Below are 225,915 nucleotides of genomic sequence, written 5' to 3' on the forward strand. Positions count from 1 at the left end.
CAGGTATTCGGTTTCCGGCGGTATCGGATACCAGATGATCGATGCCGATGATGTCGACCTGTCGATCAAGGCCGGCCCGGCCTATCGATTTACCAGCTACGAAGACGGAACCTACGACGATCGGCTGGCCGGATTGCTCGGCCTCGATTTCAACTGGAAGATTACCGATCGTCTCAAGTTCTCCCAGGGCGCCAACGCCGTTGCGGAGACCGGCACCACCGCCGTGGCGATCATCGATTCGCGCAATACGTCGATCAATCTGGTTTCCGGTCTCGAAGCGAAGGTTTCGGACCGCCTGAGCACGCGATTTTCCTATACCGTCGATTATGACAGCAATCCGCCAGTCGGCGGGGTTTCGACCGACACCCTTAGCCGGGTGACGATCGTTTACGGTTTCTGACGGCATCAGCATGGCGCGCTTTGCCTTCTCCGTCGATGCGCGCGACGGCAAGGCCCGGACCGGGCGGATCGCGATGCAGCGCGGCGAGATTCGTACGCCCGCTTTCATGCCGGTGGGAACCGCGGCAACGGTCAAAGCGATGAAGCCCGAAACGGTGCGCGCGACCGGCGCCGATATCATCCTCGGCAATACGTATCACCTGATGCTGCGCCCCGGGGCCGAGCGGATCGCGCGGCTCGGCGGACTCCACGCATTCATGAACTGGGACCGGCCGATCCTGACAGACAGCGGCGGCTACCAGGTGATGAGCCTGTCGGACTTGCGAAAGCTGACCGAGCAGGGAGTTGAGTTTCGCAGCCATATCGACGGGTCGAAGCACATGCTCACGCCCGAGCGGTCGATGGAGGTACAGCGCCTGCTCGGCTCGGACATCGTCATGGCGTTCGACGAATGCCCGCGCGCCGATCGGCCGCGCAGCGAAATCGCCGCCAGCATGGATCTGTCGATGCGCTGGGCGAAGCGCAGCCGCGATGCGTTCGACGCGGGCGAAGAGCACGCCGAGTGCGCGGCGCTGTTCGGAATCCAACAGGGCGCGCTCGATGAGGAGCTTCGCCGCCAAAGCGCGGAGCAACTGATCGACATTGGCTTCGATGGCTATGCGGTCGGGGGTCTGGCAGTGGGCGAAGGGCAGGAAGCGATGTTCGCGACGCTCGATTTCGCGCCGGCGATGCTGCCCGAAGACCGGCCGCGTTACCTGATGGGGGTTGGCAAACCCGACGATCTCGTCGGCGCGGTCGAGCGCGGGATCGACATGTTCGATTGCGTCCTGCCGACGCGCTCGGGGCGTAACGGACAGGCGTTCACTTGGGCAGGGCCGCTCAACTTGCGCAATGCGCGCCATGCCGAAGACACCGCGCCGCTCGACGATCGATGCAATTGCGATGTGTGCGGCACTTATTCGCGCGCCTATCTACACCACCTGACCAAGGCCGGGGAGATGCTTGGGGCGATGCTCCTGACCGAGCACAACCTGTCGTTTTACCAGCAACTTATGGCGGCGATGCGCGATGCGATCGGACGGCAGAGATTTGCCGCATTCGCCAGCGATTTTCGCAGCGACTATCTTTGCTGAGCAACGGTCAAGGTAGCGGCAAGGGGGTTGCGACTGCCTCAGTTGCCTTCCGGTTTGTCCGGCGGAACGAACATTTCCTTTCGCCAAATCGGGCTTTCCGGCTCTCCGGGGCGGTTCGCGATTCCTTCAAGGTATCCGAAAAAGGTGGCAATCTGGCGGCCCGACGCGTCCGCTATTGCACGGCGCCCGTGCATGAAACGGGTATTGTCGACCACTAGCACGTCCCCTTCTTGCCAGGCATGGGCATAGGTGTTGGCGCGCGCAACCGATCGAACCGTATCGAGCATGTCATCGTCGATCGGTTGTCCGTTGAGCAGCGGAAAGTTGCGCGAACCGAGGTAGTCCCGTGCAAAGAGGGCAAAATTGCACCAGGCGGGTTCGCCCTGGAACAAGGTGGGTTCGAGCGCTGGGCGAGTGAAGCCGCGCAAGATTCGAGTCTGCACCCGACGAAACCAGTACGGGCATCTGGCTGGCGGATTGGCTAGTAATTGATCGTCCGGTGTGCTCGTGCCGAGCCAGAATTCCAACGCCTCCGGCGATGCGTCGTTGATGTAGAGCAGCAGCGCATCCTGCAGTCTGGCGCGCAATTCGTCAGGCAATCCCTGCGCGATCGCGATTCCGTCGCACAAGTTGGTCTGACCGCCGACCGACGGTGGATCAAAGCAAGCGAACAGCGCCACGTCTGGTCGCCATGGTTCGCGAGCAAGCTCCGGATGAAGCGGGAACGGATCATTGCCGAGATTGACGGTTTGTGCCTGGCCTCTCTCCCCCATCATTGCGCGGTTGGGACTTTCGTTGAGAACGGACACCGGACAAAGTCGGCGACCGAGATCGACGAATCCATCGATTGAGGTCGCGAAATCCCGGAGCAGGATCGCTCCGTGTTCCTCCAGCGCGGAGCGAACATGAGCAACGTCGACATCCTCAAGGTCGCGCCGGGATCCCGGAATGGTGTGCGGCTCGAATGCTTTGACGTTGGCTAGCGTTGCAGTCATGCAGCGGGGTTGTAGTCCATCCCGAGTTGGTATGCTAGGCGCCGCCGATGGCATTTACGGCACAAGAACTACTTACGGATCCGGGTCTCTTTCTGCTCGAGTTCGATGAAACCTCGGCGCACATCCTGCAAATGACGCGGGACAATTTTCACCGCTCGATATTCCTCGACGGACGCATCCGTCACAAAGCTCAAGGAGCAATGCGGGTGCCGCTGGACCAACTTGTCCAGCTGGTCGGAAATGCCACTTTTGACACCAATCACGGTCGAGCCGCGACGGGTTGGATATTCCACGTCGCCCAATGTGGCTCGACCCTACTGGCGCGCGCGCTCGATCAAATTGGGCGCAGCCTTGTGCTGCGGGAACCGGCGGCGCTTCGACGGATTGGTGTGCGGGCGGGTCAACCAGGGGGTCTGGGTGACGATGACAAGGCCTTGCTTCGCGCGATCGCGTTCATGCTGTCCAAGCGATGGGACCGCGAAACTCCCGTCATCGTGAAGGCGAACGTACCGGTTAATCTGATTGCGGACGAGCTTATGCGAATGCGCCCGGACGCTCCGGCAATCACCCTGCATTTTCCGCTGATCAACTACGTCGCCGCCATCTTGCGTACCCCCGGGCACGTCGATTGGACCGACCGGGTTTCACAAGAGCTCCGACTGGCGGGAAACCCGATTTGCGAAGGTAATAACCCTCAGTGCGCAGCCGAATTCGCTGCGGCGTTATGGTTCGTGCAAATCAAGGCGTTCGAACAGGTCTTGTCGTACCCCAATACCGCCTCGCTCGAGGCTTCGCGCTTGTTCGACGATCCCGTACCGGTCCTCGTCGCGGCCGCGAAGCTTTTCGGCGTCGAATTGTCGGAGAGCGAAGCGGTCTCGCTCGTAAGCGGCGAGCTGTTCCATTCCTATTCGAAGAACCCGGCACTCGATTACGATCCGGAAGTGCGAATCGCCCGTGAAGCGGAAGCGATCGACCGACTTGCGCCGGAAATCGCACGGGCGAGGGCGTGGGTAGAGCGGGCGGCAGATCGTTTCGGGCTGCCCGATTCCTTGTCGAAGCCTTTGACGGGAGGAGCGGCGCCGCTCCTCTGACGCGGGCTGTCGCCAGAAACGAAAAAGGGCGGCCACTCGGGCCGCCCTTCGTGTTCTGCGTGTTCGCTCGATCAGCGCGAGTAGAATTCGACCACCAAGTTCGGCTCCATCGTCACCGGGTAGGGCACTTCTTCCAGCGTCGGAACGCGGGTGTAGGTGACCTTGTCGGTGCCGTCAGGCGCAACGTAGTCGGGAATGTCGCGCTCGGGCAGGCTCTGCGCTTCGATGATCAGCGCCATTTCCTTGGCCTTGTCGCCCAGCGAGATCACGTCGCCGACATTAATGCGGCGGCTGGCGATGTTGCACTTCACGCCGTTCACGCGGATGTGGCCGTGCGAAACGATCTGGCGGGCAGCAAAGATCGTCGGCGCGAACTTGGCGCGGTAGACAACCATGTCCAGCCGGCGCTCGAGCAGGCCGATCAGGTTCTGGCCCGTGTCACCCTTCATGCGCGACGCTTCCTGGTAGGTGCGCTTGAACTGCTTCTCGGTCACGTCGCCGTAGTAGCCCTTGAGCTTCTGCTTGGCGCGCAGCTGGAGGCCGAAGTCGCTCATCTTGCCCTTGCGGCGCTGGCCGTGCTGGCCGGGGCCGTAGGAGCGGCGGTTGACCGGGGAATTCGGACGACCCCAGATGTTTTCGCCCATCCGGCGGTCGAGTTTGTGCTTGGCGCTGGTGCGCTTCGTCATGAGACGTTCCTTCAATCTGCTGTCCTTGCCCCCCAATTCACCATGAACTGGGGCCAAGGCTTCAACCCGGCATCGCCCGCAAGGCCCGTTGCCTTGCGCGGCCACCGCTTCACCGGGATGCGGGGCCAATTGCGAAGGCGCGCCAGTAGCAGTTTATGCCTTTGGGTCAAGTCGGCAGATAGATGCTCGACATCGGGGGCAAGGCGCGGCAGGGGCTGGCGGCATGAACAAGCAAATCATTCTGCCCGATGACTGCCGGACTATGGCCGAGGTTCGCGCGGGAGTGGACGCGACCGACCGTGCGCTGATGGACCTGCTCGACCGCCGATTCGGCTACATGCGCGCCGCCGCCCGCATCAAGCAGGCGCGCGGCGAGGTGCGCGATGAAGTGCGCAAGGCCGAAGTGATCGCCAACGTGAAGCGCGATGCCGCAGGGCGCGGCCTACCCGAAGATGCGCTGGCGGAAATCTGGGATCGGCTGGTCGAGTGCTCGATCGCCTACGAATTCGGGCATTGGGACGAGATGCGCGCCTAATTCCGTGGTGGTTTTTCAAGTGCGCTCAGCACGCCGCGCAAGGTCCGCACCTCCAGGTGGTTCCAGCCGGGCTTTGTGAGCACGTTGCGCAGTGTGAGCCGGGTCGCTTCGGCACGCGATTCCGGGAAGAAATAACCCTTGGGTCCGAGCAGCGTTTCAATGTGTCCGATCAGCCCTTCCAGCTCTTCCTGCGGGGCAGGGGGAAGCAGGTCTTCCGTAGTGGGCGTGGCGAGATCTACCCCTTTGGACCATTCGTAGGCGCACAGGATCACCGCTTGCGCAAGGTTGAGCGAACCGAACTCCGGATTGATCGGCACTGTGAGGATCGCCCGGGCCAGGGCGACGTCCGATGTTTCCAACCCCGAACGTTCGGGTCCGAACAGGATTGCGCTGCGGCCCGGTTGAGTGTGGATCTCGCGCGAGGCCTGCTCGGGTGTGACGACCGGCTTGGTCACCCCGCGTTTGCGCACAGTAGTCGCGTAGACGTTCGCGCAATCGGCTACAGCGTCGGCGACGCTTTCGAACACCTTGGCGTTTTCGAGGATCGAGTCCGCACCTGAGGCAGCGGGCCCGGCAGAGGGGTTCGGCCAACCGTCGCGCGGAGTCACCAGCCGCATTTCGGTCAGCCCGAAATTGAGCATCGCTCGCGCGGCCTTGCCGATATTCTCGCCCAGCTGCGGGCGGACCAGCACGATGACGGGAGGGTCAGCCCTTTCCAGCATCGCGCACAGTGCTGGCAAATTCCTCGAAGTCCCTCGCTTCGGAAAAGTCGCGATAGACGCTGGCGAAGCGGATGTACGCGACGCTGTCGAGCTGGCGCAGTCCGTCCATCACCATCTCGCCGATCCGGGCCGAGGCAATCTCGCCGTCCCCTGCAGTTTCTACCTGTCGTTGGATGCCCGACACGAGCTGGTCGATCCGTTCCTGGTCGATTCCGCGTTTGCGGCAAGCCAGGGCAACCGACTGTTCGATCTTGGCCCGCTCGAACGGTTCGCGCCGGTCGCCCGATTTGACGATCGTGACGTCGCGCAACTGCACCCGCTCGAAAGTCGTGAAGCGCGCGCCGCAGCTCTCGCACTGGCGGCGACGGCGGATCGCGGTGTTGTCTTCGGTCGGGCGGCTGTCCTTGACCTGCGAATCGTCATGGGCACAGAATGGACAGCGCATTCGCGGCGACTTACTTCTTGATGCGGTTGTAAAGCGCGATGCCGACGCCAGCGGCGAGACCGACCGGCCAGGTTACGATCGGCAGAAGCCCACCTGCGAGTGCGCCGATGGCTGCTCCTGCAAGGACAGGTTTGGTGCCGGGATGGTGCATCCCTTCCTTGGCCATGCCCGAAACTTCGGTCTTGAGATCCTCGACCCAGTCCTGTCCGTCATTGTTACCAGCCATTTGCCTCACCTCCCGGGATAGACGGGGAACGCCGCGCACAACTCGCCAACCCGGCGGCGCACGCTTTCTTCGATTTGCGCATCGCCTTCGGCACCGTTCTTGGACAACCCATCGACGACTTCGGCGATCAGCCCGCCGATCTGGCGGAACTCGTCCGGGCCGAACCCGCGGGTGGTCCCGGCGGGCGAACCCAGGCGAATGCCGCTGGTCACGAACGGGCTTCGCGTGTCGTAGGGAATACCATTCTTGTTGCACGTGAGCCAAGCCCGATCGAGGCCCTTTTCGGCATCCTTGCCGGTCACGTCCTTCGCGGTCAGGTCGACCAGCATCGAGTGATTGTCGGTCCCGCCCGAAACCACCCGCAAGCCGCCTGCCTCGATACCTTCGGCCATTGCCCGGGCATTCGCGATCACGCGGGCCGCGTAATCCTTGAAATCGGGCCGCAGCGCCTCTGCGAAGGCAACCGCCTTGGCAGCGACGATGTGCATCAGCGGGCCGCCTTGCAGCCCCGGGAACACCGCCATGTTGAGCGGCTTGGTCAGTGCCTCATCGTTCCACAGGATCACTCCGGAACGCGGGCCGCGCAGGCTCTTGTGTGTGGTGGTCGTCACGACATGGGCGTGGGGGAAGGGGGAGGGGTGCGCGCCGCCCGCCACAAGGCCCGAAATGTGGCTCATGTCGACCATCAGGTATGCGCCGACTTCGTCGGCTACCTTGCGGAACGCTGCCCAGTCCCAAATGCGCGAATAGGCTGTGCCGCCCGCAATGATCAGCTTGGGCTTATGCTCCTTCGCGGTCGCCATCACTGCATCCATGTCGATCAGCTCGTCTTCGCGGCGAACGCCATAGCTCACGGGGTTGAACCACTTGCCGCTCATGTTGACCGGCGAACCATGCGTCAGGTGCCCGCCCGAATTGAGGTCCAGCCCCATGAATGTGTCGCCCGGCTGGAGCAGCGCGAGGAACACCGCCTGGTTCATCTGGCTGCCCGAATTGGGTTGCACGTTGGCAAATTCGCAGCCGAACAACTGCTTGGCGCGCTCGATGGCCAGCGTTTCGACCACATCGGCATATTCGCACCCGCCGTAGTAACGCTTGCCGGGGTAACCCTCGGCGTACTTGTTGGTGAACACGCTACCGGCAGCTTCGAGCACTGCCTTGCTGGCGATGTTCTCGCTGGCAATCAGCTCGATCTTGGTCCTCTGGCGCTCCAGCTCGTTCTGGACGGCGGCGTAGATCTCAGGATCGGCCGATTGCAAATCATCACCCCAAAAGCGGGTCATGTCCGGTGCGGCGGCGGGACGGTCGGCGGTGGTTGTGGTCATGCCGGTTCCTTGGTTCAGGAGAACGTGGGGTTGGAAAGCTTGTCGACGCGGCGCTGGTGTCGCCCGCCGGCAAATTCGGTTTCGAGGAACGCGGTGACGCATGCCTTGGCCATGTCGACCCCGGTAAGGCGCGCACCCATCGCGATGCAATTGGCATCGTTGTGTTCGCGGGCGAGCGAAGCCGAAAGCGGTTCGGAGACCAGTGCGCAGCGCACCGCAGGATTGCGATTGACGGAGATCGAAATACCGATCCCGGAGCCGCACAGGGCAATTCCGCGCTCAGCGGTTCCTTCGGCCACTACGGCCGCGAGCTTGTAACCGAAATCGGGATAGTCGACGCTGTCGCCGTCGTACGGTCCCAAGTCGGCAACCTCGTGACCTTGCTCGACCAACCATTCGAGCAGGCTGGCCTTGAGCGACAGGGCGGCGTGATCCGATGCGATGGCGATTCTCATGCCGCGCGCATAGGGAAATCCGCGCCGTCACTCCACCCTCGCGAGGCAACTTTTCGTCACATCGTTGGCCAGGCGCGAGTCGCTGTCAGGTCCGTAGTCGCGGGTCTTCAACTCACGACATTCGAGCAAGGCTTCGGTGCGTTGAATTTCCTGCCTAAATTGCGAAACTAGGGAACCTTGAGGCCGTCGCCTTGTTTCGAGCGATATTAGCGCCTAACGGATTGCCTACACCCAGAGAAAAATAGGGTCGCAAATGTACTGGAACGCAAGCCTCTCCCAAGAAGGAGAGCAACCTGCCGCGCGCTCGGGTGCGCACGGGCTGTCATTTATCGATGCTACAAAGGGCACACCGCCCGCGGCTCAAGCGTGTCGCGTCAAAGCGGTTTCGGAGAACTCGCTTCTGCTTGAGAGCAAAGCCGTCCTCGATGAAGGCAGCACGATCGTTGTCGCGCTACCCAATGGAAAAGATGTGACCGCCAAGGTCGTTTGGCGCGATGGCCAGTCGCATGGCTGCGAATTCGTCGTGCCGTTGAGCAGTGATGCAATCGAATCATTGACCGCAGAAACGATGGTCATGCCAACCGTCTTGCCGCAGAAGCCTGCTACGGCGAACGAAGACGAGACCTTCGGAATGCGCTTGCGGCGCTTGCGCCTTGCCCGATCGATCAACCAGGCGCACCTGGCGCGCCAGCTTGGTGTCTCGAAGGTGACCGTCTGGAACTGGGAGAAGGACGGCTCTCATCCGCGAACGGCATCGCTCGAACAACTCGCTGAGATTTTCGAATGCTCGGTCCAGGAACTGATGTTCGGGGCCGCTTCGCCAGACGCAGGCGATGGCCTTCGTCCCAATGGCGGGCTTCGCGAGACGCTCGAATACTACAAGGCGAAGATCGCCGAGGTCGCCGGCACACGCCCGGAGGACGTTGCGATCACGATTTCGTTCAACGGATAGTGCGAAACGCGGCTGTCTGCCGCGTGCCCCAAATCTAATCCGTCCGCCTACTGATCGAGGAAGCTGCGCATCTTGCGGCTGCGGCTCGGGTGCTTGAGCTTGCGCAGCGCCTTCGCTTCGATCTGGCGGATGCGTTCGCGAGTCACCGAGAACTGCTGGCCGACTTCTTCGAGCGTGTGATCGGTGTTCATGCCGATGCCGAACCGCATACGCAGCACACGCTCCTCGCGCGGGGTGAGTGACGCCAAGACGCGGGTGACGGTTTCCTTGAGGTTCGACTGGATCGCGGCATCGACCGGGATGATCGCGTTCTTGTCCTCGATGAAATCGCCGAGGTGCGAATCTTCCTCATCGCCGATCGGGGTTTCGAGGCTGATCGGCTCCTTGGCGATCTTCATCACCTTGCGGACCTTTTCGAGCGGCATCGAGAGGCGCTCGGCCATTTCTTCCGGCGTCGGCTCGCGGCCCTGCTCGTGGAGGAATTGCCGGCTCGTGCGGACCAGCTTGTTGATCGTCTCGATCATATGCACCGGAATGCGGATCGTGCGCGCCTGGTCGGCGATCGAGCGGGTGATCGCCTGGCGGATCCACCAGGTAGCATAGGTGCTGAACTTGTAGCCGCGGCGGTACTCGAACTTGTCGACCGCCTTCATCAGGCCGATGTTGCCTTCCTGAATAAGATCAAGGAATTGCAGGCCCCTGTTGGTATATTTCTTGGCGATTGAAATCACCAGGCGCAGGTTCGCCTCGACCATTTCCTTCTTGGCGATGCGCGCCTCGCGTTCACCCTTCTGGACCATGTTTACGATCCGGCGGAACTCGGGCAGCGCCATGCCGGTCTGGCTGGCGATATCGGCGATCTCGGCGCGGATGCGCTCTACCGCTTCGGCCTCCTTATCGGCGAAGGCAGCCCATTTCTTGTCCTTCTTGGCGTTGGCGGTAAGCCACGCGTCATCGAGTTCGTTGCCGATATAGGCAGCAAGGAATTCGGTGCGCTTGACCTTGTGCCGCTCGGCCAGGCGAAGCATCTGTCCGCCGAGCGCAGTCAGACGGCGGTTGAAGGCATAAAGATTGTCGACCAGGAATTCGATCTTGGTCGCGTGGAACTGCACGCTTTCGACCTCGGCGGTCAACTCTTCGCGGAGAGCTTCATACTTCTTTTCCTTGGCTGGCGAGAATTCATCGCCCTGGCCTAGAACCTCGACCCGTTCGGCCTGCAGCTTCTCGAACTTCTTGAACAGCTTGGTGATGCGTTCGAACCGTTCGAGCGCCTCGGGCTTCAGCGCGGCTTCCATCTGCGCGAGCGAGAGGGTGTTGTCTTCCTCGTCATCTTCCTCGCGGCGCTTGGACGAACCTTCCTCGCCATCCTCGTCGTCGCTGTCTTCGTCTTCGTGATCTTCGACTTCGTCGTCATCGCGGATCGAGGGGCCAGCGGTCGCTTCGGAAATTTCGCCGTCGTCGTCATCGTCCTCGGCGCCTTCCTCCATCTTGTCGACGGGCGGCTCCTTGGACAGCATGGCATCGAGATCGAGGATTTCGCGCAGTTGCATCTCTTCGTTGTTGAGCGCTTCGGACCATTGGATGATCGCATGGAAGGTGATCGGGCTTTCGCACAGACCGATGATCATCGTGTCGCGTCCGGCCTCGATCCGCTTGGCGATGGCGATTTCGCCCTCGCGGCTGAGCAGTTCGACCGCGCCCATTTCGCGCAGGTACATCCGCACCGGATCGTCGGTGCGCTCGACGGTTTCCTTCTTCTTGGCGGCGGGCTTGGCCTTCTTGGCAGTCGCCGTTTCGTCTTCGTTGTCGTCGGACGCTCCCAGTTCCTCGACGTCGTCGTCGCTGTCACTGTCGTCCTCGGCGTCCTCGTCCTTCTCGACGATATTGACGCCCATCTCGCTGATCGCTGACATCACGTCCTCGATCTGCTCCGAAGAGAGCTGGTCTTGCGGGAGCGCCTCGTTGAGTTCGTCGACCGTCACGTAGCCGCGCCGCTTGGCGCGGGTAATCAGCTTCTTGATCGAAGCTTCGTTGAGATCGATGAGGGGGGCGTCGTCCTTGCCGTTGCCGTCGTCGCTTGCCATCTGGTCCAGTATCAACCCGTGCTTTCGTCCGGTTGGCGGGGTTTATCCGCTGTCGGAACGTCTGAATCATCATGAGCCGCCTGCGCGGCCCGTTTGCTCGCCATTTGCCCTAGTCGCCGCTGATTTTCCAGCATTCGTTCCCTCAGGCGTTTTTGTTCGGCAAACGAACCTTCGGGATCGGCCTCGAACCGCGCCGTAGCTGCTTCGATAGCAGCCTCCAGCGCAGGTCTTTCGACCAGCAGCGATATGGCTTCAGCCAGAACCTCGCGCGCCTCTTGCGGATCGGTGCCTTCTCGCAGGAAGGCGAAACGGGTGTTATCCGGTGGCGGCGACAAGCCCTGTGGAGCCGATATGGGCGTTTCGCTGCCGGGATCAAGCATTTCGGCCGCTTCAATCAACGAATCTATTGCAGGACCGATTCTGCCGTCATGGTTGGCGAACCGATGGAGCTCGTCGGCATGGGCGAGAATCTGGTCAGGAAAGCGCAGGAGCCCGGCAATCACTGCCGCCGCCAGTCCGTCGCGCGCACCGCCACCGGTGACGGCCCTGAGGCGCGATGCTGCCTCTGGAGAAAGTGGCGGAGCGGCCGGCTTGGCGATCCCGCTTTTCCAGTCGCGTTGCGATCGGGCAGCGCGGGGCGGGAACGCGAAGGCGGAAAACTTCTCGAGAAGTTCGCGGCGGTAAAGCGCCTTGATGTCAGGGTGCTCGATCGTGTCGACATGGGTGAGGAGCCGGGCCTTCAGGCCGGCCTTGTCCTCCGGCGTGTTCAGCGGCTGGGCATTGCGCTCCGCCTCCCACAAAGTGTCGAGCAACGAGGCGGGGCTGGCGAGCAACTCCTCCATCGCCTTCGCGCCGCTTTGCTTGATCAGGTCGTCCGGATCGAGTCCGGTGGGCAAGCGGACAATCCCCAGCGAGTGGCCCGGCTGCAACAAGGGCAAAGCACGCTGGATCGCACGCATTGCTGCGCGCTGGCCCGCCGCGTCGCCGTCGAAGCACAGGATCGGCGTGTCGACCATGCGCCACAGCAGTGCGAGTTGCCGATCGGTGAGCGCGGTGCCCATCGGCGCGACCGCATCTTCCATCCCCGCTGCAGCGAGTGCGATCACGTCCATGTAGCCTTCGACCACCACCATGCGCTTGGTCTGGCGGCTGGCCGGCCCGGCGCGGTGCAAGTTGTAGAGCGTGCGCCCCTTGTCGAACAGCGGAGTGTCGGGGCTGTTGAGATACTTGGGTGCCTTGCTGTCGGCCTGCAGGATCCGCCCGCCGAAGCCGATCACCCGGCCGCGCGCATCCTGGATCGGCAGCATCAGCCGGTCGCGAAACCGATCGTAGGGTTCCTTGTCATCGACCGCGATGCGCAGGCCCGCCTCGATCAGCAGCGGTTCCTCGAACTGCGAGACCGCGGCCTTGAGCGCCTGCCGGTCGACCGGGGCATAGCCGAAGCCGAATCGCTCGATCGTGCGCGCATTGAACCCGCGCTTGGCGAGATACTCGCGGGCATGGCCCCCGCGTTCGCCTGCAAGGCTCGCGACGAACCACGCCTGCGCCGCCTCGCACACATCATTGAGCGTCGCGCGCTGTTCGGCCTGCTGCGCTGCGCGCGGATCGGGGGCGGGGACTTCCATCCCGGCTTCGGCGGCGAGTTCCTTCACTGCATCCATGAACGACAGCCCGCGCTGGTCCGTCATCCACCGGATCACGTCGCCGTGCGCCCCGCAACCGAAGCAGTGGTAGAACCCTTTTTGATCGGAAACCGTGAAGCTTGGCGTCTTCTCATTGTGGAATGGGCAGCACGCCTTCCATTCGTGTCCCGCCTTCTGCAGCTTGGTCGTGCGGCCGATAACGCTCGAAAGCGTCACCCGCGCACGCAGTTCATCAAGCCATTGGGGTGAGAGCATCAGTTGTCTGCCCGCTTGGTGTCTCGACTACGCTCGATACGAACGGAATGGGAATGACTGCCACAACAGCCGTTCGCCTCGAGCGAAGTCGAGAGGCGCTCGCGCGGAGGTTTCGAATAGAACGAGAGCTTGCCCCAGTCTCCTGCAGCAAGCGCCTCCTTCTTTGCGCGCGACCATTTTTTGATCCGCAACTCGCTTGCGAGGGCTTCTTCGCGCGTAGGAAATTCGTCTGCCCAGATTAGCTCCACCGGGCGACGGGCGGAGGTGAATCTGCAAAATCCGCCCACGCTGTGTTCGGCGATGCGCCGTTCCAGGTCATCGGTGTGCCCCGTGTAGTATACCCCATCGGCGCATTCGAGGATGTAACACCAGAAGGGCATCGGTTAGTCCAAGGCAACGTGTCTCGACTACGCTCGACACGAACGGTGAAAGGGTAGCCAGTGTGCCCCTAGCACACAGCTAAGTCGAGAGGAGTCAGGTGCGCCTCAGGAAAGCGCTTCCTTCACCCAGCCGCTGGCCTTGCTCATGTCGAGCTGGGTGCCGTGGCGGGCCTTCAGTTCGCCCATCACGCGGCCCATGTCCTTCATGCTTTCCGCACCGAGTTCGGCCTTGATCGCGGCAATCTTCTCCTTGGTCTCCGCCTCGCTCATCTGCTGGGGAAGAAACTCCTCGATCACCGCCAGCTCGCCCGCTTCCTTGTCGGCCAGCTCGTCGCGGCCGCCGTCGCGGTACATCTGGATCGATTCGCGGCGCTGCTTGGCCATTTTCTGCAGCACGTCGATGATCACCGCATCGTCGTCGCCCTGGGCCTTGCCGGTGCGCAGTTCGATGTCGCGATCCTTCACCTTGGCGAGAATCAGCCGCACGGCGGCGAGGCGTTCCTTGTCGCCGCCCTTCATGGCTGCAATCTGGGCCTGCTTGAGATCGTCGCGGAGCATGGTTTTCGGTCTTTCTGTGTGGATAGGTTGCGTTGCCGGTGCGCTTAGCCGGAATATTCGCGATTGGACAGGTTGACGGCTCGGCCAACCGCGCCTAGCGGCTGGGTCTTAGCGACATCGCCGGAAACCCCTGACTCGGAGCGCCCCCAATGGCCGACCCCGCAAACACTCGCGCGCAACCCGACGGCGCGACGGGAGTCCTCGTCCTGGCCGACGGATCGGTGATCTGGGGCAAGGGCTTCGGAGCCACCGGCAGCGCGGTGGGCGAAGTGTGCTTCAACACCGCGATGACCGGCTACGAGGAAGTGATGACCGATCCTTCCTACGCCGGGCAGATCGTCACATTCACCTTCCCGCATATCGGCAATGTCGGCGCGAATGCCGAAGACGTCGAATCGCAGGTCGAGGGCGCAGTCGGCTGCGTGGTGCGCGAGGCAGTCACCCCGGCCTCCAATTTCCGCGCCGAGCAGGAGTTCGGCGACTGGCTGGCGAAGGCGGGCAAAATCGGCCTTTCCGGCGTCGATACCCGTGCGCTCACCCGCCGCATCCGCCTGTCCGGCGCGCCCAATGCCGTGATCGCGCATGAGCCGAGCGGCAAGTTCGATATCCCAGCGCTGCTTCGGCGCGCGCAGGAATGGCAGGGGCTGGAGGGGATGGACCTCGCCGTGCGCGTCACGCGCGAAGCGGGCGAGAAATGGGGCGGCGGCCCGTGGGCGCTCGGCCAGGGTTATTCGCGCGCGGCGTGGGAGAACCGGCCGCACGTGGTCGCAATCGACTACGGCGCGAAAGACAATATCTTCCGCAATCTCGTGAAAGCGGGCGCGCGGGTGACAGTGGTCCCGGCGAAAACCTCGCTGGAGGATATCCTCGCCCTAGAGCCCGACGGCGTGTTCCTTTCCAATGGCCCCGGCGACCCGGCGGCAACCGGCGAATATGCGGTGCCGGTGATCAAGGCGCTGCTCGAGCGGGACGTGCCACTGTTCGGTATCTGCCTCGGTCACCAGATGCTTGGCATCGCGGCGGGGGCAAAGACGGTGAAGATGCACCAGGGCCACCGCGGCGCGAACCATCCGGTCCAGCGTGTCGGGGAAGGGTGGGGCGAGACCACCGGCCTCGTCGAGATCACCAGCATGAACCACGGCTTCGCGGTCGATGCCGATACGCTGCCTGCGGGGGTCGAGCAGACCCACGTGAGCTTGTTCGACGGATCCAATTGCGGGATTTCCATCAGCGGCAAGCGCGCGTTCGGGGTGCAGTATCACCCGGAGGCGAGCCCGGGGCCGCAGGACAGCTTCTACCTGTTCGAGAAGTTCGTGGGGATGTTGGGGTGATGCCCCTCTTTGGCGATCTTGAAGATGATATCTTGGGGCGCTTGCTCTCGGTCAGTGGCGATGACCGGGGGGCTTTCCACTTTTATGATGCGATTGAGCCAGGAAACAAGCAAAGAAGCGAGGTTGAAGACGCACTTGCTCGCCTGAAAGAAGGCGGAATGATCAACTTCGACGAACCCTTGTTGGGAGTTCAGCTGAACAAGGCAAATCTGCGCGTTACGCAAGCGGGCCGGGTGCAATGCCTTCTTAATGAAGGGCGTATCCTAAGGACGGTGATTGCTGGGACGAGTGAATCGATCTTGGATGTAGCCGCGTCGTTCCAAAGGCTTCGTGACGAAACCGAAACTGTCGACAGTTCACAATGGACTGGCCTGACACAAAGGATTGGCAATGAACGAATTGCCAAAATTCGCGAGAATACTGCTGCACTTATCTTGACGATCGAGCAGGCGGAGATGCCTGACCGCGACCGGCAAAATGCGTTGAGTCGAGCCAGAGCTTTGGATGATTTGGTTCAAGCCCCTGATCCACCTTGGCGTATAATTTTGGACATTCTCAACTCCGCACCTCTGACAGCTTTTCTCAATTCTGCAGCAATCATCACCATCATTCATTCGGTATTCTAATGCCCAAACGCGCTGACATCTCCTCCATCCTCGTAATCGGCGCCGGGCCGATCGTTATCGGCCAGGCCTGCGAGTTCGACTATTCGGGCACGCAGGCGATCAAGGCGCTGAAGGAGGAGGGCTACCGGGTGATCCTGGTGAACTCCAACCCGGCGACGATCATGACCGATCCCGAGTTTGCCGACGCGACATATGTCGAGCCGATCACGCCAGCGATCGTCGAGAAGATCATCGAGAAGGAGCGGCCCGATGCCGTCCTGCCGACGATGGGCGGGCAGACCGCGCTCAACTGCGCGCTGGCGCTGGCGAGCAACGGGACGCTGGAGAAATACGGCGTCCAGATGATCGGTGCGGATGCCGATGCGATCGACAAGGCCGAAAACCGCCAGCGGTTCCGCGAGGCGATGGACAAGATCGGGCTGGAAAGCGCGCGCAGCGGCGTCGCCAACACGGTCGAGGAAGCCTACGCGGTGCTCGAACGCACCGGACTGCCCGCGATCATCCGCCCGAGCTTCACACTGGGCGGCACCGGCGGCGGTATCGCCTACAACAAGGCCGAGTTCGAGCGGATCGTGCGCGAAGGGCTCGACGCCTCGCCCACAACCGAAGTGCTGATCGAGGAATCGCTGCTCGGGTGGAAGGAATACGAGATGGAGGTGGTGCGCGATCGCCACGACAACGCCATCATCGTCTGCGCGATCGAAAACGTCGATCCGATGGGCGTCCACACCGGGGATTCGATCACTGTCGCCCCGGCGCTGACGCTGACCGACAAGGAATACCAGATCATGCGCAGCGCCAGCATCGCCTGCCTGCGCGAAATCGGGGTCGAAACCGGCGGCTCGAACGTGCAGTTCGCGGTCAATCCGAAGGATGGCCGCCTGATCGTGATCGAGATGAACCCGCGGGTCAGCCGTTCCTCGGCGCTGGCGTCGAAAGCGACCGGGTTTCCCATCGCGCGCGTCGCGGCGAAGCTGGCGGTTGGCTACACGCTCGACGAGATCACCAACGAGATCACCGGCGCGACGCCGGCGAGCTTCGAGCCGACGATCGACTACGTCGTCACCAAGATCCCGCGCTTCGCGTTCGAGAAGTTCAAGGGCACCGAGGCTACGCTGTCGACCGCGATGAAATCGGTCGGCGAAGTGATGGCGATCGGCCGCAACTTCCAGGAATCGGTGCAAAAGGCGCTGCGCGGGCTCGAAACCGGGCTCGACGGGTTCAACCGCCAGGTCGGGCTGGAAGGGGCGACCAGGGACGCGATCACCGCTGCGCTCGCGCGCCGCACGCCCGATCGGCTGCTCAACGTTGCGCAGGCTTTCCGCGAAGGCTTTACTGTCGAGGATGTGCAGGCGATCACCGGGTTCGATCCGTGGTTCCTGCGCCAGATTCACGCGATCATCGAAGCGGAAAAGGGCATTTCCGAGAACGGCCTGCCCAACGATGCTGCCGAGCTGCGCAAGCTCAAGGCGATGGGCTTTTCCGACCGGCGGCTGGCGACTCTGGCGGTGCGTTCGGTCGGGGTCGCCGGCGGGCTGGGCGAGACGCAGGCGCGCCGTTCCGGCCTGCTCCACGACGCACTGCGCGCGATGGCCGGGGCGACCAGCGAAGAGGAAGTGCGCGCGCTGCGCCACAAGCTCGGCGTGCTGCCGGTGTTCAAGCGGATCGACAGCTGCGCCGCCGAGTTCGAAGCGATCACGCCGTACATGTACTCGACCTACGAAGCGCCGAGCTTCGGCGAGCCGGAGGACGAGGCCAATCCTTCGGACGCCAGGAAGATCGTCATCCTCGGCGGCGGGCCGAACCGGATCGGGCAGGGTATCGAGTTCGATTACTGCTGCGTCCACGCATGCTTCGCGCTCAGCGAAGCGGGCTACGAGACGATCATGATCAACTGCAACCCGGAGACGGTCAGCACCGACTACGACACTTCCGACCGGCTCTATTTCGAGCCGCTGACCGCCGAGGACGTGCTCGAAATTTTGCGGGTCGAGCAGTCGAAGGGCGAACTGGTCGGGGTGATCGTCCAGTTCGGCGGGCAGACCCCGCTCAAGCTGGCGCAGGCGCTGGAGGACGAGGGCATTCCTATCCTCGGTACCAGCCCCGATGCGATCGACCTTGCCGAAGACCGTGAGCGGTTCGCCAAGTTGGTCGCGCAGCTCAACCTCAAGCAACCGCTCAACGGCATCGCCAAGAGCCGCGACGAGGCCGCCGCAGTGGCTGCGCGGATCGGCTATCCGGTGCTGCTGCGCCCGAGTTACGTGCTTGGCGGGCGGGCGATGGAGATCGTCGATAGCGAAGCCCAGCTCGACGACTACATTGCCACGGCAGTCAACGTCTCGGGTGATAGCCCGGTGCTGGTCGACCAATACCTGCGCGATGCGATCGAGGTCGACGTCGATGCGCTGTGCGACGGCACCGAAGTGCGCGTCGCGGGCGTGATGCAGCACATCGAAGAGGCAGGGGTCCACTCGGGCGACAGCGCAGCGACTTTGCCGCCGTATTCGCTCGCGCCCGAGATCGTCGCCGAGATGGAGCGGCAGGCGGAGGCGCTGGCAATGGCGCTCGGCGTGCGCGGGTTGATGAACGTGCAGTTCGCGGTGAAGGATGGCGAGGTCTACCTGATCGAGGTGAACCCACGAGCCAGCCGCACCGTGCCGTTCGTCGCCAAGGCGATCGGCCAGCCGGTCGCCAAGATCGCTGCACGGGTGATGGCGGGCGAGAAGCTGGCCGATTTCGAGCCGTTTCGCCGCGAGCTCGACTACATGGCGGTGAAGGAAGCGATGTTCCCGTTCAACCGATTCCCCGGTGCAGACCCGGTGCTTAGCCCGGAAATGAAGTCGACCGGCGAAGTGATGGGAATCGACCGCGATTTTTCCACCGCATTCCTCAAGTCGCAGCTGGGGGTAGGGCTGACCCTGCCCAAGAGCGGAGTGCTATTCGTGTCGGTCAAGGACAGCGACAAGCCGGTGATCCTTCCTGCGGTGAAGCAGCTGATCGACTATGGTTTTTCGGTCGTCGCTACGGGAGGAACCCAGCGGTATCTCGAGGAGCAGGGGCTCCCGGTCGAACGGGTCAACAAGGTCGCCGAAGGACAGCCGCATATCGTCGACCGGATCATCGATCACGAGGTCGATCTGGTGTTCAACACTACCGAAGGTTGGCAGTCGTTGCTCGATTCACAGTCGATCCGTGCTTCGGTCCTGGCAACCCGCACACCGTATTACACGACAGCTGCCGCCAGCCTCGCCGCCGCGCGGGCGATTACGCAGGTTGAACCAAGCCAGCTTGAAGTGCGACCGTTGCAAGACTATTATAGCTGAGACGAATTCGCTCCTCCCCGACATTCTGACCGGTTTGTCGCCGTTTCCATGAAGCGGCCCGGTGACGAATTGTCCCGGGGCGGCTGACAAGGAAACAGGGAATGGCCACGATGGAAAAGGTTCCGATGCTTGCCGAGGGCTACGAGCGGCTGACCGCCGACCTCAAGGCCCTGCGTGCCGAACGCCCGAAGATCGTCGATGCGATCGAGGAAGCGCGCGCGCATGGCGACCTGTCGGAAAACGCCGAATATCATGCCGCGAAAGAGCGTCAGGGTCAGGTCGAGGCGCAGATCGCCGATATCGAGGATCGCGTCAGCCGCGCGCAGATCATCGACCCGACGACCATGTCGGGCGACAAGATCGTGTTCGGCGCGACCGTGACGCTGCTCGACGAGGACGACAAGCCGATCAAGTACCAGATCGTCGGCCAGACCGAGGCTGACGCCAAGGTCGGGCGGATCAGCTACAACTCGCCGCTCGGCCGTGCGTTGATCAGCAAGCAGGTGGGTGACGAGATCGAAGTCACTGTGCCCTCGGGCGACAAGTTCTACCTCGTCGAGAAGATCGAATTCATCTAAGGTGCTCCCGCGTGCCGGATGGCGGCGCGTGGGAGACAGATCATGCCGGTTCCTGCAGGCGCGATCGCCGAACGGCGGGTTGTCGAGCAATTCATCGCCGCGGACGCCTTGCGCCCGTCGGACGCGATCGAATTCAAATCGATCTTTTCGCGTCGCCTGCGCGCTTTCGAACGCCTGAAGCAGGGCGGGGTCATCAAGTCGGCAACTGGCGGATGGTATCTCGATGAAGATGCCTGGACCGAACGTCGCTCGAAACGGCGCAAGCGTGCAGCGCTTCTGGTAGGGGCAGGCTTGGTCGTTGGTGCAGTACTTTCCGCGCTCTAACTCAGCTCTCGGCTTCGTCCGGTTCAAGTAATTTGTGCAGGTGGACGATGACGTATTTCATCTCGGCGTCGTCGACTGTGCGTTGGGCCGCCCCGCGCCATGCGTCGAGGGCATCGGCATAACTGGCAAAGACGCCCACCACGTCGATTGCCTTGGGATCGGCGAACTCGAGCGTTCGCGGATCCGTGACCTGCCCACCCATCACGAGATGGAGAAGCTGCTTCGAAGTTGTCGTGTGCGACATCGCTGGTGCCCTGTTGAATCGCCGATAGTGGATTGGGCGCGCCCTTAGAGAATGCGGACCGCAAGGGAAACCCCGCGGCGTTCCATTGCAGCAGAATAATTCGAATGCAGGATCAGTGCGTAACGCGTGTCTTGAGGTCGCGAACCGCGCGCGATGCCTTCTTGGAGGCTTCGCGGCGCAGGATTCGTGCAGCCTCGCTCGCCCCGGAGGCCATGTAACCCGCTTCGCGCCGCACCCTCCGCGCGCCGTCGCCGATCGAATCGCCGAGGTCTTCGAGCTTGTCCTGCCCGTCGCGCGCCGCTTCGCTGGCCTTTTCGAGCATTTGCAGGCCGTAGGCGACGCCGAGTTCAGCGACGACACCCGCCAGTTCAGCACCGCGCCCGGTCACCTTCTGACGCAGCCTCCGGCCCGGACCGGGGAGGATGGCCGCAATCACGGCCCCAACGGCGAGCGCGCCTGCCACTGACGCGAATGGATGCGCCTTCACGAAACCGGTCGCTTCGTCGCGCGCATCCCGGGCAAGCTCGGCAAGGGTTCGGGCTTCATTGCGGGCTTCGGCCGCTTCGATCTTTTCGCGAAGTTCGGCGCGCTTGTCCTCGGGAGACATCGGGACGGGAAGATCGGGCATCGGGTCTGCTCCTGAATTCAATTTGTCGCGATCGATCAACGCTCGGCCGGGGAATGGGGTTCCTTCGCGCGGGGAGGGTGGTCGCTCCCTTCGCCCGGCTCGTCGCTGGAGAACATTGTCATGATGGGATTGCGGCTGAACCACAGGACAAGTGCGCCAAAGATCGCGGCAAGCGCGCCGCGGTTATCTTCGGCCACCTCGACTGCTTCCTTGAATACATCGACCGCGCCGTCGCCGATCCGGTCTGCGACGCGCGCGCCAATCCCGCGTTGCGCGAGGTCGGTCTTGATGTGTGCAACATCGGCCATGACCAACGCCCTGGCGGCATCGCGCAGAGCCTTGTCTTCGGCCATCTGGCGTTCGTTGGCGCTCATCGCTCGTCCCCGAAAGCTTTGCCGAGCCGCGCGAAATATCGCTTGGCGAGCAAGCCGAAGACGACCGCCGCGACGACCAGCACACAGACCACCACTGCGGTTGCGCCCCACGGCGTCAGCAGTGGAGCGAGAGCGAACACCGATCCGATCGCCAGCGTAACGACGGCAAGATGCAGGATCAGCAGCGCGGCGAGGGCGAAGCCCGCACCCTTGCGCCCCATGTCGAGCGCAAATGTCGCCCGGGTTTTCTGGAACTGTAGCTCTGCTTCGGCATAAGTCTTGCCGTCGTCGAGCAGGTCGAACAGGTCGTCGCTCAGCGAGCGCTCAGTAGCATCTTCCTGGAGGCGCGACTCTACTGCCGGTTCATCACCGGTTGGCAGATCGAATTGCGGATCCTGCTCCGCCAAAGGCCCCGTCCCCGACAGCTAGGTCAGTCTCTGTTGCTGCGGAACAACCGCGCGAGCAGGAAGCCGCCTACTGCCGCGATGCCGACCGCGAGGCCCGGGCTCTTGCGGACGAATTCGCGGGCATCCTCGCCCAGTTCCTCGACGCTCTTGGCGTCGAGCTTGGCAGAGGTTTCCTGGAGCGAGCGCGAGGCGGTGCGAGCATAGTCGCCGTATTTCGCGCCGAGCTTTTCATCGACGGTCGGCGCGGTGTCGAACACCGCCTTGCCGAGCACTGAGATTGCCTCGGCGAGCTTGCCCTTTCCATCGGTCGCGAGTTCGCCGGCTTTGCCCTTGGCCTGTTCGCCATATTGCTTGGCTTCGGTGATCCAGTCCTCGCTGCGGTCGGCGGCCTGTTGGCGATAGGCCTTGGCGCGTTCACCGGCCTCGCTCTTTAGCGCGGCAGCACCAGCCTTGGCTTCCTCGAGCGCGGCGTTAAACCGGGTCTTAGCTTCGGAACCGCCGTTCGCTTCGGCGGCGACCACTTCCGACTTCACGGCAGCGGCGGCTTTCTTGCGCGGTGCGGCTTTCTTGGTGGTCTTGGTTGCTTCGGCCATGGCTAGTCTTCCTTTGCCCTCGATAAGAATTTCAGAGCGCCTCGATTGTGGCGCAATCGCGTTTATGTTGCAACGCAACTTGCGCGGCATTGTTCCGCCGCATACAGGGCGCGTGCATCCCCGATATGGGACTGTGTTAGCCAATTACAACACCCGGCAACGGAGCAAAATTCCATGACCGCGATTATCGACATCCACGGCCGCGAAATCCTCGACAGCCGGGGCAACCCGACAGTGGAGGTCGATATCCTGCTCGAAGACGGCAGTTTCGGCCGCGCAGCGGTGCCTTCGGGTGCTTCGACCGGTGCGCACGAGGCGGTCGAGCTGCGTGACGGCGACAAGTCGCGCTACCTCGGCAAGGGCGTCCTCAAGGCGGTCGATGCGGTCAATACCGAGATTGCGGACACCATCCTCGGTCTCGATGCCGAGGACCAGCGCGATATCGACCATGCGATGATCGCCCTCGACGGGACCGAGAACAAGGGGAGGATCGGTGCCAACGCGATCCTTGGCACCAGCCTGGCAGTTGCCAAGGCGGCGGCGAATGCCCGCGGCCTGCCGCTCTATTCGTACATCGGTGGGGTTTCGGCACACGTCCTTCCGGTGCCGATGATGAACATCATCAACGGCGGCGAGCACGCGGACAACCCGATCGATATCCAGGAATTCATGATTATGCCGGTTGGCGCGCCGAGTATCGCCGAAGCGGTGCGGTGGGGCAGCGAGGTGTTCCACACGCTCAAGAAGCGCCTTTCGGACAAAGGACTCTCGACCTCGGTTGGCGACGAAGGCGGGTTCGCCCCCGATATCGCCAGCGCGCGCGATGCGCTCGATTTCATCATGTCGTCGATTGAGCAGGCCGGGTTCAAGCCGGGCGAGGACATTGCGCTGGCGCTCGATCCCGCATCGACCGAGTTCTACGAGGGCGGCAAGTACGAGCTGAAAGGCGAGGGGCTCTCGCTCACTTCCGAGCAAATGGCCGGCTACTGGGCCGATCTTGTAGCGACGTATCCGATCCGCTCGATCGAGGACGGGATGGCCGAAGACGATTTTGCCGGATGGAAGGCGATGACAGAATTGCTCGGTAGCAAGCTGCAGATCGTCGGCGACGACCTGTTCGTGACCAACCCCAAGCGCCTGGCGATGGGGATCGAGCAGGGCATGGCCAACTCGCTGCTGGTCAAGGTCAACCAAATCGGTTCGCTCACCGAGACGCTCGAAGCTGTCTCGATGGCGCATCGGGCGGGCTATACCTGCGTGATGAGCCATCGCTCGGGCGAGACTGAAGATGCGACGATCGCCGACCTCGCGGTTGCCACCAATTGCGGACAGATCAAGACCGGCAGCCTCGCGCGATCCGACCGGCTGGCGAAGTACAACCAGTTGATCCGCATCGAGGAAGAGCTGGGCGACAGCGCGGTCTATGCCGGAGCGAACTGCTTTGGCCGCTTTTCCGCCTGACATTTCGACAAGCGTATTTGCACCGCGCTTCGGGCGCGACTAAACCGCGCATTCTTGGGTTCGGCGTGCGGCGAGAGCGCTCGCGCGCCCTGAAAGGACACGTGCATGAATATCAGGCTTTTCTCCGCTCTCCTCCTCGGCGTTTCGACCGCGACGCTCGGCCCTGTGGGGTGCAAGCAGGCGACCGATAGCGGCGTTTCTGCTGCGGCCGGCAAGTCCCTGGGCATCCGCACCGACTGGATGGAGCCCAAGATTAACCCAGGCAACGACTGGTACGACTACGCCGACGGGGCGTGGATGAAGAAGACCCAGATCCCGGCCGATCGCTCGAGCGTCGGCGGATTCTTCATCGCCGACCAGGAGACTGAAAAGAACCTTGGTCAATTGATCGACCAGATCGAGAAGTCGAATCCCGATGCCGGGACGAGCACCTATCTGGTCAAGACTTTCTACGATAGCTTCCTCGATACAAATGCGATCGACGCGGCGGGCATGCGCCCGGCCGAGGCCGATATTGCACGCTTTGAGGCGATCACCGACAAGCAGTCGCTCGCCGAAGTGCTTGGCAGCCAGGTGCGCGCCGACGTCGATCCGCTTAACGCGACCAACTTCTGGACCGAGAACCTGTTTGGCGTGTTCGTGACGCAGGCGCTCAAGGGAGGCGATGTGGTTCCCTATATCCTGCAGGGCGGGCTGGGCCTTCCCGAGCGCGAATACTACCTCTCGTCGGACCCGAAGATGGTGGCGCTACGCACGGCGTACAAAGCCTACATCGCGCAGGTACTCAAGGCGGCGCACATCGAGGGCGCCGATGCCAAGGCGGCCGAAATCTATGCACTCGAAATGAAGATCGCCAAGGCGCACGCGACGCGCGAACAGAGCGACGACTGGGTGCGGGCGAGCGGCCTGTGGACGCAGGCGGACTTCAAGAAGAACGCGCCGGGCCTCGACTGGGACGCGTTCTTCCAGGGAGCACGCCTGACACCGTTTGACAGCTTCGATGCCTACCACCCCGATGCCATCAAGCGCCTCTCAGCGCTGGTTGCGTCTCAGCCGCTCGATGCTTGGAAGGACTGGCTGGTCTTCCACCAGATTAACAAGAACGCAGCAGTGCTGCCGACCCAGATCGACCAGCTGCATTTCGATTTCTACGGCAAGAAGCTGTCAGGCACCGAAGAGCAGCGCCCGCGTGCCAAGCGCGCGCTCGCAGCGGTCAACGCGAACCTCGGCGATGCGCTCGGCAAGCTCTATGTCGAGAAATACTTCCCGGCCTCGGCCAAGGCCGAAATCCAGGGAATGGTCGGCAACATCAAGGCGGCCTTTGCCCAGCGGATCCAGAAGCTGGAGTGGATGGCCCCGGCGACCAAGGAAGAGGCCGAGAAGAAGGTCAGGGGTATCGTGGTCAGCGTCGGTTATCCCGACAAGTGGACCGACTATTCGGAGCTGAAACTCAAGCAGGGCGAACCCTATGACAACCTGCAGGCCGCCGAGGAGCTGCGCTACCAACAGCAGCTGGCCAAGATCGGCAAGCCGCAGGATCGCGGCGAATGGTGGATGAACGCGCAGCTGGTCAACGCGGTCAACCTGCCGGTTCAGAACGCGCTCAATTTTCCGGCAGCAATCCTCCAGCCGCCGTTCTTCGATCCCAAGGCCGATGCCGCGTTCAACTACGGCGCGGTCGGCGCGGTGATCGGGCACGAAATCAGCCATAGCTTCGACAACAACGGCGCATCGTTCGATGCGACCGGCGCGATGCGCAACTGGTGGACCGATGCGGACAAGAAGAAGTTCGCGGAAGAAGGGCAGGCGCTGGCGAAGCAGTTCGACCAGTATTCGCCTTTCCCGGGCCTGCACGTGAAGGGCGAACTGACGCTGAGCGAGAACATCGCCGATATCGCCGGGCTTCAGGCGGCATACCAGGCGTATCACGATTCGCTTGGTGGTAAGGAAGCACCGGTGATCGACGGGTTTACCGGCGACCAGCGCTTCTTCATCGCGTTCGCCCAAACCTGGGCGACCAAGATGCGCGAAGCCGCGATGCGCCAGCGGATCGCGACCGACGGGCACGCTCCGGGCATGTATCGCGCGCTGACTGTGCGCAACATGGACGAGTGGTACAAGGCGTTCGACGTGAAGCCGGGAGACAAGCTCTACCTGCCGCCGGAGAAGCGCGTCCACGTCTGGTGATTGCCTGAGTCCGTCGTGCCCGACCAGCGGGATTGTGTTGGCCAGCAGCCCGTAATACCTCTCGTCCAAACAATAACGGACGAGAGGATGGTTGATTGGCCGAATTCCCGGCGCATCCCGATGCGATAACACCGCATTGGCTCACGGATTGCCTCGTTAATGCGGGATTTGGAAACGACGTGCGCGTTTCAACCCTTAGTTGGGAGCCGATCGGGACGGGCCAGGTCGGTGACAGCGTCCGCTTGAGCCTCGAATATGCGACCGGATCAGGGCCTGCCACGCTTGCCGCGAAACTCCCTGCCGCAGACCAGACGAGCAGGCAGACAGCGGCGATGTTCGGCCTCTATGCCAAGGAGGTGTCCTTTTATCGGGAGATCGCACCTACCCTAGGAGTGCGGACGCCACGCGTCTACGCTGCAGAGGTGGACGATGGGGGGGATGCGTTCATCCTGCTGTTCGAAGATCTCGCGCCAGCTCGCCAGGGGGACCAGATTGCCGGTTGCACTTTGGTCGATGCCCGCGAGGCCGTGCGTCAGGCCGCGGCGATCCATGCACCGAGCTGGAACCGCGCCGAACTGGTCGATCTTGATTGGATCCAGACCAAGCCCGCGGTTACGGCGCAGGTGAAGGCACTCTATCCGCAAGCGCAGGCGATATTTGCCGAGCGATACGCGGACACGCTCGAGCCGGAACTGATGGAGGTTTGCACCGCACTTGCCGAAGTGCATGAGAACTGGTTCGTGCGCCAGCCAGGCGATCGTTGCATTATTCACGGCGACTTCCGGCTCGACAACATGCTGTTCGATATCGGGGGAGGGCGCGAGCCGATCGCGGTGCTCGATTGGCAGACCATCGCAGTCGGGAGCGGGCTGACCGACATCGGCTATTTCCTCGGGTGCGGGATCGGAGACGAGCTGCGCCGAGCGGCGGAAGGCGAATTGCTCGATCTGTACTGCGCCGAGATGACCGGCCGGGGCGTCCCGCTCGAACGCGATGCAATCTGGGACGACTATCGCCTTGGCGCGCTCCACGGGGTGTCGACCGCGGTGTTCAGTGCGGCGTTCGTCGAGCGGACCGAGCGGGGTGACGCCAATTTCCTGTCGATGGCGCGCGGTGCCTGCGCGCTGGCGCTCGAACATGACAGCATCGGCCTGCTGGCCGGGAGAGGATAGCGATGACGTTGAGCAAGGGAGACGATTTCCCGATTCACCAGACGCCCGAACCGGTCGCCTATTCGGGGACCGACCGCAATTTCTACGATCGCTATTTCTTCAATGGCTACGCGCCCGACGGCTCGGGCTTCTTCGCGGTAGCATTCGGCGTCTATCCGCATCTCGATGTGTGCGATGCCCACTTCTGCGCGATCCGCGGCGACACACAGTATTGCCTCCACGCCAGCCGCAAGCTCGCGATGGAGCGAATGGACCTCGCATGCGGGCCAATCCGGATAGAAGTGATCGAACCGCTCAAGAGCCTGCGGGTGATCGTCGACGGAGAGGGCATTTCCGCCGACATCACTTTCACCGGCCGGGCCTTCCCGATCGAGGAGCCGCGTTTCGTTTGGCGCGTGGGGCCGCGCACGGTGATGGACTACACGCGCCTCACCCAGAACGGGCATTACACCGGCTGGATCGAGATCGATGGCGAGCGGATCGATCTGGCCGATGGCACCACGGGTACGCGCGATCGCAGCTGGGGCGTGCGTCCGATCGGCGCGTCTGATCCGCAAGGCGGAGGGATCGGCCAGTTCTTTTGGCAATGGACCCCGGTGAACCTACCGTCGCGCAGCCTGTTCTTCCACCTCAACGCCCATGCCGACGGCACGCCGTGGAACACCCGTGCGGTGATCGCACCCGACGGGGAGGGGCCTGGCGGGTTCACGGAAAGCGAACGCGCGACGATGGATGCACCTGCTGCCCAAGGCACTCGCTGGCCCGGATCGGGGACACTGACTATCGGTGAGGAGCGATTCACCTTCGAGCCGGTCGGCCGGTTCCAGATGCGCGGGTTGGGCTATACCTCACCCAAGTGGGGCCACGGGCTCGATCATGGCGAATTGGACATCGAGCGAGAGGATCTAGACCTTGCCGCACTCAATCCGGTCCAGATCGACAATCTCCACGTGCAAATGATCTGCAAGGTCACCGGGCCTGATGGCGAGACGGGAATCGGCGGTTTCGAGCAGCTCGCAATCGGGCCGTACGCACCACTCGGCCTGACAGATATTATCGACCCAGCCTAAGCGGCGTTTGTCAGGCGCTCCATCTGGTTGTCCGACAAGTTCAACTTGGTGAATTCGAGCAGTGTCGCGAGCTGGCTAGCGTTGCGTGCGCTGGCGATCGGTGCGCCGATACCGGGCTGTCTCAGCAACCACGCAAGGGCGATTGCCGACAGGGTGGCGCCCGTCTCTGCAGCGATCTCGTCCATCACTGCAATCACTTGCGGACCATGCTCTGCGGCCAGGCCTTTTACCCGTCCGCCGCGGCTCGACTTGGCGTAGTCTTCCTCGGTCCGGTATTTGCCCGTCAGGTAGCCCGCGGCGAGCCCGAAGAACGGCAGCATCGCAATACCGTGAGTAATGCAGAGTTCCTGCAGCTCGGGGCCGTATTCGCTGCGCACGACGAGGTTGTACTGGTTCTGGAGTGCCGAAAACGGCATCGCGCCGTTTGATTTTGCGACCTTCAACGCAGCGGTGAGGCGGTCGGCGTTGAAATTCGATGCGCCCAGCGCGCGCACCTTGCCGGATTTCGCGGCACCATCAAAGGCGCTTACAATCTCGTCGACCGGCAGGTCGTCGAAATCGCGATGGGCGTAGAAAAGATCCACGTAGTCGGTGCGCAGCCGCTCGAGCGAGGCGTCGAGCGACGTGAGCACCCGCTCGGGCTCGTAAAGTTCCTTGCCGCCGAGCATCCCCGTCTTGGTGTGGATCTTCATGTCGGAACGAACCCCACGCGATTGTATCCACTGGCCGATGAATGCTTCGGATTCGCCACCCTTGTGGCCGGGGATCCATGCCGAATAGGCGTCGGCCGTGTCGATCATCCGGCCACCGGCCTCGTAGAAAGCGTCGAGCACGGCCAGACCTTCGTCGCCCTTCGCTGTCCAGCCGAATACGTTGCCGCCAAGCACCAGCGGAACACCTGCAATGAAGTTGGGCTGCGTCATCTGCTCATCCATTTCCCTTGCGGCGCGCGCGCCATTGGTCTGCGGTTTGTCCCCACGCGTCGACAGTTGCCGTGTCGTATGGTGCAGGCAGCTGCGTGCGTCCCCTGTTTTTCGAGCCGAGCCGCTTGGCAAGCGCGATCGAGCGGACATTTTCAGGGTCGATGACGTGGATCACGTCATCCCACCCAAGTACGTCGAACACGTAGTCGAGCGAGGCGACCGCCGCTTCGTACGCGTAGCCTTTACCGGCGAACTCCTTTTTGATGCCCCAGCCGACCTCTTGGCCTGGCCAGCCTTCCGGCTCCCATGGGCCGACCCGGCCGACCCAAGCGCCGCTCGTGCGTTCGATTAACGAGAACATCGAATGACCGCGGATATCCCAGGCTCCGCGAAGGGCGGTGAGGATTCGCCAGGCCTGCGCACGCGGACCATGCCCGCCGATAAAGCGCATCGTTTCCTCGTCTTCGGTCATCTCCGCAAAACCGTCGAGGTCGCTCGCCTCCGGCACGCGGAGCATCAGCCGCTCGGTGAAGAGGACCGGATATCCGTTCATGCGTATTGGTCGCGGATCGCCACCAAGGCCATTGCCGCCTTTGCCGCTTCGCCGCCCTTGTCCTTCTGCGCGGGGTCTGCGCGAACCAAGGCCTGGGCCTCGTTCTCGACCGTCAGGATGCCGTTGCCGATGGCGATCCCGTCCATCGTCAATGCCATGATCCCGCGGGCGCTTTCACCCGCGACGATTTCGAAGTGGTAGGTTTCCCCGCGGATCACCACACCGATCGCGACAAAACCTTCATAGCGCCCGCTTTCCGCCGCAAGCGCGATCGCAGCGGGAATTTCGAGCGCTCCGGGCACCGTCACGACCTCGACCGCGTGGCCTTCCGCTTCAAGTGCCGCGCGGGCGCCTGCGATCAACTTGTCGTTGAGGTGTTCGTAGAATCGGGCTTCGACGATCAGGAAACGGGCCAAGGTCACTCTCCGGTTGGCGTTGTTGGCGGACAGGGTGGGATTCGAACCCACGGTGGGCTTGCACCCACGCCGGTTTTCAAGACCGGTGCATTCAACCGCTCTGCCACCTGTCCGCTCGGCGCGGCGCTAGCCATCCAGGTTCGAGTTGTCACGCATTTGCGGCTGCTGAACCAATTAGCGGCAAAACGGTCGCGGATTGCCATGAATGGCGTTTGCCGGGTGCGGGCGCATATGACACAACACGGGACATGCGGTTCCGATCCCTTTGTGCAGCGCTGGCGTTGGTTGCGGCGACGTCCTCGGCAGTACCCGCTGCTGCGCAAGACATGCCGTTCAGTTCGTATTTGCAGCTCCTGATTGCGAGAGCCCGCGCGGAAGGGGTCAGCGAGCCGACGATCCAGCGGATGACGGCAGACCTGACGCCGAACTACCGCGTGATCGACCTCGATCGCAACCAGCCCGGAACGCCGACCAGCACCGGATACCCGCTGCTGGCCCCGTATATCTCGCGCCACGTCGACAGTGCGCGGGTTGCAGGAGGGAGGGCGCAATACCAGGCGCTGGGGCCAATGCGGCAGCAAATCGAAGCCAAGTATGGCGTCCCAGTTCCGATCCTGATCGCAATCTGGGGGCACGAGACGAATTACGGCAGTTACACCGGCGAATTCGATCTCGCGCGTAGCCTCGCAACGCTGGCGTGGGAAGGGCGGCGGCGCGACCTGTTCGCGACCGAATTCGTCGACCTGCTCAAGATTGCCGACATGGGGGTGTCGCGCGAAACTCTCGAGGGCAGCTGGGCGGGGGCGTTCGGCAATCCGCAGTTCCTGCCGAGCATCTACCTGCGGCTGGCGCAAGACGGTGACGGGGACGGGCACAAGGATATCTGGTCCAATCGGGCCGATACGCTCGCCTCGATCGCCAACTATTTCCGCGATGCCGGTTGGCGAAGGGGGCAGCCATGGGGCGTGCGCGCATCGATCCCCGCCAACCTCGACTGGGCTGCGCTGAAGAGCCCGATGCGAGCCCCTGTGTGCCCGCGCGTCCACGAGCGCCATAGCAAGTGGAAGACCGTGGCGGAGTGGCGCAAGCTGGGGGTCACTCCGCAGGTTTACCTGCCCGATTCGACCATGACGTCGCTGTTCCAGCCCGACGGGCCGGGCGCGCCAGCATGGCTGTTAACGGCAAATTATCGGGTTATCCTCGAATATAACTGCTCGAACTACTACGCGATGAGTGTGGGGTTGCTTGCAGATGAGATTGCCCAATAAGCCTTTTTCAGCCGCTGCGGTCGCCTGTCTGAGCCTTGCCCTTGCCGGGTGCGGGGCCGCCGGAGGCGCAGATCAGCTTGCCAGCGCATCGGATGGAGCCGCAAGCGTTCCGGTCAACGGACCAGCCGCCGACTATCCGATGGTGCTTGGCAAACCTTTCACCGTCGATGGCGAGACCTATACGCCTGCCGATACGCTCAATTACGACCGCGTCGGTTATGCGTCGATCGATCAGGGGCACGGCATCACGGCGGCCAACAAGACGCTGCCGCTGCCCTCCTACATTGAAGTGACTTCGCTCGATTCGGGCAAGACTATCCTCGTTCGCGTCGAGCGCCGCGGGCCGATGACCGGTGCCCGGTTGATCTCGCTTTCGCCGGAAGCAGCTAGCCAGTTGGGCATTTCTGACGATGCACCGGTCCGTGTTCGCCGGGTCAATCCGCCTGAAGTCGAGCGGGCCGAGCTTCGCGCCGGGCAACCCGCGCCCGAACGGATGGAGACGCCCAAGTCGCTGGTCGCAGTCTTACGCCAGAAGCTGCCGGCTCAGGGTGATGCCAGCTTACGCAGCGCTGTTGCGCAAGAGGACCAACCTGATCCCGTCGCAGTTGCCAGCGCGGCACCGCGGCCGACACCCGCGCCGATTGCGGCTCCCGTAGCAGGTGCCAACCCATCTCGAACTGCGGCGTCGGCCTATCCGCTCGCCCCGATCAACTCTTCGAACGCACTTGCTCAGGTGGCGGCTCGCGTCGCGGACAAGCCAGAGGCGCACGCCAGCGCTCCGCCAACGGTTGTCGCACCCCGTGTGGTCGAAGCGGCGCAGGACGGATTCGTAATCCAGGCGGGTACTTTTGCCGACAAATCCAATGCCGACCGCGCGGCGGGCTCGCTCGGCGGTTTCATCAGTCGGTCTGGCAAGTACTACCGGGTCCGGACCGGCCCCTACGCAACCCGTGGACAGGCCGAGGCGGCCCTCGTCAAGGTGCAGGCCGCGGGCTATAGCGACGCGCGAGTATTCACTGCAGGTTGATCCGCCGGTTCCCGCCCGGCGGCGGGAGTTCGCTTGAGAGGCCTTATCCGTTCGCTGATTGCCGTGTTGGCGATCCTGCTGTCTCCAATTTCAGTGCCGGTGCGCGCTGCGATCGAACCTGCAATACCATCGGTCGAAGATGCGCCGATCGCGCTGCTGGTCGACGTGTCGTCGGGCCAGACGCTTTACTCTCGCGAAGCCGACCGACGCTTCGTGCCCGCATCGATGACCAAGGTCATGACCGTAATGGTCGCCTTCGACCTGATCGATTCGGGTAAGGTCTCGCCCAACCGCGTGCTGACCATGAGCGATGCCGCTTACAAGGAGTGGCATGGCGTCGGCTCGACCATGTTCCTCGAACATCGCCAGCAAGTAACGGTCGACCAGTTGTTACACGGGATCACGACGGTTTCCGCCAACGACGGAGCTATCGTGTTGGCGGAAGGCCTTGCCGGGTCGGTCGACAAATGGGTTGCGATGATGAACGCTACCGCGCGTCGCATCGGGATGCACGACAGCCATTATGGCCGCCCCAACGGCTGGATGGATGACGGGCAGACGTTTGTGACCGCGCACGATCTTGCCCTGCTGGCGAGTGCGATGATCCGTCAGCATCCCGAGCTCTATCACCGCTACTTCGGGCACCGCGAGTTCGACTTCAACGGACTGCACCAATACAATCACGACCCGGTGACCGGGATCGTGAAGGGGGCGGACGGGATCAAGACCGGGTTCACCAACCAGGCCGGTTACGGCTTCCTCGGCAGCGCCGAACGCGACGGCCAGCGACTGGTGATGGTGGTGGCTAATGCGCCGACCGGGCGGGCGCGAAATCGCGCATCGAGGGAATTGCTCGAATGGGGATTCGACGCGTTCGATCACCGCAAGTTTTTCGCCAACGGGGCACAGGTAGGCTCGGCGCGGGTGCAGAATGGCAGCGCGAGTTCGGTCGGTCTCGCGGTGCAAGGTCCAGTGACGGTCGCCCTGCCGAAGGGAAGCGATCCCAAGGTTCGACTGGCTATCCGCTACCAAGGGCCGTTGAGGGCGCCGATCGACAAGGGTGAGGAAGTAGCCGAACTGACGATCAAGGTTGACGGAATGCCGATCTCGGCGGTGCCCCTCATCGCGACCCGGACCGTTGGCAAGGCCGGAATATTCCGTCGTCTCGTAAACGGCGTTGCGGGGCTGTTTTGATGGCGCGCGGGCGGTTCATCGCACTGGAAGGTGGGGAGGGGTCGGGAAAATCGACCCAGGCCCAGATGCTGGTCGATTCATTGGTGGCGCGCGGGCTCGATGTCGATCTGACCCGTGAACCGGGAGGAACTCCCGGAGCCGAAGCGATCCGAGCGTTGCTGCTCGACCCGCCGGGGGAGGGGTGGGGACCGGAAGCCGAGGCTTTGCTGTTCGCGGCCGCGCGCTCTGATCACGTCGCCCGGCTCATCCGCCCTGCACTCGAATCTGGGCGCTGGGTCGTATGCGACCGGTTCGTCGATTCGAGCCGCGCCTACCAGGGTGGTGCGGGGGGTGTGGGCGACGAAGCCGTGCAAGCCCTCCACCGGATTGGAAGCGGCGGCTTGCGACCGGACCTCGTGCTGCTGATCTCCGTCGATCCGGCAACGGTCGCCTCGCGACTCCGCCAGCGCGACGGTGCATCGAGCGATGCGATCGGCGGACGCGGAGAGGCCTATCACGCTGCCGTCGCTCAAACATTCGCGGCGATGGCCTCCGCCGACCCGGAAGGGTTCGCGATCGTTGACGGAAATGGCACCCCGGCTCAGGTCCATGAGCGGATTATGGCCGTCATCGCGCCCTTCCTGGACGAAGCATCGTGAGCTTGCTGGGGCATGACAACGCCTGGCGCGAGTGGGACGAAGCGCTCGGCGGTGAACGCATGCACCATGCGTGGCTGCTGGCGGGCAAGAAGGGTCTCGGCAAGATGACCTTTGCGCTTGCCGCTGCGCGCAAGCTGGTCAGCGAACCGGGCATCCCCCAACCGGAAGGACAGCATCCCGATATAATTGTGCTGACCAACCTGCCAAAGGACGAAAAGGAAGAGCGCAAGCGCGATGAGGGCAAGCCCTACGAGACCAAGCGCAATATCTCGGTCGAGCAGATCCGGCAGATGCAGGCGCGGCTCACGACGCGCCCGACGCTCGGCAGCCGCCGTGCGGTGATCATCGATCCGGCCGACGATCTTGAAAAGGGTTCAGCCAATGCTTTGCTCAAGAGCCTCGAGGAGCCGCCGGCTGGCACTTTTTTCGTGCTGGTGGCGCATCGCCCGGCGCGACTGTTGCCGACGATCCGCTCGCGCTGCCGTTTGCTGCGATTTCCCGCGCTAGCGGACGAGGAAATCGATCGGCTGCTGATCGACAGCGCGCCAGAGGCCGATGCCGAAACGCGCGCCGCCGCCATTGCTGCTGCCGCAGGTTCTCCAGGGGCAGCGCTCGATTTCGTCTCGCAGGACCTCGGCAAGCTCGACCAACTGATGCGGCGGATCGCGCGACACGGTGACCGGGACTTCAGCCTGCGCGGGCAGCTTGCTGCGGAGATTGGCACGCGCCCCGATCGCGAACGGGTTGCGGCTGTGCTGGATCTTGCCGGTGCAACGATCGCGGGGATGGTCGCCGATGCTCCAACTGCGGCGCTCACGGGTTTGGCTGATGCCCATGCCGAACTGGTCCGCCTTGGGCGGCAAGTTCCGACCTACAACTTCGATCCCGGATTGCTAGTGATGCACATCGGTGGCTTGCTCGCCGCCGCCGCCGAGGCTAGCGAGCGCGCCGATGCCTGAACCATTCTATATCACCACCGCGATCAACTATCCCAACGGGCGTCCGCACATTGGCCACGCTTACGAAGGGATCGCGACCGACGTGATGGCGCGCTTCCAGCGCCTGCGCGGTTGCGATGTACGGTTCGTTACCGGGACCGACGAGCACGGCCTCAAGATGGACCAGACCGCGCGCAAGGCGGGCCGCGAGACGATCGATCTGGCGGACGAGATGTCGGCCTATTTCCGGGAGATGGCCGATACGCTCAACCTGTCGTACGACGAGTTTGTGCGCACGACCGAACCGCGCCACCATGCCGCTAGCAAGGAAATCTGGCGGCGGATGGAGGCAGCAGGCGACCTCTACCTCGATCGCTACGAAGGCTGGTATTCGGTTCGCGACGAAGCTTTCTACGACGAGAGCGAGCTGGTCGACGGGGAAGGGGGCGAGAAGCTCTCCCCGCAAGGCACGCCGGTGGAGTGGACTGCCGAGGAAACCTGGTTCTTCCGCCTGTCGAATTATCAGGACAAGCTGCTCGCGCTCTATGCCGAAAACCCCGATTTCATCCGCCCGGAAAGCCGCCGCAACGAAGTGATGCGCTTCGTCGAAGGCGGGTTGAAAGACCTTAGCGTGTCGCGCACCAGCTTCGACTGGGGCGTGCCCGTTCCGAACGCCGAGGGGCACGTGATGTATGTGTGGGTCGATGCGCTCACTACGTACCTCACTGGAGTCGGCTTTCCCGATGCCGAAGGCGAGATGTTCCAGCGATACTGGCCGGCCAGCATCCACATGATCGGCAAGGACATCGTCCGGTTCCATACGGTCTATTGGCCGGCGTTCCTGATGAGTGCCGGGCTGCCTCTCCCGAAGCAGGTGTTCGGACATGGCTTCCTGCTTGCGCGCGGCGGCGAGAAGATGAGCAAGAGCGCAGGCAATGTTGTCGATCCGATGGTGCTGGCCGAACAGTTCGGGGTCGATAACCTGCGCTATTTCTTCATGCGCGAGATCGCCTTTGGACAGGACGGCAGCTATTCACCCGAAGCGATCGTCAATCGCTCGAATGCCGAACTGGCGAACAGCTTCGGCAACCTCGTCCAGCGCACGCTGTCGATGATCAACAAGAACATGGACGGCGTGCTCGAGCGATTTGAAACCGCAGGTGATGACAAGGCGTTGCTGACCACCGTGCAGGATGCTTGCCGCCAGGGCTTGCCCGACGCGTTCGAGCGCCTGGCGTTTTCGGTCGGCATCGAGGAATGGCTGCGCGCGGTCTACGCCTGCAACCAGTACGTCGACGAGCAGGCGCCGTGGGCGCTGCGCAAGAGCGACCCCGAGCGGATGAAGGCCGTGTTGCTGACGCTGTTCATCGCTATCCGCGATCTTGCGCTGGCTATCCGTCCGGTCATTCCCACCAAGGCCGAGGCCGTGCTCGAGCAGCTGGGCGTGGCGGATGGCCAGCCTGGTGCTGCCGACACCGCCGACGAAGGCTGGTACGGCGCGCTCGTCGCGGCAGGCCACAAAATCGACAAGCCGACCCCGGTTTTCCCGCGGCTCGAAATGCCTGAGGCGGCTGACGCGTGATGCTGGTCGATAGCCACTGCCACTTGGAATACGAGGGACTGGTCGACGATCAGCAGGGTGTGCTTGAACGCGCGCGGGCCGCCGGGGTAGGGGGCTTCCTCAACATCTCTACCCGCCAGAGCGAGTGGGACCGTGTGGTTGGCACCGCTGCGCGCGAAGACGACGTGTGGGCCAGCGTCGGGATCCACCCCCACGAGGCGGACGCGCATGTCGATCTCGGGCGCGACGCGTTGTTGGCGGCGACCGAGCACGCCAAGGTCATCGGGATCGGCGAGACCGGCCTAGATTACTACTACGACAAGTCGGACAGGCAGGTGCAGCAGGCGTTGTTCCGGATGCATATCGGCGTGGCGCGCGATACCGGGCTGCCGCTGATCATTCACACGCGCGATGCAGAGCAGGATACTGCCGCGATCCTGGCCGACGAGATGGAGCAGGGGGCCTTTCCCGCGCTGATCCACTGTTTCACCGCTTCGGCGGGCTTCGCGAAGACTGTGCTCGATCTCGGCCTTTCGATTTCGCTCTCGGGTATTGTCACCTTCAAGAACGCGAAGGAACTACAGGAAATCGCAGCGGAATTGCCCGGAGAGAAGATGCTGGTCGAGACCGACAGCCCGTTTCTCGCGCCCGTCCCGCATCGCGGCAAGCCGTGCGAGCCCGCGTTCGTGCGCAATACTGCTGAATTCGTCGCGGGCCTACGCGGCGAATCGTTTGATGAGTTGGCCGAGCGGACGACCGCAAACTTTCACGCGCTGTTCGGCAAATCCCGGACTCCTTCAGGCCCTAAAGCGTGAAGCTGCTGATGCTCGGTTCGGGTACCTCGACCGGGGTGCCGCGGGTAGGAAACGACTGGGGTGCCTGCGACCCCGATGAACCGCGCAACCGCCGCACGCGCGTGTCGATCATGGTTGAGAACGACGCGGGAAGCCGCTTGCTGGTGGATACGTCCACTGACTTGCGCGCCCAATTGCTAGCCAACGATATCGACCGGCTTGACGCGGTGTTCTGGACCCACGACCACGCCGATCATTGTCACGGGATCGATGACCTTCGGGTGCTGCGCTATGGCCGCGGCGGACCGCTGGCCGGCTTTGCCGTTGATGAAACCGCGCGGCGGCTACGCCAGCGGTTCGGCTATGTCTTTGCCGGACAGCATGGTTATCCGACGATCGTCGAGCTCGAGACGCTAGACAGGTTGCGAATGTTTGCAGGATTCGGGATCGAATGGTGCCAGATGCCGCACGGGCCTGCCCAATCGACCGGATATCTGTTTGATGCAGACGGGAAATCAATCGGTTACGCGACAGACTTCAGTGAGATTGTGAGTGATGCGGTCGAATTGTTTGCTGGTGTCGATCTGCTTGTATGCGACTGCCTACGCCGTCGTCCGCATCCGACCCATGCACACCTCGAAATGGCGCTTGAACTCGGCGAGCGTTGCGGCGCCAAGCAACTCGTCTTGACGCATCTCGACAAGAGCATGGACTACGCGACGCTTTCCGCCGAAGTTCCCGACAACGTGGTTGTCGGATACGATGGACTGGAGGTTCGGCTGTGAGCCAAGGCAATTGGGTTCAGATCGTCGCACTGTTTGGTTGGCTGATCCTGGCGGCCAGTGGCTTCGCATCTTACCGTCTTGGTTGGCGTGAAAGTATTCGCATGGCGTTGTTATGGGCGGGAATTTTTGTCGCCGTTGCGCTGGTTTTCTCGCTGGCGATGGGGTGAGAGGGGGCAATTGCGTTCCCCTGTGCGCTCCAACAGCATTTAACATAATATATATTATCATTCCTAAATCCGGATCAAAGTGACCCAGCAAACCTCCCGCCTCCTCCAGATCATGGCCACCCTGCGTGATCCAGAGCGTGGATGCGAATGGGATCGCGCGCAGGATTTCACGACGATCGCGCCGTACACGATCGAGGAAGCCTACGAAGTTTCGGATGCGATTGACCGGCAAGCCTGGGACGAACTGCGCAACGAGCTCGGTGACTTGCTGTTCCAGGTCGCATTCCATTCGCGCATGGCCGAAGAAGCCGGACTGTTTTCTTTTGAAGATGTTGCCCAGGCCATCTGCGACAAGATGGAAGCGCGCCACCCGCATATCTTCGGCGGCGAAGACGGTACGATGACCGAGCAACGTTGGGAGGACATCAAGGCTACCGAGCGCGAGGCCGAGGGCGCGACCAGCGCAATGGACGGTGTTGCGCGTGCCTTGCCGGCGCTTCTCAGGGCGCAAAAGCTGCAAAAGCGCGCCGCACGGCATGGCTTCGACTGGCCGGATCACGCAGGTCCGCGCGATAAGCTTCTGGAAGAAATGGAAGAATTGTCCTCTGCGCCCGATCAGGCGCGGCTTGAAGAAGCTGGTGACCTTCTGTTCGCAGCCGTCAATCTCGTGCGCTCTTACGGGATTGGAGCGGAAGACGCTCTCCGGGCCGCCAATGCCAAGTTCGAGCGTCGTTTCCGGGCAATGGAGGATCTCGCCAAGGGCGATTTCGACAAGCTGTCGCTCGAAGAGCAGGAAGCACTGTGGCAGCAGGTCAAACGGGACGAAACCTCATAGCGTTTCGAACTGGCCCAGCTCCTTTGGATTGAGCCGCACCGCCAGCCGCCGCAGCGGTCCGTCCGGTCCTGTGCCTGCGTCGGCTTCCTCCAGCACGTCACCATGAGCATGGAGCCAGGCGATGCGCTTTCCCTCGCTGGCAGGCAGTACGAATTCGTGGACGCGGGCAGATTGGGTCAGCAATTCGCCAAGCCTTGCCAGCAAGTGCTCGATTCCTTCGCCGGAAATTGCCGAAATCGCTTCGACCATCGGATCGCCTTCGGCGACATCCCTGATCTCCGCAGCTTGCCTCGCGGGCAGCAAGTCGAGCTTGTTCCAAACCTCGAGGATCGGGATTGCCCCTTCCCCGCTTTCCGCGTCGGTCACGCCAAGATCAGCGAGGACTTCGAGCACTTGTGCCTTTTGTGCCGCCGATGAGGGATTGGCGATATCGCGCACGTGCAGGATCAGGTCGGCACCGGTCACTTCTTCCAGCGTTGCCCGAAATGCAGCGACCAGCTGGGTTGGCAGGTCCGAGATGAAGCCAACCGTATCCGACAGGATCGCCTTCTCAACGCCGGGCAGCGAAATTGCCCGCATCGTCGGATCTAGTGTCGCGAACAGCAGGTCCTCCGCCATAACCTCGGCGCCGGTGAGGCGATTGAACAGCGTCGATTTGCCAGCGTTGGTGTAGCCGACTAGTGCGATTACTGGCCACGGCGCCCTTCCCCGGCGCTCGCGATGCAACGCGCGCGTGCGGCGCACCGATTCGAGTTCCTTGCGCAGCCGCGCCATGCGCTGGCGGATCATCCGCCGGTCGGCCTCAATCTGGGTTTCGCCAGGGCCGCCGAGAAAGCCGAAGCCGCCGCGCTGGCGTTCTAGGTGGGTCCACGAACGGACGAGGCGGCTCTGCTGGTAATCGAGGTGCGCCAGTTCGACCTGCAGCCGTCCTTCCGCGGTGGCCGCACGTTCGCCGAAGATTTCGAGGATCAACCCCGTCCGGTCGATCACCTTGCGCTTGAGCCTATCTTCGAGGTTGCGCTGCTGGATCGGACTGAGCGCGCCATCAACAATGACCAGCTCGGCTTCTTCCAGTGTGCAACGGTTTGCAATCGCTTCGACCTGCCCTGCCCCGAACAGCGTGCCCGGCTTTACGTTGCGCACTGGCAAGATGATTGCGTCTGCCACTACGATCCCGATAGCCAATGCAAGTCCGCACGCTTCCTCGAGCCGCGCCTCGGCAGCGAGATCGTGGAATTGCCCGCGAATATCAGGGCAGATGACGAGTGCGCGCGCACCGCGCGACACCTCGCCCAGCAGATTGTCGTCGAAGCTCAGTCTTCCTTGCCTTCCCAATCCTCGGTCAGGTCGACCGCCGTGGCGGGCTGGATCGTCGAGACCGCGTGCTTGTAGGCCAGCTGAACGTAGCCGTCGCGCTCGAGCATCATGCAGAACAGGTCGTAGGCGGCAATCTTGCCTTGCAGCATCACGCCATTGACCAGGAACATGGTGACCTGGACTTCCGCTTCGCGCACCCGGCCGAGGAAGACATCTTGCAGCAGGCGCTGCTTGCTGTTGCTGTCCTGGCTCGCGAACTGTTCGGCGTCGATCGGCGTGCTCGGCATGATCGTCGAGATCGCATGCTTGTAGACCAGTTGGGACTGGCCGTCACGCCGCAACAGGATCGAGAAATTGTCGAACCAGGTGACGATCCCCTGGAGCTTGACGCCCTTGACGAGGAACATCGTCACCGGGGTCTTGTCCTTGCGCAGCTGGTTGAGGAATGCGTCCTGCAGGCTCGTTTGCTTGGCGCTGCTATCGGCAGGGGCGGTGGATGCTTTTGCGGGGCGTGGACGCGCACTGAGGGTTCGCGATTCTGACACTTTGACGGTCTCCTGTTTTTGGCCGCCCGACGTGGGTCGGGCCGCAATCTGGCGCGGACCGCAAGCGGCCTGCACCGAGTTATAGGATGTGATTATGCCGCTGCTGTCGGCTTTGGCAATCCTTTTTGCTGCAACTGCGTCTTCGCGCCGCAACGATGCCTAATCGTCGTCGTCCTTGCGCTCGTTGAGCCCGAGCAGCTTGAGTTTGCGATGCAGTGCCGAACGCTCCATGCCGATGAACGCGGCGGTCTTGGAAATGTTTCCCGAAAAACGCCTGATCTGGATGCTGAGATATTCGCGCTCAAAGCTTTCGCGGGCTTCGCGTAATGGCACTCCGGTCAGCGATGTGATCCCGCTGTTTCCACCGGCCTTGCCGCCGGCAACTTCGCTCGGCAGCATCTCGGCTTCGACTTTGCCAAGCTTGTCACGCGGAGTGAGGATGATCGTGCGCTCGACCACGTTGCGAAGCTGTCGGACATTGCCGGGCCAATCGTAGGCCTGCAGTGCGGCGATCGCCTCGTCGCTGACCTCGGGCGGGTCGATGCCTTGCTCGGCGGCGTAGCGAGTGAAGAAATGCTCGGCGAGCGCGGGTATGTCGTCGCGCCGCTCGGCTAGGGACGGTATCGTCACCGGAACAACGTTCAGGCGATAGTACAAGTCTTCGCGGAAGTTCTTGTCTTCCATTTCCTGCTGAAGGTCGCGTGAAGTCGAGGAAACGACGCGCACGTCGACCCCGATCTGGCGATTGCCACCCATCCGCACAAAACTTTGTTCGGTCAGGACGCGCAGGATCCGCGCCTGGGTCGACAGCGGCATGTCGGCAACTTCGTCGAGATAGAGCGTGCCACCGTCGGCCAGTTCGAGCAGGCCCGGACGCACCAGCTTGCCGTCGCTTTCTTCGCCGAACAGTTCCTGCTCGAAGCGCTCGGGCGTGATCCGCGCCGAATTGACGATAACGAACGATCCGTCAGCGCGAGGGCTCCACGAGTGGAGCAGGCGTGCGGCGACTTCCTTGCCCGCCCCTGCCGGCCCGCTGATAAGCACCCGGCTGCCGGTGCTGGCGACCCGCTTAAGGGTGGCGCGTACGGCGTTTATCGCCGAGGAGTTGCCGGTGAACTCTTCGCCGCGCGTAAATCCCTGGCGAAGCTGATTGTTCTCGCGTCGCAACCGCTCGGTCTCGGTCGCGCGCTGGACCAGCAGAAGCAATTTTTCAGCTTCGAACGGCTTTTCGATAAAATCGACTGCACCGCGGCTGACCGCGCTCACTGCCGTGTCGATGTTGCCATGACCGGAAAAGATCAGCACCGGCAGCTCGGGTTCGCGTTTCTTGATTTCGTCGAGCACTTCGAGCCCGTCCATCGGGCTGCCGTGGAGCCACACGTCGAGCAGCACCAGGCTCGGCCGCCGTTCGTCGACTTCCTTCAGCGCGCTCGTGCTGTCGCCCGCCGTGCGGCAGACGTAGCCTTCGTCGCTTAGGACCCCCGCGACGAGTTCGCGGATGTCTCGTTCGTCGTCGACGATCAGGATGTCGAGCGCCATCGCGCCATCTCCTCTGGTGTTATCATGGTCATTCCTCCACCCCCGCGGCTTGCGGGTTGCGGGCGAACCGCATGGTCACCCTGGTCCCGCCGCCGGCGGCATTGGCGAATGTCATTTCCCCCCCATGCTCTTCGACGATCTTGTTCACGATCGCGAGCCCCAGCCCGGTGCCTTTTTCGCGCGTGGTCACATACGGTTCAACGATCCGCTTGCGATCGCGCGGTAGGCCGATTCCGTTGTCCTCCACGGTGATCTCGATATCGGTCTCGTTGCTGCCGACAGCTATGGCGATCCGCCCGCGATAGTCCGGTTCGGCATCGCGTGCGCGCGCCTCGACCGCTTCCGCAGCGTTCTTGAGGACGTTGGTCATCGCCTGGCCGATCTGGTGGCGGTCGCATGCAACCTCGATCGGCCCGTCGCTTTCACTTGCCAGCGTGTAGGCGATATCCGGATGCCCGACTTCCTGCAGGAACAGCGCCTGGCGGATCAGGTCGAGCGCGTCCTCGGGCCGGAATACCGGCTTGGGCAGCCGAGCAAAGCTGGAAAACTCATCGACCATCTTCCTGAGGTCGCCGACCTGCCGCACGATCGTGCTGGTCAGTTCGTCGAACAGCTCACCGTCGGTCTCGATCTGCTTGCGATAGCGACGCTTGAGCCGCTCGGTCGCCAACTGGATCGGCGTAAGCGGGTTCTTGATCTCGTGAGCGATCCTGCGCGCGACGTCGGACCATGCGGCCTGTCGCTGATCGAGTAGCTGGCGGGTAATGTCCTCGAACGTGATCACCCGGCCGTCAGGTGCGGCCGCCACTTTCACCGCGAGTGTCAGCAGCGTTCCGGACTTGTTGTAGCTCACGATCCCGCTCGGCAATCCGGCCTCTACCAGCGCCGAAATCTGCGGTGCGAACCCGTCGAGAGACTGCCCGACGGGCTTTTCGGCGTCGGAACCGAGCAAGAGGTCTTTCCCCGAGCTGTTCATCAGCAGGATCCGCGCGTCGCTGTCGACCGTAATGATCCCGGCGGTGATTGATTCGATGACCGCTTCGATGAACGCGCGACGCTCGTCGAGCTGGTGGTTGGCGGACACGAGTGCGTCGGTCTGCTTTTCAAGTTGCGCGGTCATGCGGTTAAACGCACGATTGAGCATGCCGATTTCGTCGGCCCCCGTGCGGCCTTCGACACGCATGGCGAAGTTGCCGGCACCGACCTTGCCTGCCGCATCGACCAACTCGGTAAGCGGTTTCACCTGGCGGTCGGCGATCCGCAATGCGAACCACACCGCCATCCCGACGAGCAACAGCGAGATAAAGAACAACGCGAGAGTGAAACGAAGCTGGATGGTCTGCGCGCGTTTGGTGAGGACATCGTAGCCGGCTGCGACGGCCTGCGCGTTCCTCCACTGGCTGAAGGCGATCGACTGGGTGTTACGCGCCGCGTAGAGGAAAATCCCGGCCTTGAGGTCGATCGGCGCAATCGCCTCGATCCTTTCGGGATTGCCGCTGACAACGACCTGCTCGCCCTTTTCGAGTTTCGGCAGCGCGGTCTTGGCGAGCCTCTGCGGCTCGTTGTCGGCTTGCAGGTTGGCAATCGCTGCGGTTCTCAGCGACTCGTCGGGCATTCGCTGGAGGATCGCCGACTCGTTGAGTTCGCGTCCTTGCATCTGCTGTCCGTAGAGATCGGCAAAAACCGGGTCAGTCAGCTTGTGGAAGGTAAGGTAGTATCGGATGTCCGATGCCATCGCGGTGGTCTGGTTGGCGACCTGCAACTGGTTCTGTTCGTAGTAGCCACGCGCCAGTGCGTTGGCGTTTTGCATCACGCCGCGAGAATTGTCCGAAAACCAGAAGTCGACACCCGACTGGAACAACGCGGCAGCAAACCCCGCGACCAACAGCGTCGGAATTGCAGCAATCAGCGAGAAGAAGATCACCAGGCGCACGTGCATCCGCGACGTACCGCCTTGCGCCCGCTTCAAGGCCTGCCGCCTGCCACGCAGCATCAGCAAGCCCAGCGCCGGGATCAGTGTCCCAACCAGCAGGAAGGCTACGTTGGCGACCGGGAGCAGGCGTGCACTGCCCGGCGCTGTCGAGAACGCCATCCAGTCGATCCAGACCATCGCGATCAACGCGACGAGCGCGACGACTTCGAGAATTCCGAAAAAGTTCGCGCGCCTGGATGCAACCAGGATGCGGCGCCTCCAGCGTGGGAAACGGGTCAATGAAGTGATTGCCTTGCTGGCCATCGTTGCCCGCTTACAATAGCACTGTTGCAAATTTGCAAGCCTTTTCTGCCGCGCGGCGCGTGCCGTGTGACGAACCGTTCGCTATTTGCGGGAACTTGCCTCGAGATCGATTGCCAGATCGGTGAGCCGCTTGCGCAAGGTGTTGCGGTTGATCCCAAGCAATCGCGCGGCCTGCAACTGGTTCCCGTTGGTCAATCCCAGCGCATGCTCGAACAGCGGCCGCTCGAACTCCGCGATTGCCGCGTGGTAGATGGTTCCGGCCGGTGGACGCGCGGAATTGAGCCAGTCTTCGAGAACGCCCGTGAATGTGGCGCTTGGCTGGCCCTCGTTTTGCCGTCTCGGCGCGCCGAGTACCGCAGTAACCGTTGCGCGGTCGATCATCTCGTTTCGCGCCATCAACGCAAGGCGATAGACTGCGTTTCGCAATTCGCGGACATTGCCCGGCCACTGGTGCTGCGAAAGCTCTTCGAGACCGCGCTCGTCGATCTGCCGACGCGGAAGCCCTTCGTCCGCCGCCTTGGTCAGGAAGTGGCGCACAAGCGCGGGAAGGTCGTCGAGCCGGTCACGCAAAGGCGGAAGCTCGATTGGAACCACATTGAGGCGGTAGAACAGGTCTTCGCGGAATGTCCCCGCAGCAATCATCGGCGCGAGATCGCGATTGGTCGCGGCAACGATTCGCACGTTGGTCGCGATTTCCTGTCGTCCTCCGACACGGCGGATTGTGCCGGACTGGAGCGCGCGTAGCAGGCGGGTTTGCGCCTCGATTGGCATATCGCCGATTTCGTCGAGGAACAGCGTTCCGCCGTTGGCCTGTTCGAACTTGCCGATCGCCTGGGCGATCGCGCCGGTGAACGCGCCCTTTTCGTGCCCGAACAGCTCGCTCTCGATCAGGTCGTGCGGGATCGCGGCGGCGTTGACCGCCACGAACGGACCCGATTTGCGGTGGCCTAGCTGATGGATCGCCTCGGCGACAAGCTCCTTGCCGGTGCCCGATTCGCCTAGGACCAGGACTGTCAGGTCGTTGCGCAACACCCGGGTGATCATCCGGTAGACGCCCTGCATCGGCTGGCTTCGGCCAACTAAAGGCAATCCGTCCCCGGTTTCGTCGTCGCGCGCCTTGCCGGGGCTACCCGGGATGCTTGCCGCTTGCTCTACCGCCCGCACCAGTTCGTCGAGGTCGAACGGCTTGGGAAAGTATTCGAAGGCGGCAATCTCGGTTGCCCGAACTGCGGTATCGAGCGTGTTTTGCGCCGAGAGGACGATCACCGGCAGGCCAGGGTTGGCTTTGCGCACAGCCCCGAGGCTGGCGATTCCGTCGCCGTCTTCCAGCACAACGTCGGTCAGCATTGCCGCGTAGCCGTGCTGTGCCAGCAACCGGTCGCGCCCTGCGATCGATTCGCTGCGATCGACAACGAATCCCTCTTCCTCGAGCGCAGCGGTGATGACCGTCGCGATCGAGGCGTCGTCCTCGACCAGCAGGATACGTTCGCGCATCGGCGATTCTCCTATTTCGCCACCGGAAGGTGGACGCGGAAGTGAGTGAGGCCGGCCTTCTCGTCGCGATCGTGCGCGATGCGCCCTTCCATGTCGCGGACCAGACGGCGGACGAGAGCCAGGCCGAGGCCCTGGCCGTTTTTCTTTGAACTGACGAACGGATCGAACACATGGTCGCGCAGGTCGGGATCGATGCCGGGGCCGTTGTCCGATACAGTCAGCTCGATTGGCAGCCGCACCGAACGTCCGGGGCGGATCGCGTTGAAGATCAACCCGCTTACATAGCGTGTACGCACGGACACTTGCGGTTGATCCTTGTCGGCGCAGGCGTCGCGCGCGTTTGCCAGCAGGTTGATGATCACCTGCTCAAGGCTGTCCTGGTTACCGGAAACTTGCGGGAGCGAGGGATCGAACTCCTCGATGATTTCGACCGGGCCGGCGCTGGCTGCGCGCACGGTCGTAATAGCGTTGCGGATCGCGACGTGGAGATTGAGCGGCGCGTTCGGCTCGACCGACCGGCTGCCGATCCGCTGCATCCGGTCGATCAGCGAGGCGATCCGGTCGACCTCGTTCGAAATCACGTCCGCCAGCGGGCGATCCTTTTCGTCGAGCTTGCGGGCGAGCAATTGCCCGGCGCCGCGGATCGCAGCGAGCGGGTTCTTGATCTCGTGGGCCAATACGGCAGGCGCATGGAGCCCGGCTTCGTGTGGGTCGGCCTCAAGCATCTCGTCCTGCCCCGTGTCGGACAGAGTGACGATGCGCCAGCCTTCGTGCGTCGGGAGCGGTGAGGCGGTCAGGTTGACTTGTTTTTCCCCTTCCCGCGTCGAAATCGCGATTCCGCGTGCGATCAACCGGCCGTCGATGTTGCGCGCATGGGCGCTGACGCGCGGATCGATGATTGCCATCGCATCGTAGAACGATTGCCCGATGAGCCTTGCAGCGCTCAGCCCCAGCATCTCCTCACTTGCCGGGTTGGCTTCGACGATCCTGAGGTCCGGATCGAGCAGGATCATCGCGAAGATCAGCCCGTTGACCTGCGCCCGCAGCGACGGAGCGCCTTCCGCGCCGCTCACGCCGCCGCGCGCCGGAAGAACGGCTCATAGAACCGGTCGATCTCGCCTAGTACCTGCGCAGCATCGTCGATGAAGTTGACTTTGTTGCGGAACTCCGCCGAACCGTGCAGCCCCTTGGTGTACCAGCCGAGGTGCTTGCGGGCCATCTTGACGCCGACGTCTGTTCCATAATGCTCGAGCATTGCGTTGTAGTGTTCGACCAGCACATCGTGCTGCTCGACCAGGTTCGGGTTTGCCAGTGCTTCGCCGGTCTGCAGCCAGTGCATGACCTGCCCCAGCAACCACGGCTTGCCGTATGCGCCCCGCCCGATCATCAGCCCGTCTGCGCCCGACTGTTCGAGCGCTTTGGCAGCGTCATCGATCGAGCAAATATCGCCGTTGACGATCACCGGGATCGACACCGCATCCTTGACCTTGCGCACGAAACCCCAATCGGCGCTGCCCTTGTACATCTGGTTGCGCGTGCGTCCGTGGACGGTGATCATCTTGACGCCGAGATCCTCGGCGATCCGCGAAAGTTCGGGCGCGTTGAGGCTCGCGTGGTCCCAGCCCATCCGCATCTTGACGGTCACCGGAACATCGACCGCCTTCACGGTCGCTTCCATCAATTTCACAGCCAGCGGCACTTCGCGCATCAGCGCGCTGCCGGCATACTGGCCGACGACCTTGCGTACCGGACAGCCGAAGTTGATGTCGATGATCGCCGCGCCGTTCGCTTCCTGAAGCTTTGCAGCTTCAGCCATCGACGCCGGGTCACAACCGACCAGCTGCATTGACACAGGGTCTTCGATCGGGGCCCACGCCGCCTTCTGCACCGACTGGCGGGTTTCGCGGATTGCCGCCTCGCTGGCGATCATCTCGGTAACGTTGAGTCCAGAGCCGTAGCGCCGGACGAGCGCGCGAAAAGGCAGGTCCGTCACGCCGGTCATCGGCGCAAGGATCACCGGCGACGCGATCGTCACCGGGCCGACGCGGATTGGCGCGAGGGTCGGAGGGGCTGGAAGAGTGGTCATTTAGTGGGACGTGCCTAAAATTTGGGCAGCGCATAGTGGATTGCCCACGCGCGCGCAAGTCGGTAGCGCGCAGCCCGATGGCCGTCGCTGCCCCCCTCCCCTCTTTCGCTGCAATCGTGGTCGCAGCGGGCCAGGGTTTGCGCGCGGGGCAACCGCTCCCCAAGCAATTCGCGACATGGCGCGGCAAGCCGGTGGTGCGTCATTCGGTCGAAACGCTGCTGGCCGCCGGTGCGGATCGACTGGTGGTGGCAATTCCGGAGGGTGCGCAGGAAATTGCCGAGGCCGCGCTCGCTGGACTTGCGGGCTATCGCCTTGTGGTCGGTGGAGAGACGCGGCAGGCATCCGTGCTTGCGGGTCTCGAAACGCTGGAGTTTGTCGCACCCGAGCGTGTGTTGGTTCATGACGCTGCGAGGCCGATCGTCCCGTTTGATGTCATCGAGCGGTTGCTGCAGGCGCTTGAGATGTCGCCGGGTGCCATTCCGACGCTGCCGGTGGTCGATAGCCTGGCGATCGACGAAGGCGGGCGAATGGCTGGTTCGGCCGAACGCGAGGTGCTCCGCCGCGTCCAGACCCCGCAGGCGTTTCAATTCGGCGCGATCCTGTCCGCGCACCGTGCCTGGGATGGAGAGCGAACTGCTGGTGATGATGCGCAGGTCTTGCGTGCAGCAGGCGGCGAGGTGGCGCTGGTTCAAGGGGACGAGGCCTTGCGAAAGTTGACCTTCAAGGATGATTTCATGGATGCCCTCCCCCCTGTTCGCACAGGAACTGGATACGACGTGCATCGCCTGGTAGCAGGCGAAGAACTGTGGCTATGCGGCGTTCGGCTCGAATACGACAAGGGACTTGCTGGCCATAGCGATGCAGATGTTGGCCTCCATGCCGTGGTCGATGCACTGCTCGGCGCGGTCGGTGCCGGGGACATTGGCACCCATTTCCCGCCGAGCGATCCGCAATGGCGCGGCGCGTCGTCGTCGAAATTTATCGAACACGCGGTGAAGCTGGTCGGCGAGGCCGGTTATCGCGTGGCCAATGTCGATCTGACCCTGATTTGCGAGGCCCCGAAGATCGGGCCGCATCGCGACGCGATGCGCTCCAGGCTCGCCGACTTGCTCGGGATCGATCAGGCGCTGGCAAACGTTAAGGCGACAACCACCGAGCGGCTCGGGTTCACTGGCCGGGAAGAAGGAATCGCTGCGCAAGCAGTCGCCACGGTTGTTCGCAACGACTAATGTCTCTCCCAAGAATTCGAGTCGTCAGGAGGCCTGCGACATGACCGATTCCGTCCTCCCGCAAGATATCGTCGACCTCGCTCGCCGCGTTGTCGAAGAGAATGCGAAGGTTGGCCGCATGGTTGCCACGGCAGAGAGCTGCACCGGTGGGCTGGTCGCTGCGGCATTGACCGAAATTCCCGGATCGTCCGCCGTGGTCGATCGCGGATTCGTAACCTATTCGAACGAAGCGAAACAGGAATCGCTCGGAGTTTCGAGCGAGTTGATCGAGACTTTCGGAGCGGTATCGGTGGCGTGCGTGTGGGCAATGGCGCACGGCGCGCTCGAACACAGCAATGCCGATGTCGCGGTTGCCATCAGCGGAATTGCAGGGCCGGACGGTGGATCAGAACTCAAGCCCGTCGGCACGGTGGTATTCGCAAAGGCCGTACGCGGTGCTGACGGAGAACCCGAAGGCGAGATGAAGCTGTTCGAAGGTCAGAGCCGCAGCGAAGTGCGCCGTCACGCGACGCTGTGGGCGCTCGAACTGCTGCTGCCGTAGAGTTCGTGCGCGCGCGCTTCGAACGCGGCAACCATCCTGCGAAAAGCGCGGTCGAAATACTGACCGGCAAGCGCTTCGAACACCGTGCTGCGGAAGGTGAAATCGACCGAGAAATCGACCTCGCAGCTGCCGTCGGGCAACTGGTTGAAAGTCCAGAGGTTGTCGAGGTCCTTCATCGGTCCGTCAACGTACTGCACTTCGATGCGGTTGGGCCGGTCCTTGGTGACGCGCGAGGTGAACTTTTCACGCAGCTGTTTGAAGCCGACCAGCATGTCTGCGACCATCTCGGTCTCGCTGTCGGATTTGACGCGGGTGGCGATGACCCAGGGTAGGAACTCACCGTAACGGCCTACATCGGCAACAAGGTCGAACATCTGCTCTGCGCTGTAGGGCAGCAGGTGGACTTCGCGGATGCCGGGCATCAGCCCTGCTGCTTGGCCAGTTTGGCTTCGCGCGCGGCCTTCATCTGCGCGAAATCATCGCCCGCGTGATAGCTCGAACGGGTCAACGGCGTCGCTGCGACCTGCAGGAAGCCCTTGGCCTTCGCGATCGAACCGTAGGCGCTGAATGTCTTTGGATCGACGAATTCCTCGACCTTGGCGTGCTTGGGCGTGGGCTGGAGGTACTGGCCCATGGTGATGAAATCGATATCCGCGCTGCGCATGTCGTCCATCACCTGGTGGACTTCGAGGCGGGTTTCGCCGAGGCCGAGCATGATGCCGGATTTGGTGAAGATCAGCGGATTGTGCGCTTTCACCTCTTCGAGCAGGCGGAGCGACGCGTAGTAGCGCGCTCCCGGACGGATCGTGGGATAGAGCCGCGGGATCGTCTCAAGGTTGTGGTTGAACACGTCTGGGCCAGCTTCGCAGATCTCCGCGATCGACTGTTTCATCCGTCCGCGAAAATCGGGGGTGAGGATCTCGATCGTGGTGTTCGGCGTCTCGCGTCGCAGGGCCTCTATCACCTTTACGAATTGACCTGCCCCGCGATCGGGCAAGTCGTCGCGATCGACGCTGGTGATGACGATATGCTCGAGACCCATCGCCGCGGCGGCTGTGGCCGTGTGCTCCGGCTCGAGCGGATCGACCGGCATCGGCATCCCGGTCTTGATGTTGCAGAACCGGCACGCGCGGGTGCACGTATCGCCCAGGATCATCACCGTGGCGTGCTTCTTGGTCCAGCATTCGCCGATATTCGGGCAGGCAGCCTCTTCGCAAACCGTGTGCAGGTTGAGATCACGCATCAACTGGCGCGTTTCGTTGTAGCCCTTGCTGGTCGGTGCCTTGACGCGGATCCAGTCGGGCTTGCGTTGGCGTTCAGGCCGGGGAGCGGTCGCGAGGTCGTTCATGCCAGCGCACTTAGTATCGGGGCTTGCCAGAGGCAATGCCATGCGGCAATTCGCCGCGCTATGAATACGAAGCCGTCGCTTGAACTCGCCAGCCTGATCGAAGGCTATCGCCGTTTCCGCAGTACGGGATGGACTCCTCGACGCGAACGCTGGGCTGCGTTGAAAGAAGGTCAGGAACCGCGGGTGATGGTGATCGCCTGCTCCGACAGCAGGGTTGATCCCGCACAGATTTTCGATGTCGATCCGGGCGAGATTTTCGTTGTGCGCAACGTTGCGGCGATGGTCCCGCCCTTCGAGACGACCCCCGGCCACCACGGCGTGTCGGCGGCACTCGAGTTCGCGGTCCAGGTTCTGAAGGTGCGCGAGATCGTGGTGATGGGTCACGGGATGTGCGGTGGCTGCAAGGCTGCGCTCAGCCAGGCAATGGCTGGAGCCGAACCGGGACAGGGGGGCTTTATCGCCGACTGGATCGAATTGCTCGACGACGCCCGAGAAGAAGTGGTCCATGCGCACGGCACCGAGGGCCGTGAGGCGGAAAAGGCGATGGAATTGGCGGGCGTGAAGGTCAGTCTCGCAAACCTGCGGACATTCCCATGGGTGGCAGAGCTGGAAGGCCAAGGGAAGCTGACCCTGCGCGGCGCGTTCTTCGCGATTTCGGACGGAGTTCTGCACATCCTCGATGAGGAAACCGGGGAATTCGGCCCGGTCGAATAGCTTGCGAAGTCGGGCATCGCGCCTCATCTGTGACGCATGACTGATTTAAACCAGCGCAACATTGCCCTGCTGATCGACGCGGATAACGCCCGCGCGGAAGGTATCGATCCCGTCCTGACCGTCCTTGCCGAGCTCGGCCAGGTCAACATCCGCCGCGCCTACGGAAACTGGCGCAAGACATCGCTTAAGGGATGGACCGATCGGATCCACCGCTACGGGATCGAGCCGCAACAGCAGTTCGACCTGACCAAGGGCAAGAACGCCACCGACATGAAGATGACGATCGATGCGATGGACCTGCTGTTCGGCGGCCGGGTCCAGGGCTTCGGCCTGATGAGCAGCGACAGCGATTTCATGCCGCTCGCCATGCGTATCCGGCAAGACGGCTATCCGGTCTACGGCTTTGGCCGGGCCAAGACACCCGAAGGGTTCCGCGAAGCGTGCACCCGCTTTATCGATGTCGATGCGTTGATCGATGCCGAGAAAAAGAACGACGGCAAGGCCACCGACGCGGTCAAGGCTGATGGGTTGAGCGACGTCCTGCTCAACTTGCTGATCGATGCATACAATGCCAGCAAACGCGACGAGCGAGGATATGCAAGCTTGTCTGAAGTCGGGCAGCGCGCGGGCAATCGCTCGAGTTTCGATACCCGAAACTACGGCTATGCGCGGCTCAGCGATCTGATCGAGACCTTGCCCAACTTCCAGACCGAGCGACGCGAAGGCAACCAGTTATGGATCAAGCGGCTACGCTGAGCTATCTCCAGCGCTGAATCGACAACGGCGCGCACCCTGATCGGAATGCGCGCCGCTGCTTTTTGTCCGATCGGTGCCGGTTTACTGGCTTGCGTCGCCGTCCGTCGCTGGCGGCGTAGCGGCTGCCGCCGGTTGTGCGGCCGCAGCAGCACTGTCAGCCTGCGACTTGGCATAGGCTGCCCACAACTTGGCAATCGGCTGGCGGTTGCCCTGCACCTTTGCGAAGGACGCTTCGGCTTCGGTGAACTTTCCGGTTCTGACCTGGGCGATCCCCATGCGAGTCAAGACCTGGTTGGCATCCACGCCCGGCAATGCGATGGCCCGTTCGTAGTACCCCAGCGCTTTGGCGGGCTGGTCATAGCTCAGGAAGGTGTCGCCGGCAGCGACAAGCGTAGCAAGGTTGGCGTTCGGCTTGTCGGCATCGCTACCAAGCTCGGGCAATCCGGTCTTGTCTGCCGCCGCCTGTTTTTCAGCCTCAGCCTTGGTCTGCTGGATCGACATGTCGCTGGCACTCAACTGCCCCGCTGCTACACCTTCGTTTATGACCTTCAGGATTTCCGCAGGGACACGGCGAGCATCCCCCGAAAACACGTAGTCGAGGTAATCACGCTTGTTACGCAGCGAGTTGGTTTGCCCAGCAAGACGCATCAGGTCGAGCAACGGCGCTCCGTCGAAGTCATAGAACGTACGCTCGATCGAAATCGCATCTCCCCAAGTGTCCTTTGACGGATAGGTCGAAGCCAGCAGCGCTGCATACTTTAGGCTCGGGTCCTTCAGGTTGGCGCGATAGGCGATCGACAGCGCGCGCTTGATCCAGTCTTCAGGAACGGGCTGACCTTCACTCTGCTCCTTGGCGATCGCAGTATCCATTGTATCGAGCCCCGCCTGGGTCTGGTTTTGCGCAAAATATGCCTCTGCGATCAGGAGGTTGGGATTGGTCTTGGTAAAACCTGCGGCATCCGCTTGCTTGGCGCGCTTGATCGCATCTGCCCAGTCCTGTGCTTGGTAAGCAAGCTGCGCGGCGACGTAGTAGTTGTTGCCGATATTGTCCTGCGGCATCTTGCCGCTATCGAGCATCATGTTCAAACCCTGCCGCTCCATCGCCTGGTCCTGCGCCTTGACCCCCACGTTGTAAGTCAGTTGTCCGGCAATGAGCTTGTCGTCATCGGTCGAGGCAGTGGCGACGACTGCCGGCAGGTCGGCCTTCAGTTCGGCCGGGTCAGCCCCGCCTTGCAGCTTTTTGACAAACGGCTGGTATGCGGCAACGAACGGCTTCGAATAGTCGGGCTTTGCTTCCTTGTCTTTCTTTGCGTAGGCCGGGGTCGCGGCGGCGGTAAGGACCACTGCGGTTCCGGTAGCGAGCGCAACTGCCATGCCGATGCGCGAAACACTGCGGCGCAGGATATTCGAGGACATCAATTCTTCTCCCGTGGGTGGATAGGTTTGCAAGCCCGCAGGGGGTGCAGGCCATAGGTCCGAGCGCGCTACTGCCGCGTTCGACCGAACATTGCAAATCCATTGCTATCTATCCGCTGAATGCCCATTGAACATCACTGAAAGCATCCCGTCATCGCAAGGCTGCGCCGAGCGGCACGCAAGTGTGGAAAACGGCGCGATTTTGCCCCTCTGCAGACCTCGAAAACTGGCCACCAATGGGCCGTTGGCCTAGGCTCAAACCATATCCGGCGCCCTGTGCGCGAAACTGTCAGAAAACATACCTTGAGCGACGAAACCGAAACCCTGAACCCGCCTGCCCCGTCGGGGGACTACGCCCGAGTCGACATCGTCGACGAGATGAAGACGAGTTACCTCGATTATGCGATGAGCGTGATCGTCAGTCGCGCGCTTCCCGATGTGCGCGATGGCTTGAAGCCGGTCCACCGGCGCATCCTGTTCGCTAGCCAGGAAGGCGGCTTTGTCGCGGGGCGCCCATACCGCAAGTGCGCCAAGATCGTCGGCGACGTGATGGGCAACTACCACCCGCACGGCGACAGTGCGATCTACGACGCGCTTGCCCGTATGGTGCAGCCGTGGAGCCTTCGCGTGCCGCTGATCGACGGCCAGGGCAACTTCGGCTCGATGGATCCCGACCCGCCGGCTTCGATGCGCTACACCGAAGCGCGGCTGGCGCGGGTCGCCAATTCGCTGCTTGACGATCTCGACAAGGACACCGTCGATTTCGCCGACAACTACGATGGCTCGCGGCAGGAGCCGACCGTCCTCCCAGCGCGGTTCCCCAACCTGCTGGTCAACGGCGCAGGCGGCATCGCGGTCGGCATGGCGACCAACATCCCGCCGCATAATCTCGGCGAAGTGATCGACGGCTGCCTGGCGATGATCGAGAGCCCGGGCATCACCAGCGAAGAGCTGTGCGAGATCATCCCCGGGCCGGATTTCCCAACCGCGCCGCTGATCCTCGGCAAGTCGGGCGCACGAGCGGCCTACACAACCGGGCGCGGCTCGATCCTGATGCGCGCGCGGCACGAGATCGAGAAGGGGCGCGGCGATCGCGAGTCGATCGTGTTCACTTCGATCCCCTACCAGGTCGGCAAAGCGGGCCTGGTCGAGAAGATCGCCGAAGCGGCGAAGGACAAGCGGATCGAGGGCATTTCCGACATCCGTGACGAATCCAACCGTGACGGCGTGCGCGTGGTCATCGACCTCAAGCGCGATGCCACTGCCGAGGTGGTACTCAACCAGATATGGCGCCATACGCCTGCTCAGGCGAGCTTCCCGGCCAACATGCTGGCAATCCGCAGCGGCCGGCCGGAAACGCTGAGCCTGCGTGACATCATCCAGGCGTTCATTCAGTTCCGCGAGCAGGTCATTACCCGCCGCACCAAGTACGAACTGAACAAGGCACGCGAGCGGGCGCATGTCTTGCTCGGGTTGGTCGTCGCGGTGTCCAACCTCGACGAGGTCGTTGCGATGATCCGCGGATCGTCCAACCCTGCCGAAGCGCGCAGCCGCCTGCTGGCCAAGGAATGGCCAATCGGGGAAATCGCGCAGTACATTGCATTGGTCGAAGCGATCGAGCCGAGCGCCGCCGAAGCGGGCGGCACGTATCGCCTGTCCGAACGCCAGGTCCGCGCCATCCTCGAGTTACGACTCCATCGCCTAACCGCGCTGGGTCGTGACGAGATCGGTGATGAACTCAAGGAGCTGGCGACCGCGATCGAGGAGTACCTCTCGATCCTCGCAGACCGGGTGAAACTCTACGGCGTAATGCGCGAGGAGCTGGAGGAAATCCGCGACACCTACGCCACTCCGCGCGTGAGCGAGATCGCACCCGCTTGGGACGGGCTCGAAGACGAAGACCTGATCGAGCGCGACGAGATGGTCGTGACCGTCACTCTCGACGGTTACATCAAGCGCACTCCGCTCTCCACCTTCCGCGCACAGCATCGCGGCGGCAAGGGCCGCGCGGGGATGGCGACGAAGGAAGAAGATGCGGTTTCGAACATGTTCGTCACCAGCACCCATAACCCGGTGCTGTTCTTCTCGACTGCGGGCAAGGTCTATCGCCTGAAGGTGTGGAAGCTGCCCGAGGGAGGCCCGACCACGCGCGGGCGGCCGATCGTCAACCTGCTTCCGTCGCTCGACGATGGCGAGACGATAGCGGCGGTCCTTCCCCTGCCCGAAGACGAGGATACCTGGGGTGCGCTGTCGGTGGTGTTCGCCACCGCCAAGGGCAGCGTGCGACGCAATTCGATGGACGCCTTCGCCAACATCCCGTCTAACGGCAAGCTGGCGATGCGGTTCGAGGAAGGATCGGCCGACTACCTGATCGGGGTCGCGCTGCTCGATCCGACCGATGACGTGCTGCTCGCCAGCCGCAATGGCAAGGCGATCCGCTTTGCCGGAGAGGACGTGCGTGAGTTCACCAGCCGCACCTCGACGGGGGTGCGCGGCATGAACCTGAAGGACGGCGACGAGGTCGTTTCGCTATCGATCCTGCATAAGGTCGGCACCGAATCCGAGGAACGTGAACAGTACCTGCGGTTCGCACCTTGGAAGGCCGACAAGGAAGGTGAACCCGATCTTTCGGCTGAACGCTTCGCCGAATTGGCGGAAAAGGAACAGTTCATCCTGACCGTGTGCGCCAACGGTTATGGCAAGATGTCCTCGGCCTACGAATACCGCCGGATCGGGCGTGGTGGCCAGGGCATCACCAATATCGACAACATCAAGCGCAACGGCCCGGTCGTGGCGAGCTTTAACGCGACACAGGCCGACCAACTGATGCTGGTGACCGACCAGGCCAAGCTGATCCGCATCGGGCTTGATAGCCTACGTGTGATCGGGCGTAGCTCGGCGGGTGTCAGGCTGTTCGATGTTGCCGAGGGCGAGCAGATTGTCAGTGCGGTGCGGCTGGACGAGCAAGAAGAGCCGGAAGACGAGGCCGAAGAGGCGGTCGTCGAAGAGATGGTGGGGCGCGATAGCGAGCAAACCGAGCCCTACACCCCGCCGCAGAGCGACGACGACATGGAAGGCGGCGGGAACTCGTGACCATCACGGTCGTGCCATCGGGGAAGGCCTGCGGCGCAACCGTAACCGGCGTCGACCTTGCCGGTCCGCTCGATAGCGCGACGATTGCTGCGATCCGCTCGGCATGGCTCGAGCACTTGGTGCTTGCGTTCCCCAACCAGCGGATGGACGACGACGCGCTGGAACGCTTCACCCTGGCGATGGGCGGGTTTGGCGAAGATCCGTTCTTTGCCCCGATTCCAGGGCGGAAGCACATCGCCGCGATCCGCCGCGAGGCCGACGAGACCGCGCCGCTGTTCGCGGAAAACTGGCACAGCGACTGGAGCTTCCAGGACCATCCGCCTGCGGGAACGTGCCTGTTGGCGATCGATGTGCCACCGACGGGTGGCGACACGCTGTTCGCCAACCAGGTCGCAGCGTGGGAGGCCCTGCCCGAAGCGCGAAAGATCGAGATTGGCGAGCTCGTAGCGATACATTCGGCGCGCTACGCCTATGCGCCAGACGGTACCTACGGCGCGAAGGACAAGGGCCGCTCGATGGATATTCGGCCCGGTGAATCCGCGATGGAAACGCGGCTGCACCCGCTGGTTCCCGCCCATCCCGAAACCGGCAAACGCGCGTTCTTCTCGACACTGGGCTACATTATCGGGATCGACGGAATGGCGCAGGAAGACGCCCTCCCCCTCTTGCGCGAGCTGCAAGCCTGGCAGGGCGGCGAGCGGTTCGTCTTTGCCCAGAAGTGGGAGCCGGGGATGCTGGTGATGTGGGACAACCGTTCGGTGCTTCACAAGGCGACTGGCGGCTATGAAGGATACCGGCGCGAACTGCACCGCACGACGATTGCCGCCTACGCTGCGTGATCGCGCCTCAAGCCGCGGATTACCCCCGTGCAGATCATCAACTGGCCCGTGTAGTAGATCGGCCAGATCAGCCACCCGGTGACCGTTTCGGGCAAGACTCCGCCCAGCCGCGCAAAGATCAGCCAGTCGGAGACGACGAACAGCACGGCACCGATCCCGACGCGATATCGACTGAACCGGCTGAGCCATGCGGTCGCGGCCATTCCCCCCAGCGCAAATGCATAGACCGCGACGCCGGGATCGAGTGCCAGCATCCATGAGACAAGCGGCGTCATTACCAGCAGCGCCAGCGCCGCGCCGCGCTGCGATCCAGTCGGGCCTATGCGGCAATTACGCCAGTAGAGCGCGATGGCGAAAAGGTGTCCTGCAAAGAACAGTGCTCCACCGATGACGGTATCGAGCTCCATTGCGACATCGCCCGCCGCCCCCAACGCCATTACCAGCGCCAGCAGCAGCCCGTCGGTCGTGCGCTTTCGCTGGAGCGCGTAGGGCACCAACAGGCCCACCGCGAGTCCCTTGATGGCCATCGCATAGACACCGCCCTGGAGCGTTACCGGCAAGGTGAAAAAGGCGATCGCCGCAGCAATGCTGGCAAGCAGCCAGGGTCGGTTCTCGATCAGGGGGTGTCTCGACACGGGTGCAATGCTCCTCCTTGCAACCGAGTGCCGCAATCGGACATCGTGCGCAATCGCTTGGCGCTTGCCGGGCGGGGATAGCGCGCCTAGTCGGGCAGCCCATGAATCACGACGTCCACATCATCGGCGGCGGCTTGGCCGGAAGCGAGGCAGCGTGGCAGCTCGCGCGGCGCGGATTCAAGGTGCGCCTGTCCGAGATGCGCGGCAGCGGTGAGATGACTCCTGCGCACCAAACAGATGGCCTGGCTGAGCTGGTCTGCTCCAACTCGTTCCGATCCGATGATGATGAGAAGAATGCAGTCGGCTTGCTGCACCACGAGATGCGGCGATTGGACTCGATCATCATGCAAGCAGGTGAAACCGCGCGTGTCCCGGCCGGTTCGGCGATGGCTGTCGATCGCGACGTGTTTTCGGCCGGGGTGCAGCGCACGCTGGAAGAACACCCGAACCTCACCATCGTGCGCGAACGGGTCGATGCCCTGCCCGCTTCCGGACTGACGCTTGTCGCAACCGGTCCGCTGACCGCGAAGTCGCTTGCCCAAAGCATCGCCAATGCGACCGGCGAGGACAGCCTCGCGTTTTTCGATGCAATCGCCCCGATCGTCCATCGGGACTCCATCGACATGGATGTGGCATGGTTCCAGAGCCGCTGGAACAAGGGTTCGGGCAAGGATTACATCAACTGCCCGATGACCCGCGAGCAGTACGCAGCCTTCGTGCAGGGCCTACTCGACGGCGAGAAGACCGAATTCCGCGAGTGGGAGGCCGACACCCCCTATTTCGAGGGGTGTATGCCGATCGAAGTCATGGCGGCGCGCGGACCCGAGACCTTACGGTTCGGCCCGATGAAGCCGGTGGGGCTCGACAATCCGCGCGATGCGACGCCCGAGTTCCCGCAAGGACGCTGGCCATATGCCGTGGTCCAGTTGCGGCAGGACAACAAGCTCGGCACGCTGTGGAACATGGTCGGCTTCCAGACCAAGCTCAAATACGGCGCGCAGGTGGAGCTGTTCCGCACGATTCCGGGCCTTGAAAACGCCGAGTTTGCGCGACTTGGCGGGCTACACCGAAACACCTTCATCAATTCACCGCTCGTCCTCGACCGCCAGCTGCGCCTGAAGGGTGCCGATCACATTCGCTTCGGCGGGCAGATTACCGGGTGTGAGGGGTACGTCGAAAGCTCCGCAGTCGGTTTGTTGGCGGGGATGATGATCGCAAACGAGCTGGCGGGCACCGAGTGGAGCCCTCCCCCGCGCACCACCGCAATGGGCGCGCTGCTGGCGCACATTACCGGCGATGCTGAATCGGATAGCTATCAGCCGATGAACGTCAATTTCGGGCTGTTCCCGCCGCTTCACGAGGTGAAGAAGAAGGCGCGCAAGGAGGCCTACACCGATCGGGCGAAGGCCGATTTCGGCGCATGGCTGGAAGCGATGGACGCCGTTCCCGCCTGATCAGCACTTGCAGGTTGGCTTGCCTTTGGCCGGTTTCGTCGCAGTCGTCGCGAATTCGGCTTGGGTCAGCTCGCCATCGTGGTTCTTGTCGGCCTTGTCGAACCGCTCGGCGGTGACGTGGGCCCATTCCTCGAACGTGAGCAGGTTGTCCCCGTTCGTATCGAGCTTGCGAAAGGCGTCCGAGCGGGTCGAGAGCATCTCGTTACGGGTAATCTTGAGGTCGCGGTTGCGGTCGTAGCGGAAGAAGCGCTGCTGCTCGCGCGTCAGTCCGCTCGCTTCGGGCGGAGTTGGCCCGTGGACATCGCTGGCAATATCTGTCGGCAGGTCGCTCGGATCGGGGATCGGTGGTCCGACCATAGGCGGCGGCGCGCCTTGTTCAACCGCTGCCCTGCCCTGCCACCAGAACAGGCCGATCCCGGCAAACACAAGGGCGAGCACCGCACCCAGGACGAGCCTGTTCATGCGCCTGATTCTCCGGCCGATTGTGCGATCGAGCGGCCATCATAAGCTATCGTCCGAACAAGCCAACCCGCAACGCGAGCATCGCGCCGCTGCGGCCCTCCATGAGCGGCCTCCCGTTTGCCAGCGAGCGGGTTGCAAGGGATTCGAGGATGGCAAGCCCCCGCAGCTGCCTGGGCAAGCGCTTCGGTCGGTCGAACTCGGTTGCAAGAGCGCGTGCTAGGTCCCGTTCCTCGCCGTTCCCGGTGTGCAGGGCGAAGTCTGCCAGTGTCCAGCGTTGTGCGGCGCGCACGCAATCAGCGGCCCATCGATCCATCGCGGCGAGGCGCGCCAACGCAGCGAATGCTTGCGCCCGCCCCTCTGCGAACCGCGCGATAGCGGATTTCGGAAGCGGCGCGTCACCGAGCAATTCCTCCCAAGCATCGACCATTGCCAAGAGCACACCTTCCTGCCCTGTCCAATGTTGGCCAAACGCAGCGAGCAATGGTTCACCCAGCGCCCGCTCCGATGGCTTCAGCCGAAGCTGGTCGCGCCACCACGCCAGCCGCATCTGCGCCAGCAGCGGTTCGCTCGCCTGAGCCACCAATGCTGCGAGCCGTGCATCGAGCGCGAACGCAGCACTTGCTGCCGGCCGGAGCTGGCCGTCCATATAGGCCAGCGCGAGGTTGCGCTCAGGAGGCAGTGGTTCGTTCAAGAGCTCAGGCATTGACGGTCATATTCGATTAACCCTGTTGTTTTGCATCTCGCAAACCCAACTTCTCTAGGGGGTTATCTCCAATCTTGTGCCTGAGGTAGAGATGATCGCCAAATTCAATCGACGGATGCGCGCCCTTGCCAAGAGCACTTCGGGCAACGCAACGATGATGACGCTGTTCGCCATGCCGGCATTGATCGGGGCGACCGGCTACGGCGTCGATACAGCGCAATGGTACATGATGCAGCGCGAATTGCAGCACGCGGTCGACCAAGGGGCGATCGCGGGTGCGTGGTCGCTGGCCTACAAGGATACCGGATCGAGCTACCAGAACCGGGCAACGCGCGAATTCAACGCGAACCTTCAGGTCACCAACGGCAAGGCTGCAACGCCCGACATCCAGCTTGCGTCCTATTCGGGCGGGACCGACAACTCAGTTGTGGTCAGCTCGTATGTCGATGTGGAACTGCCGTTTACCGGTATGCTGATGAACCGCACCAGCCGGATCTATGCCAAAGCCCAAGCGGCCTACAAGGAAGGCACCGATCACAAGGCATGCCTGCGCACGCTGAAGAAAAACGCTTCCGGCACCTTCACGATCGGCAACGGTGCGACGGTTATCGCAAACTGCGGCGTGATGGCGATCTCGTGCGAGCCCGGGGCTGTCCAGTTCGACCAGAACGCCACCATCGACATCAATACGTTGACCGTTTGCAACCAGGACGCAGCCGACGTTTCATCGAACTTCACTGGCAACCTCGTGGTCGATCAGTCGATCGGCAATTACACCAACGACCTGTTCGCCCCGCCTGTGCCGGATGACGAGCCGAGCAAGACCTATGCCTGCTCGAACGGCAATCCCAAGCAGGCCAATCCGACGCCTGGCCTTTATGCCGATGGCATCGTGGTCAAGTGCAATACCACGTTCGCTTCGGGCATATATTACGTGAAGGGCACGCTCGACCTGACCGCCAACGCGGTCGTCGCCGGCTACAAGGTAATGTTCGTCCTGCTTGATGGCGCGAGCCTGAAGCTGGGTGGCAGCGGCGCAAACGGCACCGGCAACGACACCAATGTAAAGAGCTCGCTCAACCTCACGCCGATGCAGTCTTCGGACCTGCTCGCGGCCGGGTACGATTCCGACTTCGCCAGCAAGTACGAGAACATGCTGATCATCTCGGACAACTCGGATATCGAGACGAGCAATATCATCAACGGTAACGCCAACACGCATATCCAGGGCAAGATTCACTTGCCCAAAGGAGACATGACCGTGAACGGTGCTGCGCAGGCTGCTGACGGCCTGTGTTTCCAGATCACGTCCTACACGATCAAGGTGAGCGGTGGCGCCTACCTCCAGACGTTGTGCGACGATAGCGAGACCAATTCCATCAATTCGATCCCCGGCGTGAGGCTGGTGGCATGATCGCGCTGGTGCGCCACCTGAAGCGCAGCCGCACGGGAACGATGGCGGTCGAGACGGCGCTGGTCGCGCCGATCCTGGCGATGATGGCGATCGGCATCTTCGAGGTCGGCACGCTGGTGTCGCGCCAGCAGGAACTGCAGAGCGCCGCCAACGAAGCCGAATCGATCATTATGGCCGCTTCGGCCGGATCGGGCGTGAGCTCTACCAAGCTCAAGGATATGCTTGCAGCATCGACACAGATCCCGGCTTCGGACATTACACTGGCGGGAAAGTATCGCTGCGGAAACTCATCGCAGCTGTATGATTCCGCATCGAGTTGCTCGACCGGGCAGCAGGTCTACCAGTTCGTGCAGGCAACCTTCACCGGAACCTACACCCCGACATGGGCGAACTACGGGATCTCCAAGCCGATCAACTACTCGGTAACACGCCTGGTGCAGGTGGGGTGATGGCCATGCGCAAGATTTTCCGTGCCTTCCGGACCGATCGCCGCGGGGCTGCGCTGGTCGAATTCGCCCTGCTCGCCCCCGCCTTTATCGGGCTGCTGGTCGGCACGGTGATGGTCGGGTTCTATGTCCAGAACTACAACGCGGCGCGTAACATCCTGGCTGATATGAGCCGGTTCGCGATGGTCGAATACCAGCGCGGAGACAAGCTCGACGCTTCCGCCTTGCAGGCACGCGCGGTCTATGTCGCAACGAGCGGCAAGTACAATCTCGATCCGGGCTCGCTGAACGTGACGGTCACGCCAGTCACTACGCAAGTCGACGGCGTGAAGCAGATGCTGGTCAAGCTGAGCTACAAGCCGCCGTTCAATATCCCGCTGGTCGGCCAGGTTGCCCCGTCGATCAACTATCAGCGCGATATCTACATGTTCGATCCGAACTCGACGGTTTCCTGATCCTCAATTCTCGCGATCGTTGGCGGTCTGCGTACTGCGATTTCGCGGTGCAAACAACGCGCACGCCTTTTACCCTGCCCAGGGTTTAATCGCAGGAAGCTGCAATATTAAGTCAAAGAAATCGTTTAACAACAGTATGTTGTTGGCATCGCGTTCGATCACTGAATAGGTCTGGTTAACCTTCTTCGTTCGCGATGCGGACACGCGCGCGCGGGTATGTGCGATGGTGTGAAGGAAGATCGCACCTCGTCTCCGGCAAACTGGAAGGGATTCCTCCAGCGGCTTGCTCGCGACACTGCGGGCAATACGCTGATGATCATCGCTGCCTCGATCGCGCCGCTGGTGGCGATGGTCGGCGGCGGGGTTGATCTTGGCCGTTCCTATCTTGCCCAGGCCCGCCTGCAGCAGGCTTGCGACGCCGGCGTGCTCGCGGCACGCAAGCGCCTTGGTTCGCAAGCAGTCGTGACAGGGGATATTCCGACAGATGTCGCCGATACCGGCAACCGGTTCTTCAACGTCAATTTCGTTTCCGGCGCATATGGCACCAAGAACCGTACATTCGCGATGACGCTCGACACCAACTACGCGATTTCAGGCCACGCGACCGTCGATGTGCCGACGCTGATCATGCAGGCATTCGGGTACAACAACGTGCCAGTGGCGGTGGACTGCCAGGCGCAGATCAACTTCCCCAATACCGACGTGATGATGGTGCTCGATGTCACCGGGTCGATGAACCAGACCAATCCGGGCGACTCGATGTCCAAGATCGACGAGCTCAAGTCCACCGTGCACAGTTTCTACGACCAGTTGCAGGCATCGGCCGCTGCCGGAACGCGAATCCGCATCGGGTTCGTGCCCTATTCGACCAACGTCAACGTCGGGGCGCTACTCGCAGACGACTGGGTAACGAACACGTGGACCTACCAATCGCGCGAATCGATCCCCACCGGGCAAACCGTCGGCAAGCAAACGGACACTACCCCCTTAGTCTACGTGTCGGGCACCAAGACGACCAGCAACGTTTCGACCTACTCGGCCAACCTGGCCGACGGGGTCTATTCTTGCCAGGACAAACCGAGCGATACGGTGACCGTGACCACCAAGCAGATTGGAAGCTCGACGGAGAACTGGGCCGGTCCGCCATCCGGTACCGCGACAGTCAAGACTTACCAGCAGACCACCAACGGCACGACCTATTCGACAGTGCTGGCCGGAACCCAGTGCACGGTCGTCGCAACCCAGATGACCAACTACGTCGAGGCTTACAACGCGGTCACCCATCCGGCGTACGTCACGACATTTTCATGGCGCTACAAGCCCATCACGATGGATGTCTCCGATTGGCGGAATTCGTCGAACGGGTGCATGGAAGAGCGCGATACCTACGAGATTTCCGACTATTCGAACGTCGACCTGAGCAAGGCGCTCGATCTCGATATCGATCGGGTGCCCGACCCGACAGATCCTTCCACCCAGTGGCGGCCGGAATATCCCGGAGTGATCTATGGTCGGTCGAAGAAGTATGACGGCAGCGGATCGTTCACCACCCAGCAAGTTATCACGACCGACGAATACGTAAATCCGGCCCAGCTGGGCACGGCTGCCTGCCCGCCCCCGGCGATGAAGCTTACGCAGCTGACCTCCACCCAGCTCGACAACTACCTCGCGAGCCTCAAGGCGCAGGGAAGCACGTATCACGATATCGGCATGATCTGGGGCGGACGGCTCATCTCGCCAACCGGACTGTTCGCGAGCGAAAACGCCGATGTCAGTCCGTCGTCACCGACCAGCCGCAACCTCATTTTCCTGACCGACGGGATGACCGAGCCCTACGACCTGAGCTATTCGAGCTACGGCTTCGAGCCGGTGGATCAGCGCCGCTGGTCGCCATCCTCCCCGATGACCTTGAAGCAGACGGTCGAGGCGCGCTTCACCTACGTGTGCAACGAAGTGAAGAAGAAGAACATCACCGTTTGGATTATTGGCTTCGGCACTACGCTCAACCCGATCATGAAGGATTGCGCGGGCCCCGGGCACTACTTCGAAGCAGCGGATGCGACCGAACTCAACGCCACGTTTGCGACCATCGTCAATAACATGAGCGACCTGCGGATTCAGAAATGAGGGCGCTTCGCAACCTGTTTGGCGATAGCCGCGGTGCCGCACTTGTAGAGTTTGCGCTGGTCGCTCCGGTGCTGCTGCTGATGGTCCTCGGCATGTTCGAGATGGGCTACAACTTCTATATCCAGTCGCAGCTCCAGGGTGCCATCCAGACAGCCGCCCGAGCCTCGACGATCGAGGGTGCGACGCAAACCTCCAGCCAGATCGATGCCCGGGTCACTAATGCCGTGCACATGCTCAAGCCCGATGCGACGGTGACGTTTTCGCGGCGCGCCTACACCGACTTCAGCGACGTCCACCAGCCGGAAGATTACACCGACATCGACGGGGACGGCATGTGCGACAACGGCGAACCGTTCGAGGATGCCAACGGCAACGGCGTCTGGGATGCGGACCGCGGCGTTTCCGGAGGGGGAGGCGCGCGCGATGCGGTACTCTACATCGTGACGGTGACATATCCCCGCGCCTTCGGTGCAGCCAACTTCGTCGGCCTGTCCCCGACGTTCACGACCCAGGCAAGCACCGTGCTGCGTAACCAGCCCTATGCGGACCAGTATGTGCCGGCCAAAGTGGGGAATTGCCCATGAACGCTGTTCGCAAGCTTTTATCGCGCCTGCGCAAATCGCTCTCGGGTACCGCGGCGACCGAATTCGCGCTCGCGGCCCCGGTCCTGCTTACGGCGGGCCTGTGGGGTGCGGAATCCGCCAACCAGGCGCTCCAGCAGATGCGGGTCAACCAGATCGCAGTGTTGATCGCCGACAACGCCTCGCGCGTGGGCGAAAACTCGCTGCTAGGCGAGACCAAGATCTACGAAAGCGATATCGACGACCTGCTCTACGGCGCAACGGTCCAGGGCGGAAATTCGTTCGACCTCTACAACCACGGGCGGGTGATCCTATCCAGCCTCGAGGTCGTGCCGAACACTGACAGCGATCAATACATCCACTGGCAGCGCTGCGCGGGTATGAAGCATTTCGCATCGACTTACGGCGTCGCGGGCGACGGGCTGAGCAGCGCGTTCCCTGGCATGGGACCAGCGGGCCAGGAAATCACCGCCGACAAAGGCGAGGCAGTGATGTTCGTCGAGGTGGAGTACGATTACCAGCCGATAATTGGCGCGGCATTCACCACCGCGAAAGAGCTGCACGCGATCGCCGCCTTTAACGTGCGGCAGAATCGCGACCTCACGCAAGTCTACCAGCGCGACACCAACAATCCGGCTCCGGTCGCCAGCTGCGACCAATACAATGGAGCATCGGCGCTGGTCAGCTAACGCGGCCAGCTCAATCGCGGTAGCACACCTTCCTGGCAGCGGCGGCGATCTTCTCGGGGTTGATCAAGGCCTGTGCTTCGAGGTTTGCAGCGTATGGCAGCGGCACGTCCTCGTCGGTTACACGCAGCACGGGCGCATCGAGGTGGTCGAAGCCCTGCTCCATGCACAGTGCGATGACTTCCGATGAAATCGAACACGTCGGCCAGCCTTCTTCCGCCACGATCAGGCGATTGGTCTTGGCGAGGCTTGCCAGCACGGTTGCGGTGTCGAGCGGGCGCAGCGTGCGCAAATCGATCACTTCTGCCGAAATGCCTTCCCCGGCGAGCGTCTCGGCGGCTTCGAGTGCGAAGCCGACGCCGATCGAATAGCTGACGATGGTCACGTCGCTGCCCTCGCGCACGATCCGCGCCTTGCCGATCGGCAGCACGTAGTCGTCGATGTCGGGGATCTCGAAGCTGCGCCCATAGACCAGCTCGTTTTCGAGGAACACTACCGGGTCTTCGCAGCGGATCGCGGCCTTCATCAGGCCCTTGGCGTCCGCCGCGTCATATGGCGCAATCACGATGAGGCCGGGAACGCTGGCGTACCACGGGCCGTAGTTCTGGCTGTGCTGCGCGCCGACCCGGCTCGCCGCGCCGTTTGGGCCACGGAACACCACCGGGCAACGCATCTGCCCACCCGACATATAATTGGTCTTGGCCGCCGAATTGATGATGTGGTCGATCGCCTGCATCGCGAAGTTGAACGTCATGAACTCGACGATCGGCCGCAGGCCGCCCATCGCCGCCCCGGTACCGATCCCGGCGAAGCCGTATTCGGTGATCGGGGTGTCGATCACCCGCCGCGGGCCGAACTCGTCGAGCAATCCCTGCGTGACCTTGTAAGCGCCCTGGTACTGCGCGACCTCCTCGCCCATCACGAACACGCGGTCATCGGCGCGCATTTCCTCGGCCATCGCATCACGTAGCGCTTCGCGCACGCTGATCGAGACCATTGCGGTGCCTTCGGGCACTTCGGGATCGCGAGCGAGCGACGGCGCAGGTGCGCGAGCGGCGGCGGGTTCCGGAGCCGGTGTGTTTGGCTCAGCAACAGGTTCAGGCTTTGCTGCAGGCGCGGGAGCGGCCTCTTCGCCCTCCCCCTGCAACGTGGCGATCACTTCGCCGACCTTCACGTTCTCGGTCCCTTCGGGCACGACAATGCTGCCGATCGTGCCTTCGTCGACCGCTTCGAATTCCATCGTTGCCTTGTCGGTCTCGATCTCGGCGAGGATATCTCCGGCGGAAACGGCGTCGCCTTCCTTCACCAGCCACTTGGCCAGCGTACCTTCCTCCATTGTCGGAGACAGCGCGGGCATCTTGAGGTCGATCGCCATCTCAGTAGCTCCCCACCAGCACGTCGGTGTAGAGCTCGGCCGGGCCCGGTTCAGGTGAATTCTCGGCAAAATCGGCGGCTTCGGCCACGGTCGCGCGGATGCGCTTGTCGATGTCCTTGAGCTGGTCTTCGGTCATGCCGCGTTCGATCAGTTCCTTCTTGGCGCGCTCGATCGGGTCGTTGTGTTCGCGCTGGTCCTGCACTTCTTCCCGGGTGCGGTATTTCGCCGGGTCGGACATCGAGTGACCGCGATAGCGATAGGTGTTGAGCTCGAGCAGGACCGGGCCATTGCCTTCGCGCGCGTGCTTGAAGGCCACTTCGGCCGCCTGACGCACTTCGAGCACGTCCATCCCGTTCACGTCCATTCCCGGGATACGGAACGCGGTGCCGCGGCGATAGAACTCGGTTTCCGCGCTCGAGCGCTTGACCGCGGTGCCCATCGCGTACTGGTTGTTCTCGATCGCGAACACGATCGGCAGCTTCCACAAACTGGCCATGTTGAAGGTTTCGTAGACCTGGCCCTGGTTGGCCGCGCCATCTCCGAAGTAGGCGAGGCAAATGCCACCGTCGTCGCGGTACTGGTGCGCGAGCGCCAGCCCGCCGCCGAGCGAGACCTGCGCGCCGACGATGCCGTGGCCGCCGTAGAAATTGTGCTCGGTGCTGAACATGTGCATCGAGCCGCCCTTGCCCTTCGAGATCCCGGCCTCGCGGCCGGTCAGCTCGGCCATGATGATCCGGGGATCGATGCCGTAAGCGAGCATGTGACCGTGATCGCGATAGCCGGTGATCACGCTGTCGCGGTCGTTGTCGAGCGCGCTCTGCAGCCCGATCGCGACGGCTTCCTGGCCGATATAGAGGTGGCAGAAGCCGCCGATCAGGCCGAGGCCGTAGAGCTGCCCTGCCCGTTCCTCGAAACGGCGGATCAGCAGCATCTGTTCGTAGAAGTGCAGCAACTGCTCGTCGCTCGCCTTGTAGCGTGGTTCGCGCTGGTGCTCTTCCTGCAGCGAATGCAGTGCGAATTCGTCGTCGACAACCGGCTCGGCAGATGCCTTGGGAGCAGCCTTCGTGGGCGCTGCCGGAGTCTTTCGCTTGCTGGCGGGTTTGGCCAATTCGCTTACCTCGTGGTCTTGATTATACCGGGCCGGTTCGGCCCGTGGGTCGCGAATTGCCTATGGCGCAAGGCCCTTCGCGGCGCAACGCTGTGCATACGAAAACGCCGATGTCACAACAATGTCTGGGAGGTCTTATTAGTGACCGGTATCGAAACCGTCCCCGTCGTCATGGTCGAGCGTGATGACCACTTCGTCGGGGTGAACTACGTTGAGATTCTTGCGCACGAGCTCCCCGGCAAGGTCGGGATCGACGTGGCGCGGATCGAGTGCATCGACCGTGCTCTTGAGTTCGCTGTGCTGGTGTTCGAGCTTGGCGATCTGCGCGTGACGCTTGTCGAGCAGGCGCAGGTTCTCGCTCCATGCGAGCAACCCGCTCGGGCCGGCGATCGCGAGACCGCCGAGAATAAGCAGGCACGTCAGCGCGACGGCCTGCATCGCCCGCTCCTTGCCTGAAATGATCCGGTGCCCTTCCCGCGTCATGGTTAATGGTTGAATCACACCCGAGTCGCCGATTCAAGGCTTAATTGGCGATTGGTGCGACAAACTGGCAGGTGGGTGCCGCAAGCCGCTCTTTCGGCGAGAATGGAAAGAGGACTCGAAGCAATGATGATCGACCGCAGCCGAACGTTACGACGGGCCATCCGGTTACTTGCGCTTGCCGCGATTGCGGCGCTGGCGATCCGTTACCTTGCGCCAGGAGCGCAGGGAGTGGTCGAGACACGGAACGGGCTGAGCTTTGCTGCCGGTCCGCTCGAGCAAGCGCTGGACAGCAAGTCGTCCCAAGCGGGAACGCGAATCCTCGGCGATTTCGCTGGCCCCGGCAAGGCACCTTGTAGGATATTCGCGCGGGCTGACGTGTCCGGCATTGCCTGCAAGGAATTCGGTGGCTGGCACCTCAGGATGCAACGCGACGGGATCGACATCGCCGGAAACGACGGTGCCGGGGCTAATGCCATCGATACCGCTTTGCGGGAGGATGCAAAGGAGCTGGCGGCTACAAAATAGCGGCGCCGGGAAATGGTGCGCCCGACAGGATTCGAACCTGTGGCCCCCAGATTAGGAATCTGGTGCTCTATCCTGCTGAGCTACGGGCGCGCCGTCGCGCCGTTTAAGGCGCGCCTGCCCGTCTGCCAAGGGCGTTCGCGGGGTCAGTTGAGATCGTCGGGCGGAGCGACCGGGAACGGCAAAGGAGCAACTGCGATACCTTCGTCGAGCAGCGCTTCGGCCTCGCCCTTGGTCGCTTGCCCGTGAATCGGCACCTGGTCGCGCTCGCCATAATGCATCGCGCGGCTCTCCTCGGCGAAGCGATCGCCGACCCATGTGCTTTGCTTGAGCGCTTCTGACTGAGCCTGCGCCAGCGCCTTGATGGCTTGCTCGACCTGCGGCGGGATCTTGCCCGATTTCACCGGCGCGCGTGGCGTGGTTGCTTCGTCGGCCCGTTGGTTGCCCTTTGCGCCTACTGCTGGTGCCATCGGCGCCTTTGCCACTGCCACACTGTCGCACGTAGGACAAACGACGAGCCCGCGCTCCTGCTGGCGTGCAAAATCCTCCGAAGATCCGAACCATCCTTCGAACCGGTGCCCGTTGTCGCAGGTGAGGTCGAAAACGATCATTGCGCCCGCCTAGTTGGCGATTTCCCGCCGGTTGGCAAGGCTCGGCAACTGCGCGCGGACCTCCGCAATCCGTGCGGGGTCGATCTCGGCGAAGCCCACGCCGGGTTGTTCGCCGCCCATATCGAGCAGGACATCGCCCCACGGGTCGACCACCATGCTGTGGCCGTAAGTGCTGCGCCCGTCGGCATGCTTGCCCACTTGCGCTGCAGCGACGACATAGGCGCTCGCTTCGACCGCGCGGGCGCGCTGGAGCAGGTGCCAGTGCGCTTCACCGGTCGGGACGGTAAACGCAGCGGGAATCGCGATGACGTCGCAGGACTTGCGCCCAAGCGATTCATAAACAGCGGGAAACCGGATGTCGTAACAGATCGAGAGACCGAGCTTACCGACGGGAGTTTCCGCCGTGACGATCTTCTTGCCCGGCTTGTAGGCATTCGATTCCCGCCAGCTCTCGCCCGATGCCAGGTCGACGTCGAACATGTGGATCTTGTCATACCGGGCGACGATACTGCCGGTGTCGTCGACCAGGATCGATCGGTTGACCCACCGCTCGCCATCGCCTTTCAGCGCCAGCGAGCCGATCGCGACCCAGATGCCGAGCAGGTCTGCGGTCGCGCGAACGGTGGCGAGAACTTCGTTTTCTTCTTCCGGAACGATATTCCCGGCTCCCCTCGCGCGGTCGCGATCGAGCAGCCCGCTCATTTCCGGGGTAAACATGATCCTCGCCCCGCCTTCGGCCGCTTCCGTCATCGCATCGGCGATCGTTGCCGCATTTTCATGCGGATCGATCCCGGCGGTCATCTGGAGGAGCGCAATGCGGGTCATCCGCCGGCCAGCATCGTGTCGAGCGTGCCCGCGTGATCGAGCGCGGCGAGCTCGTCGCTACCGCCCACGTGGGTATTGCCAATGAAAATTTGCGGCACCGTGCGTGCATTTGGCGCGCGCGCCAGCATTTCGTCGCGCTTCGTGCCACCCAGCGTGATGTCATGCTCGGTGAACTCCACGCCCTTGCTCTCGAGCAAGCGCTTGGCGCGAAAGCAGTAGCCGCAGCCGAATTTGGTATAGATTACGATGGGCGGGGTATTCATTCGATGCGATCCGAACCGTTGTCTCGAAAGCTTGAATCTAAGGGAGCCGATCCTAAATTCCTAGTGCCGTCGCGCCGGATGCCGGGCGACGACAATTCTGACGCCGGATGCCTCTGTCAGGGTTCGGCAAAACATTCGAATTGCTCAATGGAGGATTTGCACAATGTCACGTCTCGATTTCACCCCCTATCGCCGTACCACCGTCGGGTTCGACCGGCTGTTCGATATCCTGGAGAGCCAGGTTCGAAACAATGCGGGCGACAACTACCCGCCGTTCAACATCGAACGTCACGGCGAGGATGAATATCGCATCACCCTGGCCGTCGCCGGGTTCCGCGCTGCCGATATCGACATCACCGCGCAGCAGAACCTGCTGGTGATCCAGGGCCGCAAACGCGACGAAAGCCGCGAGGGCGAAATGCTCCACCTCGGTATCGCCAATCGCGGTTTCGAACGTCGTTTCGAACTGGCCGACTATGTCCGCGTTGCCAACGCTGACCTCGCCGACGGATTACTGGTGATCGATCTGGTGCGCGAAGTGCCCGAAGCGATGAAGCCCAAGAAGATCACGATCGGCGGGCAACCGACGCTCGAAGTCGTCAAGGATGGCGACGATACTGCCGACGCCGCCTGACGCGCCGCAATTTGCTCAATCTAAGAAAGTTTGGGGGCGGTCCCGAAGGGCCGCCCCCACGACGTAAACGCCGCCTCGTTTCCAAAATGACCGTCCGGGTCGCAGAAGACGATCAGCCTGGTCAGAGCTTGCGAAACTAGTGCCCCCGTCCACGCACAAGCTCGATACTTCGAGTGCGAGCGATTCGACAGCATTGGTATATCGAAAGATAGTGCCCAAATGCCCTCGTGCCCGCAGTACCCCCCGATACGCGACATTTAGCGAAAAATTGATAACATTAGCCGTGGGCGAGTGCTTGTAAAAACACGACAACCGCTCTCGGGTTACGTTTGTGGCTGTGCCGAATCGAGAACAGGCCCTGTCAGACCAATCGCGCTTGCCGCAAGGCGGCTTCGATGAATCCGGCGAACAAAGGGTGCGGGTCGAACGGCTTGGATTTCAATTCGGGGTGGAACTGCACCCCAACGAACCACGGATGGTCGGGGCGTTCGACAATCTCGGGCAGGAGCCCGTCGGGCGACATTCCCGAGAACACCAGGCCATCGCTTTCAAGCGCGTCGCGGTAGGCAGAGTTAACCTCGTAGCGGTGACGGTGCCGTTCGCTGATCGTGGTCGCTCCGCCGTAAATTGCGCTGACGTGACTGTTGCCCGCCAGTTTCGCATCGTAAGCGCCCAGCCGCATTGTTCCGCCCAGATCGCCGCCTGCCTCGCGCTTCTGGAGGCCTTCCTCGCTCATCCATTCCTCGATGATACCGACGACTGGTTCCTCGGTCGGCCCGAATTCGGTCGAGCTGGCGCCGGGATGCCCGGCTGCGCGCGCGCTCTCGATGCAGGCCATCTGCATCCCGAGGCAGATGCCGAGGAACGGGACCTTGCGTTCGCGGGCAAAGCGCACCGATGAAATCTTGCCTTCGCTGCCGCGCGAGCCGAACCCGCCGGGAACCAGGATGCCGTGCATCGGCTCCAGCTTGGCGGCGATGTCGCTGTCGTCCCCTTCGAACACTTCGGCATCGATCCAGCGGATGTTGACCTTGACCCGGTTGGCCATCCCGCCGTGGACCAGCGCTTCGTTCAACGATTTGTAGGCATCGGGCAGGCCGACATATTTGCCGACAACGCCGATCGTCACTTCGCCTTCGGGGTGCTCGTACCGATCGAGGATGTCGTCCCACCGCGCAAGGTCGGGGGAAGGCGCATCGTCGATCCGGAAGTGGTGGAGCACTTCGGAATCGAGCCCTTCGTGGTGATACTGGAGCGGTACCGCGTAAATGCTGCTGGCATCGAGCGCCGGGATCACCGCTTGCTTACGTACGTTGCAGAACAGCGCAATCTTCGCGCGCTCGCTCTCGGGCAGCGGGTGCTCGCAGCGACACAACAAGATATCCGGCTGGATCCCGAGCCCGGTCAGCTCACGGACCGAGTGCTGGGTCGGCTTCGTCTTCAGCTCGCCTGCCGCAGCGATGTAGGGCACCAGCGTGACGTGGACGAAGCAGGTGTTGTCCACCCCCAGCTCATTGCGCAGCTGGCGCAATGCCTCGATGAACGGCAAGCCTTCGATGTCTCCGACGGTCCCGCCAATCTCGCACAGGATGAAGTCGAGATCGTCCGCATCGGCGAGCGCGAATTCCTTGATTGCGTCGGTCACGTGGGGGATCACCTGGACCGTTGCGCCGAGGTAGTCTCCGCGCCGCTCCTTGGCGATGATGTCGCGGTAGATCCGCCCCGAAGTAATGTTGTCGCCCTGGTGCGCCGAAACCCCGGTGAAGCGTTCGTAGTGACCCAGGTCGAGATCGGTCTCTGCTCCGTCGTCGGTGACGTAGACCTCGCCGTGCTGATACGGGCTCATCGTTCCCGGATCGACGTTCAGGTACGGATCGAACTTGCGAATCCGCACGCGGTAGCCGCGCGCCTGCAGTAGCGCCGCGAGGCTTGCTGCCATGAGTCCTTTGCCGAGCGAGGAGACCACGCCGCCGGTGATAAAAATGTACCGCGCCATGGGAGTCGGGCCTTAAGCGAGAATGCGGAGTCGGCGCAAGCGGGTTGGTGGCGGCAAGCGCCGCAATCCACAATCCGTGCGCGGATGTTGGCTTAGCCGGCGACGCCGGACAGCGGATCGTTGTTGCTGGCCGGGGCCGGGCTTGCCGGAGCAGTGGGTGCTTCCGGCGTAGTCGAACGATCGAGCGTCGAATTGATCGACGTTGCGCTGTTGCCCGATTCGGCGGCCAGCGCGGCCAGCACGATCGACAGCACGACGAACACGATCGCCAGCCACTTGGTCGCGCGGGTCAGGAAATCGGCCGCGCCGCGTGCGCTCATCAGTCCGGTCGGGCTTCCGCCCACCCCAAGGCCGCCGCCTTCCGAGCGCTGCATCAGGATGATTCCGACGAGCGCAGCGGCGATCAACGCCTGGACAACGATGAGGAACACGAAAAGGGAAGACATCGGTCAGGTACTCTATCAGCTGGTGCGGGGCATCTAGGCGCGCTGGCGCTCCGCGACAAGGGGAGTGGAAATCGCCGCGCCGGTCAGGTGTCTTGCAACTCGGCCGCCGCAGCCACGATTCCAAGGAAGCCTTCCGCCGTCAGGCTGGCCCCGCCAACAAGCGCACCGCCGACGTTCTCGGTCTCGAGGATCTCGCGCGCGTTCTCGGCCTTGACCGACCCGCCGTAGAGGATGCGGACCGCCCCGCCCTCCTCTTCGCCATAGCGATCGACCAGCAGCTTGCGGATCGCGGCGTGCATTGCGGCAATGTCTTCCACCGTGGCGGCGCGACCGGTGCCGATCGCCCAGATCGGCTCGTAGGCGACAGACAGGCGTTCGCTCGTTTCGTCGAGCGCCTCGGGCAGCGTCGCCTTGAGTTGGCCGGTGACGAACTTTTCCGCCTTTCCGGCATCACGCAATTTCTCGCTTTCGCCGCAGCACACGATCAGCTTGAGCCCGGCATCGAGCGCAGCAGCACACTTCGCGCGAATCAGGTCATCGCCCTCGCCATGCTCCTGGCGGCGCTCCGAATGGCCAAGGATCACAAATTTTGCGCCGGCATCGGCAACCATCGTGGCCGAGATGTCTCCGGTATGCGCGCCGTCAGGCTCGGCATGGCAGTCTTGCGCGCCGACGCCGATCTGTTCGGCTTCGCGGTGGACGGGGTGGATCAGCGTGTACGGCGGAGCAATCGCGACCTCGACCTTCATCAGGCGCTGCGAAGAGCGATCGATCGCCCGCGCTTCGGATAGCATCGAGCGCGTGCCGTTCATTTTCCAGTTTCCGACGATGTAAGGCCGCAGGGCCATGCAACTTCCTCTGTTGTCGAGTGTAACGTCGAACCCTTGGGGATTCGGCGCGCCCCTATAGGGGGTGGTCAATCGGTTCGGCTAGCCCGAGATTGCCAGTGCGTCAAAACCATTCGCGACCTGTTGCGACAAGACCGCATGCCCTCTAAAGCCCGATCCCGATCGTGCCCTTCCTGGCACGACTGACCAGAATTTGCCGGACACCGTCAGACCCTATGCTCCAGTTCTTCCGCAACATCTTCAAGACGAAGATCGGCGTCATATTCACGCTTGCCTTCCTCGTGCTGATCGCGCTCGCCTTTGCCAGCGCCGACGTGGCCGGGATCGGCAATTTCAATGGCATTTCAGGCGGCGACAACGTCGCTACCGTCAGCGGTGACAAGATCAGCGCTAGCGAATTGCGCGATGCGGCGACCAATTCGCTCGACCAGGCGCGGCAGCAGAACCCGACGCTGTCGATGCAGGAATTGATCCAGCAGGGTGGCCTGACCGACGTGCTCGACCAGATGATCGACCGCACCGCGCTGGCGACCTTCGGGCAGACGATTGGGCTGCGCGCGGGCGACAACCTCGTCAACAGCGAGATCCGCCAGATACCGTCTTTCCAAGGGCCCAACGGGCAGTTCGACGAAAACCTCTATCGCCAGGCGCTGGCAACGCAGAAGCTGACCGACAAGCAGGTCCGGCGCGATCTCGGGCAGGGATTGCTGGCCGAGCAGATCCTCGTGCCGACTGCGTTCGGTGCCAAGATGCCCGAGAAGATGGCCGCACGATACTCCGCGCTGGTGAAGGAGCGCCGCCTGGGTGCCGTCGCGATCCTGCCAAGCACCCTGTTCGCCCCGACCGCAAAGCCGACCGAAAAGCAGCTGACGGCCTACTACGACGCGCACAAGAACGACTTCATCCGGCCCGAGCGACGCGTGATACGCTACGCCGTTTTTGGCCCGGAAGCGGTCGGCAATGTCGCGCCGACCGACGCGGAGATCAAGGCGGCCTACGATAAGGACAAGGCCACCAAGTACGCCGCGCGCGACGAGCGCACCTACACCCAACTGATCGTTCCGACCCAGCAGGCGGCCGATGTGATCCGCAAGAAGGTCGAAGCGGGAACGTCGCTTGAAGCAGAGGGCCGACAGGCGGGTCTTGAACCGAGCAAGCTGACTGCGACCGACCAGAAGACTCTCGCCAGCGATGCCTCCGCAGCTGTAGCGAAAGCCGTATTTTCTACCTCAGCGGGCCAGCTGGCGCAGCCGGTCCAGGGTAGCCTGGGCTGGTACGTCATCCGCGTCGACAGCGTGAAGACCATCCCGGCCAAGACGCTGGCCGATGTCAGGACTGAAATCGTCGATGCGCTGACAAAGGAGAAGCTGGGCAAGGCGCTGGCCGATATGTCGAGCGAGGTCGAGGACCAGTTCGATGGCGGCGATTCCCTCTCCGACGTCGCCAAGTCGCTCAAGTTGGCGGTCGAAACGACACAACCGGTGGTGGCTGACGGCCGCGTTTACGGTGGGAAGCCAGGTGAAACGGCTCCGGCAATCCTGAGCCCGGTCCTGCGGACAGCGTTCGAGATGGATGAAGGCCAGCCGCAGATCGCCGCCGAGCCCGATGGCCAGCACTACATCCTGTTCGAGACTTCGCAGATCACCGAATCCGCGCCTGCCCCGTTCAAGGAAATCACCGATGACGTCACCAATGCGTGGCGTACGAGCGAAGGTGCGAAGGCTGCAAAGGCGGCTGCAGATCGCATCCTCGATCGGGTCGCGAAGGGTGACGCGTTGGCAAAGGCAGTCTCTGCCGAGAAGACGCGCTTGCCTCCGGTCGAAAGCCTCAACCTCACGCGCGAAGAAATCACCCGCGGCGGGAAACGGGTTCCGCCGCCGTTGGCGCTGCTGTTCTCGATGGCGCAGGGCACCACGAAAAAGCTCGAAGGCCCCAACAATGCAGGGTGGTTCGTGATCGACCTCGATAAGATCGAACCGGGCAAGATCGATCCGAAGGATCCCGAAGTCGCGGCGGCGGCAAATAGTCTCGGGCAGCTTCTCGGTCGCGAATACAGCGAAGCGATGCGCGTGGCGATCCGGCAGGAAGTCAAGGTTGAGCGCAACCAGCAAGCGATCGACCAGCTGACCAAGCAGTTGACCGGCTCGGCTAACTGACGGCCGCGCGTGACTGGCGCTGCCCCCGACAACGCCTGTGAGGCAATCGAGCGGCTCCGCGGCGGTCGGTCGGCGCTCGTCTGGCGCAAGGTTGTCGCTGATACCGAAACCCCGGTCGGGGCAGCGCTCAAGCTGATCGAACCGGGACGGGGCGATTTCCTGCTCGAATCGGTCGAAGGCGGCGAAGTGCGCGGGCGCTACAGCCTGCTCGGACTCGACCCCGATCTGGTGTTTCGCGCGGAAGGAAATTCCGCCGCAATCAATCGTGACTGGCAGCACGATCGCGACGCTTTTGCCGCCTGTGATAGCGGCGCGCTCGACGAGTTGCGGACATTGGTCGATTCGTGCCGGATCGATGTTCCCGAAGCGCTGCCTCCGACGCTGGCGTGCGTTGTCGGATACTTCGGTTACGAGACGATCGGACTAGTCGAGGAACTCCCGCGTGCGCCTGCCAGCGCGCTCGAGCTGCCCGACATGCTGTTCGTTCGTCCGACGATCCTGCTGGTCTTCGACCGACTGGGCGAAGAGCTGACCTGCGTCGCCCCGCTCTGGCCCGGGGACACCGATCCGGAGCGCGCAGTGGCCGATGCGCAGGATCGGATCGACGAGACGCTGCGTCGGCTTGCCGCTGCCCAGCCACCCTCGCCTGCAACCAGCGACCTGCCGGAAATGGCGCTCAACCCGACGCTCGAGCCAGGCGCATACGAAGCGATGGTCGGTCGCGCGAAGGGCTACATCGAGGCGGGCGATGTATTCCAGGTGGTACTGGCGCAGCGTTTTACCTGCCCGTTCCCGCTGCCGCCGATGGCGCTCTACCGCGCGCTGCGGCGGGTGAACCCCTCACCGTTCCTCTATTTCCTCGACCTTCCCGGGTTCGCAGTCGTCGGATCGAGCCCCGAAATCCTCGTCCGCGTGCGCGACGGAGAAGTGACGATCCGCCCGATTGCCGGAACCCGTCCCCGCGGCGCAACGCCCGAGGCGGACAAGGCAGCGGAAGCGAGCCTGCTGGCCGATGCGAAGGAGCGCGCCGAGCATTTGATGCTGCTCGACCTTGGCCGTAACGACGTCGGTCGGGTGGCCGCGCGCGGCACCGTCGAAGTCACCGACAGCTTCACGATCGAGCGCTATAGCCACGTGATGCACATTGTGAGCAATGTGATCGGCCGGCTCGATCCGGCGAAGGATGCGCTCGACGCGCTATTCGCGGGATTTCCTGCGGGAACGGTGAGCGGAGCTCCCAAGATCCGTGCGTGCGAGATTATAGCCGAGCTCGAGCCGGAAACGCGCGGGGCCTATGCCGGCGGGGTTGGCTATTTCGCGCCTGACGGCTCGGTCGATAGCTGCATCGTGCTCCGCACCGCGGTCGTGAAGGATGGGACGATGCACGTGCAGGCCGGTGCTGGGATCGTGGCCGATAGCGACCCGGCTTACGAACAGCGCGAGTGCGAAGCAAAGGCTGGCGCGTTGATCGCCGCCGCGCGCGAAGCGGCGCGGATCGCGAGCGAGCCGGGCTTCGGCCAGTGAGGCAAACGGCGATTCTCGCACTCATCTTGCTTGCCGCGTGCGGCCAGCAGCCGGCGGGCAAGCCGGTCGAGCGGATGGAACTGGGTGCCAACGGTAAGATCACCGACCTGAACGCGCCCAAGCCTACGCCGAGTGCCGTGCCGGTCGCCAAGGTTGCTTCCGCTTGCCAGCCGGTCACCTTCGAACAGGCCAAGCTGACCGATTGCGTGGCCGATCCGGCGAAGGACCGGATTGCGATGGTGCTGGGCCCAAAAGGCGAAGCGCCGTATCGCAGCTTTGCCCAATTCGCGGCCAAGCGCTCGGCGGATGCGTCGCCAGTGGTGTTCGCGATGAATGCAGGGATGTTCGACGGCGAAGGCAAGCCGATCGGATATTACGTCGAAAACGGCGATCGCTTGAAAGAGCTCAACCGCAACGATGGTCCCGGCAACTTCCACATGAAGCCGAACGGGGTGTTCTTTGGCTCGGACGGCAAGTGGCAGATCCGCACCAGCGACGATTTCTACCACAATGTCGGCGACCGTCCGAAGTTCGGCACCCAGAGCGGCCCGATGCTGGTGATCGATGGCAAGCTGCATCCGCAGATCTCGCAGGACGGGCCGAGCCGCACGATCCGCGACGGCGTGGGCATCGACCCGCAAGGCCGTGCGCATTTCGTGATTTCGGACGAGGCGGTGAGCTTCGGCAAGCTGGCCCGCTATTTCCGCGATGCGGTCAAGGCGAAGAATGCGCTCTACCTCGATGGAACGGTTTCGGCCCTGTGGGATCCGGCGACGGGTCGGATGGATTCGCGCGCGCCGATCGGTCCGATCGTAGTGGTCAGCGCGAAGTAGCCATCCCGTAGTCGGGCAACTCGATCTTGTCGCGAACGCTGGGGCCGATGAACATGTCGGCAACCGGGCCGATCCCGAGCAAGTGCGAGACCAAGGCCCGCAGCGCCAGCCCGATCCGGGTCGAAGGCACGAATGATCCAGCCATTCCGCGCGCGGCCTTCTGCTTGGCGCGCATGAACGGCATCAGGCGTGCCTGATAGGCGGCAAGCCCGGCGGCGATGTCTCCATGGGCCTGCTCGAACTCTCCCGCCATCACATACGCGCCGATCATCGCTAGCGCAGAGCCCTGCCCGGCCAGGAACGAGGGCGCGAATGCCGCATCGCCGAGCAGCGCAATCCGCCTTTTGTGCCAACGGTCGATCTCGATCTGGCTGACCCGGTCGAAGTAGATGTCTCGGGCCAGCTCGAGCCGGGCGAGCATTGCCGGTACCTCCCAGCGACAATCGCCGAACCGGTCGCGCAGGAAGGCGCGCTGGCTTTCGGGATCGTGCGGTATCGCGTCGCCGTCGGCTTCCTTCCAGATCAGCAGCGCCAGCGTCGATCCGTCGCGCAAGGAGAAACGCGCGGCCGATTTTCCCGGCACTCCGTGCAGCAGGTAGACGTCTTCGTCGCGCACCGGGAAATCGGGCAAAATCAGCGCCGCGAAGGCATAGCCGAGATAACGCTCGAACTGCTGTTCGGGGCCGAATACCAGGTCACGCACTTGCGAATGGATACCTTCGCACCCGACGACCAAGTCGACGCGGCGAGTCTCTCCGTTCGATAGCGTAACGTCGACCCCACCTGCATCCTCCGATAGCGCGGTCACTTCCTGACCGAACAGCGTTTCGACATCGCCGGCGACTGCGGCATTGAGGATTCGCGCCAGCTCTCCGCGCGGCAGGCTGGTGAAATTGCCTTGCGTTGCCCGGTCGAAGACCGTGGCTGGAAATCCGCCGACCTTGTGTCCATCGCTCGCCAACAGGCGCACTTCGCGCACCTTGTAGCCGACCGCTTCGATCTGGCCGAGCAGCCCCATGCGCTCGGCGAGTTCGTAGCCTTTGCCCCAGAAATCGATGACATAGCCGCCGGTGCGCGGAGCGGAGGCCTTTTCGACCATCGTCACAGTGTGACCTTGCCTGACTATCCACCAGGCGAGCGTCGGCCCGGCAATCCCTGCTCCGCTGATCAGGACGTCCATGGACGGGGCGTATCAGGACCGGTGAGTCGCGGCAAATGAACTGCCGTCTTTCCACCTGTCCACCGGATGGCTAGACCATCGCGCATGACCGAGCGCCGCACTCTTTATCCGCCGATCGAACCCTATGCGAGCGGGACGCTCGACGTGGGGGACGGTCATTCGCTCTACTGGGAACGCTGCGGCACGCCCGGCGCCAAGCCGGTGGTGTTCCTCCACGGCGGACCGGGAGGCGGATGCAGCCCCGATCATCGCCGCCAGTTCGATCCTGCGCTCTATGACATCCTGCTGTTCGACCAGCGCGGGTGCGGTAAGTCGACGCCGTTTGCGAACCTCGATCACAACACCACCTGGGATCTCGTCGCCGATATCGAGCGACTGCGCGAAATGTGCGGGTACGAAAAGTGGATGGTGTTCGGCGGGAGCTGGGGCTCGACGCTGTCGCTCGCCTATGCCGAAACCCACCCGGAACGCGCGAGCGAGCTGGTGCTGCGCGGAATCTTCCTCGGCAGCCAGAGCGAATACGACTGGCTCTATCGCTACGGCGCGAGCGAACTCTACCCCGAGGAATGGGACGCATTCCGCAACCATGTCCCCGAAGATCAGCGCGGCGACTTGCTTGCCGCTTACGGTGACTTGCTGCTGAGCGAAGACAAGGACACCCGCGTTGCCGCCGCCAAGGCGTGGAGCCGGTGGGAAGGCGTCACCGTCACGTTGTTGCCCGACCCGGAGATGCTCGCCGATTTCACCGACGAAGCGCACGCGGTCGCCTGTGCGCGGATCGAGAACCACTATTTCCGCCACGACTGCTGGTTCGAATCCGGGCAGCTGCTGCGCGACGCGGCAAAGTTGCGCGGCATCCCGGGCGTGATCGTCCAGGGTCGCCACGATTGCTGCACGCCGCCGGCGGCGGCATGGGCGCTGAAGCAGGTGTGGCCCGAGGTCGACTTGCAGATCGTGCCTGACGCGAGCCACCTGTTTTCCGAACCCGGCATCACCGACGGTCTGGTCCGCGCGACCGACCGGTTCGCCGGGAAGGCTTGAACCGCGCCGCCGGTCAGGCCAAGGGCCCATCCATGATCCTTGTCATCGACAACTACGACAGCTTCACCTTCAACCTGGTCCACTACGTGATGGAGCTGGGGGCCGAGGTGCGGGTGGAGCGCAACGACGCGCTTACCGCCGCAGAGGCGCTGGCGATCGGAGCGAACGGGATCCTGCTTTCCCCCGGCCCGTGCACGCCCAACGAAGCGGGCATCTGCCTCGATCTCGTGGCCGCCTGTGCCGATGCCGAAATGCCGCTGCTGGGAGTATGCCTCGGCCACCAGTCGATCGGCCAGCATTTCGGCGGCAAGGTGGTGCGCGGCGGGCTGATGCACGGTAAAACCTCGCCAGTCAGCCACGATTCAAGCGGGGTGTTCGCCGGCCTGCCCAGCCCGTTCACCGCGACCCGTTATCACTCGCTGGTGGTCGAGGACATTCCCCCTGTGCTCAAGGTCAACGCCAGCAGCGACGACGGGCACGTGATGGGCTTCCGCCACGAAAGCCTGCCGATCCACGGGGTGCAGTTCCACCCGGAAAGCATCGCCACCGAACACGGCCACGCCTTGCTGGCGAATTTCCTGCGGCTGTGCGGGATCGAAGCGTCCGAGGTAGCATGAAGACGCTTCCCAAGGCCGAACCGCATATCAGCGAAGCCGAAGCCGAAGAGGTGTTCGGCTGGATCCTCGATGGCCAAACGAGTGAAGAGGAAATCGCGCGCTTTCTTTGCGACCTGTCAGATCGCGGCGAAACGGCCGAAGAAATTGCCGGTGCGGCCCGCGCGCTGCGTGCCCGACTGATCCCGATCGCCGCGCCGGACAATGCCATCGATTGCTGCGGCACGGGAGGCGACGGGCACCACACACTCAATGTCTCGACAGCGGTCAGCCTGGTGGTTGCCGCTGCCGGGGTACCGGTTGCCAAGCACGGCAACCGGGCGGCGAGCAGCAAGGCGGGCGCGGCCGATACCCTCGAAGCGCTCGGACTCGACATGGATGCGGCCGGCAAGACTGCCGAAAGGACGCTCAACGAAATCGGCATCTGTTTCCTGTTTGCGAAGAACCACCACCCCGCGATGGGCAGGATCCAACCGATCCGCCAGCGGCTCGGTCGCCGGACGATCTTCAACCTGATGGGCCCTCTATCGAACCCGGCGGGGGTGAAGAGCCAGCTGATCGGGATTGCCCGCCCCGCTTATGTGCCGATCTACGCCGACGCCAAGGCGCGGCTCGGCACGCGCCGGACGCTGATCGTGTCGGGCGACGAAGGACTCGACGAGCTGAGCCTGGCAGGTGGCAACGAAGTCGCGGACGTGCGGGGTAACGACTTCGAGATGCGGCGGCTCGACGCAGACGATGCTGGGCTTCCCCATGCACCGATCGAAGCAATTCGTGGCGGCGACGCAGCACACAACGCCAAGGCTTTGAAGGCGCTGCTTATGGGTGCTCCGGGCCCTTACCGGGACGCGGTGCTGTTCAATGCGGCGGCCAGCTTCGTGGTTGCGGGCAAGGTGACGAGCTACGCTGAGGGTGCTGCGCTTGCGGCGGAGTCACTCGATGCCGGTAAGGCTGAAGAACTCCTCGGTCGATGGATCGAGATGGCCCAGTGAACAAGCTTGACGAAATCTGCGCGGCCAAGCGCGAGGAAGTCGCTGCGCGCAAAGCCTTGGCGACGCTGAGCGACCTCGACAGCGCTGCGCGCGAGCAATCGGCCCCGCGCGGGTTTCGCGCCGCGCTCGAACGCAAGGCCGCTGACGGTTTCGCCCTGATTGCCGAGATCAAGAAGGCCTCGCCCTCCAAGGGCCTGATCCGTGCGGATTTCCGGCCCGCCGAACACGCTGTTGCGTATCGGAATGGCGGAGCCGCGTGTCTCTCGGTGTTGACCGATGCACCCTATTTCCAGGGGCACGAGGATTATCTCGTCGCCGCGCGCGCAGCGTGCGACCTTCCTGTCCTGCGCAAGGATTTCATGGTCGACCCATGGCAAGTGGCCGAAGCACGCGCGATCGGGGCCGATGCGATCCTGATCATCGTCGCTGCGCTTGAAGACGGCTTGATGGCCGAGATCGAAGCGGCAGCGATCGAGCGCGGGATGGACGTGCTGGTAGAGGTCCACGACGAAGCCGAGATGGAGCGCGCAAGTCGCCTCAAGTCACGCCTGATCGGGGTCAACAACCGCAACCTCAAGACCTTCAAGACCGACCTTGCGACGACCGAGCAGCTCGCCTCGCTTGCACCGGATGGCGCGTTGCTGGTCGGCGAAAGCGGGATCAACACGCATGCCGACCTTGTGCGGCTCTCCCAGGTCGGAGTGCGCGCGTTCCTGGTGGGCGAGAGCCTGATGCGCCAGCCCGACGTCGAGGCAGCGACCCGCGCAATGCTGTTCGGCTAGGTTCGCCCTGTCCTACCGGCCATCGTTCTGGCAGGATGAGCGAATGAAACTGCACGATCTTGGTAGCTCGCGGCTCATCAATCGATGCCTGATCGATGCAGCGGGATTTCTCTATATGGACAGTGTTCCATGTGTTCCATCGAGTGGAATGAGCGCAGCGCGATGAGCAAGATACTGACCCACCTCGACGAGAGCGGTAACGCACGGATGGTCGATGTCGGCGGCAAGGCCGAGACTGCGCGCAAGGCGGTCGCTTCGGGCAGGATTGCGATTTCCCCCGATGCGCTCGCTGCAATCCGGGCGGGAGACGCGCCCAAGGGCGACGTGCTCGCCGCTGCCCGTATCGCCGGGATCATGGCTGCGAAGAAGACCGCCGAGCTGATCCCGCTGTGCCACCCGCTCGCGCTGGACACCGTGACGATTGACTTCGACTTCGAAGCTGACGGAATCCGGGCAACTGCCACCGCCGCGCTTACCGGCAGGACCGGGGTGGAAATGGAAGCAATGACAGCAACTTCCATCGCATTGCTGACAATCTACGACATGGCTAAGGCGCTCGACAAGGCGATGGTGATCGGCGAAGTCCGCCTGATCGCCAAGGATGGCGGCAAGTCGGGTGCCTGGCGCGCCGACGCATGACTGCGCCGATCCCGCTCGAACATGCGCAGGCGCGACTGCTCGACGGAGTGAAGCCGCTCGGGGTTGAGACGCTTCCCGCGCGCGATGCAGTCGGGCGGTTTCTCGCCGGGCCGATGGTCGCGGCGCGCACCCAGCCCTCTGCCGACCTGTCGGCGATGGACGGATACGCGACCCGCGCGGACGATCCCGTAGGACCGTGGACAGTGATCGGGGAAAGTGCCGCGGGCCATCCTTTCGCGGGCGAACTCGCAAAAGGCGAAGCGATCCGCATTTCCACCGGCGCGCATATGCCGCCCGGTGAGACTTGCGTGCTGCTGCAAGAAAACGTTGCGCGTGATGGCGATCAAGTGACACTCGCCAACGAAGATGGCCCGACTACGCGCCATATCCGCCGCAAGGGTTTCGATTTTGCCGAAGGTGACATGCTCCTGCCGGAGGGAACGCGGGTCGGCGCGGCTCAACTCGCGCTTGCGCTGACAGGCGGCTGCGCGGAGATGGCGGTAGGAAAGCGTCCGGCGGTGGCGGTGATCGATTCCGGTGACGAACTCGTTGCACAGCCAGATCCGGCCAAGCCACACGCCCTTCCCGCCAGCAATGCGGCGATGATATCCGCGATGTGCCACGGGCTCGTTTCCAAAGCACAAGTGCTCGGCCCCGTACCCGACCAGCCCGAGGCGTTGATGGCGGCATTCGAAGCGGCGCGCGATGCTGATGTCGTTGTCACCACTGGTGGAGCATCAGTCGGCGATCATGACCTCATACGCCCGGTGCTTGAGCAATGGGGCGCGACCCTCGATTTTTGGCGAGTGGCGATCAAACCCGGCAAGCCGCTGCTTGTCGCGCGCAAGGGGGCGCAGGTTGTGCTTGGGTTGCCGGGCAATCCGGTTTCCGCATTCGTCACCGCGCACCTGTTCTTGCTGCCGTTGCTGCGGAAGCTTGGCGGCGCGGCGAGCGCCCTGCCCCGGCTCCATCCTGCATACCTGACCCAACCGATGCCTGCTGGCGGCGCAAGACGCGAATTCGTGCGCGGGCGATGGACCGAAGGCGGCGTTGCGCCGATCTCCGAGCGCGACAGCAGCGCCTTGCGTTCGCTCGCCGTGGCGGACGTGCTGATCGATCGGCCCCGCGATGCGCCTCCCGCCGAACCGGGGGATGCCGTCCGGGTTATCCCGCTCGAAGATGGCGGAAATGCTTGACGGACGAATCAAGGTTGCCTAATTGTTCCATATTCGTTCCGCGATTTGGAACATTGAGGGAGGAGCGCAATGCTCACCGCCAAGCAACACGAATTGCTCCAGTTCATCCAGCGTCGGCTTGAGGAAAGCGGCATCTCGCCTTCATTCGAGGAAATGAAGGAAGCGCTTGACCTGAAGAGCAAGTCGGGCGTGCACCGGCTGATTTCGGCGCTCGAGGAACGCGGTTTCATCCGCCGTTTGCCCAACCGGGCCCGTGCGCTCGAAGTGATAAAGCAGCCCGAAGATGCGGTGTCGGCTCCCCGTGCGGCGAAGAACGACAACGTGGTGCAGATGCGCAGTGCTCCGCCCCGACCCGAACCCGCGAACGATGTGATCGAGATCCCACTGCACGGACGGATCGCCGCCGGTGCCCCGATCGAAGCGCTTGAGGGTCAGAGCACCCTGCCCGTTCCCGCCGCGCTGCTTGGTCCGGGCGACCACTACGCGCTCGAGGTCTCGGGCGACTCGATGATCGAGGCAGGGATTTTCGACGGCGATTTTGCGCTGGTAAAGCGTACCGATACTGCCCGCGACGGCGAGATCGTGGTTGCGCTCGTGCGCAACGAGGAAGCGACGCTCAAGTACTTGCGGCGCGAGAACGGCATGGTCCGGCTCGATCCTGCAAACGGGGCCTACGAGCCGCAGATCTACCGGCCCGACGAAGTAGTCGTGCAAGGCCGCCTGTCAGGGTTGCTGCGCCGCTACCACTGAGAGGGCTGCCTAGCGGCCCCGATCGCGCCACCAGCCGTGGTTGCCCTGGTCCTGCGCGACGGTATGGACCTGCTCGTCCGCCAGCGTGATCGCTAGTCCACCGGTGCGCGCGAGCAACCGCCCGTCCGCCTTGAGCCAAAGCGGGCGGCAGCTTCGGGGCAGCCAGCGACTTGCGACGACGATGTCTGCCCGCGCACACGCTGCCGCCAGCGCGCGCTCCTCGATCATCGAACGACCGCGAGCCATCAACAGGTGCCATGACCGCCCCGCGCGTTCGATCGTCAGGACGCAGAAGTCGGGATTGCACCGTGCACCGGGCCATTGCGCGAGCGGAAGCGGGTCGCCGTCCATCCCGGCGAGTTCGAGCAGGTTGTCGCGTGTGAACTCGCTTCGGGTATCGCGCAGGACCAGCAAGCGCTCGTCCTCCCCGGTGATGCCCACGTGCTGGCCGCCGCCCGAAACGAGGATGTCGGGAACCGGCGTGTGCAACAACATTACTGTCGCCAGCGCCGATGGAATTAGACCCAACAGCCGCACCCGCCCGTGCCACAACGCGAGCCACAGTCCTCCGACCGCGAATAATGCAAAGGTCAGGTGGCTCATCTGCGGCATCATCTTGACCGAGCCGGGTTGCGCGGCAGTGAAATGCGCGATCGTCAGCAACAGGTCGAGCGACTGCCCCGCGAGCCACCATGCCGGTGCGCCGAGCCCCACAATATCGAGCGTGAGCGCAATCGCGATGAGCGGCATCGAGACGAATGTCACCAAGGGAATCGCGACAACGTTGGCAAACGCCCCGTAGATCCCTGCCCGGTGGAAATGCAGCAACACGATCGGCATCAGCGCCAGTTCGATCACGAAGCCGGTTACCAGGAGCATCAAGGCGCGTTTTGCGAACTTTGCTCTCCACGTTTCCTCCTGTGGGCCGAGGAAACGTTTGACCGGTGCCGACTGGTGCAGCGCGACGATCGCGATAACGGCGGAAAAGCTCATCTGGAAGCTCGGCCCGATGACCGATTCGGGCCAGAGCGCGATCACGAATGCCGCTGCGACCGCGACCATCCGTAGCGACAATGCTTCCCGCCCGAGCGCAAGTGCGCCGAGTACCAGCATTGCAGCGGCACAACTCCTGACGGTTGGCACCTCCGCCCCCGTTAACAAGGTATATCCGATGCCCGCGACTGCAGCGATCGAAGCCGCGACCAGCGGCAGGCGTACGCGGAGCGCGAACCACGGCCACAGCGCAAGCAGGCGTATCGCCAGGATATAGGCTGCAGCGATGACCGCGCTGACATGGAGCCCGCTGATCGACAGAAGGTGAGTTAGGCCCGCATCGCGCATCGCGTCTTCATCGGCCTCGCTAATCGCGCCCCGGTCCCCGCTGGCAAACGCCGCTGCGATAGCTCCGGCAGATCCGCCCAGTTCACCCCGTACATGTGCGGACAATGCCCGTTGCACCCGGTCGAGGCCCCAGTCGTCTCGCGGCGCTGCTTCGACGACGGTAATCGGCCCGACGAGCGAGCCGGTCGCCGCGAGCCCACCGAACCACGCGGTGCGGGCGAAGTCGTAGGCACCTGGCAGCATCGGTGGAGCAGGCGGCATCAACCGGGCGCGAAGCCTGATCCTGGCACCGTCATCGATGGCCGGATCGGCGTGGTCGAGCGGCACATTGATCCGCACCTTGCGAGCACTGCCCGAAACAGCGTCCCGATAGGCCAAGGTAATACGCACTCGCCCTTGCGCGGGCTTGTCGCGCCGATCGAGGACCCGGCCGTCGATCGAGGTCAGGACCGGTCGTTCGATCGGTTCTGCGCCGACGATTGCGGATCGGCTCCAGATCAGCAGCACGCCAAGGGCGATGGCGAGGCCAAAGCCTACCGTCGCCATGCGCACGTTGGTTCGCTCAGGTCGATCGCGCCACAGCGCAGTGGCTGCCAGCGCTGCTATCAGTGCAACGCCGATCGATGCGATCCATTGCCATGGTCCGGCAAGCCTGAACCACAATGCAATTCCGCCGATCAGTGCGACGACCAGCCAAGGGGCACGATCAAATTCGCGGCTTCCCAGAAAACTCTCGATCCCATCGAGTGCACTGGACAAGTCAAGCGCCTTGCGCCAAGGACGCTGCACTGCAGCATCGCCCTGTGCGTCGCCCTCCCCCATGGGCACCTGTGGCGCCGGTTGCATGGCCATCAACGCTTTGGATAAGGGAATGAATTCGCATGGCAAGTGGTAGCGGGGCAGTCGTAACGCGCTTCGCCCCGTCGCCGACCGGATTCCTCCACATCGGCGGTGCACGCACAGCGCTGTTCAACTGGCTCTACGCGCGCCATCACGGCGGCAAGGCGTTGCTGCGGATCGAGGATACCGACCGCAAGCGCAGCACCACCGAAGCCATCGATGCGATCCTCGATGGGCTTTCATGGCTTGGGCTCGAATACGACGAGGAGCCGGTCTTCCAGTCGCACCGCGCAGAGCGCCATGCCGAAGTCGCGCGCCAGTTGCTCGATGCCGGCCATGCCTACAAGTGCTTTGCGACACCCGAGGAGCTCGAAGCGATGCGCGCGGAGCAGCGCGCAAACAAGCAGCCGATGCGCTACGACGGGCGCTGGCGCGATCGAGATCCTTCCGAAGCCCCGGAAGGCGCGCCTTACGTCATACGCCTGAAAACGCCGCAAGACGGCGAGATGGTGATCGATGACGCTGTCCAGGGCCGCGTCACGGTAAGGAACGCAGAGATCGACGATTACGTGCTGCTACGCGCCGACGGCACACCGACCTACATGCTCGCTGTCGTGGTCGACGATCACGATATGGGGATTACCCACGTCATCCGTGGTGACGACCATCTCAACAACGCGTTCCGCCAGCTGCCGATCTACCATGCGATGAACGCGATCGAAGGAGGCTGGCCGCAGCCGGTCTATGCCCACATCCCGCTGATCCACGGGAATGACGGGGCCAAACTTTCCAAGCGCCATGGCGCGCTCGGTGCGGAGACCTACCGCGACGAATACGGCATCTTGCCCGAAGCGCTGTTCAACTACCTGCTGCGGCTCGGTTGGGGGCACGGCGACCGCGAGGAATTCACCAAGGAAGAGGCGATCGCTGCATTCGATCTCGACGGGGTCGGCAAGAGCCCGTCGCGCTTCGATCTCAAAAAGCTCGAGAACCTCAACGGCTACTATATTCGTGCGGCGGACGATGCGCGGCTTGCATCGTTGGTCGCTGCCCGCATGGAAGGCGAGCCGGACCTTGCATTGCTCGAAAAGGCGATGCCGCAGCTGAAAGTACGTGCAAAGAACCTCGACGAACTTGCTGAAGGTGCAGCGTTTCTCTTCCATAATAGGCCGTTGGTAATGACCGACAAGGCCGCCGCACTTCTGGACGCGGATGGGAGAGCGCGATTGGCAAGAATTTCGCGGGCGCTGCATAGGGAAAACGACTGGACAATCGAGGCACTCGAAGCCACTACGAAGGCGCTTGCCGAAGAGCTCGAAGTGGGTCTCGGCAAGCTTGCGCAGCCGATGCGCGCGGCATTGACGGGCACAACCACGTCGCCCGGGATTTTCGACGTACTGGTCCTGCTGGGACGGGACGAGGCTTTGGCGCGGATCGACGATCAGATCGATCACGCGGCGGCTTCGTCCGGAGCAGGCAAAGCATAATCTGAAGGAGACCATCATGGCGGACAAGCAGGCGAAACTCGAACTCGGCGGTGCTGGGTACGATTTCCCCGTTCTCGAGGGCAGCCTCGGGCCGGACGTGGTCGATATCCGCAAGATGTACGGCGCGACCGGCGCGTTCACATACGATCCGGGCTACAAGTCTACCGCTAGCTGTGAAAGCGCGCTGACCTTCATCGATGGCGAAGAAGGCATCCTGCTCCACCGCGGCTATCCGATCGGGCAGCTGGCCGAGCAATCGAGCTTCATGGAAGTCAGCTACCTGCTGCTCAACGGCGAGCTGCCGACACAGCAAGAGCTCGATGAGTTCACCTACACCATCACGCGCCACACGATGGTGCATGACCAGCTCCGCCAGTTCTACCAAGGCTTCCGCCGCGATGCGCACCCGATGGCGGTGATGTGCGGTGTCGTCGGCGCGCTGTCGGCGTTCTACCATGACAGCACCGACATTTCCGATCCCGAGCAGCGCAAGATCGCCAGCCACCGCCTGATTGCCAAGATGCCGACGATCGCTGCGATGGCTTACAAGTATTCGATCGGCCAGCCGTTCCTGCAGCCGAAGAATTCGCTCAGTTACACTGGCAATTTCCTGCGCATGACGTTTGGTGTGCCTGCCGAGGAATACGAGATTCATCCCGCGGTCGAGAAGGCGATGGACCGGATCTTCATCCTTCATGCCGACCACGAGCAGAACGCATCGACCTCGACCGTGCGCCTCGCCGGTTCGTCGGGAGCGAATCCGTTCGCATGCATCGCCGCCGGCATCGCGTGCCTGTGGGGCCCGGCGCACGGCGGCGCGAACGAAGCGGCGCTCAACATGCTGCGCGAGATCGGCACGCCCGACAAGATTCCGCACTACATCGAGCGAGCGAAGGACAAGAACGATCCGTTCCGCCTGATGGGCTTCGGCCATCGCGTCTACAAGAACTACGACCCGCGCGCGACAGTGATGCAGAAGACCGTGCGCGAAGTGTTCGACGCGCTGAAAGTCTCCGATCCGGTGTTCGATACCGCGCTCCAGCTCGAGGAAATGGCGCTCAACGATCCTTATTTCATCGAGAAGAAGCTGTTCCCGAATGTCGATTTCTATTCGGGCGTGATCCTCTCGGCGATCGGTTTCCCGACCACGATGTTCACCGCGCTGTTTGCCCTCGCCCGTACGGTGGGCTGGGTCGCACAGTGGAACGAGATGATTTCCGACCCCGCTCAGGTGATCGGTCGCCCGCGCCAGCTCTACACTGGCCCGACCCAGCGCGATTACGTGCCGGTCGGCAAGCGCTAAGGCTGGGCGATGGGCATCCTGCGCATCATCCTCCAAGTGGTCGGTGGCTTCCTGACGTTCGCCGGAAGCTTTTTCGCGCTGCAGGGTGCCGGAGTGATCATGTGGCCGCCCGAAAGCTATATGCTTGCTGACGGGCAATGGGTGATCAACGGCGCGATCATCGCGCTGGTGGGGATCGGCGTGTTCGTGCTTGGCCGGAAAATCGGACGCTGACGATCAGTCGTCGCGGGCGGGGACTGCCAAAGTGAAACGCGCGCCCTCCCCCGGGGCGCTTTCAGCCCAAAGATCGCCGCCCATCGCTCGGGCGAGCCGGCGCGAGATGTAGAGCCCGAGGCCCGATCCCCCGTCGCCGCTGCGACCGAGCCGTTCGAACTTGCGAAACACCGCTTCAAGCTGGTCGGTCTGGAGGCCTGGTCCCTGGTCCGAAACCGTCACCAGAGCCCTGTCTCCGTCGCGCGCGAGCGCAAGCGCAACCTGCGAACCTTCGGGCGAATAGCGGATCGCATTGCCGACGAGGTTGAGCAGGACTTGCAAGACACGGCGGAACTCGCCGGTTGCAGGCAGGCTTTCGCCTTCGGGCGGCGCGACGAGAGCGATCTTCTGCTCTTGCGCGCGTACCCCGAGGATGCCGACCGCGCGGCGGGCAAGGTCGCCAAGGTCGATCGCATCGGGTGCCGTCTTGAAGTCGTCCGATTCGACGACTTCGAGATCGGAAAGGTCTTCGATCAGTGACAACAGATGCTGCCCCGCCGATGCGATATCGGAGGCGTAGTCGCTGTATTCGTCCGCCAACGGGCCCGCGAGCCGCGAGCGGATCGTTTCCGCATTGGCGATGATCCGGGCGATGGGTTGGCGCAGCACTGGTGTGAGTTCGCGGCCGAACGACGTCGGTAGCTGTTCGGCCTCTGCCGGGACCTCTCCAGTCGCAACTGCGAGCGGCCTGTCTGCGACCAACAGAAGCTCGAACCCGGCGCTTCCCGGTTCGGGGGCACCCAATGGCACGAGGCTGGCGGTCCAAAGTCGATCGGATCCTGGTACGTGGCAGGTCGCGCCGTCCAGCAGCCGCCAGTGCAACGGTTGGCGATGCGCAAGGCCTTCGAACGAGACCAGCTCGCTCCACTTGCGGGATTTCTGCTCGCGCATCGCTTCGGCGAGGTCTTGCAGATCGGGTGCGGAGCAGTCGACAGCAATAGTCTGCTGGTCCGGGCTGAGGCGCGCAGTGAGTTCGGCCAGTTCCCGATCGATTGCGATACGCCGCTGGGTGGCATCGTCGTCGGCCTCGGGCGGAATGGGGCTGCTTTGCCACGTGCCGACCGCAATCAGGCATCCGCCATCTTCATCACCGGACTGTGGGGCGATTTCGACCCATGCACGAATGACGTCCTCGCCATCGATCGCGCGGATCGTGCGGGCTACCCGGAGTCCGAGCGCGCGGGCCTTGCGAACCAACTCGAGCAGTTCCGGGACAGCCACCGTGCCCGGCAGCTCGCCTCCGCAACGGCGCTGCAGGCCCGCAAGCGGTTCGTCTGCCTCGACAAGGCGGTCGTGAGCATCGGTGCGCGCACGTGCAAGAACAGTGACTGGCGCGGTCATCGTCTAGACAACCGTGGAGCGGCCGGATTCAGCCAACAGGGCCACCGCGCGGTCGGTCCTCAGCGTGTCGAAGCCCTCGGGCAAGGCGATATCCGGGTGGAAATAGAGGAATTGCTGCTCGACTTCCTTGGGTTTGAGGCCCGCTGCCCGCAGAGCGATCGAGAGACGCGCCAACTGTCGGTCGTTGGTGGCGACGATCGTTAGGTCGCGCGCTTGCTTGACCGAAGCCGAGAGCGCGCTGAGGAAGATCGCAACGCCGGAATGTCCGACCGATAGCGCGGCGCGGATGCCATTGCCCATTTCGTTGACCAGTCGCTCGATCAACCCGAGCCGGCTGGCGCTTTCGTTGTACGACTGACGCAGCTGGATTTGCGCGTCGGCGGCCGCCTCGCGGTGATGCTCCTCGCTCGCGGCCAGCAAGCATTCGAGCGCATTGTGAAACAGGTCCGATGGCAGTTCGGTGAGCGGAAGTTCCATGCGGTGCTGCCGCTGGACGAACCGTGCCTGGGCCGTCAGCGCTGCCATGGCGGTGGTGGCGACCTGGTCTTCATCCGATGAAACAAGCGCCTGGAGCAGCGGGCTGAGAACCGGGTCGATCGCATTGCGTCGCTCGAGCCGCGTAGTGAGCTGGAACTCGAGTGCGAGCGCATGGCAGTGGCTGGTGATGCCGCCGTCCGCCATCAGGCGCTTGGCGAGCTGCTGGGTGTTTTTCTCGGCGAAGCCGTGCGGGTCGGGCAGCTTGCCGAATTCGGCCTGTGCCAGAACCAGTTGGCGAGCCAGTGCCATGATCATCCCACGCACCCTGCTCACGATCTCGTCGCTGAACAGCGAGTGATCGTGGTTCGCGAGCAAATGGCCGAGAATCGGCTCGATCGTGCCGAGCACGACGTCACCGTGCGCAAGCTCGTCGCGCAACACCGATTCGATGGGAATCGTGGTCGATTGGCTCATGACAGCATCATTCATCGTGCCCGCGATAGCGCAGCATGGTTAAATGCGCGTTAGCTGCGTCGGAAAGGCTTCAGAAGGCGGGCAAAAAGCCCGACGATCCCGATCCCCGCCAGTCCCAGCGCCGGTACGCCCGCCACAGCAGCCCAAAGTGCACCAAAGTAAACAAGTGCCCGGTCGCCGAAAGGTCGCGCCCAGACCGGGGCCTCCGGCTCTCTCGACAGGCGCATCGCTGCGACGACGACACTCGCAGCAAGCATACCTGTGATCCGCATTTCGGGCATGATTCCTGCGGATACAGCGATCAGTGCTGCATCGAGGATGACCCCGAATGCAAAATCGAGCAATTCGCGCTGCTTGCTCCCTCCCCCCGCCCGTGCGAACCGGGCCAATTGCTGCGCGACTACTGCAAGCAGCCCAGCAAGCAGTAGCGCGAGGAACCCTGCTGCCACGCGCCCGCTTTGGCCGGCGAGCCCCGCTCCCACGGCGAGCGCAGTCGAACCGGACAACATGAGGTTTGGCAACCAACGTGTTCGATTCCTTGTGGAAACGAACTGCGCGATGCGATAACCAAGCGCTTCGGTCGGCCGCGTCCAAGCGGGAGACGGCACGTGTTGCTTGAGCCATTGGCGCTCCAGCCTCGTAGCAATGGCCTGGCTACGGACGAGCGACCAGCGGCCATCATCAAGCGCCGATTCGGGAACCGGAATTGCGCGCACACCGCGCTGCAGGGCGATCCGCAGCAGGCCTGCAATGGCATCACCATCGGCGGGTAGCGCGGTGAGCGATTCGACTGCATCCCCACGCACCAACAGTAGCCCGCCCCACGCGCGATCGCGATCGATCCGCTCAAATCCGTGCTCGAGCCCGCTTTCGACCGGCAGGACCGCGACCCCCGCACGATCCGAGAAGCGTTCTTTCAGCCAGGCGTGGTCAGCGACCAGACCGGGTGCGATGACCAGAACCTCGTCGTTCGCACTGACCAATCCGGAGAGGCTGCGATGCGCGGCGATAGCATTGAATTTGATGCCGAAATCGTCGCACTGGTGCTGCAAGGCTGCGATTTCGGGGCCGACCGTTTCGGCCAGGCACACGACCCGGCTGCATCCGAGCGCATGGGCGGCATCGACCTGCAATGCGAGGACCGTTCGCCCGGCAAACGGCAGCAGGCCCCTGCCCGGTTCGCCGAACTGCGCGCCCAATGCCGAAAGCAGTGCAATGCGCACCCGTGCGCCTCCTCGAACCGGTTGAACGGTGAAACTAGGGTCTACGAGGAGCGGTGCCAAGCATTCGCGCGGCGCAGCGCGAAACTAGTTCGAAAAATCGACGCAATATTGCTCAATCCGCCGGATCACTGTCGGTTCGCCCGGCGCAGAAGCGAGTGCTTCTTCGGCCAGCGCCTGCAGATCCGTTGCATGGAAGCTTGCGGCAAGGCCCTTCAGGCGCATTGCGGCAACCTGCCAGTTGCCGTCGCACCGGGCGCGCCGAAGCAGGTCGAGATGGCCCGACAGGCTTTCGCCGAATGCCTTGCGCAGTTCGGCGAGTAGCGCAGCATCCTCGCCCGCAGCAGCGGCGAGCGTCGCGTCGAAGTTTCCGTGTTCATATGCCATCGGGCAACCTGGCTAACACCGAAGCGGTTAAAGCGGGGTTTATCATACGCCGTTTCGTGATAGTTTCCGCGGCTATGACCGGGGGATTTCATATTCGGGCCGTGGGTCCCGAGGGCGGCGCGGCTGCGTCTGGGCAAACGCAAGTTGAGCCGGGGGACGATGCCCCGCTCAACCTGAGCGAGGATTGGGTGGCGGACGAGGAGCAAGCCGATCCCGCCGATTGGGCCGATTACGAGGAGCCGAAGCGGAGCTGGGGCTGGCTCGTCCCGACATTCGCACTGCTCACCGTCGCGATTTGGACAGGATACTTTGGCTGGGCGCAACAGCAGGCGTTCCTGATCGGGGCTGCACCTTGGGATTGGACCGCATTGATTGCGCAATGGTCGATGCCGGTGCTGCTCGTGGTCGGGCTTTGGCTCCTGGCGATGCGCACAAGCCGGCGCGAAATGACCCGCTTTTCCGATGCGAGCCGCAGCCTGGCGCACGAATCGGCAGCGCTTGAAGCGCGCTTGGTGACGATCAATCGTGAGCTGAGTCTTGCGCGGGAATTCCTCGCTTCGCAGACTCGTGAGCTCGAAACGCTCGGACGTGTGGCAACCGCTCGCCTGAGCGAAAATGCCGAGCAATTGCAGTCCCTGATTGCCAACAACGGCGAGCAGGTCGAAGCCATTGCCAAAGTAAGCGAAGCGGCAACCGAGAACATGGATCGCTTGCGCGGTGACTTGCCGGTCATCGCGAATTCGGCGCGTGATGTCTCGAACCAGATCGGTGCGGCGGGCAATACCGCGAAGGACCAGCTCGAGACGCTGGTGGCAGGTTTCGAGCGGCTCAATGAGTTTGGTCAGGCAAGCGGACGGCAGGTTTCCGCGCTGCAGGCCAAGGTGGATGAGACAATCGCGGCATTCTCCGCACAACTTTCGCAGATGGAAGAAGCGTCGAGCGCCCGGTTCATTGCGCTGCGCGAAAGCAGCGAGGCGTTCCGTACCGAGCTCGACGGGCGCGAAGTCGATGCGCTTGCCGCGATGCGGCACCGAGCCGACAAACTGCGCGAGGAAGTTGCGGCAGCGACGGCTGACCTCGAAGCGCGCGAGGAAGAACTGCTTGCATCGCTGCGCGCGCGCATCTCGGCTGTTCGCGAAGGTGCCGCCACGGTCTCGCACAGCCTTGCCGAAGGCGAAGACAGTGCCGCCAGCAAGTGGGGCGAACGCATCTCTGGATTGCAAGACAACTTGGCCGATGCAATCGAAGCGATCGGCCAAGCCGAACGGGAATCACTGGAAAGCGCCAATGCTCGCCTCGATGCGGTTCGGACCGCCACCGAGCAATCGCTGGCCGAACTCACCGGGAAGCTGGCCGAATTCGACGCCGGACTGGAAGAGCGAACTGCTGCCCAGCTTGCGCGCGCGCAGGATATCGAGGATCACGGGCGAACGCTCGGCGAGCGCATCGATGCGCTCGGTTCGCAGATGTCTGATGCCGCGAGCCAGGGACACGAGGCACAGACAGCGCTCGCTGCGGCGCTCGACGCATTGGCGGCGCGTCTGACATCGAGCCGCGAGGCGCTTGGCGAGACCGACCGGACGGTGTCCGATCTTACTGACGCCAGCGTGCGCCTGCTCGAGCTGATCCAGGCAAGTGTGAAGCATAGCCAGGGCGAATTGGCCGACGCGATGGGATCGAGCGAAGAACGTCTCACCGAACTGACCAGGCGCGGCGAATCGCTTGGCCTGATGCTCGACAGCGCCGGAGAGAAGAGCCGCGAGCTCTCGGAATATGTCCTCGCCGCCCAAAACGACAGCGCAGCGGCACGCGAGGAAGTTGCCGCTTTCCACGCCCAACTCGCTACAACGACCAACGGTCACGCCGAGCAACTCCAAAGCCTGAAAGCACAGCTGGCCGCGCTCGCGTCCGACAGCGCGCAAGCCTCTGCGTCAGCCCAGGGCAGCCTGAGGGAAGCGATCACGGCGCTGGAAACGTCTGCGCGGGAGGCGATTGCCTCGCTCGAGGACACCAGCAGCGAACGCTTGCGCGCGATTGCCGATCGGATCGGAGCGGATGCAGCGGCGGCTATCGGGACAGCCGTGCGGGAGCAGTCCAGCGATGCGGTTTCAGAGGTCGAGGAGGCGGTCGCCCGTGCCGCGCGTGCCGGACGCGAGACCGCAATCCAGTTGCGCGACCAGCTTGCGCGGGTGAACGAACTCGCGGGCAACCTCGAAAGCCGCGTGGCCCTCGCCCGCGAACGCGCCGAAGAACAGGTTGACAACGACTTCTCGCGCCGCGTTGCGCTGATCACGGAGAGCCTCAACTCGCACGCGATAGATATCTCGCGCGCGATTTCGGCGGATGTCTCCGACAGTGCATGGGCGAGCTACCTCAAGGGTGACCGAGGCATCTTCACGCGTCGCGCGGTGCGCTTGCTCGACAATGCGGACGCCAGGGAAATCGCCACAACGTATGAAAACGACGATGATTTCCGCGCCCACGTGAGCCGCTACATCCACGACTTCGAAGCGATGCTGCGCACGATGCTCTCGACCCGCGACGGCCATGCCATCGGCGTGACCCTGCTCAGTTCGGACATGGGCAAGCTCTATGTCGCGCTGGCCCAGGCGATCGAGCGACTGCGCGACTGATACGGCCACGCATCGCCGAACGGCTAGTCGGCGCTGTTCACGGTGTGGGGCGACAGAAAGTCCACGTCGTCGATCGTGATCCAGCCGTGGATGTAGTTCTGGACATAGAGCGTGGTCAGGATCGCAGCGAGGATCGTTGCCGCCAGCGCCAGCTTCCTGGGGCGGAAATTGGCGGGCGCGCTATCCGCTTGCCCCGGTGTCTTTTCGATGCCGAGCTCGTCGTGCGTGCGTATCCCGAACGGCAGGATCAGGAACGCCGTCATCACCCAGAACAGCAGGTAGATTGCGAGAACCGATGTCCAGGCCATCGCTCATTCCTCCGGTAGCATAACTCTAACTTGCGGGCGCTTTCCGCACCAGCGCGTTGCGGCACGGCGAGTGGCCAAACGCGCCGCTTCGCGCACATCTTCGCGGTTGCGGCGCGCCGGACCTCTCAGCCTGCCGATCGCGTCCAAAACATCGGCCTTCGCTTCGGCAACAAACTCGGGGTAGTCCTCGTCGAGCGGCAAGCCGATCCCTTCGACCTGCACGCCGCCCTGACCATCGAGCACAACGACAACGATCCCGTCGCGCGCAAGGCGGCGACGCATGGTTATCGCTTCGCCGTCCGCCGGCACGATAATGTCGCCGTCGAGCACCAGGCGGCCGTTTCCGACCTCGGCCAATTTGCCGGGTTTGCCGGGAGCGAGCCGGACGACATCTCCGTTTTTCTGCAGAACCGTGCTGGGAATGCCGCGCGCATCGCCGAGGCGCGCCTGCTCAGCCATGTGGCGCATTTCGCCGTGGACCGGCACGAGCACTTGTGGGCGTAGCCATGCGTAAAGCGCTTCGAGTTCCGGGCGGCCGGGATGCCCTGAGACGTGGATATCGCTCTGCCGATCGGTCACCATCACGATTCCGCGCGCAGCAAACTGGTTCTGGATTCTGCCGATAGCGATCTCGTTCCCTGGGATCTGGCGGCTCGAGAACAGGACTACATCGCCTCTGGTGAGCTCTATCGGGTGATTATCGTCGGCAATCCGTGCAAGCGCCGCGCGCGGCTCGCCCTGCCCGCCGGTCGCCAGCACCATGATCTCGCCGCGCGGCAATCCCATCGCGGTATCGAAATCGACCAGTGGCGGCAGGTCTTCGAGATAGCCGTTGTCTTGCGCGACCTCGATGATGCGGTCGAGCGAGCGCCCGGCGACGCATAACTGGCGGCCGGTGGCTTTCGCGACCTCGCCCAGCGTGTGCAAGCGGGCGACGTTGCTGGCGAATGTGGTTACCACGACGCGCCGCCCGCCCCACTTGGCAACCTCGTCGTGCAGAGCCGTGTAAACCGCCCCTTCGGACCCGCTTTCGTTCGGGTTGAACACGTTGGTCGAATCGCACACCAGCGCGAGGATGCCCTCGTCGCCGAGTTCGCACAGTTCCTCCTCGGTGGTCGGTTCGCCGATGATCGGTTCTTCGTCGAGCTTCCAGTCGCCGGTGTGGAACACGCGGCCATAGGGTGTGTCGATCAGCAGGCCGTTCCCTTCCGCGATCGAATGCGCCAGCGGAATGTAAGACACGTCGAATGGCCCTACCGCGAAACTGTCGGTCCCTTCGATGATGTTGAGTTCGACCTCGTCGACCAGCCCGGCCTCCTCGAGCTTGCGGCGCACGAGATCGGCGGTGAACGGAGTAGCATAGAGCGGCACGCCCAGATCCTGGGCGAAATAGGGCACCGCGCCGATATGGTCCTCGTGCGCATGAGTCAGCACAATTCCGTCGAGCTGGTCGGTGCGTTCCTCAATGAACGTTAGGTCGGCGAATACCAGGTCGACGCCGGGATATTCGTTGCCGCTGAACGTCATCCCCAGATCGACCATCATCCATCGGCCCTGGCAGCCGTAGAGATTGACGTTCATCCCGATCTCGCCCGATCCACCGAGCGCGAGGAACAGCAATTCGTCTTCGGGAGTGAAATCCTTCTTCAAGCCGTCAGACCTTGCTCGCTGCGCGCTCGGCGAGGATTGCGAGACCGTCCAGCGTCAAGTCCGCATCGACCGCGTCAAAAATATCAGTATGCTTGTCGAACAGGATCGCCAGCCCGCCCGTCGCAACCACCTTGGCGGGTCGGCCGATTTCGGTGCGCATCCGGGCAATCAACCCTTCCATCATCGCGACATAACCCCAGAACACCCCGATCAGCATCTGGTCCTCGGTATTGGTGCCGATCACGCTGTCGCTCGATGGCGCTTCTATCGCGATGCGCGGCAATTTGGCGGTGTTTCCGACCAGTGCATCGAGCGAGAGGTTGATACCCGGCGCAATGATCCCGCCCTTGTAGGCCCCGTTGAAATCGACTGCGTCGAAAGTCGTTGCCGTCCCGAAATCGACGACGATCAGGTCGCCCTCATATTTGGCGTGTGCTGCGATTGTGTTGAGCGCCCGGTCCGCGCCGAGCGAACGCGGCTCGTCGACATCGACCGCCATGCCCCACCCGACGGTGCCTTCCCCCGCGATCAACGGTGGTTTGCCGAAGTATTTCTCCGCCAGGACACTGAGGTTGTGGACCGCGCGCGGGACAACCGAGCCGATAATGATCTGGTCGATTTCCTCGCGCTTTACGCCTTCGATGGCTAGCAATTGCAGCAGCCACACTGCGTATTCGTCGCCGGTGCGACGGGGATCGGTTGCGATCCGCCAGCGGGCCTTGATCTCGCGTCCATCGAACAGCGCGAAGACCACGTTGGTGTTTCCGACATCGGCAGCGAGCAGCATGGGCAATCCCCTATCCGAAGGTGACGTCGCCGGCGTGGATGGCACGGGTTTGCCCGTTATCCAACCGCAACCGCAATGATCCATCGGGTTCCAGGCCATCAAACCGCCCCGAAACGGCGTTGCCGCCGGGTTCGTGGACTGTGAGCATCGTGCCTTCCCGGTGCGCGGCGGCTTGCCAACGGCGCAGCATCGGCTCGGTCCCGAATGTCCGCCAGCGATCCAGTTCGCGATCGAACGTATCGCCGAGTGCATGCGCGAAAGCGTCACGATCCGGCACCGGCCCAACGTCGGCCATGGCGATCGTCTCCCGCCCTTCGATTTGCGGGGCAGCGGCGAGGTTGACCCCGATGCCGACGATCACCGCGCCACCTTCGCGTTCGAGCAGGATGCCAGCCAGCTTCGCGCGGCCGAGCATCAGGTCGTTCGGCCATTTGAGCGAAAGTGCCGACGGATCGGCCAGCAAGGGTGCGACAGTTTCGTAAAGCGCGAGCCCTGCCATGTGCGCGAGCGTTGGGGCGGGCGGGTCGTTAGAAGCGAGGTGAACCGCCGTCGAGCCCATGAAGTTGCCCGTCCCGTCGAACCAGGTCCTTCCTTGGCGCCCTCGCCCGGCAACCTGGCGATCGGCAACGAGCCAATCGCCCTCACAAACGCGCTCCCCGCCACGTAGTCGCGCGGCGAGGTCAGCGTTGGTCGAACCGGTTTCTGGGACTGTTTCGATCAAACCTGTAGCGTCATGCGACAAGGAACAGCGCCGCCGCGGCCTTGTCCGCCAACTCGCCCAGCCAGCCCGTAAGCAAATAGCCGAGCGGGGAGACGAACAGCGTCGAGATGACCAGCAGGCCGACATGGGCCCAGTCGTTGTCACCCTTTGCCTTGTCGGCCGGCTCGTCGAAGAACATCACCTTGCCGACCTTGAGGTAGTAGAATGCGCCGATCACCGAAGCGGCAATTGCGATCGCCGCCAGCGGGACCATCCCGGCGTCTACAGCTGCGCGGAACACGACCAACTTGCCCCAGAAGCCGAACAACGGCGGGATGCCCGCAAGGCTCAGCATCAGGAACAACAGGCACCACGCGATCAGCGGCTTGGTGCGCGAAAGGCCGGCCATGTCGGTAATCGATTCGATGTAGTTGCCTTCTTCATCGCGCAGCATCAGCACCGCTACGAAGCTGCCCACCGACATCGCAACATAGATCGCGAGGTAAACCAGCATCCCGCTGACGCCCTGCGGCGTGGCTGCGGCGAGACCAACAAGGATGAAGCCGACGTTGTTGATCGAGGAATAGGCAAGCAGGCGCTTGATATTGTCCTGCCCGATCGCACCCAGCGCACCGATCACGATCGAGGCCAGCGCGGCGAAAATGACGATCTGCTGCCAGACGTGCGCCTGCAACCCGAATGCATCTATCGCCACGCGGATCGTGAGGCCCAGCGCGGCGACCTTCGGCGCAGTGGCAAAGAACATCGTTACCGGCGTTGGCGCACCTTCGTAGACGTCCGGGGTCCACATATGGAACGGCACTGCGGAGATCTTGAACGCCAGCCCCGCGAGCACGAAGATCACGCCGATCAGCGCACCCTTCGAGATTTCCCCGGCCAGCGCAGCGCGGATCGTCGTGAAGTCGGTCGAACCGGTGAAGCCGTAGGTCAGGCTCATCCCGTAAAGCAGGAGGCCGCTCGCCAGCGCGCCGAGCACGAAATACTTGAGGCCAGCTTCTGCCGAGCGTCCATCAACCCGCAGGAACGATGCCAGCACGTATGCGGCAAGGCTGTTCATCTCTAGCCCGATGTAGAGCGTCAGCAGGTTACCTGCCGAGACCATGATCCCCATGCCGAGGACCGCGAACAGGACCAGCACGGGGTATTCCGCGCGCATTGCGTCCCAGCGTTCGAAGAACTTGGGAGCGACCATCAGGCTGGCTATCGCTGCGGCATAGATCAACATCTTGGCGAAGGCGGAGAACGCATCGACGCGCATCTGGCCGTCGAACGCCGAAGCGCTAGCTGTTTCGCCGCAAAGGACCGGGATCGTCAGTGCGGCAGCAGCGGCGATGATGATCACTGCGCCCACGCTGATCGCGCGACTGGCCTTGTCGCCCATCCACGCCGCGCACAGCAGGAGCAACAGACCGCCGACCGAGAGGACGATTTCAGGTGCAATGAGCGAAAGGGAAGCCGAATAGTCCATCAGTGGCCCTCCCCTTCTGCGGCGCTTTCATGCGCAATGGCGTTGGCCGGGTGCGTCCGGCGCTGCTCGGCAGTCGGCGCGGCCAGCATCGAGTCGCCCTTGGGTGCCGCTATCGACACGCGCGCGTCGAGCGCCTGGATGTCCGCCCGCATCGGCGCGAGGAAACTTTCGGGATAGACGCCCATCCACAGCACCGCGAGTGCGATGGGGAGCAGCATGGCCCATTCGCGCCAGTTGAGGTCGGGCATCGCGGCAGCGTCAGGGTTCTTCTGCTCGCCGAACGCGACGCGGCGATAGAGGTAGAGCATGTAGGCTGCGCCCAGGATGATGCCGGTCGTGCAAACCAGCGTGACGGTGGTTGAGACCTGGTAGGTCCCGGCAAGGCTCAGGAACTCGCCGACGAATCCGCTGGTGCCAGGCAAACCGATGCTGGCCATCGTGAACAGCATGAAGAACAGCGCGTACTTGGGCATATTGATCGACAGGCCGCCGTAGCGGTCGATCTCGCGGGTGTGCAGCCGATCGTAGATGACCCCGACGCACAGGAACAGCGCGCCCGAAACGAGGCCGTGGCTCAGCATCACGATCATTGCCCCTTCGAGGCCCTGCACGTTGAACGCGAACAGGCCGATGGTGACGATTGCCATGTGCGCGACCGACGAATAGGCGATCAGCTTCTTCATGTCCTGCTGCACCAGTGCGACCAGCGAGGTGTAAACCACCGCGACCATGCTGAGCGCGAAGATCAACCACATCAGCTGTGCGCTCGCCTCCGGGAACATCGGCAGGCTGAAGCGAATGAAGCCGTAACCGCCCATCTTGAGCAGTACGCCTGCCAGGATCACCGAACCGGCGGTTGGTGCCTGCACGTGCGCATCGGGCAACCAGGTGTGGACTGGCCACATCGGCATCTTCACCGCGAAGCTGGCGAAGAATGCCAGGAACAGCCACGTTTGCGCCTTTGGCGGGAAATCGTACTGCATCAGCGTGGGAATGTCGGTCGTGCCAGCGGTGTGGATCATCCACAGCATCGCGATCAGCATCAGCACCGAGCCCAGCAGCGTGTAGAGGAAGAACTTGTAGCTCGCGTAAATCCGGTTGGCTCCGCCCCAGATTCCGATGATCAGGTACATCGGGATCAGCCCGGCTTCGAAGAAGATGTAGAATAGTAGCAGGTCCTGCGCGGCGAATACGCCGATCATCAGCAGTTCCATGATCAGGAACGCGGCCATGTATTCGCCGACCCGCTTCTGGATCGATTCCCAGCTGGCGAGGATGCAGATCGGCATCAGGAACACAGTGAGCATGGTCAGCATCAACGCGATGCCATCGATGCCCAGCGCGTAGGAGAACCCGGCGAACAGCGCGTGGCTTTCCTGGAACTGCCACTGCGGGCCGCCGATGTCGAAATTGGCCCACAGCAGCACGCCCAGCGCGAAATCGACCAGCGTAGCCACCAGAGCGATCATGCGCGCGGCCTTCGCCTCGACCATGAAACAGGCGATCGCACCGACCAGCGGCACCAGCAGCATCAGCGAAAGGATCGGGAAACCGGTCATCCTACCATCACCCACGAAATGGCGACGAGAACGCCGATAAGCATGACAAGCGCATAACTGTAGAGATACCCGGACTGGATTTTCTTCGCGGCCACGGTGCCTTGTGCGACGACCCACGCCGCGCCGTCTGGCCCGAACCGGTCGATGATCCCGACGTCACCTTTCTTCCAGAACAGGCGGCCGATCCAGAACGCGGGGCGGACGAACACGACGTTGTAAAGCTCGTCGAAATACCACTTGTTGTAGACGAAGGTGTAGATCGGGCCGAGCTGCTGAGCGGCACGTGCGGGCATGCCCTTGTCACGGACATAGCCCTGATATGCGATCAGGAAGCCGATGATCATCACTACCGTCGCAGCCAGCTTCGCCCATTCCGGAATGCCGTGCATTGCGTGCATCAGCCCTTCGTTGAACGCGACCGAACCGCTCCAGAATTCGGCGCTTTCGACGAATTGCGGGTAGAACACGAGGCCTGCAAACACCGCGCCGACGCTCAGCAGCACCAGCGGGATAAGCATCGACAGCGGGCTTTCGTGCGGGTGATAGCCGCCGGTGGTGTCTTCGCCAGCCTGTTCGGGGGTCTTGTGGACCGAGTGCTGGATGTGTTCGCTCTCGATCCAGCGCGGCTTGCCGAAGAAGGTCAGGAACACCAGCCGCCACGAATAGAAGCTGGTCAGCAGCGCAGCGATCACGCCCATCCAGAAGGCAAAGTTCGCCATGCTTGTGCCGCGCGCGAAGGCCGCTTCGATGATCGCGTCTTTCGAATAGAATCCCGCGAACCCGAACAGGCCGGGAATGCCGACCCCGGTGATCGCCAGCGTTCCTGCGGTCATCGCCCAGAAAGTGATCGGGATCTTCTTATAGAGACCGCCGTAATAGCGCATGTCCTGCTCGTGGTGCATCGCGTGGATCACGCTGCCCGCGCACAGAAACAGCAGCGCCTTGAAGAACGCGTGCGTCAGCAGGTGGAACATCGCGATGTTGTAAGCACCCACGCCGGCGGCGAAGAACATGTAGCCGAGCTGGCTGCAGGTCGAATAGGCGATCACCCGCTTGATGTCCCACTGGGTGCAGCCGATCGTTGCGGCGAACAGGCAGGTTGCCGCGCCGACGAAAGTCACGACGTTGAGCGCGAACGGCGCGGTCTCGAACATCGGCGACAGGCGGCAGACCATGAACACGCCCGCGGTCACCATCGTCGCAGCGTGGATCAGCGCGGAAACCGGGGTCGGGCCTTCCATCGCGTCGGGCAACCAGGTGTGCAGCCCCAGCTGCGCGGATTTGCCCATCGCGCCGATGAACAACAGCACGCACAGCACGTCCATCGTATCGACCCGGTGGCCGAGGAAACCGATCGTGCTGCCTGCCATGCCGGGCGCGGCGGCGAGGATTTCGGGGATCGAGACGGTGTGAAACACCAGGTAGGTGCCGAAGATGCCGAGCATGAAGCCGAGATCGCCCACACGGTTGACCACGAAGGCCTTGATCGCGGCGGCGTTGGCGCTGGGCTTCTTGAACCAGAACCCGATCAGCAGGTAGCTGGCGAGGCCCACCCCTTCCCAGCCGAAGAACATCTGCACCAGGTTGTCTGCCGTCACGAGCATCAGCATCGCGAAGGTGAACAGGCTGAGGTAAGCGAAGAACCGGGGCTGGTCCGGGTCCTCGTCCATGTATCCCCACGAATAGAGGTGAACGAGCGCGGAAACGCTGGTGACAACCACCAGCATCACAGCGGTCAGCGTATCGACACGCAGCGCCCAGTCGAAACTCAGCGTGCCCGAATGGACCCACTGCAGCACCGGCACCACGGTCTCGCCCTGCGATCCCATCAGGAAGCCAACGAAGATCGGCCAGCTGAGCGCGCACGAAACGAAAAGGAACCCGGTCGTCAGCGTCTTGACCGCGAGGTTGCCGAGCGCGCGGTTGCCGAGGCCGCCGACGATTGCCGCGAGCAGCGGCAGGAACACGATGAACAGGATCGGGTGCAACGGGCTATCCCTTCATCCGGTTGACGTCGTCGACCGCGATCGTGCCGCGGCCGCGGAAGTAGATCACGAGGATCGCGAGGCCGATTGCCGCTTCGCCCGCTGCCACGGTCAGCACGAACATCGCGAAGATCTGCCCCGTCAGGTCGTGCAGGAAGGCGCTGAACGCCACGAGGTTGATGTTTACCGCGAGCAGGATCAGCTCGATCGCCATCAGGATCACGATCACGTTCTTGCGGTTGAGGAAGATCCCCAACACGCCGAGCACGAACAGGATCGCGCCGACAGTGAGGTATTGCGTCAGGCCGATCACAGCTGGACCCCCTTGCCCACTTCGGGCCGCGTGTTGACGGTTGCTTCGTCCGGGCGACGGCGAACTTGCTTGGAGATGTTCTGCCCGCGCGAATCCTTGCGTTCGCGATGGGTCAGCACAATCGCGCCGATCATCGCGACGAGCAGAATGATGCCTGCGCTTTCGAACAGGAACAGGTACTTGCCATACAGCACCGCGCCGATCGCGGCGATGTTGCTGACGCCTTCGGCCGGCGGTGAGGCTGCCGCGGCGGTGTGCTTCAGGTCCAGCGCGCCTGCACTATAGACCGTGATGCCGAGCACCAGTTCGGCCGCAAGCACGATGGCGATGGCAATGCCGAGCGGGAAATTCTTCACGAACCCGGCGCGCAGTTCGGAGAAATCGATGTCGAGCATCATCACCACGAACAGGAACAGCACCGCGACCGCGCCGACGTAGACGATCACCAGCAGCATCGCGATGAACTCGGCGCCGACCAGCACCATCAGCCCGGCGGCGTTAAAGAACGCGAGGATCAGCCACAGCACCGAATGGACCGGGTTGCGGCTCATGATCACGAACACTGCCGAAAGGATCGTGAGCGTGGCGAAAAGATAGAAGGAAAGGACCTGGATCATCGTGCGAACCTCCGTTCGCCTCGAGCGAAGTCGAGAGGGCGAGCACAAAGTGTCTCGACTGCGCTCGACACGAACGGGCATTTGGAGAGGCTGGAAATCACGTCGCGGCCCCTATCGATACGGCGCATCGGCTTCAAGGTTCGCGGCGATCGCCCGCTCCCACTTGTCCCCGTTGGCCAGCAGTTTCGCCTTGTCGTAGAGCAGTTCCTCGCGCGTTTCGGTCGCGTATTCGAAGTTCGGCCCTTCGACGATCGCATCCACCGGGCAGGCTTCCTGGCAGAAGCCGCAATAGATGCACTTGGTCATGTCGATGTCGTAGCGGGTGGTGCGGCGGCTGCCGTCCTCGCGCGGTTCCGCCTCGATAGTGATCGCCTGCGCCGGGCAGATCGCTTCGCACAGCTTGCACGCGATGCAGCGTTCCTCGCCGTTGGGATAGCGCCGCAGCGCGTGTTCGCCGCGGAAACGCGGGGAAAGAGGGTTCTTCTCGAACGGATAGTTGATCGTCGCCTTGGGCTTGAAGAAGTACTTCAGCGTGAGGGCATGCGCCTTCACGAACTCCCACAGCGTGAACGACTTGACGAGCTGGGCGACGGTCATGCGACGCCTCCGTAACGGGTAAACATCAGCCAACCGCTCACCAGCACCACGAACAGCAGGCTCATCGGCAGGAACACCTTCCAGCCGAGGCGCATGAGCTGGTCGTAGCGGTAGCGCGGCACGGTCGCCTTTACCCAGCTGAAGATGAAGAAGAAAAACAGGATCTTGGCGAGCAGCCAAACAAATCCGGGAATGACAATGTTCGGGAAGATGCCGAGGAATGGGATGTCCATTATCGGCAGGTAGCCGCCGAAAAACAGCACCGCGTTCAAGGTGCACATCAGCAGCACGTTGGCGTATTCGCCCAGCCAGTAGAGCGCGAAGGCCATGCTGGAGTATTCGGTCTGGTACCCGGCGACGAGTTCGCTCTCGGCCTCGGTCAGGTCGAACGGCGCGCGGGCGGTTTCGGCCATGCCGGAGATCAGGAACAGCACCCACATCGGGAACAGCAGCGGGTTGAACACGAACCCGTTGAGCAGCCACACGTGGTCCTTCTGCGCCTGCACGATCTCGTTCAGGTTGAACGAGCCGGCCCACAGCACCACGCAGATCAGGATGAACCCGATCGAGACTTCGTAGGAAATCATCTGCGCGGCGGCGCGCATGGCGGAGAAGAACGGATACTTCGAGTTCGACGCCCAGCCCGCGATCACCACGCCGTAGACCCCCAGCGAACTGATCGCGAGGACATAGAGCAGCCCGACGTTGATGTTCGCCAGGATCGCTCCCGAGTTGAACGGGATCACCGCCCACGCCATCAGCGCGACGGTGAAGGTGATGATCGGCGCGATCAGGAACAGGCCCTTGTTCGCTGCCGAGGGAATGATCGTTTCCTGCAGGAACACCTTCAACCCGTCGGCGAACGACTGCAACAGACCCCACGGGCCGACCACATTGGGCCCCTTGCGCAGCGCCATCGCCGCCCAGATCTTGCGGTCGGCATAGATGATCATCGCCACGCCGAGCATCAGCGGCAGTGCGATCAGCAGGATTCCGCAGATCGTCGCGACGAACCACGCCCAGTCGTATGGCATGCCGAGGAATTCGAAGAATTCGGTCATGGTCATGCTGGTCATTCCGCAGCCTCCGCCGACCAGTGCTTATCCAGCCGCCACAGCACCGCGGCGCCGAAGAACGGCCAAGCTGCGCTTGAGAAACCGTGTAGGATGGAGACCAAGAGTTGCAACGACCCACCGGCATCAGCGGCATCGCCCAGGCTGTGCGCCATCGCTTTGAGCATTAGCAATGTTGGCAGCGCCCCAGTAACTACGGTGATCAGCGCCACGACAAACAAGATACCTGCCGCATATCGCATCGAATTCTGGTAGAAGGCGTTCATTCCGCAGCCTCCGCCATCTCATTGCCGTGGAGCAGTTCGGCGCTGCATTGCTGCATTACCGCGCTCGCCCGCGCGATCGGGTTGGTGAGGTAGAAGTCCTTGATCGGATATCCTTCGATGGTCCCGCTGGCAGTGGCGTTTGCGTCGGCCTTGGGCAGCGCGCCATAATCGGCAAGGCCTTCCACGCCCAGCGCGGGCACTGCGGCGATCATTGCCGATTGAAGCTGCGCGAAAGTATCGAACCCGACCTTGACGCCAAGCGTATCGGCCAGCGCGCGCAGGATCGTCCAGTCCTCGCGGGCATCGCCCGGCGCGAACACCGCCTTTTCGGCGAACTGCACCCGCCCTTCGGTGTTGACGTAAGTCCCGTCCTTTTCGCTGTAGGCAGCGGCGGGCAGGATGATATCGGCAGCGTGTGCGCCTTTATCGCCGTGGTGGCCGATGTAGACCTTGAGACTGTCGGCGAACTGGCTGAAATCAACCTCGTCTGCGCCGAGCGCCAGCACGACCTTGGGTTTGGCAGCAACGATATCGGCAATCCCGCCCTTCTGCGCGAAGCCGAGCATCAGTCCGCCCATTCGCGAGGCGGAGAAGTGCAGCACGTTGAAGCCCGCACCCCATGCCTCGGCCAGCGCGATCGCCTTGGCGTGCGCACCCTTGATGCCCGCCCCGCCAACGATCACTGACGGGTTTTCGGCATCCTCGAACGCCTTGGCCACTTCGGCGGGCAGATCGTTGAGCACCGACAGGTCGTTGCCGAGGAATGTTGCGGGATAGGTGGTTTCCCACTCCGGCCCGACGATGAACACTTTCGCCCCGTTCTTCACCGCCTTGCGGATGCGGACGTTCACCAGCGGCGCTTCCCAGCGCACGTGGCTGCCGACGATCAGGATCGCATCGGCGCTCTCAAGCCCGGCAAACGTGGTGTTGAAGTTGACCGCCGCGAGGTTCGAGACGTCGTAGTCCATCCCGGTCTGGCGGCCTTCGAGCAGGTCCGATCCCATCGCGCCGAGCAGCGCCTTGGCAGCAAACATCGTCTCGCAGTCGAGCATGTCGCCCGCGATCGCGGCGATCGACTTGCCCGGCTTGGCGGCGGCGATCTTCTTGAAGGCTTCGTCCCAGCTTGCCTCGGTCAGCTTGCCGCGCTTGCGGATCCACACCTTGTCGAGGCGGCGGCGGGTGAGCCCGTCTACCTGGTAGCGCGCTTTGTCGCTGATCCATTCCTCGTTCACGTCATCGTTGATCCGCGGCAGCGCGCGCAACACTTCGCGCCCGCGGCTGTCGAGCCGGATATTCGCGCCGACCGCGTCGGACACGTCGATGCTCAGCGTCTTCTTGAGCTCCCACGGGCGCGCTTCGAACGCGTAGGGCCGCGAAGTCAGTGCGCCGACCGGGCACAGGTCGATCACGTTGGCCGAAAGCTCGTGCTTGGCTGCGTGTTCGAGGTAGGTGGTGATCTGCATGTCCTCGCCGCGATAGAGCGCGCCGATTTCGTCGACCCCAGCGATCTCTTCGGAGAAGCGCACGCAGCGGGTGCAGTGGATGCAGCGGGTCATCACCGTCTTGATCAACGGGCCCATGTACTTCTCGGTCACCGCGCGCTTGTTCTCGTGATAGCGCGAGCCGCCGCGACCGTAGGCGACCGACTGGTCCTGCAGGTCGCATTCCCCGCCCTGGTCGCAGATCGGGCAATCGAGCGGGTGGTTGATGAGCAGGAACTCCATCACCCCTTCGCGCGCCTGCTTGACCATCGGCGTATCGGTGCGGATTTCCTGCCCTTCGCTGGTCGGCAGCGCACAGCTCGCCTGCGGCTTGGGCGGCCCGGGCTTCACTTCGACCAGGCACATCCGGCAATTGCCGGCGATGGACAGGCGCTCGTGATAACAGAAGCGCGGGATTTCCTTGCCCGCAAGCTCGCACGCCTGCAGCACGGTCGCCCCCTGCGGTACTTCGATCTCGACGCCGTCTACGGTGACCTTAGGCATTATTCTGCCGCCTCCAGCAGCCGTTCATTGATCCGCCGCTCCAACTCGGGCCGGAAGTGGCGGATGAGACCCTGGATCGGCCAGGCTGCCGCATCGCCGAGCGCGCAGATGGTGTGGCCTTCGACCTGCTTGGTAACTTGCTGCAGCATGTCGATTTCCTCGATCGCTGCATCGCCCGTCTCGAGCCGCTTCATGACGCGCCACATCCAGCCGGTGCCTTCGCGGCACGGGGTGCACTGGCCGCAGCTTTCGTGCTTGTAGAAATAGCTGAGCCGGCTGATTGCACGGACGATGTCGGTGGACTTGTCCATCACGATCACCGCCGCAGTGCCGAGGCCGGAGCCCTGGTCCTTGCAGCCGTCGAAGTCCATCGGCATGTCGGGGCACATGTGGCCCGGAACCAGCGGCACCGACGAGCCGCCGGGGATCACTGCCAGCAGGTTGTCCCACCCGCCGCGAATACCGCCCGCGTGCTTCTCGATCAGCTCGCGGAACGGGATGCTCATCGCTTCTTCCACCACGCACGGTTTCTCGACGTGGCCGCTGATCTGGAACAGCTTGGTGCCCTTGTTGTTCTCGCGACCGAAGCTGGCGAACCAGCTCGCGCCGCGCCGCATGATGGTGGGCGCAACCGCGATCGATTCGACGTTATTTACGGTAGTCGGGCAGCCATACAGGCCCGCGCCTGCCGGGAACGGCGGCTTCAGGCGAGGCTGGCCCTTCTTGCCTTCGAGGCTCTCGATCATCGCGGTTTCTTCGCCGCAGATGTAGGCGCCCGCGCCGCGGTGCATGAACACGTCGAAGTCGTAGCCCGAACCGCAGGCGTTGTTGCCGATCAGGCCGGCGGCATAGGCCTCGTCGATCGCGGCCTGCAGTGTCTCCGCTTCGCGGATGTATTCGCCGCGAATGTAGATATAGGCGGCGCGCGCGCGCATCGCGTAACCGGCGACCAGCGCGCCTTCGATCAGCTTGTGCGGATCGTGGCGGATGATTTCGCGGTCCTTGCACGAACCCGGCTCGGATTCGTCGGCGTTGATGACCAGGAAGCTCGGGCGTCCGTCCTTGCTTTCCTTGGGCATGAACGACCACTTCATGCCGGTGGGGAAGCCCGCCCCGCCCCGACCGCGCAGGCCCGAAGCCTTGATCTCGTCAATAATCGTATCCTGGCCCCGGGCGAGAATAGCCTTGGTATCGTCCCAGTCGCCGCGCGCACGCGCTGCCGCGAGGTTCCATGGCTGGAACCCATAGAGGTTGGTGAAGATGCGGTCCTTATCGGCGAGCATTGCCGTTTCCTTCGCTATCCTCGTCTTCTTCCCGGGCGAGGCCCATGAACGCGAGGCCAGCGGATGCCCCGGCGATCGCGAGGCCCCACAGCAAGCCGCGGTTGAACACCATGAACAAGGCGAACAGTCCCATCAGGGCAGACGCAGTGAAATAAACGAGCTTCACCATTCCCCCCGGTAATCGTGGTTTTCGGTGACCATGTCCTTGAGCGTGGTCGGCCCGCCGCTCGGTTCGCTGGTGTGGCGCCCCGGCTCCTGCGTGCCTTCCTTAGGGGTTTCGCCTGCAGCGAGCGCATCGAGCACCGAATCGAGCCGTTCGGGCGTCAGGTCTTCGTAGTTGCCGTCGTTGATCTGGACCATCGGCGCGGTGGCACAATTGCCCATGCATTCGACTTCGGTGAGGGTCCACAGCCCGTCCTCAGTCGTGTGGCCCTTCTTCATCCCGCGCTTGGCGCACGTGCCCAGGATATCGTCGCTCCCACGCAGCATACATGGCGTCGTGCCGCACACCTGGACGTGGAATTTCCCGACCGGCTTCATGTTGTACATGAAATAGAACGTCGCGACTTCGAGTACGCGGATCACCGGCATATCGAGATAGCGCGCGACGTATTCGATCACCGGAAGCGGCAACCAGCCCTGTGTATCGGTCTCTTCGCCGACTTGCCGCTGGGCGAAGTCGAGCAGCGCCATCACCGCCGATTTCTGGCGGCCTGCAGGATACTTGGCGATCGCCTTGTCGGCCTTCGCCTGCCAGGCGGGCGTGAATGCGAAATCGCCCCAGCGTGCGCGCAGTTCGGGCGTATCGGGTGCGGGGGTGCGGTCAGCCACGGAAGAACTTCTTTTCTTCAGACAGGAAACGGAAAGCCCAAACCACGAGGAATACGCCAATGGCAATCGGGCCCAAGCTCGCAGGAACCACCTCAAAGTAGGCCGCTAGAGCAACAAGCCATGCGGGTATGCCGATTAATAGTTCTAGGCGGCGTGCCAGACTCACCGGTCACACTCCCCGAACACGACGTCGATCGCGCCGAGGATGGCGGTGGCGTCGGGCAGCATGTGGCCCTTCGACATGAAGTCCATCGCCTGCAGGTGGCTGAATGCCGTGGGGCGGATCTTGCAGCGGTACGGCTTGTTGCTGCCATCGCTGACGAGATAGACGCCGAATTCGCCCTTCGGGCTCTCGGTGGCGACGTAGACTTCGCCGGCGGGGACGTGGAAGCCCTCAGTATATAGCTTGAAGTGATGGATCAGGCTTTCCATCGAGCTCTTCATCTCGCCGCGCTTGGGGGGCGAAACCTTGCGATCGTCGGAGCAAATCGGGCCCTCGGGCATTTCGGCGAGGCACTGCTTCATGATCTTTGCCGACTGGCGCACTTCCTCGACGCGGACCATGAACCGGTCGTAGCAATCCGAATTGGTGCCGACGGGGATTTCGAAATCCATCCGGTCGTAGACGTCGTAGGGCTGGCTCTTGCGCAAGTCCCACGGAATGCCCGCCGCACGGATCATCGGGCCGGAGAAGCCCCACGCCAGCGCGTCTTCCTTGCTGACATGTGCGATATCGACGTTGCGCTGCTTGAAGATGCGGTTGTCGATAACGAGGCTCATCGCGTCTTCGAACAGCCGCGGAAGCCGCGTGTCGAGCCAGTCGCCGATATCGGTCAGCAGCTTGAGCGGCACGTCCTGGTGCACCCCGCCGGGGCGATACCACGCCATGTGCATCCGCGCGCCAGCCGCTCGCTCGAAGAAATTGAGGCAGTCCTCGCGGATCTCGAACACCCACAGGTTCGGGGTCATCGCGCCGACGTCCATCACGTGGCTGCCGATGTTGAGCATGTGGTTGCAGATGCGGGTCAGCTCGGCGAACAGCACCCGCAGGTATTGCGCGCGTAGCGGCACTTCGAGGTTCAAGAGCTTCTCGATCGCGAGGACGTAGCTGTGCTCCATCCCCAGCGGGCTGCAATAATCGAGCCGGTCGAAGTACGGCAGCGCCTGCAGGTAGGTCTTGTTTTCGATCAGCTTTTCGGTGCCGCGATGGAGCAGGCCGACATGCGGATCGATCCGCTCGATGATCTCGCCGTCGAGCTCCATAACCATCCGCAGCACGCCATGCGCTGCCGGGTGCTGGGGCCCGAAGTTGATCGTGTAGTTGGTGATGACCTCGTCGCCAGTGGTGGGCGACTGTTCGAGCTGCATGCTCATGTATCGTCTCCCCCCTTGGTCTCTTCGGCGGCCTTTTCGTCACCCGGAAGCACGTATTCCGCGCCTTCCCACGGGCTCATGAAATCGAACTGGCGCAAGTCTTGCGGCAGCTCGACCGGTTCGTAGACCACGCGCTTCTCTTCTTCGGAATAGCGCAGCTCGACATAGCCGGTGAGCGGGAAGTCCTTGCGGAAGGGATGCCCTTCGAAGCCGTAGTCGGTGAGGATACGGCGCAAGTCCGGGTTACCCGCGAACACCACGCCGTACATGTCGAATACTTCGCGTTCGAGCCACCCGGCGTTGGGCCACAGCGTCGTGACGGTGGGCACCGGCGTCGCTTCGCTGGCGGAGACTTTCGCGAGCAGGCGGTGGTTCTTGGTGACCGAGAGCAGCATGTAGACGACTTCGAACCGCTCGGCCCGATCGGGGAAATCGACCCCGGCCATCTCCATCAGTTGCTGGTAGTCGTGTTCGTCGCGCAAGCAGCGCAGCGCGTCCTCGATCCGGTCGCGGGCGATGGTCAGCACGATCTCGCCGTGCGCTTCCTTGGCCGAGACGACCATGTCGCCCAGCGCGGCGGTCAGCGTGTCGAGCACGCCCTCGTTCGACGCAAACTTGGGTGCGGAGTGGACTACGGTTGCCATGTCAGCGCTCGATGGTTCCTTCCCGCCGGATTTTCCGCTGGAGCTGCATCACGCCGTAGAGCAGCGCTTCGGCCGTCGGCGGGCAGCCGGGGACGTAGATATCGACCGGCACGATCCGGTCGCAGCCACGCACGACGGAATAGCTGTAATGGTAATACCCGCCGCCGTTGGCGCAGCTGCCCATCGATATGACGTACTTCGGCTCCGACATCTGGTCGTAAACCTTGCGCAGTGCCGGGGCCATCTTGTTGCACAGCGTGCCCGCGACGATCATCACGTCGCTCTGGCGTGGGGATGCGCGCGGGGCCACGCCGAACCGCTCCATGTCATAGCGCGGCATGTTCACGTGGATCATCTCGACCGCGCAGCATGCGAGGCCAAAGGTCATCCACCACAGGCTGCCGGTGCGCGCCCACTGGAACAGCTCCTCGGTCGAAGTGACGAGGAAACCCTTGTCGTTCACCTCGGCTTGGAGCGCACGGAAATAGTCCTGGTCCGGCGTACGGACCTCGCCCGGTTGTGCGGCGGCGGGAAGGCCTTCGTTCACTCCCATTCGAGAGCTCCCTTCTTCCACGCGTAAGCGAGGCCCACGGCAAGTTCGAACAGGAACACCATCATCGTCACCCAGCCTGGCCACTTGGTCACGTCCAGGCTGACCGCCCACGGGAACAGGAAGGCCGCCTCGAGGTCGAACACGATGAACAGGATCGCAACGAGGTAGAAACGCACGTCGAACTGGCTGCGCGGATCCTCGAACGCAGGAAAGCCGCACTCGTATTCGCTGAGCTTGTCGGTCGTCGGGTTATGCGCACCGGTCAGCCGCGCCACGCCCATCGGCAGGAACACGAACAGGGCAGACAGCCCGAGAGCGATAGCGAGGAAGATCAGGATCGGCAGGTATTGGCTGAGATCGACCACAAATGATTCCCTTTGGGGGCACTGGATTGTGCCCGCCTCTAGGCTGCGCTCTCCCGTGGTGCAAGGGTTCGCGGGTGCAAAAAATCCGCGTTATCCCTGTGCAACGCTTATCCTACTTCATCATCGTCTTCACAGCCTTCTCGGTCGCAGCGCCATAGGGCGGCTTGAACCCGCCGAGCTTGGCGATATCGATCTTGGGCTGGGTGTAAACGCTGCGTGCGTGGCTGAATTCGCGGAAGCCTTCGACCCCGTGATACGAGCCGATGCCGGATGGTCCCACACCGCCGAACGGCAGGTCGTCCATCGACACGTGGAAGATCACGTCGTTCACCGTCACCCCGCCGGAAATCGTTCGGGTCAGGACCTGCTCTCGCTCGCCGGCATCTTCGCCGAAGTAGTAAAGGCCGAGCGGGCGATCGTGTTCGTTGACGTAGTCGATCGCCTCGGTGACCTGCTTGTAGGTCTTCACCGGCAGGACGGGACCGAAAATCTCCTCCTGCATCGCTGCCATGTCGTCGGTCACATTCCGGAGAATGGTCAGCGGCATCTTGCGGATGTTGGTGGCCGAGAAGTCTTCGTCGCCCGGATTGACCTCGATGACTTCCGCTCCCTTGTCCTTCGCATCGGCGACGAGGCCCTGGAGTCGCTCGAAATGGCGGTCGCTGACGATCGAAGCATAGTCCTCGTTGTCGCGCAGCTTCGGGTACATGTTGTGCACACCAAGCTGGACGGCGGCGACGGCACCCTCTTCCATGTCCTCGGGCACATACATATAGTCGGGCGCGAGGCAGATCTGGCCCGCATTCATCATCTTGCCGAGCGCGATCCGTTCCCCGGCCTTGGCGATGTCGGCGCTGCGGCCAAGGAACACGGGCGATTTTCCGCCCAGCTCGAGCGTGACCGGCACGAGGTTCTTTGCAGCAGCCTCCATCACCTTGCGACCCGTGGCAGTCGAACCGGTGAACACGAGGTGGTCGAACGGGAGTGAGGAAAATGCATGGGCGACCTCGGGCCCACCGGTAACGACCACGCATTCACTCGGGTCGAAATACTTGGCGACCAGTTCCGCCATCAGGTCGGAGGTCCGCTCGGTAAATTCGCTCGGCTTGATCATCGCGCGGTTGCCCGCGGCGAACGCCTGCATCAGCGGGTTGAACGAGAGGTTTACCGGGAAATTCCACGGCGCGAGGATGCCGATCACGCCCTTCGGCTCGTAGCGGACTTCGGCCTTGGCACCGAGCAAGCCGAGCGGGAATGTCACCTTGCGTTTTTCAGGGCGCGACCACTTGTCCATGTTCTTGAGGCAATACTTGCCGAAGTTCACTGTGCCGGCGATGTCGGTGATCATCGACTGCATCGGGCTGCGGTTGCCGAAGTCGACGTTCATGGCCCGGCACAGTTCCTCGCCATGGTCCTTGAGCAGCGCCATCGCTCGCTCGATGCGGTCCTTGCGGGCGGAGAGTTGCTCCGGACGGGAGGCCGTGAATGCGCTGCGCTGCTTTTCCAGCATCGCTTCGAGTTCGGCGGTACGATCTTCGGCCATGAGACTCTCCTGCTCGGATTTTGGTTTGCCACGGAATGTCGGGCATAAAGCGGTGCTTTGCAAGCACGCGACTTCGCTTGATTGCCTTTGCCGCAATGCAGCATTAAGTCGCCATGCGAACGATCAACCCGAAAGGTTCGAGCAATGGCTACCTTCTCCGCAAACGACCCCGTGGTCATCCTCTCTTATGCGCGCACTCCAATGGGCGGGATGCAAGGCGCTCTTGCCGATGTTGCCGCCACCGATCTTGGCGCAACCGCTGTGAAGGCGGCGGTTGAACGCGCTGGCGTTGCGGGCGAGGATGTCGAGCGCATCTACATGGGCTGCGTGCTGCCCGCCGGCCTCGGTCAGGCACCGGCGCGACAGGCCGCGCTGAAGGCCGGCCTGCCTAAGTCGGTCGAAGCGACAACCGTCAACAAGGTCTGCGGCAGCGGAATGCAGACCGTCATTATGGCGAGCGAAGGCCTCGCCAGCGGGACGATGGACGTTGCGATCGCTGGCGGGATGGAAAGCATGACCAATGCGCCGTACCTGCTCAAGAAGCACCGCTCGGGTGCCCGGATCGGCCATGACATGGCCTACGACCACATGTTCCTCGACGGGCTGGAGGACGCCTACGACGCAGGCCGGGCGATGGGCACGTTCGCACAGGACACCGCGAACGAATACCAGCTGACCCGCGATACGCAGGACGATTACGCGGTCGAATCGCTGCGCCGCGCGAACGAAGCGATCAATTCAGGTGCCTTTGCGGATGAAGTCGTCCCGGTTACCTTCGCAACCCGCAAGGGTGAAGTGACCGTCGACACCGACGAGCAGCCGCCAAAGGGCAACCCCGACAAGATCCGTACGCTGCGCCCGGCATTCGCCAAAGACGGCACGATCACGGCGGCGACTTCGAGCTCGATCAGCGATGGGGCAGCCGCGGTCGTCTTGACCCGCGAAAGCGTGGCGAATGACAAGGGGCTTGCGCCGGTCGCGAAGATCGTGGCGATGGCAGCTCACGCGCAAGAGCCGAAGGATTTCACAACCGCTCCGGTCGGCGCAATCAACAAGGTGCTCGACAAGGCCGGCTGGTCGCTCGACGATGTCGACCTGTTCGAAGTCAACGAAGCTTTTGCGTGCGTTGCGATGTTCGCGATGCACGACCTCGGGATCCCGCACGAAAAGATCAACGTGAACGGCGGTGCTACCGCGCTCGGCCACCCGATCGGGGCGAGCGGAACGCGAATCCTCGTGACGCTGCTTAACGCCCTCAAACACAAGGGTTTGAAGCGCGGAATTGCGAGTCTGTGCATCGGCGGCGGCGAAGCCACCGCGATTGCCGTAGAATTGCCTTAATCTTTCCAATCGTTTGGCACGTCTGAAAAATTTCCTTTGTAACGCAGGTGTAACAAGGGTATTCGGGCCATCCCTTTCCATGGAGTGCAACATCTAATGAAGAAGCTTATCTTTATCGCCGCGGCTGCCGCTGCCCTTTCCGCTTGCTCGCACAAGGAAGAAGCTCCGGCTCCGGCCGCTTCCGACACGGCGTCGGCCATGGCTTCCGACACCGCTTCGGCTGCGGCTCCGGCTGCTTCGGATGCCGCTTCGGACGCTGCGAAGTAAGCACTGGATCCGGTCGACCAAGGTCGATCAGACGAGAGGGCGGTCCTTCGGGGCCGCCCTTTTTCGTTGCATTATCCCGAATGCCGTCTGCGCCTGAGTGATCTCAGCGCATGACTGGTCTCAGGGGACGCTCGCGCCCCATAAGCGGGCCTTGCTGACATAGCCCGAATGCCCGGTGACCTCGAAGGTGCACCAGCCCGCTTCGCACTCGCCCAGTTTTCCGACAACGCCGGGTTCGAGGTTCCACTTGAGCCTGCCTGATTCGGTTGGCGCATCGCGCATCGGAGCAAGACCCTGCCCGATCACCAACGCCCCACGTTCGCGGCTGAGCAAGTTGGCGGTCATCCAGCCTTCGTCCCCATCAGGATCGCGGACCAGTCGCCACCCTTCGTGGACGCGCACCACCTTCAGCGGCAGTCCCTTGCGTTTGTAGACCCACGTGATCGGATAATCGCGTCCCGGTCCTGCACGCATGTTGAGCTTGGTCGTGCGGATCGTCGCCCAGTAGGGCGTCTCGCTTTCCTGCGCCGTCCCGGGCGAATGCATCGCCAAAACGCCGATCGATGCGGCGACGGCGATAGCGAGAAAGGCGGAGGCGGTACGCATTGGCAGTTTAATACAGCGCCCTGCATGCCTGTTTCAAGAACCGCGATGCTTCTGCGGCTTGACCGCGCCGCCCTGCAACCCTTAGCCCGTATTCCAGATGAGCGACTCTCCTTCTCCGCGCCGCACGACCACGCCCAAGGTTGTGGTGACGCGCCAACTGCTTCCCACTGTCGAGGCGCGGATGCGCGAGTTGTTCGATGCGACGCTCAACCAGGACGATCGCCCGCTGACGCGGGAAGAACTCATCGCTGCGGTGCAGACCGCGGACGTGCTGGTGCCGACCGTGACCGACCGGATCGATGCTGACTTGATCGCGCAGGCGGGCGACCAACTCGGCCTGATTGCGAGCTTCGGAGCGGGGGTCGATCACATCGACCTCGCCGCCGCCCGGGCACGCAAGATCATCGTGACTAACACCCCAGGCGTGTTCACGGACGATACCGCCGACCTGACGCTGGCGCTGATTATCGGCGTGCCCCGGCGCCTTCGCGAAGGGACATCGCTGATCCGGCGCAATGCATGGACCGGTTGGGCGCCATCGGCGATGTTGGGACGCAAGCTGGGCGACAAGGTGCTCGGGATCGTCGGGATGGGCCGCATCGGCCAGGCGGTGGCGTTCCGCGCCCGCGCGTTCGGGCTCAAAATCCGCTACCACAACCGCCACCGCTTGCCACAAGCGGTCGAGGCAATGTTCGGGGCCGAATACGTCGGCGATCTCGACGAACTGCTGGCCCAGTCGGACATTGTTACCCTGCACTGCCCGTCGAGCGGGGCAACGCGTGGCCTGATCGATGCCCGCAGGATTGCGCTGATGAAACCCGGCGCGGCGTTGATCAACACCGCGCGGGCCGACCTTGTCGATTACGAAGCGCTGATCGTTGCGCTCGAGCAAGGCCATCTCGGTGGCGCGGGGCTCGACGTTTTCCCGGACGAGCCGCAGGTCGATCCGCGAATTGTCGCCCTACCTAACATAATCGCCCAACCGCATATCGGAAGCGCGACAATCGAGGGGCGCGAGGAAGCCGGCGAGAAGGTCATTGCCAACATCCGCTTCTGGGCCGACGGACATCGCCCGCCCGACCAGGTGCTCGAGGGGCTGGTCTAGGCTGAGTCGACCAACATTTCGGAGTCACCTTGGCTTGCCGTGCATTCGGCGACGTGGCATCCTCAAGCTCTCACACTAAGGGCCGCAAATCGATGCTCCGGGCGGGAGTTTGGCCATGAATTACGAAACATTGCTGAAGTCATTCGACGAACCGGACGAGCTTCGGGAGTTCGAGCTCGGACGATTCGAAATCATCAAAGTAGCGGGAATATCGATCGGAAGGGCGACGTACCAGCCTGGGTGGAAGTGGTCGCTGCACAATGCTGCTGCAGCGGGAACGGCTCTCTGCCACGCCCCGCACACCGGCGTGGCGATCGCCGGTCACGGTGTGGTGCTGTACGAAGACGGGCAGCGCCTCGATCTGCTACCGGGCTTAGTGTTCCATATTACAGACGTGCCGCACGACAGCTGGGTCGAAGGTGATGCGGAGTACGTCTCGCTTCACGTTCTCGGAATTTGACAGTCTCCGCATTCATTCGCCGGATCGAGTGGCGAATGCTTGTTGCAGGACCGTGTTCCTTGTGTTCCATGTCTCGGCAAAACACGGGAGAACCTGATGGCTGAAGAGATCCTCGAACCCGACCTGCCGATCATCGATCCGCACCACCATTTGTGGGACTTGCGACCGCTTGTGGGGGCGTTTCCGGAACCACTCCACCCGTTTGTCGCGGCATTGGTCGACGCCGCTTACTATACGTTCGACGCGCTCTACGCCGATACTCATTCGGGCCACAACGTGATCGGGACCGTGTTCATGGAATGCGGCGCTTTCTATGACTCATCACGCGGTGATGCGCTGAAGCCGGTCGGCGAAGTCGAATTCGTCAATGGCGTCGCCGCCCAAGGCGCGAGCGGTCTGTATGGCGATTATCGCCCGTGCGCCTCGATCGTCGGGCACGCTGACCTGACGCTGGGGGCAAAGGCAGGCGAGGTGCTCGATGCGTTGCAAGCCGCCTCGCAACGCTTCGTCGGAATAAGGCATGCGGCTGCATGGGACGCTGATCCGGCGACGCTTGGCCCGCCGTTCCACCATCCCGAAGGGCTCTATCTCGACGCGAAATTCCGGGAGGGGTTTGCCGAACTGGGCAAGCGCGGGCTGACTTTCGATGCCTGGGTGCTCGAGCCGCAATTAGGTGATGTACTCGACCTCGCGCGCGCCTTCCCCGAGCAGACCATTGTGCTCGACCACTGTGGCACCCCGCTCAATATTGGCCCCTACAATGGCACGCTGGGTGAGCATTTCGCTCGTTGGCGGAACTCGATCCAGGCGCTGGGCGAATGCCCGAATGTCTCGGTCAAACTGGGTGGGCTGGCGATGGCGTTCTGCATGATGCCTGAAGAGGGGCCGGCAGCTGGGATCGGCTCAGGGAAGCTGGCCGAGATGTGGCGGCCTTACATCGAAACCTGCATCGAGGCGTTCGGCCCTGCCCGGGCGATGTTCGAGAGCAACTATCCGGTCGATCGCTGGGGCGCGAGCTACCCGGCGTTGTGGAATGCCTTCAAGCGCATCACCACAGGAGCCTCTGACGAGGAAAAACACCAGCTCTACGCCGGTACTGCAGCGAAGGTTTACCGCCTGGAGAATTTGCTAGGAGCAAGCTGACCGTCGGACCCTCGACATCGCGCCAGTCGCCCGCTAGGCGATACGGGTTTCTAACTGCAACGGAGTTTTTGCATGGCCCTTCCCGCCCCGTTCGACCGCCTGCGCCTGCCGGTGATCGGATCGCCGCTGTTCATCATTTCCGGACCGGAACTTGTGATCGCGCAGTGCAAGGCGGGGATTGTAGGGTCATTCCCGGCGCTCAATGCAAGGCCTTCGGGCGTACTCGACGAATGGCTCCACCAAATCACGGAAGAACTGGCGGCGCACAACCGCGACAATCCCGATAGCCCCGCGGCGCCATTCGCCGTCAACCAAATCGTCCACAAGTCGAACAACCGTCTCGATGAGGACATGCAGGTCTGCGAAAAGTGGCAAGTGCCGATGGTAATCACTTCGCTTGGAGCGCGGGAGGACGTGTTCAACGCAGTCAGTGGATGGGGCGGCATCACGCTGCATGACGTGATCAACGAACGGTTCGCCCGGAAGGCGATCGAAAAGGGCGCGACCGGGTTGATCCCGGTTGCTGCCGGTGCGGGTGGTCATGCCGGGACACAATCGCCGTTTGCGTTGATGCAGGAAATCCGCACCTGGTTTGAAGGTCCAGTGGCGCTGTCGGGATCGATTGCGCACGGCCGTTCGATTCTCGCTGCACAAGCGATGGGGGCCGATTTTGCCTACATCGGCTCGCCGTGGATCGCGACGAAGGAAGCCAACGCGGATCCGGCCTACAAGCAGTCGATTGTCGAATCCCGCGCCGCCGACATCGTTTATTCCAACCTGTTCACGGGCGTTCATGGCAACTACCTGCGCAGCTCGATCGTCAATGCCGGTCTCGATCCGGACAACCTGCCCGAAAGCGATCCGAGCAAGATGAATTTCGGTTCTGGCGGCAACACCAAGGCCAAGGCCTGGAAGGATATCTGGGGCTCGGGCCAGGGCGTCGGAATGGTCGAAGCGGTGGACAGCGTCAGCGACCGTGTCGCGCGACTGCACGCCGAGTATCAGCGAGCAAAGGAAGAGCTGTCCGAAAAGATGCTCTGAGTCCCGCTCCACAGGCCCTCGGCCATTGCATCGAGCTCGGCGAAGTCGAAGCCTGTTCCGACCGGATCCTTGCTGTTTAGTTTGATCGGTTCACCCGGAGGATCGAGCAAGCGGCGTCGCAGCGCCCGCTGGAGCAGCGCGAGCCGCATGAGCGCTTCTTCGCCAGCGGTGACATCGTCACGCGTTTCGTGCGCAGCCCACCGCTCTTCGATTTGCCCAACCCGCTCGAGCACCATCGCGTTGTAGGCGCGGTGCGGGCCGCGGTGCATCGGTAGGCCAAGCCGAATGGCTGCCTCTCTGCGAGAAGGAAGCAACAACCCGTTCCGGCGAAAGTCGTTGAACCCGGTCGCGCGGTGTCCGAGGACTTCGAACATCCGCCCGAAACATCTTCGCAGCAGGACCTGGCGCGGCAGCAGGTGGTGACGTTGGAGCGCGGGATCGTAGCCCGGGCCGTCTGGCCGGTTAACTTTGCGGAACGGAAGGCGCGCACGCGCAGGGTGGTTCGCTGCATGGCGGCCCCGGGAGTTGCTCATCCCCGCCGAACCCTGACGAATCGGCGATTGGCAGAAGGCGTGAGAACCAGCGGATGCCCATCAGGCCCCGTGAGCCGCTGTTCCCGGTCGACCCGACCGTGCAGTACGAGCTGGTTTATCAGGCGGATCGCGAGCTGGGAGGCCTGCGTTCGGTCGTCGGCCAGTTCCGGTTCGAGGCGAAGCTCCTGACCGGTGAAGAAGGCAAGCCCCTCCGAGTGCATTCCTCCGTCGGGTGCCTGCAACAGCGCGGTCAGGCCGAGCGCCGGAAACGCGCCCCCGTCGAGCCACGCGGAAACGGTCGAGCGGAAAAACTCGATGCCGATCAGGCTCATCGCCGGCTTCCAGCCGACGGCGAGCAATCCCTCGAATTCGCGCGAAAGCGACACGACGATGCTCGCCAGGGTTCGGATAACGGGCATGCTGCGCGCGCCAGCCGCCAGATGCGGTCCGGGCGAAACGGTGATGGCGCCGGCCTTCGGCCAGATCACTCCCTCGTCGATGCCGAAACGGTGCCTGAACGCAGGCGTAGCCACGGCGGGACCAGGTGCAAGCCCGTGGACATCATACGTCAGTCCGTCGCGAAGCAACTCGAGGAATTGCGAGCCGCCTTCGGATGCATTCGATTCACCCACGTGCGAGACGACCAGCCGCTCGATTCTATCGACTGCGTCCTGAAGTTCGCGAAGGCTCGGGCGCTGTCCTTCGTCGAACAGCAGGAAAAAATCGCTCGCGTGTATTGTTCTGCCGGATTGATTGTCGGTTGTAATGACACGACCCCCCGATCGCAGATCAAACGCAGTTATTTGTTGCCGCGAATCAAGACATTCGTCGAGTCCCGATGCAATTTTTCTGTCCAATTCGGAGATTCTTTTCAGAACACTCCCGAATCAAGACCTTGGCCAAGCGCTTGCCCTAGCGCGCTCGCCGCGCGCAATTGCGGTGTGTCGATCCGCTTGGGCGCAAGGATTTCTTCCTGCGTCTGCGCGGCGGTATTGACGATCACCGGTTCCGCCACCCGTCGCAACCGCCAACCGGTTGCGATCCGGTCGACCTGGCGCTGTGCGCCCTCTCCGTCGGACCCCGCCGCGATGATCGTCGCGTAGGCCCTTCCCTCGATCTTTCCGAGCACCGGGTAATAGCACCGGTCGAACATCTCTTTCATTTCGCCGCTCATCGTCGCGAGGTTTTCGGGGCACACGAACAGATAGCCTCGAGCGTCCAGCAGGTGCTCGGGCTGGACAGCGGACGCGGGGACGATTTGGGCATACTCTCCCGCTCCGTCGGCGGCGGCCTCTGCGAGCGCACGGGCTGCGCCGGTGCGGCTGTGCCAAACAATGAGGAGCGGTGCGGCCATGAGACCGCCGGCAAACCATTACCCACCGTCGATTGTCAACGCCCGGAACTTGGCGCGGGTCAGCGATCAGGGCTATGATCCGCGAATGGCCTCGCGTGCACTATCCCCCGTTTTCGGAGTCACCTCGTCATTGGCTGGCCGTGCGTGGCACTGGCGAGGAGGCAATATGGATCTGGGCGATGCAGTCGGTTCGCTCGACGACCTGGTGACCCAGTTGCTGCTCTCGCGTGGGGTTGCGAGGGAAGACTTGGATCGCCACCGCAGCCCTACACTGCGCGAATTCCTGCCGGACCCGTCGATCTTCCGCGACATGGATGCTGCGGCAGAGCGCATCGCGCAGGCGGTGCTGACCGGTGAAGCGGTGACCATCTACGGTGATTACGACGTCGACGGTGCTACCAGCGCGGCGCTGCTCGTGCGGCTGCTGCGGATGCTGGGGCACGAGGCGCGCTACTATATCCCCGACCGACTGCTCGAAGGGTACGGACCGAGCGGAGAAGCGCTCGTCAAACTGGCGGAGGAAGGCTCCAGCCTGATCGTCACTGTAGATTGCGGAGCGATGGCGTTCGATGCGCTCGAGCAGGCGCGCAATGCCGGGGTCGATGTAATCGTGGTGGATCACCACAAGTGCGCGCATGAGCTCCCTTGCGCTGCCGCGCTGGTCAATCCCAACCGCCTCGACGAAGGTGAAGAAGGCGCAACGCATGGGCATCTCGCCGCTGTCGGAGTTGCGTTCCTGTTGGCGGTGGCGCTGGTTCGCACGCTGCGTGGCCGCGAATTCTTCGATGATCGCGAAGAGCCGGACCTGATGGGGCTGCTCGATCTCGTTGCACTCGGCACAGTCGCCGACGTGGCGCAGATCAAGGGGCTGAACAGGGCATTCGTTGCCCAGGGCCTGAAAGTCATGGCCCGGCGAGCCAACACTGGGATGGCGGCGTTGATTGACGCGAGCCGCCTCAAGCGCAGCCCGCAGTGCAGCGACCTTGGGTTTGCGCTTGGCCCGCGGATCAATGCCGGTGGCCGGGTCGGCGAATCGACGCTGGGGGTGCGCCTGCTGACGACCGAGGATCCGGACGAGGCCACCGCGATTGCCGCGCAACTTTCCGCCCTCAACGAGGAGCGACGGGCGATCGAAGCCGAAGTGCAGGCCCAGGCGGAAGCCCAGCTGGATGGTCAGCACAACCGCGCGGTGACGGTGCTCTCCGGCAAAGGGTGGCACCCCGGCGTGATCGGGATCGTCGCAGGGCGGATCAAGGAAAAGACCGGCAAGCCCTCGCTGGTGATCGCGCTCGATGGGGAAATAGGCAAGGGTTCCGGGCGCTCGATCAGCGGGGTCGATCTCGGTGCTGCGATCATCGCAGCGCGCGAAGCCGGTTTGCTGGTCGCTGGCGGCGGGCATGCGATGGCGGCGGGTCTCACAGTGGAGAGCGACAAGGTCAATGCTCTCGCGGACTGGCTCGATGCGCGCCTGGGCGAAGCAGTGGCACGTGCGAATGAGAGCGAAGTGATGGACCTCGATGTTGCCCTTGCCCCGGGAGGACTGACACCGGAGCTGGTTGAAACGCTCGACAGCGCAGGGCCGTTCGGAGTTGGCTGGCCGGGGCCGCGCGTGGCCGTCGGCCCGGTGAGGCTGGTCAAGGCAGATGTCGTTGGCACCGACCACGTGCGGTTGATCGCCGCAGGTCAGGACGGCGGCAGCTTCAAGGCGATTGCGTTTCGCGCGGCGGAGACCCCGCTCGGCACTGCCCTGCTTCACGGCGCACGCGGGCGGCGCCTGTGGCTCGCCGGGCGCGCGAAGATCGATGATTGGGGCTCCCGCCCCGCGGCCGAGTTGCATCTCGAGGATGCTGCCTGGGCGGACTGAGGGGCAAACGATGTTCAGTCACGTACAATGACTGGCCTGCCGCTCGCCCGTTCTGGATCGCGGTTATGGAAGTGCTCGGGCACCCTATCCTTTTCGAACACGATAAAGGAATTGCGTTCGGCGAATCGACCGGACCCAAGACCTTCGTCGGTCCGGCATTCGATGGTCAGGCGGCGAAGTCGGGAAACGGCGTCCACGTTGCCTATATCGTTCGCAACCGGGCGACGGTCGATGCGTTTTACATCGCGGCATTGGCAAATGGCGGCAGAGACGAGGGCCCGCCCGGCCTGAGGCCGCACTACCATCCGGCGTACTACGGGGCCTACGTTCGCGACCCCGATGGCAACAAATTGCAAGCGGTCTGCCACTCGTCGAGAGGGTGACTTCGCCACGAGGCTTGACCGCACCCGAATGCCCCCCTAAGTGCGCCGCCACGCTTCCGGACGTGGCCCCATCGTCTAGCGGTTAGGACGCGGCCCTTTCACGGCTGAAACACGGGTTCGATTCCCGTTGGGGTCACCACCGGAAGCCCTGCCATCCCAATGGCACGGCCCCTTCGTCTAGCGGTCAGGACGCGGCCCTCTCACGGCTGAAACACGGGTTCGATTCCCGTAGGGGTCACCAGCCTTCAATGCGATCATCAACCGGTTTAGGGATCGGGCACTGGCACTTCGCACAAGCGATGGCTAACCGTGGATACCATGGACGATGGCTTCCGCATTCCCTGGTTCGGAATTCTTGTGGCTTTGCTCGGCAGCGGCATCGCAGCGATTGCCGCGCGATCGCTTGTACTCGGCATAGTCCTGTTCGTCGCTTGGGCCGGGTCGCTGGTAGTAATGGTCCTTTCTCAGTCACCACCTGCCCCGTCTCGGCAGGAGCGCGGGAGCATCAGCCGGTCAAACCTGAGCGAGTTGATAGAACATTCGGGCACGCCGTTGCTGCTTACCGATCGCAACCGCATTACCATTGCCAACGAGGCTGCGCGCGAGGTCCTGGGCGGTCATATCGTCGGCCAGGACGTGCGCGTCGCTCTGCGGCAACCCGAAGCGATCGCGTTGATCGACAAGGCCGAAGCAGGCAGCACTACCGTGAAGGGGCTCTCCCGCCGCCGCGACATCTGGCGGATCAGTCGCCAGCCGATGGATGGCGATTCGGCGATGATCGAGCTTATCAACCGGACGTCCGAAGCCGATATCAGCCGGGCGCACACCGATTTCGTCGCCAATGCGAGCCACGAGTTGCGCACGCCGATTGCCTCGATCATCGGTTACGTCGAGACTCTGGCCGACGGCGGGGCAGACGAAGCGACGGCCAATCGGTTTTACGATACGATCCTGCGCGAGGCGCACCGGCTGCAGAGCCTCGTTTCGGACCTCATGTCGCTGTCGCGTGTGGAAGCGGAGAAGCACGAGCAACCTTCTGCCCGGATCAATCTGGGCGAGCTGGTGCCGCGCGCTGCCAGGGACGCTGCCGGACCTGATCGGCTCGACAAGCTGGCAATCGAATGCGCACCGGGTATCGCGATTCGCGGCGATCAGCTCCAGTTGGAGCAGCTGGTCCGCAACCTGGTCGACAACGCGCTCAAATACGGTTCCGGCGACGATCCTGTGAAGGTGAACCTGTCGCGGTCGGTTTCAGGTGAAGTGCGGCTATCCATCGCTGATTCCGGCGAAGGGATTCCCGCCGAACACTTGCCGCACCTGACCCGCCGTTTCTATCGTACCGACCCTGGCCGTAGCCGGGCGTCGGGCGGCACGGGTTTGGGGCTCGCGATCGTCAAGCATATCGTCGAACGTCATCGCGGAAGGCTTGATATCGCGAGCAAGGTAGGCATTGGCACAACCGTCACCGTGCGCATTACCGAGCTGGTTGAAGAGCCCGATCTTGCCGATTGAGCTATTGATGCGCTCTTTCAGGCAATCCAATCTATGCACTGTTGCCGGGCTGTAAAAATGCTAGAGTAAGCAAAATTTCCGGTAGCCCGCTATCAGGGCAAGCATACCGGAAGGGATCAGGAGCAGTTGCTGAACGATATGCCAGTGGGCGCAGAACATACGGTCAAGGCCTTCGATGAGGACATTACGCGCCTCCGTGGGCTGATTGCGGAAATGGGCGGGTTGGCGGAAGCAGCCGTGACCGACGCGATGGATGCGCTGGTCAAGGGTGACGACGACCTGGCCGAACGCGTCATCAAGGGCGACAAGCGGATCGATGCGCTCGAATCCGAAGTCGACAAGCTCGCGGTGCGGATCATCGCGCTGCGCGCGCCGATGGCGGACGATTTGCGCGAAGTGATCGCTGCGTTGAAGATTGCCGGCGTGGTCGAACGGATCGGCGACTATTCGAAGGCGATCGCACGCGCCGGGCGCAAGATCGAAAACCGCAAGAAATTCGATCCCCTCACGCTGCTCCCGGCGATGGGCGAACTCGCCGCCGAAATGGTCCACGATGTGCTGACAGCCTATGCTGCGCGCGATCCCGAACTGGCCCGCGAAGTGATCATTGCGGATACCAAGGTCGATAACTTCTACGAATCGATATTCCGCAACCTTGTCAGTCATATGGTCGAGAATCCTTCGACCATTTCGACTGCGGCGCAATTGCTGTTCGTGGCCCGCAATATCGAACGGATCGGCGATCATGCGACCAACGTTGCGGAGATGGTCCACTTTGCGGCCACCGGGCTCTACCCCGCGGACGATGACGGCGAGCCGCTGCACAACACCGGTTCCTGACACATTCGTGTCGTGAAACCGTAACACTCTTGGTGTGAAGCGGCGGTGAAAGGGAAACCCGAAGCCATGACCGCTGCCAAGCTGCTTCTCGTCGAGGACGATCCAGCACTCCTCGAGCTGCTCGAATACCGTTTTCGTAACGAAGGCTACGACGTACGTGGCACACCGGACGGTGACGAAGCACTTGAGCTCGCCACCGAAGAAGTGCCCGACCTCGTCATCCTCGACTGGATGATCGAAGGGACCAGCGGGATCGAGGTCTGTCGGCGTTTGCGGCGCGACAAGAACACCGCGCATGTCCCGATCATCATGCTGACCGCGCGCGAGGCGGAGGATGACCGTATCCGCGGGCTCGAAACCGGTGCGGACGACTACCTGACCAAGCCGTTCTCCCCGCGTGAATTGCTTGCCCGCGTGGCAGCGGTGATGCGGCGAATCCGCCCTGCCCTTGCTGGCGAATCGATCACGGTCGGCGACCTGACGCTCGATCCGGTCGCACACCGTGTCGAACGCAAGGGACAGGCGCTCCAGCTTGGGCCTACCGAGTATCGCTTGCTCAAGTTCCTGATGGAAAGCCCGGGGCGTGTGTTCAGCCGCAACCAGTTGCTCGACGGGGTTTGGGGAACCGGCAGCGATATCGAATTGCGCACCGTCGACGTCCATATCCGCCGCCTGCGCAAGGCAATCGAGACCACCGAGGGCAAGGATCCGGTGCGCACGGTGCGCGGAGCGGGTTACTCGATAGAGGCCGCCTGATCAGTTTTCGGCAGGGGCCGCGCCGGCTCCGTGCGCGGTAAGCCGTTCGACTTCGGCAGACGCTTCTCCGGGTCTGAGGAACATCGTACCGATCGATGCCGCCAGCATGATCGGGCCGATGGTGAAGAAGATCAGCTCTGTGTCGATCGCGTTGGCTGTCGCGACGATCCACGCTCCTATCGGACGGCCAAAGTTCGCCAACGCCATGTAGATCGTGAACTGGGTCGCAGCGACTGCCGGCGAGCAAACCTGCATGGCGATCGGGATCATCGCGATGGCGACAAAAATGCCGAACATGTCGATACCCCAGACGAGCGCATAGAGGATTGCGGGGTTGGTCCAGTACATCGGGAGCAGCCCCGCCCCGATCACCAACGCCCCGGTAAGCGCATACATCAGCGTCAAGACGCGCCGCTTGCCGAGCTTCGTGGTCAACCAACCACCAACGAAGAAGCCGGCGATGCCCGAGGCCAGGCTGCTGAAGAATGTGATGTTGGTGTATTGCGAGGTGGTAAGGCCGACGTATTGCGTAGCCAGCACCGGATTGAAAACGTCGTAAATTCCTGCCGGGATGCTGCGCACGAGCAGGAACGGCACGATAATCAGGCTGGCCGGAGCCGTCATCGCCTTGAAGCTCTGTTTGAGGAGCGGCAACCAGGCATCGATCTTGATGTCCAGATTGCGCTGGTGAGCCTGTCCAGCGGTCCACGGGAACCGCTTTTCTCCCGGGCGCTCCCTCAATGAGACTGCAAATCCTACGCCGATCATCAGGAATGCCGCGGCAATCATGAAGGTGATGCCGGTGCCGAAGTTCTGCAGCAGGTAGCCGCCGGTCACGGTGGCGAGCGAGACTCCTGCCATCTGCGAACCAAACATGAATCCGCCGGCTTTCGCTTGCTCTTCCTCGGTCATGATATCGACCACGAGGCTATCGATCGAAACGTCCTGGAATGTCGTTGCCATGCTGAGGACAAATGCCAGCATGGAGATCAGGAACACGTCCGTGCCTCCAGGATCGGCGATAGCACCGAGCAGGAGGCTGAGTGCCATCGTCGACTGGGCGCCGATGATCCAGATCCTGCGCCGACCCATCGGCAGGTACGTCCAGCGGTCCATCAGGAAGCCGTTGACCAGCTTGAGGGTCCACGGAAGCGCGAAGGCGCTGACGACCGTTGCGATTTCCGCCGTGCCTGCACCCTTGCTGGCCATGTATGCCGGAACCGCCACGTAGAACAGGCCCATCGGCACGCCTTCGAAGATGTAGAATACGATGACCGTGGCCAGCCGCATGAACGGGTTTTCCGTGAGCGGGCGGAACAGCCCGGTTTGCGCTGCAGTCATGCCGCGGAATTCTCCCTTCCCTTGATCCCGGCCCTGTTGTGGCCTGTCGGGCAAGGCAACGCAAGCCGACTGAAGTAAGTCTTCAGCCGTGTCAGGCGATCAGGGATTCCGCCAGCACGGTTGCCGCGATCGCCAGGAACACCATCCCTGTCCCGCGATCGATCCAGCGGCGCGTTGCGGCGCGCTCCATGAAGCGCGCCAAGCGGCGGCCGGCCTGGATATAGGCCGTGCCGACGGCGATATCGGCGGCGAGCGCGACAACTGCAAGCAGTGCGATCTGCGGCACGACTGGGGCGTTTGCATCGATAAACGGCGGGATCACCGCGACCATGTAAACCAGCGATTTGGGGTTGCTGATCGCTACGAGAATCCCGTCGGTGAATGCATGGCGCGATGCTTTGGCCGGAACTTCTGCATGTTCTTCCCCGGCATGGAAGGAATGGCGGATCGCCGCGACGCCGAGCCAGGCGAGATAGAGCGCCCCAGCGATCGTCAGCAGGTCGAATGCCAGCGGGTATGCGGCAGCTAGCGTGCCGAGCCCCAGCGCGGCAAGCGTCCACCACCCGACATAGCCGAGCTGCATTCCGGCGAGTGCCGCCGCGCCCGATTTCCCGCCGCGCCAGATCGACTGGCTCATTACGAACAGCATCGATGGCCCCGGCACGATACTCGTCGCGCTGGTCACGAACAGGAAGGCTGCAAGGCGCTCGGGGTCGATCATCGGCTGCCCGCTAGTGGAAATCGCGCGAGGGCGGAAGTATCCGCGGGATGATCCGCACGTTGCGCGGGTGCCCGCCCCCCGCAGGCCCGTGATAGCCGCACTCGCGGTTGCCCGGGCCGGGCGGCTCCCACGGTTCGACCGGATCACCTTTGAGTGGCGGAGGCTTCCTTTGCTGGAGCGGACTGGCGACATGGTCGGCGCGGGCGATCGCGGGGCGTAGTTCGTCGTCGGACAAGCGCAGCAGGTCTGCGCTGGCATCGTTCATGTGGTGGGCGATGACGTGGATCACCTCGTCGTCGTATTCGACCCGTCCGCGCACCTCCATCAGCCGCGCGCCCATCACGACCTTGCGCTGTCTTTCCTTGAGATCGGGCCATACGACGAGGTTGATGACCCCGGTCTCGTCTTCCAGCGTAATGAAGCACACGCCTTTGGCGCTGCCCGGCCGCTGGCGTATCAGCACGACACCCGCCACCTGTACCATCGAGCGGTACTTGCGCGCACGCAGGTCGCAGGCGCGCACGAAACCGCGCTCGGCCAGACTCGCGCGCAGGAACGCCAGCGGGTGCGCCTTCAGGCTGATCCGGGTGGTCTGGTAGTCGGCAACGACCTCTTCGCTGAGCGGCATCCGGGGGAGCGCGATGGGCGTGATCTCGGCCCCTTCCTCGCGCGCAGCGGCATGGGCGAACAGCGGCAGGCCACGGCCCGCTACCAGGCTGCGCGCATCCCACAACGCCTGTCTCCGTGGCAGGCCGAGCGATCCGAAACAGTCGGCGCTCGCGAGCCGCTCGACATGCGCAGGCGACAGCCCTGCCCGATCGCGCAATTCGGCGACATCGCGGTAGGGGCCATGTGCCTCGCGCTCCGCCACCAAGCGGGCGGCGATATGCTCGGGCAGTCCGTCGACCTGCCGGAAGCCGAGCCGCAGGCCGATGTCGCGGTCCAAACGACCGCTGTCGCCCTTCCCGGCCTGTGACCCGCCGTCCCCTTCCAGCGTACAGTCCCACTCGCTCGCATTTACATCGACCGCCAGCACCGCCACGCCGTGCTCGCGCGCGTCGCGCACGATCTGCGCGGGGGCGTAGAACCCCATCGGTTGCGAATTGAGCAGCGCGCAGGCGAACGCGGCGGGGAAATGGCATTTGAGCCAGCTCGACACATAGACGAGGTGCGCGAAACTGGCCGCGTGGCTTTCGGGGAAGCCGTATTCACCGAATCCCTTGATCTGGTTGAAGCAGCGCTGTGCGAAGTCGGGATCGTAGCCGCGCGCGACCATCCGCCCGACCATCATGTCTTGCAATTCCTCCACCATCCCACGGCTGCGGAAGGTGGCCATCGCCTTACGTAGCCGGTTGGCCTCCGCACTGGAGAACTTGGCCGCGTCGAGCGCGATCTTCATCGCCTGTTCCTGGAAGATCGGCACCCCCAACGTGCGTTCGAGGATACTCGAGAGTTCATCGGGCGGGCCGTACCGTGGCGCAGGCGCAGGGATCACTAACTGCTCCGCTCCGCGGCGGCGCTTGAGATAGGGGTGGACCATGTCGCCCTGGATCGGCCCGGGGCGGACGATCGCGACCTGGATCACGAGATCGTAGAACTCGCGCGGGCGCAGGCGCGGCAGCATGTTCATTTGCGCCCGGCTTTCGACCTGGAACACACCGAGCGAATCCGCCTTGCGGAGCATCGCGTAGGTCTCCGGATCCTCGCGCGGGACGGTGGCGAGTTCGAGCCGCCTTTCATGATGGTTTTCAAGCAGGTCGAGGCACTTCCTGATACAGGTCAGCATCCCCAGCGCGAGCACGTCGACCTTGAGGATGCCGAGCGCGTCGATGTCATCCTTGTCCCACTCGATGAAGCTGCGATCGGGCATCGCCCCGTTGCCGATCGGCACGGTTTCGGTCAGTGGCCCGTCGGTGAGGATGAACCCGCCGACGTGCTGCGACAAATGGCGCGGCATTCCAATCATCTGCTCGGTGAGTTTAAGTACACGTCGCAAATGCGGATCGGAAAGGTCGAGGCCGATTTCGCGGGCATGTTTTTCGGCCACTTCCTGCCCGTAGTTGCCCCATACCGTGCGGGCCAGCGCGCTGGTCACGTCTTCTGACAGGCCCATCGCCTTGCCGACCTCGCGGATCGCCATGCGCGGACGGTAGTGGATCACCGTAGCGCACAGCCCCGCCCGCTCGCGTCCATAGCTGCGGTAGATGTGTTGGATCACTTCTTCGCGTCGTTCGTGCTCGAAATCGACATCGATATCGGGTGGTTCCTTGCGTTCTTCGGAGATGAACCGGTCGAACAGCAGCGCGTGCTTGGCCGGATCGACGCTGGTGATGCCGAGACAGTAGCACACTGCCGAATTGGCTGCGCTGCCCCGCCCCTGGCACAGGATCGGCGGATCGACCCCGCGCGCATAGTCGACGATGTCCTTGATGGTGAGGAAATAGCGCGCAAGGTCGAGCTTCTCGATCAGCGCCAACTCGCGCTCCAATGTGGTGCGGACGCTTTCGGGGACGCCTGAGGGATAGCGACCGTCGGCGCCCTGCCAGGTCGAACGCTCGAGGTATTGTTGGGGCGTCATGCCGCCAGGGTAAATCTCGCGCGGGTATTCGTAGCGCAGTTCGTCGAGCGTGAAGCGGCAGGCATCGGCCACTTCGCGCGCCGCAGCGATTGCGTACGGCCAGCGGGCAAACAGCTCGACCATCTGTTGCGGCGACTTGAGGTGTCGCTCGGCATTGCCGAACAACAGGTGGCCGGCCTTGGCAACCGTGGTCTTGTGCCGGATCGCGGTCATCACGTCCTGCAACGGACGCCGATCGGGCGCGTGGTAATGCACATCGTTGGTGGCGAGCAACGACAACCCATGCGCCTGCGCCAGCGCATCGAGCCGGTCGATCCGGGCGATATCGTCACCGCTGTAGAGGTAGCTGGCGGCAATATGGCGCAATGTGGGGAGCTGCTTGCCGAGATGGGGCACGATGGTGGCCAGATTGCCGGTGAAAGGAACCTGCCTGCCCGCTTCGCCGGATGCTTGGGGATCATCGAGCGGGACCACGTTGCTCTCGACCGTAATCGTAAGCTCCGTTTCCAAGTCCCCTGGTGGCAGCAGGACCAGCTGCACCCCTTCGCTGTGGCTCGCCAGCATCGCCAGGTCGATCTCGCACACGCCCTTGGCCTGCCATTCACCGCCGAGCGTGGTCATCCGTCCGGCGGAAATCAGGCGGCACAGGCGGCCATAGCCGGCGCGGTCGGCGGGATAGGCGAGGAATGCCAGCCCCTCGACCGTTTCGATGCGGCAGCCGATGACCGGCTTCAGCTTCAGCGTCTTCGCTTCGCTATGGATCCGCACCACGCCCGCCAGCGAGTTCGCATCGGCGATCCCGATCGCGTCGTAACCCAGTGCGCGGGCGGTCATCGCCAGGTCGACCGCGTCCGATGCCCCGCGCAGGAAGCTGAAGCAGCTCACCAGCCCGAGTTCGACGAACGGCGCGCGTGGCGGCGGCGCGACATCATCGGGATCGAGATCGATCCGGCGCTTGTCGGGTGTCAGCGGGGATTCGGGCATTTGTTCTATATATGTTCCGGTCGATAGATCGGCTAGCCCTTCCTCGACAGCGAACGCAGGAATCAGCCTATGCCTAACGCATCGGTTACCCTGAGATACAATCGAGGCTTAACCACTGTGCGGCAAGCAGGTGGTTCGTCTCGTTGGGGGTATGCTTCGTGGCATTTTTCCAAACCAATCGCCTTGCCGATCAAGCGGACCGGCGGGCTGTCCGGCGTTATTCGGTTGACCGGGCTGCAAGAATAAAACTCGCCGGGGGAGACCGGTTCGGGCGCCTCACCGACCTGTCGGAGGCGGGCGCGCGCTTCGACGGACAGAACCCTCCCGTGGAAGGGGCCTCGTGCCTGCTGTGTTGGGATGGCTACGAGTATTTCGCCAAGGTGATCTGGGCCAGCCAGGCCAGCTGCGGTGTGCGTTTCGAACGCGACATCCCGATGGAGGTGGTCGAAGCGACGATCGAGGCGGTCGAATTCCAGGATGGCCCGGTCGCCCATTTCGGTAACATCCCGCTCGGCCAGAAACGTTCGCGGCGTTCCTCGCTGGTGTCCGAAGACTGACCATCACCGCTCACGCGCATAGGCCCTGCAAGTACCAGTCGGGCATTCCGCCGCGCCCGTCACCGATGATTCCCTGGCGGTAGATCCAGTAGCGCCGCCCCGCGTCGTCCTCGATCCGGTAATAGTCGCGCAGCCGCGCCCCGCCGCGTTCGCGCCACCACTCGGGCGCGATCCGCTCGGGCCCCTCGACCCGCACCACTTCGTGCACCGCGCCGCGCCAGCGAAACGCCTTGGGATAACCGTCGGGCGTGGCGTAGAGCACCGCGATCCTCTCCGCCCGGTCGAGCAGCTTGAGCGGGCGCGCGTGGAACGCCAGCTCCCCTTGGCTCGGTGGCTCAGGCGCGAGCGCTTCCTGCCAGCGCTGCGCGCGTTCGGGCACGTGGCTTGCGTGGAGCACCGGACGGCGTACCGCCTTGGGGCCAAGCCGCACCGTCAGCCGGTCGACAAATGCAGCAAGGCTGGTGCCATGCGCTTCTGCCGCCGCTTCGAAATCGCGCTGCATCAGTGCGAGCGGTTCGGCCCAGCTGGCGCGCAGCCGCACCGTCTCGATCCCGAAGCCCGCATCGACATCGTCCAGCCGCTCGGCGAACAGTTGCGCGATATGCGCCGGGTCGCGGGTCGCGGCGGCAAGTTCGACCTGCCGCACGATCACTTCGCCATCGACCCGCCACAGGCCCAGTTCGAGCCGTCGCGCGCCCTGCCCGCTGCCCTCCAGCGCGCGGGCCATGTCCGCGGCAAGGTCGCCCAGCACGGTATCGAGCAGGCTGCGATGGCGGATCGGCTCCATCAGGCGGCGCTGGACCAGCGGGACCTGCTGCGGAAGCACGGGCAGAAGCGGTTCGGGTACGCACCCGAGCAACTGGTCGAGACGGATCAGCGGATTGGCGGCAGGCGACTTGCGGTTGCGGAACCGGCGCTGGAGTGCGTCGCGCCCACGCGGCTCGCCGAACCGCTCGGTCAAGTCGCCCAGGCGCTTGAGCCCAAGGCGGCGCAGCACCAGCAGGACATCGCCGTCGAGCCGTAACGCCGCCACCGGCAGGTCCGCCAGTCGCGCTGCGGCATCGTCATCCGGGGCAAGGATCGCACGCTCCGGCCCGTAGTGCGACAGCGCCCAGGCCGCCCCGGCGGTCGGGGCGATAGCCAGGCGGACGGCCAGCCCGCGTCGGATAAAGCGATCGTGCGCATCGGCCAGCAGCTTGGCTTCCCCGCCGAACAGGTGCGCGACGGCGGTTACGTCGACCAGCACCGCATCGGGGGCGTCGAGCGCCGACCACGGTCCCCAGCGCCGTGCCCACAGTGCGATGTGTTCGAGGAATTTGAGGTCTCCCGCCGGATCACTCGGCCGCACGGCAATGTCGGGGCACAGCGCGCGGACATCGGCCAGCATCGCGCCTGCCTGCGCCCCGGTGGCGATCCCGGCGCGGTTGGCGGCGTGGATGCGCGGGCCGTGCGCGGTATCGGTGATGAGCGCCAGCGGAGCGGCGTCCGCCCCCTCCCCCGGTGCGCAGCCTTCAGACAGCCGCCAGCGATCGACCGCCAGCTGGTGCAGCCAGGCCGAGAGGATCCGGCGCGGCGGAGTGGCTGGCGGCGATGCGCCGGGCGGCGAGACGGTATCCGTCATCGCGCAAGGTCCATTCGCCGGGAGGATGGGCACGCGCGCGGAACAGCTCGGTGTGCCATTGGGGAGTGCCGGGTGCCTGACCGTTCCAGCGCGGCGGGGCGGACGGAGCGGAGCGCACGCTCCAGCGCAGGCGCGCCGAGGAAAGATCGTGCGGAGCATCGAGCCGCACCAGCCATAGCGGCACGCCGTGCTTTTCCGCAGCAAGGCTGAGGCGGCGCGAAGCGGTGAAATCGAGCGCGCGCGGCGCCCCGGCAAGTTCCCCGATCACCGCTGCGAGCTCGCGGCAGCGCAGCCCTTCCTCGAGCGCGAACAGTGCGTCCTGCGGCTTCTCGGCCACGACATGGAGCAGCCGGTGCTGGAATGCCCGTGGTAACCCGGGGCGATAAGGGCGCCCGCCGAGCCGCAAGGCCGCCCGGTCCTGCACCCACAGGATCGCGCGCCGGTCCTCGGCTTCGTCGGTCTCACCCGGGCGGGCACTGCGCAAGGCATCGCCGGCCAGCGCCAGCGCCACTGCGGCCCCGCTCGCTTCCCGTCCGGGGGCGAATATCTCACTGTGGCAGGCAGGCGCCAAACCCGGTTGCCATACAGGCGCACAGCCGGAGATCGCGGCGAGTTCGCTGGCGGGCACGAGATCGTGCGAGGAGATAGTGGAACGACTCATATGTTCCACTTATGTTCCAATTCATCGACGGGTGCAACAGCCGGGAAACGGAACACGCGCCCTAACGAAAAGGGCCGCCCCTCGCGGAGCGGCCCTCTTTAGCGGTGAGCAGGAATATCAGTTCTTGCTCTCGTTCGGTTCGTCAATCGGCATCATCGTTTCGTGGCCTTCAATGTCGTCCACGATTTCGACAATCCCGCGACCAAGATAGCTGTGGCTGCGGCTGTAGAGGAAATAAACAAGCAGCCCGAGCACGCCCCACCCCGGCAGGAACAGCATCGCTGCAGTCGGCAGGTTGAAGAACAGCAGGACGCAACCGATGATCGTCAGCGGAGCGATGATCCATACCCCCGGCACCTTGAAGTGGCGCGGACGCTCCGGATCCTTCACCCGCAGTACCAGCACCGCCACCGCGACCATCAGGAACGCGTAGAGCGTGCCGGCATTGGAGATGTCAGCGAGCTGGCCGACCGGGAAGAACGCGGCAGCAACCGCCACCGCGATACCGGTGATCAGGGTTACGACGTGCGGCGTGCGAAACCTCGGGTGCACGCGGCTGAGCATTTCGGGCAGCAGTCCGTCGCGGCTCATCACGAAGAAGATGCGCGTCTGGCCGAAAATCAGCACCAGGATAACCGACGGCAGCGCAAGGAACGCGGCCAAGCCGATCGCGTTACCGAACCCGGTGAACCCGATCACCTTGAGCACGTGCGCCAACGGCTCCTTCGAGCAGACCAGCGCATCGGCATATTGCGGCATGGCGCACTGACGCGCGAGTTCGGGCGAACCGGTGATCAGCGGAAGATTATCAGCGCCCATGATCGGGTTGCCCCCGATGGTACCGATCGCACCGGCGGCGACGAGGATGTAGAACACCGTGCAGAAAAGAAGTGAGCCGACCAGACCGATTGGCACGTTCCTCTGGGGATTCTTGGTTTCCTCCGCTGCGGTCGAGACCGCATCGAAACCGACATAAGCGAAGAACATTGTCGCCGCCGCGCCGACCGCACCGACGCCCGAACCCCAACCACCGAACAGGCCGGCGGGCAGGAACGGGTTGAACTTGTCGACCGAGAAGTCGGAACTTGTCAGCGTCAGTGCGACAAACGCCGTCAGCGCAGTGACCTTGATCAGCACCAGCACGGCATTGACCTTGGCGCTCTCGCTCGTGCCGATAACCAGCAGGAACGTGACCAGCAGTGCGATTACCAGCGCAGGCAGGTTGATGAACCCGCCTTCGACTCCGCCGAGCGCAAGAGGCCCGGCGCTGAGCCAGGTTGGCAAGTGTATGCCTAGCCCGCCGAGCACGGTCCCTGAAAAGTATCCCGACCAGCCGACCGACACCGCCGAGGCGGCGATCGCGTATTCCATGATCAGCGCCCAACCAACGGTCCAGGCGAAGAACTCGCCAATCGTCGCGTAGCTATATGTATAGGCGCTGCCTGCGACCGGGATCATCGCTGCGATTTCGGCATAACAGAACGCTGCCACGATGCAGACGAGGCCCGCGATCGCGAATGCGACCATCAGGCCCGGGCCCGCCTTCTGCGCGCCGACCGAAGTCAGCACGAAGATACCCGTGCCGATTACGCAGCCGATCCCCATCAGGGTAAGCTGGAACCAGCCGAGCGAGCGCTTGAGTGATTTCTTTTCCGCGGTTGCCAGGATGGCATCGAGCGGCTTGACGCGATCTAGGATCATCGACCCGTATCCCCTTCTTCTGCGCCGGGCCGAAGGCGGCCGGGCCAGTCATGGCAGCGGAAGCTAGCGCAGCAGGTCCTCAAGGCAAGGAATAATCTCAAGGCTTCCCCCGCTAATCCCGGGAGGCTAGGTATCTGGGCCATGTCCACGACCTTCAAGCTCGATACGGCGACCAGCCGAGCGCACCCCACCCCGCAGCCGATGCGGCGGCTCACGGTTCCCAAGATCCAGTCCCGCAAGGCGGACGGTGCGACCAAGGAACCATTGGTCATGCTCACCGCCTACACTGCGCGCACCGCACAGCTGCTCGACGAACACTGCGACATCCTGCTGGTGGGGGATTCGCTGGGGCAGGTCATCTACGGGCTTCCGACGACGCTGCAGGTCACGCTCGACATGATGATCGCGCACGGCGCGGCGGTGGTGCGCGGATCGTATCACTCGGTGGTGGTGGTCGACATGCCGTTCGGTTCCTACGAGGCGTCGCCCCAACAGGCGTTCGAGAGCGCGAGCCGGATCATGGCAGAAACCGGCTGCGCGGCGGTCAAGCTCGAAGGCGGGCAAGCGATGGCCGAAACGATCGCGTTCTTGAGCCAGCGCGGCATTCCGGTGATGGCGCACGTCGGGCTGACCCCGCAGGCGGTCAATGCGCTCGGTGGATACGGAGCGCGCGGGCGCAGCCAGGAAGAACACGCCAAGATCATGGCTGACGGCAATGCGGTGCAGGAAGCAGGCGCATTTGCGGTGGTGATCGAAGGCGTGATCGAGCCGATCGCGATTGCCCTCACCCAAGCGCTCGAAATCCCGACCATCGGCATCGGCGCATCGGCCCAGTGCGACGGGCAGGTGCTTGTCACCGAAGACATGCTCGGCATGTTCGAACGCGTCCCGCGGTTCGTGAAACGCTACGAAGACATGGCGAGCGTGATTTCCAAGGCTGCGGGAACCTACGCCGAAGAAGTGCGCGCGCGCACTTTCCCGGGCGAAGACCAGACGTACCAGCCGAAGAGCTGAGCGCGGCAGGGGGCAAACGCACAATGCTTCGCTACTACAAGGGTTCGATCGGTTTCACCCTCGCCTGCCTCGCGATTGGCGCGTGGTACGGGTGGGAAAGCACGCACAGTCTTGCCGGCACCGCGCAGATGCTGTGGATTATCGGTGTGCTTTCGGTGCTCGAGGTTTCGCTCAGTTTCGACAACGCGGTGGTCAACGCGACCGTGCTCGAGGACATGGACGAAATCTGGCAGAAGCGATTTCTCACGTGGGGGATGGCGATTGCCGTCTTCGGGATGAGGATCGCATTTCCGCTGGCGATTGTTGCGATCGCTGCCGGGCTCGGCCCGATCGACGCGATCAAACTTTCACTTGGTCAGCCAGACGAATACGAGCGCATCGTTTCGGGCGCTCACGTCGGCATCGCCGGGTTCGGCGGCGCGTTCCTGTTCCTCGTCGGGTCGAAGTTCTTCTTCGACAAGGAGAAGGAGGTCCACTGGATCCACCGGATAGAAGTGTGGCTGTCCAGGTTCTCGCATATCCCCGCGGTCGAAATCGCGCTGCTTCTGCTGACCTTGTTTGGCTTCTCGCGACTTCTGCCTGACGACGAAGCGCTGACGTTCCTCGTTGCCGGTATATTCGGGACCATTGCGTTTGTTGTGGTCGAGGGGATCAGCACTTGGCTCGAACTGCGCGAGGAGGCGGCCAAACTGCGCGGCGCGGTCGTCGCGTCGGGCCTGGGGGGCTTCCTCTACCTGCAAGTGCTAGACAGCTCGTTCAGTTTCGACGGAGTGATCGGGGCATTCGCATTGTCGAACAACATGGTGGTCATCGCGCTCGGCTTGTCGATCGGTGCGATGTTCGTGCGATCGATGACCATCATGCTGGTGCAGAAGGGGACGCTTGCCGAATACCGCTATCTCGAACATGGAGCGTTCTGGGCGATCCTTGCGCTCGGCGTGATCATGTTCGCTTCGGCCCGGTTCCACATTTCGGAAGCGGTGACCGGGCTGATAGGTGCGGTGCTGATCGGACTGTCGCTGTGGTGGTCGATCCGTTTCAATCGCCTGGAGCGTGCGCAGCATACCGCTTAGCGAGCGGTGCCGATGCGACCAGCTGGAGCAGGTGGTAGGCAAGTAGCGGAAGCAGGACCATGCCCGCGACTGCCGGTGGAAAGAGCACTGCCGCAAGCGGTGCGCCCATCGCGACGCTCTTGTGCGCTCCGGCAAACTGGAACGCGATACGGTCGGGCCGATGCAGGCCAAGCAGCTTTGCGAGCAGCCACGCGCCGACAAATCCGAACAGCAGGAAGCCAATGACCAGCACGAGCAGGATCGCCCACTGGTCTGGGCCGACGACCGTCCACAGCCCTTGCGCCACCGCGCCGGAGAACGCCACGTAGACCGCAATCGCGATCGAAATTCGGTCCATCCACGTCACCAGGTACTTGTGCCCCGTAATCCAGCCATGCAGCCTGTCCTGCAGCAACTGGCCAATCGTGAACGGCAGGATCAGCACGAGGAAGACCTTGGTCAGTCCGTTGACGCCGAGCTCCAGTTGCGCGCCTCCGCCCAATAGCGAGATGATCGGCACCGAGATGAACACGCCCATCACATTGAGCAGCGCGGCAGAGATCACCGAATTGGCGACATTGCCGCCCGCGAGCGAGGAGTACGCCGTAGCGGATTGCACCGTCGACGGCAGCGCGCCGAGGTAGAGAAAGCCGAGCGCAACGACCGGCGGCAAAACTCCTGCGCCGAGAATTGCAAACCCCTTCCCCGTCAGCGCCATTGCCCCGAAGCACCATATCACCAGCGGCAGCAGGAACCGCCAATGGCCGATGCCGCGCGCGACTTCGTGGCGCGGGAGGCGCAGCCCGTTGAGCAGGAACAACAGGAAGATCGCTCCATTCGAGATGCCTTGCGCGAGATCGTGCCAGCGTCCGCTTGCAGGGGCGATACTGGCGAGCACGATCGCCAGCAGCAGCATGCGAACCATCAGGTCTATGTGGGAAAGCAGACGGCGGATCATCGCCACGCCATGTGGCTGACCCTGCCTTGCTTGTCGATAGCCGCTATTCGCCTGCCTTTCGGGCGATCGCGGCCCGCAGGCTCACGAGTGTTGGATCGTTCGCTGCGCCGTAGAGGCTCGCATGATCGAGCAGCATTGTCGCGCGGGTATAGTCGCCCTGCAGATAAGCCCACCGCGCAAGCAACGCGCAGGCTTCGGCATTGTTCGGTTCACCCTTCACGAACCTGGCAAGCAGGTTCGCCGCGTCCACTTCGCGACCCTGCTCGATCAACGCATAGATCATTCGCTTGGCAAGCGGCCAAGGGCGGCGGACCGCTGCCGCCCGGTTGTAGATCTGCGTGGCCAGATCTGGCCGACCCATAGCCAATGAAGCATCGCCGTCGAGCGCCATTGCGTCGGACGATTGCGGGTATCGAGCGAGGAACGCATCGGCCCGCGCCTTTGCCTGGGTCGGATTTCCCGCAGCGACCAGCCCGCGAACCAGCGAAACCGTGCTGGGTCCACTCGCATCGCCATACAACTCGGCCACGTCGAGGTCGGTCGCTGGCGCGAGGTCGCGCACTGTCATTGCAAACGGGCGTTGTGCCCGGTTGAGAAAACCCGCTGCCTTCTCGCGATCGCCAATTGCTTCATACGCCCGCCCGACCAGCATCGCGATGTAAGGGGTGTCGGCGCGCCCGGCAAAGCGGGCAATCAATTCCCGGTCGCTGCCGCCTAGCTTCAGTGCCCGCGCAAGCAGCCGCTGCACTCGCGCGTTTTCGGGTTGCAGGCGTGCGAGGCGGTCAAACCCTTGAGCCGCACTCGCGTAGTTGCCGTTTTCGAGGTCGATGATGCCCAATAGCAGGATTGCCGCAGGCATTTGCCGCTCGAGGTCGCCGCTGCGCTGGAGCAGGCCGCGCGCGAGGTCGTAGTCCCCTGCCCTCGCTGCGAGAACCGCTTGCAGGTATAGCAGGCGCGGATTTCCCGGATTGGTATTGGCCAACTTGCGTAGGGCAGCGAGCATTTCCTTGGCTCGCCCGAGTTCCCCCAGCGTTGCGGCATAGCCAGCAAGCAGGGGCGCATTATTTGGAGAGTGCTTCAGGCCAAGCTCGAACAGTGGCAGTGCGGCCGCCATGCCTTGCGAATCCCGCACCAGTTGCGCGCGAAATAGCAGTGCCGAGGGATTTTCCGGCCCCAGTGTGATTGCCTTCTTCGACGCCTCGACCGCTCCGAACTGCGCTCCGCTGCGATAACGCATGCGACCGATATCGACCCACAGGTCAGCACTGTCGGGTTCGAACTGTAGCGCTGTCGCGTAAGCCTTTTCGGCCTGCCCCAGTTTGCCCTCGCGCATTGCCAGGTGTCCGCGGATCCTGAACCCCTGGCCGCGCACGTTGGGAGCAAAGTCTTCGTTGTCGAGCCACCGGTGGGCATCCGCGAGATTGCCCTGCATCAGCTGCGCTTCGCCCATGAATGGGGCGATTTGATTGCGTGGAGCGCCTTTGGCCAGCTCCGCGCGCAAGTCTGCTTCGGCAGCGATCCCGTCACCTCGCGCGAGGGCTGCCATGGCCCGTTCGTAGAGCGATGGTGCCGGTGCGCTTTGGGTGCATCCGGCGAGGGTCAACCCCAGCCCCAGGATTGCTCCGGGAAGGCTAGGTCTGGAGATCATACTGCTTGAGCAAGTCGTAAAGCGTGGGGCGGCTGATTCCGAGCAGTTTGGCGCTGGTCGAGATATTCCCCTCGCTGCGCGCCAGTGCATGGCGAATCATCGCCCGATCGGCTCGTTCGCGCGCACTCTTGAGATTGAGTGCTTCGGTCGCCTCGTCCTCGGTTTCGGTCAGGTCGAGGTCGTCGGCGACGACGAGCTTGCCGTCGGCCAAGATGACCGCACGCTTCACCCGGTTTTCGAGCTCTCGCACATTGCCTGGCCAGTTCCATCCGTCGATCGCGGCCAAGGCATCGGGGGCGAAACCCTTGACCGCCGGATTCATCTCGGCAGCGAACTTGGTCAGGAAATGCTTGGCGAGCAGCACGGCGTCTCCGGCCCGCTCCGCCAAAGTCGGTATCTTGATCACGATTTCGGCGAGCCGGTAGAACAGATCCTCGCGAAAGGTTCCCGCCTCGATCATCGCTTCTAGGTCCTGGTGCGTGGCGCACACGATCCGCGTGTCGACAGCGATCGCAGTGCGCCCGCCGATTCGCTCGATCGTCCGCTCCTGCAAGAAGCGCAGCAGCTTTACCTGCAGCGGCAGCGGGATATCGCCAACTTCGTCAAGGAACAGCGTGCCGCCCTGAGCCTGCTCGATCTTGCCCTCGGTGGTCTTGACCGCGCCGGTGAACGCGCCCTTTTCGTGACCAAACAATTCGGCTTCGAGCAGGGTTTCGGGGATTGCCGCGCAATTGAGCGCCACGAACGCCTTGTCCTTGCGATCGCTGGCGTCGTGGAGGCCGCGCGCGAGCAGTTCCTTGCCCGTCCCGCTTGCCCCCAACAGCATGACAGAAACAGCGGTGTTCGCCACTCGCTCGATCGTGCGCGCGACCTTCGCCATCTCCGGCGCGGCCGTGATGAGGTTGCCGAGTACGGTTGATTCCTCGCCTACGCGCGCGGCCAGGCGACGGTTTTCCGCTTCGATCTGGTGGAGGTTGAACGCGCGACGAACGATCAGGCCCAGCGCGTCAATGTCGACCGGCTTCTGGTAGAAATCGTAGGCACCGCGCTCGATCGCCTGTAGCGCGCTTTCACGCGCGCCATGGCCGCTCGCGACGATCACCTTGGTATCCGGCTTGAGTTCCATGATTGCGTCAAGCACTGCAAAGCCTTCGCGCGTCCCGTCGGGATCGGGCGGCAAGCCGAGATCGAGCGTTACAACTGCGGGCTCGTGGGCGCGAAGTGCGGCCAGTGCCGCTTCACGGTCGCCAGCGATCACGACCTCGAAGTCTTCGTAAGCCCACTTGAGCTGAGCCTGCAGGCCCTCGTCGTCCTCGACGATCAGAAGGATCGGTTTCTGGGCAGCCATCACGCTGTCTCCTGCTGAGCCGGAAATTCTCCCGGCAGGTCAAACGCAGCCTTTTGCTGCGGCATGGATATCTTGAAGCGGGTGCCGAGCCCCTCACGCGATTCAACTTCGAGCCGCCCGCCCATCGCCCGGATCAACTCGCGGGCTTCGTAGGCCCCGATGCCAAATCCTCCGTCCTTGGACGAGACGAATGGCTTGAACAGGCCGTCGCGCAGGAATTTCGGGCTCATCCCGCCGCCTGAATCCAGCAACTCGATCCGGCCGCGGAGCCCATCGCACGATACATCGAGCATGACCGGCATGCCCGCTTCGCTGGCATCGATGGCATTCTGGACGAGATGGACCAGCGCCTGCTCGAGCGCATCGCGATCGGCCATTACCAGGCACTTTTCGGACCGGGTCAGCTGGACCGGATGGACGTCGGCGTAGCGTTTCGCGACGTTCGCGGCGACTTCGGCAAGATCGACGGATTCGCGCTTACCGCTGGCTGCAGTCGACCCATAGCGCCCAAGACGCGCAATAAGCGCGTTCAACTTGGCGGAACTCTTGGTGAGCGTAACCACCATGTCCTTGCGAAACTCGGGATTGTCTGCGTGCCGCTGCGAATTGCGCGCGAGCAGCGAAAGCTGGCTGGCGAGATTCTTGATGTCGTGCATCACGAAAGCGATCCGACGGTTGAACTCGTCGAATTGCGCCGCTTCGCTCAGCGCCTCGTGCCCGGCTTGTTCGGCCAGGTAGCTGGCAAGCTGGCGACCGACAACCTTGAGCAGATCGAAATCTTCCCAGTCGAGTTTGCGCGGGATCGGTGGGCGCGAGAGGATCACGACTCCGACCAGCCGTTCGAAGTGAATGAGCGGGACAATCACCCATGCCTTCGGGTCTTCGATCAGCCAATCCGGTATGAGCTGTTGGTGGCCGGATGCATCGGTTCCGCACCGGACCGCGTCGATTTCCACGATCGTGTCGTTCGCTTCGATCGCCGATGCGAATTCCGATGCCAGCCCCTCGCCCGGCGGTGCGAAGCTGTTCCAATTCCAACGCCCGGCAAGTTCGAGGTTACCTTCGGTGCCGGGTTGCATCAGCGCGGCGCCGTCGCTGTCGGTGATATCCGCCAGCGCTTGTGCGCTCCGTTCCGCAAGACTTGGCGCATCGGCCCCTGCCCGCCCGATGGTCTGGTTGAAGCGCAGCCATTCGGCGCGATAGTCGTAGCGGTGCTGGAACAGGTGCTTGAACACCTTGACCCGCAGCCAACCGCGCATCCGCCTGGAGGGCAGCCACAAGACCGCGACAAGCGCCGCGACGAAAACGAAGCCGACCTGAGTCAAGCGATTGAGCCCATCGCCTAGAAAGCTCAGCGATTGAGCCATGACCATCATCGCCAGCAGGTATGCTCCGATGACTAGAAGCGAGAGCGATTGGAAAGCGACTGCGCGCGAAGGGACGATCTTCAGATCGGCAGCACGGGAATTTGCGCTGATTGCCAGCAGCAATGCACTCGTTCCCAAAACCAGTCCGCGAAGTGCGCCCAGTTCCAGCGAATGCGCGCCGGTGAAGTAGGAGATCGTATAGAAATTGAGTTGGTACGCCCAGATCCCCGCGAGTGCAGCGGTGCTCCAGCGTAAGACCTGGCGCGACGTCGCAGAGGCCCCGGCGTATAGGTTGTGCAGGAGGACGAGCGCCCCAACCGCGACGAGGATATGGAACAGGGCGGAAATGGTTAGGACGACCGGTGCGGCAGCCGCGCCGTTGCCGAGCCGAAGATCGAGGACTGTCAGGACCGGCTGGATACACTCGACCAGCGCGAGCACGATCACCAGCGGCCGAATAGGGGCCATGCTCCGATCGCGCCCGTCGGTGGCGAACAGCTGGTAAAGGACCAGCAGCCACGTGAGACTCACCACGGTCTCGATCAGGCTGGCAAAGCCGCTGGCAGGCCCGAACGCCGCCCCGGCGACGCACCAGGCGGCGGTTGCCAGTAGGGCAAATATCCTTGCCGCAGGGCGGCCGTGTGCATTCTCGCCGCGCCCGAACAGCCAGACCGCTACGAGCGCGCAGGCGATCCCGCCTGCGAGGTTCAGGACAAATCCTAGTACAATCCAGAGCGATTCCGGGCCCACGTCAGCGCGCGCCTTCCGGCCACAGGACCACCCGCAGCGTCTGCAGCAGAATCAGAAGGTCGAGGAACGGGGTGTAGTTCTTCGCGTAGTAAAGATCATATTCGAGCTTGGCGCGGGCATCCTCGACCGATGCGCCATAGGGATAATTGATCTGCGCCCACCCGGTGATGCCTGGTTTGACCATGTGGCGCTCGGCATAGAACGGCAGCTTGTCCTCAAGGTCGGTAACGAACTGCGGCACTTCGGGGCGCGGACCCACGAAGCTCATCTGACCCTTAAGTACCGTCCAGACCTGCGGCAATTCGTCGATCCGAACCTTGCGGATGAACTTGCCCAGCCGGGTTACGCGCGGATCGTCCTTTTGCGCCCATTTGGCGCCGTCCTTCTCCGCATCGGTCCGCATCGAGCGCAGCTTCACCAACTGGATTTCCTGGCCGTAGAGCCCGATCCGGGTCTGGCGGAAGAACGCCGGCCCCTTGCTATCGAGCTTCACGAGGATCGCGAAAATGACGATGATTGGCAGCGTCAATGCAAGCAGCAGTCCGCTAGCCGCGACGTCGAACACTCGCTTGGCAGCGCTCGACAGCATCCGCCCGGAAGAGAACCCGTCGGAAAAGATCAGCCAACTCGGGTTAAGCGTGTCGAGATCGACGCGGCCGGTTTCGCGTTCAACGAAGCTGGAGAACTCGTTTACGTGGACGCCCATTGTCTTGATCCGCAGCAGGTCCTTGAGCGGCAGCGAATTCCGGCGCTCTTCAAGCGCCAGAATTACTTCGCTTGCGCCAATATTCTCGACGAAGCGACCGAGGTCGTGGATAGCGGCGCGCGGAATGGCTTCCTCGAGCACTTGCGAGCCTTCGTTCATGGCAATGAAGCTGACGACGGCAAAGCCGCTGCCCTGCCTGTCGGCCAACTCTCGTACACGTTTGGCGCGCTCGCCTGCGCCGAGCACGAGCACACGGCGGCGGAATGCACTGGTGCCGATGACCGTACCCACCAGCATCCGGTTGGCAATCAACAGCCCGATCGCGATAAACATCGCGTAGAACAATGTGGACCGCCAGAAAGTGTGACCTGGCAGCACGAAGTCGATCACTGAAAGGGCAATGATTCCGAGACTTACTGCAACGAGCAGCCTTGCACCTGCATAGCGCATCGAACGCAGCGCTTCTGAGCCGTAGGTCCCCACGGCAATCATCGCCAACCAGACGATCCCGGCAAACAGCGCGAGCATATCGAGCCGGTCTCCGATGTGTCCGGGGTCGGTCCCGATCTGCGTGGCGCGCGCAATCCAGGCCACCTCGCCAGCCACGATGAGCAGCGCAAGGTCGAAAAGGCCCAGCAACATCACGGCATGCGGGATGTAGTGTTTGAAAAGTCGGATCATCGCTCGGCCTGGGTAAGCTCCTTCATCAGGAAACCGTGCTAAGGCCGAGAGATGAAATGTCGGTAAATTTTACACCGGATGGTTAACCATCGAACTCGGTGCGAATTGTGCGAATGTCAGCTGCCGAATTCGAACGGGATGCTGCCTCTCGTCAGGGCGGAAAAATGCAGCAGGGCACCGCGCGGCGGGAGCGACCTCTGCGCGCATTGCGGAACGTGGCAGAGGGCACAGCCCGATCCGATCGCATGTGCATCTTCGGGACGCAGCGAAACACCCCGCGCAATTGCCAGATCGCCGGCGAGCTTGGCCTCTACGCCGAGGATGACCACGAAGCGCGCGGCACCCGCTGCTCCCCGCCCGTCAACGGTTCGCGCGACGGTAAGCCAATGTGCCGGAGCAGCTCCGGCCCCGTCGAGCATGACTGCTTGCACGCACAGGTCGCCAGGACGCTGGAAGGCGAGGTGCGCGTCCCATAGCGGGCAGCTGGACTCGCTTTCGAGGATCGTTGCCCCGCTCGCCCCCGCGAACCGTTTGGAGAACTGCCCTGCCCGGTCGATCCGCGCCATGAAGAACGGGAGCCCGCGCTGGCCGACGCGCTGGAGCGTCGTCAAGCGATGGGCAAGTTGCTCGAAACCCACACCGAAGCGCCGTGCCAGCACCGCGAAATCGTATCCCGTGGCTTCACAGGCGCGCAGAAACCGGCCGTATGGCATTGTCAGTGCAGCGGCGACGTAGCCGTAAAGGTGTCGTTCGTAGAACGACCGGGCAGTTTCGTCGGACATTTGGGCGCCCGAGGCGAGCGTGATCACTTCATCGCGGAACTCGAGCATGGCGATCTGGTAGGCCAGCTGGAACGTCCGGCTCGACGGATCGAGCATCTCGTTGAGCTGGAGTTGCCGCGCGTGCAGGTCGAGCCGACGCAAGCTGTCAGGCATCACGTCGCGCGGGAGGATGCGGATTGCCAGCTGGTGGCGCTCGCGCAGCCGCTCGGCCAAGGCCGTGTAGGTATCGCCGCGCGAGAGCCGCAATTCGTCGGCTAACGCTTCGGCGGCCACGTCGAGGTCGGCAAAATGGTTGCGCCAACGCTCGATCTCGCGGCGTGCCGCGGCGATCGGATCGTCGCGTCGCTCCTGCGGCGAGGTATTGTCGTAGAGGCGCACGAATGCCGCCGCGGCTTGCGGGGCGGCGGAGAGGAATTCGGACAGTTCGTCGCGGTCGATGGAAAGATCGGCAAATCGGGCATCGGCCATGCGGCGGGCGAGTCCGTCTAGCCCGCCGATTGCTTCGTCCTCGCGGAGGGCACGCGGGTCGAAGTCGAATTCATCGACTATCTTGACTACGACCCGACCTGATAGGGGGCGTTGGTTGCGCTCGATCAGGTTGAGATAACTTGGCGAGATCGACAGGCGTGCGGCCATTGCGGCCTGTGTCAGTCCTTCGCGTTTGCGCAAGCGTCGGATCGCCGGTCCGGCAAACAGGGCGCTATCCACCATTTGTAAAAACCTTTACAAGTTTACATCATAATATGCTCCAAACAGCGCATGGAGACAAGATAGATTGTAAGTTTCCATATCAATCCGGGTCAGGAGAGGCAAAAACGATGCCAACGCAACCTTTCCCTCCCAGGAGATTCGCAAGTGACCTACCAGAATGAAATCGGCCAGCTGAAGCAGACCATTGGCGCGCAGGGTGCTCCGTGGAATGCTATCGACGGTGAAAGCGCTGCTCGTATGCGGCTGCAGAACCGCTTCCGCACCGGTCTCGACATTGCCCGCTACACCGCGAAGATCATGCGCGAGGACATGGCGGCATACGATGCCGATCCGGCGGCCTACACCCAGTCGCTCGGTTGCTGGCACGGGTTCATCGGCCAGCAGAAGATGATCGCCATCAAGAAGCATTTCGGCACCACCAAGCGCAAGTACCTCTACCTTTCGGGCTGGATGGTTGCCGCGCTGCGCAGCGATTTCGGCCCGCTGCCCGACCAGTCGATGCACGAAAAGACCAGCGTCCCGGCGCTGATCGAGGAACTCTACACGTTCCTCCGCCAAGCGGACGCACGCGAGCTGGGCGGCCTGTTCCGCGAGCTCGATGCCGCTCGTGAGCGCGGTGACGAGATCGAAGCCAAGCGCATCGAGCATGCTATCGAGAACCACGAAACCCACGTTGTGCCAATCATCGCGGACATCGATGCCGGGTTTGGCAACGCCGAGGCGACCTACTTGCTCGCCAAGAAAATGATCGAAGCCGGTGCCTGCGCACTGCAGATCGAAAACCAGGTGTCCGACGAGAAGCAGTGCGGCCATCAGGACGGCAAGGTCACCGTGCCGCACGAGGACTTCCTGCAGAAGATCCGCGCCATCCGCTACGCGTTCCTCGAACTCGGCGTGGAAGACGGGATCATCGTTGCCCGCACCGACTCGCTTGGCGCAGGGCTGACGAAGCAGATTGCCTTCAGCACGCAGCCGGGCGATCTGGGCGACCAGTACAACGCGTTCCTCGACTGCGATGAAGTCGATCCCGCGAACATCACCAACGGCCAGGTCTTTATCAGCCGCGAGGGCAAGCTGATGGCGCCCAAGCGCCTGCCCAGCAACCTTTACCAGTTCCGTAAGGGAACCGGCGAGGACCGCTGTGTACTCGACTGCATCACCGCGCTCCAGAACGGCGCGGACCTGCTGTGGATCGAGACCGAAAAGCCGCACATCGGCCAGATCGGCGGAATGGTCAGCCGCATCCGGGAAGTGATCCCCAACGCCAAGCTGGTCTACAATAATTCGCCCAGCTTCAACTGGACGCTCAACTTCCGCCAGCAGGTGTTCGATGCCTGGGAAGCGGCGGGCAAGGATGTCTCGAATTACGACCGGGCAAGGCTGATGAGCGTCGACTACGACGGCAGCGATCTCGCTGCCGAGGCCGATGAGCGGATCCGCACGTTCCAGGCCGATGCGGCGCGTGAGGCGGGGATTTTCCACCACCTTATCACGCTGCCGACCTACCACACTGCGGCGCTGAGCACCGACAACCTTGCCAAACGCTACTTCGGCGACGACGGCATGCTCGGCTACGTCAAGCAGGTGCAGCGCGAGGAAATCCGCCAAGGTATTGCTTGCGTGAAGCACCAGAACATGGCCGGATCGGACATTGGCGACGACCACAAGGAATACTTTGCCGGCGAAGCGGCCCTCAAGGCCGGCGGCAAGGACAACACCATGAACCAGTTTGCTGCAGCGTAAGCCAGGCGAGGAAGGATGACTGCCATGACCGAAGAACGTCCCGCCACCGCCGAACCGCGCCGCGCCCGCGCGCTGTTCTCGACCGCCGACTTCCGCCTGCTCCGCACCGCGCTGACGGCGTATGCCCGGACGATCGACGACCGTGAGGAACTGGCCAAGATCAACGCCCTGCACCACCGCCTCGGCACTTACTGTTAACCAGCTCCTGGGAGAGGAGAGATGGCCGTCGGGGGAAACCTCGGCGGCCGTCAACTTTAGGGCAACCATAATTGCCCCTGCGCGTCTTAACTTTTCAGCGCTATCCACGAGGCATGGTACGCCGGGTCAGAAAGAAGACTAAACCGATCCAGATCTATCGGCACTTCGCTGTCGTTACGATCGCGGCTACCCTGTTGCTCGCAGTCTTTGCCGACGGCGAGAAGCGTGAAGCTATCGCCGGCGAGATCAAGGCGCATGCCCAGGCAACGAGCGCCCAGACGCACGACAGCAGCGTCAGGATGACTGCAGGACTAATCGACAGGCGCACTGGGACTCCGGGCACGTTCGGCTCCGACGATAACATTGGCTATGGCCAACCGACGGACACCGGCGGAGCGAGCATCGGGGACAGCGGGTTCGATCCGAGCTATTCGGACCCGGATAGCGGAAGTGGTGGCCAGGTCATGCCGACTGGGATCAACAAATACGGTATTTCCGACGCCGACTGGGCGAAAATGTCTACAGCGCAGCGCAAGGAAATCATCGATCGCTATAATGCGGAGCGAAAGGCCGAAGCGTCCGATACCCGCCAGCAACAGATCGCAGATCTGATGGCACAGTCGAGCGCGCGCTCCGGCAACTAAGCAAGCAGTCGCTACATCCCGTACCTGACGACCAGCAGGATCGACAACGTCGTCACCATCAACAGCACCAGCGGGACCCCGGTGCGCAGGTAGTCCCTGAATTCGTAGCTGCCCTCGGCCATGATCAGCATGTTGGTCTGGTAGGCGATCGGGGTCGCGTAACACAGGTTGCAGCCGAACAGCACCGCAAGCACCATCGGTTCGGGTGGTAGACCGAGCTGGTGCGAGATACTGAATGCGATTGGCGTGCCGACCGTTGCCGCGGTCGCGTTGGATGCGAAGTTGGTGAGGATTGTCACGAAAATCATGATGGCGGCCAGCACCGCCGCTGGGGGTAGGAACTGCAGCCCGAATGCCAGCACCTGCCCTAGCCAATCGGCTGCGCCCGATTCGAGCATGACCTTGCCGAGTGCGATCGATGCCGCGATCAGCACGATCACCCGCGCAGAAAGTGCGCGTCCGACCCGGTCGAACCGGACGCATCCGGTCACGAACATCAGGATCGCGCCCGCCAGCGAGGAGATCGCGATCGGCAGTAGTCCGATCGAAGCAAGCCCAACCGTGCCGAGCATGATCCCGCCGGCAAGGACCGCTTTAGAACGGCGCGGCAACTCGCGGGTGCCTTCGAGGACCAGCAGGCTGTCATTCCGGGCGAAATCCTCGATTGCATTGGGCAGGCCCATCACAAGCAGTACGTCACCTTCGGCAATCCGCAGATCGCCGCCGGTGCTGTACTGATCGCGTTCGCCCAGCAGCGTTTTGGGCCGGTGGATGCCGAGAACCGCCACGCCATATAGATCGGCTATGCCCGAAGTCGGTAGCGTGCGCCCGATGATCCGCGAGTCTGCCGTCACGGTCACCTCGACGACGTGGATGTCCTCACCCGATTCCGATGCACGACGGCGAATGCGGTCGATAATCCAAGAAGGTGCGACATCGCCCTTCAGCGTGCGCATGGCCTCTTCGAGAGCCTCGTGCGTTCCCGAAACAGCCAGCCGTTGCTGGGGTTGAAGCGGACCAACCGGCGGATCGTGAAATTCGAGATCGTCTGGCAGCCGTGGCAGCATCACCGACAGGTCTTGTCCGGCCATCATACTGTCTTCGCCGAGCCGCAAGCGCGTGTGGAAGCGTCGCTTCTCGTGCACCTCGTCGGTCTGGTTGTTGCGCAGCAGGCGCGGCATAACCAACCACAAGTAGGGCAACGCCACGATCGCCGCCGTCAGGACGATTGGTGTGAAGTGGAACACGTTCATGTGCGGCATACCCAGATCGCGCGCGATCGAGACGACCAGCAGGTTGGTCGATGTGCCTATAGTCGTCCCCATCCCGCCGATCAGCACCGCCGCGTTGAGCGGGATCAGCGTCTTCGAAGCGGGCATTGCGCCGCGCGCGGCGAGGCTGACGAAGATCGGCATCAGCAGCACCAGCACCGGGGTGTCGTTGACCAGCATCGACAGCAGGAACGCTACGATCAGCGAGAACAGAAGCCCGATCTGCAAGTTGAACTTGAACACCTGCTCGAGCACGCGCGCAGCCGGATCGAGCGCGCCGGTTACCACGAGGCCCCGCCCCATGATCATCAACGAGCAAATCGTGATCAGCGCGTAATGACCAAACCCCGAAAACGCGAGCGTCAGGCCGTCGGTCGGCAGGGTATGCGGCAACGGAAAGAAATAGAGGCCGACTGCGATTACCGCGATCGTCAACAGCGACACGATCTCCGTCGACAGGCGCCCGCGGGCGAACCCTACGAACATCCCGATGGTAACCAGCATCGCGGCCAGTGCGTGAAGAGACGGTAACGTCAGCATCCCTGTCCCAGAATCACAGACCCCCGGCTGGAATACAAGGCCTTTGGTGCCCCCGGCCGGACTCGAACCGGCACTTCCGTAGAAAAACGATTTTGAGTCGTTCGCGTCTACCAATTCCGCCACGGGGGCTCCGTGGGCGCGCGGGCACTAGCCCGCACACTGCGCCGCTGCAAGTCGCCAGATCAGGCCTTGAGTGCGGCGGCCAGCACTTTGTGAAGCTTGGAATGCAGCGTATCGTTCCCTGCCAGGACTTGCTTGTCGCAGATCGGCAGCGAGCGGCCCTTGAAGTCGGTGACGAACCCGCCTGCTTCGCGCACCAGCAGGCATCCGGCCGCGGTGTCCCACGGGCTCAGGCCGCTCTCCCAGAAACCGTCATAACGGCCTGCTGCAAGCCATGCGAGGTCGAGCGAGGCCGCACCGAACCTGCGGACCCCGGCAATCTGCGGCCCTAACGCTGCGAAAATCTTGCTCCACTCCGCGAAATCGCCGTGCGCCTGGTAGGGGGTGCCGGTTGCCACGAGCGCGTCTGACAGGCGCGACCGCGAAGAGACCCGCAATCGCCCATCGTGCAGCCAGGCCCCGCGGCTCTTCTCGGCCCAGAATGTCTCGTCGTGGATCGGCTGGTAGATTACCCCTGCGGTCACTTCGCCCCATCCCGAACCGTCGGGCTTGGGCTCCTGAACCGCGATCGACACCGCGAAGTGCGGGATGCCGTGGAGGAAGTTGCTTGTGCCGTCGAGTGGATCGATAACCCAGCGCGGCTTGGTGGGATCACCCTCGATGATCCCGGCCTCTTCGAGCACGAAGCCCCAGTCGGGCCGTGCATGGAGCAGTTCGTCGTAGATCGTACGCTCCGCGATCTGGTCCGCCTTTGACACGAAGTCGCTCGGTCCCTTGCGGCTGACCTGCAAGTGCTCGACTTCGCCGAAGTCGCGACGCAAACGGCCGCCGGCCTTGCGCGCGGCCTTTTCCATTACGCGTATGATGCCCGGTACGGCTGCCATGGTCCGATCAGTTCGCCTTGCCGATGTAGGCCTGCTCGTAGACATCAACCACGATCCGGGTGCCGCTCTCGATATGCGGCGGGACCATGATGCGAACACCGTTGTCGAGCACTGCGGGCTTATAGCTCGAGGAAGCCGTCTGCCCCTTCACCACCGCGTCGGCCTCGACGATCGTCGCTTCGACTTGCTGCGGTAGTTCGACGCTGATCGGCTTTTCTTCCCACAGCTCGAGCTTCACCTGCATCCCGTCCTGCAGGAACGGGCGGGCATCGCCCAGCAGGTCGCTCGGCAGGTTGATCTGCTCGTAAGTTTCCTGGTCCATGAACACCAGGATGTCGCCGTCTTCGTAGAGGAACTGGTAGTCCTTGGTGTCGAGCCGCACCTTCTCGACCGTGTCTGCGCTGCGGAAGCGGACGTTGGTCTTGCGGCCATCCTGCAGGTTCTTCATTTCGACCTGCATGTAGGCTCCGCCCTTGCCGGGCTGGGTGTGCTGGATCTTGGCGACTTTCCAGATGCCGCCTTCGTATTCGAGGATATTGCCGGGACGGATGTCCACGCCGGAGATCTTCATGGCCGTGTCGTGCCTTCTTGTGAGGAGGTCCCCGCGCCAGGCGGGTGCCGCTGTCTTGCGCCGCGCGCCTTAGCGGCAAGCCTTGTGCGGGGCAAGCGGGGTGGCAGCCGCCGTGACATGGTGCTAGTCGCGACTGCGATGATACCTCGCGCTATCCTGACTGCCACAATACTCCCGGTGTTGGGCCTCGCGCTCGGTGCGGCTAGCGATACCGACCTGAGCGGAAAGCTCGATACGCTTCGCCACGGGCGCTGGACTTGCGAGACGCCGGGAGATGCAACCGAGGCTGCCGTTCACCCGATCCCGGACGAGTGGTTCGAAGTGATCAACAACTCGAGTTATCGCAACAAGGATGGGCACGGCACCTACTTGCTCGCCGGCAACAAGGTCTACGTGACGCGCGGGCCGCTGCTCGGGAGGCGGTTCATCCGAACCAGCTCCAGCGCATTGCGGCAGTTGGATATAAACGGGGACGAGACCGATATTCGCTGCGTGAGAAGCGCGATAGGTGACTGATACCGACGGGAGCGTGATCATCCTCGCAAGCTCGCATCGGCAGCACCCGAAATCGCCGAACGCGCGTGGTATGCTAGTATCCGACACGCGACTGTAGCAAAACTGAAGGCATCAATGGCGCGAGCGCTCTACATTCACTGGCCGTTCTGCCTGAAGAAATGCCCCTATTGCGACTTCAACAGCCATGTCCGCGACGGCGTTGACGTGGATCTTTGGCAGGGCGCGCTCATCGCCGAAATACAGCACGAAGCCGATCTGGCAGGCGGCGAGGAACTGGAATCGATCTTTTTCGGCGGCGGCACGCCGAGCCTTATGCCTCCCGAACTGGTCGGAGCGTTGCTCGCCGAAGCGGAAACGCGCTGGGGCTTCGCCGACGGGATCGAGATTACGCTGGAGGCAAACCCCTCTTCGGTGGAAGCAGACCGATTTGACGATCTTGCGGCGGCGGGCGTCAACAGGGTTTCGCTTGGCCTGCAATCACTCGATGATGAGGCGCTGAAATTCCTGGGGCGGCTGCACGATGCACAGGAAGGACTGAACGCGCTCGAAACCGCACAGCGGTGTTTCGACCGGGTCAACGCGGATTTCATCTATGCCCGTCCTGGCCAGACTCCTGATGCGTGGCGGCACGAGCTCGAGGCAGCGCTGGCGCTCGGCACCGACCATCTGTCGCTCTACCAGCTTACGATTGAGCCTGGTACTCGCTTTGCCACTGACGTGCGGCTAGGCGCATTCGCACCGCTAGATGACGACCCTTCGGCTGATTTGTTCGCCTCGACCCGCGAAATGACTACCGCCGCTGGTCTGCCCGCCTACGAGGTGTCGAATCATGCCAAACCCGGGCAGGAAAGCCTCCATAATCTCACATACTGGCGGTATCGGGACTATGTCGGGATCGGGCCCGGCGCGCATGGGCGGCGCGGCGGCGTTGCGACGACGCGCCACAAGAAGCCTGAAAACTGGGTGGCGGCGATCGAGCGCGCTGGCCATGGGATCGCAGAAGAGCGCGGGCTTGCTGCCCCCGAGCAAGCGAGCGAAGCCTTGCTGATGGGTCTGCGACTGGCCGAAGGCGTGGATCTCGCGGAGCTCTCGCGACGCTTTGCCATCCCCGAGAACCGATTGATCGAGCGCGATCGTCTCACATTCTATCGCTCGCTCGGCATGGCATGGGAGCGAGATGGGCGGATCGGCGTAACCGAAGCCGGGATGCCGCTCCTCGATGCACTGCTGGGTGAATTGGTCCCGGCCGCGCTGGTCTCGGCATGAGCAAGGTTGACATTCTCGAAGCATGGCAAGCGCATCTGGCTGACGGTCGTCGCCGTTCGCCCCATACCGTTCGTGCCTATCTCGCTGCAGCCAATCGCCTGCTTCAAGCAACCGGGCTTGGCAATTTTAACGACGTCGCGAAACTCGATGGCCCTGCATTGCGACGTCAGTTGGCTGCACGGCGAGCTGAGGGGTTGTCGAACGCTTCGGCTGCGCGCGAATTGTCGGCCCTCAAGGGCTTCGTCTCTTTCGCCCGCAGCCAGGTTGGCGAGGATGCCACTCCGCCCCGACTGCGCGGTCCGCGCCTCAAGAAGGGCCTCCCCCGGCCCGTAACTCCTGACGAAGCGGTCAACGTTGCCGATCTCGTCGCCGGAACCGCCAACGAAGCGTGGACCGGTGCGCGCGACCGGGCAGTTCTCTTGCTGATGTACGGAGCGGGGCTGCGAATCGCCGAAGCGTTGTCGCTCAAGGGGGGAGACCTGCCGCTGGGCGACACACTGGCTGTCACCGGAAAAGGCGGCAAGCAGCGCGTTGTCCCGCTGATTTCGATCATCCGGGCGGCAGTGGCCGACTATGTCGAGAAATGCCCTTGGCCGATCGAACGGGAACAGCCGCTGTTCCGCGGGCAGAAGGGAGGCACGCTCTCGCAAGGCATGGTGCAAAAGGCGATGGCGCGCGCGAGAATTGCGCTCGGGTTGCCATCAACGGCGACACCGCACGCTCTACGACATAGTTTTGCAACGCACCTGCTGAGTGCCGGTGCAGACCTCAGGAGCCTGCAGGAACTGCTCGGTCATGCGAGCCTGGGATCGACCCAGATTTACACCAAAGTCGACGCGGCGACCCTACTCGATACTTACCGCAGCGCCCACCCGCGCGAAAAGAAGCCGTCAGGCTAGTCGCGCTTCGATCGCATCCCAGATTATCCCGGGCGTGTCGGTTCCGTTGAAATTATCGATCGCGACGATCCCGGTGGGGCTGGTGACGTTTATTTCGGTCAACCATTCGCCGCCGATAACGTCGATACCCACGAATATCAGGCCGAGCTCCTTGAGGCGCGGCCCCATTGCGGCGCAAATCTCTTCTTCGCGCGGGGTGAGCGTCGTGGCCTCCGCACTTCCACCGACCGCCAAGTTGGAGCGGAATTCGCCCTCCCCCGGTTTGCGGTTGATCGCCCCCGTCACCTCGCCATCTACCAGCACGATGCGCTTGTCGCCTTTGGCCACCTCGGGGAGGAAGGGCTGGACCATGTGCGGCTCGGGCCAGGTCTGGTTGAACACTTCGAACAGGGCAGAGAGGTTGTCGCCGTCGGCGGGAACCCGGAAGATCGCCTTGCCGCCGTTGCCGTGGATCGGTTTTACCACCACCGCGCCGTGCTGGCGCTGGAATGCCCGCACCTCTTCGACTGACCGGGTCACCAGCGTCGGCGGCATGAACTCGCGGTAATCGAGCACCAGCACCTTTTCGGGCGCATTGCGTACCGATCGGGGATTGTTCACCACCAGCGTTTCGTCCTCGATCCGTTCGAGCAGGTGGGTTGCGGTGATATAACCCATGTGAAACGGCGGATCCTGCCGCATCAGGACTACGTCGACATCGCGGCCCAGATCGAGCCGACGGCGTTCGCCCATGTTGAAATGTTCGCCTTCGACGCGCTGCACGGTGACCGGATTTGCGTGGGCGATCAACCGGTCATCGGAGTCGAGCGTGAGCGAACCAACATCGTAGTGAAACAGCTCTGCGCCGCGCGACTGCGCCGACAGCATCAGCGCGAAGCTCGAATCTCCTGCGGTGTTGATCTTGTCGAGCGGGTCCATCTGGACCGCGACGCGTAAGGGCATCGGAGTTCCTCTTCAGGGTTGCCAGGCATTGACGATGTGGTCGGGCAATCGCCCGGGTGCAAGCAGGATCACGTCGATCCGCATATCGTCTCCATCGCGGACGTAGTCCTGCGCGACCGCTTCCGCTGCGGCAGCGACGCGGCGCAGACGGTATTCGTCGATCGCAAACGCGAGGTCGGCTGCCTGTTTGCGCCACTTGACTTCGATAAACGCGACCACCCCCATCCGGCGCGCGACAAGGTCGATCTCGCCTGCGGGTGTCTTGCGACGGCGGTCGAGGATCGACCAGCCTTTTGCGCGCAGCCACAGCTCCGCCCGCCGCTCGCCGCGCCTGCCTTCGCGCTCTGCCCGTTGGCGTTTCAACGCGATTTCATCTCGAGCGCGCGGGCATAGAGCGCCTTGCGGTCCTGCCCGGTCGCCTTTGCGACGTGGGCTGCGGCCTGAGAGGCCTTCATTGTCGCGAGCGCTTCGAGCAGCATGGCTTCGACATCTTCCACGCTCGTTTCAGCCCGTTCGGGTGGCGCGATGAGGAGCACGATCTCGCCCTTTGGCGGGTGCTGCTCGTAATGCGCGCGCAGATCTGCAGCACTTGCAGTGCGACATTCCTCGTGGAGCTTGGTCAATTCTCGCGCCACCGAAACCGTTCGGCCCGGCAAAACCTTAGCGATCGCCGCAAGTGATTTTGCGAGCCGTGGGCCGGTTTCATAGAAGATCAAGGTGGCGTCGATTTGTGCAAGTTGCGCTAGTCTATCCGCGCGCGCCTTGTCCTTCACCGGCAGGAACCCGGCGAACAGGAAGCTGTCGTTGGGCAGCCCTGAGAGTGTCAGACCGACTATGGCCGCACACGGCCCGGGCAAGCTCGTAGCCGGTATCCCCGCGTCGCGCGCTTCATGTACCAGTCGGTAACCGGGGTCGGACACCAGAGGCGTTCCAGCGTCGCTCACCAACGCGATGGCCTGTGTCCGGGCGGCAGCCAGAATCCGCTCGCGGTCGCGCTCGCTCGTATGGTCGTCGTAGCGCCACAACGGTTTCGAGATACCCAAGTGCTTGAGCAACTTGCCGGTTACCCGCGTGTCCTCGCACGCTATCGCATCGCAGCCACGCAACGTCTCGACCGCTCGGAAAGTGATATCGCCGAGATTGCCAATAGGGGTCGCAACTATATAGAGACCGGGATCAAGCAGAGGTTCAGGCGCGTGGTGGGACACGGCAACCCTCATGGACCAGATACGCGGGGAGCGGCAAGCATGAACGGATGGAAACTCGATCGGCGCAAGCTGGTGGTGGCAAGCACGGCCTTGCTGCTGGCCGGGTGCAAGATCATTCCCAACGGAGGGGTCGAAACGGGCCCGGTCGCTCAACCGACCCCGGAACCGAGTGCGACCACACTGCCGACCGACGATTCGCGTCACCGTATCGCCCTGCTGGTTCCCACGACCGGTACCAATGCGGCGGTTGGCCAGTCGATCGCCAATGCGACCAATATGGCGCTCCTCGACACCAACGCGTCGAACTTGCGTATCACGACTTACGACACTTCGACCAATGCCGGCAGTGCGGCAGCGAAGGCGATTGCCGACGGCAACGGGCTCATCCTCGGCCCGCTGCTGGCTGACAACGTTGCAGCAGTGCAGGCGCAGGCGCGGCGGGCGGATGTCCCACTGATCACCTTTTCGAACGATAGCGCGGTCGCTAGCCCCGATGTGTTCGTGATGGGCATCGCCCCGGAGCAATCGATCGACCGCACCGTTGCCTACGCCAGCAAGCATGGATCGGTGCGATTTGCCGCGATCGTGCCCGATGGTGACTATGGAGACCGAGCGGCGGCCGCTTTCCGCAAGGCCGTGATTGCCGATGGCGGCACGCTTGCCGGGATCGAAACCTATACGCGTGGCAATACCTCGATCGTCAGCGCCGCGACGCGGCTGCAAACACGCGGCGGCTTCGATACTGTACTGATCGCCGATGGACCACGCCTTGCGGCGCAGGCTGCCGGGGTTTTCCGCCCGCGTGGTACCGGGACGACCCAGCTCCTCGGCACCGAGCTGTGGAGCGGCGATGCGGGCGTTACCCAGGTTTCCGCCTTGCGAGGGGCGCTGTTTTCGGCGGTTTCCGACAGCAGGTTCAAGCGCTTCAGCGACAGCTACGCCAGCCGCTTCGGTTCGCAACCTTATCGCATTTCGACGATCGGCTACGACGCTGTGCTGCTGACCCTGCGGATCGCGCGCGACTGGAAGCCGGGGCGCAAGTTTCCCACCTCGAACCTGCGCAGCCCGGACGGTTTCCTGGGGCTCGACGGGGCGTTCCGGTTCAACAGCAGCAATGTCGCGGAACGCGCGATGGAAGTGCGCCAGGTGCAGGATGGCAAAGTCGTGATCGTCTCGCCTGCGCCGAGAAAGTTCGGCGGCTGACGATAACTTCGTGCACGGCTTGAAGGCGCGCGAATCCCAAGCCTATAGCCGAGGCGATGTCCGAAGACCTGTTTGCCGATACGCCCGCCTCCAGCGGTGATTACGATTCGTCCTCGATCGAGGTGCTCGAAGGGCTCGAGCCGGTGCGTCGCCGGCCGGGAATGTATATCGGCGGGACCGACGACCGCGCGCTCCATCACCTCGCTGCCGAAGTGCTCGATAACTCGATGGACGAAGCCGTCGCTGGGCACGCGACACGGATCGAGGTCGTGCTGGAAGAAGGCAACCGCATCTCGATAGCGGACAACGGGCGCGGGATGCCGGTGGACGAACATCCGAAGTTTCCGGGCAAGTCGACTCTCGAAGTGATCCTCGGAACGCTGCATTCGGGAGGCAAGTTTTCCGGCAAGGCCTATGCCACCAGCGGCGGCCTGCACGGTGTGGGCGTGTCGGTGGTCAACGCACTGTCAAGCAGCACGCGGGTGGAAGTCGCCCGCGACCGGCAGCTCTATGCGCAGGAATTCTCGCGCGGACAGACACTCGGGCCGCTGCAGGAGCTTGGGCCGACACCTAACCGGCGCGGAACGACGGTCAGCTTTGTTCCCGACACCGAGATTTTTGGCGACCGGCAGTTCAGTCCCAAGCGGCTTTTCAAGCTTGCCCGGTCGAAGGCCTATCTGTTCGCCGGGGTCGAGATTCGCTGGAGATGCGCTGAAAGCCTTGCCGGCGAGGAGGTCCCGGCAGAAGCTGTGTTCAAGTTTCCGGGAGGCCTTGCGGATCATCTGGCAGAGCAGATCGGTGAACGCGAATGCGTGACCAGCCAGCCCTTCACCGGCAACCAGGAATTCCCGGACGATCAAGGGCGGGTAGAATGGGCGATCGCGTGGCCGCTATGGTCCGATGGCTCGACGAGCTGGTACTGCAACACGGTTCCGACGCCCGATGGCGGCACGCATGAACAAGGCGTTCGCGCGGCACTGACCAAGGGCCTGCGTGCCTTCGGGGAGCTGAACGGCACGAAAAAGGCGAAAGACATCGCTGCCGATGATGTGATGACCGGGGCCGAGGTGATGCTCAGCGTGTTCATCCGCGACCCGCAGTTCCAGAGCCAGACCAAGGACCGCCTGACCTCGCCCGAAGCCGCGCGCTACGTCGAGAACGCCGTGCGCGACCACTTCGACCACTTCCTGACCGACAACATGGAGCGCGGGCGTGCACTGCTCGGCCAGGTCATGGAACGAATGGACGAGCGCCTGAAGCGCAAGGCCGAACGCGAAGTCAAACGCAAGACCGCGACCAATGCCAAGAAACTCCGCCTCCCCGGTAAGCTCACCGATTGCTCAGGCGAAGGCGACGGCGATACCGAGCTGTTCATCGTCGAAGGCGACAGCGCGGGTGGCAGCGCCAAGCAGGCGCGCAACCGCAAGACCCAGGCGATCCTGCCGATCCGCGGGAAGATCCTCAACGTCGCCAGCGCCAGCGCCGACAAGATCCGCGCCAACAGCGAAATCGCCGACCTGATTCTCGCGCTCGGGTGCGGGACGCGTAAGGATTGCGATCCGGAAAACCTGCGCTACGACCGGATCATCATCATGACCGACGCGGATGTCGATGGCGCGCACATCGCGACGCTGTTGATGACGTTTTTCTTCCAGGAGATGCCAGCGATTGTGCGCGGGGGCTATCTCTACCTCGCGCAGCCGCCGCTCTACAAGCTGACCGCTGGAAAGGAGAGCGCCTATGCCCGCGACGACGCGCACCGGGCGGAGCTTGAGGATGGGCAATTCAAGGGCAAGAAGGTCGAAGTCAGCCGGTTTAAGGGCCTTGGCGAGATGAACCCCCAACAATTGCGCGAGACGACGATGAACCCGGAAACGCGCAGCCTGATCCGGATCACCCTTCCGGCCGAGCACGAGCAACGCCATGCGGTCAAGGAGCTGGTCGACCAGCTTATGGGCCGCAATCCGGAGCACCGGTTCAACTTCATCCAGAACAATGCCGGCGAATTCGATCGCGACATGATCGACGCGTAAGGATTGCCCGCAACCTCGGTTGTCGACCTTTATATGAGAAAGTGCTAATATTCCTTCCGGTTCTGAGGGGAACGGCACGATGGCTCTGCGCGAACATGAACTGAGGCGACAGATCGTCGGGGAAATGCACCTTCGGCGCTGGCCGGAAGTCGTCGCGCCTGCGACGATCTACCAGATCGTTCGCATCGTCTCCGAAAGCGAACGCGAGCAGGAACGCGAGGTGGTCGAACAACTGTTCGATCAACCGGGCGATGCGCTCAGACAGGATCAGCGCCACCTCTCCGGCGTGCTTGCAACCGGCCTTCGCGCGGACTGGGAACGGCACACAGAAGGTTCGACCATTACCCTGTTTGCGGCTCCCGACAATGACGATGAACAAATCTCCAATGCCCTCTGCGAAATCGAAAGTCTGCCCGGCAAGGTCATCCGCGCCACCCGCATTGTCGTCGCCGAGGATGAGGGAGCCGCTACCGAATCCATCGCAAAGATGGGCTTTGTCCCGCTGGAAGTGGTCAGCAGCCATGTCGGCCCCGGGGTCCGCTTCTGGTCCGACTTTCGCATCCATGCGCACGGCTATGGCGGGATCGTGGTAGCGGCGAACGGGTGTCCTCCGCCTGCGCTGGGCCGTACGATCCAGCAGCTGCAGGAACTGGGCAATTATCGCAATATGGCGCTGCTGGGGCTGCCGCCGACCCGCGATCAGTGGCCGCGTCTCGATATCGTCGAGCGCGAGCTACGCCGGTTTGCGGCCAACGTTTCCGATCCGGCAATGAAGGACGACGCGCTGCTAGAGTATGTCGCCGCGTTGTCGCTCGACATCGCCAATCTCTCGAACGCCATTGGTTATCGGCTCGACGCTACGCGCGCCTACGCCCAGCTGGTCAGCGAACGGCTTGACGAACTGGGCCCAGTGCCGATCGCCGGATTCCAGTCGATTGCCGAGTTTACCCAGCGCCGCTTGCAACCCGGGGTTCGCACGTGCGAGGCGCATCGCAACCGGTTGGCGCAGCTATCGGACCGTGCGCGCGATCTCACCGCGTTGCTACGCGCACGGGTGGAAACGCGGATCGAAAACCAGAATGCCCGACTGCTCGAATCGATGAACCAGACTGGCCAGCGGCAGATGCGCTTGCAGCAGTTGGTCGAGGGCCTGTCGATCTTCGCACTGACGTATTACGGTGTCGGGCTGCTTGGGTACCTGCTTGGGGGACTGGAGGAAGTAACTCATGTGTCCTCTCCCGGGCTGATCAAGGCCGCTGCGGTGCCGATCCTGATCGTGACGATTGCGATGGCCTTCCATGCGATCAGGCGGCGCATCCTCGACGATTAACCCTCGATCTGGCGGGTCGTAATCCGCAGGTTGCCGGTCAGCGTCTTGTGCACCGGGCAGCGGTCCGCCACGTCCATGAGGTCGGACTGTTCCTCAGCGGTCAGGTTGCCGCGAAGTTCGATCGCCCGGTGCAGCGCCTGGATGCTCACTCCGGTTTCGCAGTCGGCGCAGTCCTCGTGGTAATTGCGCTGGTGCGTCAGGTGCACGACCACACTGTCGAGATCGATCCCGGCCCGCTCGGCGTAAAGCTTGAGCGTCATCGAGGTGCAGGTGCCGAGCGAAGCCAGCAGCAGATCGTAGGGCGACGGTCCGGTGTCGTCGCCCCCGACCGACTTGGGTTCGTCGGCTATCAGGTGGTGGCTCGCCGTGATCACTTCGGTGCCGAACTTTCCGCAGCCGGTGCGCACCAGAACGCCTTCCTCGGGTGCCGGTTCGGCAGGCTCCATCGGCAAGTAACGGTCGGCCCATGCGGCGATCATCGTCGCAACAAAGTCTGCGTCGCGTTGCTTGAGCAGCAAGTGATCCGCTCCGGCGAGGCTGATGAAGCTCTTGGGATGAAAGGCCGCATCGTAGAGCCGAGCGGCATTCTCGATCCCGACCAGTTCGTCGGTCGGCGAATGCATGATCATTATCGGCAATCGCATCGCGTGGACGTTGCCGGTCAAGTCCACACCGCGCAGGTTTTCGATGAACTTGGCCGAGATCGTGAATGGGCGGCCTGCAATCGTGACTTCGCCCGATCCACTCTCCTCGATAGCCTGGAGATCGCCCGAGACCTGGCGCAGCACGTGTTCGACAGTGGCAGGCGCCCCGATCGTGGCGACAGCTGCTACGTCCGCATTGCCCTTTGCAGCGCCCAGCACCGCCGCCCCGCCGAGGCTATGACCGACCAGCAGCACGCCCGGTCCATGCCGTCCGACCATAAAGGCCAGAGCAGCCTGCACGTCGCTAACGTCCGCCGGGAAGCTATCTGCCCCGAAATCGCCTTCGCTGTCCCCCAGGCCCGAAAAATCGAACCTTAGGCAAGCGATGCCCTGCGCTGCCAACGCGCGGCTGACAGCAATCGCCGCCTTGCTCTGCCGGGTGCAAGTGAAGCAATGCGCGAAGACTGCCGCACCGCGAGTAAACCCCGTCGGCCGTTCGAGCGATGCGGCGAGCTGGTGGCCGTCTCGAGCGGGGAAGTGCAGGCTTTCGGTCGGCATGGGCGACTCCGGTCGATCGTTTCGTGCAAGTCACGCTACACGCGCGCTGCGCCCGGCGAAATCGCGACCTCGCGCCCTCTCAAAAATATCGGCTGTCGCGTTCCCCCTTGCCCTCGCCCGCCACCCCGCTTAACGCATACGTAAAGTTGCGAAGGGAGACCCAATGGTCCAGCGTTTCGAAGGTACCAACGACTACATCGCCACCGATGACTTGAAGGTCGCGGTCAATGCAGCGGTCACGCTGCGTCGGCCGCTGCTGGTCAAGGGCGAGCCGGGTACCGGCAAGACCGTGCTGGCGCAGGAAATCGCCAAGGCGATCGACGCCCCGCTGATCGAATGGAACATCAAGTCCACCACCAAGGCGCACCAAGGGCTCTACGAATACGACGCAGTCGCCCGCTTGCGCGATGGCCAGCTCGGCGAAGAGCGCGTCCATGACATCCGCAATTACATCAAGCGCGGCAAGCTGTGGGATGCGTTCACCAGCGAGCGGCTGCCGGTGTTGTTGATCGACGAGATCGACAAGGCCGATATCGAATTCCCGAACGACTTGCTGCACGAGCTCGACCGGATGAAGTTCGATGTCTACGAAACTCAGGAAACCATCGAGGCGAAGGAACGACCGATTGTCGTAATCACTTCGAACAACGAAAAGGAATTGCCCGACGCGTTCCTGCGCCGGTGCTTCTTCCACTACATCAAGTTCCCCGATCACGACACGATGCGCGAGATTATCGAGGTCCACTATCCGGGCATCCAGAAGGCGCTCGTCACCAAGGCGATGGAAGTCTTCTACGAGATCCGCGAAGTGCCAGGCCTGAAGAAGAAACCTTCGACCAGCGAACTGCTCGACTGGCTCAAACTGCTGCTCAACGAAGACATGCCGCTCGAGGTTTTGCAGGATCGCGATCCGACCAGGGCAATCCCGCCGATGCATGGCGCGCTGCTGAAGAACGAACAGGACGTTATGCTGTTCGAACGCCTCGCGTTCATGGCCCGGCGCAACCCGGGCGCGTAAGTCAGCTCACAGCGAAGCAGTCGATTCCGTCGCGCTTGAGGTTGCTGCAGATGGCAACCGCATCGGGCGAAGTGGCGCGTAGCCGGTAGTATCGCCGTAAGTTGACGATCGCGGGCACGATCGCTTGCTGCATCTGTGCCAGCTCCGGCCTTAGGCGGAGGAGATGAGCCCAATGCGCCGCTGCCTCGCCGCGAGAAGACATTGCCGCTAGCTGGATCGTTTCACCGGTTGGATTGGTAGGCGGGGCAGGCATTGGCGCGGCACGCGTTTGAATAGGTGTGGCAGTCGTCTGCGCGAGCCGGATGGCGCGCTCTGCGCGAAACTGCGCACGCATCGGAACCTTTGCATCGCTAACGCTTGCCAGCCGAAGTGCGGCGCGCTTGCCCGCGATCGGGCGGCTCGTCACGATCACTGCAGTCGTGGAGAATTCGGTCAAGCGGTAGAGCGATCGCGCAAATGCCGTCGGCAGCCGGATGCAGCCATGCGATGCGGGATAACGCGGCACGTGACCCGCATGGATCGCGATCCCCGACCAGGTCAGGCGTTGCATCCACGGCATCGGCGCGTTGCTGTAGATGTTAGAGCGGTGGAATCGGTTCTTCTGGAGGATGGCGAACACGCCTGAAGGGGTCGCCTTGCCGCGCCTCCCTGTCGATACGCGGCTACTGCCCCAGAACTTGCCGTCCCGGAAAACGTACATCCGCTGGTTCGGCTTGCTGATCACGAGCAGCACGCCGTTCGATGCGATGTCGCTTACCAGAACCGGAGGCGGAGGTGGCGGCGGCTCGGGCGATGCGGCTTGCATGACCAGGGTCGCTTCCTGGTCGATCGTTGCTGCTGGCGGGACGGCGTTGGCGAACGACATGCTTGCCACGAGCAGCCAAAGCAGCGGACCAACCAACCATACCGCGAACCTGGGCACCCACCTCTCCGCTTGCTGCAACGGAGGAGCGTTAGGTTATAGTTAACCGCCGATCAAGGTTTGGTCCGAGCCCGTGTTCTCAAATGTTTAGAGCACGTAAGCCAGCTCGAAATCGCCCCAGCGCTTACCGCCGATGATCAGCGGCACATAGACGTTGCGCACGATTTCGTAGGTCTTGCCGTCGCCTTCCTGGCGATAAACCGCCATCATGTAAGGCGCAGTGCTGGCCTTGGCCTTGGTGTCGATCGGGTCGAACAGGATGCGGCCATTACGGCAATACTTGGTGTCGTGTTCGAGATTGCCGGTCGGTTGACGCGAGCGATCTGAGGTGTGGGTCGGCAGGAACCCGTTCATGTCGGCCTGCGAGCACATCTTGATTGGCGCGCCCTCGCCCACCACGCGGTCGAGAACCGGGCGCCAGTTGCTGTCGGCCCAGTCGCTGAGCCCCGTGCGAAAACGCTTGGGGTTGCTGCCTTCGACTTCGCGATAGTCCTTATCGAACATCTGCGCGAGCGAGAGCGTTCCGTTGGCAATAGCCGTTTCGGCGTTGCCGGCGATTTCGGCGGCCACTTCGCGCGCCTTTTCGACCATCATGCTGTCGGCCGGCGAAAGGCCCGCCTTGACGATCGCGTCGAACATTTCGCTGGCGGTCAGCTCGAGCGCTTCGATGCGCTGGTGCGCATTCGACAGGCGGCTTTCGTTCTCGATGGCCGCGCGGTCGAACGCGCCGAGAACATCCTGGACCTTGTGGACATGGCCGCTGATTGTCGAAGTTGCCTTCGTGATCTGGTCGTTCTGGCCATCGACCTCGACGATCAGCTCGTTGACGCTCGATAGCGTATTCTCGATCTGGCTAACCGAACGCTTGGCTTCGTCGCTGGCGGCGGCGCCGCTCTCGATCCGCAGGACGACTTCGTCGGCTTCCTTGCCGAGCGTGTCGATCGTCCGGCCAATTTCTTCCGTGGCCCGGCGCGTGTCGTTCGCGAGGCTTTTCACTTCGCTGGCGACAACCGCAAATGCGCGGCCTTGTTCGCCGGCGCGCATCGCTTCGATCGTGGCGTTGAGCGCGAGGATGTTGGTCGTCTCGGCGATCTGGTCGATTTCGAGCGCGCTGCGGCGAACCTGGTCCATCGCAGCGGCAAACCCGGTCACGTGCGTGGTGAGCGTGCCGACGAGGTCGAGCAGCTCGGAAATGCGGCCAAGCGAGGACTGGATGAGCGTATTGCCTTCGCTCAGGCGCTCGATCGCCCGTTCGGACAGCAGCCTTGCTTCATCGCTCGCTTCGGAAACCTTGGTTTGGTCGGCTTCAAGCGCGGCAACGGTTTCCTGCAGTGCGGAATGTTCGGCACGCAGGCTCTCGCTCGAACGGATGACCGATTCGACGATTCCCGCGGCATCGGTGCAGCCGACCGTAACTTCGCCGCAATGACCGGAAATGCGGTCGATTGCAGTTGCATCGGCGACTTCGATTGCCTTGTGCTCCATTGACTACTTCGGGCCCCCTGAATTCAATTCGGCTTCCGCAGTAGACCAACCATGGTTAGCAAAGGTTTAAGCAGACGATGACAACGCCCTCCGGGAAATTGCCTGCCGAAACGCGTTTTGCCGTCGTCCGCCAGCGGCTCGAGCAGTTTGAGCCGCTCCCCGGGTGGCACGCATGGGCTTACGAATTTGCATTGTTCGTGTTCAAGCAAGGCTGGGCGTGCCTGTTCGGGGCCTTGATGCTGGCGCTCCTGGTTGGAACCCACTTGTTCTACCCCACCGACGCGCCAATCGCACGTTATGACTTTCTCACGTTATCCGCGTTGGCAATTCAGGTCGGGATGCTGGGGTTTCGGCTCGAAACCTGGAGCGAGGCCAAGGTCATTCTCGCGTTTCACATCGTCGGCACGGTCATGGAGCTGTTCAAGACGGCGCACGGTTCATGGATATATCCCGAACCAAGCCTGCTCAGGATCGGCGGCGTACCGCTGTTCTCCGGGTTCATGTACGCAGCTGTTGGCAGCTATATTGCCCGCGTCTGGCGGATTTTCGATTTTCGCTTCTCCCACTACCCGCCGCTCTGGACGACGTGGATCCTTGGCGTCGCGATCTACATCAACTTCTTCGCACACCACTGGCTGCCCGACATTCGCCTCGGCCTGTTTGCGGCGATGTTCGTGCTGTTTGCCCGCACCCGGGTGTGGTTCAGCGTGTGGAGGCAACCGCGCTGGATGCCGTTGCTCGTTGGATGGCTGCTCGTGGCCCTGTTCATCTGGTTTGCGGAGAACCTGGGCACGTTCGCCCGCGCGTGGGCCTATCCCAACCAACTGCACGTCTGGGCGTTCGTCCCTCCGGCCAAGCTCGGCGCGTGGTACCTGCTGATGTACATCAGCTTCGTCCTGGTCAGCTGGGTAGCAAAGGTGCGCGAACCCTCCGACGGCACTGGCGCTCGGTGATAAGTAGCACTAAGAGACCCAAATGTTTCTGAACTTCGTAGACGAACTGCGCGCAGCAGGGATCAAGGCCAGCTTCAAGGAGCACCTCACGCTGCTGGAGGCGCTCGACCGCGATGTGATCGAGCAGACGCCTGAGGCATTCTATTACCTCGCGCGCGCGACTTTCGTGAAGGACGAAGGGCTGATCGACCGGTTCGACCAGGTGTTCCAGAAGGTCTTCAAAGGGATAATGACCGATTACGGCCAAAACCCGGTCGATATTCCCGAGGACTGGCTCAAGGCGGTGGCCGAGAAGTTCCTCACGCCAGAGGAAATGGCCGAGATCGAGAAGATGGGCTCGTGGGACGAGCTTATGGACACGCTCAAGAAGCGCCTCGAGGAACAGGAAAAGCGCCACCAGGGTGGCAACAAGTGGATCGGCACCGGCGGCACTTCGCCGTTCGGCAACTCGGGATACAATCCCGAAGGCGTGCGGATCGGGGGAGAAAGCAAGCACAAGCGCGCGGTCAAGGTGTGGGAAAAGCGCGAGTTCAAGAACCTCGACAACACCCGCGAACTGGGCACGCGCAACATCAAGGTCGCACTGCGCCGGTTGCGGCGATTTGCGCGCGAGGGCTCTGCAGACGAGCTCGATCTCGACGCTACGATCGAAGGCACCGCCAAGCAGGGCTGGCTCGACATCCATATGCGGCCCGAGCGGCACAATGCAGTCAAGCTGCTACTGTTCCTCGATGTCGGTGGGTCGATGGATCCGTTCATCAAGGTGACCGAGGAGCTGTTCAGCGCCGCCACAAGCGAGTTCAAGAACCTCGAATTCTTCTACTTCCACAACTGCCTCTACGAAGGGGTGTGGAAGGATAACCGCCGCCGATGGGCCGAGCGGACCAAGACCTGGGACATCCTCCACAAGTACGGCCATGACTACAAGGTGGTGTTCGTCGGCGATGCGGCAATGAGCCCATACGAAATCACCCATCCCGGCGGCAGCGTTGAGCACATGAACGAGGAAGCCGGTGCAGTGTGGATGCACCGCGTGACCAACACCTATCCGGCGACGGTGTGGCTCAACCCGGTGCCCGAGAACCAGTGGGGCTATTCGCAGTCGACCAAGGTGCTACGCCAGTTGGTCGACGACCGGATGTATCCGCTCACGCTAGGCGGATTGGACGATGCAATGCGCGAACTGAGCCGCAAGCACGGAGCGTGAGCTGACGTTCCGTCACTGCTTATCCAGTTCGTCGTTCAGCCTGAGGCTTGCGCGCCAGAAAAAGAACGCGGGGATCAGGCTCATGAAGCTGGCGATGTAGAGCACCCACTGGACGCTGTTCTCGCCGAAACTGGGTTTGATTGCGTCCGAGAGAATACCGAACAAAAGCGGCCCCAGCCCCAGCCCGATCAGGTTCTGGAAGAACAGCAGGACAGCCGCGGCCATTGCGCGCGCCTCCGGCTTTACTAGCCCCTGAACGCATGAATAGGTCGGCCCGTAATACAGCGAGTTGAGCAATGTCGGTACGAAAAGCACGAAAAGCGCCAGACGCCAGTCCGCAACCCAATAGCCGAGGAAGGCCGTCGGAGCCGCGATCACCATGCCTATGGCAGGGGCGGTCAACACGTGGCGCCGGTCGGTCTTGCCGAAACGATCGGCAATTCGTCCGCCGATAATGGTGCCGAGGATACCGGCAATCCCGTTGACCAGCCCGAAATAGAACCCGGTCTCGCCAGGGGTCAGGCCGTGAGTTCGCTGGAAAAAAATCGTCGCCCAGGTAACCTTGCCATAACCGAGAAATGCGGCCGCCGAGCCTGCTGCCATGACGAGCATCAGAGCGCGCGACCCGAAAATTGCTTTGAGCGTTTCGCTGTTTCCGAGTTGCTTCGGTGCGGTCAATGCGCTCGGCAGAGCTCCGGTTCGCCGCGGATCCTTCAGCATAATCAGCACGACCCCCGCCAGCAGTACGCCCGGCAGCCCGACGATCATGAACGCATGCCGCCAGCCGATGGTATCGGCGAGAACGCCGCCGATCATCATCCCCAGGACCGTACCGATCGGGATTCCGAGCGCGTAAAACGCAAGAGCGGACGCGCGCTTTTCCTTGGGTACACTGTCGCTGATCAGGGAGTGTGCTGCAGGCGTACAACCAGCTTCGCCGACGCCGACCCCGATCCGGGCGAGCAAGAGGTGCGCGAAGTTCTGTGCAAGCCCGCTCAGCGCAGTCATCATCGACCAGATCGCCAGCGCCGCCGAGATCAGGCGCGGACGGCTTGTGCTGGGCCGATCGGCATATCGCGCGATCGGCAGCCCGAGCACGGTGTAGAACAGCGCGAAGGCAATGCCGGTCATCAGCCCGATCTGCGTGTCGCTGAGATGCAGCTCGAGCGCGATCGGTTCGGCCAGGATATTGACGATCTGCCGATCGATGAAATTGAAAATGTAGACGATCAGCAGGATCGACAGCATCGCCGTGACCCCGCCGCTCCGGGCGGTTCCCGCCGGTGCGCTTGCCATGAATGTCCTCTCCCTTGCGGCATTGGTGCGCCGTCTCGTGTGGCAGGTTCGGCGAGAGCACTGCCAGCGTCAAGCCTTGTCGCGGGCGTCATGCCGGAATCGGTTACATGAATGTGCCCTCTTGGCGGTTCGCTCGCCCTGGCCCACCTTGGCATTATGACGAAACAACCAGCACTGTTCGTCGGCCACGGCTCGCCGATGACGATGATCACGCAAAACCCCGCGCGCGAGGGTATGGAGGCGGTTGGAAGGCGCATGCCTCGCCCCAATGCCGTCCTTGTCGTGACGGCGCACTGGACTACACATGGTGAGACGCGGCTGACGGGTGGAACCGCTCCGCGAACCGTTCACGACTTTCGCGGATTTCCGCAGGAACTCTACGAGATCGAATACCCTGCCCCGGGTTCAACTGAATTGGCGGCGCGTGCGGCCGATTTGATCGGCGAACGGGCTGTGATCGATGAAGACCACGGATTTGATCATGGAGTTTGGGGCGTGCTGCTCCCGATGTTCCCGGATGCCGATATTCCGGTCGTCGCGATGAGCGTCGATATGGATTTGACAGGCGAGGAGCATGTCGCGCTTGGCCGCAAGCTTGCTCCGCTACGCGACGAAGGCGTGGCGATCGTCGGTAGCGGCAATATCGTCCACAACCTGATGATGTGGCGGCAGACGGCCGGGACCCGCCCCGATTGGGCGGTCGCGTTTCAGCAGCGGACAAACAACGCAATCAAAGGGTGTGACGTCGCCGCTCTCACTTCCCACGCCAAGGATGACAACGCGGCGCAAATGGCGATCAACTCGGGCGAGCATTACATTCCGTTGCTGTATCCTCTCGGGGCGAGCAACGAACAGGACGGTGTCGGAATCTTCAACGACACGATCGACGGCTCGCTGTCGATGACGTCCTATTTGTGGGGCGATGCTGAGATCGCCGCCAACCTTCAGTAGATCAGTAGCGGAGCGATGCTTTCCTGCCAGCGCGCCTCGTCGGCGGCTGCCGTTGTTTCGAGGTCGAACGGTTCGGCTCCGTCGTCATCGACCCATTCGCGCAGGCTTGGCCCGCCATTGATGACGTCGATCGCGAGCCGGTCGAACTCGTACTCGTAGGGGAAGTCGCGCCACAGCGGGTAATCGGGATAGAGCCGCCGGATTGCCTTGAACGCGAGCGCCTGCAGGCGCCACGGGCGGAAAGCGGTGTGGTTGTAGAATTCGAGCTCGGCATGAACCATCAGCGCGCTGCACAGCTGCTTCTCGTGCTTGTGGAACGTCGGTTCGAACCAACAGGGCCTGATCGCGCAACCTTCCAGCCAATCGGTGGACAGGCGCCGCATTTCGGCCAGCACCGCGACCGCATCGATATCCGGAGCGCCAAACAGCACTTCGAGCGGGCGCGTCGTACCCCTTCCTTCGCTCAGCGTAGTGCCTTCGAGCATCACGGTCCCGGCATAGCATCGCGCCATGTTGAGGTTGGCGGCGTTGGGGCTCGGGTTGATCCACACCCGGGTCGCCGGCCAGCCAAAGCCCGGACCAGCCTCCGGTAACCAGTGGTGCATCTCGACCACGCGATATTCGACATCGAGATCGAATTCGCGGATGAACCATTCGCCCATTTCGCCCATCGTCAGCCCGTGGCGCATCGGCATCGGCCCTGCGCCTACGAAGCTCTCCTCACCGGGGAGGAGCAATGTGCCTTCGACCGGCCTGCCCGCCGGATTGGGACGATCGAGGACCCAGACTTCCTTGCCGTGCTCGGCCGCGGCCTGGAGCAGGTAGAGCAATGTCGTGACGAATGTGTAGATCCGGCAACCGAGGTCTTGCAGGTCGAACAGGAACACGTCGGCGGTGCTCATCATCTGCCCGGTGGGGCGCCGGACTTCTCCGTAAAGGCTGAAAACCGGTATGCCGAAAACCGGATCGGTCTCGTCCCCGGTTTCGACCATATTGTCCTGCTTGTCGCCCTTGAGGCCGTGCTGCGGGCCGAACGCACTGGTTACGTTTATCCCGGCGGCGATCAAGGCATCGAGGCTATGCGTCAGGTCCGCAGTGACCGAAGCGGGATGCGCAACCAGGCCGACCCGCCGTCCTTCGAGTGGTTTGCGCAAGTCGGGGTCGGCGATCAGCCGGTCGATACCGAATTTCATGGGGCTGGCGGTGCCGCAAGCTCCGCGGCGAAGCAAGCCGGATCGTGGAAATCGGGCTTCGCCTCGGGGTGTGCGATCGCCCAGTAGGACATCACTCCGCCCTCTTCCTCGAGGATTGCCGAAATGCCCATCGCTCCGGGCAAGGAAGGGAGCAGGTCTCGCGGAATCGCTGCGTCGACAATCGCAAAGGTCGAACCCTCGCGGACCCCGGTCTCGGGTTCTCGAGAGCCCGGCCGATCTTCCATCCCGTCGCGATATTCGGAAAAATCGTATGCCGCCCAGCGACCCGAAGGCGACAGGTTGATCTCGGTATAGGCTTCGCCCCCATCGGGCTTGAGGAACAACTCGAAACAGGTCGTCCGCCACAGTTCGTCCTGTCGGCCGCGCCCGGAATATGAAGGCACTACTAGCGCCCCGGTTCCATCGACCCGCCACCGCATCCTCAGGACATCGGCGTCAAAGCCGATCACCCGTGCTTCCACCCGCGTTACCTGCACAGGCGGAAAAGCCGCATGCGGGTGAAGTTGATACGTTTGCATGAACGCGCCCCCGTGCTAACCGCCCGCCCGCTATGAGCGAATACAAATCCGATCTGCTTCGCCTGCTCGATGAACGTGGCTATGTCCACCAGATGACCGACGCGCAAGGGCTGGATGCCCTCGCCGCGCGCCAAATCATGCCGGGATATATCGGATTCGACGCGACCGCTCCTTCGCTCCATGTCGGATCGCTGGTCCAGATCATGATGCTGCGCCGCCTGCAGCAGACAGGTCACAAGCCGATCGTGGTGATGGGCGGCGGCACTACGAAGGTCGGCGATCCGTCTGGCAAGGACGAGAGCCGCAAGATGCTCACCAGCCAGGACATCGACGACAATATCGCCAGTATCCGGACGGTGTTCGAGCGCCTGCTGACGTTCGGAGACGGACCGACCGACGCGATCATGGTCAACAACGACGAGTGGCTCTCCACGCTCGGATATATTGAGTTGCTGCGTGACGTGGGTCCGCATTTCACGATCAACCGGATGCTGACGTTCGATTCGGTCAAATTACGGCTAGATCGCGAACAGCCGCTGACCTTCCTCGAATTCAACTACATGATCCTGCAGGCCTACGACTTCCTCGAATTGGCTCGTCGTTACGATTGCCGCCTGCAGATGGGCGGCAGCGACCAATGGGGCAACATCGTCAACGGGCTGGAACTGTCACGCAGGATGGAAGGGCGCGAGCTGTTCGGGTTCACAACCCCGCTGCTCACCACGGCAGACGGGGCGAAAATGGGCAAGACCGCCGCTGGCGCAGTCTGGCTCAACGAAGACCAGCTTCCGGCCTACGACTTCTGGCAATACTGGCGCAACGCGGACGACCGCGATGTCGGTCGGTTCCTGCGGCTGTTCACGGACTTGCCGCTGGACGAGATCGCGCGTCTCGAAGGCCTCGAGGGTGCGGAGATCAATTCCGCCAAGATCGTACTGGCGAACGAAGTCACCAGGCTCGTGCGCGGAGAGGAAGCTGCGAAGTCAGCCGAAGCGACCGCCGCGCAGACATTCGTCGGCGGCGGTGCCGGAGAGGACCTGCCGCGGCTATCGCTCGAGGAAGGAATGACTATCGCTTCTGCGCTCAACGCGCTTGGCTTTGTCGCCTCGAACGGGGAAGCAAAGCGCAAAGTTGCCGAAGGCGCGGTCAGGCTCGATGGCGAGCCCGTGAGTGATGCCGCAGCGCTCGTAACCCGCGGAAAAATAAGCCTCGGCAAGAAGAAACACGCGATAATCGAATAGAAAACTGTATAATTAACAGCCTATTGTCTCATTTTGAGACATCCGATGTTAACTCTAAATCAGCCTTTCCGAGCGATAAGGGTCGTCCACTTCACAAGGGAGGGACGTGGAGAATGTCAGTCGGAGCACAGCTGTCGGTCACCGATCTGCGTCGCGCTGCGCGGCATCCGGTCGATTATCCGGTCATCGCCGAGCACCATGAGCGCGGCGATCTGAAGCTGCATATCTCGAACATCTCCGCGCACGGCTTCATGGTCGACGATGCTTCGGGTCTCGCCCGTGGTGATCGGGTGATCATCCGCTTGCCGCACATTGGCCGGATCGAAGCCTATTGCATCTGGACTCGTGACGATCGTGCCGGGTTCCAGTTCGAACGAATCATCCGGGTCGACGATTTCGTACCGATGATCGACGAGCTCCAGCCCAACCCGCGCCTGCGCCGTCGGCGCTAAAAAAGATTTGATTCTCGGCTGACGCGAAGCGCTTGCTTGGCAAGCGCGCTCCGTCCTGCCACATGGTTTGGCGTGAGCGACGCGCCGCATCCCCTCAAGATAGGCAATTTCCGGGCGTATTTTGTTGCGCGCCTGGCGACGACGATTGCGGTCAGCGCGCAAGCGATCATCATTGGCTGGCAGGTTTACGGGATTGCCCGCGAGACCCTCGACATCAAGCAGGCGGCCTTCCTGCTCGGGATGATCGGGCTGGTCCAATTCGTCCCGCTGTTCCTGCTGACTCCGCTGGTCGGTCTGGTCGCGGATACCTTCGAGCGGCGCTGGATCGTTCGGGGAACGTCGGCCCTTCTGACCATTAACGCGGCGGTGCTTGGCTTCCTGACCTGGTCAGGCGCGCTTACGCTGCCTTACCTGTTCGTCGCGGCGGTTCTCGTAGGCGTGGCGCGCGCATTCTCCGGACCGGCATTTTCCGCCCTCGCGCCCAATCTCGTCCCGCGAGAGACCTTGCCGACTGCCATCGCAGTCAGCTCGATCGCATGGCAAACCGGCACGATCGCGGGCCCAAGCGTCGGCGGCGTCCTCTACGCGATCCATCCGGACGTGGCGTACGGAGCGATCTCGGCAATGCTCGCATTCGGCCTGTTGATGCTGTTTCTCATCGGCAAGGTTCCGCAGCCGCCGGTCCAGAAAGACCGCCACCCGATCCACCGGGTAATCGACGGATTCGCCTACGTGCGTGACAATCGACTCGTGCTGGCGGCAATCACGCTCGACCTGTTCGTAGTTCTCCTGGCCGGTGCGACCGCCTTGCTCCCGGTGTTTGCGCGCGATATCCTGCACGTTGGCGCGGACGGGTTTGGTCTGCTCGCAGCCGGTATGGGGATCGGTGCCGCTTCAGGATCGATCTGGTTCTCGATCAAGCCGATGAAGACCGAAGTCGGCCTGAAGATGCTGTTCGCGGTGATCGTGTTCGCACTGGCGATCCTCACATTCGGGCTATCGCGCAACTTCTGGCTGAGTTTCGGCGCTCTGGTCGTTGCCGGCGGGGCCGACATGGTATCTGTCTACGTCCGGCAATCGCTCATCCAGTTGCACACGCCCGACGAAATGCGCGGGCGGGTCGGTGCCGTCTCGATGCTGACTATTTCGGCATCCAATGAGCTGGGAGAGGCCGAATCGGGCATCATGGCCTCTATCCTCGGTCCGGTCGGTGCCGTAGTGTTCGGTGGGGTCGCGGCAATTGGTATCACTATTGCGTGGGCGAGGCTGTTTCCCGAGCTGCGCCATGCCCGCACGTTCGATCCGAAGGATCATGCACACACTGCGACCAACTAGGAGGCCATTTCGATGAAAGCCGACAGCGTTCTCGCCACGATAGGCAACACCCCGCACATCCGCCTTTCGCGCCTGTTCCCCGACCACGAAGTGTGGGTGAAGAGCGAGCGGACCAACCCCGGTGGGTCGATCAAGGACCGGATCGGCATTGCCATGATCGAGGCGGCGGAAGCAGCAGGGCAATTGAAGCCGGGTGGCACGATAGTAGAGCCGACCAGCGGCAACACCGGGATTGGTCTCGCGATTGCGGCCGCGGTCAAGGGCTACAAGCTGATCCTCGTCATGCCCGACAGCATGAGCGTCGAGCGGCGACGTCTGATGCTGGCCTATGGCGCGCAGTTCGACCTCACACCGAAGGAAAAGGGCATGAACGGCGCGCTTGCGCGGGCGACCGAGATCCTCGAAGCGACCGAAAATTCGTGGATGCCGCAGCAGTTCGAAAACGCGGCCAATCCCGCGATCCACGCGCGCACCACGGCGCAGGAGATCATCGCGGACTTCGCTGACAGTCCGATCGACGTACTGATCTCGGGCGTCGGCACTGGCGGACACCTGACCGGCTGCGCCGAGGCACTCAAGGCGAAGTGGCCGACAATGAAGGCTTACGCTGTGGAGCCGGAACTTTCGCCGGTAATCAGTGGCGGGCAGCCCGGCCCGCATCCGATCCAGGGCATCGGCGCGGGGTTTATCCCGGAAAACCTGCACACCCAGTCGATCGACGGCGCGATCAAGGTCAGCGCGGAAGATGCCAAGGAAATGGCCCGCCGCAGCGCTGCCGAAGAAGGCCTGCTGGTCGGTATATCGAGCGGCGCAACCCTCGCGGCGATCGCTCAAAAGCTCCCTGAGCTCGCACCAGGCAGCCGCGTGCTCGGCTTTAACTACGATACCGGCGAGCGCTACCTGTCGGTACCCGATTTCCTGCCGGAATGATCGCGAGGCCTGACAAATGAGCGAACTCGAGCGGATCGATTACGCCCACGGCGAGACCCCGTTGACGGGCTACATTGCCCTCCCCTCGGGCACGCCGCGGGCTGCGGTCGTTGTGTTCCCGACGATCATGAATCATGCACCCAACGCGATGCGGCGAATGCCGATGCTGGCTGATGCGGGCTACCTTGCATTCATGGCGGATTTCTATGGCGCACCGGTTCCCGATCGGGCTGCAGCGTTCGCACTCGGATCGGCACTGCGCAACGATGTCGATCACTATCGCGCCCGAATTGCCGCAGCACTCGACACCTTCGCCATGCATCCCGAGCGCGGCAGTTTGCCAATGATGGCGATCGGATACTGCATGGGCGGCCAGGCGGTGCTCGAAGCGGCGCGGATGGGCGCTGACCTTGCGATGGTCGCAAGCTTTCACGGGATCCTGTCCAGCGACCGCCCGGTGGGTGCCGATGATACAATCCGCCCACGCATCCTCGTTTGTCACGGCGACCGGGATCCGCTCGTTCCGCGCGAGCAGGTGGCTGCGTTCGAAGAGGAAATGGACGCGGCCGGGGCCAACTGGCACTTGCACGTCTATTCGGGCGTAAAGCACGGTTTCACCGATCCCGAATCCGACAGCCACAACATGGAAGCGCTGGGCTATAACACCAGCGCCGACCGCCAGAGCTGGGCGGCGATGCTCAGCCTGATGGACGAAATCCTCGGTTAGAAACCGCCGCCGCCTTCGCCCGGCTTGAACCGGATCAGGCGGCTATCGACGAGCGCGGCAGTGCGGTTGACCACGGCCAGCTGGTAGTCGGGATCCTTGATCATTTCGAAGAACGCGGCGCTGTCGGGATATTCGGCTACGAAGCCATCGTCCCAGTGGATCGTCTCCGGCCCGGTCACCATTGCCTGAAATGCGCCACGCCACACGATCTTGCCGCCCACGCGGCGGAAGATCGGGCCGCTCGTCTTGCCGTATTCCTCGTAGGCTCGCCGTCCGCTCCAGCCCTTGTCGGCATTGGGGTGTCCGTTCGGAAATTCGGCGTGCTCGCGATAGTTGAGCAGGTTGAGCATGTGGATCGGTTCATCGCGCGGAAGCGCCTTGAAGGCTTCGAAATTGGCGCGACTGGGATCGATGTAATTGGTCATGTCGCACCTTCGAGGGTGTAATCCTTGAACCGTTCGCGCAGGTCCTTCTTGCTGATCTTGCCGGTCGCGGTGTGCGGGATGTCATCGACGAACTCGACGGCGTCGGGCAGCCACCACTTGGCGACCTTGTCCTTCAGGTAGTCGATCACGTCGCTATCCGAGATCGTTGCGCCTTCCTTGCGAACTACGAACAATACGGGTCGCTCATCCCACTTGGGGTGCGGCATCCCTACGGCAGCGGCTTCGGCCACATCGGGATGCCCGACAGCGGCGTTTTCGAGTTCAACCGAGCTGATCCATTCGCCGCCCGACTTGATCACGTCCTTGGTGCGATCGGTCAGTTGCAGTGTGCCATCGGGATGAAGGATCCCGACATCACCGGTGTCGAACCACCCGTCGGCATCGGTCGCATCCTGCTCTGCCTTGAAATACCGCTTGATGATCCACGGACCGCGGATTTGCAGTGCGCCGCTGGTTTCTCCGTCGCGCGGCAGGACCTTAGTCGGATCGTCGAGATCGATCGTGCGGAGCTCAACCCCGAAAATCGGGCGTCCCTGCTTGGCGGTCGTTTCGACCTTTTCCTCGAAGGTGAGGTTGTCCCAATCTGTGGTCGGACCGCCGACGGTTCCGATCGGGCTGGTTTCGGTCATGCCCCACGCGTGCTGGACGCGGGTGCCGTTCTTCATCAGCCGCTCGATCATGAAGCGCGGCGCGGCAGAGCCGCCGATGGTTGCTGCCCTGAGCTTCGGAAGTTCGAGGTTGTTGGCATCGCAGAATTGGAAATGCGCCAGCCAGACCGTCGGCACGCCCGCGCTATCGGTCACCCCTTCGCGCTTCATCAGTTCGTCGAGCACCGCCGGGTCGTTGACGGCCGAAAACACAAACTTGATGCCCGCCATGGCGCCGGCATACGGCAAGCCCCAGCTGGCGGCATGGAACATCGGTACGACGGGAAGCATCACGCTCGACGGACTGAAGTTGAACGCGGATGTCTGCAACCCTGAAAGCGCATGCAGCACGGTCGAACGATGCTCGTATAGCACACCCTTGGGATTGCCCGTCGTGCCGCTGGTGTAGCACAACATGCAAGGATCGCGCTCGTCGCCTTCGATCCACCGATAATCGCCATCATGGGCAGCAATCCAGTCTTCGAAGCCGGTTACATCCGACCCGGCGGGCGGATCGTAACAGACGTAGTGTTCGACCGTCGGCCAACGGTCGCGCATCCTGTCGACGATGGGCTGAAATGCCGCATCGTAGAGCAGCACACGGTCTTCGGCGTGGTTGACGATGTATTCGAGCTGGTCTTCGAACAGTCGCGGATTGACGGTATGGAGCACCCCGCCCATCCCTGCGACGCCGTACCAGCTGACCAGGTGTCGCGAATGGTTCATCGCCAGGCTTGCGACCCGATCGCCCGGTTCGATCCCGGCAGCATCGAGTGCCTGAGCCAGTTTCAACGCATCGCCGCGAATCCCGGCCCAGGTGGTGCGTGTTTCGGTCCCATCGGCCCAGCGGCTGACGATTTCGCGGGCCCCCGCCTCGCGCGCGGCGTGATCGATCACCCGCGTAACCCGCATCGTCCAGTCCTGCATTGCTCCGAGCATTACTCTCTCCCACTGCTCGTGCCCGTTCGGGCGGCTTGTTGTGGGATCAAGACTGCAATGGAGGGACTATCGGCGCAAGCAAAACCGGTTTGTCAGGCCACAAGCCGAAGTCTCGCCTGTCCGCGTTGTGTGGTCAGTGAAACGTTGACGATACCCTCGATTGCGGCGAGTCGTTCGGCCAGTTCGCCGTCGAGGTGGTAACTCCAGCCGAGCCGCACGATCGGTTCGCGCCCTTCGCCGGTGCGGAGCCGCACGCAAACCTCGCCCCGCCCTTCCGGCCCTGGCGCGAGCTCCATCTTGAGCGCTTCGATCGCCGACGGATCGAACACATCGAGCTTGAGCAGCATCCGTGCGCCGGCCTTCACGTCCTTGAGCGGTCGCGCGCCACGCACCGTTATGCGGGGCGGCTCGTCCGGAGTGGGTGAATCGAGCTCTACGTTGAGCAGTACGCAAGTGCTCTCTTCGGACCATTTCTGGAAGCTGGCGACCAGCCCCTCTTCGAAGCAAGCGGCAGAGAATTGCCCGGTCGCGTCGGAAAAGTCTGCGCGGATGAAGTCGTTACCCTTGCGGGTCTTTCCGCGTGAGACCTTCTCGACCATCGCGGCCATCACTGCCTGAGCGCGACCGCCCGGTGGCGCGCCGCCCTCCATCAACGAGGCATAGCTGCGTGCACCGTTGGCGGACGCGATTTCGCGGAATTGCTGGACTGGATGCGCGGAGAAGTAGAACCCGAACATTTCGCGTTCTTTGCTCATCCGTTCCGAGCGCGACCATTCCTCGACCTCGGCAAGTCGCAGTGTTTCGCCTTCGTGCTCCTCACCACCGAACAGGCCGTGCTGGCCGCTCGAGCGTTCGCGTTCGGCCGCATCGGCGACCGCCATCAGCATCTCGGCATTATCGTGGACCTTGGCGCGATTGGGCTCGAGGTGATCGAGTGCCCCGGCACAGGCCAGCGCTTCGAGCTGGCGCCGGTTCATCGCGCCCGGCGGAATGCGCTCGAACAGCTGCTGAAGGGTGTCGAACCAGCCATGCGCCTCGCGCTCGGCCACAATCGCTTCCATCGCTTTCTCGCCGACGTTTCGCACTCCGGCGAGCGCATAGCGCACGGCATAACCTTCGTCGGTCCGTTCGACGGTGAACTCGGCCTCGGAACGGTTGATATCGGGCGGTTCAACTGCGATTCCTTGCCGCCGCGCGTCATCGACGAAGACCGCCAGCTTTTCCGACTGGTGCATGTCGAAGCACATCGATGCGGCGAAAAACTCTTCCGGATAGTGCGCCTTGAGCCATCCCGTCTGGTACGCGAGCAGCGCGTAAGCGGCGGCGTGCGACTTGTTGAAGCCGTATCCGGCGAACTTGTCGATCAAGTCGAACAGCTCGCTCGCCTTGTTTGCCGGGATATCGGACACCTCGGCGCAACCTTTGATGAAGCGGTGGCGCTGCGCGTCCATCTCCGACTGCTTTTTCTTGCCCATTGCCCGGCGGAGCAGGTCTGCGTCGCCGAGCGAGTAGCCCGCGAGGATCTGCGCGGCCTGCATCACCTGTTCCTGGTAGACGAAGATGCCGTAGGTCTCGGCTAGGATTTCCTCGAGCTTGGGGTGCGGGTATTCGATCGGAACTTCGCCGGCCTTGCGCTTGCCGAACAGCGGGATGTTGTCCATCGGTCCCGGTCGATAGAGCGAGACCAGCGCGATGATGTCTTCGAACTTGCTCGGCTTGACGGCCGTCAGCGTGCGCCGCATCCCCTCGGATTCCAGCTGGAACACGCCGACAGTGTTGCCGACCTTGAGCAATTCGAACACCGCAGGATCGTCGAGCGGCAACGTCGAAAGGTCGATCTCGATCTTGCGTTTGGCAAGCAGCTGGACCGCCTTCTTGAGGACCGAAAGCGTTTTCAGCCCGAGGAAGTCGAACTTCACCAGTCCGCTGCTTTCGACGAATTTCATGTCGAACTGCGTGACCGGCATATCCGATCGCGGATCGCGGTAGAGTGGGACCAGCTGGCTGAGCGGTCGGTCGCCGATCACGACGCCCGCCGCATGGGTCGAGCTGTTGCGCGGCAACCCTTCCAACTGCATCGCCAGGTCGATCAGCCGCTTGACCTCGTCGTCGTTGTCGTATTCGCGCTTGAATTCGGAAACACCGTTAAGCGCGCGCGGAAGCGGCCAGGGATCGGTCGGGTGATTGGGCACCATCTTGCAGAGACGATCCACGTGCCCGTAGCTCATTTGCAGGATACGCCCGGTATCGCGCAGCACCGCGCGGGCCTTCATCTTGCCGAATGTGATGATCTGCGCGACGTGATCGTGGCCGTACTTGGCCTGGACGTAGCGGATCACTTCGCCGCGCCGCGTTTCGCAGAAATCGATGTCAAAGTCCGGCATCGAGACGCGCTCGGGATTGAGAAAGCGTTCGAACAGCAGCCCCAGCCGGATCGGGTCGAGGTCGGTGATCGTCAGCGCCCAGGCGACCAGGCTGCCAGCGCCTGAACCGCGGCCCGGCCCAACGGGGATGTCCTGATCCTTGGCCCACTTGATGAAGTCGGCAACGATAAGGAAGTAGCCCGGGAACCCCATGCCTACGATGATGTCGATCTCGAACTCGAGCCGTTTCTTGTATTCGCGGACTTCACCCCACACGCCCTCGCTCTCAAGCAAGGGGAATTCCTCACTCAATTCGCCGAGATTGGCATCCGGGTGAGTGAGCGCGCACCGAAGCTCATCGTGGAGCGGCTCCGGATAATACTGCTTCAATCGCTCGACGAGACCGTTTCGCGAATCGTCGGCCAGTGCTCTGGCTTCGCCTTCGAGATCGCCGGCAAGGCTCGGCAGGATCGGAGCGCGTTGCGGGGGCGCAACGCCGCATCGCTGGGCAATCACCAGCGTGTTTGCCAATGCTTCGGGAAGGTCTTCGAAAAGCTCTTCCATCATCGGCCCGGATTTGACGAACGCCTCGGGGTTCGAACGCGGGCGTTCGGGCGCATCGAGATGGGTCGAATTGGCGATGCACAGCATCGCATCGTGCGCTGCGTGGAAATGCGGATCGGCGAAATTGGCGGGATTGGTCGCGACCAGTGGCAGGTCGCGGGCGTATGCGAGCGCGACGAGCGATTCCTCGGCCCGTTCGCATATCGGGCTGCCATGCCGGGCAAGCTCGACGTAGAGACGCCCCGGAAACAGCGCCATCAGGCGTTCGGCAAGCGCTTCCGCATCGTCGGATTTACTGTCGGCATACAACCGGGTGAGTCCGCCTTCGTTCGCTCCGGTGAGCGCGATCAGGCCATCGGTCTTGCCTTCGAGGTCGGCCAGCTGGACGTGCGCTGACAAATCGAGCGGTCGCTCGAGATGCGCTTTACTGACGAGCGCACAGAGGTTGTCGTATCCGGTCTCATCCTGCGCAAACAGCGGCAAGTGGTCGATCGTCTCGTCGCGCGCTACCCCTAGCAATGTGCCGATGATCGGTTGCACGCCGAGGCCGAAACACGCCTCGGCAAAAGCGACCGAGCCGTAGAGACCGTTTCGATCGCAAATCGCGATCGCCGGGAATCCGCGATCCTTGGCGACTTTGGCGATTGCCTTGGGATCAATCGCCCCTTCGAGCATCGAATAGCTCGACATGACGCGCAAGGGGACGAACGGGACGTAAGCCATCGTCGGAACCTACGAATTCGGACGCGATTCGCTAAGCCTGACCGTGCTCGATTTCTCCACAGCCCTGGAAGGCAAGATCACAGCAGAGCGGCGATATCCTTCTCGATGCTCGCCGGGGCATCGTTCGGTGCATAACGACGCACGACATTGCCTTCGCGGTCGATCAGGAACTTGGTGAAGTTCCACTTCACCGACTTGGTTCCCATCAGCCCGGGAGCTTCCGATTTCATCCATTCATAGAGCGGGATTGCGCCGTCGCCGTTGACTTCGATCTTCTGCATGATCGGGAAAGTCACGTCGTAGGTCAGCTTGCAGAAACTGGCGATCTCTTCCGCATTTCCGGGCTCTTGGCCGGCAAACTGGTTGCACGGAAAGCCGAGTACTTCGAAACCCTTGTCGGCATATTTGCGCTGTAGCTCCTCGAGCCCTTCGTATTGCGGGGTGAAGCCGCATTTGCTCGCGACATTGACTACCAGCAGCACCTTGCCTTTCTTCTCGGCCAGGTCGAGCGGCGTTCCATCCGGCTTGTTGACGGTAAAATCGGCGATCGTGGTCATGGTAGCGGCTCCGTTCGGCGGCGATAGGTCAGATCATAGCGGGTTACCCACGTCAGTCCATGATCGAACGACGCCTCGCCATGTTGCCGCACGGTGTCCGTGTCGATCGGCGTATAGGTCTGGCGCACCAGCGCGTCCTTACCGTCGGGCGTGAACCGCGGCCAGTATCCGGTCAGCACCATCTTGCCACCATCGGCGGGCCCCCCGGTAAATTCGACTACCGCTGGTGACGACCCGATCCAGAATTGCCGCCACAGTCCGGTCTTGGTGTCGAAGCCGTTGAGACTGCCACCTCCGCTGCCCTTGAGCGGCATCCAGTTCTCGCGCACCGCGCAGCCGCCGTAGAGTTTCTCGATCCGGCTGTGGGCAACCAGGTTATCCTTGCCGGTGGGGTAGACGTCCCACTCCCCTACCCAGAAGTCGAATGCGGCATGATTCGCATCTGCGCAGGATGGTTGAGGCGGTGCCTGGTTTGGCGTTGGCGTTGCCGATTGCACGGCGAGAGCCAGCGCGGCGAGCGAAGCAAACGCTGGTATCATAGATTATCCCCTCTGTTTGGTGAGGGGATCGTCGTGCGTCGGGTAGAGATCAACCGGAGATGGACGAGTTGCCATTTAGGATCGACGGACTTTGCACCTGCGGCAGCGACAGGTCAGGTCAGCACTCCATCATGAAGCCGCACGATACGGTCCATCTTTGCCGCAAGCCGCTCGTTGTGCGTTGCGACCAACGCTGCGCTGCCTTCGCCGCGCACCAGCTCGAGGAACTGCGCCAGGACCTTGTCCGAAGTTTGTTCATCGAGGTTACCGGTCGGTTCGTCCGCGAGAACCAGCTGGGGACGATTGGCCAACGCTCGACCGACGGCAACGCGTTGTTGCTCGCCTCCGGAAAGCTGGCTCGGCCGATGTTCGAGCCGGTGACCGAGGCCGAGGGCGTCGAGGATGGCTTGTGCCCTTTCCTCAGCTTCGCCGCGCGAACGCCCTGCCACCAGCTGCGGAATGACCACATTCTCGAGCGCATTGAAGTCCGGCAGCAAGTGGTGGAACTGGTAGACAAAGCCAAGGTGTTCGCGGCGAAGCGTCGTCCGGCCATCTGCAGGAAGCGCGTTAGCATCGATCCCGGCGATCTCGATCTGACCACTGAACCCGCCTTCGAGCAGCCCGACCGCCTGGAGCATCGTCGACTTGCCCGACCCAGACGGCCCGAGCAGCGCGACGATCTCCCCGGGCGCGATCGCCAGATTGACGCCGCGCAGAACCTCGATCGTCACCCCGCCTTGCTCGAACGAGCGCGTGAGGCCGGTCAGGCGGACAACAGGCGCATCATTCATAGCGCAACACCTGCACCGGATCGGTGCTTGCGGCCTTGAACGCCGGATAGAGGGTCGCAAGGAAACTCAGCACCAGCGCCAGCAGGCAGATGCCGATGATTTCAACCGGATCGGGCCGCGATGGGAGCGTCGAGAGGAACCGGACCGAAGGATCCCACAGGTTCTCTCCCGTCAGCCACTGGATCGCATCGACTATGTTCTGGCGAAAGAACAGCACCAGGAAGCCGAGCCCGAGCCCTGCCCCCGTGCCAATTGCTCCGACAGTGAAACCTGCCGTGACGAAAATCTTGAGCAAACTTCGTCTTGTAGCGCCCATTGTTCGCATGATTGCAATGTCCCGGGTCTTGGCGCGCACCAGCATGACGAGGCTCGAGAGGATGTTGAATGCAGCAACTAAGACGATGATCGACAGCGCGAAGAACATCGCCACCCGCTCGACCTCGAGGGCCTGGAACAGCGAGGAGTTTATCTGCTTCCATGTCGAAACGACCGCCCTGCCCGCGAGCGCCTGCTTCACGGGGGCGAGGATCTCGCCAACTTTCTCCGCATCGGTGGTCTTGACCTCGATCATGCCGATGGTGTCGCCCATCAACAGCAAGGTCTGGGCATCGGGGATCGGCATGACGACGAACTTCTCGTCGTAGTCATAGACCCCGACCTCGAAAATTGCCGCCACACGATACCCGATCTGGCGCGGCACCGTGCCGAACGGTGTCGAGCGCCCTGCCGGATTGATGATCGTAATCATGTCTCCGACATGCGCGCCGAGGTTCTCGGCGAGCCGCGCGCCGATTGCCACATTTCCCGAATCGGGTTTCAAGGCTGCGAGATCGCCCGCGACAACGTCCGGCTTGAGACGCCCGATGTCCGCTGGTGTGTTGCCGCGCACGAGCACGCCTTCGACCCGGCCCTGGAAAGTGACCAGCAGGGGTTGTTCGATCAGCGGACTGGCGCGGACCACACCGGGGGTTGCCTCGATTTCCTTCAGCACGCCCTGCCAGTTATCCAGCCTGCCGCCGTATGCCTGGACGATTGCGTGGCCGTTGAGGCCCACGATTTTGTCGATCAGGTCGGCGCGAAAGCCGTTCATCACGCTCATGACGATGACCAGCATTGCCACGGAAAGCATGACCACGCCGACGCTTATTCCCGCAACCAGTGCGATGAATCCTTCGCCCTTGCCCGGCAGCATGTATCGCTTGGCGATGGTCCATTCGAATGAAGAAAGCAGCACGGCGGGGTGATAATCGTCCGAGGATTATTAGGGTTCGCGCGGTGTAGGGGTGGCAACGCGCACACGCAACGCGAAAAGGTTGTGACGCGCAACACCCCGCCCTTGTAATCGAGCCGTAACATCGCCATTGAGCGTGCCGTGACGCGCCGCCCACGCAAGGTCTGCCAGCGATGATGAATTTCCATCCGTTCGAAGATGCGAATGGAGACAAGCTCCGCGAGGAATGCGGGGTGTTCGGCGCGATCGGCGCTGCCGATTCAGCCGCGGTAACCGCACTTGGCCTCCATGCCCTGCAACATCGCGGGCAGGAAGCAGCGGGAATTTGCTCGTATGACGGCGAGCATTTCTTCAACCGACGCGGCCTTGGGCACGTTGCAGAAAACTTCTCCACCCAAGAAGCGCTGGCCGAATTGCCCGGAAACATGGCTTCGGGGCATGTCCGCTATTCGACGACCGGCGGAGCGGGTCTGCGCAACGTCCAGCCGCTTTATGCCGACCTGGCTGCCGGCGGATTCGCCATTTCACACAACGGCAACATCTCCAATTCGCAAGCCTTGCGCGATGAACTTGTCAGCAAAGGCGCGATCTTCCAATCGACCTCGGACACCGAAGTAATCATCCACCTGGTAGCGACAAGCCGGTATCCGACCACGGCCGATCGGTTGATCGATGCACTGCGGATGATCGAAGGCGCATATTCGCTGATCGTGATGACGCCTGAGGGCATGATCGCGTGCCGTGATCCTCTTGGCATCCGACCTTTGCAGATGGGCAAGCTGGGCGATGCGATCGTGTTCGCTTCGGAAACCGTGGCGTTCGACGTGGTCGGTGCAGAGTTCATTCGCCAGGTGCAGCCGGGTGAAATCGTGAAGGTGGGTTTCGACGGCAAGATCGAGTCGCTCCACCCGTTCGGTAATCACAAGGCGCGTCCGTGCATCTTCGAGCACGTCTATTTCAGCCGGCCCGATTCGATCTTCGATGGGCGCAGCGTCTACGAAGCGCGCAAGGCGATCGGGGCGCAGCTGGCTATCGAGAACCCGGTCGATGCCGACCTGGTGGTCCCGGTGCCCGACAGCGGCGTTCCGGCCGCGATCGGCTATGCCCAGCAATCCGGGGTGCCGTTCGAGCTGGGGATTATCCGCAGCCACTACGTCGGGCGCACGTTTATCCAGCCGGGTGACGGCGCGCGCCACTCGAGCGTCAAGCGCAAGCACAACGCCAACCGCTTTCTTGTCGAAGGCAAGCGGATCGTGTTGATCGACGATTCGATCGTGCGCGGCACCACCAGCCTGAAGATCGTCGAGATGATGCGCGATGCGGGCGCCATCGAAGTGCATTTCCGGGTGGCCAGCCCGCCCACCGCGCACAGTTGCTTCTATGGCGTCGATACGCCCGAGCGCTCGAAGCTGCTCGCCGCCCGGATGGACATCGAACCGATGCGTGAGTTCATCAAGGCCGACAGTCTTGCATTCGTGTCGATCGACGGCCTCTACCGCGCGGTCGGGGAAGCACCTCGCAACAACGGTTGTCCGCAGTTCTGCGATGCGTGCTTCACCGGCGACTATCCGACGTCGTTGACCGACCTCGAGAACCGCGAAGCGCACGAGGCGCAGCTCTCATTTCCTGTCAACAAGGTAGCTTAAATGCCCGAAAACAAACCGCTTGACGGTCGGATTGCGCTCGTCACCGGGGCCAGCAAAGGAATTGGTGCGGCGACGGCAAAAGCGCTTGCCGGAGCCGGCGCGCATGTCGTGTTGACCGGGCGCAACGTGAAGCAGCTAGAAGCGGTCGAAGACGAGATTCATGCCGCTGGCGCCTCGTCCACAATTGCTCCGCTCGACCTGATGGAACCCGACGGGATCGCCCGCCTTGCAGCGGCGATGGCGCAGCGGTGGGACAAGCTCGATATCCTGGTGATCAATGCTGCGTTCCTGCCGACATTGACGCCAATCACCCAGATCAACCCCAAGCAGTTCAACGAAGCGCTCACCACCAACGTGCTCGCCACCCAGGCGCTGATCTCGGCGGTCGATCCGCTCCTCAAGCGTGCAGGCCATGCGCGGGTGGTCGGCCTTACCAGCTCGGTCGGGGCAAAGCCGCGCGCATACTGGGCGGCCTACGGCGCGACCAAGGCGGCATTCGACAACCTGCTCGAAACATACGCATCCGAGATCGAAAAGCTTGGCGATACCCGTGTCGTGGTGCTCGATCCCGGTGCAACGCGCACCGACATGCGGGCCAAGGCCTACCCCGGTGAAGACCCCGAGACCCTGAAGCCACCCGAGGACGTGGCGTCGCGCATTCTCGCCCTCGTGCAGGACGATATTCCGCAGTTCCACCGCGCGAATGCTTAATTTCGGGTAACCAACCCTCTCCACCGCCCATCAATGCGACTGACGCCATTGTACCGCTTCGCGCGCCGACGGGTGCGTGAAACGACACTGGTCGCAAGTCGTCATTTCAGGGACACGGTAATGATGGTCACCGATGAAGATCGCTATTCGCTAGCCGCGCAGGAAGATCGCTGCGCCCCCCGCACAAAGATCACCATTCCCGCGCAGTTGCGCGTGTCGGGTGGTCGCGCATTCCAGACAGTGGTTCACGACCTCTCGCTCGGTGGGTTCTCCGCTGCAGCGATTAACCGGTTGCACGTGGGCCAGCGCTGCTGGCTGACGCTGCCGGGGCTCGAATCGCTCCAGTCGCAGGTCGTGTGGTGGGACAACTCGATCGCCGGTTGCGCGTTCGACGACCTGCTCAGCCCGATCGTGCACGACAACATCCTCGCCCGCTATTCGGGCGGCGGAGTGTATCGTCCGATGGTGTGACGGCTAGTTGGCAGCGATCAACGCGGCAATCAGCTTGCGTCGCGCCGCTTCCAGCTTGTCGCCGACCGCGCTCGGCCAGTCCGCCACTACCGCCACGACCATCCTGCGTTCGGGGATGATGGTGATCGACTGGCCGAAGATGCCAAGCGCACCAAAGTTGCCATCGGGGTAGCTCCACCACTGATATCCGTAACCGTAACCGTCTCCGAAGCCCACTTGCGGAGCGCCTGCCTTCGCAAACCATCCCTTTGGCACGCTTGGCTGGCCGCCTTCCATCACCCACTGGCCCATCCGGGCGTAGTCGGACAGGTGGAGTGAAATGCAGCAGCCACCGATATTGCTACCGGTCACGTCGGTCATCCAGAAAATTCCGCCCGAAAACCCCGCCGGATCGACGATCTTCTTTTTTGCATAGGCATCGAGCGATTGCCCGGTAGCCGCTGCCACAATATCACCGAGCAGCCCGGTCTCGAGCGTCTTGTAGACCCACTTCTTACCCGGAGGCGCTTCGCGGGTCAGTGTCTTGGCGTAGGTTATTTCCTGCGTTTCGCCAGGCGCGGGTTTGATCGAAAGAAACTTCGCAACATCGCTGTTCGGATCGCTGTAGTCCTCGTTCCACTTCACACCTGAGGTCATCGTTGCGACCTGTTCGACCGTGACCGGCCCGTAGGCCGTCCCCTTTAGCGCCGGCAAATACTTCACCACCGGATCCGACAGGCTGGCGATGTAGCCATCCCTGATCGCTGCGCCGAGCAGGGTCGAAGTAAAGCTCTTGGCCACCGAGAAGCTAGTCCAGCGTCCTTCTGGCCCGAACCCGAGGCCATACTTCTCGTAGCGGATCTTGCCGTCCTGCAGCACCATGATCCCGGCTGCGTGATTGGCGACGAGATATTCGTCGAGCGTTGCAGTCGTCTTGGCGCCAAAGGATGCCCCATGGGGAAGAGCGCGGGCATGCGGCGAAGGTGTCGTGTCGAATCCCGCGAAATAGCGATCCATGTGTCGAAAGCGCTGATCGCGCGTTGCCTGGCTCCAGAACAGCACGCCTTGGTCGCGGACGCCGATTGGCTCACTTGGCTTGCTGGCAAATACATCCCGCTGATGCCCGGCTACCCCGGTCGATGCACATGCCGCCAGCGACAACGCGGCCAGCGGGACCAGTAGTTTACGCATCAATCCTCCTTCACCAGCGTCACCTGGTGGACATCGATGCCGCCACCCCGGAACCCGCCTTCGCAATACTGCAGGTAAAACCGCCAAAGCCGCACAAAACGTTCGTCGAACCCGGCGGGAAGCCGGTCATCTACTGCTGCTTCGTCAAAGCGTTCGCGCCAACAGCGCAAGGTTTCGGCATAGTCCTGCCCGAAATCGACCTGGTCGGTCCACCATAGCCCGCGCTCCTCCGCTAGGCGCCGGAACTCGCTACTGCGGATCAGCAGACCACCCGGGAAGATGTACGCCTGGATGAAGTCGGCGCTGTCTGCATAGGCATCGAACAGGCTGTCCTTCATCGAGATGTACTGGATCGCTGCCCGGCCGCCCGGTTTGAGGTTCCGCGCGATGCAATCCATGAACGTCGGCCAGTACTCCCGGCCAAGCGCCTCGACCATCTCGACGCTGACAATGGCGTCATAGCGACCATTGGTATCGCGATAGTCCTGACGGCGGAATTCGACCGATCCATTCTCGGGGGAAGAGCTCTTACGGCACCATGCGAGCTGCTCGTCGGAAAGGCTGATGCCGGTAACCGATGCCCCGTAGGCTTCCGCGATGTGCCGCGAGAGCGCACCCCATCCGCATCCGATTTCGAGCACCTCGTCGCCCCCACCGACCGCCAGCCTGTCGGAGACATCGGCGATCTTGCGGATTTGCGCATCATCGAGCGACGTCGCACCCTCGGCAAAGCGGGCACTCGAATAAGCCATCGTTTCGCCGAGCCAGAGCGAATAGAAGTCGTTACCGAGGTCGTAGTGCACCTGGATATTGCGTGCTGACCCTGCATGGGTGTTGCGGTTGAGCCAATGCGCGAACCGCGCAGCCCAGCGGAACGGGCCTCTCGCCCGCCCTATGTCGCCCAGCGCATCGCCGTTGGCCATGAACAGCGCGAACAGCGGAACCGGATCGGGGCTGTCCCATTCGCCAGCTTCGAACCCTTGGTAGCACCCGATCGAACCGTTGGTGGCGAGCCGCAACAATGCGCGCCAGTCCCGGATATCGACTTCGGCCTCGAATCCCGGGGCACGCCCCCCAATCATCCGGGTTGTCCCGTCCGGCAGTCGGGCAATGATCCGTCCGCTGTCGAGCCCAGTGTCGACCGCGTCGAGGATCTTGTGAAAGCTGGGTGCAGTGAGGCGGGCAAACAGCCCGGGCTTGCGTTCGAAACGCGCCCCACCGTCGAGGAGGCCCTTGCCCCTGATGTTCCCCTCAGCCCGCATGGTGGCGCTATGGACCCGGCGGCGGGTCTATTTCAAGCGTTGTCCTTGGCAACCTGATAGGCGGCCAGCGCCCGCTCGCGCGCTTCGCGATGACCGATGATCTTCGATGGGTAGCCGCGGCGGATTTCGTCTGGCGGATCGTGAATCGGGCTGGCGGGAAAATCGGCCAATTCGGGCACATAAGTACGGATATAGCCCGCCGCGTCGAACTTCTCGCTCTGGCTCAACGGAGCCATGATCCGCACGAACATGTTCGAATCGACCCCGGTCCCGGCGACCCATTGCCAATTGACCGCGTTGTTGGCGAAATCGGCATCGACCAGGCAGTCCCAGAACCACCGTTCGCCGTATCGCCAGTCGATCAGCAGGTGCTTGATCAGGAAACTGGCGGCGATCATCCGTACGCGGTTGTGCATCCATCCGGTTTTCCATAGCTGGCGCATCCCGGCATCGACGATCGGGTAGCCCGTCTTGCCCCTTTGCCACGCGACTAGATCGGCGGCGGCTTGCGGGTCATTGGTCGGATCGCGCCAGACCGTTTCGAACCCCGCGCGATAGCTCGCGCGCGCGTAGGAGGGAAACTGGCAGATCACATTTTGCGCATAGTCGCGCCAGATCAATTCGCGCGCAAACGTCTGCCAGCCTTTGTTCTGCTGCCCATCGAGCCGGTGCCAGACCTGCGCTGGAGAGATTTCACCGAGATGCAGATGCGGCGACAGGCGGCTCGAACCGTCCTGCGAAGGCAGGTTTCGCGCAGCTTCGTAGTCCTTCACCCCGCGAGACCATTCCTCCAGTCGCATTTGCGCTGCCTCCTCGCCGACCTCCCAGAACTCGGCAATTCCGCCTGACCAATCGGGCTTGGTCGGCAGCAAATGCCAGTCGTCCAGACGATCGCTCTCAGGCCATGATTTGGGCGACTGGATTGTTTCGGGTTTAGGACGGCACTCGCGCGGAGGCATGAACTCGAGCAAGGAGCGCGAGAATGGAGTGAAGATCTTGTAGGGATCGCCGCTTCCCGTCGTCACTGCCCCCGGCGGCATCAGGTAATTGCCGTCGTGCAGTTGCAGGTCGAGTTCCTTCGCCAGCTTGCCTTGCGCCTTGCGCCACCACGGCTCGTAGTGGCGGATGGCATGGACAGTCACAGCGCCCGTTTCCTCGGCAAGCTTGCAGAGTTCGGACACTGCATCGCCGCGCCTAAGGACGACCCGCGAACCAAACTTGGTCAACGAGCGGGACAGGTTTTGGAGGCTATGATGGAGCCACCACCGCGACGCACCACCATACGCGTGATCGCCCGCTGCATCGTCGTCGAGCACATAGACCGGGATCACCGGCCCCGCGTTCGCTGCAGCGTAAAGAGCGGGTTGGTCGGCGAGCCGCAAATCCCGCCGCAACCACACGATGACTGGAGCGGTCATGCTCCGCTGCCGGACATAATATCAATCGTCTTCGGCAACAGTCCAGGTCTGCCCCTTGGCGAGGAGAGCGGCGAGGTTGGGTTCCTTGCCAGCGCTGGCGCGTTCGCGTTCTTCGGCGACAAGCACTTCAAAGGTCGGGTGCGGATCGTCGTACAGCACGCCGAGTGCCTTGGGGAAAGGGCCGAACGGCAGTTCCACCAGCATGTGCGCGATCGAGCGGTTCCTGACGTCGTGGACGATTACCCCGGCAGACTTCCAGTCGCCATCGACCACATCCACGACCTTGAGCGCGAGCCTTTCAGCATCGAGCGCGATACCCTTGGTGCCTTCGGCGAACAGCATCGGCTCACCGTGTTCGAGCCACAGCTGTGCGTCCTCGGCCCCCTTCGCCGCAGCGAAGTCGTTGAACACGTCCTTGTTGTAGACGATGCAATTCTGGTAGATTTCGACGATCGCCGCACCGGGGTGCGCGTGCGCGGCCTTCAGCACATCAGGCAGCTTCTTAGACACGTCGAACCCGCGGGCGACGAACCGCGCGCCTACGCCAAGCGCAAATGCAGCGACGCGCGTGGGGCTATCGACCGACCCCGTGGGGGTCGACGGGCTCTTGGTGCCGACGCGACTCGTAGGCGAGGCTTGCCCTTTGGTGAGGCCGTAAATCTCGTTGTTGAACAGCATGATCTGCATGTTCACGTTGCGTCGCAGCACGTGCATCAGGTGATTGCCGCCGATCGACAGGCCGTCGCCGTCGCCGGTCACCAGCCAAACGTCGAGATCGGGATTGGCGAGCTTCACGCCGGTGGCGATCGCCGGCGCACGCCCATGGATCGTGTGGAAGCCGTAGGTCTCCATGTAATAGGGGAACCGGCTCGAGCAGCCGATGCCGCTGATGAACACCGTGTTCGACGGATCGGCTCCGAGCTGCGGCAGCGTGCGTTGCACCGCCTTGAGGATCGCGTAGTCCCCGCAGCCCGGGCACCAGCGGACCTCCTGGTCGGTCTCCCAGTCCTTGAGGGTAGTCTCGATCTTGACGGGGGCGTTCATGCCAGCGCTCCTTTGATCGCTCGTTCGATCTCGCCGATCGTGAAGGGTTGACCGCTGGTCTTGGTCAGCGGCTTGGCGTCGACCAGGTACTGGTCGCGCAGCACGGTCTTGAACTGGCCGGCGTTCATCTCCGGCACCAATACCTGGTCGAAGCCCTTGAGCAATTCGCCCAAGTTCGCCGGAAGCGGCCAGATATGGCGCACGTGGATGTGGCTGACGTCGAGCCCGGCACGGCGCGCACGGGCGACCGCCTGGTGGATCGGGCCGTAGGTGCTGCCCCACCCGACAACCGCGAGCTTGCCTTTTTTGCCGCCCAGCGCGACTTGTTGGTCGCTGACCCGGATATTGGCGATCTTGTTGATGCGCGCATCGGTCATCTTCTGGTGGTTGCCCGGCGAGTAGTCGATGTGGCCGGTATCGACCGCCTTCTCGATCCCGCCGATGCGATGCATCAGGCCCGGCGTGCCCGGCTTGATCCACGGGCGCGCACCCTTCTCGTCACGCTTGTAGGGCAGCAGCGTGGCGTTTCCGTCTTCGTCCATCGGCCCGTTGGGCTTGGTAAGGAAGGTCGCCGGGAAGCGCACGAACAGGTCCGGATCGGGCACCTTCCAAGGTTCGCTGGCGTTGGCAATATAGCCGTCGGTCAGCAGCATCACCGGGGTCATGTACTGCACCGCGATACGGCACGCTTCGATCGCACACTCGAACGCATCGCCCGGGCTGCGCGCGGCAATCACCGGCATCGGGGCATCGCCATTGCGGCCATAAACCGCCTGGTAAAGATCGCTCTGCTCGGTCTTGGTCGGCAGGCCGGTCGAGGGGCCGCCGCGCTGGCTATTGACGATCACCAGCGGCAGCTCGGTCATGATCGCGAGGCCCATCGCCTCGCCCTTGAGCGCAATGCCCGGGCCCGACGAACTGGTGACGCCGAGGCTCCCGGCATAGCTTGCGCCGATTGCGGAACAGATCGCGGCGATCTCGTCTTCCGCCTGGAAGGTCGTGACGTTGAACTCCTTCATCCGCGCCAAGTGGTGCAAGATCGCTGAGGCCGGCGTGATCGGATAACCACCGAAGAACATCGGCAGGCGCAACAGCCGCGCGCCCGCCACCAGCCCGAGCGATACCGCCTCGGCACCGGTGATCGTGCGATAGAGTCCGGGCGCGGTCGGAACCGGGTCCATGTGAACCTGCCGCAGCGGCCCCGCCAGTTCGGCGGTCTCGCCGTAGGCATGTCCGGCATCGAGCGCGGCGATGTTGGCATCGGCGATCTCGGGCTTGCCCTTGAACTTGCCCCTCAGCCAGTCATGCAGCGGCTTCCGTGGGCGGTCGAACATCCATAGCGCCAGCCCCAGCGTCCACATGTTCTTGCAACGCAGCGCTTCCTTGTTGCCGAGACCGAACGGCTTCACTGCCTCCATGGTCATTGCCGAGATATCGAGCGGCAACACTTCGTACTTAGCCAGCGTGCCATCCTCGAGCGGGTTCGCCTCGTACTTGGCCTTGTCGAGGTTGCGCTTGGAGAATTCGCCAGTGTCGATGATGATCAGACCACCCGGCTTGATTGCGGGCAGGTTCACCTTGAGCGCCGCCGGGTTCATCGCCACGAGCACATCGGGTGCATCGCCCGCGGTATCGACCTCAGATGAACCGAAGTTGATCTGGAACGCCGAAACGCCGAACAGCGTGCCTTGCGGGGCGCGGATCTCCGCAGGGAAGTCCGGGAACGTCGCGAGGTCGTTGCCCGCGAGCGCGGTCGACAGCGTGAACTGCCCGCCGGTCAACTGCATCCCGTCCCCTGAATCGCCGGCAAATCGGACGACGACCGCGTCTGGGCTGTTGGGTTTAGCGCTTTTCGCTACCGGGGCGGCTGTGCTCGCCATGTACCATCCTTGCATTGCGCCGTCGGATTGCGGCACCTTGAATGTCTTGGGTGGTCGGCCCTATGCGGCGACACCCACTCCCGCAATCAAGTTTTTCTCGCAATCGGGCAAAATGTCGAGTGGTAAAACACCGTCATATTGATAGTCTGGTTGCAAACACGAACCGATGAGAGGGGTTTTAGTGTCGTCAACAGACAACGCACCGCGCGACGATGTGCGCGCATTTCTCGATTTCATGAATAGCCAGCCAAAGCCTGAAGGCCCGCCTGATGTGGCGGTAAGCCGGCAGGCCTACCGCGTGCTGAAGCAGATGACCAATCCCGATCCGGTTAAGCTTGCTGTCGTCCGGGATCTGGCGTGTCCAGGTCCAGCGGGCGACATTCCTGTGCGGTTCTACGATTCTCGCGAATCGCGCGATCCGGGTCCGGTCGTGCTTTTCTTCCACGGCGGCGGATACGTGATCGGGGATCTGGAGACACACAATTCGCTTTGCAACGAGCTTGCTGCGCGACTCGACTTGCCTGTGCTTGCGGTCGACTATCGCTGCGCGCCGGAACATCCTTTTCCCGCGCCGGTCGACGATTGCGAAGCAGCGGCAAGATGGCTGGCCACTAACCCTGCAGAGCTCGATCGGGAAGTCACAGGCATTGTGACGTTCGGGGTTAGCGCGGGCGCGAATGCTGCTCTCGTAATTGCCCGCTCCCTTGCCGACAATCCGGCCGAGCTGCCTATCCTGCTGCAGGTTTTGGGCTATCCGTGGGTTGATGATCTTGTTGGTGGTTCAATGGAAGAATTCGCTGAGAAGCATCTCCTCACTCGGGACACGATGGAATGGTTCTCGAGTTGCTACCAGCCGGAAGCGGGCAATCCACGCGCTTATCCCGCGCTTGCAACTGTCGATGGATTGCCACCGACAGTAATCGCTACCGCAGGGCTTGATCCGCTGCGCGACCAAGGTCGCAGTTACGCTGCAAAGCTTGTCGATGCCGGAATCGACGTTTGCTTTTTCGACATGAAGGGGCTGATTCACGACTTTATGACTCTGCGGAAAACTCTACCGAGCGCACAAACGGAGACACTCAAGGTTATCTCGGCCATGAAAATGATGCTTGGATTGGCTTAGCCAAAATGAACGACTTGAGCAGCCTGCCTTATCGCCCCTGCGTCGGTGTCATGCTCGTCAACCAGCACGGCAAGGCTTTCGTCGGGATGCGAATCGATAACCGGGACAGCGGCTTCTGGCAGATGCCGCAGGGTGGGATCGATCGCGGCGAAGATCCAGTCGTCGCCATGCATCGCGAATTGGCGGAGGAAACCGGGGTGGTCGCCGATCTTGTGTCCGTGCTCAAGCAGATGGACGAGCCGCTCCGCTACGATTTGCCCGATGAGCTTCTCGGCAAGTTATGGGGCGGCAAATATCGCGGGCAGGAACAGACCTGGTTCCTTGCGCGGTTTCATGGTCCCGATGAGGCAATCGACCTGGCAGCGCACAGTCCGCCGGAATTCTGCGAATGGAAGTGGGCGGATCCGGAGCAGCTGCCGGACCTGATCGTGCCGTTCAAGAAGCGCGTCTATCGCGCGGTTCTCGAAGAGTTTCGCGACCTTATCTGACCTAGTTCTGCTGGGTCACTGAAGAATCGGGCATCACCGCTTCGGCAGTGAGGATTCGCTGTTGCGGGCCCTTCGCGATGGCCGCAGCAAGCTGGCGCGTAGCGGGGCAGTTCGGCCCGCAGAGCGTTTCGAGCTTGGCGAGGTTGCGATTGGCCTTCTCGACCGCGCCCTTTTCAACGAGTGCGGTGCCTTCGCCCGAGATCGCCTCAAGGTTCTTCGGATCGAGCCGCATTGCGTCGCGGTAATAGCGGATTGCCTTGCCCTGCAGCCCGTTGATACGAGCCGCATCGCCAAGGTCGTTGAATATCTCCGGAGAGCCAGGATCGACCGCGAGTGCTGCCTCGAACGCATCGATTGCCTGTTCCGTTTGCCCGGCGTCGAGCGCTGCACGACCTTGCGAGAGCAGTGCCACTGCGCGCGGGTCGGTAACCCGGTCGGCACCCTGCCCCATGCTCGCAGTCAGTGCGAAAACCATCGCAACGGCGGTGGCGGGTGCAGCGAAACGCATCAGCAACTCCTTGAAATTCGAGCCATCGAAAAGTTCAACAGCAGACATAACGTCTCAAGTTAACATGCGCGAGCCAGCCGCGCGATGAAAAATCCGTCCGTGCCGTCATGGAACTGCGAAAGCCGCAAACCCTTACCGCGTGGCGTCCCTGCCGGAAGATCGAGAGCTTCGGCGCTCCATTGCTCGTTAGCGGCGAGGAATGCCTCGATCCTGTCGCTGCCCTCGGTGTCAAGCAGTGAGCAGGTGATAAAGACAAGCCGACCACCCGGCTGAACAAGTTGTGACGCAATTTCAAGCAGTCGCGACTGGATGTCTGCAAATCGCGCCAGTCTTTCGGGCGTCAGCCGCCAGCGACCTTCGGGGCTGCGTCGCCACGTCCCGGTCCCCGAACATGGCGCATCGACCAACACCGTATCAGCCTTGCCCGCAAAGCCATCTAACGCAGCGAGTTCCTTGCCCGGATCGAGCAAACGGGTCTCGATCATCCCTGCCCCCGCCCGTTCAGCGCGCGGCACGAGGCGCGACAGGCGCGTCCGGTCGGAATCGCACGCGAGCAAGGTGCCGCGATTGTCCATTGCCGCTGCCAGCGCGAGCGTCTTGCCTCCCGCACCTGCGCACAGGTCGATCACGGTTTCGCCGGGTGCGGCCGGCACTGCCAGACATGCCAGCTGACTGCCAAGGTCCTGCACTTCGATCCGGCCATCCTTGAATGCGTCCCACTGCTCGACCGGGGTTCCCGCCGGATAGCGAAGCGCTTGCGGAGCGACGAGGCGCTCGCCGATTTCTGGAAGTTCGAGCGTATCGCGATCGGCTTTGAGCGCATTCACCCGGACATCGAGCGGAGCCCGATCAAGCAAGCTGAACGCTTCCTCGGAGTCGACGCCGGATTGACTGAGAGCTTTCGCCAGCCAGTCCGGTGCCACGCCGCCCTTAGCGACTGGTTCGTCAGTCGAGATTGGCGCTGGTCCGTGCGTCGATCCGTCGAACAGCGGCGCAATTGCCGGATCGACCTCCGCCAACCGCAACATGGCTGCGCGTCCGCTTGCCGGGACCGGGCCGCACGCACGGATCGCAGCATAGACCATTTCGCGCACTGCACGCCGGTCTTTCGATCCCGCGTAGCGACGTTGGCGGAAATAGTCCGACACGATCCGGTCGGCCGGCGCGCCGCCGGCCTGTGCGGCCGAGATTACCGCATCGAGCAGTTCGATCGCAGCCTGGACCCGCGCCGCCGGGGTCATGGCTTAGCGCGTCGGATAATTGGGTGCCTCGCGGGTAATCGCGACATCGTGGACGTGGCTTTCGGCGAGGCCCGCGTTGGTGATCCGGACGAACTTGCCGCGTTCGCGCAGCTGCTCAATCGTCGCGCTCCCGGTATAGCCCATCGCCGCCTTGATCCCGCCGACGAGCTGGTGGACGACGTCCTTCGCCGGACCCTTGTAGGGCACCTGACCTTCGATCCCTTCCGGAACCAGTTTCATTGTCGAAACGTCCTGCTGGAAATAGCGGTCCGCACTGCCGCGTGCCATTGCGCCGACGCTGCCCATCCCGCGGTAGGCCTTGTAGCTACGGCCCTGGAAGAGGAACGTCTCACCTGGCGATTCAGCGGTTCCGGCGAGCATCGAACCGACCATCACCACTGAGGCACCTGCCGCGAGAGCCTTCGCCGCATCCCCCGACGTGCGCAGGCCGCCATCGGCAATGATCGGCACGCCCGACTTGGCCGCTTCCTCGGCGCATTCCATCACAGCGGTCAACTGCGGTACGCCGACACCTGCCACGACGCGCGTGGTGCAGATCGACCCCGGCCCGATGCCGACCTTTACGGCATCCGCCCCGGCATCGATCAATGCGCGGGTGGCTTCGGCGGTGGCGACGTTGCCAGCGACAATCTGCACCGCATTGGAAAGCTTCTTCGCCCGTTCGACCGCGCGCGCGACATCCTTGTTGTGGCCGTGCGCGGTGTCGATGATGACGACATCGACTTCGGCTTCGACCAGCGCCTGGGTGCGGGCAAAGCCCTTGTCGCCCACAGTGGTAGCGGCGGCGACCCGCAAACGACCGGTCTCGTCCTTGGTGGCATCGGGATAGGTCACCGCCTTTTCGATGTCCTTGACGGTAATCAGTCCGACGCACTTGAAGGCATCGTCGACCACCAGCAGCTTTTCGATGCGGCGCTGGTGAAGCATTCGCATCGCCTCGTCCTGACTGGTGCCAAGCGGGACGGTTGCGAGGTTTTCGGCGGTCATCAGCTCGCGGACCGGTTGCTGAGGATTCTCCGCGAAGCGCACGTCGCGGTTTGTCAGGATCCCGACGAGCTTGCCGTCGCGATCGGTCACAGGGATGCCGCTGATCCGGTTCTGGATCATCAGCGCCTGCGCTTCCCCAAGCGTCGCATCGGGCGAAATCGTGATCGGATTGACCACCATCCCGCTCTCGAACCGCTTCACCGCGCGGACGGCAGCACATTGTTCGTCAATCTCGAGGTTGCGGTGGAGCACGCCGATCCCGCCCATCTGCGCCATCACGATCGCCATGTCGGCTTCGGTCACGGTGTCCATCGCGGCGGAGATCACCGGAATGTTGAGCCCGATCCCGCGCGTCAGCTGCGTGCGGGTGTCCGCCATGCTGGGCAGGATGTCACTTTCGGCGGGCCGCAGAAGCACGTCGTCGAAGGTAAGGCCGAGGGGAATATCGTCTTGTGCCACTGAGTCGCTTTCACCGGGAGATTCGTGGCGGCCCATCTAACGAGACTGTGTGACGACCGCTAGTGGGCTGGAGGGATATTTTTCGTGCTGCCCGGCCAGTCGAGCGTATTGGCGAAGAAGCGCACCAGTCTGATGTGCAGCAGGGTGTCGTCGACCGCACCGCCCAGTTCGATCCCGCCGATCTCGTCCGAAGGCTTGTGATAGCGCTCGGCCATGAACTTATCGAACGGCTTGCCGGAAGCATAAGCGCTACTGACCGAAATGGCCGGCACGTCATGCTGTAGCAATGCCCAGCCATCCTGCCTCCGGACGAATTGTGAAGCCACCGTTTCGTCGCCCATTTCCCTGCCGGACTCGCGAACTATCTTCTCCACCGCCGCATCGAGCGTCGTGAGGCCCTTGCCGACGATAGCCACCGGGCTTCCACCAGGGGCGATTGCAACCGAATCGAGATTGAAGGCGGCAACGATAGTGTCGAGCGGGATCGGCGGGTTCTCGGTGAATGCTTCTGCCCCGAGCAATCCGCGTTCCTCCGCCGTTGTCGCGAGGAAATAGACGTCACGATCGAGCTTGGGACCGCTGCCTAGCTTGCGGGCGAGTTCGGTCATCACGGCAACCCCGCTGGCATTGTCGACCGCGCCGTTGCAGATCCGGTCGGCCGCACCCGGCGGCGCGCACTCACTACCGAAGTGGTCCCAGTGCGCGAGGATCAGGACCGCGCCATCCCGTGGGCGCTTGCCCGGCAGCTTGCCGATCAGGTTGAAGCTGCGCGCCGTGCCGATGTCCGACGTTGCTTCGATCGACGCGGAGATACGAAGCGGCACCGGCTTGAAATCGGCTTGCGATGCAGCCTGGACCAGATTGGCAAAGCGCGTTGCACCAACCATGCGTTCTGCAGCGTCACGGGTAACATAGCCGTCGATCGTCGAGATGGCGTCCGTACCGGCGAGGCGATAGAGGCCCCTGCGGCGCTCCTCGGCGAGGTGCGCAAGCTCGTCATCGTCGGCAACCACCGCGAGCACCGCCGATGCACCTGCGCGGAGCAAGGCCTCGCGCTGCTCCACATCGCCTTCGTGATCCCACAGCATCATTGCGACCCGGCCGGCGAGCTCCGATTGGTCGAGTCCGGCCCCCGCATTGCCCACGAACAGGACAGGCGCACGTTCGATCAGGCCGCGCGCGCCCGAAGTGTAGACCATTGCGCTTCCCGTCGGCAGCGCGATCTGGCGGCCGGATCGCACAACCTTGAGGGTGCCGACCGCGGGCGTCGTGAAAGCGAGTTCGACCGGGGCGAACCACGGGTGGGCAGGGTCGTTCGTGCCCGACTCCAGCCCGGCCACCTGCCATGCCCGCGAGAGGTAGCGCAGGGTTTTCGCTTCGCCTTCGGTGCCCGGTTGCCTGCCGCCGAAGTCGTCGCTGGCGAGCGTTGCAATGTCCGATCGCAGGGCGTCTTCGATCTGGGCGCGCTGGTTTACCGGGTTATCAGCCTTCTCGCGCGGGACCGGCGCGCATGCAGCAAGCAATGCCAGCACAATGATCGCCGCGCCGCGCATTTGCCCCCTGCTAGCCCCCTATTCCGTCACTCGGCAGTCCAGCCGCCGTCAATGCTCCAGTTCGCGCCGGTGACATTGCCCGCTTCCTCACGGCAGAGAAACACGGCGAGCGCCCCGATTTCGTTCGGCTGCACGAAGCGCTTGGTTGGTTGCTTCGCGAGCAGGACATCGTTGATCACTTCCTCGCGGCTCAATCCCCGCGCCTTCATCGTGTCGGGGATCTGCCCTTCGATCAGCGGCGTCCACACGTATCCCGGGCTGATGCAGTTCGCGGTCACCCCGGTCTGCGCCAGTTCAAGCGCGATGGTCTTGGTAAAGCCGTCAATCCCGTGCTTCGAAGCATTGTAGGCGCTCTTGAACGGCGATGCCGTCTTCGAATGGGCGCTGGCGGTGTTGATGATCCGGCCCCAGCCCTGCGCCTTCATGTGCGGCACTGCGAGGCGCGTGGTGTGAAACGCGGCTGTAAGGTTCAACGCAATGATCAGGTTCCACTTGTCGATCGGAAATTCGTCGACCGGTGCGACATGCTGCATCCCGGCGTTGTTGACGAGGATATCGATCGGCCCTGCACGCTCCATCAGCTCTTCGCAACCGGTGGCTGTGGTCAGGTCCGCGCCGACATGTGTTGCCTCCAGCTCTTCGCGCAAAGAGGCAATTTCGCCTTCGTCACCAAAGCCGTTGAGCACGACTTCCGCCCCTTCGGAATGGAGTGCACGGGCCACGGCCAGGCCGATCCCGGAAGTGGAGCCGGTGACGAGTGCACGCTTGCCGGAAAGAAACATCAGTGCCTCCAATTGCGGTGAACGGGATTCATGTCGTTGCAAGTGCTCTTGCGCTCTGTGCCCCGCCTGTCCAGACTTATCGCCGGAGATCACGGCAATTTGCAGCGATTCCCGCGCATTCGAAGGGGAGTACGATGCGGCTCAACAGGTTCAACCCGGCGAACATCCGTGTCCGGGGCGGTGAAAGCGGACGGAGAATTCCCGGCGGAGCGGGTGGCGGCATTGGTCTCGGAACGTTGGTGATCGTACTGATCGCGGCTTATTTCTTCGGCGTCGACCCGGCACAAATGCTCGGTAACATCGACCAATCGGGCCCAACGACCCAGCAATTGCCCGATAGCCGCCCGGCAGGCGCGTCCCAGTCCGTCGAGGCGCTCTGTACGCAAAACCAATACGCTACCGAAGCCTGCAATGCGCTCCAGTCGCTCAACCAGACGTGGGGGCCGGAATTCCAGCGCGCGAATATCCAATTCGAACAACCCGAACTCGTTTTCTACAGCGGAGGAACCGCATCCGGTTGTGGCGCAGCCCAGTCGGCAATGGGGCCGTTCTACTGTCCGGCGGACGAAGGCATCTACATTGACACCAGTTTCTACGACCAGCTCGCCCGGCAGCTGGGGGCAAAGGGTGATTTTGCGCGCTACTATGTGATCGCGCACGAATACGGCCACCATATCCAGAAGCTAACCGGGGTGGCAGACGCGATCCGCAGCGCGCAGCAGCAGAACCCGGTTGCCGCAAATCAACTGCAGGTGCGGATGGAACTCCAGGCCGATTGCTACGCCGGGGTCTGGGCGGGAAAGAACCGCAACCTGATCGATCCGGGCGACTTCGAGGAAGGCATGACCGCTGCCAGTGCAATCGGTGACGACACGCTGATGCGCAATGCCGGTAGACGGGTCGATACCGACAGTTTCACCCACGGCTCCAGTGCACAGCGGATGCAAGCGCTCAGGGAAGGAATGCAAAGTGGGTCCGCATCGGCTTGCAGCCATTATGTCAGGCTGACTTAAGCAGCACTCAGCAAATCGGGGGCAGCGCTCGCACACCGCCCCCGACAGGCTCTCCCACCCAGGAAGGAAAAATCAGCTGGCGTTTGCCTTGGCGCTCATCCGCGCGATCTCTCGGTCAAGCGATTCGAGCACTTGCTTGCGGACGCTATCAGACATGTCGTTGTCGTTCGCGATTTCCTCGCGAGCTTGGCGAATGCCTTCGAGCGCCGATGCCATCACCTGCTTGATGCAGATTCTTTCAACCTTGCGGCCATCCTTGTCGGTCCAGGTCTGCTGCTTTCCGTTGCAATCGGCCATGAACACCTTCTGGTCAGCCATCGCTTCGCGCATGGCTTGGTCGGCATCGGCACGGGCCTGTTCGGCATCTGCCCTTGCCTGCCGCACCTGGATTTCGATCTCGCGGCGATCGACGTTGTGGTTCTTCAGCTCGATCTGCATTTTTTGCATTTCCTGGTCGAACTTCTTGCTGTCCCATTCCTGCCGCTTCCCGTCCTTGTCGACGAAGACGATCTTGCGCACTTCGTGAACCTTGGCCGCTTGCGGCGCTTCTGGAGCAGGAGCGACCTCTGGTGGCGCAGGCGGGGTCGGTGGCGTCGGTACAAGCTCTGGCGCGGGCGGAGCCTCGGGGGCAGCCGGCGCTGCCGGTGCTGCCGGGGCAGGCGGCGGAGCCGGAGGGTCATTTACCTGGGCCTCGGCGTAGGAAAACGATGCGGTCAGCGGAAGCGCAAGCGCCGCAGTCGCGACAAGCAGGCGCCCGGCAATCCGGCGGCGACGGGAAATTTCGGTCATTGTCAGGTTCCTCAAACGGTGAACGATCGATGTGTCACCCAGCACTGGGCAGGCCATCGGCGCGGCCAGCGCAACGCGGGGACCTGCCGCCTGGGCAGCAATCAACTGGGCATAAGCGGCGCGCTCGGCTGAACCGCGCGCAGCGATAACGCGGGCATCGCACGCCGCCTCCTGGTCGCGCCGCATGGCGCGCCAGCCGTAGTATCCGAGCGGGTTGAACCAGTGCAGCGCGAACAGCGGCTGTATCAGCATGTTGGCGAGCAGGTCGTTGGCGCGGTGGTGGGATAGCTCGTGCTCGAGCGCGAGATCACGCGACCGGCGGTCGTGCATCGCCATGAAGTGATCAGGCAGCACGATCACCTTGTCGACCACTCCGATCGCAAGCGGCGAATCTACCAACGGCGTTTCGAGCAGCCTGATGCGCCCTTCCCGCCCCATTTCACGCGCGCTTTGCAGCAACTCGCGACGAATCCTGAAATAGGCGGTAAAGCGCCAGGCAAGCAGTACGGCCGCTCCCGTGATCCACAGCGCTGGCACTAGCACCAGCCAGTCCAACGATGCGGCCATGGGGGCCGGAGCGGCGATAGCGGTTGCACCCGTGGGGACTAGGTTGGGCGCGAGTACCATCGCCGGCTCCGGAGCAACCTGTTGCGCCGGGGCCAGCCACGCTGGCAGCACGATCGGGGGCAGCAACAGGCGCAGAAACGGGAGCAACCACAGCGCGTAGGCGGACTGCGGTCCGAACTTGCGGGAGACCGGATGCCTGAGCATGAGCACCAGGCCGATGAGGACCGCGGTCCATGCGAGCGTGTCGAGCAGCCAGGTCATTGGCGGAGCTCCTTGAGCAGCGCCTCGATCTCGGCGAGGTCCTCGTCGGTCAGGGCCTCAGCCTCGGCAAGGTGCGCGAGCAAAGGGGCGGCGCGCCCACCGAACAGCCGTTCTACCAGGCGCTTCGACTCGCTCCCGACGTAGTCGGCGCGCTCGATCAGCGGCGAGTAGAGGAACTTGCGGCCTTCGGGCTGGGTTGCGACAGCATTCTTTGCGACGAGGCGGCTGAGCAGCGTCTTGACCGTGGGCATCGACCAGTCCCGCGCCGTGCACACCGCTTCGCAAACATCGGCCGCGCTGGCGGGGCTTTTGGCCCACAGCACTTCCATTACTGCGAGTTCGGCCTCGCTAATGCGTTCTGGCGTTGGTTCTTCACTTCGGGTCATGCGGCTGACCTCCCCGGTTCGCGCCTTCGACTACGTGTGTAGGTACAACGATTACGGTTGTAAACATGAGCGCTCGATGAACGGCTGTTCACCTTCGACGAACGTCGCTAGAGCCTTGCTCATGGCAACCGATTTCCCAGTCCCCCACTCCATCCGCCGTGTGACGGACTGTCAGAACATCGAGGATTTCCGCACGCTCGCGCACCGCAAACTGCCGTTCCCCGTGTTTCACTACATCGACGGCGCGGGTGACGACGAACTCACCAAGGCGCGCAATACGGCCGCCTATGCCGACATCGACCTGGTCCCGAACGTGCTCGCCGGTGTCGAAGAGATCGATACATCGATCACTGTCATGGGGCGCGAGACGAACCTGCCGTTGATCCTCAGCCCGACGGCGCTGCAACGGCTGTTCCACTGGCAGGGAGAGCGCGCCGTCGCGCGGGTGGCAGAGCGGCACAACCTGTGGTTCGGGATATCCAGCCTGTCGAGCGTCAGCATCGAAGAAATCGGGGCGAATTATGCCGGCCCGAAGATGCTCCAGTACTACTATCATCGCGACAAGGGTCTCAATGCAGCGCTTATCGAACGTGCAAGAGCCGCGAAGTTCGATGCCATCGCGCTGACGGTCGACACGATCGTTTCGGGCAATCGCGAACGGTGCAAGCGCACCAGGTTCAAGACCCCGCCCGAGTTCACACCCGCAAGCTTCATGTCCTATGCGATGAAACCCGCATGGGCATTGAACTTCCTGCTGCGCGAGAAGTTCACCCTGCCCAACCTCGATACCCATTTGGCCGAAGGAAGCAGTTCGTCGATCTCGATCCAGGACTATTTCGACAAGATGCTCGACCCGGACATGGACTGGAAGGCGGTGGAGCAGCTGCGCAACGACTGGGGCGGCACGTTTTGCCTCAAGGGGGTGATGTCGGTCGGAGATGCTAGGCGTGCAGCGGACATCGGTTGCGATGCGATCATGATTTCGAACCACGGTGGCCGCCAGCTCGATGGCAGCCGCGCGCCGTTCGACCAGCTCGAGGAAATCGTCGATGCCGTCGGCGACCGGATCGAAGTGATTTGCGACGGCGGCATTCGGCGCGGAACGCATGTACTCAAGGCGCTTGCTACTGGCGCGACTGCTGCTTCGGGCGGGCGGCTATATCTCTACGCGCTCGCTGCCGCGGGTGAAGCGGGCGTAGAGCGTGCGGTGACGATCCTGCGGCAGGAATTCGAACGCGGGATGCGCCTGATGGGCGTCAAATCCCCCCGCGAACTCAACCGAGAGATGCTGCGACGGCGGTGATTTCTGGCATGATGCGCGCCATGCTGAAACGATTCGCGCTACTGCTCGCCCTCCTGTCCGCTTCCCCGTCTCTAGCGCAAGACCAACCCGTTTCCGCGCCGCAAACCGAGCCGAAGGTGCAACTGGTGGCTATCGAAACCACGATGGGCACCATCACCGCCGCGATCGAGGTCGAGCGCGCGCCGATCACTGCTGGTAACTTCCTCAAATATGTCGACCAGCACCGGTTCGACGGCACCGTATTCTATCGCGCGATGCGGCTTGATTGGCCGCCGCAGCCCAACGGTCTGATACAGGGGGGGACACAGAACGATCCCCAACGGATCCTGCCGTCCATCGCGCACGAGCCGACCAACGTCACCGGGGTCCACCACATCCGCGGCGCGCTATCGATGGCGCGTTTCGCTCCCGGTACCGCGACGGGCGATTTCTCGATCCTCTTGCAAGCACAACCGAGCATGGATGCCGATCCGACCTCCGACGATCCCGAGATCAAGGCCGGGTTCGCCGCCTTCGGCCATGTGGTGGCAGGGATGGACGTGGTCGAAGCGATCCACGCCGCCCCGACCGACCCGGAAAAGGGCGAAGGCTGGATGAAAGGCCAGATGCTCGCCAATCCGGTGAAGATTGTCCGGATCGTGCGGGTAAGTGCGGTGCCAGTCAGCGAAGCCGCCGAATAGGGTCGGATTGCGCGCCTAGTACACCCGCTTCTTCGGCTTGATGTACTCCACGTCGTCGGTCAGCGTGTAGTTATGCACGTCGCGGTACGAGAGCGTTACATCGCCGCCCTTGCCGCCCCAGCCTTCGAACGATGCCAGCGTATGCTTCATCCAGTTGGCGTCGTCGCGATCCGGGAAGTCCTCGTGCGCATGGGCCCCACGGCTTTCCTTGCGGGCGTGCGCACCGTGAAGCGTCACAGTGGCCTGTCCGATCAGGTTGTCGAGTTCGAGCGTTTCGATAAGATCGCTGTTCCAGATCAGCGAGCGGTCGGAGACGTGGATGTCGTCCATCCGCTTGTAGGTCTCTGCCAGCTTCGCCTTGCCTTCCGCCATCAGTTCATCGGTGCGGAAAACCGCCGCGTGAGCGGACATGTTGCGCTGCATTTCGGTGCGGATTGCCGCAGTGGACGAGCCACCGTTGGCATGGCGGAAGTGATCGAGGCGACCAAGCGCGAAGTCGGCGCTGTCCTTGGGCAGCTCTTCGTGTGCCAGGCCCGGTGTGATTTGTTCCTTGAGCCGCAACCCGGTTGCCCGGCCGAACACAACGAGGTCGATCAGCGAGTTCGAGCCCAGGCGGTTCGCACCGTGGACCGAAACGCACGCTGCCTCGCCCACGGCAAACAGGCCCGGCACGGTCGCGTCGGGATCGCTTGCGGTCGGATTAAGCACCTCGCCATGATAGTTCGTCGGGATGCCGCCCATGTTGTAGTGTACGGTCGGCACCACCGGCAAAGGTTGGCGGGTCAGGTCGACGCCAGCGAAGATCTTGCCGCTTTCGGTAATCCCCGGAAGCCGCTCGGCGAGCACCTTGGGATCGATGTGGTCGAGGTGGAGGTAGATGTGGTCCTTGTGCTCGCCCACCCCGCGACCTTCGCGGATTTCGAGTGCCATCGAACGCGAGACGACGTCGCGGCTCGCGAGGTCCTTCGCGCTCGGGGCATAGCGTTCCATGAACCGCTCGCCTTCCGAATTGGTCAGGTAACCGCCCTCCCCGCGCGCACCTTCGGTGATGAGCACACCCGCGCCATAGATACCGGTCGGATGGAACTGGACGAACTCCATGTCCTGTAGCGGCAGTCCTGCGCGCAACACCATTCCGCCGCCGTCGCCTGTGCAGGTGTGCGCGCTGGTGCAGGTATAGTAGGTGCGGCCATATCCGCCGGTCGCCAGCACGACTGCCTTGGCACGGAAGCGGTGGATAGAGCCGTCATCGAGGCACATCGCGATCACCCCGCGGCAAACCCCGTCGACCATGATCAGGTCGATCGCGAAATATTCGATGAAGAAGTCGGCATCATACTTCAGGCTCTGCTGGTAGAGCGCGTGGAGCATGGCATGGCCGGTACGGTCGGCTGCGGCGCAGGTGCGCTGCACCGGCGGACCTTCGCCCATGTTCTGCATGTGTCCGCCGAACGGCCGCTGGTAGATCGTGCCATCGTCGTTACGGCTGAACGGCACACCGGCGTGTTCCAGTTCGTATACCGCCTGCGGCGCTTCGCGGACCATGTATTCAATTGCGTCCTGGTCACCCAGCCAGTCCGATCCCTTGACGGTATCGTACATGTGCCATTGCCAGTGATCGGGCGTGTTGTTCCCAAGGCTGGCGGCAATACCACCTTGCGCGGCCACCGTATGGCTGCGTGTCGGGAACACCTTGGAGATGTTGGCGGTGCGCAGACCCGCCTCGGCAGAGCCCATCGTCGCGCGCAGGCCTGAACCGCCCGCGCCGACCACGACCACGTCATAAGTGTGGTCGACGATCTTGTAGGCCGGTTGGGTCGAATCGGTAGCCATCAGGCGGCTCCTCCAAGGGCAATTCGGACGATACAGAAAAGGGCGAATGCGCCGCCACCGAAGGTCGCAAGGTTGAGTGCTGTCAGCGCGGCAAACTTGTTGCCGGGGGTGTGGACGTAATCTTCGACCAGCACCTGCAGGCCGATGCGCGCATGCCAGAACGCGCTAATTACGAACAGCGCAACCGCAGTTGCCGGGACGGGCTGTTTGATCCACCCGATGATCGTGCCGTAGTCGTACCCCGGCAGCAGCGCGATGCTCGCCGCAAGAAACAGCCCGAGGACAAGATTGCCGATCGCGGTGAAGCGCTGCAGCAGCCAGTGATGCACCCCGGCGTGTGCTGAGCCAAGGCCGCGTACCCTGCCGAGTTCGGTTCCGTTACCCATCGTTCATATCCCTCAGCGATAAATCAGGTAAGCCCAGAAGCCGGCGGTGAGCAGGACCCCGCCGAACATGCTGAGCGTGGACCACAACGTGTTGGTCTTGAGTTCATAGCCCGCGCCAATGTCGAGCACGAAGTGGCGCAGCCCCGAGCACATGTGCGTGAAGAAAGCCCACGAAAGTCCAACGAGAACGAACTTGCCGACTGGCGAGCCCGCCAGCGTCAGGAAATCGCCATAGGCTTCTGCGCCGCTCGCCAACGCACCCAGCCACCAGACCAACACGACCAGCCCGACCAATGCCATACCGTCGCCAGTGACACGGTGCAGGATCGAGACCGCCATGTTGGCGCCCCATTTCCAGATGCCGAGGTGAGGAGAAAGTGGACGTTGTGCCATTGTCGGTCTTCCGGTTGCGCGTTCGGCGTGGCCATCCCTTAGCGCAATGATATCGTGAGGCAAGCGTAGCGCTCGACAGCAGATGCCCGATCGCCGATAGACGGGCCATGCCCCATATCCTTCTCACAGGCGCCAGTCGAGGAATTGGCAAGGCCGCCCGCGCCGCACTCACAGCTCGCGGAGCTTCTGTCATCCCTCAGGCGACTCGAGCGGCCGCCGATGGCACGATTGGAGCCGACTTTTCCGACTCGCTGGCACCACAAGCCCTGTGGCAGGCCGCGCTCGAGGCCGCGGGGGGATCGATCGATGTGCTGGTCAACAATGCCGGACTGTTCGCCGCCAATCCGCTCGATACGTTGGACAGCGATTGGCTCGGCGCGTGGGAAGAAACCATGCGCATCAACCTCACCGCCGCTGCCCAACTCTCGCGATTCGCAGTGCGCCACTGGCAAGAGCGTGGAGTTGGTGGTCGTATCGTCCACGTAGCGAGCCGCGCCGGGCATCGAGGCGATTCTCCCCAGCACTGGCACTACGCGGCGGCAAAGGGCGGGATGCTGGCAATGCACAAGACGATTGCTCGCCAATACGCAGCGGATGGGATCCTCAGCTTCGCGATCACCCCCGGGTTCACCGACACGGCGATGGCCGGGGACTACCTTGCGAGTCGCGGAGGCGCAGGGCTGCTAGCCGACATCCCGCTCGGTCGGGTGGCGACGCCAGAAGAAGTTGCGAAGATCATCGAGTTCTGCGCGCTCGATGCGCCTCCCAGCATGACCGGTGCGACAATCGACGCCAACGGGGCGAGTTATGTCAGGTGACAGCTGGAAGCTGACTGCATTTGCCCGAAAGCCGATGATCCAGGCAGCGCTTCTTGCACACGAGGAGGCGCTCGGTTGGCCGCAAGATGTCGTCCTCACCGGGTTCGAACTGGCCGACGACCGGCCGGACGATTGGCGGCTCGATGCCTATTTCCCGCGCAAGCCATCGAAGGCGGACAAGGCGTTGGTCGCGTCGCTATTTACCGGGGGAGCGCCAAACTTCATCGTCGATAAGCTGCCCGATGAAGACTGGGTGACCGTGAGCCAGGAAGGGATGGACCCGATTTCAGCAGGACGATTCTACGTCCGAACTTCCGACCATCCTCCGACAGATCAGCCTGGAATGATCGATTTCATGATTCCCGCCAGCCAGGCATTCGGAACCGGCCAGCACGAGACGACCGCTGGCTGCCTCGCGATGCTCGACGCGATGAAAGCGCGCGGGCTGGTCGTGCGCAATCTCGCCGATATCGGCACCGGCACCGGCCTGCTCGCATTTGCCGCGATGGCCCTGTGGCCGAAGGCGCTCGCTACAGCGAGCGATATCGATCCGGTCTGCACCGGTGTTGTTGAAGACAACGCCGCCACGAACGGCATCGCCGCCGGTGGCGGTCCGGGCGGCCTGACGATGGTCGTCGCTGACGGGATGGATGATCCATTGTTGGTGGCACGCGGCCCCTACGACTTGTTAATCGCCAACATCCTCGCCCGACCCCTGATCGCGCTTGCCCCTGACTTCGCCGAAGCAGTTTCGCCAGGCGGCAGCATACTGCTTGCCGGACTGCTCAAGACGCAGGAATCTGCTGTAAGGAGAGCATTCAAACGCGCCGGATTTCGACTCGCCGCGAGGTTGATCGATGGTGACTGGAGCATCCTGTGGCTGCGTAAGAGACGCTTCGCCTGATTGGGCCAACGATCCCGCTGAAGCCGGTTATTTTGCGGCATTGACGATTTTCGCCCAGGCCGCTTCGTCGATAATCTCGATTCCCAGTTCGGCGGCCTTCTTGAGCTTGCTCCCTGCGCCGGGTCCGGCAACGACAAGGTCGGTCTTCGCACTGACCGATCCGGCTGCCTTGGCACCGAGTCGTTCGGCCTGCGCCTTGGCCTCGTCGCGGCTCATCGTTTCGAGCTTTCCGGTGAAAACCACTGTTTTACCGGCAACTTTGCTCTCGACTGTTTCAACAACGTAGAGCGGTGGGTCGACTTGCTCGAACAATTCCGACCACACGCGCCGGTTGTGTGGTTCGTGGAAGAAGTCGGCCAGTGCATGGCCGACAGCAATCCCGATCCCATCGGTCCGCACCTCGAAGATGCGCTTGACCGCCTCGACCATCCGCGCGTTGAACGGACTTTCCTTCTCATCGTCGCCGCGCGGATGCTCCGCGCGATACGCGGCAAATTCGGAAGATTTTTTAGGAAGAATGCGGATATCGCCCAGCCCCTTCATCAGGTCGCGCGCTGTCACCGCGCCAACGTGGCGAATGCCAAGCCCGAACAGCAGCCGCGGGGCATCCGGAGAACGCCTTTTCTCCACCGCTGCCAACAGGTTATCCACAGACTTGTCCTGCCATCCGTCGAGTGCGAGGATCTCGCTGCGCCGGGTGTGCAGCCGGAAGATGTCCGCCGGGCTTTCGAGCCAACCCAGCGCGAAGAACTGGTCGATGGTCTTTTCGCCCAGCCCGTCGATATCGAGCGCACCGCGGCTGACGAAATGTTTCAGCCGCTCGGTCCGCTGTGCGGGGCAAATCAGGCCGCCGGTGCAACGCACATCGACCTCACCTTCCTCAGCAACGGCTTCGCTACCGCATTCGGGGCAATGGTCGGGAAACACGAACGCAGGACGATCCTCGCCGCGCGTCAGGTTCTCGACCACTTGCGGGATCACGTCACCGGCGCGCTGGACCTTGACCCGGTCACCGGGGCGGACCCCGAGACGGGCAATTTCGTCGCGATTGTGGAGCGTGACATTGGTGACTGTCACGCCGCCGACAAGCACCGGGGCGAGCCGCCCCACAGGGGTCAGCTTACCGGTACGCCCCACCTGTATGTCGATCGCCTCGAGCGTGGTTTCAGCCTGTTCGGCAGGGAACTTGCGGGCGATGGCCCAGCGCGGTGCCTTGGCAACGAAGCCAAGCCGCTGCTGGAAGTCGAGCCGATCGACCTTGTAGACCACTCCGTCGATTTCGTAGGGCAATGACGGACGACCTTCCGCGATCTTGCGATATGCGGCGAGCATGTCTTCAAGCGTTTCGCAACGGGCCAGGCCCGGAGAGATTGGCAAGCCCCACTTCGCGATCTGCTGCATCACCTCGTGCTGCGTTTCACCGGGAACTTTGCTCGTCTCGCCCCACCCCCAGGCCCAGAAGCGCAGGGGCCTCTCAGCTGTAACGCGTGAGTCCTTCTGGCGCAGCGATCCGGCGGCGGCATTGCGCGGATTGGCGAACTGGCGGACCTTCTTGGGATCGAAATCCTCGCCCGTTTCGCCTGCCTTGGCCCGAGCCTCATCCATCAGCCGATGGTTGAGCGCCGTGAAATCGGCGATCGCCATGTAGACCTCGCCCCGCACTTCGAACACGTCCGGTGCCTCGCCGGTAAGTTGTTGGGGAATATCGGCGATATGCGCGACATTGGTGGTTACGTCTTCGCCGATCTCGCCGTCGCCACGGGTTGATGCCTGCACCAGCTTGCCGCCTTCATAGCGCAGCGAGCACGACAGTCCGTCGATCTTGTCCTCTGCAGTGAAGGCAATCGCTTCATCCTCGTTGAGCGACAGGAACCGCCGCACGCGAGCGACGAATTCGGCCACCTCGTCGTCCGAAAACGCATTGTCGAGGCTCATCATACGAACCGCGTGCTTGATCTTGGACAGCGGCGATGAGGCGATTTCGTGCCCTACCGCCTTGGAGGGGCTGTCTGCACGAACGAGCTGCGGGAATGCCGCTTCGATCGCGGTGTTGCGGCGAACAAGCGCATCGAACTCCTGGTCGCTGATCTCGGGTGCGTCTTCGGCGTGATAGAGCTTGTTGTGATGAGCAATCGACTTGGCGAGCCGCATCAGCTCGTTCGCGGCCTCGGCCTCGCTCAGCTTTTCCACATCGTCAGGCGTCATGTTTTGTCGATTCCCACGCTTTTGCTATGCCCGAGGCGCAGGGCGGGGAAAAGAGCCGCCCGATGCGGGTCGCAAATCGATGGACTGACCGTAGGGGGAATCGATGATCGACCGTACACTCAAATCGCTGTTTTCGCTCGCGCTTGGGGTCATGGCGCTGTTCTACGTGGCGCACAATATCGCCAATTGGAGCGCTGCACGGGCCTTTTTCGAATACACGACCGGGAGGGTAGGCCACGAGGCCTATCCGGTGGACTTGCTGCCGGTGCCGCCGGGGCCACTGATCCTGCTCGGGATGCTGATCGTCTTCGCACTCGAAATCGCCACTGGCGTCATGCTGGTGTGGGGATCGGTCGAGTTATGGCGGGCCCGCAAGGGGGATGCTGCCGCTTATCAGAAGGCCAAGGTCTATTCGAAAGTCGGCATCGGCTGCGCGGTTCTCAACTGGTGGGGCCTGTTCCAGGCGGTCGCCGTGGCCGGATTCCAGTTGTGGCAAGCCCCTTTGGGCGAAGGGCCATTCTATGGATCGTTCTTCTTTGGCGCGATGAACATGATGCTGCTGATCTATCTTGGCCAGAAAGAGCCGTCAGCCGATGGGTGACGCGCTATTCGCCGTGTAGCACCTTCAGCAACGCGGCCTCGTTCTTGGCGAATGTCTCGTCGCCGGGAGTGACGATGGCGAAATGGCTGGCGCCGGGGTTTTCGACCACCGAGACGCCTGCGCCAGCCACGCCGATCGCTTTCAGCGTGGTGTCAGACGGCGATGGCAGGACCGCCTGCACAAACATGACTTGTGCGAGCGCCGGAGCATGGGTTGCAGGCGAGATTGCCGTGTAGCGTGCAGGCACCTGCTCATTCGTTCCACCCATGAATGGATCGACCGAGGGAAAGTCGCACAGTTTGTCGAATGCTTCGCGCTCGGCCCCGACATCGCCGGGCCCGTCGAACACAATTGCCGCGCGCGCTGCCACCGGTTCCTGTGGGCCAACCGGACCATCGGCACCTTGCGGCTCGCCAAGCCACAGGGCCGGTAGAGCGCCCGCCGAATGACCGACCAGCGTCACCCGGTTGCGATCGACCGGGTATTTCACCGCGATTTCGTCGATCAGCGATGCCGAGGCGCGCCAGTCTTCGAACGAACCGGGCCAGCCTCCGCCGTCGCCAACTTCGCGATAGTCAACATTGAGGCTGGCGATGCCGTGCTGCTGCATCCAAGCCGCGAGCGGCGTCATATAGGCTTGCGTCGCGATCCCGGCCTTCCAGCACCCGCCATGATAGATCACCGCAAGTGGGAATGGTCCGCTCCCCACCGGCAATCGCAATTCACCGAATGCTCGCTTGCCCGAACCGTAACGCAAAACTGCATCGGGTTTGCCCGCCGCCATGTGCGCATCTGTCCCCCAGAGGTTTTCGCCCGCATAATAATCGGAGGATTGCACTGGAGTGGTCACGGAAGGGCTACTCGCAGCGCATCCGCTGGCAACGACAAGGGCCAGAACGGCGAGCGCATATTTCACAAATCCTCGAGCAACCGATCGGCTTGCGCGCGCGCCTCCGGGGTGACTTCCGCGCCCGAGAGCATCCGTGCAATTTCCTCCTGACGGGCGTCATTGTCCAGCAAGCTGACCGATGTGCGGGTGACGGTTCCTTCGCTGGTCTTGTGGATCGCGTAATGCGTCCGTCCGCGAGCGGCGACTTGCGGGCTGTGCGTGACGACCAGCACTTGCCCTCCCTCGGCGAGTCGTGCGAGGCGCTCGCCGATAGCGCTGGCAACTGCGCCGCCGACCCCGCGATCGATCTCGTCGAAGATCATTGCCGCTGCCCCGCCCTTTTCCGCCAGTGCCACCTTGAGCGCAAGGATGAATCGCGAAAGCTCGCCGCCGCTGGCGATCTTGCCGAGAGGGGCGAAGTCGGCGCCGGGATTGGTCGCGATCAGGAACTCGACCGCGTCGGACCCGCTGGCGCTCCAGCGCTCTTCGGGCAGCTCGGTCACTAGCGTCCGGAACCGGGCGGAATCGAGCTTCAAAGGCGGCAACTCGGCCGCGACTGCGGCATCGAGCGCCTTCGCCGCCTCGAGCCGTGCCTTGTGCAGTATCGATGACTTGTCCCGGTAGGTCTGCCCGGCCTTTCGCGCAGCTTCGATCAAGGCATCGAGCTCGGCTTCACCGCCTTCGATCGAATCGAGTGCCGCGCGGAATTCGCGCATCTTGCTCGGTAGATCGTCGACTTCGCAGCGATGCTTGCGGGCGATCGCGCGCAATTCGAACAGCCGGGTTTCGGCACGGTCGAGCTCGGCCGGATCGTGGACCAGCGCTTCGGCAGCGTCGGCGAGCTTGTCTTCGGCCTCCCCAGCTTCAATTACGGCACGATCGAGCGCAGAGAGCGCTTCGGTCAACAGTGGGTGTTCCGCAGCGATCCGGTCGAGCCGCCGGGCTGCTACGCGCATGGCCGCAAGCGGGGAATCGGAACCTTCCCACAAATGGCGCAATTCCTCGAGATCGCCCGACAGGCGCTCGCCCTTCTGCATCGCGGCGCGGGTTTCAGCGAGGCGCGCTTCCTCCCCGGCTTGCGGTTCGATAGCTGTCAGTTCGGCAAGGTGCGCGATCAGCAGGTCCTGGTCGGCCTTGGCATTCTCCACCCGTTCGCGGGCCGCGGCCAAGCGATCTTCCGCTGCGCGCCAAGCCATCCAAGCTGCCGCTACTCCCGCTACATCGGCTCCCGCAAACCGGTCGAGCAGCAAGCGGTGCCCGCGCGGATTGACGAGCCCGCGATCGTCGTGCTGGCCGTGCAATTCGACCAGCGCAGCAGACAAATCACGCAGCAGCGCGACGCTGACGGGTTGGTCGTTGACGAAGGCCTTGCTCCCTCCGTCCACCTTGAGCGAACGGCGCAGGATCAACGGCTCGCCCGGCTCGCACTCGATTTCTGCATCGTCGAGAACTTCAGAGACGGTACCTGGCAACTGCGCGAATTCAAACGTTGCGCTCACGCTTGCCTTGTCTTCCCCAGCACGCACCAGCGAGGTTTCCGCCCGATTACCGAGTACCAGTCCAAGCGCATCGAGCAGGATCGATTTGCCCGCCCCCGTCTCGCCGGTCAGCACGCCGAGCCCGCCGCGAAACTCGAGCTCGAGCGCCTCGATCAGCACGATATTTCGGATAGAGAGCCGGGTCAGCATGATAGGGTAGTTCCCTAACCCAACCCGATGCCCTCGTCACCGGGGCAAGCCAGCCTTGCCAACAGCGGCTTTTGCAAGCGCGGCAAACTCTGCCGCATTCACCGGAGGCGAACGCAGGAAGCCCTGGAACAGTTCGCAACCTTCCTCTGCCACGATTGCCCGCTGCTCTTCGGTTTCGATACCTTCTGCGATTACCTTCAGTTTGAGCGCGTCGGCCATCGCAACGATCGCCCGCAAGATTGCGCGATCACGTGCATCTTCGACGATGCCGGTGATCATCGACCTGTCGAGCTTGAGGTAATCGAGCGGCAGCAACTTGAGATATCCGAAGTTGCAGAACCCTCCGCCGAAATCGTCGAGCGCGATCCGCATTCCGCCCTCTGCGAGCCGGCCGAGCTTCTCTGCCGCATTCTCGAGGTCGGTCAGCAGGACGTGCTCGGTTATCTCGAGCGTCAGGCGCTCAGGCGGAAAGCCGGACTCAGATACCAGCGCGGCAAATTCTCGGGCAAAGCTTGCGG

The 225,915-nt window shown here is 62.9% G+C and carries 217 protein-coding genes, 5 tRNA genes and 1 pseudogene (2 of these 223 running past the window's edge); 98 read left to right on the top strand and 125 right to left on the bottom strand.

Annotated features, from left to right (window positions below):
* Both CJO11_RS00815 and tgt read left to right on the top strand, forming a co-directional pair.
* Nucleotides 1–400, top strand: the final stretch of a protein-coding gene (locus CJO11_RS00815) for a DUF481 domain-containing protein (protein ID WP_240504510.1). The gene continues 500 nt to the left of window position 1, outside the view; only the last 400 of its 900 coding nucleotides appear in the window; its start codon lies off the left edge, out of view; its stop codon occupies nt 398–400.
* A gap of 10 nt (nt 401–410) precedes the next feature.
* The gene (gene tgt, locus CJO11_RS00820; RefSeq protein ID WP_095011003.1) at nt 411–1,532 is read left to right on the top strand and encodes a tRNA guanosine(34) transglycosylase Tgt; all 1,122 of its coding nucleotides are present in this window, start codon (nt 411–413) and stop codon (nt 1,530–1,532) included.
* A gap of 38 nt (nt 1,533–1,570) precedes the next feature.
* Here tgt and CJO11_RS00825 read toward each other — a convergent pair whose 3' ends face one another.
* Nucleotides 1,571–2,527 (bottom strand): TauD/TfdA family dioxygenase, encoded by a 957-nt coding sequence (locus tag CJO11_RS00825; RefSeq protein WP_205651081.1) that lies wholly within the window; start codon nt 2,525–2,527, stop codon nt 1,571–1,573.
* Nucleotides 2,528–2,574: 47 nt separating this feature from the next.
* On the opposite strand from CJO11_RS00825, the gene CJO11_RS00830 reads away from it, so the two are divergent.
* The gene (locus CJO11_RS00830; RefSeq protein ID WP_150124949.1) at nt 2,575–3,618 is read left to right on the top strand and encodes a hypothetical protein; all 1,044 of its coding nucleotides are present in this window, start codon (nt 2,575–2,577) and stop codon (nt 3,616–3,618) included.
* 71 nt (nt 3,619–3,689) lie between these two features.
* On the opposite strand, the gene rpsD is transcribed toward CJO11_RS00830, so the two are convergent.
* Nucleotides 3,690–4,304 (bottom strand): 30S ribosomal protein S4, encoded by a 615-nt coding sequence (gene rpsD / locus CJO11_RS00835; protein WP_095011006.1) that lies wholly within the window; start codon nt 4,302–4,304, stop codon nt 3,690–3,692.
* 223 nt (nt 4,305–4,527) lie between these two features.
* Here rpsD and CJO11_RS00840 point away from each other — a divergent pair, with 223 nt between their 5' ends.
* Entirely contained in the window at nt 4,528–4,839 is a 312-nt protein-coding gene (locus CJO11_RS00840) for a chorismate mutase (protein WP_095011007.1), read from the top strand.
* Here the strand turns inward: CJO11_RS00840 and CJO11_RS00845 are convergent.
* Genes CJO11_RS00845 through rpiB form a run of 5 tightly spaced genes read right to left on the bottom strand, consistent with a single transcriptional unit; the run spans nt 4,836 to nt 8,012 of the window.
* The gene (locus CJO11_RS00845) at nt 4,836–5,561 is read right to left on the bottom strand and encodes an RNA methyltransferase (protein WP_095011008.1); all 726 of its coding nucleotides are present in this window, start codon (nt 5,559–5,561) and stop codon (nt 4,836–4,838) included. The genes CJO11_RS00840 and CJO11_RS00845 overlap by 4 nt on opposite strands.
* Nucleotides 5,545–6,006 (bottom strand): transcriptional regulator NrdR, encoded by a 462-nt coding sequence (nrdR, locus tag CJO11_RS00850; RefSeq protein ID WP_095011009.1) that lies wholly within the window; start codon nt 6,004–6,006, stop codon nt 5,545–5,547. The genes CJO11_RS00845 and nrdR overlap by 17 nt, the downstream gene beginning before the upstream one ends.
* A gap of 10 nt (nt 6,007–6,016) precedes the next feature.
* Nucleotides 6,017–6,232, bottom strand: a complete 216-nt coding sequence (locus CJO11_RS00855; protein ID WP_095011010.1) for a hypothetical protein — start codon at nt 6,230–6,232, stop codon at nt 6,017–6,019.
* Between the two features lie 5 nt (nt 6,233–6,237).
* Nucleotides 6,238–7,557 (bottom strand): serine hydroxymethyltransferase, encoded by a 1,320-nt coding sequence (glyA, locus tag CJO11_RS00860; protein WP_095011011.1) that lies wholly within the window; start codon nt 7,555–7,557, stop codon nt 6,238–6,240.
* Between the two features lie 14 nt (nt 7,558–7,571).
* The gene (gene rpiB, locus CJO11_RS00865; RefSeq protein ID WP_095011012.1) at nt 7,572–8,012 is read right to left on the bottom strand and encodes a ribose 5-phosphate isomerase B; all 441 of its coding nucleotides are present in this window, start codon (nt 8,010–8,012) and stop codon (nt 7,572–7,574) included.
* Nucleotides 8,013–8,265: 253 nt separating this feature from the next.
* Between rpiB and CJO11_RS00870 the strand changes: the two genes are divergently transcribed.
* Entirely contained in the window at nt 8,266–8,964 is a 699-nt protein-coding gene (locus CJO11_RS00870) for a helix-turn-helix transcriptional regulator (RefSeq protein WP_095011013.1), read from the top strand.
* A 47-nt stretch (nt 8,965–9,011) separates the two neighbouring features.
* Here the strand turns inward: CJO11_RS00870 and rpoD are convergent, their stop codons facing one another.
* The 4 genes from rpoD to CJO11_RS00890 all read right to left on the bottom strand — a co-directional run bounded on the left by rpoD (nt 9,012) and on the right by CJO11_RS00890 (nt 13,884).
* Nucleotides 9,012–11,048 (bottom strand): RNA polymerase sigma factor RpoD, encoded by a 2,037-nt coding sequence (gene rpoD / locus CJO11_RS00875; RefSeq protein WP_095011014.1) that lies wholly within the window; start codon nt 11,046–11,048, stop codon nt 9,012–9,014.
* A gap of 11 nt (nt 11,049–11,059) precedes the next feature.
* Complete coding sequence (gene dnaG, locus CJO11_RS00880) at nt 11,060–12,946, bottom strand: DNA primase (protein WP_095011015.1); 1,887 nt, start codon at nt 12,944–12,946, stop codon at nt 11,060–11,062.
* The gene (locus CJO11_RS00885) at nt 12,946–13,326 is read right to left on the bottom strand and encodes a GIY-YIG nuclease family protein (RefSeq protein ID WP_095011016.1); all 381 of its coding nucleotides are present in this window, start codon (nt 13,324–13,326) and stop codon (nt 12,946–12,948) included. The genes dnaG and CJO11_RS00885 overlap by 1 nt, the downstream gene beginning before the upstream one ends.
* Before the next feature lie 105 nt (nt 13,327–13,431).
* On the bottom strand, nt 13,432–13,884 hold the full coding sequence (locus tag CJO11_RS00890) for a GatB/YqeY domain-containing protein (protein WP_095011017.1): 453 nt from the start codon (nt 13,882–13,884) through the stop codon (nt 13,432–13,434).
* Between the two features lie 149 nt (nt 13,885–14,033).
* Here CJO11_RS00890 and carA point away from each other — a divergent pair, with 149 nt between their 5' ends.
* The 5 genes from carA to CJO11_RS00915 all read left to right on the top strand — a co-directional run bounded on the left by carA (nt 14,034) and on the right by CJO11_RS00915 (nt 20,066).
* A complete protein-coding gene (carA, locus tag CJO11_RS00895) occupies nt 14,034–15,215 on the top strand; it encodes a glutamine-hydrolyzing carbamoyl-phosphate synthase small subunit (RefSeq protein WP_095011018.1) in 1,182 nt (393 codons plus the stop codon).
* Nucleotides 15,215–15,841: a hypothetical protein gene (locus tag CJO11_RS00900; protein WP_095011019.1), complete on the top strand. Its 627-nt coding sequence runs from the start codon at nt 15,215–15,217 to the stop codon at nt 15,839–15,841. Before carA ends, CJO11_RS00900 begins: the two co-directional genes overlap by 1 nt.
* A complete protein-coding gene (gene carB / locus CJO11_RS00905) occupies nt 15,841–19,164 on the top strand; it encodes a carbamoyl-phosphate synthase large subunit (RefSeq protein ID WP_095011020.1) in 3,324 nt (1,107 codons plus the stop codon). Before CJO11_RS00900 ends, carB begins: the two co-directional genes overlap by 1 nt.
* 101 nt (nt 19,165–19,265) lie before the next feature.
* Nucleotides 19,266–19,742 (top strand): transcription elongation factor GreA, encoded by a 477-nt coding sequence (gene greA, locus CJO11_RS00910; RefSeq protein WP_095011021.1) that lies wholly within the window; start codon nt 19,266–19,268, stop codon nt 19,740–19,742.
* Nucleotides 19,743–19,784: 42 nt separating this feature from the next.
* The gene (locus tag CJO11_RS00915; RefSeq protein WP_150124950.1) at nt 19,785–20,066 is read left to right on the top strand and encodes a hypothetical protein; all 282 of its coding nucleotides are present in this window, start codon (nt 19,785–19,787) and stop codon (nt 20,064–20,066) included.
* 1 nt (nt 20,067) lies between these two features.
* On the opposite strand, the gene CJO11_RS00920 is transcribed toward CJO11_RS00915, so the two are convergent.
* The 5 genes from CJO11_RS00920 to CJO11_RS00940 all read right to left on the bottom strand — a co-directional run bounded on the left by CJO11_RS00920 (nt 20,068) and on the right by CJO11_RS00940 (nt 22,312).
* Nucleotides 20,068–20,310 carry a DUF4170 domain-containing protein gene (locus tag CJO11_RS00920; RefSeq protein ID WP_095011023.1) on the bottom strand — a complete coding sequence of 81 codons (243 nt, stop codon included), beginning with the start codon at nt 20,308–20,310 and terminating at the stop codon, nt 20,068–20,070.
* 112 nt (nt 20,311–20,422) lie between these two features.
* Complete coding sequence (locus CJO11_RS00925; protein WP_150124951.1) at nt 20,423–20,938, bottom strand: hypothetical protein; 516 nt, start codon at nt 20,936–20,938, stop codon at nt 20,423–20,425.
* A 35-nt stretch (nt 20,939–20,973) separates the two neighbouring features.
* On the bottom strand, nt 20,974–21,312 hold the full coding sequence (locus tag CJO11_RS00930) for a hypothetical protein (protein ID WP_095011025.1): 339 nt from the start codon (nt 21,310–21,312) through the stop codon (nt 20,974–20,976).
* Nucleotides 21,309–21,719: a phage holin family protein gene (locus CJO11_RS00935; protein WP_169829108.1), complete on the bottom strand. Its 411-nt coding sequence runs from the start codon at nt 21,717–21,719 to the stop codon at nt 21,309–21,311. Before CJO11_RS00935 ends, CJO11_RS00930 begins: the two co-directional genes overlap by 4 nt.
* Before the next feature lie 23 nt (nt 21,720–21,742).
* Nucleotides 21,743–22,312: a hypothetical protein gene (locus CJO11_RS00940; protein ID WP_095011027.1), complete on the bottom strand. Its 570-nt coding sequence runs from the start codon at nt 22,310–22,312 to the stop codon at nt 21,743–21,745.
* A 174-nt stretch (nt 22,313–22,486) separates the two neighbouring features.
* Here CJO11_RS00940 and eno point away from each other — a divergent pair, with 174 nt between their 5' ends.
* The 4 genes from eno to CJO11_RS00960 all read left to right on the top strand — a co-directional run bounded on the left by eno (nt 22,487) and on the right by CJO11_RS00960 (nt 28,202).
* A complete protein-coding gene (gene eno, locus CJO11_RS00945; RefSeq protein ID WP_095011028.1) occupies nt 22,487–23,773 on the top strand; it encodes a phosphopyruvate hydratase in 1,287 nt (428 codons plus the stop codon).
* 105 nt (nt 23,774–23,878) lie between these two features.
* A complete protein-coding gene (locus tag CJO11_RS00950) occupies nt 23,879–25,960 on the top strand; it encodes a M13 family metallopeptidase (protein WP_095011029.1) in 2,082 nt (693 codons plus the stop codon).
* 179 nt (nt 25,961–26,139) lie between these two features.
* A complete protein-coding gene (locus CJO11_RS00955; RefSeq protein ID WP_240504622.1) occupies nt 26,140–27,132 on the top strand; it encodes a phosphotransferase family protein in 993 nt (330 codons plus the stop codon).
* 2 nt (nt 27,133–27,134) lie between these two features.
* The gene (locus CJO11_RS00960) at nt 27,135–28,202 is read left to right on the top strand and encodes an Rv3169 family protein (RefSeq protein WP_095011031.1); all 1,068 of its coding nucleotides are present in this window, start codon (nt 27,135–27,137) and stop codon (nt 28,200–28,202) included.
* Here the strand turns inward: CJO11_RS00960 and CJO11_RS00965 are convergent.
* From CJO11_RS00965 to CJO11_RS00980, 4 genes are all read right to left on the bottom strand, one after another.
* On the bottom strand, nt 28,199–29,137 hold the full coding sequence (locus tag CJO11_RS00965; RefSeq protein WP_205651082.1) for an aldo/keto reductase: 939 nt from the start codon (nt 29,135–29,137) through the stop codon (nt 28,199–28,201). The two genes, CJO11_RS00960 and CJO11_RS00965, sit on opposite strands and share 4 nt — an antisense overlap.
* Nucleotides 29,130–29,678 carry a GNAT family N-acetyltransferase gene (locus CJO11_RS00970; RefSeq protein WP_095011032.1) on the bottom strand — a complete coding sequence of 183 codons (549 nt, stop codon included), beginning with the start codon at nt 29,676–29,678 and terminating at the stop codon, nt 29,130–29,132. Before CJO11_RS00970 ends, CJO11_RS00965 begins: the two co-directional genes overlap by 8 nt.
* Nucleotides 29,675–30,094: a 6,7-dimethyl-8-ribityllumazine synthase gene (gene ribH / locus CJO11_RS00975; RefSeq protein ID WP_095013136.1), complete on the bottom strand. Its 420-nt coding sequence runs from the start codon at nt 30,092–30,094 to the stop codon at nt 29,675–29,677. Before ribH ends, CJO11_RS00970 begins: the two co-directional genes overlap by 4 nt.
* A 23-nt stretch (nt 30,095–30,117) precedes the next feature.
* Nucleotides 30,118–30,207, bottom strand: a tRNA-Ser gene (locus CJO11_RS00980).
* 135 nt (nt 30,208–30,342) lie between these two features.
* On the opposite strand from CJO11_RS00980, the gene CJO11_RS00985 reads away from it, so the two are divergent.
* From CJO11_RS00985 to mazG, 10 genes are all read left to right on the top strand, one after another.
* Complete coding sequence (locus CJO11_RS00985; RefSeq protein WP_095011033.1) at nt 30,343–31,362, top strand: lytic murein transglycosylase; 1,020 nt, start codon at nt 30,343–30,345, stop codon at nt 31,360–31,362.
* Nucleotides 31,346–32,389, top strand: coding sequence for a septal ring lytic transglycosylase RlpA family protein (locus CJO11_RS00990; protein WP_240504511.1), 1,044 nt, complete (start codon nt 31,346–31,348; stop codon nt 32,387–32,389). Before CJO11_RS00985 ends, CJO11_RS00990 begins: the two co-directional genes overlap by 17 nt.
* A gap of 33 nt (nt 32,390–32,422) precedes the next feature.
* On the top strand, nt 32,423–33,583 hold the full coding sequence (locus CJO11_RS00995; RefSeq protein WP_150124952.1) for a D-alanyl-D-alanine carboxypeptidase family protein: 1,161 nt from the start codon (nt 32,423–32,425) through the stop codon (nt 33,581–33,583).
* A complete protein-coding gene (gene tmk / locus CJO11_RS01000; RefSeq protein ID WP_095011034.1) occupies nt 33,583–34,221 on the top strand; it encodes a dTMP kinase in 639 nt (212 codons plus the stop codon). The genes CJO11_RS00995 and tmk overlap by 1 nt, the downstream gene beginning before the upstream one ends.
* Entirely contained in the window at nt 34,218–35,180 is a 963-nt protein-coding gene (locus CJO11_RS01005; RefSeq protein WP_095011035.1) for a hypothetical protein, read from the top strand. The genes tmk and CJO11_RS01005 overlap by 4 nt, the downstream gene beginning before the upstream one ends.
* Nucleotides 35,173–36,741, top strand: a complete 1,569-nt coding sequence (gene metG, locus CJO11_RS01010; protein ID WP_095011036.1) for a methionine--tRNA ligase — start codon at nt 35,173–35,175, stop codon at nt 36,739–36,741. The genes CJO11_RS01005 and metG overlap by 8 nt, the downstream gene beginning before the upstream one ends.
* Complete coding sequence (locus tag CJO11_RS01015) at nt 36,741–37,535, top strand: TatD family hydrolase (RefSeq protein ID WP_095011037.1); 795 nt, start codon at nt 36,741–36,743, stop codon at nt 37,533–37,535. Before metG ends, CJO11_RS01015 begins: the two co-directional genes overlap by 1 nt.
* On the top strand, nt 37,532–38,299 hold the full coding sequence (locus tag CJO11_RS01020) for an MBL fold metallo-hydrolase (RefSeq protein WP_095011038.1): 768 nt from the start codon (nt 37,532–37,534) through the stop codon (nt 38,297–38,299). Before CJO11_RS01015 ends, CJO11_RS01020 begins: the two co-directional genes overlap by 4 nt.
* Entirely contained in the window at nt 38,296–38,466 is a 171-nt protein-coding gene (locus CJO11_RS13235) for a hypothetical protein (protein WP_169829109.1), read from the top strand. Before CJO11_RS01020 ends, CJO11_RS13235 begins: the two co-directional genes overlap by 4 nt.
* A 79-nt stretch (nt 38,467–38,545) precedes the next feature.
* Nucleotides 38,546–39,301 carry a nucleoside triphosphate pyrophosphohydrolase gene (gene mazG / locus CJO11_RS01025; RefSeq protein WP_095011039.1) on the top strand — a complete coding sequence of 252 codons (756 nt, stop codon included), beginning with the start codon at nt 38,546–38,548 and terminating at the stop codon, nt 39,299–39,301.
* Here mazG and hflX read toward each other — a convergent pair.
* From hflX to dusB, 7 genes are all read right to left on the bottom strand, one after another.
* On the bottom strand, nt 39,296–40,588 hold the full coding sequence (hflX, locus tag CJO11_RS01030; protein ID WP_095011040.1) for a GTPase HflX: 1,293 nt from the start codon (nt 40,586–40,588) through the stop codon (nt 39,296–39,298). The genes mazG and hflX overlap by 6 nt on opposite strands.
* Nucleotides 40,589–40,614: 26 nt before the next feature.
* Nucleotides 40,615–41,163 (bottom strand): RNA chaperone Hfq, encoded by a 549-nt coding sequence (hfq, locus tag CJO11_RS01035; protein WP_095013139.1) that lies wholly within the window; start codon nt 41,161–41,163, stop codon nt 40,615–40,617.
* 159 nt (nt 41,164–41,322) lie between these two features.
* The gene (gene ntrX, locus CJO11_RS01040) at nt 41,323–42,702 is read right to left on the bottom strand and encodes a nitrogen assimilation response regulator NtrX (RefSeq protein ID WP_095011041.1); all 1,380 of its coding nucleotides are present in this window, start codon (nt 42,700–42,702) and stop codon (nt 41,323–41,325) included.
* A 28-nt stretch (nt 42,703–42,730) separates the two neighbouring features.
* Nucleotides 42,731–44,938 carry a sensor histidine kinase gene (locus tag CJO11_RS01045; RefSeq protein WP_095011042.1) on the bottom strand — a complete coding sequence of 736 codons (2,208 nt, stop codon included), beginning with the start codon at nt 44,936–44,938 and terminating at the stop codon, nt 42,731–42,733.
* Nucleotides 44,939–45,019: 81 nt separating this feature from the next.
* Nucleotides 45,020–46,432: a sigma-54-dependent transcriptional regulator gene (locus CJO11_RS01050; RefSeq protein WP_095011043.1), complete on the bottom strand. Its 1,413-nt coding sequence runs from the start codon at nt 46,430–46,432 to the stop codon at nt 45,020–45,022.
* Between the two features lie 11 nt (nt 46,433–46,443).
* Nucleotides 46,444–47,505 (bottom strand): two-component system sensor histidine kinase NtrB, encoded by a 1,062-nt coding sequence (locus CJO11_RS01055; RefSeq protein ID WP_095011044.1) that lies wholly within the window; start codon nt 47,503–47,505, stop codon nt 46,444–46,446.
* Complete coding sequence (gene dusB, locus CJO11_RS01060; RefSeq protein WP_095011045.1) at nt 47,502–48,518, bottom strand: tRNA dihydrouridine synthase DusB; 1,017 nt, start codon at nt 48,516–48,518, stop codon at nt 47,502–47,504. The genes CJO11_RS01055 and dusB overlap by 4 nt, the downstream gene beginning before the upstream one ends.
* A 77-nt stretch (nt 48,519–48,595) precedes the next feature.
* Here dusB and CJO11_RS01065 point away from each other — a divergent pair, with 77 nt between their 5' ends.
* Together CJO11_RS01065 and CJO11_RS01070 are read left to right on the top strand one after the other, a co-directional pair.
* The gene (locus CJO11_RS01065; protein ID WP_095011046.1) at nt 48,596–49,747 is read left to right on the top strand and encodes a bifunctional 2-C-methyl-D-erythritol 4-phosphate cytidylyltransferase/2-C-methyl-D-erythritol 2,4-cyclodiphosphate synthase; all 1,152 of its coding nucleotides are present in this window, start codon (nt 48,596–48,598) and stop codon (nt 49,745–49,747) included.
* A gap of 40 nt (nt 49,748–49,787) precedes the next feature.
* Nucleotides 49,788–50,288 carry a CinA family protein gene (locus tag CJO11_RS01070; RefSeq protein WP_095011047.1) on the top strand — a complete coding sequence of 167 codons (501 nt, stop codon included), beginning with the start codon at nt 49,788–49,790 and terminating at the stop codon, nt 50,286–50,288.
* Here the strand turns inward: CJO11_RS01070 and CJO11_RS01075 are convergent.
* Nucleotides 50,249–50,710, bottom strand: a complete 462-nt coding sequence (locus CJO11_RS01075; protein WP_095011048.1) for a type II toxin-antitoxin system RatA family toxin — start codon at nt 50,708–50,710, stop codon at nt 50,249–50,251. The two genes, CJO11_RS01070 and CJO11_RS01075, sit on opposite strands and share 40 nt — an antisense overlap.
* Nucleotides 50,710–51,636, bottom strand: a complete 927-nt coding sequence (gene lipA, locus CJO11_RS01080; protein ID WP_095011049.1) for a lipoyl synthase — start codon at nt 51,634–51,636, stop codon at nt 50,710–50,712. The genes CJO11_RS01075 and lipA overlap by 1 nt, the downstream gene beginning before the upstream one ends.
* Nucleotides 51,637–51,696: 60 nt before the next feature.
* Here lipA and CJO11_RS01085 point away from each other — a divergent pair, with 60 nt between their 5' ends.
* Together CJO11_RS01085 and CJO11_RS01090 are read left to right on the top strand one after the other, a co-directional pair.
* Entirely contained in the window at nt 51,697–52,350 is a 654-nt protein-coding gene (locus CJO11_RS01085) for a carbonic anhydrase (RefSeq protein ID WP_095011050.1), read from the top strand.
* Between the two features lie 36 nt (nt 52,351–52,386).
* Nucleotides 52,387–53,106: an NYN domain-containing protein gene (locus tag CJO11_RS01090; protein WP_095011051.1), complete on the top strand. Its 720-nt coding sequence runs from the start codon at nt 52,387–52,389 to the stop codon at nt 53,104–53,106.
* A gap of 81 nt (nt 53,107–53,187) precedes the next feature.
* Here the strand turns inward: CJO11_RS01090 and CJO11_RS01095 are convergent, their stop codons facing one another.
* Nucleotides 53,188–54,522, bottom strand: a complete 1,335-nt coding sequence (locus tag CJO11_RS01095) for a hypothetical protein (RefSeq protein ID WP_095011052.1) — start codon at nt 54,520–54,522, stop codon at nt 53,188–53,190.
* Nucleotides 54,523–54,825: 303 nt separating this feature from the next.
* Between CJO11_RS01095 and gyrA the strand changes: the two genes are divergently transcribed.
* Nucleotides 54,826–57,615: a DNA gyrase subunit A gene (gyrA, locus tag CJO11_RS01100; RefSeq protein WP_095011053.1), complete on the top strand. Its 2,790-nt coding sequence runs from the start codon at nt 54,826–54,828 to the stop codon at nt 57,613–57,615.
* Complete coding sequence (locus tag CJO11_RS01105) at nt 57,612–58,454, top strand: TauD/TfdA dioxygenase family protein (RefSeq protein WP_095011054.1); 843 nt, start codon at nt 57,612–57,614, stop codon at nt 58,452–58,454. Before gyrA ends, CJO11_RS01105 begins: the two co-directional genes overlap by 4 nt.
* On the opposite strand, the gene CJO11_RS01110 is transcribed toward CJO11_RS01105, so the two are convergent.
* Nucleotides 58,442–59,089: a lysoplasmalogenase family protein gene (locus CJO11_RS01110; protein WP_095011055.1), complete on the bottom strand. Its 648-nt coding sequence runs from the start codon at nt 59,087–59,089 to the stop codon at nt 58,442–58,444. The genes CJO11_RS01105 and CJO11_RS01110 overlap by 13 nt on opposite strands.
* A gap of 101 nt (nt 59,090–59,190) precedes the next feature.
* Between CJO11_RS01110 and trmFO the strand changes: the two genes are divergently transcribed.
* Nucleotides 59,191–60,543, top strand: coding sequence for a methylenetetrahydrofolate--tRNA-(uracil(54)-C(5))-methyltransferase (FADH(2)-oxidizing) TrmFO (gene trmFO, locus CJO11_RS01115; protein ID WP_095011056.1), 1,353 nt, complete (start codon nt 59,191–59,193; stop codon nt 60,541–60,543).
* On the opposite strand, the gene CJO11_RS01120 is transcribed toward trmFO, so the two are convergent.
* Together CJO11_RS01120 and CJO11_RS01125 are read right to left on the bottom strand one after the other, a co-directional pair.
* Nucleotides 60,544–61,005, bottom strand: coding sequence for an EF-hand domain-containing protein (locus CJO11_RS01120; RefSeq protein WP_095011057.1), 462 nt, complete (start codon nt 61,003–61,005; stop codon nt 60,544–60,546). It lies immediately after the preceding gene.
* A gap of 46 nt (nt 61,006–61,051) precedes the next feature.
* Nucleotides 61,052–61,708, bottom strand: coding sequence for a hypothetical protein (locus tag CJO11_RS01125; protein ID WP_095011058.1), 657 nt, complete (start codon nt 61,706–61,708; stop codon nt 61,052–61,054).
* Nucleotides 61,709–61,799: 91 nt separating this feature from the next.
* On the opposite strand from CJO11_RS01125, the gene CJO11_RS01130 reads away from it, so the two are divergent.
* The 6 genes from CJO11_RS01130 to CJO11_RS01155 all read left to right on the top strand — a co-directional run bounded on the left by CJO11_RS01130 (nt 61,800) and on the right by CJO11_RS01155 (nt 67,420).
* Complete coding sequence (locus CJO11_RS01130) at nt 61,800–63,122, top strand: pilus assembly protein TadG-related protein (RefSeq protein ID WP_095011059.1); 1,323 nt, start codon at nt 61,800–61,802, stop codon at nt 63,120–63,122.
* Nucleotides 63,119–63,571: a TadE/TadG family type IV pilus assembly protein gene (locus CJO11_RS01135; RefSeq protein ID WP_095013140.1), complete on the top strand. Its 453-nt coding sequence runs from the start codon at nt 63,119–63,121 to the stop codon at nt 63,569–63,571. Before CJO11_RS01130 ends, CJO11_RS01135 begins: the two co-directional genes overlap by 4 nt.
* A 5-nt stretch (nt 63,572–63,576) precedes the next feature.
* Nucleotides 63,577–64,023, top strand: a complete 447-nt coding sequence (locus CJO11_RS01140; RefSeq protein ID WP_169829111.1) for a TadE/TadG family type IV pilus assembly protein — start codon at nt 63,577–63,579, stop codon at nt 64,021–64,023.
* 228 nt (nt 64,024–64,251) lie between these two features.
* A complete protein-coding gene (locus tag CJO11_RS01145; protein ID WP_169829112.1) occupies nt 64,252–66,150 on the top strand; it encodes a pilus assembly protein in 1,899 nt (632 codons plus the stop codon).
* On the top strand, nt 66,147–66,734 hold the full coding sequence (locus CJO11_RS01150) for a TadE/TadG family type IV pilus assembly protein (RefSeq protein ID WP_095011062.1): 588 nt from the start codon (nt 66,147–66,149) through the stop codon (nt 66,732–66,734). The genes CJO11_RS01145 and CJO11_RS01150 overlap by 4 nt, the downstream gene beginning before the upstream one ends.
* Nucleotides 66,731–67,420 (top strand): TadE/TadG family type IV pilus assembly protein, encoded by a 690-nt coding sequence (locus CJO11_RS01155; RefSeq protein WP_095011063.1) that lies wholly within the window; start codon nt 66,731–66,733, stop codon nt 67,418–67,420. The genes CJO11_RS01150 and CJO11_RS01155 overlap by 4 nt, the downstream gene beginning before the upstream one ends.
* 10 nt (nt 67,421–67,430) lie before the next feature.
* On the opposite strand, the gene CJO11_RS01160 is transcribed toward CJO11_RS01155, so the two are convergent.
* From CJO11_RS01160 to CJO11_RS01170, 3 genes are all read right to left on the bottom strand, one after another.
* Nucleotides 67,431–68,792 carry a pyruvate dehydrogenase complex E1 component subunit beta gene (locus tag CJO11_RS01160; RefSeq protein WP_095011064.1) on the bottom strand — a complete coding sequence of 454 codons (1,362 nt, stop codon included), beginning with the start codon at nt 68,790–68,792 and terminating at the stop codon, nt 67,431–67,433.
* A 1-nt stretch (nt 68,793) separates the two neighbouring features.
* Complete coding sequence (gene pdhA, locus CJO11_RS01165) at nt 68,794–69,900, bottom strand: pyruvate dehydrogenase (acetyl-transferring) E1 component subunit alpha (RefSeq protein ID WP_095011065.1); 1,107 nt, start codon at nt 69,898–69,900, stop codon at nt 68,794–68,796.
* A 138-nt stretch (nt 69,901–70,038) separates the two neighbouring features.
* Nucleotides 70,039–70,383, bottom strand: a complete 345-nt coding sequence (locus CJO11_RS01170; protein ID WP_240504512.1) for an FtsB family cell division protein — start codon at nt 70,381–70,383, stop codon at nt 70,039–70,041.
* 102 nt (nt 70,384–70,485) lie between these two features.
* On the opposite strand from CJO11_RS01170, the gene CJO11_RS01175 reads away from it, so the two are divergent.
* Entirely contained in the window at nt 70,486–70,908 is a 423-nt protein-coding gene (locus tag CJO11_RS01175) for a hypothetical protein (protein WP_150124953.1), read from the top strand.
* Nucleotides 70,909–70,921: 13 nt separating this feature from the next.
* Here the strand turns inward: CJO11_RS01175 and CJO11_RS01180 are convergent.
* The 4 genes from CJO11_RS01180 to grxC all read right to left on the bottom strand — a co-directional run bounded on the left by CJO11_RS01180 (nt 70,922) and on the right by grxC (nt 72,604).
* Nucleotides 70,922–70,998, bottom strand: a tRNA-Arg gene (locus tag CJO11_RS01180).
* Between the two features lie 53 nt (nt 70,999–71,051).
* Nucleotides 71,052–71,516, bottom strand: coding sequence for a DUF1178 family protein (locus CJO11_RS01185; protein WP_095011067.1), 465 nt, complete (start codon nt 71,514–71,516; stop codon nt 71,052–71,054).
* Nucleotides 71,517–71,525: 9 nt separating this feature from the next.
* Nucleotides 71,526–72,341 carry a carbon-nitrogen hydrolase family protein gene (locus CJO11_RS01190; protein WP_095011068.1) on the bottom strand — a complete coding sequence of 272 codons (816 nt, stop codon included), beginning with the start codon at nt 72,339–72,341 and terminating at the stop codon, nt 71,526–71,528.
* The gene (gene grxC, locus CJO11_RS01195) at nt 72,338–72,604 is read right to left on the bottom strand and encodes a glutaredoxin 3 (RefSeq protein ID WP_095011069.1); all 267 of its coding nucleotides are present in this window, start codon (nt 72,602–72,604) and stop codon (nt 72,338–72,340) included. The genes CJO11_RS01190 and grxC overlap by 4 nt, the downstream gene beginning before the upstream one ends.
* Nucleotides 72,605–72,767: 163 nt before the next feature.
* Between grxC and CJO11_RS01200 the strand changes: the two genes are divergently transcribed.
* Nucleotides 72,768–73,238, top strand: a complete 471-nt coding sequence (locus CJO11_RS01200) for an Hsp20 family protein (RefSeq protein ID WP_205651084.1) — start codon at nt 72,768–72,770, stop codon at nt 73,236–73,238.
* Nucleotides 73,239–73,599: 361 nt separating this feature from the next.
* Here the strand turns inward: CJO11_RS01200 and CJO11_RS01205 are convergent, their stop codons facing one another.
* The 3 genes from CJO11_RS01205 to tpiA form a co-directional block, all read right to left on the bottom strand.
* Entirely contained in the window at nt 73,600–75,234 is a 1,635-nt protein-coding gene (locus tag CJO11_RS01205) for a CTP synthase (RefSeq protein WP_095011071.1), read from the bottom strand.
* A 92-nt stretch (nt 75,235–75,326) separates the two neighbouring features.
* Nucleotides 75,327–75,680: a preprotein translocase subunit SecG gene (gene secG / locus CJO11_RS01210; RefSeq protein ID WP_095011072.1), complete on the bottom strand. Its 354-nt coding sequence runs from the start codon at nt 75,678–75,680 to the stop codon at nt 75,327–75,329.
* A gap of 83 nt (nt 75,681–75,763) precedes the next feature.
* Nucleotides 75,764–76,528, bottom strand: coding sequence for a triose-phosphate isomerase (gene tpiA / locus CJO11_RS01215; RefSeq protein WP_095011073.1), 765 nt, complete (start codon nt 76,526–76,528; stop codon nt 75,764–75,766).
* 215 nt (nt 76,529–76,743) lie between these two features.
* On the opposite strand from tpiA, the gene CJO11_RS01220 reads away from it, so the two are divergent.
* The 3 genes from CJO11_RS01220 to CJO11_RS01230 are packed head-to-tail and all read left to right on the top strand — an operon-like array spanning nt 76,744 to nt 81,041.
* A complete protein-coding gene (locus CJO11_RS01220; RefSeq protein WP_095011074.1) occupies nt 76,744–78,684 on the top strand; it encodes a peptidylprolyl isomerase in 1,941 nt (646 codons plus the stop codon).
* Nucleotides 78,685–78,693: 9 nt separating this feature from the next.
* Nucleotides 78,694–80,208, top strand: a complete 1,515-nt coding sequence (trpE, locus tag CJO11_RS01225; RefSeq protein ID WP_095011075.1) for an anthranilate synthase component I — start codon at nt 78,694–78,696, stop codon at nt 80,206–80,208.
* Nucleotides 80,205–81,041, top strand: coding sequence for a phosphodiester glycosidase family protein (locus tag CJO11_RS01230; protein ID WP_240504513.1), 837 nt, complete (start codon nt 80,205–80,207; stop codon nt 81,039–81,041). Before trpE ends, CJO11_RS01230 begins: the two co-directional genes overlap by 4 nt.
* On the opposite strand, the gene CJO11_RS01235 is transcribed toward CJO11_RS01230, so the two are convergent.
* Complete coding sequence (locus tag CJO11_RS01235) at nt 81,028–82,221, bottom strand: FAD-binding domain (protein WP_095011076.1); 1,194 nt, start codon at nt 82,219–82,221, stop codon at nt 81,028–81,030. The two genes, CJO11_RS01230 and CJO11_RS01235, sit on opposite strands and share 14 nt — an antisense overlap.
* Before the next feature lie 84 nt (nt 82,222–82,305).
* On the opposite strand from CJO11_RS01235, the gene pip reads away from it, so the two are divergent.
* The 7 genes from pip (at nt 82,306) to lexA (ending at nt 88,235) form a co-directional block, all read left to right on the top strand.
* Nucleotides 82,306–83,262, top strand: a complete 957-nt coding sequence (gene pip, locus CJO11_RS01240; RefSeq protein ID WP_095011077.1) for a prolyl aminopeptidase — start codon at nt 82,306–82,308, stop codon at nt 83,260–83,262.
* A gap of 32 nt (nt 83,263–83,294) precedes the next feature.
* On the top strand, nt 83,295–83,879 hold the full coding sequence (locus CJO11_RS01245; RefSeq protein ID WP_095011078.1) for an anthranilate synthase component II: 585 nt from the start codon (nt 83,295–83,297) through the stop codon (nt 83,877–83,879).
* Nucleotides 83,876–84,868 carry an anthranilate phosphoribosyltransferase gene (trpD, locus tag CJO11_RS01250; RefSeq protein ID WP_095011079.1) on the top strand — a complete coding sequence of 331 codons (993 nt, stop codon included), beginning with the start codon at nt 83,876–83,878 and terminating at the stop codon, nt 84,866–84,868. Before CJO11_RS01245 ends, trpD begins: the two co-directional genes overlap by 4 nt.
* Nucleotides 84,847–85,650 (top strand): indole-3-glycerol phosphate synthase TrpC, encoded by an 804-nt coding sequence (trpC, locus tag CJO11_RS01255; protein ID WP_095011080.1) that lies wholly within the window; start codon nt 84,847–84,849, stop codon nt 85,648–85,650. The genes trpD and trpC overlap by 22 nt, the downstream gene beginning before the upstream one ends.
* A gap of 162 nt (nt 85,651–85,812) precedes the next feature.
* Nucleotides 85,813–86,289, top strand: a complete 477-nt coding sequence (gene moaC / locus CJO11_RS01260) for a cyclic pyranopterin monophosphate synthase MoaC (RefSeq protein WP_095013143.1) — start codon at nt 85,813–85,815, stop codon at nt 86,287–86,289.
* Nucleotides 86,286–87,485 carry a molybdopterin molybdotransferase MoeA gene (locus CJO11_RS01265; RefSeq protein WP_095011081.1) on the top strand — a complete coding sequence of 400 codons (1,200 nt, stop codon included), beginning with the start codon at nt 86,286–86,288 and terminating at the stop codon, nt 87,483–87,485. The genes moaC and CJO11_RS01265 overlap by 4 nt, the downstream gene beginning before the upstream one ends.
* Nucleotides 87,486–87,554: 69 nt before the next feature.
* Complete coding sequence (gene lexA / locus CJO11_RS01270) at nt 87,555–88,235, top strand: transcriptional repressor LexA (protein WP_095011082.1); 681 nt, start codon at nt 87,555–87,557, stop codon at nt 88,233–88,235.
* Between the two features lie 9 nt (nt 88,236–88,244).
* Here the strand turns inward: lexA and CJO11_RS01275 are convergent, their stop codons facing one another.
* Complete coding sequence (locus CJO11_RS01275) at nt 88,245–90,428, bottom strand: ComEC/Rec2 family competence protein (RefSeq protein ID WP_095011083.1); 2,184 nt, start codon at nt 90,426–90,428, stop codon at nt 88,245–88,247.
* 29 nt (nt 90,429–90,457) lie between these two features.
* On the opposite strand from CJO11_RS01275, the gene gltX reads away from it, so the two are divergent.
* Genes gltX through CJO11_RS01290 form a run of 3 tightly spaced genes read left to right on the top strand, consistent with a single transcriptional unit; the run spans nt 90,458 to nt 93,419 of the window.
* Entirely contained in the window at nt 90,458–91,903 is a 1,446-nt protein-coding gene (gene gltX, locus CJO11_RS01280; RefSeq protein ID WP_095011084.1) for a glutamate--tRNA ligase, read from the top strand.
* A gap of 16 nt (nt 91,904–91,919) precedes the next feature.
* Nucleotides 91,920–93,206, top strand: coding sequence for a citrate synthase (locus CJO11_RS01285; protein ID WP_095011085.1), 1,287 nt, complete (start codon nt 91,920–91,922; stop codon nt 93,204–93,206).
* Nucleotides 93,207–93,215: 9 nt separating this feature from the next.
* Complete coding sequence (locus tag CJO11_RS01290; protein WP_095011086.1) at nt 93,216–93,419, top strand: hypothetical protein; 204 nt, start codon at nt 93,216–93,218, stop codon at nt 93,417–93,419.
* Between the two features lie 3 nt (nt 93,420–93,422).
* Here the strand turns inward: CJO11_RS01290 and CJO11_RS01295 are convergent, their stop codons facing one another.
* The 4 genes from CJO11_RS01295 to CJO11_RS01310 form a co-directional block, all read right to left on the bottom strand.
* Complete coding sequence (locus CJO11_RS01295) at nt 93,423–94,799, bottom strand: sensor histidine kinase (RefSeq protein ID WP_095011087.1); 1,377 nt, start codon at nt 94,797–94,799, stop codon at nt 93,423–93,425.
* Nucleotides 94,800–94,802: 3 nt separating this feature from the next.
* Nucleotides 94,803–95,750 (bottom strand): hypothetical protein, encoded by a 948-nt coding sequence (locus CJO11_RS01300; RefSeq protein ID WP_240504514.1) that lies wholly within the window; start codon nt 95,748–95,750, stop codon nt 94,803–94,805.
* Nucleotides 95,751–95,800: 50 nt separating this feature from the next.
* Entirely contained in the window at nt 95,801–96,973 is a 1,173-nt protein-coding gene (locus tag CJO11_RS01305) for a hypothetical protein (RefSeq protein WP_095011089.1), read from the bottom strand.
* Between the two features lie 84 nt (nt 96,974–97,057).
* Entirely contained in the window at nt 97,058–97,357 is a 300-nt protein-coding gene (locus tag CJO11_RS01310) for an Hpt domain-containing protein (RefSeq protein ID WP_095011090.1), read from the bottom strand.
* A gap of 101 nt (nt 97,358–97,458) precedes the next feature.
* Between CJO11_RS01310 and CJO11_RS01315 the strand changes: the two genes are divergently transcribed.
* Nucleotides 97,459–99,990, top strand: a complete 2,532-nt coding sequence (locus CJO11_RS01315) for a coiled-coil domain-containing protein (RefSeq protein WP_095011091.1) — start codon at nt 97,459–97,461, stop codon at nt 99,988–99,990.
* Nucleotides 99,991–100,013: 23 nt separating this feature from the next.
* On the opposite strand, the gene CJO11_RS01320 is transcribed toward CJO11_RS01315, so the two are convergent.
* The 21 genes and pseudogenes from CJO11_RS01320 to CJO11_RS01420 all read right to left on the bottom strand — a co-directional run bounded on the left by CJO11_RS01320 (nt 100,014) and on the right by CJO11_RS01420 (nt 119,912).
* Entirely contained in the window at nt 100,014–100,298 is a 285-nt protein-coding gene (locus CJO11_RS01320) for a DUF1467 family protein (protein ID WP_095011092.1), read from the bottom strand.
* Nucleotides 100,299–100,301: 3 nt separating this feature from the next.
* The gene (locus tag CJO11_RS01325; protein WP_240504515.1) at nt 100,302–101,948 is read right to left on the bottom strand and encodes a ribonuclease J; all 1,647 of its coding nucleotides are present in this window, start codon (nt 101,946–101,948) and stop codon (nt 100,302–100,304) included.
* 4 nt (nt 101,949–101,952) lie between these two features.
* A complete protein-coding gene (locus CJO11_RS01330; RefSeq protein ID WP_095011093.1) occupies nt 101,953–102,735 on the bottom strand; it encodes a type III pantothenate kinase in 783 nt (260 codons plus the stop codon).
* 10 nt (nt 102,736–102,745) lie between these two features.
* Complete coding sequence (locus tag CJO11_RS01335) at nt 102,746–103,582, bottom strand: biotin--[acetyl-CoA-carboxylase] ligase (protein ID WP_338064647.1); 837 nt, start codon at nt 103,580–103,582, stop codon at nt 102,746–102,748.
* A complete protein-coding gene (nuoN, locus tag CJO11_RS01340; RefSeq protein ID WP_095011095.1) occupies nt 103,467–104,924 on the bottom strand; it encodes an NADH-quinone oxidoreductase subunit NuoN in 1,458 nt (485 codons plus the stop codon). The genes CJO11_RS01335 and nuoN overlap by 116 nt, the downstream gene beginning before the upstream one ends.
* Nucleotides 104,924–106,483: an NADH-quinone oxidoreductase subunit M gene (locus CJO11_RS01345; protein ID WP_095011096.1), complete on the bottom strand. Its 1,560-nt coding sequence runs from the start codon at nt 106,481–106,483 to the stop codon at nt 104,924–104,926. Before CJO11_RS01345 ends, nuoN begins: the two co-directional genes overlap by 1 nt.
* Nucleotides 106,480–108,471: an NADH-quinone oxidoreductase subunit L gene (gene nuoL / locus CJO11_RS01350; protein ID WP_095011097.1), complete on the bottom strand. Its 1,992-nt coding sequence runs from the start codon at nt 108,469–108,471 to the stop codon at nt 106,480–106,482. The genes CJO11_RS01345 and nuoL overlap by 4 nt, the downstream gene beginning before the upstream one ends.
* A 4-nt stretch (nt 108,472–108,475) precedes the next feature.
* A complete protein-coding gene (nuoK, locus tag CJO11_RS01355; RefSeq protein WP_095011098.1) occupies nt 108,476–108,781 on the bottom strand; it encodes an NADH-quinone oxidoreductase subunit NuoK in 306 nt (101 codons plus the stop codon).
* Nucleotides 108,778–109,398 carry an NADH-quinone oxidoreductase subunit J gene (locus tag CJO11_RS01360; protein WP_095011099.1) on the bottom strand — a complete coding sequence of 207 codons (621 nt, stop codon included), beginning with the start codon at nt 109,396–109,398 and terminating at the stop codon, nt 108,778–108,780. Before CJO11_RS01360 ends, nuoK begins: the two co-directional genes overlap by 4 nt.
* Before the next feature lie 111 nt (nt 109,399–109,509).
* Nucleotides 109,510–109,995, bottom strand: coding sequence for an NADH-quinone oxidoreductase subunit NuoI (nuoI, locus tag CJO11_RS01365; RefSeq protein WP_095011100.1), 486 nt, complete (start codon nt 109,993–109,995; stop codon nt 109,510–109,512).
* The gene (gene nuoH, locus CJO11_RS01370) at nt 109,992–111,056 is read right to left on the bottom strand and encodes an NADH-quinone oxidoreductase subunit NuoH (RefSeq protein WP_095013145.1); all 1,065 of its coding nucleotides are present in this window, start codon (nt 111,054–111,056) and stop codon (nt 109,992–109,994) included. The genes nuoI and nuoH overlap by 4 nt, the downstream gene beginning before the upstream one ends.
* 11 nt (nt 111,057–111,067) lie before the next feature.
* On the bottom strand, nt 111,068–111,334 hold the full coding sequence (locus CJO11_RS01375; protein ID WP_095011101.1) for a hypothetical protein: 267 nt from the start codon (nt 111,332–111,334) through the stop codon (nt 111,068–111,070).
* Nucleotides 111,331–113,319, bottom strand: coding sequence for an NADH-quinone oxidoreductase subunit NuoG (nuoG, locus tag CJO11_RS01380; RefSeq protein WP_095011102.1), 1,989 nt, complete (start codon nt 113,317–113,319; stop codon nt 111,331–111,333). Before nuoG ends, CJO11_RS01375 begins: the two co-directional genes overlap by 4 nt.
* Nucleotides 113,319–114,602 carry an NADH-quinone oxidoreductase subunit NuoF gene (nuoF, locus tag CJO11_RS01385; protein WP_095011103.1) on the bottom strand — a complete coding sequence of 428 codons (1,284 nt, stop codon included), beginning with the start codon at nt 114,600–114,602 and terminating at the stop codon, nt 113,319–113,321. The genes nuoG and nuoF overlap by 1 nt, the downstream gene beginning before the upstream one ends.
* Complete coding sequence (locus CJO11_RS01390; RefSeq protein WP_095011104.1) at nt 114,589–114,771, bottom strand: hypothetical protein; 183 nt, start codon at nt 114,769–114,771, stop codon at nt 114,589–114,591. Before CJO11_RS01390 ends, nuoF begins: the two co-directional genes overlap by 14 nt.
* Entirely contained in the window at nt 114,765–115,433 is a 669-nt protein-coding gene (gene nuoE / locus CJO11_RS01395; protein ID WP_095011105.1) for an NADH-quinone oxidoreductase subunit NuoE, read from the bottom strand. Before nuoE ends, CJO11_RS01390 begins: the two co-directional genes overlap by 7 nt.
* A 162-nt stretch (nt 115,434–115,595) precedes the next feature.
* The gene (locus CJO11_RS01400; RefSeq protein WP_095011106.1) at nt 115,596–116,807 is read right to left on the bottom strand and encodes an NADH-quinone oxidoreductase subunit D; all 1,212 of its coding nucleotides are present in this window, start codon (nt 116,805–116,807) and stop codon (nt 115,596–115,598) included.
* A 29-nt stretch (nt 116,808–116,836) separates the two neighbouring features.
* A pseudogene (locus CJO11_RS01405) lies at nt 116,837–117,451 on the bottom strand (NADH-quinone oxidoreductase subunit C); the annotation flags it as partial.
* A gap of 1 nt (nt 117,452) precedes the next feature.
* Nucleotides 117,453–118,004, bottom strand: coding sequence for a NuoB/complex I 20 kDa subunit family protein (locus CJO11_RS01410; protein WP_095011108.1), 552 nt, complete (start codon nt 118,002–118,004; stop codon nt 117,453–117,455).
* A complete protein-coding gene (gene ndhC / locus CJO11_RS01415) occupies nt 117,995–118,369 on the bottom strand; it encodes an NADH-quinone oxidoreductase subunit A (RefSeq protein WP_095011109.1) in 375 nt (124 codons plus the stop codon). Before ndhC ends, CJO11_RS01410 begins: the two co-directional genes overlap by 10 nt.
* A gap of 112 nt (nt 118,370–118,481) precedes the next feature.
* The gene (locus CJO11_RS01420; RefSeq protein WP_095011110.1) at nt 118,482–119,912 is read right to left on the bottom strand and encodes a coniferyl aldehyde dehydrogenase; all 1,431 of its coding nucleotides are present in this window, start codon (nt 119,910–119,912) and stop codon (nt 118,482–118,484) included.
* 144 nt (nt 119,913–120,056) lie between these two features.
* Here CJO11_RS01420 and CJO11_RS01425 point away from each other — a divergent pair, with 144 nt between their 5' ends.
* Together CJO11_RS01425 and CJO11_RS13240 are read left to right on the top strand one after the other, a co-directional pair.
* Nucleotides 120,057–121,253: an acetyl-CoA C-acyltransferase gene (locus CJO11_RS01425; RefSeq protein ID WP_095011111.1), complete on the top strand. Its 1,197-nt coding sequence runs from the start codon at nt 120,057–120,059 to the stop codon at nt 121,251–121,253.
* A gap of 96 nt (nt 121,254–121,349) precedes the next feature.
* Nucleotides 121,350–121,520, top strand: coding sequence for a lipoprotein (locus tag CJO11_RS13240; RefSeq protein WP_169829113.1), 171 nt, complete (start codon nt 121,350–121,352; stop codon nt 121,518–121,520).
* A gap of 120 nt (nt 121,521–121,640) precedes the next feature.
* Here the strand turns inward: CJO11_RS13240 and CJO11_RS01430 are convergent, their stop codons facing one another.
* Nucleotides 121,641–122,126, bottom strand: a complete 486-nt coding sequence (locus CJO11_RS01430; RefSeq protein WP_240504516.1) for an SH3 domain-containing protein — start codon at nt 122,124–122,126, stop codon at nt 121,641–121,643.
* Nucleotides 122,127–122,223: 97 nt separating this feature from the next.
* Between CJO11_RS01430 and CJO11_RS01435 the strand changes: the two genes are divergently transcribed.
* The 4 genes from CJO11_RS01435 to CJO11_RS01450 all read left to right on the top strand — a co-directional run bounded on the left by CJO11_RS01435 (nt 122,224) and on the right by CJO11_RS01450 (nt 125,875).
* Nucleotides 122,224–123,231 carry a 2-hydroxyacid dehydrogenase gene (locus tag CJO11_RS01435; protein ID WP_095011112.1) on the top strand — a complete coding sequence of 336 codons (1,008 nt, stop codon included), beginning with the start codon at nt 122,224–122,226 and terminating at the stop codon, nt 123,229–123,231.
* A gap of 115 nt (nt 123,232–123,346) precedes the next feature.
* Entirely contained in the window at nt 123,347–123,691 is a 345-nt protein-coding gene (locus tag CJO11_RS01440; protein ID WP_095011113.1) for a cupin domain-containing protein, read from the top strand.
* Nucleotides 123,692–123,787: 96 nt separating this feature from the next.
* Nucleotides 123,788–124,834: an amidohydrolase family protein gene (locus CJO11_RS01445; RefSeq protein ID WP_095011114.1), complete on the top strand. Its 1,047-nt coding sequence runs from the start codon at nt 123,788–123,790 to the stop codon at nt 124,832–124,834.
* 72 nt (nt 124,835–124,906) lie between these two features.
* Nucleotides 124,907–125,875 carry an NAD(P)H-dependent flavin oxidoreductase gene (locus CJO11_RS01450; protein ID WP_095011115.1) on the top strand — a complete coding sequence of 323 codons (969 nt, stop codon included), beginning with the start codon at nt 124,907–124,909 and terminating at the stop codon, nt 125,873–125,875.
* On the opposite strand, the gene CJO11_RS01455 is transcribed toward CJO11_RS01450, so the two are convergent.
* Genes CJO11_RS01455 through CJO11_RS01465 form a run of 3 tightly spaced genes read right to left on the bottom strand, consistent with a single transcriptional unit; the run spans nt 125,836 to nt 127,762 of the window.
* Nucleotides 125,836–126,408 (bottom strand): AHH domain-containing protein, encoded by a 573-nt coding sequence (locus CJO11_RS01455; protein WP_095011116.1) that lies wholly within the window; start codon nt 126,406–126,408, stop codon nt 125,836–125,838. The genes CJO11_RS01450 and CJO11_RS01455 overlap by 40 nt on opposite strands.
* Complete coding sequence (locus tag CJO11_RS01460; protein ID WP_095011117.1) at nt 126,405–127,265, bottom strand: hypothetical protein; 861 nt, start codon at nt 127,263–127,265, stop codon at nt 126,405–126,407. The genes CJO11_RS01455 and CJO11_RS01460 overlap by 4 nt, the downstream gene beginning before the upstream one ends.
* A gap of 14 nt (nt 127,266–127,279) precedes the next feature.
* Nucleotides 127,280–127,762 (bottom strand): NAD(P)H-dependent oxidoreductase, encoded by a 483-nt coding sequence (locus tag CJO11_RS01465; RefSeq protein ID WP_095011118.1) that lies wholly within the window; start codon nt 127,760–127,762, stop codon nt 127,280–127,282.
* An 85-nt stretch (nt 127,763–127,847) separates the two neighbouring features.
* Between CJO11_RS01465 and recJ the strand changes: the two genes are divergently transcribed.
* From recJ to phoB, 7 genes are all read left to right on the top strand, one after another.
* The gene (gene recJ, locus CJO11_RS01470; protein ID WP_095011119.1) at nt 127,848–129,626 is read left to right on the top strand and encodes a single-stranded-DNA-specific exonuclease RecJ; all 1,779 of its coding nucleotides are present in this window, start codon (nt 127,848–127,850) and stop codon (nt 129,624–129,626) included.
* Nucleotides 129,623–130,009, top strand: coding sequence for a VOC family protein (locus tag CJO11_RS01475; RefSeq protein ID WP_420823156.1), 387 nt, complete (start codon nt 129,623–129,625; stop codon nt 130,007–130,009). Before recJ ends, CJO11_RS01475 begins: the two co-directional genes overlap by 4 nt.
* Nucleotides 130,010–130,073: 64 nt before the next feature.
* Nucleotides 130,074–130,148, top strand: a tRNA-Glu gene (locus CJO11_RS01480).
* Between the two features lie 27 nt (nt 130,149–130,175).
* Nucleotides 130,176–130,250, top strand: a tRNA-Glu gene (locus CJO11_RS01485).
* A 77-nt stretch (nt 130,251–130,327) separates the two neighbouring features.
* Entirely contained in the window at nt 130,328–131,521 is a 1,194-nt protein-coding gene (locus CJO11_RS01490) for an ATP-binding protein (RefSeq protein WP_095011121.1), read from the top strand.
* A gap of 144 nt (nt 131,522–131,665) precedes the next feature.
* Nucleotides 131,666–132,361 (top strand): phosphate signaling complex protein PhoU, encoded by a 696-nt coding sequence (gene phoU / locus CJO11_RS01495; RefSeq protein ID WP_095011122.1) that lies wholly within the window; start codon nt 131,666–131,668, stop codon nt 132,359–132,361.
* A 66-nt stretch (nt 132,362–132,427) separates the two neighbouring features.
* On the top strand, nt 132,428–133,117 hold the full coding sequence (gene phoB / locus CJO11_RS01500) for a phosphate regulon transcriptional regulator PhoB (protein ID WP_095011123.1): 690 nt from the start codon (nt 132,428–132,430) through the stop codon (nt 133,115–133,117).
* Here the strand turns inward: phoB and CJO11_RS01505 are convergent, their stop codons facing one another.
* The 3 genes from CJO11_RS01505 to CJO11_RS01515 all read right to left on the bottom strand — a co-directional run bounded on the left by CJO11_RS01505 (nt 133,118) and on the right by CJO11_RS01515 (nt 138,741).
* Nucleotides 133,118–134,458 (bottom strand): MFS transporter, encoded by a 1,341-nt coding sequence (locus tag CJO11_RS01505; protein WP_095011124.1) that lies wholly within the window; start codon nt 134,456–134,458, stop codon nt 133,118–133,120. It abuts the gene before it with no gap.
* Between the two features lie 91 nt (nt 134,459–134,549).
* Nucleotides 134,550–135,179 (bottom strand): LysE family translocator, encoded by a 630-nt coding sequence (locus CJO11_RS01510; protein WP_095011125.1) that lies wholly within the window; start codon nt 135,177–135,179, stop codon nt 134,550–134,552.
* 10 nt (nt 135,180–135,189) lie between these two features.
* Complete coding sequence (locus CJO11_RS01515; protein ID WP_095011126.1) at nt 135,190–138,741, bottom strand: error-prone DNA polymerase; 3,552 nt, start codon at nt 138,739–138,741, stop codon at nt 135,190–135,192.
* A gap of 158 nt (nt 138,742–138,899) precedes the next feature.
* On the opposite strand from CJO11_RS01515, the gene CJO11_RS01520 reads away from it, so the two are divergent.
* Nucleotides 138,900–139,298 (top strand): PilZ domain-containing protein, encoded by a 399-nt coding sequence (locus tag CJO11_RS01520; RefSeq protein ID WP_169829114.1) that lies wholly within the window; start codon nt 138,900–138,902, stop codon nt 139,296–139,298.
* Nucleotides 139,299–139,308: 10 nt separating this feature from the next.
* On the opposite strand, the gene CJO11_RS01525 is transcribed toward CJO11_RS01520, so the two are convergent.
* The 3 genes from CJO11_RS01525 to CJO11_RS01535 all read right to left on the bottom strand — a co-directional run bounded on the left by CJO11_RS01525 (nt 139,309) and on the right by CJO11_RS01535 (nt 143,281).
* A complete protein-coding gene (locus CJO11_RS01525; RefSeq protein ID WP_095011128.1) occupies nt 139,309–140,919 on the bottom strand; it encodes a Y-family DNA polymerase in 1,611 nt (536 codons plus the stop codon).
* The gene (locus CJO11_RS01530; protein ID WP_240504517.1) at nt 140,810–141,580 is read right to left on the bottom strand and encodes a recA-like protein; all 771 of its coding nucleotides are present in this window, start codon (nt 141,578–141,580) and stop codon (nt 140,810–140,812) included. Before CJO11_RS01530 ends, CJO11_RS01525 begins: the two co-directional genes overlap by 110 nt.
* Nucleotides 141,581–141,697: 117 nt before the next feature.
* The gene (locus CJO11_RS01535; protein WP_095011129.1) at nt 141,698–143,281 is read right to left on the bottom strand and encodes an amino acid permease; all 1,584 of its coding nucleotides are present in this window, start codon (nt 143,279–143,281) and stop codon (nt 141,698–141,700) included.
* A gap of 141 nt (nt 143,282–143,422) precedes the next feature.
* On the opposite strand from CJO11_RS01535, the gene panB reads away from it, so the two are divergent.
* Nucleotides 143,423–144,295, top strand: coding sequence for a 3-methyl-2-oxobutanoate hydroxymethyltransferase (gene panB, locus CJO11_RS01540; protein ID WP_095011130.1), 873 nt, complete (start codon nt 143,423–143,425; stop codon nt 144,293–144,295).
* Between the two features lie 23 nt (nt 144,296–144,318).
* Nucleotides 144,319–145,368 (top strand): DUF475 domain-containing protein, encoded by a 1,050-nt coding sequence (locus CJO11_RS01545; protein WP_095011131.1) that lies wholly within the window; start codon nt 144,319–144,321, stop codon nt 145,366–145,368.
* On the opposite strand, the gene CJO11_RS01550 is transcribed toward CJO11_RS01545, so the two are convergent.
* The 6 genes from CJO11_RS01550 to CJO11_RS01575 all read right to left on the bottom strand — a co-directional run bounded on the left by CJO11_RS01550 (nt 145,334) and on the right by CJO11_RS01575 (nt 154,298).
* A complete protein-coding gene (locus CJO11_RS01550; protein ID WP_240504518.1) occupies nt 145,334–146,272 on the bottom strand; it encodes a bile acid:sodium symporter in 939 nt (312 codons plus the stop codon). The genes CJO11_RS01545 and CJO11_RS01550 overlap by 35 nt on opposite strands.
* Before the next feature lie 76 nt (nt 146,273–146,348).
* Nucleotides 146,349–147,851: a tetratricopeptide repeat protein gene (locus CJO11_RS01555; protein WP_169829115.1), complete on the bottom strand. Its 1,503-nt coding sequence runs from the start codon at nt 147,849–147,851 to the stop codon at nt 146,349–146,351.
* A gap of 85 nt (nt 147,852–147,936) precedes the next feature.
* On the bottom strand, nt 147,937–149,301 hold the full coding sequence (gene prsR / locus CJO11_RS01560; protein ID WP_095011134.1) for a PEP-CTERM-box response regulator transcription factor: 1,365 nt from the start codon (nt 149,299–149,301) through the stop codon (nt 147,937–147,939).
* Complete coding sequence (gene prsK / locus CJO11_RS01565; protein ID WP_095011135.1) at nt 149,301–151,418, bottom strand: XrtA/PEP-CTERM system histidine kinase PrsK; 2,118 nt, start codon at nt 151,416–151,418, stop codon at nt 149,301–149,303. The genes prsR and prsK overlap by 1 nt, the downstream gene beginning before the upstream one ends.
* A gap of 1 nt (nt 151,419) precedes the next feature.
* Entirely contained in the window at nt 151,420–152,805 is a 1,386-nt protein-coding gene (locus tag CJO11_RS01570; protein WP_095011136.1) for a TIGR03013 family XrtA/PEP-CTERM system glycosyltransferase, read from the bottom strand.
* Between the two features lie 116 nt (nt 152,806–152,921).
* Nucleotides 152,922–154,298 carry a helix-turn-helix domain-containing protein gene (locus CJO11_RS01575; protein ID WP_095011137.1) on the bottom strand — a complete coding sequence of 459 codons (1,377 nt, stop codon included), beginning with the start codon at nt 154,296–154,298 and terminating at the stop codon, nt 152,922–152,924.
* 144 nt (nt 154,299–154,442) lie between these two features.
* Here CJO11_RS01575 and CJO11_RS01580 point away from each other — a divergent pair, with 144 nt between their 5' ends.
* The 3 genes from CJO11_RS01580 to CJO11_RS01585 all read left to right on the top strand — a co-directional run bounded on the left by CJO11_RS01580 (nt 154,443) and on the right by CJO11_RS01585 (nt 156,883).
* On the top strand, nt 154,443–156,041 hold the full coding sequence (locus tag CJO11_RS01580) for an isocitrate lyase (protein ID WP_095011138.1): 1,599 nt from the start codon (nt 154,443–154,445) through the stop codon (nt 156,039–156,041).
* Nucleotides 156,042–156,065: 24 nt separating this feature from the next.
* Nucleotides 156,066–156,239 carry a hypothetical protein gene (locus CJO11_RS13245; protein WP_169829116.1) on the top strand — a complete coding sequence of 58 codons (174 nt, stop codon included), beginning with the start codon at nt 156,066–156,068 and terminating at the stop codon, nt 156,237–156,239.
* Nucleotides 156,240–156,352: 113 nt separating this feature from the next.
* Nucleotides 156,353–156,883: a hypothetical protein gene (locus CJO11_RS01585; RefSeq protein WP_095011139.1), complete on the top strand. Its 531-nt coding sequence runs from the start codon at nt 156,353–156,355 to the stop codon at nt 156,881–156,883.
* An 11-nt stretch (nt 156,884–156,894) separates the two neighbouring features.
* Here the strand turns inward: CJO11_RS01585 and CJO11_RS01590 are convergent, their stop codons facing one another.
* The 4 genes from CJO11_RS01590 to efp all read right to left on the bottom strand — a co-directional run bounded on the left by CJO11_RS01590 (nt 156,895) and on the right by efp (nt 160,269).
* Nucleotides 156,895–158,694 (bottom strand): SLC13 family permease, encoded by a 1,800-nt coding sequence (locus CJO11_RS01590; protein WP_205651085.1) that lies wholly within the window; start codon nt 158,692–158,694, stop codon nt 156,895–156,897.
* Between the two features lie 44 nt (nt 158,695–158,738).
* Nucleotides 158,739–158,823, bottom strand: a tRNA-Leu gene (locus tag CJO11_RS01595).
* Nucleotides 158,824–158,876: 53 nt separating this feature from the next.
* The gene (locus CJO11_RS01600; protein WP_095011140.1) at nt 158,877–159,698 is read right to left on the bottom strand and encodes an inositol monophosphatase family protein; all 822 of its coding nucleotides are present in this window, start codon (nt 159,696–159,698) and stop codon (nt 158,877–158,879) included.
* A 7-nt stretch (nt 159,699–159,705) separates the two neighbouring features.
* Nucleotides 159,706–160,269: an elongation factor P gene (gene efp, locus CJO11_RS01605; RefSeq protein WP_095011141.1), complete on the bottom strand. Its 564-nt coding sequence runs from the start codon at nt 160,267–160,269 to the stop codon at nt 159,706–159,708.
* Nucleotides 160,270–160,407: 138 nt separating this feature from the next.
* Here efp and CJO11_RS01610 point away from each other — a divergent pair, with 138 nt between their 5' ends.
* From CJO11_RS01610 to CJO11_RS01620, 3 genes are all read left to right on the top strand, one after another.
* The gene (locus tag CJO11_RS01610) at nt 160,408–160,785 is read left to right on the top strand and encodes a hypothetical protein (RefSeq protein ID WP_150124955.1); all 378 of its coding nucleotides are present in this window, start codon (nt 160,408–160,410) and stop codon (nt 160,783–160,785) included.
* 114 nt (nt 160,786–160,899) lie between these two features.
* A complete protein-coding gene (gene hemW, locus CJO11_RS01615) occupies nt 160,900–162,051 on the top strand; it encodes a radical SAM family heme chaperone HemW (RefSeq protein ID WP_095011143.1) in 1,152 nt (383 codons plus the stop codon).
* Nucleotides 162,048–162,950 carry a tyrosine recombinase XerC gene (locus tag CJO11_RS01620; RefSeq protein ID WP_095011144.1) on the top strand — a complete coding sequence of 301 codons (903 nt, stop codon included), beginning with the start codon at nt 162,048–162,050 and terminating at the stop codon, nt 162,948–162,950. Before hemW ends, CJO11_RS01620 begins: the two co-directional genes overlap by 4 nt.
* On the opposite strand, the gene gshB is transcribed toward CJO11_RS01620, so the two are convergent.
* Genes gshB through rsmI form a run of 3 tightly spaced genes read right to left on the bottom strand, consistent with a single transcriptional unit; the run spans nt 162,942 to nt 165,112 of the window.
* Nucleotides 162,942–163,892 (bottom strand): glutathione synthase, encoded by a 951-nt coding sequence (gene gshB, locus CJO11_RS01625; RefSeq protein ID WP_095011145.1) that lies wholly within the window; start codon nt 163,890–163,892, stop codon nt 162,942–162,944. The two genes, CJO11_RS01620 and gshB, sit on opposite strands and share 9 nt — an antisense overlap.
* Nucleotides 163,893–163,904: 12 nt before the next feature.
* Nucleotides 163,905–164,255: a YraN family protein gene (locus tag CJO11_RS01630; protein WP_095011146.1), complete on the bottom strand. Its 351-nt coding sequence runs from the start codon at nt 164,253–164,255 to the stop codon at nt 163,905–163,907.
* Complete coding sequence (gene rsmI / locus CJO11_RS01635) at nt 164,252–165,112, bottom strand: 16S rRNA (cytidine(1402)-2'-O)-methyltransferase (RefSeq protein WP_095011147.1); 861 nt, start codon at nt 165,110–165,112, stop codon at nt 164,252–164,254. The genes CJO11_RS01630 and rsmI overlap by 4 nt, the downstream gene beginning before the upstream one ends.
* Before the next feature lie 27 nt (nt 165,113–165,139).
* Between rsmI and CJO11_RS01640 the strand changes: the two genes are divergently transcribed.
* The 3 genes from CJO11_RS01640 to CJO11_RS01650 all read left to right on the top strand — a co-directional run bounded on the left by CJO11_RS01640 (nt 165,140) and on the right by CJO11_RS01650 (nt 169,666).
* Nucleotides 165,140–166,303 carry a penicillin-binding protein activator gene (locus tag CJO11_RS01640; RefSeq protein ID WP_095011148.1) on the top strand — a complete coding sequence of 388 codons (1,164 nt, stop codon included), beginning with the start codon at nt 165,140–165,142 and terminating at the stop codon, nt 166,301–166,303.
* 56 nt (nt 166,304–166,359) lie between these two features.
* The gene (gene parE, locus CJO11_RS01645) at nt 166,360–168,336 is read left to right on the top strand and encodes a DNA topoisomerase IV subunit B (RefSeq protein WP_095011149.1); all 1,977 of its coding nucleotides are present in this window, start codon (nt 166,360–166,362) and stop codon (nt 168,334–168,336) included.
* Between the two features lie 79 nt (nt 168,337–168,415).
* Nucleotides 168,416–169,666, top strand: coding sequence for a DUF3422 domain-containing protein (locus tag CJO11_RS01650; RefSeq protein WP_095011150.1), 1,251 nt, complete (start codon nt 168,416–168,418; stop codon nt 169,664–169,666).
* On the opposite strand, the gene CJO11_RS01655 is transcribed toward CJO11_RS01650, so the two are convergent.
* Nucleotides 169,663–170,868 carry a bifunctional alpha/beta hydrolase/OsmC family protein gene (locus CJO11_RS01655; protein WP_095011151.1) on the bottom strand — a complete coding sequence of 402 codons (1,206 nt, stop codon included), beginning with the start codon at nt 170,866–170,868 and terminating at the stop codon, nt 169,663–169,665. The genes CJO11_RS01650 and CJO11_RS01655 overlap by 4 nt on opposite strands.
* Before the next feature lie 163 nt (nt 170,869–171,031).
* On the opposite strand from CJO11_RS01655, the gene CJO11_RS01660 reads away from it, so the two are divergent.
* Entirely contained in the window at nt 171,032–171,886 is an 855-nt protein-coding gene (locus tag CJO11_RS01660) for an AAA family ATPase (protein WP_095011152.1), read from the top strand.
* 1 nt (nt 171,887) lies between these two features.
* On the opposite strand, the gene CJO11_RS01665 is transcribed toward CJO11_RS01660, so the two are convergent.
* Nucleotides 171,888–172,751, bottom strand: a complete 864-nt coding sequence (locus tag CJO11_RS01665) for a L,D-transpeptidase family protein (protein ID WP_095013149.1) — start codon at nt 172,749–172,751, stop codon at nt 171,888–171,890.
* A gap of 144 nt (nt 172,752–172,895) precedes the next feature.
* Entirely contained in the window at nt 172,896–174,293 is a 1,398-nt protein-coding gene (locus CJO11_RS01670) for a methyl-accepting chemotaxis protein (RefSeq protein ID WP_095011153.1), read from the bottom strand.
* A 77-nt stretch (nt 174,294–174,370) separates the two neighbouring features.
* Between CJO11_RS01670 and CJO11_RS01675 the strand changes: the two genes are divergently transcribed.
* Both CJO11_RS01675 and CJO11_RS01680 read left to right on the top strand, forming a co-directional pair.
* Nucleotides 174,371–175,246 carry a DUF817 domain-containing protein gene (locus CJO11_RS01675; protein ID WP_095011154.1) on the top strand — a complete coding sequence of 292 codons (876 nt, stop codon included), beginning with the start codon at nt 174,371–174,373 and terminating at the stop codon, nt 175,244–175,246.
* A 22-nt stretch (nt 175,247–175,268) separates the two neighbouring features.
* Complete coding sequence (locus CJO11_RS01680) at nt 175,269–176,453, top strand: vWA domain-containing protein (protein ID WP_095011155.1); 1,185 nt, start codon at nt 175,269–175,271, stop codon at nt 176,451–176,453.
* A 12-nt stretch (nt 176,454–176,465) separates the two neighbouring features.
* Here the strand turns inward: CJO11_RS01680 and CJO11_RS01685 are convergent, their stop codons facing one another.
* A complete protein-coding gene (locus CJO11_RS01685) occupies nt 176,466–177,749 on the bottom strand; it encodes a spinster family MFS transporter (RefSeq protein ID WP_240504519.1) in 1,284 nt (427 codons plus the stop codon).
* Between the two features lie 111 nt (nt 177,750–177,860).
* Here CJO11_RS01685 and ygiD point away from each other — a divergent pair, with 111 nt between their 5' ends.
* The gene (gene ygiD / locus CJO11_RS01690) at nt 177,861–178,700 is read left to right on the top strand and encodes a 4,5-DOPA-extradiol-dioxygenase (protein WP_095011156.1); all 840 of its coding nucleotides are present in this window, start codon (nt 177,861–177,863) and stop codon (nt 178,698–178,700) included.
* On the opposite strand, the gene CJO11_RS01695 is transcribed toward ygiD, so the two are convergent.
* Nucleotides 178,694–179,893, bottom strand: a complete 1,200-nt coding sequence (locus CJO11_RS01695; RefSeq protein ID WP_095011157.1) for an exo-beta-N-acetylmuramidase NamZ family protein — start codon at nt 179,891–179,893, stop codon at nt 178,694–178,696. The genes ygiD and CJO11_RS01695 overlap by 7 nt on opposite strands.
* Nucleotides 179,890–180,363, bottom strand: a complete 474-nt coding sequence (locus CJO11_RS01700; protein ID WP_338064649.1) for a DOMON-like domain-containing protein — start codon at nt 180,361–180,363, stop codon at nt 179,890–179,892. The genes CJO11_RS01695 and CJO11_RS01700 overlap by 4 nt, the downstream gene beginning before the upstream one ends.
* A gap of 101 nt (nt 180,364–180,464) precedes the next feature.
* Here CJO11_RS01700 and tyrS point away from each other — a divergent pair, with 101 nt between their 5' ends.
* From tyrS to CJO11_RS01725, 5 genes are all read left to right on the top strand, one after another.
* Nucleotides 180,465–181,673, top strand: a complete 1,209-nt coding sequence (tyrS, locus tag CJO11_RS01705; RefSeq protein ID WP_095011159.1) for a tyrosine--tRNA ligase — start codon at nt 180,465–180,467, stop codon at nt 181,671–181,673.
* A gap of 113 nt (nt 181,674–181,786) precedes the next feature.
* Complete coding sequence (locus tag CJO11_RS01710) at nt 181,787–182,125, top strand: PilZ domain-containing protein (RefSeq protein ID WP_095011160.1); 339 nt, start codon at nt 181,787–181,789, stop codon at nt 182,123–182,125.
* Between the two features lie 72 nt (nt 182,126–182,197).
* Nucleotides 182,198–183,460 carry an MFS transporter gene (locus tag CJO11_RS01715; protein ID WP_095011161.1) on the top strand — a complete coding sequence of 421 codons (1,263 nt, stop codon included), beginning with the start codon at nt 182,198–182,200 and terminating at the stop codon, nt 183,458–183,460.
* A gap of 12 nt (nt 183,461–183,472) precedes the next feature.
* Nucleotides 183,473–184,390 (top strand): cysteine synthase A, encoded by a 918-nt coding sequence (gene cysK / locus CJO11_RS01720; RefSeq protein ID WP_095011162.1) that lies wholly within the window; start codon nt 183,473–183,475, stop codon nt 184,388–184,390.
* Nucleotides 184,391–184,406: 16 nt separating this feature from the next.
* Nucleotides 184,407–185,117: a dienelactone hydrolase family protein gene (locus CJO11_RS01725; protein ID WP_095011163.1), complete on the top strand. Its 711-nt coding sequence runs from the start codon at nt 184,407–184,409 to the stop codon at nt 185,115–185,117.
* Here the strand turns inward: CJO11_RS01725 and CJO11_RS01730 are convergent.
* The 7 genes from CJO11_RS01730 to CJO11_RS01760 all read right to left on the bottom strand — a co-directional run bounded on the left by CJO11_RS01730 (nt 185,114) and on the right by CJO11_RS01760 (nt 193,920).
* Nucleotides 185,114–185,542, bottom strand: coding sequence for a DUF1330 domain-containing protein (locus tag CJO11_RS01730; RefSeq protein WP_095011164.1), 429 nt, complete (start codon nt 185,540–185,542; stop codon nt 185,114–185,116). The two genes, CJO11_RS01725 and CJO11_RS01730, sit on opposite strands and share 4 nt — an antisense overlap.
* Nucleotides 185,539–187,149: a long-chain fatty acid--CoA ligase gene (locus CJO11_RS01735; RefSeq protein ID WP_095011165.1), complete on the bottom strand. Its 1,611-nt coding sequence runs from the start codon at nt 187,147–187,149 to the stop codon at nt 185,539–185,541. Before CJO11_RS01735 ends, CJO11_RS01730 begins: the two co-directional genes overlap by 4 nt.
* Nucleotides 187,150–187,241: 92 nt before the next feature.
* The gene (gene dnaE, locus CJO11_RS01740; RefSeq protein ID WP_095011166.1) at nt 187,242–190,799 is read right to left on the bottom strand and encodes a DNA polymerase III subunit alpha; all 3,558 of its coding nucleotides are present in this window, start codon (nt 190,797–190,799) and stop codon (nt 187,242–187,244) included.
* 77 nt (nt 190,800–190,876) lie between these two features.
* Nucleotides 190,877–191,356 (bottom strand): glutathione peroxidase, encoded by a 480-nt coding sequence (locus CJO11_RS01745; protein WP_095011167.1) that lies wholly within the window; start codon nt 191,354–191,356, stop codon nt 190,877–190,879.
* Nucleotides 191,353–191,895, bottom strand: coding sequence for a DUF1579 family protein (locus CJO11_RS01750; protein WP_095011168.1), 543 nt, complete (start codon nt 191,893–191,895; stop codon nt 191,353–191,355). Before CJO11_RS01750 ends, CJO11_RS01745 begins: the two co-directional genes overlap by 4 nt.
* A gap of 113 nt (nt 191,896–192,008) precedes the next feature.
* Entirely contained in the window at nt 192,009–192,686 is a 678-nt protein-coding gene (locus CJO11_RS01755) for an ABC transporter ATP-binding protein (protein ID WP_095011169.1), read from the bottom strand.
* Complete coding sequence (locus CJO11_RS01760) at nt 192,679–193,920, bottom strand: lipoprotein-releasing ABC transporter permease subunit (protein WP_095011170.1); 1,242 nt, start codon at nt 193,918–193,920, stop codon at nt 192,679–192,681. The genes CJO11_RS01755 and CJO11_RS01760 overlap by 8 nt, the downstream gene beginning before the upstream one ends.
* 170 nt (nt 193,921–194,090) lie before the next feature.
* Here CJO11_RS01760 and purF point away from each other — a divergent pair, with 170 nt between their 5' ends.
* The 3 genes from purF (at nt 194,091) to CJO11_RS01775 (ending at nt 196,745) form a co-directional block, all read left to right on the top strand.
* Nucleotides 194,091–195,563, top strand: a complete 1,473-nt coding sequence (gene purF, locus CJO11_RS01765) for an amidophosphoribosyltransferase (protein WP_420823142.1) — start codon at nt 194,091–194,093, stop codon at nt 195,561–195,563.
* Nucleotides 195,564–196,274 (top strand): SDR family NAD(P)-dependent oxidoreductase, encoded by a 711-nt coding sequence (locus CJO11_RS01770; protein WP_095011171.1) that lies wholly within the window; start codon nt 195,564–195,566, stop codon nt 196,272–196,274.
* 120 nt (nt 196,275–196,394) lie between these two features.
* The gene (locus CJO11_RS01775) at nt 196,395–196,745 is read left to right on the top strand and encodes a PilZ domain-containing protein (RefSeq protein ID WP_095011172.1); all 351 of its coding nucleotides are present in this window, start codon (nt 196,395–196,397) and stop codon (nt 196,743–196,745) included.
* Nucleotides 196,746–196,748: 3 nt separating this feature from the next.
* Here the strand turns inward: CJO11_RS01775 and CJO11_RS01780 are convergent, their stop codons facing one another.
* Genes CJO11_RS01780 through CJO11_RS01800 form a run of 5 tightly spaced genes read right to left on the bottom strand, consistent with a single transcriptional unit; the run spans nt 196,749 to nt 203,519 of the window.
* Entirely contained in the window at nt 196,749–197,915 is a 1,167-nt protein-coding gene (locus CJO11_RS01780) for a serine hydrolase domain-containing protein (protein WP_095011173.1), read from the bottom strand.
* Nucleotides 197,915–199,177: an SAM-dependent methyltransferase gene (locus tag CJO11_RS01785; RefSeq protein ID WP_095011174.1), complete on the bottom strand. Its 1,263-nt coding sequence runs from the start codon at nt 199,175–199,177 to the stop codon at nt 197,915–197,917. Before CJO11_RS01785 ends, CJO11_RS01780 begins: the two co-directional genes overlap by 1 nt.
* Before the next feature lie 32 nt (nt 199,178–199,209).
* Nucleotides 199,210–200,595 carry a cryptochrome/photolyase family protein gene (locus CJO11_RS01790; protein ID WP_095011175.1) on the bottom strand — a complete coding sequence of 462 codons (1,386 nt, stop codon included), beginning with the start codon at nt 200,593–200,595 and terminating at the stop codon, nt 199,210–199,212.
* A gap of 21 nt (nt 200,596–200,616) precedes the next feature.
* Nucleotides 200,617–201,639 carry a 2-oxoacid:ferredoxin oxidoreductase subunit beta gene (locus CJO11_RS01795; protein ID WP_095011176.1) on the bottom strand — a complete coding sequence of 341 codons (1,023 nt, stop codon included), beginning with the start codon at nt 201,637–201,639 and terminating at the stop codon, nt 200,617–200,619.
* Complete coding sequence (locus CJO11_RS01800) at nt 201,636–203,519, bottom strand: 2-oxoacid:acceptor oxidoreductase subunit alpha (RefSeq protein ID WP_095011177.1); 1,884 nt, start codon at nt 203,517–203,519, stop codon at nt 201,636–201,638. Before CJO11_RS01800 ends, CJO11_RS01795 begins: the two co-directional genes overlap by 4 nt.
* Nucleotides 203,520–203,685: 166 nt before the next feature.
* On the opposite strand from CJO11_RS01800, the gene CJO11_RS01805 reads away from it, so the two are divergent.
* Both CJO11_RS01805 and CJO11_RS01810 read left to right on the top strand, forming a co-directional pair.
* A complete protein-coding gene (locus tag CJO11_RS01805; RefSeq protein WP_095011178.1) occupies nt 203,686–204,642 on the top strand; it encodes an alpha/beta hydrolase in 957 nt (318 codons plus the stop codon).
* A gap of 5 nt (nt 204,643–204,647) precedes the next feature.
* Nucleotides 204,648–205,130 carry an RNA pyrophosphohydrolase gene (locus CJO11_RS01810; protein ID WP_095011179.1) on the top strand — a complete coding sequence of 161 codons (483 nt, stop codon included), beginning with the start codon at nt 204,648–204,650 and terminating at the stop codon, nt 205,128–205,130.
* 1 nt (nt 205,131) lies between these two features.
* On the opposite strand, the gene CJO11_RS01815 is transcribed toward CJO11_RS01810, so the two are convergent.
* From CJO11_RS01815 to CJO11_RS01835, 5 genes are read right to left on the bottom strand one after another with little or no spacing between them, the layout of a single operon-like run.
* Nucleotides 205,132–205,638 carry a tetratricopeptide repeat protein gene (locus tag CJO11_RS01815; protein WP_095013152.1) on the bottom strand — a complete coding sequence of 169 codons (507 nt, stop codon included), beginning with the start codon at nt 205,636–205,638 and terminating at the stop codon, nt 205,132–205,134.
* A 59-nt stretch (nt 205,639–205,697) separates the two neighbouring features.
* On the bottom strand, nt 205,698–206,879 hold the full coding sequence (locus tag CJO11_RS01820) for an RsmB/NOP family class I SAM-dependent RNA methyltransferase (protein ID WP_095011180.1): 1,182 nt from the start codon (nt 206,877–206,879) through the stop codon (nt 205,698–205,700).
* A gap of 3 nt (nt 206,880–206,882) precedes the next feature.
* A complete protein-coding gene (guaB, locus tag CJO11_RS01825) occupies nt 206,883–208,382 on the bottom strand; it encodes an IMP dehydrogenase (protein WP_095011181.1) in 1,500 nt (499 codons plus the stop codon).
* A gap of 23 nt (nt 208,383–208,405) precedes the next feature.
* Nucleotides 208,406–209,899 carry a M28 family peptidase gene (locus tag CJO11_RS01830; RefSeq protein ID WP_095011182.1) on the bottom strand — a complete coding sequence of 498 codons (1,494 nt, stop codon included), beginning with the start codon at nt 209,897–209,899 and terminating at the stop codon, nt 208,406–208,408.
* A 26-nt stretch (nt 209,900–209,925) separates the two neighbouring features.
* A complete protein-coding gene (locus tag CJO11_RS01835) occupies nt 209,926–210,681 on the bottom strand; it encodes a 3-hydroxybutyrate dehydrogenase (protein WP_095013153.1) in 756 nt (251 codons plus the stop codon).
* A 134-nt stretch (nt 210,682–210,815) separates the two neighbouring features.
* Between CJO11_RS01835 and ypfJ the strand changes: the two genes are divergently transcribed.
* Nucleotides 210,816–211,694 (top strand): KPN_02809 family neutral zinc metallopeptidase, encoded by an 879-nt coding sequence (gene ypfJ / locus CJO11_RS01840; protein WP_095011183.1) that lies wholly within the window; start codon nt 210,816–210,818, stop codon nt 211,692–211,694.
* A gap of 72 nt (nt 211,695–211,766) precedes the next feature.
* Here the strand turns inward: ypfJ and CJO11_RS01845 are convergent, their stop codons facing one another.
* A complete protein-coding gene (locus CJO11_RS01845) occupies nt 211,767–213,311 on the bottom strand; it encodes a M56 family metallopeptidase (RefSeq protein ID WP_095011184.1) in 1,545 nt (514 codons plus the stop codon).
* Nucleotides 213,308–213,697: a BlaI/MecI/CopY family transcriptional regulator gene (locus CJO11_RS01850; RefSeq protein ID WP_095011185.1), complete on the bottom strand. Its 390-nt coding sequence runs from the start codon at nt 213,695–213,697 to the stop codon at nt 213,308–213,310. The genes CJO11_RS01845 and CJO11_RS01850 overlap by 4 nt, the downstream gene beginning before the upstream one ends.
* Nucleotides 213,698–213,818: 121 nt before the next feature.
* Here CJO11_RS01850 and CJO11_RS01855 point away from each other — a divergent pair, with 121 nt between their 5' ends.
* On the top strand, nt 213,819–215,000 hold the full coding sequence (locus tag CJO11_RS01855; RefSeq protein WP_095011186.1) for an alpha-hydroxy acid oxidase: 1,182 nt from the start codon (nt 213,819–213,821) through the stop codon (nt 214,998–215,000).
* Nucleotides 215,001–215,125: 125 nt separating this feature from the next.
* Complete coding sequence (locus CJO11_RS01860) at nt 215,126–215,680, top strand: peptidylprolyl isomerase (RefSeq protein ID WP_338064650.1); 555 nt, start codon at nt 215,126–215,128, stop codon at nt 215,678–215,680.
* A gap of 15 nt (nt 215,681–215,695) precedes the next feature.
* Here the strand turns inward: CJO11_RS01860 and sdhA are convergent, their stop codons facing one another.
* The 3 genes from sdhA to sdhC are packed head-to-tail and all read right to left on the bottom strand — an operon-like array spanning nt 215,696 to nt 218,292.
* Nucleotides 215,696–217,513: a succinate dehydrogenase flavoprotein subunit gene (gene sdhA, locus CJO11_RS01865; protein WP_095011187.1), complete on the bottom strand. Its 1,818-nt coding sequence runs from the start codon at nt 217,511–217,513 to the stop codon at nt 215,696–215,698.
* The gene (sdhD, locus tag CJO11_RS01870) at nt 217,513–217,899 is read right to left on the bottom strand and encodes a succinate dehydrogenase, hydrophobic membrane anchor protein (RefSeq protein ID WP_095011188.1); all 387 of its coding nucleotides are present in this window, start codon (nt 217,897–217,899) and stop codon (nt 217,513–217,515) included. The genes sdhA and sdhD overlap by 1 nt, the downstream gene beginning before the upstream one ends.
* A 12-nt stretch (nt 217,900–217,911) precedes the next feature.
* Entirely contained in the window at nt 217,912–218,292 is a 381-nt protein-coding gene (gene sdhC, locus CJO11_RS01875; RefSeq protein WP_095011189.1) for a succinate dehydrogenase, cytochrome b556 subunit, read from the bottom strand.
* A gap of 107 nt (nt 218,293–218,399) precedes the next feature.
* Here sdhC and CJO11_RS01880 point away from each other — a divergent pair, with 107 nt between their 5' ends.
* Both CJO11_RS01880 and CJO11_RS01885 read left to right on the top strand, forming a co-directional pair.
* On the top strand, nt 218,400–219,110 hold the full coding sequence (locus CJO11_RS01880; RefSeq protein ID WP_095011190.1) for an SDR family NAD(P)-dependent oxidoreductase: 711 nt from the start codon (nt 218,400–218,402) through the stop codon (nt 219,108–219,110).
* On the top strand, nt 219,100–220,014 hold the full coding sequence (locus CJO11_RS01885) for a 50S ribosomal protein L11 methyltransferase (protein ID WP_095011191.1): 915 nt from the start codon (nt 219,100–219,102) through the stop codon (nt 220,012–220,014). The genes CJO11_RS01880 and CJO11_RS01885 overlap by 11 nt, the downstream gene beginning before the upstream one ends.
* A gap of 27 nt (nt 220,015–220,041) precedes the next feature.
* On the opposite strand, the gene ligA is transcribed toward CJO11_RS01885, so the two are convergent.
* Nucleotides 220,042–222,219, bottom strand: coding sequence for an NAD-dependent DNA ligase LigA (gene ligA, locus CJO11_RS01890; RefSeq protein WP_095011192.1), 2,178 nt, complete (start codon nt 222,217–222,219; stop codon nt 220,042–220,044).
* A 103-nt stretch (nt 222,220–222,322) separates the two neighbouring features.
* On the opposite strand from ligA, the gene CJO11_RS01895 reads away from it, so the two are divergent.
* Nucleotides 222,323–222,820, top strand: coding sequence for a DUF2165 family protein (locus CJO11_RS01895; protein ID WP_095011193.1), 498 nt, complete (start codon nt 222,323–222,325; stop codon nt 222,818–222,820).
* Nucleotides 222,821–222,824: 4 nt separating this feature from the next.
* Here CJO11_RS01895 and CJO11_RS01900 read toward each other — a convergent pair whose 3' ends face one another.
* The 3 genes from CJO11_RS01900 to CJO11_RS01910 all read right to left on the bottom strand — a co-directional run.
* Nucleotides 222,825–223,670 carry an alpha/beta hydrolase family protein gene (locus CJO11_RS01900; protein ID WP_150124957.1) on the bottom strand — a complete coding sequence of 282 codons (846 nt, stop codon included), beginning with the start codon at nt 223,668–223,670 and terminating at the stop codon, nt 222,825–222,827.
* 62 nt (nt 223,671–223,732) lie between these two features.
* Nucleotides 223,733–225,397: a DNA repair protein RecN gene (recN, locus tag CJO11_RS01905; RefSeq protein ID WP_095011195.1), complete on the bottom strand. Its 1,665-nt coding sequence runs from the start codon at nt 225,395–225,397 to the stop codon at nt 223,733–223,735.
* Between the two features lie 36 nt (nt 225,398–225,433).
* Nucleotides 225,434–225,915, bottom strand: partial view of a GGDEF domain-containing phosphodiesterase gene (locus CJO11_RS01910; RefSeq protein WP_095011196.1) — the 3' portion only. 865 nt of this gene lie beyond the right edge of the window; 482 of the gene's 1,347 nt are visible here — the last part of the coding sequence; the start codon falls outside the window, past its right edge; it ends in the stop codon at nt 225,434–225,436.

Source organism: Tsuneonella mangrovi, from assembly GCF_002269345.1.
GTDB classification, from domain to species: Bacteria; Pseudomonadota; Alphaproteobacteria; order Sphingomonadales; family Sphingomonadaceae; genus Tsuneonella; species Tsuneonella mangrovi.

Coding starts and splice junctions, on each gene's coding strand:
- tgt (WP_095011003.1), top strand. CDS start 411: ATGGCGCGCTTTGCCTTCTCCGTCGATGCGCGCGACGGCAAGGCCCGG.
- CJO11_RS00825 (WP_205651081.1), bottom strand. CDS start 2,527: ATGACTGCAACGCTAGCCAACGTCAAAGCATTCGAGCCGCACACCATT.
- CJO11_RS00830 (WP_150124949.1), top strand. CDS start 2,575: ATGGCATTTACGGCACAAGAACTACTTACGGATCCGGGTCTCTTTCTG.
- rpsD (WP_095011006.1), bottom strand. CDS start 4,304: ATGACGAAGCGCACCAGCGCCAAGCACAAACTCGACCGCCGGATGGGC.
- CJO11_RS00840 (WP_095011007.1), top strand. CDS start 4,528: ATGAACAAGCAAATCATTCTGCCCGATGACTGCCGGACTATGGCCGAG.
- CJO11_RS00845 (WP_095011008.1), bottom strand. CDS start 5,561: ATGCTGGAAAGGGCTGACCCTCCCGTCATCGTGCTGGTCCGCCCGCAG.
- nrdR (WP_095011009.1), bottom strand. CDS start 6,006: ATGCGCTGTCCATTCTGTGCCCATGACGATTCGCAGGTCAAGGACAGC.
- CJO11_RS00855 (WP_095011010.1), bottom strand. CDS start 6,232: ATGGCTGGTAACAATGACGGACAGGACTGGGTCGAGGATCTCAAGACC.
- glyA (WP_095011011.1), bottom strand. CDS start 7,557: ATGACCACAACCACCGCCGACCGTCCCGCCGCCGCACCGGACATGACC.
- rpiB (WP_095011012.1), bottom strand. CDS start 8,012: ATGAGAATCGCCATCGCATCGGATCACGCCGCCCTGTCGCTCAAGGCC.
- CJO11_RS00870 (WP_095011013.1), top strand. CDS start 8,266: ATGTACTGGAACGCAAGCCTCTCCCAAGAAGGAGAGCAACCTGCCGCG.
- rpoD (WP_095011014.1), bottom strand. CDS start 11,048: ATGGCAAGCGACGACGGCAACGGCAAGGACGACGCCCCCCTCATCGAT.
- dnaG (WP_095011015.1), bottom strand. CDS start 12,946: ATGCTCTCACCCCAATGGCTTGATGAACTGCGTGCGCGGGTGACGCTT.
- CJO11_RS00885 (WP_095011016.1), bottom strand. CDS start 13,326: ATGCCCTTCTGGTGTTACATCCTCGAATGCGCCGATGGGGTATACTAC.
- CJO11_RS00890 (WP_095011017.1), bottom strand. CDS start 13,884: ATGCTCCGCGACGATCTCAAGCAGGCCCAGATTGCAGCCATGAAGGGC.
- carA (WP_095011018.1), top strand. CDS start 14,034: ATGGCCGACCCCGCAAACACTCGCGCGCAACCCGACGGCGCGACGGGA.
- CJO11_RS00900 (WP_095011019.1), top strand. CDS start 15,215: ATGCCCCTCTTTGGCGATCTTGAAGATGATATCTTGGGGCGCTTGCTC.
- carB (WP_095011020.1), top strand. CDS start 15,841: ATGCCCAAACGCGCTGACATCTCCTCCATCCTCGTAATCGGCGCCGGG.
- greA (WP_095011021.1), top strand. CDS start 19,266: ATGGCCACGATGGAAAAGGTTCCGATGCTTGCCGAGGGCTACGAGCGG.
- CJO11_RS00915 (WP_150124950.1), top strand. CDS start 19,785: ATGCCGGTTCCTGCAGGCGCGATCGCCGAACGGCGGGTTGTCGAGCAA.
- CJO11_RS00920 (WP_095011023.1), bottom strand. CDS start 20,310: ATGTCGCACACGACAACTTCGAAGCAGCTTCTCCATCTCGTGATGGGT.
- CJO11_RS00925 (WP_150124951.1), bottom strand. CDS start 20,938: ATGCCCGATCTTCCCGTCCCGATGTCTCCCGAGGACAAGCGCGCCGAA.
- CJO11_RS00930 (WP_095011025.1), bottom strand. CDS start 21,312: ATGAGCGCCAACGAACGCCAGATGGCCGAAGACAAGGCTCTGCGCGAT.
- CJO11_RS00940 (WP_095011027.1), bottom strand. CDS start 22,312: ATGGCCGAAGCAACCAAGACCACCAAGAAAGCCGCACCGCGCAAGAAA.
- eno (WP_095011028.1), top strand. CDS start 22,487: ATGACCGCGATTATCGACATCCACGGCCGCGAAATCCTCGACAGCCGG.
- CJO11_RS00950 (WP_095011029.1), top strand. CDS start 23,879: ATGAATATCAGGCTTTTCTCCGCTCTCCTCCTCGGCGTTTCGACCGCG.
- CJO11_RS00960 (WP_095011031.1), top strand. CDS start 27,135: ATGACGTTGAGCAAGGGAGACGATTTCCCGATTCACCAGACGCCCGAA.
- CJO11_RS00965 (WP_205651082.1), bottom strand. CDS start 29,137: ATGGATGAGCAGATGACGCAGCCCAACTTCATTGCAGGTGTTCCGCTG.
- CJO11_RS00970 (WP_095011032.1), bottom strand. CDS start 29,678: ATGAACGGATATCCGGTCCTCTTCACCGAGCGGCTGATGCTCCGCGTG.
- CJO11_RS00985 (WP_095011033.1), top strand. CDS start 30,343: ATGCGGTTCCGATCCCTTTGTGCAGCGCTGGCGTTGGTTGCGGCGACG.
- CJO11_RS00990 (WP_240504511.1), top strand. CDS start 31,346: ATGAGATTGCCCAATAAGCCTTTTTCAGCCGCTGCGGTCGCCTGTCTG.
- tmk (WP_095011034.1), top strand. CDS start 33,583: ATGGCGCGCGGGCGGTTCATCGCACTGGAAGGTGGGGAGGGGTCGGGA.
- metG (WP_095011036.1), top strand. CDS start 35,173: ATGCCTGAACCATTCTATATCACCACCGCGATCAACTATCCCAACGGG.
- CJO11_RS01015 (WP_095011037.1), top strand. CDS start 36,741: ATGCTGGTCGATAGCCACTGCCACTTGGAATACGAGGGACTGGTCGAC.
- ntrX (WP_095011041.1), bottom strand. CDS start 42,702: ATGGCGCTCGACATCCTGATCGTCGACGACGAACGAGACATCCGCGAA.
- CJO11_RS01045 (WP_095011042.1), bottom strand. CDS start 44,938: ATGGCCAGCAAGGCAATCACTTCATTGACCCGTTTCCCACGCTGGAGG.
- CJO11_RS01050 (WP_095011043.1), bottom strand. CDS start 46,432: ATGCGCGAACGTATCCTGCTGGTCGAGGACGACGCCTCGATCGCGACG.
- dusB (WP_095011045.1), bottom strand. CDS start 48,518: ATGACCACTCTTCCAGCCCCTCCGACCCTCGCGCCAATCCGCGTCGGC.
- CJO11_RS01065 (WP_095011046.1), top strand. CDS start 48,596: ATGGCCGTCGCTGCCCCCCTCCCCTCTTTCGCTGCAATCGTGGTCGCA.
- CJO11_RS01070 (WP_095011047.1), top strand. CDS start 49,788: ATGACCGATTCCGTCCTCCCGCAAGATATCGTCGACCTCGCTCGCCGC.
- CJO11_RS01075 (WP_095011048.1), bottom strand. CDS start 50,710: ATGCCCGGCATCCGCGAAGTCCACCTGCTGCCCTACAGCGCAGAGCAG.
- lipA (WP_095011049.1), bottom strand. CDS start 51,636: ATGAACGACCTCGCGACCGCTCCCCGGCCTGAACGCCAACGCAAGCCC.
- CJO11_RS01085 (WP_095011050.1), top strand. CDS start 51,697: ATGAATACGAAGCCGTCGCTTGAACTCGCCAGCCTGATCGAAGGCTAT.
- CJO11_RS01090 (WP_095011051.1), top strand. CDS start 52,387: ATGACTGATTTAAACCAGCGCAACATTGCCCTGCTGATCGACGCGGAT.
- CJO11_RS01095 (WP_095011052.1), bottom strand. CDS start 54,522: ATGTCCTCGAATATCCTGCGCCGCAGTGTTTCGCGCATCGGCATGGCA.
- trmFO (WP_095011056.1), top strand. CDS start 59,191: ATGAATCACGACGTCCACATCATCGGCGGCGGCTTGGCCGGAAGCGAG.
- CJO11_RS01120 (WP_095011057.1), bottom strand. CDS start 61,005: ATGAACAGGCTCGTCCTGGGTGCGGTGCTCGCCCTTGTGTTTGCCGGG.
- CJO11_RS01125 (WP_095011058.1), bottom strand. CDS start 61,708: ATGCCTGAGCTCTTGAACGAACCACTGCCTCCTGAGCGCAACCTCGCG.
- CJO11_RS01130 (WP_095011059.1), top strand. CDS start 61,800: ATGATCGCCAAATTCAATCGACGGATGCGCGCCCTTGCCAAGAGCACT.
- CJO11_RS01135 (WP_095013140.1), top strand. CDS start 63,119: ATGATCGCGCTGGTGCGCCACCTGAAGCGCAGCCGCACGGGAACGATG.
- CJO11_RS01140 (WP_169829111.1), top strand. CDS start 63,577: ATGCGCAAGATTTTCCGTGCCTTCCGGACCGATCGCCGCGGGGCTGCG.
- CJO11_RS01150 (WP_095011062.1), top strand. CDS start 66,147: ATGAGGGCGCTTCGCAACCTGTTTGGCGATAGCCGCGGTGCCGCACTT.
- CJO11_RS01155 (WP_095011063.1), top strand. CDS start 66,731: ATGAACGCTGTTCGCAAGCTTTTATCGCGCCTGCGCAAATCGCTCTCG.
- CJO11_RS01160 (WP_095011064.1), bottom strand. CDS start 68,792: ATGGCGATCGACCTCAAGATGCCCGCGCTGTCTCCGACAATGGAGGAA.
- CJO11_RS01170 (WP_240504512.1), bottom strand. CDS start 70,383: ATGACGCGGGAAGGGCACCGGATCATTTCAGGCAAGGAGCGGGCGATG.
- CJO11_RS01175 (WP_150124953.1), top strand. CDS start 70,486: ATGGAAAGAGGACTCGAAGCAATGATGATCGACCGCAGCCGAACGTTA.
- CJO11_RS01185 (WP_095011067.1), bottom strand. CDS start 71,516: ATGATCGTTTTCGACCTCACCTGCGACAACGGGCACCGGTTCGAAGGA.
- CJO11_RS01190 (WP_095011068.1), bottom strand. CDS start 72,341: ATGACCCGCATTGCGCTCCTCCAGATGACCGCCGGGATCGATCCGCAT.
- grxC (WP_095011069.1), bottom strand. CDS start 72,604: ATGAATACCCCGCCCATCGTAATCTATACCAAATTCGGCTGCGGCTAC.
- CJO11_RS01200 (WP_205651084.1), top strand. CDS start 72,768: ATGTCACGTCTCGATTTCACCCCCTATCGCCGTACCACCGTCGGGTTC.
- CJO11_RS01205 (WP_095011071.1), bottom strand. CDS start 75,234: ATGGCGCGGTACATTTTTATCACCGGCGGCGTGGTCTCCTCGCTCGGC.
- secG (WP_095011072.1), bottom strand. CDS start 75,680: ATGTCTTCCCTTTTCGTGTTCCTCATCGTTGTCCAGGCGTTGATCGCC.
- tpiA (WP_095011073.1), bottom strand. CDS start 76,528: ATGGCCCTGCGGCCTTACATCGTCGGAAACTGGAAAATGAACGGCACG.
- CJO11_RS01220 (WP_095011074.1), top strand. CDS start 76,744: ATGCTCCAGTTCTTCCGCAACATCTTCAAGACGAAGATCGGCGTCATA.
- CJO11_RS01235 (WP_095011076.1), bottom strand. CDS start 82,221: ATGGACGTCCTGATCAGCGGAGCAGGGATTGCCGGGCCGACGCTCGCC.
- pip (WP_095011077.1), top strand. CDS start 82,306: ATGACCGAGCGCCGCACTCTTTATCCGCCGATCGAACCCTATGCGAGC.
- CJO11_RS01245 (WP_095011078.1), top strand. CDS start 83,295: ATGATCCTTGTCATCGACAACTACGACAGCTTCACCTTCAACCTGGTC.
- trpD (WP_095011079.1), top strand. CDS start 83,876: ATGAAGACGCTTCCCAAGGCCGAACCGCATATCAGCGAAGCCGAAGCC.
- trpC (WP_095011080.1), top strand. CDS start 84,847: ATGGATCGAGATGGCCCAGTGAACAAGCTTGACGAAATCTGCGCGGCC.
- moaC (WP_095013143.1), top strand. CDS start 85,813: ATGAGCAAGATACTGACCCACCTCGACGAGAGCGGTAACGCACGGATG.
- CJO11_RS01265 (WP_095011081.1), top strand. CDS start 86,286: ATGACTGCGCCGATCCCGCTCGAACATGCGCAGGCGCGACTGCTCGAC.
- lexA (WP_095011082.1), top strand. CDS start 87,555: ATGCTCACCGCCAAGCAACACGAATTGCTCCAGTTCATCCAGCGTCGG.
- CJO11_RS01275 (WP_095011083.1), bottom strand. CDS start 90,428: ATGGCCATGCAACCGGCGCCACAGGTGCCCATGGGGGAGGGCGACGCA.
- gltX (WP_095011084.1), top strand. CDS start 90,458: ATGGCAAGTGGTAGCGGGGCAGTCGTAACGCGCTTCGCCCCGTCGCCG.
- CJO11_RS01285 (WP_095011085.1), top strand. CDS start 91,920: ATGGCGGACAAGCAGGCGAAACTCGAACTCGGCGGTGCTGGGTACGAT.
- CJO11_RS01290 (WP_095011086.1), top strand. CDS start 93,216: ATGGGCATCCTGCGCATCATCCTCCAAGTGGTCGGTGGCTTCCTGACG.
- CJO11_RS01295 (WP_095011087.1), bottom strand. CDS start 94,799: ATGACCGCGCCAGTCACTGTTCTTGCACGTGCGCGCACCGATGCTCAC.
- CJO11_RS01300 (WP_240504514.1), bottom strand. CDS start 95,750: ATGAGCCAATCGACCACGATTCCCATCGAATCGGTGTTGCGCGACGAG.
- CJO11_RS01310 (WP_095011090.1), bottom strand. CDS start 97,357: ATGGCATATGAACACGGAAACTTCGACGCGACGCTCGCCGCTGCTGCG.
- CJO11_RS01320 (WP_095011092.1), bottom strand. CDS start 100,298: ATGGCCTGGACATCGGTTCTCGCAATCTACCTGCTGTTCTGGGTGATG.
- CJO11_RS01330 (WP_095011093.1), bottom strand. CDS start 102,735: ATGCTGCTCGCTGCCGATGTCGGAAACACCAACGTGGTCTTCGCGCTG.
- CJO11_RS01335 (WP_338064647.1), bottom strand. CDS start 103,582: ATGTCGGCCTGCTGGTCATCTCGACGCTGTTCGTCTCCCCGCTCGGCT.
- nuoN (WP_095011095.1), bottom strand. CDS start 104,924: ATGGACTATTCGGCTTCCCTTTCGCTCATTGCACCTGAAATCGTCCTC.
- CJO11_RS01345 (WP_095011096.1), bottom strand. CDS start 106,483: ATGACCGGTTTCCCGATCCTTTCGCTGATGCTGCTGGTGCCGCTGGTC.
- CJO11_RS01360 (WP_095011099.1), bottom strand. CDS start 109,398: ATGATCCAGGTCCTTTCCTTCTATCTTTTCGCCACGCTCACGATCCTT.
- nuoI (WP_095011100.1), bottom strand. CDS start 109,995: ATGACCGTCGCCCAGCTCGTCAAGTCGTTCACGCTGTGGGAGTTCGTG.
- nuoH (WP_095013145.1), bottom strand. CDS start 111,056: ATGACCGAATTCTTCGAATTCCTCGGCATGCCATACGACTGGGCGTGG.
- CJO11_RS01375 (WP_095011101.1), bottom strand. CDS start 111,334: ATGAACGCCTTCTACCAGAATTCGATGCGATATGCGGCAGGTATCTTG.
- nuoG (WP_095011102.1), bottom strand. CDS start 113,319: ATGCCTAAGGTCACCGTAGACGGCGTCGAGATCGAAGTACCGCAGGGG.
- nuoF (WP_095011103.1), bottom strand. CDS start 114,602: ATGCTCGCCGATAAGGACCGCATCTTCACCAACCTCTATGGGTTCCAG.
- CJO11_RS01390 (WP_095011104.1), bottom strand. CDS start 114,771: ATGGTGAAGCTCGTTTATTTCACTGCGTCTGCCCTGATGGGACTGTTC.
- CJO11_RS01400 (WP_095011106.1), bottom strand. CDS start 116,807: ATGAGCATGCAGCTCGAACAGTCGCCCACCACTGGCGACGAGGTCATC.
- CJO11_RS01410 (WP_095011108.1), bottom strand. CDS start 118,004: ATGGGAGTGAACGAAGGCCTTCCCGCCGCCGCACAACCGGGCGAGGTC.
- CJO11_RS01420 (WP_095011110.1), bottom strand. CDS start 119,912: ATGGCCGAAGATCGTACCGCCGAACTCGAAGCGATGCTGGAAAAGCAG.
- CJO11_RS01425 (WP_095011111.1), top strand. CDS start 120,057: ATGGCTACCTTCTCCGCAAACGACCCCGTGGTCATCCTCTCTTATGCG.
- CJO11_RS13240 (WP_169829113.1), top strand. CDS start 121,350: ATGAAGAAGCTTATCTTTATCGCCGCGGCTGCCGCTGCCCTTTCCGCT.
- CJO11_RS01430 (WP_240504516.1), bottom strand. CDS start 122,126: ATGCGTACCGCCTCCGCCTTTCTCGCTATCGCCGTCGCCGCATCGATC.
- CJO11_RS01435 (WP_095011112.1), top strand. CDS start 122,224: ATGAGCGACTCTCCTTCTCCGCGCCGCACGACCACGCCCAAGGTTGTG.
- CJO11_RS01440 (WP_095011113.1), top strand. CDS start 123,347: ATGAATTACGAAACATTGCTGAAGTCATTCGACGAACCGGACGAGCTT.
- CJO11_RS01445 (WP_095011114.1), top strand. CDS start 123,788: ATGGCTGAAGAGATCCTCGAACCCGACCTGCCGATCATCGATCCGCAC.
- CJO11_RS01450 (WP_095011115.1), top strand. CDS start 124,907: ATGGCCCTTCCCGCCCCGTTCGACCGCCTGCGCCTGCCGGTGATCGGA.
- CJO11_RS01455 (WP_095011116.1), bottom strand. CDS start 126,408: ATGAGCAACTCCCGGGGCCGCCATGCAGCGAACCACCCTGCGCGTGCG.
- CJO11_RS01465 (WP_095011118.1), bottom strand. CDS start 127,762: ATGGCCGCACCGCTCCTCATTGTTTGGCACAGCCGCACCGGCGCAGCC.
- recJ (WP_095011119.1), top strand. CDS start 127,848: ATGGCCTCGCGTGCACTATCCCCCGTTTTCGGAGTCACCTCGTCATTG.
- CJO11_RS01490 (WP_095011121.1), top strand. CDS start 130,328: ATGGACGATGGCTTCCGCATTCCCTGGTTCGGAATTCTTGTGGCTTTG.
- phoB (WP_095011123.1), top strand. CDS start 132,428: ATGACCGCTGCCAAGCTGCTTCTCGTCGAGGACGATCCAGCACTCCTC.
- CJO11_RS01505 (WP_095011124.1), bottom strand. CDS start 134,458: ATGACTGCAGCGCAAACCGGGCTGTTCCGCCCGCTCACGGAAAACCCG.
- CJO11_RS01510 (WP_095011125.1), bottom strand. CDS start 135,179: ATGATCGACCCCGAGCGCCTTGCAGCCTTCCTGTTCGTGACCAGCGCG.
- CJO11_RS01515 (WP_095011126.1), bottom strand. CDS start 138,741: ATGCCCGAATCCCCGCTGACACCCGACAAGCGCCGGATCGATCTCGAT.
- CJO11_RS01525 (WP_095011128.1), bottom strand. CDS start 140,919: ATGACGGATACCGTCTCGCCGCCCGGCGCATCGCCGCCAGCCACTCCG.
- CJO11_RS01530 (WP_240504517.1), bottom strand. CDS start 141,580: ATGAGTCGTTCCACTATCTCCTCGCACGATCTCGTGCCCGCCAGCGAA.
- CJO11_RS01535 (WP_095011129.1), bottom strand. CDS start 143,281: ATGATCCTAGATCGCGTCAAGCCGCTCGATGCCATCCTGGCAACCGCG.
- panB (WP_095011130.1), top strand. CDS start 143,423: ATGTCCACGACCTTCAAGCTCGATACGGCGACCAGCCGAGCGCACCCC.
- CJO11_RS01545 (WP_095011131.1), top strand. CDS start 144,319: ATGCTTCGCTACTACAAGGGTTCGATCGGTTTCACCCTCGCCTGCCTC.
- CJO11_RS01550 (WP_240504518.1), bottom strand. CDS start 146,272: ATGGTTCGCATGCTGCTGCTGGCGATCGTGCTCGCCAGTATCGCCCCT.
- CJO11_RS01555 (WP_169829115.1), bottom strand. CDS start 147,851: ATGGCAGCCCTCGCGCGAGGTGACGGGATCGCTGCCGAAGCAGACTTG.
- prsR (WP_095011134.1), bottom strand. CDS start 149,301: ATGGCTGCCCAGAAACCGATCCTTCTGATCGTCGAGGACGACGAGGGC.
- CJO11_RS01570 (WP_095011136.1), bottom strand. CDS start 152,805: ATGATCCGACTTTTCAAACACTACATCCCGCATGCCGTGATGTTGCTG.
- CJO11_RS01575 (WP_095011137.1), bottom strand. CDS start 154,298: ATGGTGGATAGCGCCCTGTTTGCCGGACCGGCGATCCGACGCTTGCGC.
- CJO11_RS13245 (WP_169829116.1), top strand. CDS start 156,066: ATGACCGAAGAACGTCCCGCCACCGCCGAACCGCGCCGCGCCCGCGCG.
- CJO11_RS01585 (WP_095011139.1), top strand. CDS start 156,353: ATGGTACGCCGGGTCAGAAAGAAGACTAAACCGATCCAGATCTATCGG.
- CJO11_RS01590 (WP_205651085.1), bottom strand. CDS start 158,694: ATGCTGACGTTACCGTCTCTTCACGCACTGGCCGCGATGCTGGTTACC.
- CJO11_RS01600 (WP_095011140.1), bottom strand. CDS start 159,698: ATGGCAGCCGTACCGGGCATCATACGCGTAATGGAAAAGGCCGCGCGC.
- efp (WP_095011141.1), bottom strand. CDS start 160,269: ATGAAGATCTCCGGCGTGGACATCCGTCCCGGCAATATCCTCGAATAC.
- CJO11_RS01610 (WP_150124955.1), top strand. CDS start 160,408: ATGATACCTCGCGCTATCCTGACTGCCACAATACTCCCGGTGTTGGGC.
- hemW (WP_095011143.1), top strand. CDS start 160,900: ATGGCGCGAGCGCTCTACATTCACTGGCCGTTCTGCCTGAAGAAATGC.
- CJO11_RS01620 (WP_095011144.1), top strand. CDS start 162,048: ATGAGCAAGGTTGACATTCTCGAAGCATGGCAAGCGCATCTGGCTGAC.
- gshB (WP_095011145.1), bottom strand. CDS start 163,892: ATGCCCTTACGCGTCGCGGTCCAGATGGACCCGCTCGACAAGATCAAC.
- rsmI (WP_095011147.1), bottom strand. CDS start 165,112: ATGAGGGTTGCCGTGTCCCACCACGCGCCTGAACCTCTGCTTGATCCC.
- CJO11_RS01640 (WP_095011148.1), top strand. CDS start 165,140: ATGAACGGATGGAAACTCGATCGGCGCAAGCTGGTGGTGGCAAGCACG.
- parE (WP_095011149.1), top strand. CDS start 166,360: ATGTCCGAAGACCTGTTTGCCGATACGCCCGCCTCCAGCGGTGATTAC.
- CJO11_RS01650 (WP_095011150.1), top strand. CDS start 168,416: ATGGCTCTGCGCGAACATGAACTGAGGCGACAGATCGTCGGGGAAATG.
- CJO11_RS01655 (WP_095011151.1), bottom strand. CDS start 170,868: ATGCCGACCGAAAGCCTGCACTTCCCCGCTCGAGACGGCCACCAGCTC.
- CJO11_RS01660 (WP_095011152.1), top strand. CDS start 171,032: ATGGTCCAGCGTTTCGAAGGTACCAACGACTACATCGCCACCGATGAC.
- CJO11_RS01665 (WP_095013149.1), bottom strand. CDS start 172,751: ATGTCGTTCGCCAACGCCGTCCCGCCAGCAGCAACGATCGACCAGGAA.
- CJO11_RS01670 (WP_095011153.1), bottom strand. CDS start 174,293: ATGGAGCACAAGGCAATCGAAGTCGCCGATGCAACTGCAATCGACCGC.
- CJO11_RS01675 (WP_095011154.1), top strand. CDS start 174,371: ATGACAACGCCCTCCGGGAAATTGCCTGCCGAAACGCGTTTTGCCGTC.
- CJO11_RS01680 (WP_095011155.1), top strand. CDS start 175,269: ATGTTTCTGAACTTCGTAGACGAACTGCGCGCAGCAGGGATCAAGGCC.
- CJO11_RS01685 (WP_240504519.1), bottom strand. CDS start 177,749: ATGGCAAGCGCACCGGCGGGAACCGCCCGGAGCGGCGGGGTCACGGCG.
- ygiD (WP_095011156.1), top strand. CDS start 177,861: ATGTGCCCTCTTGGCGGTTCGCTCGCCCTGGCCCACCTTGGCATTATG.
- CJO11_RS01695 (WP_095011157.1), bottom strand. CDS start 179,893: ATGAAATTCGGTATCGACCGGCTGATCGCCGACCCCGACTTGCGCAAA.
- tyrS (WP_095011159.1), top strand. CDS start 180,465: ATGAGCGAATACAAATCCGATCTGCTTCGCCTGCTCGATGAACGTGGC.
- CJO11_RS01710 (WP_095011160.1), top strand. CDS start 181,787: ATGTCAGTCGGAGCACAGCTGTCGGTCACCGATCTGCGTCGCGCTGCG.
- cysK (WP_095011162.1), top strand. CDS start 183,473: ATGAAAGCCGACAGCGTTCTCGCCACGATAGGCAACACCCCGCACATC.
- CJO11_RS01725 (WP_095011163.1), top strand. CDS start 184,407: ATGAGCGAACTCGAGCGGATCGATTACGCCCACGGCGAGACCCCGTTG.
- CJO11_RS01730 (WP_095011164.1), bottom strand. CDS start 185,542: ATGACCAATTACATCGATCCCAGTCGCGCCAATTTCGAAGCCTTCAAG.
- CJO11_RS01735 (WP_095011165.1), bottom strand. CDS start 187,149: ATGCTCGGAGCAATGCAGGACTGGACGATGCGGGTTACGCGGGTGATC.
- dnaE (WP_095011166.1), bottom strand. CDS start 190,799: ATGGCTTACGTCCCGTTCGTCCCCTTGCGCGTCATGTCGAGCTATTCG.
- CJO11_RS01745 (WP_095011167.1), bottom strand. CDS start 191,356: ATGACCACGATCGCCGATTTTACCGTCAACAAGCCGGATGGAACGCCG.
- CJO11_RS01750 (WP_095011168.1), bottom strand. CDS start 191,895: ATGATACCAGCGTTTGCTTCGCTCGCCGCGCTGGCTCTCGCCGTGCAA.
- CJO11_RS01755 (WP_095011169.1), bottom strand. CDS start 192,686: ATGAATGATGCGCCTGTTGTCCGCCTGACCGGCCTCACGCGCTCGTTC.
- purF (WP_420823142.1), top strand. CDS start 194,091: ATGATGAATTTCCATCCGTTCGAAGATGCGAATGGAGACAAGCTCCGC.
- CJO11_RS01770 (WP_095011171.1), top strand. CDS start 195,564: ATGCCCGAAAACAAACCGCTTGACGGTCGGATTGCGCTCGTCACCGGG.
- CJO11_RS01775 (WP_095011172.1), top strand. CDS start 196,395: ATGATGGTCACCGATGAAGATCGCTATTCGCTAGCCGCGCAGGAAGAT.
- CJO11_RS01780 (WP_095011173.1), bottom strand. CDS start 197,915: ATGCGTAAACTACTGGTCCCGCTGGCCGCGTTGTCGCTGGCGGCATGT.
- CJO11_RS01785 (WP_095011174.1), bottom strand. CDS start 199,177: ATGCGGGCTGAGGGGAACATCAGGGGCAAGGGCCTCCTCGACGGTGGG.
- CJO11_RS01790 (WP_095011175.1), bottom strand. CDS start 200,595: ATGACCGCTCCAGTCATCGTGTGGTTGCGGCGGGATTTGCGGCTCGCC.
- CJO11_RS01795 (WP_095011176.1), bottom strand. CDS start 201,639: ATGAACGCCCCCGTCAAGATCGAGACTACCCTCAAGGACTGGGAGACC.
- CJO11_RS01800 (WP_095011177.1), bottom strand. CDS start 203,519: ATGGCGAGCACAGCCGCCCCGGTAGCGAAAAGCGCTAAACCCAACAGC.
- CJO11_RS01805 (WP_095011178.1), top strand. CDS start 203,686: ATGAGAGGGGTTTTAGTGTCGTCAACAGACAACGCACCGCGCGACGAT.
- CJO11_RS01810 (WP_095011179.1), top strand. CDS start 204,648: ATGAACGACTTGAGCAGCCTGCCTTATCGCCCCTGCGTCGGTGTCATG.
- CJO11_RS01815 (WP_095013152.1), bottom strand. CDS start 205,638: ATGCGTTTCGCTGCACCCGCCACCGCCGTTGCGATGGTTTTCGCACTG.
- CJO11_RS01820 (WP_095011180.1), bottom strand. CDS start 206,879: ATGACCCCGGCGGCGCGGGTCCAGGCTGCGATCGAACTGCTCGATGCG.
- guaB (WP_095011181.1), bottom strand. CDS start 208,382: ATGGGCCGCCACGAATCTCCCGGTGAAAGCGACTCAGTGGCACAAGAC.
- CJO11_RS01830 (WP_095011182.1), bottom strand. CDS start 209,899: ATGCGCGGCGCGGCGATCATTGTGCTGGCATTGCTTGCTGCATGCGCG.
- CJO11_RS01835 (WP_095013153.1), bottom strand. CDS start 210,681: ATGTTTCTTTCCGGCAAGCGTGCACTCGTCACCGGCTCCACTTCCGGG.
- ypfJ (WP_095011183.1), top strand. CDS start 210,816: ATGCGGCTCAACAGGTTCAACCCGGCGAACATCCGTGTCCGGGGCGGT.
- CJO11_RS01845 (WP_095011184.1), bottom strand. CDS start 213,311: ATGACCTGGCTGCTCGACACGCTCGCATGGACCGCGGTCCTCATCGGC.
- CJO11_RS01850 (WP_095011185.1), bottom strand. CDS start 213,697: ATGACCCGAAGTGAAGAACCAACGCCAGAACGCATTAGCGAGGCCGAA.
- CJO11_RS01855 (WP_095011186.1), top strand. CDS start 213,819: ATGGCAACCGATTTCCCAGTCCCCCACTCCATCCGCCGTGTGACGGAC.
- sdhA (WP_095011187.1), bottom strand. CDS start 217,513: ATGGCTACCGATTCGACCCAACCGGCCTACAAGATCGTCGACCACACT.
- sdhD (WP_095011188.1), bottom strand. CDS start 217,899: ATGGGTAACGGAACCGAACTCGGCAGGGTACGCGGCCTTGGCTCAGCA.
- sdhC (WP_095011189.1), bottom strand. CDS start 218,292: ATGGCACAACGTCCACTTTCTCCTCACCTCGGCATCTGGAAATGGGGC.
- CJO11_RS01880 (WP_095011190.1), top strand. CDS start 218,400: ATGCCCCATATCCTTCTCACAGGCGCCAGTCGAGGAATTGGCAAGGCC.
- CJO11_RS01885 (WP_095011191.1), top strand. CDS start 219,100: ATGTCAGGTGACAGCTGGAAGCTGACTGCATTTGCCCGAAAGCCGATG.
- ligA (WP_095011192.1), bottom strand. CDS start 222,219: ATGACGCCTGACGATGTGGAAAAGCTGAGCGAGGCCGAGGCCGCGAAC.
- CJO11_RS01895 (WP_095011193.1), top strand. CDS start 222,323: ATGATCGACCGTACACTCAAATCGCTGTTTTCGCTCGCGCTTGGGGTC.
- recN (WP_095011195.1), bottom strand. CDS start 225,397: ATGCTGACCCGGCTCTCTATCCGAAATATCGTGCTGATCGAGGCGCTC.